Here is a 181,802-nt window from a genome sequence, read left to right as displayed (position 1 = left end):
CTGGTATCATCAAGCTCTGTCTCGGCGGGCCGGTCCGCTGAGCTTGGTCGTTAGGCGGCGGGTATGCGTGTGCCCTTCGAAGCCATCGAGCACGAGGAGTACACAGACGCTCGCTACGAAGACCGACCGTTCACGGGGACGGCGTTCTACGTTTGCAACGGCGTACTCGCCGAGGAGTGCGACTTCGTCGAAGGCTACCTCCACGGCATGCGTCGTGAGTACTATGCGAGTGGTCGCTTGATGTGGGAGGCTGCCTACCGCGACGGCGTCCCCGATGGCCGGAGTGCACACTATTTCGAGGACGGCCGCATTGAGGCAATGTTCATGTATGAGGCTGGCCAGACGCTGGAGCGTCTGGAGTTCTCATGCGAGGGAGTGAAGGTGGCTGAGTATCGCCGCGAGCCCGGCATCCTTCGGGAATGGCGTGAGGATGGATCGCTCCGTAAGGAGACGACCTTCGCATCTCCGGATGGATATGATCGCGGGAGTGTAGTCGAGGAGAGGTACTTTGACCACGATGGTAAGCCGACCGTGGTTCAGCGGAATGGAGGCTGGCGGATCGCCGGGAGCGGCCGGGACGCCTAACCTCGCGCTGCAGCGGACCCGGCCCGCCGCGGCGCTTCCCTGTCAGTCGTGGCTTTCCCTTAGCGGGCCGGTCCGCTGAGCTATGGCGTTAGGCGGTAATTCAGCGAGTACCGACGATGCGACTTCGCCTACAAACCATGCTGCTTGTCGTGGCGATCGTCGCCCTGATAACCTCCCTGGTAGTGCAAGGCTTGAGGGCAGCTCGGCGCGAGACATCGCTTCGGGCTGAATTGCGGGCTGAGCAGCGGGAGAATGAAATTGCAGAGATCAATCTCCTGGAATTGGACGCTATCCGTGAGCAGGAAGTCGCTCACCTCCAAGCTCAGGTCGACCGGCTCCAAGCCCAACTCGCGAGCATCGGCGAGGATCGCGATCGTAGACCCACCAGCACCACCCAAGAGTAACGCCTAACCTCGCGCTGCAGCGGACCCCGGCCGCCACACGCTCTGCGGTCAGTCCCAGCTTTCCCTCGGCGGCCGGGTCCGCTGAGCTTGGTCGTTAGGCGGCGGAGATCGGGCATGAAACCACGCCTGTCGATGCGTCAGGCCCTCGTCCTAGTCGCTTTGGCCGGAGGCATCCTGGCCGTACTCCGCTGGTTCGACCCGGTCGTCCGCTATCGTCGTGATCGCGATGCCGATTCGCTGTACTCCGCCCTGAGCAGCGGGGTTAAGAACGGGGATCCGGTCGAGAAACTCGAACGGCTGCTGGGTACCGGGGCGATCAACTCTTCCCCCGAATTGCGTCGCTCCGTGACTGCCTTCGCTGAGCGTTCTCCGACAGATTACCCGCAGGGGATTGCGGAGGACGACGAGTTTAGGGAATACCGATGCGGAGCAGATGAGGCGCTGATCTTGCAGTACCGTCAAGGGCGCCTGGTAAACTTCGATCCCAAGATGTTCTCAGAGGGGCCGGTTCCCTTGGCCAGTTCTTCGAGGTAGCGTCGCGTAACCGCCTAACCTCGCGCTGCAGCGGACCCGGCCCGCCGCGGCGGCTTTTGGTCACATCAAGGCTTCGCTCGGCGGTCCGGTCCGCTGAGCTTGGTCGTTAGGCGGCGGAAGGAAGACCGTACCCGCGATGTCGAAGCCCGTCTTAATGTCCATTCCTGGGATCTAAAATCCCTCGCCTTCAGGCGACCACTTCCAGTACGTTCGCGGGATGGAGCACTACCGACGGACCGCCCACACCCGCTTCGACATCAAGTTCCACCTGGTCTGGATCACCAAGTACCGCAAGAAGCTACTGCGGGGTGACGTCGGCCTCCGGCTCCGCCAGATCGTACGAACGATCTGTGCGGAGTTGGAGGTCGAGATCCTCAAGGGCCATGTCAGCGCGGACCACGTCCACCTGTTCGTCTCCTGCCCGCCGCACGTCTCGGCGAGCTACCTGGTCCAGCGGATCAAGGGGAAGAGTTCGCGGAAGCTGATGCAGGAGTACAGCCACCTGAAGAAGCTTTGCTGGGGCCGCCACCTGTGGGCCCGGGGGTTCTTCGTGGCCAGCTCGGGGAACGTGACCGACGAGGTGATCATGGAGTACATCCGGACGCAGGAGCATCGGAAGGACGACGATGACTTCCGCGTCGAGGAGCCGTAGCTCCGCTACCCCAACAGTCGGGCTTTCAGCCGACTTGTGAACCTACCGGCTTCCAGCCGGTAGAGTCGTCAGTCGTGTCAAGCGAAGGATTCTGAGGGTTCGTCCCGGGCGAGGAGGGTCGCGCCCTATCCCCGACGGCAGGGCGATCACCGAGGAGTTCGAGGTCGTGCTGCCGGGCAGCCTCAGGTCCGAGCGGATTCCGAGAGATGGGCGGGGGTTCTCGGGGTGGGCCGAGAACCGGGAATGTCGGATTTGCGTCGAGCCTTTTGAATCACCCCCCACGGATGAGGAACGACGGCATTGGCTGATCGAATCTCTCCGATATCGCATCCAGGCCATCGTTTGCATGGGGGGAGGAATCTCGGATCGCGGCGTCTCATGCGATGGGCCGATCTGGGCCGCCTGGTCTACGAGCGACCCGTTGCCCGGCCCCGAGTTCGTACACTTGCGCTCCCTGGCCGATCGTCGGGGCGTCGTGGTCCTGGCGTTTTCCGCGAGGATGGTCTCCCGTGCCGAGTTCGATGCGATGGTGGACACCATCGCGATGAGTTTCCACATTCTGGGCGAGGCGACCGCCTGACCGCGCCCATGGCCCTTGCTGTCGCCGGCGCCCCCTGTACGGGACGAGGCAGAGGTGGGGGTTCCAGACCGGGGTCCCGGGTGAGGCGCGGCGAGGGGGATCGGAGCGGGGCAGCCGTGAGGACCTCCGTCTGCACGGCGGGACCGGCGGTCCATATATCGGTCAATAGTGGCGCGTGAATTGGTTAATGGGATTCCTCGCGTTCTTTTGAAATGGGGGGGCGATGAGGGTGTGTTGCGTCTCAGTGGGGGGAGGGGGCGGAGGGGTGTTGTCGGACGGCGACGAGGGCCTGGCCGGGGGAGAGGCCGCCGTCGTTGGGGGGGAGGCGGCGGGGGGTGAGGACCTCGAAGCCGGAGGAGCGGAGGAGCGAGGCGGTGCGGGAGGCGAGCAGGGCGTTCTGGAAGACGCCGCCGGTGAGGCCCAGCGTGGTGAGGGAGCGGGGGCGGGCGAGGTCGGAGGCGATCGAGGCGAGGGCATCGGCGAGGGCGTGGTGGAAGGCGGCGGCGAGGACGGGGAGGGGGGTGCCGCGGCGGAGGTGGTGGATGAGCCAGGGCCAGAGGGGGGCGGGGTCGAGGAGGATCGGGCCGGGGGGAGAGGGGGGGCGGCGGGCGAAGGGGCAGGGGGGGGCGATCGAGGGAGGGGGGCAGAGGGCGGCGAGGGCCTCGAGTTCGAGGGCGGCCTGGCCCTCGAAGGTGGACGAGGATCGGACGCCGAGCAGGGCGGCGACGGCGTCGAAGAGGCGGCCCATGCTGCTCGTCGCGACGCAGTGGAGGCCGGTTTCGAGCTGATGGCGGATCACCCTGCGTTCGGCGGGGGATGTGGCCAGGACGCAGGGGAGGTCGTCGTCCCAGGGGATGCCGGCGGCCCAGAGGTGGGCCAGGGCCGATCGGGAGGGGTGGCGGATGGCGAGGTCGCCGCAGGGCAAGGGGATGGGAGAAAGGTGAGCGAGGCGATCAGAGCGGGCGCCGTCGCCGGAGACGAGGAGGCATTCGCCGCCCCAGATGGTGCCGTCGGGGCCGTAGCCGGTGCCGTCGCAGACCCAGGCGAGCAGGGGGGAGGTGCCGACGCGGTCGTGGTCGATGAGCAGGGACGCGGCGTGGGCGTGGTGGTGCTGGACGCGGGCGAGGGGACGCCCGAGGGAGGCGGCGAGGCGTTCGGCCCATCGGGAGGAGAGGGCGTCGGGGTGGAGGTCGCAGGCGATGAGCCGGGGATCGAACCGGAAGAGGGTTTGCATGTGATCGAGCGAGCGCTCGAAGGCGATTTGCGTGGCCAGGTCGCCCCAGTCGCCGAGGTGCTGGCTGACGAGGGCGAAGGGGGGGCGGGCCAGGCAGAAGGTCGCCTTCAGCTCGGCGCCGACGGCGAGGACGGCCGGGCCGTCGGGGATCGGCCAGGGGAGGGGGAGCGGGGCGATCCCCCGGGAGCGTCGGAGGGGGACGGGTTGATCGTCGACGACCCGGAGGACGGAGTCGTCGCAAGGGGTCCGGATCGGCCGGTCGTGCAGGAGGAAGGCGTCGGCGAGGGGGGCGAGGCGGTCGAGGGCCTCGGCGTTGTCGATGGCGATCGGCTCGTCGCTGCGGTTGCCGGAGGTCATGACGAGGGGCCGGGCGTCGTGTTCGTCGAAAAGCAACGGGTGCAGGGGTGAGTAGGGGAGCATGATGCCGAGTTGGGCCAGGCCGGGGGCGACGGAGGGGGCGAGGGCGAGGGCCTCGTCTGCGTCGGTTCGGCGGCGGAGGAGGACGACGGGGCGGTCGCGGCCGGAGAGGGCGAGGGCCTCGGCGCCGTCGACGAGGGCGAGGCGGCGGGCGTGGTCGAGGGAGGGGACCATGAGGGCGAAGGGCTTGTCGCCCCGGCCTTTGAGCGTCCGGAGCCGGGAGACGGCGGATTCGTTGGAAGCGTCGCAGGCGAGATGGAAGCCGCCGACCCCCTTGATGGCGACGATCCGGCCGAGGTCGAGGGCCTGGCGGGCGAGGGTGAGGGCGGAATCGCCGATCGGCCAGGGGGCGGGGGAGTCGGGCGATTCCTGGGCGATGGGGGCGTTCGCGACGGGGACGAACCAGAGGGTCGGGCCACAGGAGGGGCAGGCGATCGGCTGGGCGTGGAAGCGGCGGTCGGCGGGATTTTCGTATTCGAGGCGGCACGAGGGGCACAGGGGGAAGCGGGCCATCGTGGTGTGGGGGCGGTCGTACGGCAGGCGCGTCAGGATGGTGAAGCGGGGGCCGCAGTCGGTGCAGTTGAGGAACGGGTAGCGGTGGCGGCGGTCGGCGGGGTCGCGGAGTTCGCGGAGGCAATTTTCGCACGTGGCGATGTCGGGCGGGACGGGGGTGATGGGCGTCGCGCCGGATCGGCTGGGGAGGATGGCGAAGCCGGCCGCGGCGGGGTCGGGGGGGATGGGTTCGTCGGTGAGGGTGACGATGGCGGCGAGGGGGGGGGCGTCGGTTTGCAGGGATCGGCGGAAGGCGTCGATCCGGTCGGGGGGGCCCTGGGCCTCGATGACGACGCCGGCGGGGTCGTTGGCGACCCAGCCGGCCAGGGCGAGGCGGTTGGCCGCGGCGTGGACGAACGGGCGGAAGCCGACCCCCTGGACGACCCCCCGGACGAGGAAGCGGCGGCGCTGGGGGAGGGGGGGTGAGGGGAGGGGCATCGGGATTCGGGGGGGCTTGTGCTTCGGTTTGGCCGGTGGGAGGCGATCCGGTGATGGTTCCATCATGGGATCGAGGGGGGAGGGTCGGGAATGGGGTTGTGGAGCGGGATGGGAGGAGGGTCGGACATGCGGGGCGTTTGATTTTTTTCGCGGGAGCGGGAGGCATGGCGGCGTCGGTGGGGGGGCGTGATCGGGTATGCTGGACGATTGAGGGGCAGCAGGGCGGGGACGAAGGCGGTGAGATCGAGACAGGTACCCCTCACTCCGCGATCGGGGAGTAGCTGGCGAGCGGGCTTGGGGGCGAACGTCTCCGACCTTCGCCCCCGGATCGGTGAAGAGGGGGACCGAGTCCGGATCGAAGAGCCTTGCGTCCATGCCGGGGACCCCTCACCCCGGCCCTCTCCCCGCGAGCGGGGAGAGGGGGACAGAAGGCTCTGCGAACGGGAGAAGGCTGCCTACCACCTGATTTCCTCTGCCCAATGCCCACTGCCTACTGCTCCGATGGGCAGGAGCGAGGGAAATTGTTATGAGTTCGCGTGTGGTTATGGGGGATTTCTGGATGTGATTGGGGAGAAAGGAGGGAGGGATTCAATGTGTCTAGCCGTGCCGGGGCGTGTGGATCGGATCTCGGAGGAACGGGGGACGCGGATGGGGTGGGTTGATTTCGGGGGGGTGGTCAAGGAGGTCTGCCTGGAGTTCGTCCCGGAGGTGGGGGTGGGGGATTACACGATCGTGCATGTCGGGTTCGCGCTGAGCAAGATCGACGAGGCCGAGGCGAGGCGGACGCTGGACGCCTTGCGGGCGATGGGGGGCTTGGAGGGGGAACTGGGAGGCGATCCGGATGAAGTATCTGGATGAGTTCCGGGATGGGGAGGGGGCGCGGAGGCTGGTCGAGGAGATCCGGCGGGTCGTGTCGAGACCGTGGGTATTGATGGAGGTCTGCGGGGGGCAGACGCACGCGATCATCAGGAACGGGATCGACCAGGTGCTCCCGGAGGGGGTGGAGCTGGTGCACGGGCCGGGGTGCCCGGTCTGCGTGACGCCGCTGGAGGTGATCGACCGGGCGTTGGCGATCGCGAAGATCCCGGGGGTGACCTTCTGCTCGTTCGGCGACATGCTGCGGGTGCCGGGGTCGTCGACGGACCTCTCGCGGGCGAGGGCGGAGGGGGCGGACGTGAGGGTCGTGTACTCGCCGCTGGATGCATTGGCGCTGGCGAGGGCGCACCGGGATCGGGAGGTCGTCTTCTTCGGGATCGGGTTCGAGACGACGGCGCCGGCCAACGCGATGGCGGTGACGCTGGCTCGGAGGGGAGGGCTGGGGAACTTCTCGATCCTGGTGTCGCAGGTCCTGGTGCCGCCGGCGATCGAGGCGATCTGCGCATCGAAAGGAAATCGCGTGCAAGGGTTCCTGGCCGCAGGACATGTCTGTACAGTGATGGGGACGGGGCAGTATCCGGCGATCGCCGAGCGGTATCGGGTGCCGATCGTCGTGACCGGGTTCGAGCCGATCGACCTGCTCGACGGGATCCGGCGGGCGGTGGTGCAACTGGAGCGGGGGGAGGCGCGGGTCGAGAACGCGTATGCGAGGGTGGTGTCGGGCGAGGGGAACCCGGTGGCGCGGGCCTTGCTCGACGAGGTGTTTGAGGTGACGGATCAAGCTTGGCGGGGGATCGGGACGATCCCGAACAGCGGCTGGAGGCTGGCCCCGGCGTACCGCGCCTTCGACGCGGCGGGGCGGTTCGAGGTGGGGGCGATCCGGGCGGCCGAGTCGCCGGAGTGCCGGAGCGGGGACGTCTTGCAGGGGCGCATCACGCCGCCGGAGTGCCCGGCGTTTGGATCGGTCTGTACGCCGAGGCAGCCGCTGGGGGCGACGATGGTATCGAACGAGGGGGCGTGCGCGGCCTATTATCTGAATGGCCGGACGAGGGGGGCGAATGCTCATGCCTGAGCCGATCCGGTTCGACGCGTGGGCCTGTCCCTTGCCGTTGCGGGATTCGCCGACGATCGTGATGGGGCACGGGGGAGGGGGGCGGCTCTCGGGAGACTTGCTTGAGCATCTGTTCTTGCCGGCCTTCCGGAATGAGGCCCTGGAGGCTCGGGGCGACGCGGCCGTGGTGGGGGTGCCGGCGGGGCGATTGGCGTTCGCGACGGATGCTCACGTGGTGCGGCCCTTGTTCTTCCCCGGGGGGTCGATCGGCGAGCTGGCGGTGAACGGGACGGTCAATGACCTGGCGATGGCGGGGGCCAGGCCGTTGCACCTGAGCGCGAGCTTCATCCTGGAAGAAGGGCTCGCGTTGGATCGGCTCGCGGCGATCGTCGAACGGATGGCCGGGGCGGCGAGGCGGGCCGGGGTGGCGATCGTGACCGGCGATACGAAGGTGGTCGAGCGCGGTCACGGCGACGGGTGCTACATCACCACGAGCGGGATCGGCGTGGTGCCGGACGGGCGATCGGTGGGACCCGAGCGGGCGAGGGCGGGGGACGCGGTGCTCGTGAGCGGGACGATCGGCGATCACGGGGTGGCGATCCTGAGCGTCCGCGAGGGATTGGAATTCGAGTCGGCGATCGAGAGCGACACCGCGCCCCTCACAGATTTGGTCGAGCGGCTCTTCGCGGCGTCGGTCGACGTGCGGACCCTGCGCGATCCGACCCGGGGGGGCCTGGCGGCGACGCTCGTGGAGCTTGCGGAGCGGTCGGGGCTGGGGGTGGTGCTGGACGAGGGGGCCATCCCGGTGCGGCCTGAGGTGCGGGGGGCCTGCGAGCTGCTCGGCCTCGATCCCTTGATGATCGCCAACGAGGGGAAGCTGGTGGCGATCGTGCCCGAGGACCAGGCCGAGCCGGCGCTGGAGGCGATGCGGGGTTCGGCGATCGGTCGGCAGGCGGTCCGGATCGGGACGGTCGTGGCGGAGCACCCGGGGACGGTCGTCATGAAGACGGGCATCGGCGGGCGTCGGGTGGTGACGCTGCCATTGGGGGAGCAATTGCCGAGGATTTGCTAGGTCGATCGGATCGGATCCGGTCGGGTCAACGCCCCTGGCGGCGCTCGTCGAGGAAGGCGAGCCAGTCGTCGACGCCCTGGCCGGTTTTGGCCGAGGTCTCGATGAGGCGGACGCCGGGGCGGACGTCGAGCAGGTGGGACCGGGCGGCGTCGCGGTCGAACTCGCAGGCGTCGGCGAGGTCGATCTTGGTGAGGACGACGGCATCGGCGGAGTTGTAGATGCCGGGGTATTTCAAGGGTTTGTCCTCCCCCTCGGTGACGGAGAGGAGGGCGACCCGGCACGACTCGCCCAGGTCGTAGCTGGAGGTGCAGACGAGGTTGCCGACGTTCTCGATGAACAGGACGTCGTGCGAGGGGAGATCCCAGGCGTCGAGGTGGCGGTCGATCATCTCGGCGTCGAGGTGGCAGATGCCGTGCGTCTCGATCTGGCGGACCGGGCACCCGGCCCGGGCGAGTCGCCGGGCGTCGCGGTCGGTTTCGAGGTCCCCCACCAAGGCGGCGGGGCGGCCGCCACGGGCCTTGAGGGCCGAGAGGGTCCGCTCCAGCAGCAGCGTCTTGCCGGAGCCGGGGCCGGAGACGAGGTTGACGACGAACAGCCCGGCGTCACGGAACCGGAGCCGCAGGGCGGCGGCGAGCTGGTCGTTCTTCTTCAGGAGCCCCTGGCGAAGCTCGACGATCCGGGGGGTCATGGACGGCGCTCCGATGGGGTGACGGCCTGGCCTCGATCCTGGTCCTCGACCTCGATCGATTCGAGTTCCAGTTCCTTGCCCCGCACGACCGCGGCCGAAGGGTGATCGCAATGCGGGCAGCGGAACGGAGGAGCCTCGGCCAGATCCACGATTCGTCCGCAAGGTTCGCAGCGGATGGCGATGGGGATGGATTCGATCTCCAGGGCCGCGCCTTCGAGCGGGGTGGCTCGGGTCACGACCTCGAAGCAAAAGGTGAGGGCCTCGGCCGCGACCCCGGCGAGGACTCCGATGCGGAGCCGGACGCGAGTGACCCGACATGGGGCCGATCCTGCCAGGGCTTCGGTGACCTGATGGACGAGGGCATTGGCGATCGAGAGTTCGTGCATGCGCGATGGTGTCCTTGCTCGGCATGCGCGGTGGTTGGGCATCGACCCGGCGGCAACTCAGCGTCCTGCGGTCCCGGATGGCTCGAGCGACCAGGCCAGGTGCAACCCCATGGCCGAGGCCAGCCGGCCGAGCGTCGCCACGGTCGGGTTCCGGTTCAGTCCCGTCTCAATTTTGTGGATTGCGGCCCGGTCGATCCCCGAGATCGCGGCCAGGTCGGCGTAGCTCAGGCCGAGTCGCCCCCGCTCGGCCCGTAAGGCCATCGCCAGCTCCCGAGCAGGCCAGGGGGCGGGTCCGGCCTCCCGCTGAGCACGCATGGCGGCGGCGTCTTCCTCGCCCAGTTCGCCCGAGGCCACCAGCTCGTCCAGCGTGATTCCCGGGCGGAACCGACGGCGGATCGTGTCCTCCTCGGCCCGCTGCTCGGGCGTCCGATCGATGCGGACGCGATGGGGCAGGTCCTCGCCGGTCATGATGCATGGTCCTTCGGATCGGGTTCGTAGGCGGTCACCGGCCGCAAGATGACCGGGTCGGCCGCGACTACCTCATAGACAACAACGATCCAACGCCCGGTGAAGGTGAACCCCGCGACCAGGGGTCGGCCGCTCGAACGGCTGGTGCGCTCGACGGCGTCGTCGGCCAGCAAGACCGACTCGACCTCGTCCGGCGAAAGCCCGTGTTCGCGGACGTGGTGGAGGTTGCCGCTGAGGTCGTCTTCGTCGTCCCAGGCCACGAGCGCATCGGTTCGACGCATTCGGATTTCCACGATCGAGACGGTTCGTTGTCGTATCTCAATACTACAGTCATGGCAATGCGATGGCGAGGGCCTCGGCCGAAACCCCGTCGAGGACGCCGAGGCGGAGCCGGACGCGGGTGACCCGGCACGGGGCCGAGCCTGCGAGGGCTTCGGCGACCTGCCGCGCCAGGGCCTCGGCGATCGAGAGTTCGTGCATGATCGGATCGGCGATCAGGGGATCGGGGACTGAGGGGGATCGGGATCAAGGATGGCGATGTCCGTCGGACGGATCAAGGATCGTCGACTTCGGACTCGGGAGCAAGGGATTGCGAGGCCGCCGGGGTCGGCCCGAGACGACTTCTGGCAGGATGTAGTGTGCGGGAGGATCGATCGCGGAGCTAGACCAATGGGCGGGGCGATCGGGGAGACGCCTCACGGATCGAGGGGGCGAGGGCATCGGATCGGCACGAGCGGGACGTCTGGGGAGAAGCGCCGGACCGATCGGGATGGCGCGGCCAATAAAACCGCTCGAACCGGCGTAATGGGCTTGAGCACGTCGGGATGGCCGGCCGATATCGAGACTGAGGTTCCCCGGGGACATTCGGGGAGCGATCGGTGATGAGCGGGAACGGGCCGGCCGATCGGAACCATGGAGATGAGCCGTTGAACACCCCAGCCTCAACTCGGCGACTTCTGGCCGTTGTCCTTGCATTGGCAGTGATGGGGCCAGCCTGGGCGTCGGGTCAGATGGGAGGTCCGTCGGGGTCGGTCGGGGGATCGTCCGGCTATCAAGGGCCGACCGATACGAGCCTTGGGCGCATGCCGGGCGGGGGCGGAAACCTCACGGGGAACGCTCCCGGGTCGGATCGGCCGATCATCGGGGGCGGGACGGGGGCGGCCTCCCGGGTGCCGCCGAGCCTCTCGCAGCCGGGGGGGGACCAGTTCCAGGGGCTCGGCGGGGCCGGCATCGGCCTCATCCCGAGCCTCCCCGAGGCGACCTTGCCGGTCTTCGGGCCGCTCTCGCTGCCGGAGGTCGAGGACGAGGGGCCGCCCGAGGGCCTGACGCTCGACCAGGCGATCGCGCTCTTGCTGCGCGAGAGCCTGGAGCTGCGGAGCCGATTCTACGAGCTGCCCAAGGCCCGGGCCGACATCCTGACGGCCAGCCTCTACCCGAATCCCTTGATCTTCTACGACGCGCAGCTCGTCCCGTACGGCAACTACTCGGAGCGTCGGCCCGGCGGGCCGGTCCAGCACGACCTGAACATCCAGCACCCGCTCGACCTGACCGGCAAGGTGGCGGCCCGGACCCGGGTCGCAGAGCGGGCCTACACGGTGCTGGAGGCCCAGTATCAGGATGCCGTGCGGGTTGAGATCGATAACCTGTATCGGGCCTTCGTCGACGCGTTGCTGGCCCGCGAGGCGATCGCCTACGCGAGGGCCTCTGTCGCCGGCCTGGACGCGTTCCTGGAGACGGTCCGAGATCGCCAGCAGGAGGAGCTGGCGACCGAGGTCGACGTCAATCAGGTCCTGATCATCCGGGAGCGGGCCCTGATTGGCTTCGAAGACGCCGTCCAGACGGACCGGGCGGCTCGCCTCCGGCTGGGGACGCTCCTGAATCTTTCGCCGGCCCAGATCGAGCAACTGCAGGTGCGGGGGACCTTGTTTTTGACCGACGCCCCGGCTGCTCCTCAGGGAGAACCGTTGATCCGGCTCGCCCTGGAGTCGCGCCCGGATCTGCTGGCCTTCCGACTCGGGATCGACCGGAGCCGGGCCGACCTCGACCTGGCCCGGGCCAACCGCCTGGCCGACGTGTACGTGCTTTATCAGCCATTCACCTATCAGGACAACGACGTCGGCATCGGCGAGGGCGGGTCGTACTCGTGGGCGCTGGGCCTGACGGCGCCGCTGCCCCTGTACAACCGCAACCAGGGGAACATCAGGAGGGCCGAGCTGAACGTCGAGCAGACGAAGGTGGAGCTGGCCTCTCGCGAGCGTCGAGTCGTTGCCGAGGTGATCCAGGCCGAGCAGGAATACCAGGTGGCCCGAGCCGCCGCCGAGCGGCTCCGGCAGATCTCTCGGCCGGCCGCCGAAGAGGTGCTCGACACGGCCCTGGTCCGCTACCGGGCGGGCGAGCAGAACCTGTTGTTCGTCCTGAACGCGTACCGGGAATACAACGGATTCGTGCGCGAGTACCTCTCGACCTGGGTCCGCTACCGCCGCGCGATGCTCCGCCTGAATACGGCCGTCGGCCGCCGCATCCTTCCTTGATTTCGGCCTCGGAGCCGTTGAAGGCCGGAGGAGGGGGAAGACGCGGACGAACGCCAAGGCCGATTACTCGTCGGCCCGGCGGCGGTAGTAGTCGAGCCAGGCGCTGCCCTGGCGTTCGGTCAGCCCGGCGAAGGTGGCGTCGATGGCGGTTTTGGGGGGCGTCCCGGCCCGCTCGCGGTCGACCCCCTGGAGGACGAGGCGCTCGGTTTCCCCCTTCCACTCTCCGGTCGCCTTGCCGTTGGCGAGGGCGGCGTAATACCAGATCCGGGCGTCCCCCGGCTCCTGCTCGATCAGCTCGAAGAAGGTCTGGCGGGCCTCCTCGAACTCGTCGGCCTCGAACTGGTCGATTCCTTGTTCCAGGGCGGAGTCGGCCGCCCCGTCGGCGTCGTCGGGGTCGGGGGTGACGAGTTCTCGGACGAGTCCCTCGGATTGCCCGGGATCGGGGGGGGCCTCGGCCTCGGAGCCGGCCCCGATGCCGGCGGCGAGGGGAGAATCGAGGGCGTTTCGGCCGGAACCGGAGCCGAGGAGGCCGCCGCCGATCCCGCCGGCGGCGTCGACCCGGTCCTTCACGCTCGTCAGGTCCGATTCGAGGCGGTCGATCGTGTCGGCCATCGCGTCGATTTGTTCCGATTGATTGCGCGACTGCCGGGCGAGGCCCTCGAGGACCTCCGAGGTCGGCTCGACCGCGGCGATCCGGTTCTCGAGCTCGGCGAGGCGGTCGCCCAGGGCGTCCACTCGGGGATCGGGGGCGGACTGGCTCGACTCGACCGTCGCGCGGAGCCGGTCGACCTGATCGGCGAGGCGGTCGATCCGGGCGGACTCGGCCCGAACCGCGCCGGAGGGGTCGGGGCTGTTTCTGGAATCGGAGGGTTCGGTTGCGTCGGGATCGCCGACCGATTCGCCCGCCCGGGCAATGGCCTGATCCCCCTGCGGATCTTCGGCCGTCGACGAGGGGGAGGAGAGGAAGGCGTCATAGGCCCAGGCACCGATGAGGCCGAAGATCAAGGCGAGCGCCGAGGCCGTGATCAGGGTCATCACGCTGATGGAGCCGCCGGTCGGTCGATTGCCTGGGTGAGTCCCGGCGCCGGTCTTGCGATCGGTCGGGCCGCCCGGGGCGACGCCTTCGGGACGCTCGGTGACGATCAATTCTCGCTGGGCGTCCGGGATCGGGTCATCGAGCCGTCGATCGTCTTGATTCTTGGACATGATGTCTTCTCTCGAATCTGGCGTCCGAAGGATCGGCCCGGCCGTCTTGGCGATCGGGACGACGGCGAGGCTCGGCACTCTCAAAAGAGGAACACGTTGCGAATGTGATGCCCTGGATCATCAATTCCCGTGCTCGGCCCGTTTTTTGCGTTGGCATCGCATTTGCTGCTGTGTGCAGCGACGTCGAGGTCATTTTGGGCCGAGTTGGCCCGATCTGGCCCGGTGATCGGTGTCGGATCGGGGCGGCCGGGGTCCGCTCGTTTACTCTCAAGTAAAAAGCGTGCGACCAATTGTGATGAGCACCCTGGATCAACGCCTTCCCGCGCGGCGAGTGGCCTGGATTGCCGGAGGGGCCGCGGCCCTGGTGGTGGCCGGATTCCTGCTCCTGGCCTGGAGCCCCTGGTCGGGGAAGGTCGAGGACGTTTCGGGAACCGATCGCGAGGAGGGCCGGGAGCGCTTGTCGGCCCGGCACTCGGGTCTGCTCGCCATCTCAAGCGATCGGCAGCGGGTTCTGGGGATCATGACGACCGAGGTCAAGGCCGGCCCCGTGACTCAGGTGTTCAACGCTCCTGGTCAGATTATTCCGGACGAGGCCCAGCACGCCTATATCACCCCCCGGGCACCGGGGGTGGTCCGCGATGTCCTTGTGCAGATTGGTCAGCAGGTTGAGGAAGGGGAGTTGCTGGCCCAGATCGACAGTCAGGAAGTGGCCGATGCTCGGCTGAACCTGATCAACGCCTTGCAGCAACTGGAAGTGGCTCGGGCGCGGCTCAACTGGCGGGAGACGACCTATACGAATGCGATCGCGATGCTTGAGGCGTTGAAGCAGGGAATGCCTCCCGAGGAGATCCAGGAGCAGTTCGCCGATCGTCCCGTCGGCCGGACCCGGGAGGAGCTGCTCCGGGCTTACTCGCAGTATCACCTCTCCGGGTACGAGGAGAATCTTTACGAGAATCTGCGCGACAAGGACGCGGTCGCGCCGGCCCGATACCGGGTGGAGCAGGCCGAGTTCGGGGTCGATCGCGCGATCTACCGGGGCCTGATGGACCGCCTGGCATTTGAGGAAACGCTCGAGTACACGCTCGCCCGTCAGCGATTGCGCGAGGCGAGGACCTCGGTCAAGGTTGAGCTGGAGACGCTTCGCGTCCTGAACGCGTCGGCCGAGGAGATCCTCGATCGGTTCGAGTCGGGGGAGCTGACGCGAGACGCCCCGGGCCGGAGCCCCTTGCGGACCCTGAGCATGACGGCCGACGCGGCGATCGACCCCTCGCGCGACCTCGATGAGCTGAGGAGATCCGAGGGGACCCCGGTGAGCACCTACGACATCCGGGCCCCGTTCGCCGGGACGATCCTGGAGCGGGGGAGGGTGGTCCCCGGGGTGGTGATCGACGGCCGGGAGCAGCTCTTCACGATGGCCGACCTGGACGAGGTCTGGGTCGAGGCCCATGTGCACGAGGGGGACTTCTTCCTGCTCCGGGAGGCCAGGGGGGGCTCGGTCCGATTCTCGGCGGCGGCCTACCCCGGCCGGGTCTTCGAGGGCAAGGTGCTGTACACCGGCGACCTCGTGGACGAGAAGAGCCGGACCATCCGGATGATCGCCGAGGCCCGGAACCCCGACCGCCTGCTGAAGCCCGGCATGTTCGTGCAGATCCGAGTGCAGGCGAAGGACCCGAGGGAGCTGCCGCTGGTCCCGTCCTCGGCCATCCTGACGGAGGGGGACGAGCACTTCGTCTTCGTCCAGGTTGATACCGAGCGGTTCGAGCGTCGGGTGATCGAGACGGGCCGCCGCAACGAGGAAGAGGACGTCGTGTCCGTCGTCGAAGGTCTCGAACCGGGGGATCGCGTCGTCGTCGCCGGGGCGTTCGAGCTGAAGGCGGAGCTGATCGCGGAAGAGGAAGGGCACAGCTCGGCCCCAGCGGACGAAGCCGGCGGCCCGGGTCGATCGGGGGGCGGATCCGGCGACTGAGTGGGCCGGGCGAGGGCAAGGGCGAGGAACGGCAGCGGAGGTTCGGCGACGATGGTCGATGGCCTGATCCGGTACGCGTTGACCAGCAGGGGGGTCGTCCTGCTGCTGACGGTCGTCCTGATCGCCTCGGGAGTCTGGTGCGCGTTGAACTTGCGGATGGACGCGCAGCCGGACATCACCCCCCCCTTGGTCTCGGTGCTGACCGACGCCCCGGCGTTGAGCCCCGAGGAGATCGAGCAGTTCGTGACCATCCCGGTGGAGAATGGTCTGAACGCGATTCCCAAGATCGATTCGATCCGGTCGATCTCCCAGCAAGGGCTCTCGGTGGTTCGGATCATCTTCGAGCGGGGGACGGACATTTACTGGGCCCGCGCCCAGGTCTCGCAGCAGCTCGAGCAGATCAGGGCCGAGATTCCGGAAGGATTCGGCACCCCCGCGATGGGACCGATCACGACCGGCCTGGGGGAGATCATCCAGTTCGAGGTGAAGAACGCCCCGGGCTCCGACACGCCGAAGTCGCTGATGGAGCTGCGGACGATCCTCGACTGGGAGGTCGCACTCCCCTTGCGGGGCGTCCCGGGGGTCATCGGCGTCAACTCGTTCGGCGGCGAGCTGAAGACCTATCGGGCCGAGGTCTCCCCGGATCGGATGCTCGCCCGGAGCATCCCCATGGACCGGCTCTTCGAGGCGCTCGGCGCGAACAACGCGAACGCCGGCGGCGGCTACATCCAGCGCAACGGGGAGGTCCGGATCATCCGCGGCGAGGGCCTGATCCGGGGGACCGAGGACATGGACCGCATCGTCCTCGACAGCACCGAGGACGGCACGCCGATCTTCCTCCGGGACATCGGCCGGTCGATCACCGCCCCGATGCTCCGCAAGGGGGCCGTGACCCGGGACGGCGAGGGGGAGTCGGTCACCGCGATTGTCTACATGCTGATCGGCTCGAATACGAGGCTGGTGGTCGATCGGGTCGAGGAGCGGCTCGAGGCCATCCGGCAGGACCTCGAGCCGCTGGGCGTCGAGATCGACGTCTACTACAACCGAGGGTCCCTGATCGAGACGACGCTCCACACGGTCGCCGAGAATCTGGTGGTCGGCGGGGCGCTGGTGATCGCGGTCTTGCTCGTGCTGCTCGGCAACTGGCGGGCGGCCCTGATCACCGCGGCGGTCATCCCCCTGGCGATGCTCGGCGCCGTCGACGCGATGTACCTCTACGGGATCGCCGGCAGCCTGCTGAGCCTGGGGGCGATCGACTTCGGCCTGATCGTCGATAGCGCCGTGATCGTGATCGAGAACATCGTCCGGCGGCTCTCGCACGCCGAGGAGGGGGATTCGAAGCTCGACGTCGTCTACGAGGCGACCCGGGAGGTCAAGACGCCGGTCCTCTACGGCGTCGGGATCATCACGATGGTCAACCTGCCGATCCTCGCCCTGCAGGGGGTGGAGGGGGCGATGTTCCGGCCGATGGCCCTGACCCTGATCTTCGCCCTGTCCGGGTCGATGCTGCTGGCCCTGACGGCCGTGCCCGTGGCCGCCTCCTTCTTCCTGAAGATGGGGACCGGCGAGAAGGAGACGTGGCTCATCCGCCAGGCGAAGCGGCTGTACAGGCCGATGCTGCCGGTGTTCCTCGACCACCCCTGGGCCGTGATCGCCGCCTTCGTCGCGGCCCTGGCGCTGAGCATCCCGCCCGCCCTCTCGATGGGGGGCGAGTTCATCCCGCAGCTCGACGAGGGGGATCTCGTCATCATCATGTCTCGCCCGCCCAGCGCCTCGCTCGAGGAGGGGATCGAGCAATCGACCCGGCTCGAGCAGGAATTGCTCTCAAGATTCCCGGATGAGATCGAGACGATCGTCAGCCGGACCGGTCGCCCGGAGATCGGCCTCGACCCGGCCCCTTTGAATCGCACCGATACGTTTATCTTCCTGTCAGATTACGAGGAGTGGACCGCCGTCGAGGACAAGGACGCGCTCGTCGACGAGCTGGAGGAAATCTGCGACTACCTGATGCCCGGCACGAAGCTCAACTTCAGCCAGCCGATCGAGCTGCGCTTCAACGAGCTGATCTCGGGGGTCCGGGCCGATGTCGGGATCGCCCTCTTCGGCGACGACCTGGACGAGCTGAGCCGGAAGGCCGCCGAGATGGTCGAGGTCCTCAAGACGGTCGACGGGGCGGCCGACGTCAAGGCGCAGCCGATCCGGGGCCTGCCGTACCTCCGGGTGCTCGTCGACCGGGACCAGGTCGCCCGCTACGGGATCAACGTCGAGGACGTGCTCGACGCGGTCCGGGCCATGGGAGGGTACACGGTGGGCCAGGTCGTGGTCGACCAGCGGCGATTCGACCTGCAGGTCCGGTACGAGCCGGAGGACCGCAGCGATCTCGAGGCGATCGGGGCCATCAGGATCGCCGACCCCCGCGGCCGGATGCTCCCCCTGGGCGACCTCTGCGAGATCCGGATGGAGGACGGCGTGTACGAGATCCGCCGGCTCAATCGCGAGCGTCGGGCCCTGGTCCAGTGCAACGTCAGGGGCCGGGACCTCGCCAGCTTCGTCGCCGCGGGCAAGCGGGCGTTCGACGAGCAGATCGACCTGCCCGAGGGGTACCGGATCGACTGGGGGGGGACGTACGAGAACCTCCGATCGGCCGTCAGGCGGATGACGATCGTGCTGCCGCTGTCCTTGATCCTGATCTTCCTGCTGCTCTACGCGACGTTCGGCTCGATGAAGCTGGGCCTGCTCATCTTCCTCTCGGTCCCGTTCGCGTCGATCGGCGGGATCTTCCTGCTGTTCGCCCGGGGGATCGACTTCAGCATCTCGGCGGGGATCGGGTTCATCGCCCTGGCGGGGGTCTCGGTGCTCGACGGCCTCGTGCTGGTCTCGGCGATCCGGGACCGGCTGACCGAAAAGGGGGAGGACGTCCGCGAGGCCGTCTTCGAGGCCTCGATGGAGCGGCTCCGGCCGATCCTCATGACCGGCCTGGTCGCCAGCCTCGGCTTCGTGCCGATGGCCTTCAACACCGGGATCGGCGCCGAGGTCCAGCGGCCGCTCGCCACGGTGGTCGTCGGCGGGATCATCACCAGCACCCTGATGAAGCTCATCCTGCTCCCCGCCATCTACCACTGGTTCGACCCCGGCGTCGGCCATCGGGGAGAGGCCGGCGGCGTGGAGCATCCGGCCGGCTGACCGCCCGACCCTCGTCGCCTCGGCCCGGGAAAGCTCGCCCGGCGGCGACGGGCCGTCGGGGTCGAGGCCGAAGGCCGCAACGGGCCCGGCTCGCAGAGTCCGATAATGACGCTTATGGTCGCAGCATGTGAATTTGGGAGAATGTATCGATTCTCGGGCCGGGCTCGGCTATGATCAGACGCTCGGTGGACCGCGGGCGAGGGACGCTCGGGCGTTGACCTTGCCTCGTCGCGAGCGGCTGCCCGGTCGGGCAATCGCCTTCGACGGGCAGGGGGCGGAAAATGGGGTCGGGCCGGCGCCGCCCCGGGGCCCGGCCGGGGCGGCGCGGAGGGGGGACGGTCAGCGGGCGGAGAGGGCCTCGGCCGCGGCCTGCTCGGGGTAGGCGCGGGCGACGGCGTCGGGCTCGGGCCGGGTGGACCAGCCGAACCGGAGGCCGAGGACGAACCAGCCGAGCGCGACCACGCCGGCGGCGAAGATCGTGTCGCCGACGACGCGGAGCCAGCGGAGGGTGTTCATGAGCTCGGTCTGCATGAACTCGGCCGACCGGGCGTACCACATCCCGCGATCGACGCTCGCCCAGGTCTGCAGGAGGCCGACCGGCAGGACGCTGAGCAGGACCATCAGGGCCAGGCCGACGTTGATCGTCCAGAAGGCGAGGGAGAGGGCCCCGGTCTTCCACTCGCGGCGGAGGGTCAGGCCCTTCATGCAGAAGAGCATCAGGCCGATGCCGAGCATCCCGTAGACGCCGAACAGGGCCGTGTGGCCGTGCACCGGGGTCGTGTTCAGCCCCTGCATGTAGTAGAGGGCGATCGGCGGGTTGATCAGGAAGCCGAACAGCCCGGCCCCGACGAGGTTCCAGAAGGCCACGGCCACGAAGAAGTAGATCGGCCAGCGGTAGGCCGACACCCACGGCCGGGCCTGCGACAGCGTCAGATTCTCATACGCCTCGAAGCCGATCAGGACCAGCGGCACCACCTCCAGGGCGCTGAAGACCGAGCCGAGGGCCAGGACCGCCGTCGGCGTGCCGGTGAAGTAGAGGTGGTGGAAGGTGCCGATGATCCCCCCGGAGAGGAAGATCGTGGTGGCGAAGAGGACCGCGGCGGTGGCCGTCGTCGTCCGCAGGAGGCCCATCCGGGTGAAGAGGAAGGCGATGACCACGGTGGCGAAGACCTCGAAGAAGCCCTCGACCCAGAGGTGCACGACCCACCATCGCCAGTATTCGGCGACCGCCAGGTTCGTCTGCCGGTGCCACATCAGGCCCGGCACGTAGAAGATCGGGATCGCCGCCGAGGCGAGCAGGAAGAGGCCGAGCAGGTGCTTGTGGTCGCCCGGCTGCCGGAAGGCCGGCCAGATGGCCCGCGCCATCAGGAAGAGCCAGAGGAACAGGCCGACGGTCAGGAAGAGCTGCCAGAAGCGGCCGAGGTCGACGTATTCGTAGCCCTGGTGGCCGAACCAGAAGTTCGCCTCCAGGCCGAGCCGCTGCTGGACCGCCAGCCACTGGCCGGCCATCGAGCCGACGACGATGATCAGGAGGCAGGCGAAGAGGAAGTTCACCCCGGCCCGCTGGAACCTCGGCTCGTGCCCCGAGACGGCCGGCGCCATGAACAGGCCGGTCGCCAGCCAGGCCGTGGCGATCCAGAAGATGCCGAGCTGCTGGTGCCAGGTCCGCGTGACGCTGTACGGCAGCCAGTCGGCCAGCGGGAAGCCGTAGAAGCCCGAGCCCTCGACCCCGTAGTGCGCCGTGACCGCCCCGAGGCCGACCTGCGCCACGAGCAACGCCGCGACCACCCAGAAGAATTTCAGGGTCGCCCGCATCGAGGGGGTCGGCCGCAGGGCCAGCAGGGGGTCGGCGCCGGGGGGCTCGTGGTGGACCTCCCCCTTGTGCCGCTCGGCGGCGAAGTACCAGGCCAACGCGCCGATGCCGGCCAGGAGCAGGACGAAGCTCAGGACCGACCAGACGACCAGGGCCCCGGTCGGCCGGTTGGCGATCAGCTCCTCGGCCGGCCAGTTGTTCGTGTACGTCACCTCGCCGCCGGGGCGGTTGGTGGCGCAGGCCCACGAGGCCCAGAAGAAGAAGGCGTTGAGCTGCTCGCGACGCTCGGGGGTCTTGAGGGAGTTGGCCGGGATCGCGTAGGCGTCTCGGAGTTCGTGCAGCCCGGGGTCGTCGCCGAAGAGGGCCGCGTAGTGGGTGCCGACGGCGGCGATCGCCTCGGCCCGCAGCGGCGAGACGGTCAGGTCGCCGGTCTCCGGGTCGTAGGTGTTCGTCCGCAGCTCGCGGCGGAGCCGGGCCTGCAGGGCGGCCCTCGCCTCGTCGTCCAGCTCGTCGAACGGGCGGCCGTGGTCGGCCTCGGCCCAGTGCTCGACCAGCCAGGTCGCCTCGCGGTGCAGCCAGTCGGCCGACCAGTCGGGCGCGACGTAGCTGCCGTGCCCCCAGACGGTGCCGACCTCCTGGCCCCCCATCGACTGCCAGACGTTCTGCCCGTCCTTGATCGTCTGGCCGGTGAAGAGGACCGTGCCGTCGGTGGTCACGACCCGCCCCGGCACCGGCGGGGCCTGGCGGTAGAGGTCCCAGCCGTAGTAGCCCAGCACCGCGAACGACGCCGCGATGACGACCCCCAGGGCGATCCAGAGGCGCAGATACTTCATGATCGATCGTCCTCATTCCGAAGGGTCCCGGGCCGTCCGCCTCGGGGCCCCCCTTCGATGGCTTGCGGTCGATGGATCGAAGCGGACCGGGCCCCCCGGCGGCGAGCACGACCCGGGGCCCCCGCGGTCCGCTTGCGATCGCAAATCCCCTGACCAGACCATAGTGGGGATCGAAATTGGATGTCAAGGTCTTAATTGGGGTGCTTCGGCGATTTCCCGCGGCGATCGGGCTCCGACGCATCAGCATGCCTGCGGGCGACGGGGAGGGGCCGGCGGCCGGGCGGGTTGGTCTGCCCGGGCGGCCTGGGTTAGGATCGGGGCGGGGCCGACGGGCGGGAAAACGATGGCGTTGTAAGCTGGACGCCCGGGGCGGTCTTGAAGGTTGCGAGGCGTTGGCGACCGTGATGGCCGAGCGAGCCCCGGACCGTGCCCGAGTTCCAGTCGTGTCCGAATTGCGGCCGGGAATTGCCCGTCGGCGTGCTCGACGGGTTGTGCCCGACCTGCGTCCTCGAGCGGGTCATGGGGGAGGAGACCGACCCGGGGCCGGTCGCCTCGGGGGGGATCGCCACCGGGCGTGAGGCGGGGGCGGGCGAGCCGACCCGGGCGACGGTCGCCGGGGAATCCGGGCCGACCGACCCCGTCCGGCTGCGTTATTTCGGCGACTTCGAGCTGATCCGGGAGCTTGGTCGGGGCGGGATGGGGGTCGTCTTCAAGGCCAGGCAATTGAGCCTCAACCGCCTGGTGGCCGTGAAGATGATCCGGTCGGCCGTGCTGGCGGGGGAGGACCAGCTCCGTCGCTTCCGCAACGAGGCCGAGGCGGTCGCCACGCTCGACCACCCGCACATCGTGCCGATCTTCGAGGTCGGCGAGCACGACGGCCACGCCTACTTCGCCATGAAGCTGATCCGGGGCGCCGGGCTCGACGAACGCCTGGGCGAGTACGCGGGCGGCTTCCCCGCCGTCGCCCGGCTGGTCGCCGCGGCGGCCGAGGCGGTGCATCACGCGCACCAGCGGGGGATCCTGCATCGGGACCTGAAGCCGGCGAACATCCTGGTCGACGCCGAGGGCCGGCCGCACGTCACCGACTTCGGCCTGGCCAAGCGGATCGAAGGCAACAGCGCCCTGACCGGGACCGGGGCCGTGATGGGGACGCCGGCCTTCATGGCGCCGGAGCAGGCGTCGGGCCGCCGGGGGGCCGTGACCACGGCGACCGACGTGCATGGGCTGGGGACCGTGCTCTACGCCCTCCTGACCGGCCGGCCGCCGTTCTCGGGCGACTCGGTGGCGGCGACGCTGGAGCGGGTCCGGGGGGCGGTGCCGGAGCCGCCGACCCGGGTCAATCGCCGGGTGCCCCGGGACCTGGAGGTGATCTGCCTGAAGTGCCTGGAGAAGGCGCCGAAGCATCGGTACGACTCGGCGCAGGCCCTGGCCGACGACCTGCGGCGGTTCGCCGCGGGCGAGCCGATCCGGGCCCGTCGGGTGGGCATTCCGACCCGGCTGCTGATGTGGTGCCGGCGACGGCCGGCGATCGCGGGCCTCTCGGCGGCGGCCGTGGTGCTGGCCGCGCTGGCGGCGGCCCTGGGCGTGGCCTCCTCCGTGCAGACGGCCAGGGCGCTCGACGCGGAACAGGAGGCGAGGCGACGGGAAGGACGCCTGCGGGCCGAGGCGCAAGCCGAGCGCGATCGCCTGGCCTATCAGCTTGCGCTGATCAACGCCCGGCAATTCGCCGACGCCTACCGATCCGCCGACATGGCCCGGCTCCGCGACCTGCTGGCCTCCCTCGTGCCCGGGCCGGGCCGGCCCGACCCGAGGGCCTGGGAGTGGTCTTACTTCAATGCGCTCGCGAACGCCGATTTGATGACGCTCGGCCGGTTCGTCGAGACGGTGGCGTGGAGCCCCGACGGCCGCCTGCTGGCCGCGACGCGGGCGAATCCGGCCCTGCGGTCGGAGGCGGGGTACCTCGCGTTCTTCGACGCGGGGACGGGGGAGGTCGTCGGGGAGCTCCGGGGGCAGACCGGGGGGATCTACGACGCCTCGTGGTCGCCCGACAGCCGGTTTCTGGCGACGGCGGCCGAGGATGGGACGGTCTGCGTCTGGGACGTGAGGGAGCAATCACATGTGCGGACGCTGGGGGGCGGAGGGCCGTCGAAGGCGGTCTGGTCGGTGGCCTGGAGCCCCGACGGCCGGTCGATCGCGGCGGGAGGGGGCCTGCTCGATCCGACCGTCCGCGTCTGGGACGCGGGGACGGGGGCCCTGCGGGCGTCCCTGGAATCCGACGAGGCGGGGGGGACCTTCGACGTAGCCTGGGCGCCCGACTCCCGGCGACTGGCGACGGCCCATGCGTCGGGGGCGGTGCTCGTCTGGGACGCGGGGGACGGCGGCGAGCTCGCCCGATTCGACCAGGAGGGCCAGGAGGCCCGGGCGGTGGCCTGGGCCCCGGACGGGAGGCGGCTGGCCTCGGCCGGGGGGGGCGGGGTGATCCGGGTCGTCGACCCGTCGTCGGGCCGGGTGCTCGTGCGGTGCCCCGGGCACGGGGGGGCGGTGCGGGGCCTGGCCTGGAGTCCCGACGGCTGGCGCCTGGCCTCGGCGGGGGAGGACCGGACGGTCCGGCTCTGGGACGCCTCGATCGGCTCGGCGATCGTGACGCTCCGGGGGCATCAGCGCGGGGTGAACGCCGTGGCCTGGGGCCCCGATGCCCTGCGATTGGCCTCGGCCGGCGACGACGGCCGGGTGAAGGTCTGGGACGCGTTCGACGCGCCGGAGGCCCGGACGATCGAGCGTGATGGCGGGGCCGTCGCCGCGATGGCCTGGGAGCCGTCGGGCCGTCGGCTGGCCGAGGCGGGCCGGGGGGGCGTGTCGGGGGATCGGGTCCGGCTCTGGGACGTCGAGGAGGCGCGGGTCGATCGCCTCCTGGGCGTCCCGGCGCCGGGCGGCGGGACGGTCGACCGGATGGCCTGGTCGCCCGGGGGGCGGCGGCTCGCGATGGCCTCGCATGACGTCTTCTCGGGCTCGCACGCGCTGACCTTCTGGGACCTGACGGCGATCGGGTCGGGGCGGAGCGTCCCGCATGACCGGGGGGCGGTGCTGGCCCTCAGTTGGGAGGATGAGGAGCGGTTGCGGGTCGTCTCGGCCGAAGGGGTGCAGACCTGGGCCGTCGGCGAGGGCGGACCGTCGCCCGGCCCGACGGTGGCGCTCGCGGGCGGCCGGAGGCCGATGGTCGAGCCGGGCCCTCGGGGCCGAATCCTGGCGGTGGCGGGCGATGATCGCCGGGTGCGGGTCGTCGAGTCCGCGACGGGCCGGGTGCTCCGATCGTGGGAGCACGGCGAAGGCGGGAGGGTCCGCTTGATGGCCTGGGATGCCCGGGGGGAGCGCGTCGCCCTGGTGCTCGATCGGCCGTCGATCGGGTTCGCGCCGTCGGGCGATCCCCGGCCGGGGCTGCTGCAGATCCGGTCGATCGCGCACGACGACGCGGTGCTCGCGATCCCGCTCTACGGCGAGCCGGCGGCGGCACTGGCCTGGCACCCTGACGGCAGGCGGCTGGCCTCGGCGGCCGGCGACGGCGCGGTGACGCTCCGGGACGTGCCGACCGGCCAGGCGGTGCTCCGCCTCTCGGGGCCGGAGGAGCCGACCGCGCTGGGCTGGTCGGCCGACGGCCGGGACCTGGCGGCGGCGGGGGCGGGGGGCCGCCTGGTGATCTGGCACGGGTCGAGGGGCGACGCGCCCCCGGCTCGGTGAGGTGTAGGGCGTGAGTTCGCCCGCATTCTCGTGTTTTCCTGCTTCAACGGAGACGACGCATGATGTTCCTCAGGCGATCCATGGCGGCGAACCTGGCCGTGAGTGCCGGGCTGGCCCTGGCCGGCTGCGGCGGGGACGGTCCGGCGGTCGCCCCCGGCGACGGGCCGGCGACGACCGCGGCCCCCCCGGGGACGGCTCCCCCCCCTACCCCGCCGATCGTGCCGGGCGGCGCGGGGGCTCCCGCGTCGGGGGCGATGGCCCCGGGGCCGTCGCCGAGCATGGCCGGGGGGACGATGCCCGGGGCGCAACCGGGCGTCTCGCCGCCCCCCTCGACCGCCTCGGGTCCGTCGGTCACGGGCGACCTGCCGGGGGACGACCCGAGGGAGGTCGCCCGGCGCTTCCTGACGGCCGAGGACCAGGCGATCGAGCTGGCCCTGATGACGGAGAAGGCCCGGCGTGCCCATCAGGAGCACGGGATCACGTCGGAGCGCGATCCGGACAGCCCGGTCGAGGTCGGCGAGGCCTCGACCGACGGCGACTCGGCCGAGGTGGCCATCCGGGTGGAAGGCCCGACCGGCCGATTGGAGGGCGGCAGGCTTCGCTTGCGTCGGGAGAACGGCGACTGGCGAGTTCATGCGATGGTCATCGCCGCGACGGCGGAGCATCCGGAGATCGTCATGGATCTCGAAAAACCGATGGAGATGTTCGGGGAACTCGGGGCGATGTTCTCCGAATTGGAAGGCGCGATGGAGGAGGGCTTCGACCTCTTCGACGAAGGGGACGAGGCCGACGATGCCGCCCAGGCCGCCGCGACCTTCGAGGCGATCGAGGCCATCGACCTGGTGGCCTTCCGCGAGTCGTTCGCGGTGGATCTGGCCGTGCAGGGCCGGCCGGCCGGCGCGGTGATCGCCGAGCTGGCCGCGCCGATCGGCCTGGAGCTGGACCGTTCGAAGGCGCCGGCCGAGGCCCTGGAGGGGCCGGTGACGCTGTCGGCCGAGGGCCTGACGCGGCTGGAGGCGATCGAGCGGGTGTGCGAGGCGGTCGGCCTCTATGCGACCTATGGCGCCGATCCGGCCGAGGAGTTCATGGCCGGCTTCGAGGGGGACGCCGTGACGCCGGTCCCCGGGCCCCGCCCCTGGCCGGTGGCGTTCGCCGGGCCGTTCGCGATCGAGGTGGCCGGCGTGGAACAGCGGCCGACCGGGACCGGGACGTTGAGGCTCCGGGTGCTCGGGGTGGGCCTGCCCCCTGCGGTCGCGGCGATGATCGGGGCCGACCCGTTTTTCGAGCTGGTCACGATGGGGAGCGTCTCCGGCCCGGCCGACGAGGACCTCTCCCCGGACGGCCAGTTCCCGGTGACTTCGAGCGACTCGGAGCCTCCCGAGGGGGTGGTGGACGTGACGCTGGATGTCCCGCTGGTCGGCTTGCTGAGGAGCGTGGGCGCGATCGCCGAGGTGACGGGGCGGGTCGAGATCCCGATCCCGACCGAGGTGATGACGGTGAGCCTCGCCCCCTTCGCCCCCGGGACGGCCCGCGAGGCGGAGGGCATCAGGGTGTCGCTTCGGGGGGAGATCCCGGACCAGGCGACCCTCGAACTCGAACGCCTGGGCGCGAATGACATGGACATGCGGTGGCACCGTCATCTGTTCCTGGTCGGTCGGGACGAACGGGGCGAGCCGGTCCCGGCGAGGATGGCCGGGGGGGCGGGAGGCCCCGAGGAGTACTCCGGGTTCCTCGATCTCGGCGGCCAGCCCGTCGCCTTGGACGTGAAGTTGGCGAAGGGGGTCGAGCCGTTCGCGGCCGACTTCCGGCTGGGCCAGATCCCCTTGAAGGACTTCGGCCGGATGCCGGAGGCGATCGCCTCGTTGGAGTTCGACGGCGGCGAGGCCCCGGTGTCGGCCGAGCTGGTCGCGTTCCGGGAGCCGCGGGGGGGGCAGCAGCAGCAGCCGTTCGGGGGCTCCGGCCCGTCGTACACGCTGCGGATCGTCAATCACTCGAACAAGGACGTGCGACGGCTCGTGCTGGAGGTCACCTATTTCGACGAGGACGGGAACGCCGTCGGCAACGCGCCGCCGTTGAACTTCACCTACGAGCCGCACCTGGTCCCGAGTCGGGGCGAGCGGGAGATGGAGCAGTCCGGGTTCTTCGTGCCCAAGGAGGCGGTCTCGGCCGCGTTCCGGACGCGGGAGGTCGGCATGACCGACGGGACGACCTGGGAGGCAGCGGAGGAGGAGTGATCGTCGGCAGGCGAGGGCGAGGCTCCGGGCCGGAGGCCCCCTCGCCCCGGCCCTGGCGGCCGCCCCCTCCCCCCCCCTCTCGCGAGGCGGGGGCGAAGGTAGAGGGGGGCGGCGTCAGCCGAGGCAGCGGGCGAGGAGGCGTCGGGTGATCTGGGGGAAGGAGAGCGGGGTGCGCCGGGCGTCGAGGCCGATGGAGTAGATCCACTGCAAGAGGTCGTCGCGCTCGCGGTCGTCGGCCAGGTCGAAGCGGAGGCCGATCGTCTCGCCGTGGGTGCGGACGACCGAGGCGCGGAGGGTCCCGCCGCCGGCGAGGTGAAGGGAGAGGGATCGGGGAATGGCCTGGTCCCGGGGCCAGAAGACGCCGGCGCCGGTGCTGGAGACGTTGTGGAGCGAGGCGAGGCACCAGGAGCCGTCGTCCCCCTCGCAGAGGACCGAGGCGCGGGTCCGGTAGCGCTCGGCCGCCCGGGATCGGCCGCGGTCGCGGCCCGCGAGGATCGCCAGGATGAGCGCCCCGGCGTTGACGGCCGAGAAGACCGAGGCGGCCGCGCGGTGCTCGGGGTCGACGATCACCCGGGTCTCGGGCCAGCTGTTGATCAGGAGCCCGAGCATGGTCAGGAGCAGGAGCGTCAGGGCGCTCCCCCGGGCGAACTGGTCGGCCCCCTGCCCCGCACCGCTCCCCTTGGGGGTGACCCGGAAGGGCTCACCGAAGGGCTTGATGAGGGTCGAGAGGATCGTCGGCACCAGCCGGAAGCTGAGCAGGAGCGAGAACCCGGTCGAGAGCAAGGGCAGGTAGCGCCCGGCCGAGAGCCAGATCATCGGCGCCATCAGGGCGATGAGCGCGGGGACCTGGTAGCGGATCAGGTCCTCGAGGCTCGCATCGGCCAGCGGCGCGAGCCCCGTCCAGAGGTAGACGATCGGGATGAAGACGGCGAAGAGCCGCACCGGCGTCTGCACGAGCCAGTCGATCGGGAAGAAGAAGAGGCGCTGCAGGAACGTCAGGCCGGGCCCGAGGACGCCGTCCTTGAGGAAGAGGAGCTGCAGGCCGCCGCGGCACCAGCGCTGCCGCTGGACGAACATCCCCTTCACGCTCTCGGGGGAGAGGCCGAAGGCGAGGGGCTCGTTGAGGAATCGCGTGACGAAGCCCTTGCGCAGGAGGATGAGCGAGGAGAGGATGTCCTCGGTGACCGAATCGGTCGGGATGCCGCCGATCTCCACCAGGGCCGATCGCCGCTGGATGCTGGCCGATCCGCAGCAGAAGGCGCAGTCCCAGGCGTCCCGGCTCGGCTGGACGATGTCGAAGAAGAGGCGCTGCTCGTTGGGGGACTGGTCGCCGAGGCCGAGGTTCATCTCGAAGATGTCGGCGTTGAGGAAGTGGTGCGGGAGCTGGACGATGGCGATGCTCGGGTCGTCGAAGAAGCCGACGGTGCGCATGAGGAAGTCGCGCCGGGGGGCGAAGTCGGCGTCGAGCACGACGAACAGCTCGGCGTCGGTCACCGAGAGGGCGTGGTTGATGTTGCCGGCCTTGGCGTGGCGGTTGTCGGGCCGGGTGAGATACCGGACGCCGTGGGCCTCGCAGAAGTCGCGGAGCCAGGGGCGGCGGCCGTCGTCGAGGACCCAGACGGTGAAGTCCGGGTAGTCCATCCCCCTGGCCGCGAGGATCGGCCCCTCGATCACCTCGATCCCCTCGTTGTAGGTGCAGAGGAAGACGTCGACCCGGGGCAATGCCGAGGGGGGGAGCCGCCTGAGGCGCCGCTCGTGCGTGTCGGCCTCGGGGGAGTGGTCGCTCGTCCGGGTGAGCATCAGGTACGTGACGGCGCAATTGACCAGGGCGGCCAGCTCGAACGCGAAGACGGCCCAGATCCAGAGGCCGGCCCAGGTGGTCGGGTCGGTCGGCCGGACGGTCTGGGTGAATCGCCAGTCGAGGTAGCGGAGGGTGATGCCCAGGGCCGAGGCCAGGACCAGGACGCGGGCCCAGGGGCGCCGTCGGGGGAGCGACGGCAGGATCGCCAGGCAGAGGCCGGCGATCACGAGAGCCGTCGCCCATTCACTGCCGATCACCGGGGTCATCTGGGGGAGGCCCTTCTCGAGGTTCGATGGCGTCGTCGGGTCGCCCGACGCGGGGACGATCAGCGCGAGGTCCAGACGACGGCCGGGCTGCCGATGTGGTAGCGATTGGCCGGGGCGGCGCCCGAGGGCTGGCGGTCGAGGGCGATGATGGCCCGGAACATCCCGGTCGGGACGGCGTCGGCGCCCGGCTCTCCGGCGAGTTCCGGATCGATCGCGGCGGGGTCGGCGACGCGCAGGACCCGGCCCGGGAGGACCGCGGACGACCCGACCAGGCGGGCCTTGACCGATGCCCCGGGGTGGATCCGGGCGGCGTCGGCCTCCTTGAAGACGGCCTCGATGGTCAGGCGGCCCGGGTCGACGACCTCCAGGGCGACGGTGCCGGGGGCGACCTCGCTGCCGGCGTCGAGGGCCGAGGACCAGACGACCCCGCTCATGGGGGCCTTGATCGTCGCCCGGCTGTCCTCCAGGTGGTGCCGCTCGCTGGCGAGCCGGGCATCGAGCTCCAGGAGCTTGCCCCGCAGCTCTCCGAGGCGGGCGCGGAGCCCCGCCTGCTGGATCTCGATCTCGTCGCAGCGCTGGAGGGAGGCGACGCGGTCCTGGCCGCCGTCGGCGTCGCCGACGAAGTAGCCGCGCCGGGCGGCCTCGAGCTGGACGTCGAGGCGTGCGGCGGTCTGCCGGGCGGCCTCCAGCTCGTTGCGGGCGACCCGCACGGCGTATTCGGCCCGGGTGCGTTCGATGTCGGAGGAGGCGGCCCGGATCGAGGCCCGGCCGTGGACCTGGAACTCGTACTCGGCCTCCTTCAGGCGAGACTCGGCGGCCTGGATGGCCGCCCGATGCTCGTCGGCCTGCTTCTCGGCCCGGGCGATGCGGGCCTCCCGGTAGTCGAGGAAGTGCTGATTCAAGGTCGCCTTGATTTCCTCGAGGTCGGCGATCTGATGCTCGAGGGCGGCGACGGACCGCCGCGTCGCCTCGGCCTCGGCCTCGACCCGCTCCAGGGGGCGGACGTCGAGGTGGGCGGCGGCGACGTCGAAGAGGTGCTGCCCCTGCGTCAAGGTGGCGCCGACCTCCGGGGGGAGTCCCTCCACCACGCCCGCTTGATGGATGCGGACCGTGGCCAGCGGGGCCGTCACCGAGGCCCGGACGCTCGTCCGGTACAGGACCATCGGCGCGAGCAGCCAGGCCCCCTCGGCCAGGATCGCCCCGCCGATCAGCCAGCGGAGGAGCCGCCCCCAGGGCCGTCGCCGGGCGGGAGCCGGCGGGGCGGCGGGGAGGGGGGCCGTCCGGGGGGCCTGCAACTCGCGAGGGACCAGCACCGCCGAGCCTGATTCCAGGCGATTTCGAGTGGCTTCCATGGACTTGTTGGTCGGCCGCGACGCCCACCCTCGATCGATCCCAAGACGCCGGACGCACCCCGCGACGGTCGCGGGATGTCGTCGGGCCGGGGGGGACGCCGGGCGACTCCCGGATCGGAGTCGCCCCGAGCCCGCCCCGGGCAGCCGCGGCAATGGTCCGGCGCCAGGGTCGTCATCGACCTCGGCCGGCAAGAGGCCGGCTGCGCAGGAATCCTAGGTCACGATTCCGGCCGGAAGGGAGCAAAGGGGGCGCGGGATCGCGGGCGGTTCACGGGCGGTAATGGTCGAGGAACATGGCCACGGCCGAGGAGATGATCCGCGACCGGTCGTCCGGGCCCGGGTTCGGACCCAGCCCGAAGATGGGGGGCCAGAGCATGAAGCCTTCGATCAGGGCGCAGAGCTGGTTGGCGGCGAATTCGGCCGACCCGGTTTCGAGCCGGCCGTCGGCCGTCGCCTGTTCGACCCATTGGATCAGGCGGGCCATGAACCGCTTCTCGTCGCCGATCGTGTCGCGGGCCAGCTGCGGGGTCCGCAGGAATCGGGAGAGGGAGACGCGGACGAGGCCCTGGAAGCTCTCGGAGGTGATCAGCTCGGCCACCTTGGCGCAGTAGTCGGCCAGCTGCTCGGCCAGGTCGCGGTCGGCCTCGTACGGGAAGTCGGGCAGCGCCTCGGTCTGGGCGATCAGCTCCTGGACGATCGCCTCGAACAGGGCGTCCTTGCTCTGGAAATGGTTGTAGACGGTCCGCTTGCTGACCCCGGCGCGCTCGGCGATCCGGTCCATGCTCGTGGTGTCGAAGCCGCTCGTCGCGAACTCCTCGACCGCCGCGTCGAGGATCGCCGCGCGCTTGCGGTCGGTCAATCGAGCAGGAGCAGAACCAGGAGCAGGCGGAGGGGGGGAAACACCTTCGGCCAATTTCTACACTCCGGGGTTTACTTTCAGGGAGAGAAAAGTAAACTACACCGAGCAGTATACATTATCCGTCGCGATTTCGACACACGGGCGAAACGGATGACCGCTCAGGCCATGACCATGATTGTACCCGATCGGAGGCTGATCCCCATGGGGGGGCTGCTGGCCCTGCTGGCGATGGCCGGGTGCTCGGAGGCCCCGGCGTCGATGGGGGGGGCCAAGCCGCCCCGGCCGGTCTCCACGATGGTGCTGGGAGAAATGAGCCCGAGCGTGCCGACGGAGGTGACGGCCTCGGTGGTCTCGTGGAAGACCGAGCGGCTGGCCTTCGAGGTCGGCGGCCGGGTCCGGCAGGTGATCGAGCCGGGCGAGCCGGTCGAGCCGAGGATCGATCCGGAGCAAGGGAGCGAGGCGGGGGGGACTCCCCTGGCCCGCCTGGAGGACGAGCGGTTCCGGATCGCCGCCGAGGCCGATCGGGCGGCGGTCGAGGTGGCCCGCCGGCAGATCGAGGCGGTTCGGGTGGACCTGGAGCGGCGTCTGCCGGCCCGAATCGACGCGGCAAGAGCGGAAGAGCAGCTCGCCCGGATCGAGCTGGACCGCGCCCGACGCCTGACCGAGCGGTCGGCCGGCACGCGGTCGGCGCTCGACCAGGCGGAGACGACCCTGGCGACCGCCTCGGCCAACCTGGCCGCGGCCGAGGGGGAGCGGGCGGCCCGGGAGGCCGAGCTGCGATCGCTCGAGGCGCAGGCGATGCAGGCCGAGCAGCGACTGGCCGGCGCCGAGCGTGACCTGTCCGACGCGGTCCTGTTCAGCCCCTTCCGGGGCCAGGTGGCCGAGACGCACGTCACGCCCGGGGCGTTCGTGCAGGCGGGCGACCCGATCGCGACGGTGCAGATGATGGACCCGGTGGCCGTCGAGTTCGAGGTCTCGGCCGGGGATTCGAGGCGGTTCCGCCGCTGGGACACGCTCTCGGTCCTGGTCGACGACGGCCGGGGGCGGCCCCGGTCGCTCGACGGGGTCGTGTATCGGACCTCGGCCGTGGCCGACCCGAGCACGAGGACGTTCACCGTGACCCTCCTGGTGCGCAACCCGATCGAACGCCCCGAGCTGCCGGACGGGATCCGAAACGAACCCATCGCCCGGGCCTCGGCCGTGGTGCCCTTGAACGTCGGGGCGGTGGTGGGCGGGCAAACCGGGCTGTTTGCCGACGAGGCGGCGATCGGCCGGGACGAGGAGGGCGCGTTCCTCTGGCGGGTGACGAACCGGCGGATGGGGGAGTCGTCGATCGGCGACGAGGGGGTCCTCAGGGTCGAGAAGCTCCGGGTCGAGGCCGAGGGGGACCGGGTGCCGTTCCTCGGGTCCTGGACCTTCGTGCCGATCGCGGTCGTCGAGGGCCAGGCGTTCGACCCCGATCGTGACCTGATCGCGGTGGACCTGGCCGTCGAGGGCGGGGAGTCCGGCTCCTGGGACGGCGAGACGGTCGTGCTGGAGCAGGACCGCTGGCTCCTGAGGCCGGGGGACGTGGTGCGGGTCGACCTCGGGAGCGAGGCGAACCCGAGCGGCTTCTACGCGCCGATGAAGGCCCTCCGGCGCGAGTCGGGCCGGACCTTCGCGTTCGTCGCCGATCGGGGCGGGCCCGACCGGGCGATCGCCCGGCAGGTCGAGGTGTCCTTGCCCGATCGCGGGGCGATCTTCCTCGGCCCCTCGACCCTGCATCGGATCGAACCGATCGAGCCGGGGGCGCTCGCCGAGGGGGATCGGCTGATCACCGACGGCGTCCACTACCTGAGCGACGGCGACGCGATCCTGGAGCTCCGGAATCGGCCCGGGGGCCCGTATTCACCATGATGAACGCCCTGCCCGAGTTCGCCATCCGCCGGCCGACGATCGTGCTGACGATCGTCCTGATGACCGTCGCCTGGGGGGTCGTCAGCTTCCTGACGATGCCCCGGCGCGAGGACCCGGAGTTCACGATCAAGGTCTGCGTCGTCTCGACGAGCTGGCCGGGGGCGCCGAGCGAGACGGTCGAGGAGCTGGTTACCGACCCGCTGGAGGAGGCGATCGACAGCCTCGAGGAAGTCCACCTGATCCGATCGACGACCACCAACGGCCGGTCGACGATCTACGTCGAGATCGAGGAGCGGATCCCGGGGGACCGGATCGACGACATCTGGGACAAGGTCCGCGCCCGGGTGGCCGAGGTGCCGATGCCCGAGCCGGGGATCCGGGCCGTCGTGAACGACCAGTTCGGCGACACGAGCATCATGCTCTTCGCCGTCCACCAGGTGCCGATGCCCGGGGCCGGGGCGGTCGAGGCGGGCCGGGCGTATTCGCCGAGGCAGCTCGACCTGTTCTCCGAGCGGGTCCGCGACGCCCTGCGGCTGCTGCCGGGGGTGGCGACCGTCGACCGCTTCGGCGTGCAAGAGGAGACGATCTTCATCGAGACGGACGCCGGCACCTGGTCCCGGCTCGGGATCACCTCGGCGCAACTGGCCGCCCTGCTCCGCGAGCGGAACATCGAGGCCCCGGGCGGGACGATCGACGCCGAGGACGGCCGCTTCTTCGTCAAGCCCGGCGGCGCCTTCGACGCGGTCCGGGAGATCGAGACGATGACCCTCGACCTGCCCGACGCGGACGGGTCGACGCGGACCCTGACGCTCCGCGATCTGGGCCTGGAGGTCCGGCGCGACTACGTCGACCCGCCGATCTTGCTCTGCCGGTACGGCGACCGCGAGCTGGGGCGATCGACGCCGGCGGTCATCGTGGCCGTGACGATGAAGTCGGGGGCGAACATCCTGGAGCTCTGCGACGCGAGCCGGGCGAAGGTCCGGGACCTGACCGAGGTGTCGGGCCTCCTGCCGCCGGACGTCCGCGTCTCGATCGTCTCGGACCAGTCGGTGAGCGTCCGGGCGCGGATCCAGGGGGTGATCTCGAACATCATCGGCGCGATCGTGATCGTGGTGGCGGTCGTCTACCTGGTCGTCGGGTTCCGGACGGCGGCGGTGATGGCGGCGAACATCCCGTTCGTGGTCCTGGCGAGCCTGGGGATCATCACCCTGTTCGAGGTGCAACTGGAGCAGATGTCCCTGGCGTCGATGATCATCGCCCTGGGCCTGTTGGTGGACAACGCGGTGCAGGTCTGCGACCAGGCGAGGTCGAACCAGGCGGCCGGGATGGACCCGAGGGAGGCGGCCGTCTCGGGGGCGCAGTTGCTGGCCGCGCCGATGCTCAACGGCACCTTGACCACGATCGCCGCCTTCGTGCCGATGCTCATCGCCATCGAGGGGGCCAATCGCGAATTCATCTACGGCCTGCCGGTGACGCTCTCGGTGATGCTCGGGGTGAGCTGGCTGCTGGCGATGACCCTCTGCGTGATCCTGGCGGCGGCCTTCATCCGGGTGCCGAGCGACCCGGACCGGCCGACGGCGCCGATCCCCTGGCTGGCCGCCCGCCTGTTCGGCCGGCGAGGGGGGGCGGCGGGCCTGGGGATCTTCGATCGGGCGTACGCCGGGTTCGCCCGGGTCGCGTTGCGGTTCAAGGGGCTGACACTGGCGATGGTGGTCGGGCTGTTGGTGCTGGCGACCCGGCTGCCGGTGGCCGCCGAGTTCTTCCCGAACGCCGAGCGCGACCAGTTCGCCGTGCAGGTCTGGCTGCCCGAGTCGGCCACGATCGCCCAGACGGAGGAGATCGTCGGCGAGGTGGAGGAGATGATCCGTCGGCTCAGCCCGGCCGAAGGGCCGGGCGGCGAGGCGATCGAGCGCCTGGACGGCTATCGGACGCTCGTCGGCGGCGGCGGGTCGCGCTGGTACCTGTCGTGGGAACCGGAGGCCCCGAAGCCGTATTATGCCGAGATCCTGATCCGGACGACCGACGGCCGATGGACCCGCGATTACGTCGAGGACCTGCGGGTCGCCGCCGAGGAGGGGCGCGAGGACCTCGGCCTCTCGCCGATCGTCGGGGCCCGGGTGGTGCCGATCGAGCTGTCCCTGGGGCCCCCGGCCGACCCGGTCGTTCTGCGGGTCGGCGGCGACGGCTTCGCCGACATGGCCCGCCTCCGGGCCGCGGCCGACCGGATCAAGGGGATCGTCGAGGCGAGGCCCGAGACCTGGGCCGTGCGGGACTCGTGGGGGGTCGAGGGGTATCAGCTCCGGGTGGACGTGGACGACGACCGCGCCCGGCGATCGGGGGTGGCCCACGCCCAGGTGGCCGAGACGCTCGACGCCTACTACTCGGGACGCCCCCTGACGACCTTCCGCGAGGGGGACCATCAGGTGCCGGTGGCCTTCCGGCTGCGGCCCGAGGGGCGGCGGTCGCTGGCCGGGATCGACCGCGCCTTCGTCGAGGGGGGATCGGGCAAGGTCCCGCTCTCGGCCGTGGCCGAGGTCTCGGCGAGCTGGGAGCCGGCGAGCATCGACCGCCGGGACCTGAACCGGACGATCGAGATCCGGGCCCGGGTCCTGCCGGGCGTCTCGGGGAACGACGTGACGCAGCAGATCTTCGACTCGGAGGCGATGGAAGAGTTGCGGGAGGACCTGCCGGTCGGCTTCCGGGTCGAGGTCGGCGGGGCTTTGGAGGAGTCGATCGAGGCGCAGGCGATGATGATGATCTCGTTCGGCCTGTCGTTCGTGGCGATCGTCCTGCTCCTGATCGCGCAGTTCGACAGCGTGGCGAAGGCGTTGATCATCATCGGCACCCTGCCCCTGGCGATGATCGGCGCCTGGTTCGGGCTCTGGCTGACGGGCAACGCGCTGGGCTTCATGCCGCAACTGGGGGTGTTGGCCCTGTTCGGGATCGTCCTGAACGCGGGGATCATCTTCATGGAGTTCGCCGAGATCGTGGTGCGGGAGCGGGCCGACGAGGCGACCGGCGACGGGCCGATCGTCGGCCTGTCGGCCGAGCAGTTCCGCGCCGCGCTGATCGAGGCCGGCCGAAGGCGCCTGATGCCGATCTTCCTGACGACCGCGACGACCGTCGGCGGCCTGATCCCCCTGGCCCTCGACGGCGGGCCGCTCTGGGAGGGGATGGCCTGGCTGATGATCTTCGGCCTGATCGTGGCCACCTTCCTGACCCTAGTCGTCATCCCTTGCCTGTTCGCCCTGGCGGTGGAGGCGTTCCGCTTGCGGCCGATCCCCCGCCGGTGACCCGGGAAGAGGCCCGGGCGGCGGGCGATCACCGGGTGATCGGCGGGCGGGGCAGGCCCGGCCCGGCCGCCGACGGGCCGCTACAACCGGACCGCCCCGGGCGGGAAAGGCGCACGACACCACCACACCTGGCATTGAATCTGCTATCTTGATGGTGCGGACCCATCGTTGACGTACGCTTGCATCGAGACACCGCCGCACACGGTTGTGCGAGCCCGACCTTCGAGCCCGCCGGGCCCTCTCGAGGGATCCCTTGGCCTGGCGGCAACGGGGTGATGATCGTGGCGACTTCGGGCCATCCGAATCGAGTGCTCCCGGGGCTGGCCCTGCTGGCCGTCCTGACCGTGATCCCGGGCTCCTGGCACCTGACCGGGCCGATCCTGTCGGGTCAGCAGCAACAGCAGCAGCAGCCGGACCGGCGCAATCCGGGGGAGAGGCAACGACCCGCTCCCGAGCGATCGGGCCTCGACGACGCCCCTCCGGAGGTGATCGCCCTGTTCGACGAGGTCATGACGCGCATGCCTCCGGCCGGCTCGGGCGTGGCCGAGTCGCGATTTCATCACTGGACCGTGCCAGGAGCCCCGACCCGCGCGGCGTTGGGGATCAAGGGGGTGCCGGGCGTCGACCCGGACGCCTTGATCCGGCGGGTCATGGAGGTCGATGGGTACGAGGGGCGGATCGCGCACGTCCTCGTCAACGCGTCGCGGTCGGCCCCGGCCGAGGAGGACCCGGGCCGGGTGGCATTCACCCAGCGGATCAACGTGCCGGGGATCGCCGAGGTCCAGCACGAGCTGGAGCTGGTGGACGCCGGGACGATCCGGGGCTATCGGGTGGCCTACTGGTCCCTCCTGCGCGAGGAGACCGCGGCGATGGATCCGGGCCTCGGCGCCCGGAGCGAGGCGAACGTCGGCATCTGGCTGGCGAGCCCGGGGGTCGTCGGCTATGCCTTCCACAGCTGGCCGAGGCGCGACGACCTGAACCGCTTCCAGTGGTTCTCGCTGACGACCGGGGCCGCGGTGGCGGCGCGACAGATCGTGGAGCGGAACATCGACGACATGGCCGACTGGGCCCGGCAGTGAACGGGGGCGAGGAACGACCGGCTCGGGATCGCTTCCTTACGACGGCTCGTCCGGATTCGTCGCGGCGCCGGCCCGGAGCGGGCCGAGGATGCGCCGGAGCGTCGGCTTCAGGTGATGGGCGACCGCCGACGGGCCGGGCCAGTGACGCCACCAGCGGCGGCCGGGACCCCCGGCGTCGGGGATCGACGCGGCCTCGGCCCTGGCCTCGGCCTCCCGGAGCGAGGCGAGCACCCGATCGGACGCGGCCTCGATGACCATGCCCCGGCGCTCGACGGCGTCGATCCGGTCGAGGATGGCCATGTCGCGCTCGATCGCCTGCTGCGACTCGTAGACGAGGCGGCGGAGGAGCGAGGACTGCTGCTCGTTCGCCTCCCGGGCGGCCCCCAGGTCCGCTTCGAGCGCGGCGATCCGACGCGAGGCGGCGGCCGATTGCTCCTGCGTCGTCGTCAGGGCCGCCTCGAGTTCGGCGACGCGGCGGGAGGCGGCGGCCGACTGCTCCTGCGCCGCCGCCAGTTCGCCCTCCAGCGTGATCCGCCGGGCCTCGAGCGTCGCGGCCTGGTGCTCGACCGACTGCAGGCGATCCTCGGCGCCGGCCCGATGGCGATCCAGGTCGGCGAGCAGGGGGGCGAAGGCCCCTTCGGCGGCGGCGAGCTCGGCCCGGATGGCATCGAGCCGGTCCCGCGAGGCCGGGCCGTCGTCCCGGCTCAGCTCGATGAGGGCCTCGTACGCCTGCGCGACCCAGGGGGGGATCCCGGGGTGTGATCGCAGGGCGTCTCGGTCGGCCCGGTGGTGGCGGTGGGAGGTCGAGAGGAAGGCGTCGACCTCCGCCGCGGCCTCCTGCGGGGCCTTGGGCCAGGCGCCCAGGCCGAGGTCCATTCGGATCGTCTCGGCGGTGGCGGCCCAGTCGTCGAGCAGGGCGTCGTAGGTGATGACGCTCCGGGGGCGGTCGCGGGTGGCCCGCTCGGCGTCGAGGGCGTGGCGGAGCCAGAGCAATGCCCCCTTGGCGATCGGGAAGCCGTCGCGGCGTTCGAGCGACGTGGCCACCTCCAGCGGGTTCCGGAGGGGGATGATGGCTCTCGGGGAGGCGCCGAAGCGGTCGATCAGGTCGAGCCAGAAGGGGACGAAGCGGCAGACCCTCGGGTCCTTGACGACGAACAAGGGGGCGTCGCGGTGGTCCCGCCCCAGGATCGCCAGGATCCGGTCGCGAAACGGGCCGGCCGCGTCCGAGCGTCCCCAGGGCTCCGGGAAGGCGGTCACGTCGTGCCAGGACGACCCGACGGCGGCGAGCATCTCGTCGTGGACCGCCAGCAGGTCGATCGATTCCCAGTGCCCCAGCTCGTTCGATTCCTTGACGGCCGGGATGAGGTTGCGGGGCAATTCGGCGCCGAGCAGGCTGAGGACCCGGGTCAGGGCCGAGGTGCCCGACCGGTGCATCCCGAGGACGAGCAACGCGGTGTTCATGGGAGTCGCTCTCCTCTTTATTGCTTTGCCGGATGACCACCCCTGGTCCGATCCCACCGCCTTGAGCTTGCGTCCACCGGGCGTCTGCGATGGCCGGTGTCGATCCGATCGGCTCGGGATCTCTTCCCTTCCCTCGGCGGTGCCAATGCGGTGCCGGAGCGTATCGCCCCGCGTCGGATCGGTCAACGCGGCCTGGGTCGAATCGCCCGGCGAGGCGGCCCGAGGCGAGCCCGGGGGCGGGCGGAGGGCCACGCACGAAGCCGTGTTCTGGAATGCCCGGGTGCTCGTTAGAATCGTATCGTGGTTCGTCCGATCCGGGAGGGTGGTTTTTTCGGCAGGGCTGCTCCTGCCCTCATTGCTTCGACTCTTCCGGTGTCCAGGGGCCGGGTCCGGATCTCCAGGGGTCCGGCGGGGCCCGTGGCGTTCCTCGTGGACTCGATGGAGATGATCGCCAGTCATGCCGATCCTGCCCGCGGAACCGCAGATCTTCCCCCCCGACCTGCTCGATCGGCCGATCCCCCCGTCGGCCTCGACGCCGTCCCCCGACGAGGAGGAGGACCCCGACACCCCTCGCTGGTGGTGCCTGCACACCAAGCCGAGGCAGGAGAAGGCGATCGCCCGGGAGTTCCAGAAATCCCAGCTGGCTCACTATCTCCCGCAGGTGGTCAACGAGAGCCGGACCCCGGCCGGCCGCAAGATCCGGTCGGTCGTCCCCTTGTTCCCGAGTTATCTCTTTTTCTGGGGGGACGAGCACCAGCGGCTCCAGGTCTTCCGCGGCGACCGCCTGGTCTCGGTCCTGAAGGTCAAGGACCAGCAGGAGTTGCACGAGGACCTGCGCCAGGTCCACCGGATGCTCTCCTCGGGGATGCCGGTCGTCCCCGAGCCGCAATTCCCGATCGGGAGCTGGGTCAAGATCACGAGCGGCAGGCTGATGGGGATGGTCGGGAAGGTGGAGAAGCGGGGCAATCGGGATCACTTCATCGCCATCGTCCGGATGCTGGGCAAGGGGGTGTCGGTCGAGCTGGAGCCGTGGCAGGTGGAAGCCTTCGACCCGGACGCCCCCGGTTAACCCTCGTACGGCTCCAGGGCCGCCAGGAAGTCGCCCGCCTCGGCCCGGATGCGGGCCCGTTCCGCGTCGTCGACCCGCCTCAGGCCGAGCACGGCCGGGCCGAGCCGGGGGTTGGCCCGGAGCGTCCCTTCGTGCTCGATCAGGAAGTCCCAGTAGAGGGCGTTGATCGGGCAGGCGTCGGGGCCGACCCGGCGATCGGGGCGGTACCGGCAGTCGCCGCAGAAGTCGCCCATGCGCTTGATGTACGAGGCCGAGGCGATGTAGGGCTTCGTGGCCGTCAGGCCGTCGTCGGCGTTCAGGCCCATGCCGATGACGTTCGGCAGGACGACCCAGTCGTGCGAGTCGACGTAGAAGGTGAGGAACCAGTCGGCGACGGCCCGGGGGTCGATCCCCGCCAGCGTGGCGAAATTGCAGAGGACCATCAGGCGCTCGATGTGGTGCGAGTAGCCCGAGTCGATCACGCGGCCGATCACGGCGCGGAGGCAGGCCAGGTCGGTCTGGCCGTCCCAGAAGAACCGGGGGAGCGGCCGCCCGGCCTCCCAGGAATTGGCCCGTCGGAGCCCGGGCATCTGGCGGTGGTATTGCCAGAACATGAACTCGCGCCAGCCGACGACCTGGCGGATGAACCCCTCGGCCGAGTTCAAGGGGACGCGGCCGGCGCGGTACTCGGCCTCGACCGCCCGGGCCATCGCCAGGGGGTCGAGCAGGCCGAGGTTCATCTGCGGCGAGAGCAAGGAGTGGAACAGGACCCCCTCGGATCGGCTCATGGCGTCCTCGTACGGGCCGAATGACGCCAGGCGATGCCGGAGGAAGTCGTCGAAGCTCGCCTCGGCCTCGTCGTGCGTCACCGCCAGGTCGAACCCCTCGACCGATCCGACGCCGAAGCCGGCTTCTTCCACCTCCTTCATCACCTGGCGGGTGATCGCGTCCGGCTCGAAGCGGGGGACGGGGGGGATGGCGATGGTTTTCGGCAGGCGTTTGCGGTTCTCGGCGTCGAGGTTCCAGCGGCCCGAGGTCGGCGTGCCGTCGGCTTCGATCAGCAGGCCGAAGTGCTTCCGCATGGCTCGGTAGAAGGACTCCATCACGTAGCGGCGGCCCGGCTCGGGGTCGGGGATCGGGTTGAACCGGCCGACCAGGAACATGGCGTTCGGCAGGACCTCGACCTCGACCCCCAAGTCCTCGGCCATCGCGCCGCGTTGCCAGGCCCTCGGCGCATAATCGGCCGCCTCCATCGTGACCAGCCGGCTCGGCCGGTGCCGCCTCAGGTGCCGGGCCAGCCCGTCCTTGCTGGTCTTCGCCGCAACGACCTCGACCGCAAACCCCCGCTCCTCCAGCCTTTTTGCGAAGTGCCTGCCGGCGCTCCGGTGCAACACCTGCCGCTTGCGATGGAACGGCAGGCGACGCCCCCCTGCCTCGCTCTCGACCAGCACCACCCGGACCCGATCTCGCCCCCCCTGCCCCGCCGCCGCCCTCAGCGCCGGGTGATCGTTCGTCAGTTGATCGGCCAGGATCCAGACGCTCACCCGATCCGCCATCGTGGGGGCACTCCCGCGGCCTCGGCCCCCCTGCGCGTGCGGGGCCTTTGCTGCTGGTTTTAGACCGCCCGATCCCCTTCGCCCACCCGGTTCGCCCGCGCCTCCCTTGTCCCGATCCTGCGGACCGCCCGCCTCCGCGCCGGCCTCACCCGAGGGCGTGCCTCGCCCGCTCGGTGGGCCAGAACAGGAACTCGCCCCCCGCATGGGCTCGGATGACACGCCTTTGTCCCGCAAAATGTCCCGCACGGCCTCCACCAGGCCGAGGCCAGCCCTCCACCATCTGCCCCTGGCCCCGTCCGAACCCCTGGAATTTTCCGGCGAAGTCATGGGATTTTCCCAATCGTCTGGGCGGGGGCCGACCGCGTCCTTGCGGCGTGGGGCGCGTCGGGCTGACTGCCATTGCTCCCCTGCAAGCGGGGGGATCACCTGGCGGAAAACTCCTCCAGCAATCCCAAAGCCCCCCGTTTGACACCCGAAAGCGGCGAACTGGCACGTTCCGTCGAGGTGAAAGGGCGTTCCCATTGGAACGTGGCCGAGCCGCGCCGCAAAAGAGGCAGGCACCAGATCAGGAGGCAGGGGCTCCCCCTGTCGAGGCGATCGTTTGATCCGGGGATCAGGCGATCACGTCCCGGATGACCGCACCGCCGAACTGCGAGAGCTGCTTGAAGCGCCCGGCGTGGGCGTAGGTCAGGGCGTTGTCGTCGAGGCCGAGCAGGTGCAGCAAGGTGAGGTGGAGGTCGCGGATCGGGTGGACGCAGGCCACGGCCTCGACCCCCAGCTCGTCGGTGGCGCCGACGGTGGCGCCGGCCTTCACCCCGCCGCCGGCGAGCCAGACGGGCATGGCCCGGGCATTGTGATCGCGGCCGTAGGCGACGCCGCCCCGAACGCCATTGTCGGGGCTGCGCCCAAACTCGCCGCACCAGAGCAGAAGCGTCTCGTCGAGCAGGCCGCGCCGTTTCAGGTCGGTGACGAGGGCGGCGAGGGGCCGATCGACGCCTCGGATCAGGCTTCGGTGGGCCCGGGCGATGTCGTCGTGGCTGTCCCAGGTGCCGTGGTAAAGCTGGACGAACCGCACGCCGCGCTCGACCAGGCGACGGGCCATCAGGCACTTGCGGCCGAGGTCGTCGGTGTCGGCCTGGCCGACGCCGTAGAGGTCGAGGGTCCTCGGGTCCTCGCCCGCAAGGTCGAGCAGCTCGGGCACCGTCGCCTGCATCCGGAAGGCCAGCTCATAGCTGGCGACCCGGGCGGCGAGCTCGTCGCGGTCGGCGGGAAAGGCCTGTTCCAGGTGGGACTGGTTGAGCGCGGCGAGCAGGTCGAGGTTCGCCCGCTGGTGCTCGGGGGTGATCCCTTCGGGAGGGCTCAGGTCGAGGATCGGCGACCCTTCGGCCCGGAGCGGGGTCCCCTGGTAGGCGGCCGGCAGGAAGCCGTTGCCCCAGTTGGCCGGGCCGCCCTGGGGGTCAGACAGCTGCGGCAGGACGACGAACCCGGGCAGGTCCTGGTTCTCGCTGCCGAGCCCGTAGGTCACCCACGAGCCGACGGCCGGGTCGCCGCCGAACCGGTTGCCCGTGTTGATGTGAGAAAGCGCCGTCGGATGGTTGACCGACTCGGCCTGCAGCCCCCGGTAGAAGCAAAGCTCGTCGGCCACGCCGGCCAGGTGCTCCCAGTCGGTGGCCATGTCGGCGCCGCAGGCACCGGCCTTGCGGAACGTGAAGGGGCTCGCGACGTAGTACCGCGTCCCGGAGGACATGGCCGACTGCTCCTCGCCGGAGCGGACGAACTCCGCAAGGTGCAGGTCGTGCAGCCTCGGCTTGGGGTCGAACGTGTCGATGTGGCTCGGCCCGCCCTCCATCAGGAGCACGATGCAGGCCTTCGCCCTCGGCGCGTGATGGGAGGGCTTCTCGGCCAGCGGAGACTCGGCGGGCGACCGAGCGCCGGCCCGGGCGCGGTCGTCGGCCAGCAAGGCCGAGAGCGCAACGCTCCCCAGGCCCGCGCCGAGGCCGAAGAGCACGTCGCGACGGGTCGGGGCGATCGCGAAGGGGCGGCGTTGGCGGGGCATCGTGCGGTCCTCGGTCGGCAAGCAAGGGCGGCCTGGCTTATTCGACGTACAAAAAGGCGTTGGCGTCCAACAGCACGAGGCAGACGTCGGCCAGGGCCCGGGTCTCGGGGTCCACGTCGGAGGGTTGCAGGTCGGGGACGTAGTCGCGGACCGACTCCAGGTCCTCGGTGAAGGTGAACGGCTCCCCCGTGTTCTCGTCGACGGCCCGCCGGGAGACGGTCGTCGGAAGCGCCTTCGGCGTGATCGCGACCGCGTGATGCCGAGCCGTCATGGCCTGCCAGTGGTCGAGGCAGGCCCGGAGCGCCTGGGCGTCGGGCTCGGCGCCGGTGATCAGGAGGAAGGCCCGCCGCACGGCGTCCTCCCGGGTGTTCGTCTCGCCCCGGACCCGAGCCGCGGTCGCCAGCGCCCGATCGAACGACTCGGCGCCGTTGAAGAGCGTCAGCGCCTGGGTGGGGACGGTGGACGAGGACCGGCGTTCACAGGGTTCCTCGGGGGTCGGCTGGTTGAAGCCGGCGAGGAAGGGGTCGCGCTGGCCGCGGACGACCATGGAGTAGAGGGTCCGGCGGTTGCGATCCTCGGGACGGGGCGACGGCTGGTATGCCGGGCCATAGGTGCCCATCACCTGCCGGGGCTGGAGCGCCGCCTCCCGGTTCATGTCGGGCCGGACGGGGAGGCCGCCGAGCGCCGGGTTCAGCTCGCCGGAGGCGGCAAGCATCGCGTCCCGGATCTCCTCGGCTGTCAGGCGCCTGGGCCGGAAGCGGGCAAGGAGGTCCCCCTTCGGGTCCTGCGCGGCCAGGCCGTCCGGGTCGGGGTGGCGTGTTGATCGGGCATAGGCATCACTGGTCATGATGAGCCGATGCATCGCCTTGATCGACCAGCCGGACAGGACGAACTCGGCGGCGAGCCAGTCGAGCAGCTCCGGGTGGGTCGGCTTTTCCCCCTGGGTACCGAAGATGTTCGCCGAGGCGACGATCCCCCGGCCGAAGTGCCCCTGCCAGATGCGGTTGACCATCACGCGGGCCGTCAAGGGGTTCTCCGGGCGGACCAGCCAGTCGGCGAAGGCCCGGCGGCGGCCGGCGACCGTGTCGGGAATCTCGGCCGACGGCGGCGCGGAGGTCGAGTCCTCGATCACGGGGACGCAACTCAGCACACCCGGCGCGACCGGTTCGGTGGTCGCAAAGACGTCCCCCCCCGGCCAGGATGGCCGTCCGCTCGACGGTGCCACCGTGCAGGGGGTCATCGGGCAGGGCAATCGGCGCCGAGACGTTCCGCAGCGTCCTCGTCGCGCCCGAGTAAACCGAGAAGGCGACCGGGCGATAGCGCTCTCGCTCCCAACGGTGCCGTTCCAGCGATTTGCGGGCGATCCGCTCCAGGCCGAGGTCCTCGGCCGTCAGGCCGTAATTCTTCGGGACAACCTGGTCGGCGGGCACGCCTTGCTGGAACTTGACGTTCCGGGGGGCATCATCGAGCCCGCGCTCGGCGTACCAGGAGCGGGCGGCGGCCTCGGCCTTCGCCTGCAAATCGCGGAGGATCGCCTCGTAGCGGGCGATGCGTTCGTCGAGGTAGTGCCGGCCGTCGAAGCCGGCCTGGGTGTTCTCGTCGGGGAGAAACGGGGCCTCCCGGTCGGCGAACTGGGTGGTGGCGAAGACGGCCTGGATGGCGTAGTAGTCGCGGGTCGGGATCGGGTCGAACTTGTGGTCGTGGCAGCGGGCGCACTGGAGCGGGTGGGCGAGGAAGGCCTGCCCGACGAGGTCGGTCACGTCGTCGGGGAACTGGTGGCGCGTGACCTTCGCCACGCTCATCCCCGTCTGTTCCCAGGGGCCCATCCTCAGGAAGCCGGCGGCGATGAGGGCCTCGGGATCGCCCTCGCTCTCATCCAGCTCATCACCGGCGACTTGCTCCCGGACGAACTGATCGAAGGGGGTCTCGTCGTTGAATGCCCGGACGACGTAGTCCCGGTAGCGCCAGGCGTTCGGCCGCTCGTAGTCGTTGGCGAATCCGGCGGTGTCGGCGTAGCGGACCACGTCGAGCCAGTGGCGGCCCCAGCGTTCGCCGGAGTGCGGAGAGGCGAGCAGCTCCTCGACCAGGGCCGCGAACGCCTCCCGGTCCCCCCGAGGATCGTTCACGAAGGCGTCGATCCGCTCCGGAGACGGTGGCAGGCCGAGCAGGTCGAACGACGCCCGCCGAATGAGCGTGCGACGACTGGCCCGAGGGGCCGGTGCGAGCCCCTCGGCGTCGAGCCTGGCGTTGAGGAAGGCGTCGATCGGAGTCGCCGCATTGCGAATCTCGGGGACCTCGGGGCGCCGGACAGGGCGATAGGCCCAGAGGTCCTCGGGGGCGTAGCGGCGCCTGGTCCAGTCCTCGGAGAGTCCGCCGCGGGTCGGGACCACCACCCCCTCGGCCACGCCGGCCACGATCGCGGCGATCCGGGCGTCGTCGGGCCAGGGAGCACCGGCGGCGATCCAGGCCCGGACGAACCCGATCTGCGCCGCGGTCAGGGCATCGGTCTGCTTCGGGGGCATCGCCAGGCCGGGCTCGGTCCGGGTGACGGACCGGAAGAGCGGGCTGGCCTCCGCGTCGCCCGGCTCGATCGCGGGGCCGTGAAGGTCACCCCCGTCGAGCATTCCCTGCCGGCGGGTCAGGTCCAGGCCTCCCTGAATCGTCTCCGGGTCGTCGCCGTGGCAGGCGAAGCACTTCGCGGCCAGGAGCGGCCGAACGTGCAGCGCGAACAGCCGACTCCCTCCGCCTCGTCCCCCCGCGCGGGCACCCCCGGCCTCAGAAGGCAAACCAGCAGCAGCACGCATCCCGCGGGAACGAGCGATCGCACGGACATGAATCCGCCTCCGAGGACCGCGAAGGCAAGGGGGGCGCGTTGACCATCGTGCCTCCATCCTACCCGAAGGCGCCTGGCGACGTCATCCGACCGTCGGGGGTCCTGGGTGAGCGGCCCGGAACGACCCCGACGGCCTCGGCCGCGCTGTGGAGGGGGCGTCTCGATCTCCTCCGTGGCCCGGCAGACCGAGGCAAGCAGATGCAAAACGACCTTTTTAAATCACACGAAAGTGCACTCACGCCTTGACAATTCGGTCCCGATGTTCGGTGACGCCTCGGGTGGCGTTCCGCGTATCGATCACCAGGGGGGTATGGGCGACGATCCAGGGCCAGTCGAAGGCCGAGTGATCGGTGACGATCAGGACGCAGTCGCGGGACGCGAGGTACTCGGGTGTTAAGGGCTGGCTCTCCATGCGCAGGTTGGGGTACTTCCGCATCGAGGGCAAGACGGGGATGTGGGGATCGTGGTAGCTGACGTCGGCCCCGCGCGCGAGCAGGAGTTCCATCAGCTCAAAGCCCGGCGACTCGCGCGGGTCGTCCACGTCCTTCTTGTAGGCCATCCCCAGCAGGGCGATCCGGCTCCCCTTGACCGGCTTGCCCCGGTCGTTCAGGGCGTCGGCCACCTTGTGCACGACGAATTCGGGCATCGACGTGTTGATCTCACCCGCCAGTTCGATGAACCGCGTGCTCATGCCGAAGCGGCGGGCCACCCAGCTGAGGTAGAACGGGTCGATGGGGATGCAGTGCCCCCCCAGGCCCGGGCCCGGGTAGAACGCCTGGAAGCCGAAGGGCTTGGACTTGGCCGCGTCGATCACCTCCCAGACGTCGATCCCCATGCGGTCGTAGAGGATCTTCAGCTCGTTGACCAGGGCGATGTTGACGGCACGATAGGTGTTCTCGAGGATCTTGCACGCCTCGGCCACCTCGGCCGAGGAGACGGAGACGACCTTGACGACGATCTGCTCGTAGAAGGCCGCGGCCAGTTCGGTGCTGATCGGGTCGAGCCCGCCGACGACCTTCGGGATCGTCGGCGCGGAGAAGTCCGGGTTGCCCGGGTCCTCTCGCTCGGGGCTGAAGGCCAGGAAGAAGTCCTCGCCGGCCTTCAGGCCGCCGGACTCCAGGATCGGCCGGACCACGTCGCGGGTCGTGCCGGGGTAGGTCGTGCTCTCGAGCACGACGAGCTGCCCCGGCCGCAAGGTCGCCGCGATGGCCCGGGCGGTGTTCGTGACGAACGAGAGGTCCGGCTCCCGGGTCTCGCCCAGGGGCGTCGGCACGCAAATCAGCACGATGTCGGCCTCGCCCAGCCGGGCCAGGTCGCTCGTCGGCTCGAAGCCCGCCGCGCCCATCGCCCGGACCGCCTCGGGCCCGATGTGGCCGATGTAGCTCTGCCCATCGCGCAAGAGCTGCACCTTGCGCGGGTCGGTATCAAACCCCAGCACCGGAAAGCCCCGGGTCGCGCAGGCCTGCGCCAGCGGCAGGCCCACATATCCCAGACCAATGATCCCCACCCGGGCCGAGCCCTGCCGGATCTGCTGGAGCAAGGCGTCACGATGAACGTTCGACATGGATCACAGTTCCACAATCGGGAGAAGTCCGCACACACGATTGGAGTATAGAAGGCGGCCCCGCCTCCCCGCCACCGAGGACCCAATCCCTCGGTCCGGAAATCCGGATCGGTTCTCAGCCTGTTCGTCTTCAACGGCGGGTTCCCAAGGGTTGTGACAGGAGACAACCGCCCCCAGCCGGTCCCCCGGCGTCGGTCGGCACACGCCCCCCCGCCCCAGCCCCTTGCCCGGGGTCACGCTCGGGTTCCCGCCCCACCACTGGCCAGCTCGCTCCCACACGGAACAGGCGAATGCTGGACATGCACCCAATTCTGATCACTTATTCAGTATTTATCTAAATAGAACAATTTTTCGAGTCATAACCCCTTGAGGCCAGACGTTCGCCTGGCTCCGTCCCGGTGACCAGCGTGTCGAGCGCGGCATGAGGTCACCCGTGACCCTCGGTTCCTCGATCAATCCACCCAGGAGACCCCTCTCGTCATGAGCCACCTTGTGACCCTTGAAACGCAGATCCGCGACGTGCAGGCCGTGTCCGCCGCCTGTCGCCGCCTGGGCCTGGCCGCGCCCGAGCGGGGTGTTGCCCGCCTCTTCGCCGGCGAGGCCGAGGGGCTGCTCGTCCGCCTGCCCGGCTGGCGCTATCCCCTGGTCGTTGACACCGAGCACGGGACCGTGCGCTTTGACAACTATGAGGGGGCCTGGGGCGACCCGGCCCAGCTGGGCCGCTTCCAGCAGGGTTATGCCGTCGAGAAGGCCCGGATCGAGGCCCACCGCCGTGGGCATTCGGTCCGAGAACAAACCCTGGCCGATGGGACCATCAAATTGACCATCGCGGTCGGGGGGAGCGCATGAGCCTCCCCAGTGCTCCGGACGGTCCCGTGATCGAGATCACGGTCGACCCGCAGGGCAACACCCGGGTCGCAACGAAGGGCTTCGCCGGCGCCTCCTGCCGCGCGGCCAGCAGGTTCCTGGAGGAGGCTCTGGGCCGCTCGACCGGCGAGCGGTTGACGGCGGAGTTCTATCACCAGGCGACCGTCGAGCACCAGTTGCGCCAGTCGCAATGATCGCCGGGACGTGATCCCGAGGGACCGGACACCGTGCCCGTCGAGGGCATGGCGGCGTTCGCCGTCCGTCCCCCGGTCGGGCTCGGTCCGACCGGTCTTTTCCTCCGATCTGAAATCTCCACCTTCCATATCCTTAGGAGTGACGTTATGACGCTTTCCGAACGCGTCGCGGAGCTGGTCCGCGCCGCCTTCCCCGGCCTGTGGGTCGTCTCGCACGAGCACGACGACGCCGTGGCCGAGCTGGCCGCGCTTTGCCGGGACCGCGGCTGGTCCCTGGCCGACTGGGACCTGAAGCAGGGCCTGCGGGTCCTGGGAGCCGGCCCACCCCCGACCGACGGGACCGATCCCGGAACTCAGGGCCCGGGTACGCTCGTCGCCGACGGGTCCGACCCGATGACCGCCCTGCGGGCCCTCGCCCGGCTTGCGCGCGGCGAGGGAGATGGGGCGGCCATTCTCGTCCTGCGCAATTTGCACCGCCTGCTCGGCTCGGCCAAGCTGGTCCAGGCCCTCGATGCGGCGCTGGCGCGGGGCAAGCGGGATCGCGCCACGATCGTCATCCTCGCGCCGTCGGTGGCCTTGCCGCCGGAACTCGAACGCCAGTTCGTGATCATTGAACACGCCCTGCCCGGCCGCGACCAGCTGGAGGCCATCGCCCGCGCGATCGCCACCGAGCCGGGCGAGCTGCCGGCCGAGGGGCCCGGGCGGGACGCCGTGCTCGACGCCGCCGCCGGGCTGACCCGGCTGGAGGCCGAGGGGGCGGTGGCACTCTCGCTCGTCCGCCACGGTCGGGTGCAGCCCGAAACCCTCTGGGAGTTGAAAGCGCAGGCCCTCACCCGCTCGGGCCTGATGCGGCTGCACCGGGGCGGCGCGGGGTTCGCCCGCCTCGGCGGCCTGGACGCCCTGAAGTCCTTCTGCGCCCGCGCCCTGCGGCCCGATCGCCCGGTCGGAGTCCGTCCCAGGGGGGTGCTCCTGCTCGGGGTGCCGGGGACGGGCAAGAGCGCGTTCGCCCAGGCGCTGGGCAACGAGGTCGGCCAGCCCACGCTCGTGATGGAGGTCGGCGCGCTCATGGGTTCGCTCGTCGGCCAGACGGAGGAACGAACCCGGCAGGCGCTGGCGATCGCCGATACGATGGCACCCTCGTTGATGTTCATTGACGAGATCGACAAGGCATTGTCGGGGATCCAGTCCGGCGGACGATCCGACGGCGGCGTGTCGAGCCGGCTCTTCGGGAGCCTGCTCAGCTGGTTGAGCGATCGCGACTCCGACGTGTTCGTGATCGCCACCTGCAACGACATCTCGGCGCTCCCGCCCGAGTTCGCGCGGGCGGAACGCTGGGATGCAGTCTTTTTTCTCGATTTGCCCTCGGCCCGCGAGAAGGCAGCGATCTGGGAATTGTACATCCGTTAGTACGACCTGGACCCGGCGCAGCGGCGTCCGACCGATCGCTCCTGGACGGGCGCCGAGATCCGGGCCTGCTGCCGATTGGCACGCTTGCTCGAAATTTCACTCGTCGAATCGGCGCGGCAGATCGTGCCGGTGGCGGCGACGGCCGCCGAGGATGTCGAACGCCTGCGCACCTGGGCCTCGGGCCGGTGCCTCAGTGCCGAGGTCCCCGGGCTGTACCACCGGCCTGCGGGGGAGGAGCCCGGCAGGACTCCCGGCCGCACCGGCCGACGGGTGGGCCGCGACGGCCCCTCGGCCAACTGAACCGCTCGCCGACTCGGGGGTTCGTCCCCGGATCCGGCCCGGTCTTCGATCGTAGGGAGGAAACTCTCCAGACAATCTCATGTTCTTGCAAGAATTCCTCCTCGGTTCTACGGGGCGGCGATCCGGGTGGTCCAGGTCGCCGTCCCGTTTCCATTTTCGTTAGGAGATGATCAACCATGTCGGCACTGATCGATTCCCATGCCCCGGCCTCTCCCACCCTCGGTGGTCCCACCGGCTCGCACGACGAGGCCGTCCGTCGCCTGCGGAGCGCGATGGCCCCCGTCCGTTTGTCGTTCACCTGGTTCGGCCTCACCAAGAGCCTCAACGCCGAGCAGAAGGCCCGGGCCGCCGCCACCTTCGAGGCCGATGCCCCGTTCGTCTCGGCCGGCAAGAAGCTCTGGGACTCGAAGGCGCCGGCCTTCCGCGCCGTCTCGGCGGTCCGGACGAAGATCGTCGAGTCCTGGTGCGGCATGAGCCTGCCCTTCCCCGAGCCCGGCGTCCGGCTGCTGCGGCGCGATCAGGTCGAGGCGTTCCTGGCCCTGATGACCGATTACCGCGTCGAGCTGGCCGATGCCGTCGCCGAGCTCGATCGGCACTACGCCGAGCTCCGCGCATCGGCCGCCCGTCAGCTGGGCGACCTGTACGACCCGAACGATTACCCCGCCACGCTCGCGGGTCTCTTCGATGTGAGCTGGGATTTCCCCAACATCGAACCGCCCGGCTACCTGCTCGCACTGTCCCCCGCGCTCTATCGCGAGGAACAACGGCGCGTCCGCCAGCGGTTCGACGAGGCGGTGCGCCTGGCCGAGGAGGCGTTCCTGGCCGAGTTCGCGCGGCTGGTCGGCCACCTCACCGAGCGGCTCGGCACCGAGGCCGACGGCACGCCGCGGGTCTTCCGCGACTCGGCCGTGGGAAATCTCTCGGCGTTTTTCGAGCGGTTCCGTCAGCTCGACGTCCGCTCGCATGAGCAACTCGACGCGCTCGTGACCGAGGCCCAGCGGATCGTCCGGGGCCTCGGTCCTCAGGATCTGCGCGACCAGGGCGCGCTGCGTCAGCACGTGGCCGAGCGGCTCGGCCGGGTCCGGGATGAACTGCAGACGCTCGTCGTCGAGCGGCCCCGCCGCCGTGTGCTGCGCGGGCCGTCCCCATCCCCGTCCCCGTCCCCGTCCCCGTCCTCGGAGGGCTAACGCGATGGATCTCTTCATCGCACCTGGCGGTCGGGTCCGTGGCCGCTACGCCGAGGCGATCGACCTGGCGGCCCTCGGTGCGCCGCGGATCGTCCGGGCCGGCGTGGTCGACCCGGACCTGGCCGGCCGCTGGTTCGCCGACCTGTCCCCTGTCGGCGGCCCCGTGCTGGGTCCCTTCGCCACCCGCAGCGCCGCCCTGGCGGCCGAGGAGGCCTGGCTCGCCCGGGTGCTCCTGGGTGATCGCGGCGGCGGCCCGGACGCGGCCCCCGACGCTCCCCCGCAGGCCGGCGGGGCGTCGTGACCGCGGAGGGACACGCACGCAAGCTTATGAAGGTTTCCTGGTGTGTTTTCTTCGCGGCACGGACGGGACCCGCCGTCGCGGCGGTCCTGTCCGGCGCACGGGAGCGTTCCCGCGTGCTCCGCATGCGGCCCCCCAAGGTCCGTTGCCGCCCCTGGGGTTCAGCCGTCACTCGCATTGTGTGAAAGGATCTTTTTCCATGACATTACTCCAATTTCTTTTGCGATGCGGTCGCACCCTGCTTTGGCAGGCCTGCGCCCGCCTGGCCGGGAGCCTGGCCCGCCAGGGGCACCGTCGCGGCCGCCGGCACGCGGGCCCGGGCAACCTCCGATCGCCGCGCGGTCGCCCCGCACGGCCCGCCCACCGTGGCGCCGCGAGCGGCGTCACGACCCCGGTCCTTCGGCCCCTGGCCCCGGAGGACCGGTCATGCCCCTGACCCTGCGTGTCGGCTGCGCCCGCAAGCTGGGGCAGCCGGGCTACAGTTCGCTCGGCGCGAGCTGTGCCCTCGTCGTCGAGCTCGACGCCGCCCTCCTCGAGCGGGATCCCGAGGCCCTCCGGGCCCAGATCCGTGCGGCCTTCACCGCCTGCCGCGCGGCGGTGGCCGAGGAGCTGGCCCGCCAGGCCGGGCCGGAGGGGGTGGAGACGCCGCTGGGGCCCGTGCTCGATCGGCCGGACACGCCCCCGCATCCCTTGCCCATTCGAAACGGGTCGGTCGCCAGCCCTGCACCTGCGGCGTCTCGCCCCGATCGCCCGGCCTCCGAGCGGCAGGTCCAGGCGATCCGCGCGATCGCCCGCCGCCAGGAGTTCCAGGTCGACCGGGTTGAGGACCTCAGCGTGGCCCAGGCCTCGCGGCTGATCGACGCGCTCAAGACCGACGCGATCGTCTGAGCCAGGCTCCGCAGCCCGGTCCAATTTTGTTTCAGAACCTGGCGCACTCCGGCCACGGCGGCGGCCGTGGCCGGAGTTCCGCGTTTTTTTTCGCCCTCAGCGGGCGGTGCCTGGGTGGGGGCTGTTCGTCTCATGGCGCCAGGGGGCAGCCCGCCTGTGGGCGACCGCCGCGGATCACACTTCCTGAGGCTCACCAGGGGGACGCGGGGGCAATGCCCCAGCGTCAGGCGGGGACGCGCCGGTGCCCTCCTTCCGCACACACTGACCGTTCACCGCGGGCGGGAGCGGCTCAATCCGCGGCGGTCGTCTCCTCCAGCGGTCGCCGACGGCAGTTCGAGGGATCTGCGGGCCGCAACCTCACCGCGACCGAGGGCGGCGAGCGCGTGTCGTGAGCCGGCTCTGGCCAACGCATCACCCGGGAAGTTGAGAATTGTGCTGGCGATCGGAAACAACGGGGCGGTACGATCGGACCCGGCTGGCGGTCGGTTGTGGTGTGATCCGCCCGCGCGTCACGGTGTTGGTTTGGGCATCTGATGGCTCGTATTCTGGGCATCTCCGCCTTCTATCACGATAGCGCCGCGGCGCTGGTGGTCGATGGGACCATCGTCGCCGCGGCCCAGGAGGAGCGCTTTTCGCGGATCAAGCACGACGCTCGGTTTCCCGAGCGGGCGATCGCGTCGTGTCTGGAAACGGCGGGACTCTCGGCGGACGACCTCGACTATGTGGCCTTCTACGAGAAGCCGCTGCTGAAGTTCGATCGACTGCTGGAGACCTACCTCGCCACCGCGCCGAGGGGACTGGCGAGTTTTTCCCAAGCCATGCCGATCTGGCTCAAGCAGAAGCTGCACCTGCGCCCGACGATCCGCCGCGGGCTGGGAGGGATGCCCCGCGCCCGGCTCGTCTTCGCCACGCACCACGAGTCGCACGCCGCCAGCGCCTTCTTCCCAAGCCCCTTTGCCGAGGCGGCGATCCTGACGGTCGACGGCGTCGGCGAGTGGAGCACGACGACGCTCGGCGTCGGTCGCGGCCACCAGATCGCGCTGACCGAGGAGCTGCGGTTTCCGCACTCGCTGGGCCTGCTCTATTCGGCCTTCACCGCCTACTGCGGCTTCCGGGTCAACAGCGGCGAGTACAAGCTGATGGGCCTGGCCCCCTACGGCCGGCCGATCTACCGGGATCTGATCCTCCGGGAGCTGATCGACCTGAGGCCCGACGGCAGCTTCCGGCTGAACATGGACTATTTCACCTATCCGCACGGTCTGACGATGACCGGCCGGCGCTTCCACCGCCGCTTCGGGGGGCCGCCGCGCCGGCCGGAGTCCCAGATCGAGCCGCGGCACATGGACCTGGCGGCGAGCATCCAGGCGGTGACCGAGGAGGTACTGCTGCGGATCGCCGAGCGGTCGCAGCGTCAGACCGGGATGACCCGCCTGGTGATGGCCGGCGGGGTGGCCCTGAACTGCGTCGCCAACGGCCGGTTGCTCCGGGAAGGCCCGTTCGAGGACCTCTGGGTCCAGCCGGCCGCCGGTGACGCGGGCGGGGCCCTCGGGGCCGCCCTGTTCGTCTGGCATCAACTGCTCGGCAACCCGCGGGATGCCGGCCCGACGGACGCGCAACACGCCAGCCTGCTCGGTCCGTCGTTTGACCCCGAGCAGATTGCCTCCTGGCTTGCCCGGGAGCAGATCCCGGCCCGCCGCTTTGCGGACGAGGCATCGCTCTGCGTGTCCGTCGCACGGGCTCTGGCCACGGGCCAGGTCGTCGGCTGGTTTCAGGGCCGCATGGAGTTCGGCCCCCGGGCCCTGGGGGCCCGGAGCATTCTGGCCGATCCGCGATCGGCCGCAATGCAGACGACCCTGAACCTGAAGATCAAGTACCGCGAAAGCTTCCGGCCCTTCGCCCCGGCCGTTCTCCGGGAGCGCGCGCAGGAGTGGTTTGACCTGCCCCGAGGGCGCGAGAGCCCCTACATGCTCGTCGTCGCCCCCGTCCGGGAGGACCGCCTGGTGCCGCTCACCCCGGACGAAACGCACCTCATGGAGCACGACCCCGACCTGCGTAATCGGGTCCGGGTGGTGCGTTCCCAGGTGCCGGCGATCACCCACGTCGATCGCAGTGCTCGGGTCCAGACGGTCGACCACGCGCGTGCGCCGCGCTTCCACGCCCTGCTCCGGGCCTTCGAGCAGCTCACCGGCTGCCCGATCCTGGTCAACACCAGCTTCAACGTCCGGGGAGAGCCCATCGTTTGCACCCCGCAGGACGCCTACCGCTGCTTCCTGGCCACCGAGATGGACCTGCTCGTGCTCGGCGATCATGTGATCGATCGATCGGAGCTGAAGGATGCGAATCCTGAAGCCTTTCGTCCGACCCTGGTTTCCCAGTATCCTCTGGACTGACCAGCCCGCCCGGGTTGCTCCCTTCGAGACGATCGCCCATGCAGTGGTCCGACCTCTCGTTCCGCCCCGACCGCCGAATGCTCCGTCAGTTCGCCGGGCTCTGGCTGCTGGTCTTCGGGGGGCTCGCGGCCTGGCATGGGCTGGTGCTCGAGCACGAGACGAGGGGCCTGATCCTCGCCGGCCTGGCGCTCACGGTCGGATGGGCTGGCCTGGTCCGGCCGGGATCGGTCCGGCCGATCTACGTGGCCTGGAGCGTCCTGGCGTTCCCGATCGGCTGGACGGTTTCCCGGCTGATCCTCGCGGTGGTCTACTACGGCGTCTTCACGCCCGTGGGCCTCGGGCTTCGGCTCCTGGGCCGGGATCCCCTGTTGCTGCGCCCGCCGGGCGATCGGGAGACCAACTGGATCGCGATCCCCGCCACGGACGACCCCCGTCGTTACTTCGATCAGTTTTGATGTGATTGAATAAAATCTCCTCTGTTCGAAAATGGACCCTTGACGATGAGCACCCCGCGCGACGCGTCGAAGCCGACCGGCCCGACCTCCTTTGAACACCTGAGTTCCGAGGCTGGCCACGGCACGCTGACCGGCGAGTTCCTGGCCTTCTTGCGGTACAACAAGAAGTGGTGGCTCCTGCCGATCCTGGTGGTCCTGGCGGTCATCGGGCTCCTGGTCGCCCTTTCGGGCTCGGCCGCCGCGCCGTTTATCTACACCCTGTTCTGAAGACGATCGCAAGGGCCCGGCCGGTCAGGGGGAGGAGGCGAGGCGCCTCAGCCCGGCCTGGGCCTCGGGATGATTGGGATCGATCCGCAAGGCCGTCCGGTAATGCTCCCGGGCGGCCTCGTGGCGCCCGAGGAGTTCCTCGGCCCGGCCCAGATTACTCAGGATCGCCGGGTCGTTCCCGTTGAGCTGGACCGCCCGGGCGAACCAATCGGTCGCCTCGACCAGCCGACCGATCCGGGAGTATGCCACCCCGATCCGGTTGAGGTTTGCCACGGCATTGGGCGTCGCCTTCCAAACGGCCTCCAGGTGGACCAGGGCCGCTTCGGGGTTCCCGGTGTCGAGGAGCAAGGCACCGAGCCCTTCGTGCGCGGCCATCGACGACGGGTCGAGGGCCAGCGCGCGGCGGAACGAGGCCGCCGCCTCCTCCGGCCGACCCAGTGCGGCCCGGTAGCGACCGGCCAGGGACCAGCCTTCCGGGTCATCGCCCGAGAGGTCGAGCCCCTCCAGGACGCGCTTCAGCGCCTGCTCGGGCTGGCCGAGGTACTCAAGGAGCCCAGAGAGGGCGTACAGCTCCCGGGCGTAGCGCGGCCCGTCGATCCCGGCCTCGACCGTGGCGGTGACCGCGGCGATCGTCGCCTCGCCCCAGTCCTCGACCGGTTGCACAATCCCTGCGGTCGCCATCACCTCGAGCAGGTCGAGGGCGAGCCGCCGGTGGGGCTCGACCTTCAGGTGAACGTGGTCGAAGAACGCCTCCTCGCCGGGAATCCGGTCGGGGGACCGCTCGGTCAGGAGCGTCTCGAAATCGACCAGGGGAACGCCCCGCGCTGCGGCGACGCGGCGGATCGTCTCGGTGGTGGCCGAGAGGGCTCGCAGGGGGCAGATGTCCTCCTCCCTGGCCCAGAGGAAACGGTCCCGGGCCGCCTCGGTCTGGCCGAGCGCATCGAGGGCCTGGCCGGATCGGTAGAGCAGTTCCGCGTGCTGGTCGTCGATCGCCTCGGCCCGGGCAAAGGCCTCGCGCGCCGCCTCGGAATCGCCGGCCGCCAGGGCGGCGGTGCCGGCGTCGAAGTGCGTCTGCCAGGCGCGGAGTTGCTCGGGGCCGAACCCGGCGCGGTGCTCGCTCTTGATCGGGGCGAAGTCGCGGAGGTTCGACGGGGTCGTGACCAGGATGAGCCCCGCCCCCCGGGATTCGGCCAGGTCGACCATCGCCTGCAGGGTGGCCTCGAAGTGGGCCAGGACCTCGGCATGGAAGGCCGGGTCACGGGTGTAGGCCTCGGGGCCGACGGCGTTGATCGGGATGCGGGTCACCTCGTCCTGCAGGCCGGCGGCGCGGTGGGTCGGATCGGGGGGGCCGAGCAGTCCCATGCGGCCGAGCCCTTGCTGGATCACCGTCGCCGTGCGGGTCTGGTGGAGGAGCCCCCCTGCCCCGCGGAGCCATCCGGGCGTCGCGAGCAGATCGGCATAGGTCCGGCGTTCGAGGAACTCGTTGTGCCCCATGTAGACGACGAACAGGTCGGGCTCGAAGCGGCTGAGTTCTTCCATCAGGCCCCGGACCCGGTAGCTCGCGTAGCTGATGGCGCCGGCGTTGATCACCTCCCAGTCGCGGGACGGGTCGGCCGCGGGCAGGAAAACGCGGAGCCAGCCGGGGAAGGCCGTGTGGTCGAAGAAGGGGCGGCCGTAGGTCGTCGAGCCCCCGAGGCAAACGACCCGGTACGTCCCTTCCGGCTTCGCCTCAGGGAAGGTCACCGGGTTGAGCACCTCGGCCCGGTTCTCCGCGACCCGGACCATCCGGGTGCCATCGGGTTCGGTCACCGTCTCGTAGTGGGGGATCCGGGGGGTGAAGCCGGCGTACGGATCACTCCCGCTCGCCGCCGTCCGGACCCCGATCACGGCCAGGGCCAGTTCCAGGACAGCCAGGAGGCCGATGGTCACGATCGCCGAAAAGAGGATCTTCTTGCGGACCGGCAGCCCGGTCGGCTGGGATCGGGGGGCGTTTGCTGAGGGGGGCGGCGAACCGGCCTGCGAAGGTCCGGACCGATCGGCGGCGGGCCCTCGGGGGCGCTTCCCCGAGGCAGGACGGCGTCGAGCGGGGCGGGACATGAGGTTCATGCTCCTAGGGGTTCGTCGAGTCGCCAAGGCGGGCTCGGTGCGCCGCGGTGCGCCCATCGCGTGCGCCGCGGTGGGCTGGAAGCGATCAGGCGATTTCCGTGTGGACACAACGCGTTACGGCAAATTGAGCGGGTTCGATTGGGGGAAATCGGTTCTCGGGGTTTGGGTTCGTTTCGCGGCGGTTCCTCGGCGCCTGTTGGGCTCGGTTCGCGCCAGCGACGGAGGGCGGCCTTTCGAATGCTCCTCGCGTGGTCGGGAGGCCCATCGTGACCGAAGGTGCGAGGGCCTGGGTTCGTTTCGCGCCAACGCCTACGGGAACCAGGCGGAGGCGGCGAAGACGTCGGGTCGGATTGTCAAAGAGGAGAACCACGAGTCCGTCGTCCCGGGGGTTCGTCCGGGCGGTCGGAGGAGACGACGACGAGATGATCGGGAATTGTCTCATCGGCAGTCACTCAAAATGCGTCATGCGGCAATCACCCGGGCGCGAGGTCGCTCTGGGACGATCGAGCCCCGAACGAACACGACCCCCGGCGTGGGGTGCGCCGGGGGTCGTGTCGGAGGGAATCGGGATCGGCCAAAGGCGGCCAATTGTTGGGACTCAGGCCCGGGCCAGCGTGCGGCGCCGGAGGCCGTAGCCCAGCATGGCCAGGCCGCTCAGGCCGGCGATGGCGAGGGTCGAGGGCTCGGGAACGGGTACGAGGACGCGTCCCGTGTCCGCTGTGATGACCCACCCATCAAAGTCAGCTGATTGATAGTTTGCCTCCGTCACTTGCAACGGATCGGCTACTTCGCCGAAGTTCCGATTGTAAGCCCAGACTGCATTGGCCTGGTCACCCGTACCACCACCATCCTTCGCAACGAAGTCACCCCAGATCGGACTCTGGAGGCTCTTGAACGAAAAGGAATTCGAATCAGCATCGGCTAGAGTTTCGAGTTTGAGACCGAAAATCGTGTCGGGAGCGGGTGGTTCTGAGTTCGGCGTGTGTGCCTTGATTGCACTTGCAAGTGAACCCCCGTCATACTTGAAGTTTGTCCCGTCCCCAACCCCTTCGATCGCGTAAATTCCATACTCATCATCGAGAATACTCTCACTCAGACCGATGATGATGTTGCTGAGGGAAGCCCCAATAATTTCATAGGTGTAAGTAAACTCCTGGTATAACACCCCGGCAACGTTCTTGACTCCGGTAGCCTCAACCTTGGATGTAATGGAGAAATTCCCATTACCCCACTTGCCCTCAGCAGGATTCCAAACCAACTGGGAATTCTTCGCAATCGTCTGTCCCGTTCCAGTGTTCACCACATCAGGGTTCGAAGATGTTTGGCGAGTCACCGTAAGGGGGTACGCCGACGCCATACCCGGTACCAGCAACAGAACACCCACCGCGGCGACGAGGCGGAGGGCTCCGAATGATTGAAGTCGGTACTTGACCACGGCACACATCCCTACGACTCCTTGAATAGAGCACTCGCACGCGAATAGGTGATCACCGGAACGCCGGCAGATCGCAACGATCCAGTGCATTCGGCGCTCAACCTGATGCTTGCACACCCTCCGGAGATTCCGCACCGGAGAGGGAGACCACCAGAACAGAAGGGCCGGATCGCCACGCTACTCTACTGAACGACCGGCCGATGCAGAGACCGTTTCGCAAGCCCTTGCAAAACCGTAACTGGTGATCAAGCCGAGTTCCGTAATACCACCAATTGCACCCCGTTTCAACAAGAAATTTTGATACTTCATGTCCGCTAATATGGCTCACAACTGCGCTTTTTTCTGAGAGAAGCCGCGGACTCCTGTCAAGTTTGGCCATTTGCCGATCCAGCTCGTCCGTGGACCCAACGCTGCACTTGAATCTGTTCCATCTCCAAGTGTCGCGCCGGATGACCTCCCTCAATGCAACGATCGCCTCGGCCCCTGCCCTCCTGGACGAGAGGACACGAACCGGGCGATCGTGCGTTAACCGGGTGGCGTTCGTCCGGAGACAGAACGCCTGGTTTGTGGTTCCCCACGAATCTCGTGGACAGGCCATGCCGGACAGTCGTCCGCCGACGTGGCCTCGGCGTCACTCAGGCTCGCGCCATCTTGCGGCGACGGAGGCCATAGCCCAGCATCGCCAGGCCGCTCAGGCCAGCAATGGCGAAGGTGGATGGCTCGGGGACGAGGGTGACCTGTTTCATGTTGACCAGGAACCGGACCGTCTCGTCGCCGCCAGCGATCGAGTCGCGGGCGCCGGTCAGCTTGCCGGACAAGGTCCAGTCGAGGTCTCCCAGGTTGCCGTCGGCGATGAGCCACTGCTCGAAGACGCTGGTCCCGAAATCGGGGCCGCTGGCGGGGGAGCCGATCGATCCGGTCCCGACGCGACCGTTTGTGACCAGCGTGCCGGTCTGGGTGGCCGAGCTGGTGAAGACCAGGTCCTCGAAGGCCATGTAGCTCGGATCCCGGCTGGCCCGTGCATTGAGTTGCAGGGCGTTGAAGCTGCTCGGAGCGTTGTTTCCCCGGATGGTCTCGACCGAAGTGACATTGGGACCCGAAGGAGGAAAGCTCGATCCGGAACCCCAGGCCAGGGTGGTCGTGACGCTGGCCGGGCTTGTCATGCTGAAGACGAACCCCTGACCCGCGACGTGCTCCAGTTGGAACGAAAACGTCGCACCGGAAAGCGTGCCGTTATTCCCGAGGTTCTTTTGAATAAACGTGTCCTGATTGTTGATTCGAGTCGTCCCCGATCCGTCATCGAGGGACATGTCGAAATTGCCCTGGGAGAGGCGATACTTGGCGCCGGCCACTCCCGTCTCGCTAAGGAGATTCGGGGAGGTGGTGGCGTTGATCTGCAGCGCCCGGGCATGGGCCGCCATCATGGCTGTCAGGGCAATCGCGAGCGTGACTACGCGGGATCGCTTCACGAGCGAGAGCTTCATGGTTTTCATGCTTGGATCGGGAATGAGCCTGTGTGAATTGAAATGGGTTATTCGACTCGGACTCGGAACACGCGATTCGGGCACCAAGAGCCTGAGCATCTTCGAGCGGCCTGCGTCCTCCTCGGTGGGGAGCCCCGAGGAGCGGCAGGCCCAGGTGGTTCGTCTCGCCTCGCGGGCAGTTCGTCCCTGCCGATGAAACGACATGATCGCCGCGACCCTCGATCCCGAGAGGAGCCGAGCGTCGGGCGATCATGAGGTGAAGTACGGGTCCGGAATTCGTGGCACCATTCTTGGGTCTGCACGTGCCGTGTGGGAGCCTCATCCCCACGCACCCAACCGGTCACCCCTCATCGTGGACCACAGGCCATGAGAAACGATGACGATGGTGGTTCAGTTCCGCGCCATTTTGCGACGACGGAGGCCGTAGCCCAGCATGGCCAGGCCGCTCAGGCCGGCGATGGCGAACGTGGAGGGCTCGGGGACGGCGGTGATGAGGCTCTGGCTCGAGGTGTCCTCTCGGTAAAGGTAATCCCCAGTGCCGTTCGCACCGCTCGTACCAACAAAGCGGATCCCCGAACGGAAAACATAACCCGTACCCGTCCGGACATTCCCGTCGTTCCAGGTCTCCGTCAACATGTGATTTGCAAGGGCGATCGCAGCGTTTCTCGCGGTATTAGTTCCGCCGGACACGCTAAGACCTCGATTATTTCCATTCAACGTCGAAACGTTGCCTTCCGAGGTGACGCCCGCTTCGTAGATGATCTCCCAGATCGCCAGCTGGGTCGCGGCACCAATCGTGTTCGCGTTAATTGTGATGCTGGGAGGGCCGGTGTAGGTTGCGGCGAGGTTATTGCGGTTGGCGATGAGCCACGAGGCGCGCTGAAGGGCGGCCGCTTGATCGGCTTGGGCGATATATCCCACGCCGTCCGGGAGCGCGATTGCGGGGGGGATCTGCTCAATCGCGGTCACGATGTTGTTCTGATTGAGACCCTCGGTGATCTCGAGGCAGAACGTCGTCCAGTTTCGGGGCTGCAAGGCATTGTAGCTGGCTTCCGAAAGGGTCTGGGCCGTTTGAGCCGTCCCCCCCTGTCCGAGCCCTGCCGCAGTGAACCCAGTGGTGTTGGAAGTGCTGCCGGATGACCCGCTTCGAGTCCAGTCGTTCGTGACAGTGCTGAACGCCCTAGCGGTATTCCCGACGGTGGTGACGGAATTGCCGGTAACGGTGCTCACAAGGTTGAAGCCGAAACCGGACAAGCCTGGGCCATTGGCATCCGTGTCAGTCCGGTTGTTGATCGGGAACGCCGAAGCCACCGACGCCCCGATCAGCAGGAGGGTCAGCGTGGCGGCGCCACGCAGGAAGAATCGCATCATCGTAGTTCCTCAGAAAGAGCTAGCTTCGAATCATTGGGTGAGGGCTAACCATCAGCCATCGAATAGCGGTAGTGAACCGGCCCAAGGCCGGAAGCGGGACAGATCCCGTCTCGCCGCGGACTCGATGGACATCCGCAGCCAGCAAGCAGGCGGAGATCGATTAGAGTAAGATGTTCCGGATAGGCAGAATTTGCCCGTCAGGGAACGAGTTCGTTCCGCATTCGCTCGTAGGTGGCTCGTTCCAGAGGATCGACGTTCTCTCGATTCAATCCCTGCTGTTCGGCCACCTGCAGGACGTCGCGGGCTTCGTCGAGGTTGCCGGCGAGTTGCTGGGCCCAGGCCAGGTGGAAGGAAAGCTGCGGGGTGTCCGGAGCGTTGGCCAGGGCGATGCGGAGGTCCTCCAGGGCCGGCTCGACCTGCCCTTTGAGGAGCCTCAGGACGGCGCGGGTGTCGAGCAAGGCCGGGACGGAGCCGGCCCGCTCGATCGCCTGCTCGATCAGTGCCAGGGCTTCGGATCCGGAGGGATCGCGGAAGCCGATCAACCAGGCCAGGTTGTTGAGAGCCTGGAGGTTGCTGGGATCGCGCCGGAGCGCGTCCCGGTAGCGTGACTCGGCCTCAGGGTAGTTCTCCTGGAGCGTGCGGAGGACCGCAAGCTGGACCAGGAGAGGACCGGAGTCCGGGTCAACGTTCAAGGCGTCGAGCAGCCAGCGCTCGACCTGTTCGTACTGGGCGTCGGTGGCCTCGGGATTGAGGGCCAGGGCGCTGACGGCGAGTTCGGCGAGGGCTTCGGGAGGCACGTCGGCCCGCAGGGTGTCGCAGAGGGAGAGGGCCTCATCGGTGCGGCCCTGCTGGGCCAGGAAGGCGACCAGGGCCAGCCGACGTGTCTTTTCCTCGGGTTCCTGGTCGATGAAGGCATGGTAGGCGGCCTCGGCCTGCTCGGGGAAGTCGAGCTGGTCGAAGAGGTTGGCGATCGACCCGATCTCGTCGGGGTGGCTCTCGGCGTAGCGATCGATCAGGGCGGCTGCGTCCGGATCGTTGCCGCGTTCCTTGAGCAGCCGGGCGTCGAGGGCGACAACCTGGAGCGTTTCCCCCAGCAGGGTGCAGAGCTGCGGCATGCGGCGGGCGGCCTCGTCCAGGTCTCCCTGATCGAGCAGGAGGCTGATGAAGAAGATGAGGGGTCGCGGGTCGCGAGAGACGGGGTTGTCGACGATCCGGGTCAGGACCGCTCGGCTGGCCTGCCAGTCTCCCCCGGCACCGTGGAGCATGGCCAGGAGGAACTGTTCGTTGGGTTCGAGCGCGCGATTCTGGTCGAGCTGCTTGAGGGCGTCGATCGATTCCTGCCGGCGGCTGGGCCGCATCGAGAGCAGGATGGCCCGCAACTTCTGGTCGTCGAAGCTGTAGGGGTTCTCTTCGAGGTTGGTCCGGACGATCTCGAGGGCCTCGTCGACCTGGGCCAGGTCTCCGCTGGCCAGGAGCATCGTGCTCCGCATGCGGTTGGCCCAGGCGAGGTCGGCCTCAGTCGCCTTCAGCCGAGGATCGCGCAGGCGTTCCAGCAGGGCGTTGGCCCGCTCGGCATCGCCATTCCGCACCGTGAACCCGATGACGGACCGAAGGGTGCCGAGATCGTCGGGCCGTTTGCGGAGGGCGTCCTCGAAGGTCTTGCGCGCCTCGTCGGTGTCTCCCAGGAGATCATGAAGCTGGGCGAGGGTCAGCACGCGCTGGTCGGCCGCGACGGCCTGAGGGGCTTCGGTGAGCATGGCGCGGACGCGTTCCTCCTGACCGCGCCGCAACTGGCATTCGGCGTAGGAGAGCCAGGCGGCCGGGTCGGCCGGGCTGAGTTCGAGGGCCCGGCGGAGGACCGGCTCGGCGTCGTCGTAGCGACCGGAGTAGACCATCATGCGGCCGACGAACAGGTGATCGGCGGCGTTGGTGGACTCTTCGGGGAGGATGCGACGGGCCAGGGCGATCCCGCGGTCCACCTCGCCGCGCCGCAGGGCGTTCATGGCCTCGATGAGCGTCAGGTCGGCCAGGCCGGCGTTGCGGCGTTCGAGGATCCCGGTGACGCGATCGATCGTGTCGAACTGCTGCTGCTGGTAGAGCAGGCCGACGAGGCGGCGGGCCAGGGTCGGCTGATTGGCGCCGCGTTCGATGGCGAGCAGGTAGTTCTGGGTCGCCGCGTCGATCTGGCCCTCGCGTTCGGCGATCTGAGCGGTGATGGCGTAGCTGCCCCACCACTCGGGAGACCGGACGTTGATCTCCCGGGCCCGGTCGCGGGCGGCCCGCAGGGCGTTGGCATCGCCCCGGGAGGCGAGGTCGAGCATCAGGATCGCCTCGGCATAGCGCCAGAGGAGCCCGTCGGGGCCTTCGATTCGACGCATGGCGTCGACATGATCGCGGACCTCGTCCGGCTCGGCAGCGGCCAGGGCGAGGTCGATTAGGACCATCCGGAGGCGGATGTTGTCGGGCTGGGCCTCGGCAAGCTGTTTCCAGAGGGACCGCGATTGTTCGACCTCGCCCAATCGCAGGAATGCCACGGCGAGGGCTTCGAGCAAGGGGGGTTGATCCTCGGCGGGCCGATCGGGAACCTGTGCGGCGAATTGCGTCAGGAAGGCCTTGGCCTCGTCACCGCCCTGGCGAGTCCAGTTGGCAATCCGTTCGAGGACGATCGCGCGGGCGGCGCCGTGCTGCGCTTCGGCCTGGTCGAGCAGCTTGAGGGCAGTGCCAGAGTTCCCCTGGCGTTCCGCCATCCGAGCCTGGGCGATGGGAACGCGCCAGTCGTCGGGATCGCGCCGGACGAGGCTGGCCAGGACCTCCTGAGCCCTGGTCACCTGATCCTGAGCGAGCAGCAGGTCGACGCGCAGAAGGTCGACATCGGTCTTCGACTCGGGAAGGACGCGTTCAGCCAGCGCGAGCCGATCTTCGGCTTCACGCCAGTTCCGCTCGGCCGGAGCCTTTTGCAGGTTCTGCTGGATCAAGAGGCGGACGAGGTCGAGCTGCGATTCGGGCCGTTCCTCCAGGAGCATGAGGTGGAGCAGGAAGGCCGCTTCGGGATTGCCGTCGTTCTCGAGCCGACGGGCCAGTTCCAGACGAGCGACCGGGGCCGTTGTGCCCCGTTCGGCGGCCTGCCGGAGGGCGGCGACCTGCTGGTCGTCGGCCCCGAGGCGGCCGTGACACTCGGCCAGCATCAGGTCGAGTCGCCCGACCAGGTCCGGGAGTCCTGCGAGGAGCCGCCGGGCGGTATTGATCTGCCGGATCGCCCTGGCCCACTGCTGGTCATGGAACAGCACACGCGCTTCGAGATAGCGGGTGAATCCCTCGGCCATGCCTCGTTTCTTGAGATCGAGGATCATGGCATTGAGTTCGTCGTCGGAGGGGGATTCCGCCCCAGCAGGATCCTGATCCTGGACGCGCTGGCTGATCAGGGCATCGACGAGGAAGAAGCGGATTTCGAGATCGTCGGGGAGGGACTCGACCCCTTGTTCCAGAATTGCCACGGCCTGTTCGGGCTTCTGGTCCTGGGTTTCCAGTGACGCAGCGGCGAGGTAGAGGTCCGGTTGATCCGGGTTGGTCTCGATTGCATGCCGCAGATGAGACCGAGCGGTGTTGCGGTCCTCATTGCGTTCGGCCAGCAGGGCCGCGGCGAGCAAGACCTCGTCGTCGTCGGGTTCGGCCTGGAGGGCAAAGGCGACATCCTCGGGGTCCGAATCCAGCTCATACTGCTCCTGATACTGCCAGCGGAGCAGGCGAGCACGAGCCGACTCGGGGTTCGCCTCGACCATCTGCGCGATCACCGCGTCGGCATCGGCCAGTCGCTCCAGGCGATCCCGCAGGACTCTTGCCAGTTCCAGACTCGCGTCAACGGTACCCGGATCATGTTCTAATGCCTTGCGAAACCAGGTTTCCGCCTCACGGAAGCGGGCGAGGCCAACCTCGCAACGACCGAGTTGGGCTTCCAGTTCCGCGGCGGTGCTCTGCTGATCGGGGTCCTCGGGATTCACCGACTCGTACAGCAGATTGAGATGACGTCGGGCCTCCTCGAAGTTGCCCATGTCCAGGGCGAGGTCGACGCATCGGCGGCGGAGTTCCTCGTCGTTCGGGACATATCGCAGAGCTTGTTCCAGCACCTGGAAGACCTGTCGCGAGTTGGTCTGCTCGGCATCGCGGCGGTCGACGATCCGGGCATAGAGCGCCCAAGCCTCGGGATCGTCGCGCTCGAATTGGAGGAAACGCTGAAGGTGTTCGACGGCGAGGTCCAGATCCCCCGCGGACTCTGCGTTCCGGGCATAGTCGAGCAGACCGCTCGCCTGGCTCTGCACCTGGCGGCCATGGATGACGTAGACGCCCAGTCCAGTGACGACGGCAGTCGTCAGCAGGACGAGGAAGAAAACCCAGTTGAATCGTCTCATGTGAAGATTCGTCTTTTGCAATGCAGAATTCGGAGCGGTAAAGCCGACCACACCAAACACCTAGGCCACCGCAACTACCATCATCGAGTGCATTCGAGCGTCATAGCGATTTCAAACTACTGTAGGCCGGTCCGTCATGGCAAGCAGGAACCGGGGAAAATCTCAGTCCGCGAGCGAGTACGAGGCAAGTGCGTTGCGACGAGTCAACATGGCATCCGCTATATCAATCGCTCGCCCGAAACGCCTCCCGCTTAGCAAAGCGGCCATCCGGGAGCGGCTTCGGGCAATTCCCATGTAGGTTCTCAGCCTGTTGGGCTGTCTCAAGGGAAGTCGAGGCTGATCCGGATCAAATTCCCAGGGGTGGAAATAAAGCATAATTGCTTGATTCTGATTTGAGAAACTCGCCTGATCGATTGCGCGGCGCATCCAGGCACCAGGGAGGAGGCGGAAGTACCCTCCCCCCCCAATTGGCACAGTGAGACGGCCTATTTGCAAGGTCGCCGGGGGGAATTCGAGGATTTCGTGACGCTCTCCACGCACCAAAAACGGGGTTCGGGGGGCGCCTGGGACACCATACCGATCATGGTGAATCGGATAGATCGACGAATCGTAACGCAGACCGCAACTCGCCAGGATGTCGATCGCCCAGGCCGTTTTCCGAACCACGCTAAACGTAGGAGCCCGATAGCCGAGTACCGGTTCGCCGGTGATGTCCTGCAGGGCGTCGAGGCTCAGACGAAGGTCATCCTGGAAGGTCTCGGGAGTCATCCTGTGGAGCCGCTGGTGGTCCCAGCCGTGGCTGGCAACCTCATGCCCCGCCCGGTGGACGGCGCGGACCAGGTGCGGATTTGATCGGGCAACCGTCCCGAGGATGAAGAAAGTGGCGCGGATTTCCTGGCGTTCCAGCTCTTCCAGAATCCACTCAGTTGATGCAGTCATCCTCTGCGAGTACTGGCCACGCAGGTTCGAATCAAGGTCGAGACCCGCGGCGGCCTCGATCCGATCATGCTCCTCGACGTCGAAGCTGACGATGAAAGGGGCCGCACCTTTTTGCTTCGAGGGATGCGCAATGTAATGAGGTCTGGCCTGATCGGACGCCGCCGATATCGGTCGAACTGAATGCTTCAGCGACATGAGGATCTCCTGGGCACATGACAGACATTTTCATGATTCAACGTACAGAATTATATTTTGAGTCACAAGGGTCAGCGCCACCCCCTCATTAGCGGGCCGATGCAATTTTTACGCCAATACGCCGGACCCTGCGATCACATCAGGGTCACTACCTCATTGATGTGCTCCCAAATCCCTTCGCCGAATCGATGCGGCGGGGAGTCCGAGTCGACCTCTCTTTCGCCGGAAGTAATGACGGAAATGGGATTTGGTAATTTTTGAGAATCATGTCTCGATGACCGCGACACGACAAACACACAACCATGAGACATCTTATGTTGATTTTTCTCAACGCAGCCCCATTCGTGCGAATTACGACGTTGCCATGTGCGAGCGAGCGACGTATAACCGTTCCGACCATCGTGTAATCATTCGCCCCAGTGTTCGTGTGAGCTAATGTGTCCCGACGACGCTCCGTGCAGGACACGATCCCCACGCCACACCGCTGGTAGCTTGTCTTCGCTTCAGACCAACCTTCATATCGCTCCGACACCCTTGCATCCAGTGACTCTGATCGTCGCGATCAGCACCAATTGTTCCATTGCATGCAATTTCCAGGGTCGTTGTTGCAGCGTTTTGAACCACCTGCTTTCACCGATCAGCTCATGAATCGCAACCATATCCCCCATTTGCCTCATCGACCAAGAGGGACGCCAGAACGTTCCACAACTTGCTCGATTTTTCCTCCGCAACACATTCTTGACCATCTTCGCGCTCTATGATTCTGCCAGAAGTGAGTCGCATTCGTGTTCTGCCGGTTCCATGGTGGTGGACCGGCCCGGGAAATAGTTGGGGCTCAGCTCGAAGACGGCCGAGCATTTCCGGCACGATCGACCACACGATTCAATGACATTGGTCTACCCACACTGAGCCACACCTCGGATCAGTGCCGATCCAGGTCTGCGCCCACTCGCGAGATCACCCGATGAGCCGCCATACTCGCCTTCGCGTTCGCCGTTCCAGGACGCTGAACCTGGAATCTCTTGAGTCGAAAACGCTCCTGAGCAATTCAAGCTTCGCGGCGCACTTCGACTTCGGGCTGGATTCGTCCCCGGTGGAAGAAAATTTCACCAAGGTTCCTCAATATGTATACAACCAAGATCGTGGATTTGGGTGGCAGGCAACCAGGGGACTTGGTGCGATCGACCGGAAAGAGTCGAGCTTCTTCCTCCGAGATTTCCACCAGGGTCGCGATCACACCTTCATGGTCGATGTGCCGATTGGTGTTTACGATGTGACACCGACGCTGGGAGATGCTCAAGCTGCTCGTGACCAGATTTCACTCTGGATCGAGGGAGATCTGGTCGCCTCCAACGTTCGTACCTCAAAAGGTGAATACGCGAGTCCAACGTTTCGCGTCATTGTCGCAGACGGCCAGTTGAACATGCGGTTGGCCGATCAGGGAGGGGTCAACTCGACGTTCGCACTGAACGCGCTGAGTGTGGTCGAAGTCACCCCACTGTTGGTCAATGCCGGAGCAGACAGAACGGGGATGGAAGGCAAACCAATCGGTTTCGAGGCGATCGCATCCGGCGCAGGTCCTTTCGAGATTGTCTGGGAGTTCGGTGACGGTTCGACGCAGACCGGCTCGCTGACGCCGACCCATACTTACCTGGACAACGGAACCTACACCGCGACCGTACGGGTGACCGACGCCTCCGGCATCACGTCAACCGACTCGTTGAAGGTCACAGTCGATAACGTGGCACCCGCGGCATCGCTTTCCGGTCCCTCCTCAGGCCAAGCCTTTGTCCCGCTGCAATTCGCTGCCTCGGCCACCGATTCCAGTCCCATCGATCAGTCCGCAGGCTTCGACTATCGCTGGCTCTTCGGCGACGGGACCCAAGCGATCGGCCAGAACGTCTCCCACACCTTTGCCGAGGCCGGGACCTTTACGATCACGATGACGGCGACCGACAAGGACGGGGGATCCACCACCGTCTCCACGACGACCACGATCGCTGCTTCCGCGAACACGGCACCGCTCCTGGATCCCGTCGGTGACCAGGAGATCGATGAGCTGACCGAGCTGACCTTCGTCGTCACCGCCAGCGACCAGGACGTTCCCGCCCACGGCTTAACCTTCAGCCTCCTCGACGCTCCCGAAGGGGCCTCCATTGACCCTTTAACCGGGGTCTTTTCCTGGACCCCGACCGAAGCCCAGGGCCCTGAGTCCTACAGCGTCATCCTCCAGGTCAGTGATGGCCAGCTCACCGATCAGGAAACGATCACGGTTCGTATCCACGAAGTCAACGCCGCTCCCGTCCTCGCGCCGATCAGCAATCAGACCGCCATCATCGACACCGAACTCCGCTTCCAGGCGGTTGCGACCGACCCCGATCTCCCCGCCCAGATCCTGACCTACAGCCTCCAGAACGCCCCCGCCGGTGCCTCCATCGATCCCGCCACGGGCCAGTTCTCCTGGACCCCCACCGCCAACCAGATCGCGACGCACTCGATGACCGTCCTCGTCAGCGACGGTCAGGCCACTGTCAGCCAGCCCCTCACCGTCACCGTCCACGCTCCGTTGGCAGCCAACACCATCCTCATCGACCAGGCCTGGCTCGCCGCCCGTGGTGACGGCCCCTACTACCTCGACCAGGCCGACACCACCTACGTACTGCAAACCGACGTGACCGTCGAGGGGACCGCGTTCATCGTATTGAACGGCAACATCACCTTCGACCTCAACGGCCATACGATTACTTACGGCAACAGCGCCCCGATCCATGTGCCCAATGCCGGCTTCGAGGACGGCAGTTCGCCGACTGACGCCCCCGGCTGGGATCTGTCGCAGGCCCCATCAGTACATCGTGCCCCTGCTCGCGAGGGAATGTGGGGCACGTCGATGCTCCGGTTCGAGGCAATCCAGGCGCCGGAGACCATCGTCTCCGAGGTGCTTGATCTACCCTCCGCCGGAGTCGAGTATACCGCCGCGGTCTCGATCAAAGGACGCTGGGGTTCTTACGTCACCTTGTCCATCCTCGACGCGAAGACGGGTTCAGTGCTCGCCAGCTCTCGGACCCGCGCCGATGGAGGCCGCACTGCTCTGGCCACCCTCGTTCCCCCGAGCGCCATGTCCGTCCGACTGGCCATCACCGCCGAACCTCCCGAGGGGGAGTCGGACACGATCGACCTCGATTTCGTCGAGGTCTCTCGCGCCCGCGAATCCGGCATCGTCGCAACACCCTCGACGTATTACCTGCCGTCATACCTCCAGACCTCGTACGTCAACAACAATCGAACCAAGGTCCGCGACTTCACGGTGACGAACGGCCGGATCGTGCAGGGGCCTGCGCTAGGCTATCAGGGGATCCCGCTCTACCTCCGAAGCTCCACGGGAGCAAGGGTGGACAATGTGGAACTCCGAGCGGGCGGCCTGGATACCCACATGATCAACGGCCAGTGGGCCACCAACACGACGGTTCGCAACACACAAATTGTCGGGTCGATGAGCCGCGTCTCGGACCGCCAGGCTTCCTATGGAGCCATCTATTTCTCCGCCGCGAGTGGCTCGGTCCGTGTCGAAAACAACCAGATTTCCGGTGCTATCCAGAATGGAATCCTCATTACAGGGCACAGCCTGTCTGAGGTCATGATTCGGGGGAACGAGATTCGTCACGACGGGGTCGCGACGAACAGTTACGGCCTCGCACTCGGTACTGGACTTAAGAACTTTGAGGTTTCCGGAAATACTGTCATCCCGGTGAATGGCCGAGGGATCATCATGGACGGAAGCGGGGGAGCCGGTGTTATCCAGAACGGCAGTATCCACAACAATCACCTTGAGGCTCGGGAACGCCCAAATCTCGAGTACGGCGCGAGCAGCATAGAGGCGACCGCATTCCGGATGAGGAACTACTCCTCCTCCTTCCAGAACATCAACATCCACAGCAATACATTTATCGGAGAGACTGGGCCTGGTTTGGCCTGGGCAACCGCCGGGGCCCGGATCAGCGCCAACAACGGCAACGGCCAGATGACGGACGCGAACATTCACTTCGCCAACAACACCTTCAAAGCGATCGTCACAGAAGCAGATCCCTCGATGGCACGCCAGGCCTGGGGGTTGACACTCGCTACAATTCACGCCGGAACGGGCATCACGTTTTCGGGGAACACGTTCGAGAGTAACCACATCGCTCTGAACATCGGCGACAACGACGGCTACGACGGTGTGAATGAGGACATTTCGTTCCTTAGCAACACGTTTTGCAAGTCGACTGAAGGGGCACCCATGCTCTTCTCAAGCCTGAACGTCGGAGAAATGAAGACATCCGCCCATAACCTTCGATTCTTGGACAATCTCTTCATCGATGGTGCTTCAGAAACCGTCCGCTACGTGGGAATCAAGACCAAGGATCTCCACTTTGGTCAGCACGTCGATTTCGAGTTGATTGGCCCCGAAGGTACCGCTGTATCAAACGGCCAAGTCCGGCTTTACGATCGAGAACAGAACCTCGTCTTCGAAGGAACCACAAACACGGACGGTCGCCTCGTATCTGTGCCGGTGGTGACCGAAATTCAACGACAGATCACCTCGGACCCAAAGAATATCACCCTCGACCCGCGCGGACCATTCACGATCGAGGTGATGAGCGGCGATCAAACCTACCTGCGGACGTTTGAGATCACGACGAAAATCCTGCGCATCAACTTCGACAACCGCCCCCAGGGATTGCCCGACTTCTACACGACGACCGGCAGGACCCCACTTGTCGTCGATGCACCTGGGGTATTGGCCAACGACCACGGCCCAGACGGCGTCGTGATCGTCGCAGAGTTGGTCGAAGGTCCCACCAAGGGCACGTTGAACTTCAATCCCGATGGCTCCTTCACCTACGTCGCCAACACGAACTTCACCGGCATCGACCAGTTCACCTATCGACCGACCGACACCGTCACCGCAGGAGATCCGGTGATTGTCTCCATCACGGTGGAGCCGCCGGTCATCGGCGAGTTCGAGTTCGAGACGGTCCACACCGAGAACTTCGACACCGGCATCTTCCCGGCGGGATGGCGGCAGTGGTCCAACCTCGCCAACGGCCTGATGACCGTCTCCGACGCTCGCGCGTTCAGCCCAAATCATTCCCTCCAGTCCGATGGGGTGAGCAACACCGCCGCCACCGCCTGGGTCGATCAGGATTTCGGACCCGACGTCCGCGTCGGTGCCACGATGTTCGCGAGTTCGCTAAACCCAGTCATGGTTCTGGCTCGTGGCAAGAACCTGGACTCGGCGACACCGTCCTACTACGCGGCTGTCATTACCCGTGGCCTGCGGATCGAACTGATCAGGGTCGAGAACGGAGTGGTGACCTCGTTGGGTTCCGTCACGAGCCGGGACTGGGTGAGCCAGCAATGGGTTCGGGTAACGCTGGAAGTGGTCGGGGACATGGTGAGGGCCCAGGTCCAGCGCATGGACACCGGAACGTTCCTCAACGGCGATCGTGGGTTCCAGGATCACGCCACCTGGGCGCTAAGCGTCTCCGATGACGCCCTGGGCGAGGCGGGGTTTACCGGAATCCATCGGGATGGCCGTTATGCCGGGGCGATGCACCTGGATGACTTCCAGGTGCATCGCAGAATCTGACACCAGACTCCCTGTGCTGTTACCTCCCGTTGGGAGATCCGCTTCACTGGCCGTTTTCCAGGCAGCCGAAGAGCGGCCAGTGAAGCACAAACCTCAAATATTCGGAACAAGCAAATCGGACTGATCCTGACCCAATCAACGAATCCCCGGAACCACTAGTGGTCCACCACTATTGAGTTGTCGGGTAGAGTCGACGGAGTTTGATCCGGGCATCGGTCGTGGTGAACTGCCAACGGATCGTGACGCCTCGGCCATTCCGCTCGTCCTCCCACGCCGCCACCTCCCGCTTCAACTCCTCCTTGGATTCGATCCGCCGGTCCAGGCACTGCCGGGCCAGCACCGATAGCTCGATCTCGGCCATGTTCAGCCAGCTGCCGTGCTTCGGCGTGTGGTGGATCTCCAGACGCTCGGCGATCCGACGGGCCTGCTCCGGCTCGAACGCCTCATACAGGCTGGCCAGCTTGTGGGTGTTCAGGTTGTCCATCACCAGCACCACCTTCTCGGCCTCCGGATAGACCTCCTCGACCAACGCCCGCACCACCTCGGCGAAGTCCACCGCCGTCCGCCGGTCGGTCACCTCCACGTGCCGCCACCCGGCGTGCGGCTCGGAGATCATGAACAGGTTGGCCGTCCCGTTGCGGACGTACTCGTAGTCGATCCGAGCGGGCTGGCCCGGCCGGGCCGGGACCGGCTCGGCCACCTCGCCGATCAACTGCTTGCTGGCCTCGTCGAGGCAGACCAGCGGCCGCCTCGGATCGGGCGGGCGATGGTAGACCTCGAGGACGTCCTCCATCTGGCAGACGAACTCGGCGTTCGCCTCCGGCGGCAGGCACCACCGCTCGACGAGCCAGGGCTTGATCTCGTTTTTTGGAGCGTCCGCCGGACCGTCTCGTCGGAGATCGACTCGACGACCTCCAGTTCGACGAGCTTGTCGGCCAGCAATTGCATCGTCCACTCCTGACGGCCTTCCGGCGGCTTCGAGCAGGCCAGGGCGACCAGGTGGGCCTCGGCCCGACCGTCGAGCTTCGGCAGCCGGCTGGGCCGGTCCTGCGGCTTGCGGACCAGGGCGGCCTCCAGGCCCTGCTCGACGAATCGCCTTCGGACCCGCTCGACGGTGGCGGTGCTGACCTCGACGGACTCGGCGATCCGGTCGTCGGTCCAGGCCGGGCCGCCGGGGGCGGCATCGGCCTTGAGCAGGATGCGGGCGTGGGCCAACCGCTTGGCGGCGGCCTTGCCGGCGGCGATGAGGTCGTGCAGCTCCCGGCGTTCCTCGTCGGTCAGGGTGACCCGGTACTTCTTCATGGCGGCCTCCTGAAGTGGTTGCCACCTCAGGAGAACCGATCCCATGCCAGCCTGCAACTCAATCGTGGCCGACTACTAGGACACCCAGCGAGGTCCCTGCAATCCGGAAGACCGGGAGGCGGGTGGAGAGATCATCGAGCACCTTTTGAACGCCCGGCCACCATCGGGAGTAATCGTGCCAGATGATCACCCCGCCGGGCCGCGTCATCTCTAACGCCGAGTCGGTATCTCGACGAACGTGCTCGTAGCCGTGGCCGGCGTCGATGAAACAAAGATCGAGTTGATGACGATAAGGCGAGGGATCGAACTGCAGCGAGTCGCCGAACAGCTGATCGACCTGTTGCTGCTCGGCCGTCCCCAAGAAAAATTGCCCAACCACGACCCCGGAGATTTTTCCGACTTTTCTGTCGTGCCCACTGGCTTTCCGGGCGGGATGGTCGAGTGGGAGGTCGAGCGTCCACACGCGAGCCGTCGGACCGCAATTTGCAGCGAGGTGCCATGTGGTTAATCCATCAAATGTACCAAATTCAAAAATTTTCTGAGCTTGTATACTCTGGGCGATGGCGGAAATCGTGATTAACTCATCGAGTTTTACGTTTCCAAAGCGATTGGCGAATGGACGTAGTACAAGCCGCGTGTTAGGGATCGCCGGCCATACATCGAGCGGGTCTTTCGACTTCAGCTTCCTGGTGACCCGGAAGCGAACTCGGCGAACAAACGACTCCATGGCGTACGGGATCATTGAATGCCCTGATGTCTCGGAAACAAGGAGGATTAGGCCTCAACCAAGCGTAATCCGAGGCTGATCGAGGACGGGAGGCTCGAAAACCCCTGGTTTAGGCGAACAATCGAGGGACTTCACCCTCTCGTCGATGCGCCCCCAGGAGGTTTTCGAGTGAACGCCAATGTCCACCGCCAGTTGAACCGACGCAAGAGGCGAATCGCCCGCCGGATCGAGAATAAGCCCGGCGTCGAATCTCGTCAGCCGATGATGACCGCCTCGAATATCCACTACCAGATCACCGAGAGGACTCGTGCCATCGCACCGGGAGGCATCGGGGCGATGCACCTCCTGGCACAGAGGCTCGGGTTCGTTCGGGACATCGACGAGGGCCTTCACCTGCTCAAGCGGCACCTGCCATACTTCGAGAGCGACCACGTCCTGAACATCGCCTACAACCTCCTGGCGGGGGGCAGCCGCCTGGAGCACATCGAAGTCCGTCGCAATGACGAGGTCTACCTCGATGCCCTCGGGGCGAGACGCATCCCCGACCCGACCACCGCCGGGAACTTCTGCCGACGGTTCACCGAAGGCGATGTCGAGCAGTTGATGGACATCGTCAACGAGACCCGGCTGCGGGCCTGGAAGGAGCAGCCCGACGCCTTCTTCGAGGAGGCGTTCCTCGACGCCGACAGGACGATCGCCCCGAGCGACGGGTGGTGCAAGCAGGGGGTGGATATCTCCTACAAGGGGGTGTGGGGGTACCACCCGCTGGTCGTCTCGCTGGCCAACATCTCCGAGCCGCTGTTCCTGGTCAACCGCAGCGGCAATCGCCCCTCGCACGAGCACGCCAACGACTACTTCGACAAGGCCGCAGCCCTCTGCCGACGGGCGGGGTTCAAGAGGATCACGTACCGGGGGGACACTGACTTCACCCAGACCAAATGTCTGGACCGGTGGGACCAGGACGGCGTCCGGTTCATTTTCGGGATCGCCGCCATGGCCAACCTCAAGGGCCTGGCCGAGCGGCTCCCCGACCTGCAATACAGCGAACTGGAACGCCCGCCCGGGTACACGATCAAGACGGCACCTCGCCGGGACAGGGAACGGCACAAGGAGCGGATCGTCTCCGAGCGGAAGTACGACACGCTGAAGCTGATCGGCGAGGAGGTGGCCGAGTTCGAGTACCGCCCGGTCGCCTGCGAGAAGGCGTACCGGGTGGTCGTGCTCCGCAAGAAGCTGATCGTCGAGAAGGGTCAGTTGTGGATGTTCGAGCCGGACCGATTCTTCTTCTACATCACCAACGACCGGACGAGCCCGGCCTCCGAGATCGTGTTCCTGGCCAACGACCGGTGCGCTCAGGAGAACCTGATCGCCCAGTTGAAGGGTGGGGTGAAGGCGATGGCGATGCCGGTGAACGACCTGGTGAGCAACGGGGCGTACATGGTGATGGCCTTGCTGGCGTGGAGCCTGAAGGCGTGGAGTGCCCTGGTGCTGCCCGAGGGGGACCGATGGTCGGAGAAGCGGTCGTTGCTGCGGATGGAGTTCAGCACGTTTTGCGTGGCGATGATCCAGGTGCCGTGCCAGATCATCCGGACGGGCCGTCGGATCATCTACCGGTTGCTGGCGTGGAACCTGTGGCAGGGCGTGTTCCTCCGGTTGGTGGAGCGGCTGCACGGTCGGCGGTTGTGTTGAGGGATCGGCGACCTGAAGCCGGAGTCCGGATACTCCGGTCCGTATGGGCTCCGAACCGACGAGAGGCGGTGTGGTAATGAGTAACCGAGGGCGGGACGGCGGGAACCGGGTGGCGATGGCCCGGCTCGGAGAGGGTGCGTGACCATTCCGGGCCGGAAACGATCCGAGATGGGGGCTCACATTACGCTTGTTTGAGGATTAGGCTGCCCTCGACGGGATCCGATTCATGACGTGGACGGCAACGCGATTACGAAGCGACTGGAAACCGATCTCCAGACCGTACGCGAAAAGAAGGTGAACCGTGGGCACAATCGTCCCAACCGCCAGGAGCCGAATCCAGCTTGTCACCGGCCAAATGGAGACCAAAACAACCCACACCAACATCAGCGAAACGCCTGCGATGGTTGGAAGTACAAATGCACTCCGGAGATAGCTTACCAGCGATATTTCAATCACACTGCAAGCATAATATATCAAATATATGTTCATTATTACACTAGGAATCATTGTGCCAATCGCGACTCCAACAATCCCGAATGGGCCAATCAGCAGGAGGCTCAATCCCAGGTTGCTTATTGCTTCAATCATGACGAGCCGTGAGAATCCCCGTACTTTCCCCACGCCGTAGAGGATCCGTCCCGCAATCGATTGGGAAAGCACGAGGGCGAGTGGAGCGGCCAGGATGATCAAGACCGGATAGCAACGCTCAGCATGTTCAGGACCGATCCACAGACGAAAAAATGGCTTACCCAAGAAGAAGATCCCGAGTTGAACCGGGATGATGAGCCATAGGACGTACCGGGTGCCCTTAATGTATACACGTCGAATCGCCTCGAAGTCATTTTGCCCTTCGAGCTGGCTGATATGCGGGGTCAGCACGGTCGTCATCGACCGCAGGGCACCCTTGACATGCTCGGTGAGGCGCGAGGCGAGGGCGAAGTAGGTGATTTGCGAGAGCGGCAAAAACGCCCCGATCACCAGCGCATCGGACTGGAACGAGATACGGCCGGCGATCATCGCCACGAAGGCATGGACGCTGTAACCGCCGATCATGTGAAGCGTTTCGCGGTCGACGAGGTGGGGAGCGAAGCGGAGACCGGGGAGATAGGCGAAGGCCATGATGGCCAGCACCAGGTGCTCGATCAGGGCGATGACGGTCACGGTCAGGGCGATGGCGGCGAGCCCTCCACCGCTTCGCACCACGAGCAGCATCGCCACCGAGCGGACGACCAGCGTCACCATCCGGACCAGCGTCTTGGGCACGTAACGCTGGAGGCCGTCGAGCACGGCGGCGAAGACCCCCATGGGCAGCCCGACCGCCAGGTTGAACGCCAGCAGCGCGAACAGCCACCACGCGTCGAAGCGGTGCTCTGAGGGGACGGGCAGCCAGCCCCAGACCGGCCCCAGGAACAGGCTCGCGACCGCCAGGACCCCCAGACCCGCCAGCGAGAACAGGAAGACACTCGCGCTGAAGGTCCGGTTGATTCCCTGCTGATCCTGGCCACCCTCGAACCGGGCGATGTAGCGGACAACCGCCGCACCGATGCCCAGGTCGAACAGGGTCAGGTAGGCCAGGATCGACTCGATGAATGCCCAGGCGCCGTATCGTTCATCACCCAGTCCCCGAACCAGGATGGGCGAGACGAAGAAGACGGCCACCATCTGGGCGAGAGTGCCGACCCAGTTGATCGCCGCGTTTAGTGCAAGCCGACGTTTCGCGGAAGGACGGGCTGAGGTCATCGAGCACATTCTCAGAAGTTCAATGAACCGACATCCGGAGCGGCTCATCGACCGCCGAGACGGGGCGATCGTTCCTGTCCGATCGGCCCTTCCTGCCTTTCAACGTCGCCTTGACCGACTCGGGCCACCATCCCGTCGCCAGGGCGCGCCAAGCCTGGGCATGCCAGGGGCGGTGCCCCAGCGCCCGAGCCAGCCAGCCAAGCCACACCCTCGGTCGCCCTGCTCCTGCGGCGAATGCGACATCGCAGCAATGCTCGGCCAGGGTCATCCGAATCAGAGCGGGATCGAGCCGCGCTCGCCCACCATACTCGTCGAGGAACCGGTAGATGATCTTGCGGACACACCAGACGCGCTCATGCTGCCGACTCGACATGTTCGCATGGCCGGTCCGATATAGTGTCAGCGGCTCATCCACGAAATCGAACTGGTACTTCAGCGCGATGCGTAGCCAGAGGTCGTAGTCGATCGAATACTGGGTCGTCTCGTCGAAGAGACCGACCTCGTCGAGGACCGACCTCCGCACCATGCTCGAGGAGAAGCAGATAAACGGGCGGTAGAAGAGGGGCGCGAGCACATCGCCCCGGAGCGGCGTCCGGTCACCCCGATCGATCGGACTGCCCAGTTCGTCGATCCACCCCCGGCGTGAGTAGACTACCCCAATCCGACAACTCGGATCTTTCTCGAACAGAAAAACCTGCTTCTCCAGCTTCGAGGGGAGCCAACGGTCGTCGGCGTCCAAGAACGCGACATAACCGCCTCGGGACGCCTTGATCCCGGCATTCTTGGTGCGTGGCTGGCCAAGATGCTCGTTTCGGAGATACCGAATTCGAGGATCGTCCAGGTACGGCTGGATGACCTCGTAGGTCTGGTCGGTCGATCCGTCGTCGACGACGATGACCTCGTAGTCCTGGAAGGTCTGGGCCAGTACCGAGTCGATCGCACTGGCGAGGTAACGTCCATAATTGTACGTTGCAATGACGACGCTGACGGAGATCGTAGATCGATTCATGAGGCACCAAGTTAGAATGGTTCAAACAAAAAGGTCAACGAAATTCTGGAACATGACCCTCGGCTCGCTCACTGAAATCTCGTTTCCGCATGAACTTCCGAACAAAATGACTTGTCTCAAGGCGAGGAACCCCAGCTGAAGCTGAAGTTGACCCCATTGTCCAGACCACTCGGGCCGGAATTTACGTTATGCTCCGACCAGGCGTGCCCGATCATGGCCTGTTCGTCTGAGTGTCGTGGTAGACTTCGGCGGGGGTCCGGCAGGACAGGCTCTGGTGGGGCCGTTCGTGGTTGTAGGCGACCGCCACAGCCGCTCGATGAACACGTTATCCAGGGCACGCCCCCGGCCGTCCATGCTCACCGACACCCCGTGCTCCTGCAGGCGACCGGTGAACGCCTTCGCCGTGAACTGCACCCCCTGATCGGTGTTGAAGATCGCGGGCCGACCGTCGCTCAGGGCTTCCTCCAATGCCTCCAGGCAGAACCGGCCGTCGAGCGTGTTCGAGAGCCGCCAGCAGAGCACGTACCGGCTGTACCAGTTGATCACCGCCGTCAGAGACATGAAGCCTTGATCCAGCGGGATGTAGGTGATGTCGGTGGACCAGACCTGATCGCGACGGTCGATCGTCAGGCCTCGGAGCAGATACGGATAGACCACATGGTCCGGGTTTCGCGTGCTGGTGCGTGGGCCGGGAAAAATCGCCTCCAGGCCCATCCGGGCCATCAGCCGCCCAACTCGCTTGCGATTGACGTGCTCCCCCTGATGGGCCAGCCAGGCCGTCATGCGACGGCTGCCGAAGAACGGTGTCCTGAGATATTGCTCGTCGATCAGCCGCATTAGTCGCAGGTTCGTGGGCGACTCGCGGGCGGGTTCGGCGTAGTAGCTCGAGCGGTTCAAGCCCAGCAGTTCGCACTGGCGACGGATGCTCAGATGCGGATGATTCGGCTCGATCCAGCTCCGCCGCGTGGCGACGTCAGAGGCCAGTTTCTTTTCACCCAGGCCAGCTCCATCTGGAGCCGGCCGATCTGCTCGTAGAGTTCGCCCTGCAGGGCCTCGAGATCGGGAGTTCGTTTGCTCGACCCACTGGCGAAGAGGTGCTCGACGCTGTCGAGCAACTGCTTCTTCCACTGGCTGATCTGCACCGGATGGACCTGATGCTCCCGTGTCAGTTCGGCGATCGTGGCCTCCTGCCTGGTGGCCTGCAGGGCGCCCTTCGCCTTGAAGGCCGGTGAGTGCCGCTTGCGGATTCGTCCCGTGGTTCGTCCTCGATCAGTTGCCCACAAGGATAACTTATCGAGTGGTCCGAAATCTGGGTTCCACTATACAATCACAAGCATTCCTTGGCCCGTTTCGTCCTCGTAGCCAACAATGACCGATTTTTCCTATAATTAGCATCCACTGTGCCTACCTTGGGCCCACCGGATGACATCATCTCGGGCCCAGTAGCGTGCGTAATCGATCGGGAGATACCGACCCTCTTCATAAAGACGACGTCGCTTTGAGCTCGTAGCAATGGCCCCGGTGACAGCGATCGCGCTTGGACCTAGTCGATGTATCAATCCACGATTCTCCTCGATTAACTCCCGGATAAATCCTAGGTGAGGGCTTATGCGCGCAACCTCCGGATCGTAGAACCAAGATGATCCACTAATCCCACGCAAAACCGGATCAGAAGAGAGCACACTGGCAATCAGCTTGTAGGACTGGGCCACCTGCTCCCGCGTAAAGCGACCTCGCTCCAGTTGGGGCAGGTGCATCTCTATCGTTGGCGCGAACCCGTGCATTCGTGTAGCAAGGAAATGAACCAATCTCGGCCGTTCCTTCAGAGGGCACTTCAATAGGTTGATCCTTGGAATACCACTGTACTCGAAATAATAGATCCCAACTGGGATAGTCCGGACCAAGCAACGACGATATACGTGGAATGGGTGATCAGTCGGTGACACCAACCCAACCCATTCCCCGGCTTCCACACGAGATAGGATTGAGACAAATTCTTGCCATACGAAGTTCTTAATTTCTCCGGGCAACGATGAACGGCTTAACTTAGCAATCCCCCGCAGCATCACCTCGCAGCAGACAGCAGCCTCGACCGCCGCAATATCTCCCGGTCCGACACGGGCCGCCCACTCCAGTCTCAGTCGTTCGAGGAGCTGTTTAACCGACCAATCACCACGTCTATTGACGTGTGAGGAAACTTCTCTTGCTGCTCCCTCGGGATCGATCCCGTGCTCGGAGAATCGGTAGGAGCAGCATATCCGCTGTCGGACATCCCGAAGCCGATATACCAGCTCAGCTGATTCGACGATCACCTCGGCCATCGTATTCATTAGAGTCCTGCCATAAGAAGTTCGAATCGATGGAGCGAAGTATCGGCCCCCACATTTACTCTTTTAAGAGTGTACAAATCTCTTGTTATTTTATTTAGACCTGGGATCGTTGTCAGACCGCAGCGATAGCCGAGCCGTTCAAGGAGCCTCCCAGTCGCCTCCGTGAAGTCGCCCCTACCTCCGTTCGGATAGGCGAAGAGTTCAGCAGACCCGAGTCGTTCGATCAGAATGTCCCGTGACGCACGAAGCTCGGTTTCTTGGTCTTTGGCTTCGCAGCGTGCCAGTATCTGGTGCGTGTGCGTGTGCGAGCCGAAGTTCACCAACCCGGTTTTTGCGAGCCGATCGACCTCATCCCAATTCATGCTTGCCAGGGGCGATTCGGGCCCAATCCGTGAGAACGGGTCGAGCTGCCGATCGATCTCAGTCAAGGCATCGTCCTTCCGCTGCCGTTGCATCTCGATCAACCGGCTAACCAGCGCCCCAAATGCCTGTGACCGCTGATCCGGTGTTTGCAGAGGCCATCGACTTTCGTCGAACACTACCTCTGTCGCCTTGGTGGTTGCGAGAGCATGAAAGAGGATATCGGGCCAAGCAGGTTGATTAGTCCCGACCACACCTGTGACCAAGAAGATGGTGGAGGGGATTTGGTATTGCTCAAGAATCGGAAATGCGGTGGTAGCGACATTCCGGAATCCGTCATCGAAAGTCAAGCAGGCAACACGCGGTGGTAGCGGTGCCGATCGTCGGAGCCGATCCACGACCTCATCCAGAGGCAGTACATTGTACTCGGCAGCGAGAAACTCGATCTGAAGCTTGAATTCATCCCTATGAACTTGACACCAGTTCCATACTGGAAGGGGATCCGCGACAACGCCATGATACATTACAATCGCAACGCGAGAGGCGTGCAGCCGCCGAACAGCCGCAAGATATCCCGGCATGCGGTTCGGAACAGCTAGAGCGCGACGAGCCCCTTTCCATACGAGATCCGTGATACCTAAATGCATTGGCATCCTTGGCATGATGCGGTGCTCCTAACGTGGCACGTGCCAAGCCTCTAGTCAGGCATATCAGGAGTAGGACAAATAAATAAGGAGAGAAGGAATCGGTTAATCGTCAATGTAGAGCTTGTAGCAGCGGCAGAGCCTCCAGTGAATGGATGGACATGGTGGCGCTCTCGTATCTGTGGTGACAAGAAATGCGTCAATTGACGCTCTAAATTAATCGGTTCTCATTGATTAAGTGTGTTTGATTTGCGAAGGGGTTCAGCACCTTCGAGATACAGAACCGATACTTCCCCGAAGGCTCCTGGGGAATCTGCTCGACGAACTCGCAATCGTACTCGACGTCGCTCCCGAACCTTTCAGTGACGAGTTCCTGGATGCGTACCTCGCTCGGTGGTCCATAGGCGGGGCCACGAACGATACGGAAGGTGAAGCGATCTAGTGACTCCTGGATGATCTGCAATTGCTCGATCCCCGGCACGAGGATAGCGAAGTTCTCGGTGAGGGAAATGCCGGAGATTAACTCGCCGCGCCGGGTGGTGACGTAATCTGCCTCACGCCCTTCGATGCGATCGAGCAGGGGCATCCCTGTCCGACCGCACGAACACGGTCGACCAGACCAAGAGGCGACGTCGCCTACCTGGTAGCGGATCAAGGGCATGGCGCGATTGACCAGATCGGTGACGATGATCGAACCGGGTTCACCGGTGCCGACAGGGCGGCCGTCGCGGATCAACTCGACGTACTGACCGTCGGTGTTGACGTGCAACCCTTCGTGTTTCTCGCATTCGCAGGCGATCAGGCTGACCTCCTCGCAACCGTAACGATTCGTCACCTTGCAGGCGAATTCGGCCTCGATCACCTGCCGCTGCCAGTCGTGCAGGACCATCGCCGAGGTGATGATCCCTCTGGGGCGGATTGAACCAGTACGATACTGCCGTACGAAGGCAGCGAAGAGATACACCGAGTGGGCATGGCCAAAGATCAGTGATGGCTGCCGCCTCGCCAGGTCGTCGGCGAAGCGGGCCATCGACTCCTCGTCCATCTTGAGCGTATCGAGGTAACGAGATCGTTCCAGCAACCTGTTCCGGAGCCGCCCTCGCAACCCCCGCTTCAAGTATTCCGGATTCCCCCAGACCATGGCGATCGGCTCACCGAATCGCCAGCCGCTCCATTCGTCACAGCGTAGTGTGCAGCCACGTCTGAACTGCATCGCCTCCTCGTCCGCCCAGACCTCCAGCGAAACCCCCGTAGATCCCGAAGTCGTGTTACGCCTCAAGTCAGTACGGTCGCGGTACGCCTCCGAGATCATATCCGAACCGGACAATCGAATATCGGCTTTGGTCAGGAAGGGAACCGCCTGAAGATCATCGAAGGTTCTCAACGCTCTTGGATCGAAACCCACTTCATCGAAGCGACGCCGATAAAAGGGCACCGTTTTGTGAGCATGGATCAACAAGTGGCGCAAAGCCGAAAGTTGCCTTTCTGCGACTACCTCAGCCACATCAAACTGTGTCCGCCTCAATCGGCGATAGTGACGCAGATAGGGGCTTCGCTCATGGGCAGCCCAAAGCGGACCGATCAGGTGACGAATCGCAATCGCGTGCAAACTCATCGCGGTACCCAGAATTTCGGATCGAACTGCTCTCGATCGACCGCATCCCATTCATTGTGGGAGTCCCCTTCGTGAGAGACTTCGATCTCGGACTGCTTGCGTGCCAGGTCCCTCGCCAGGATCAGGAACGCACCATACCAGAGCCAGGTGAAACGGAAGAGGTTATGTCCCGCCCAACCCAGAACGAGGAGAAGGATCAGCGCGTGACCGATTGCGACGGCGAGGGCACGAAGGAAGTCCGGGTTCGTTCCGGGAACGGGGTGTGGACGAAGTGATCGGATCGACAGAACATAAGACACCATAAGAAAAACTATTGCACTGAACGTCACAACGCCAATCAGCCCCATCTCTCCCATCACCTGACCATAAAGGTTGTGGGATTCGACAGGACTCCCCGTGGCCGGAATCCACGCACCAGGGCCACACCCGGTGAGCGGAGACTCCGCGAAGAGTTTTTGCCCCAGGTGAAATCCCTCAGCCCGGCTCTCCGCGGATTCCTGGGCGCTCGCCGGACCGACCGAAGGGTCGATCAAGGTATAGAACCGAATCTGGTGATCTGGCGGGAGAAGCGACCAGCACAACGGACCGAGAAGAGCCATCAAGACAATCCAACGCAGCTTACGCTTGACGTTCAGGCTCATGAGAGTCGCCCAGACGATCAAGCCCACCAAGGCGGATCGAGAGCCAGTCAAGAAAACACATGTCACTGAAATCCCTACATAACCGAACATCAACACACGACCTTTTCGACCCGGGATGATAACGCCGATCAGGGTGACAAACGCCAACGAATACAGCACACTCGCAGCGAAGGAATTAGGATCCCCAAGACTGGTATCGACCCCGATCATGCGAGCGATCCCCATGCGATACGTATGACGGCCGCAGAGGTATTCCCTGAAAGAGTGCAGCATGTAGAGTGCGTTGATTCCGAGGAATCCCAGGAGAATGTGTCGCAATTCACGTTCACTCTGAATTGCCGTAACGAGAATGATAAAGAAAATAATTATCTTCATGTAGTCTTCGACCAGAATTTGGCTTGATACGCTCGAAAACCAAGAGCTGAATATCCAACACACAATCACGCCAAATGCAAACGAAATATAAGCGTAAACCAATCCACTCGACTTCCACCGAAACCGCCCTGATCCAAGCCAGGCCAGAATCGTGGAGATCATGTAGAGCCGCTCAAGGCGAATCGTCGCCAGAACAGGCCACACCTCAAAGGGCCGGTGAATGAACAGCCACATGTAACCAATTAGCATCCAAACCATCTGTAGTTTTTTTGGCTTACCTTATTGATCCGCACTTATTGCGACTCCCCAACATCCGATCGTCGGAGGCACCAACTTGCGGCCTGGGATCAGTCGTAGCCACACGTTGTTACGTCTTCGACGGAACGGAACGCGAGGCGGGCACCACCCTCGAACTCGAAGGTGACCATGGCACCGCAAGAGCCCCAGGGCTCCATCCGATAGCCGCGCAGCCTGACGCCCCGTAATCCCCTCGCCGCGGCGACATCAACGACCGGGTAGTCGGAGCCGATCTCTGTTGCCACAAACGGCTCGGGCCTGCCCTCGGTGTCCCGCCAGAAGACGATGCCGAAGTCGAAGTAGAGCCAGTGCCATCGGCCCTCGAAGCAGAGGAAGGTGACGTTGGCCGGCTCCACGAGGGCACCACCGTGCCAGTACTCCTGGCACAGGATGGCGTCGCATCGCAGCCCGTCCAATCGCGGGGGCTCGCCGTTGATCTCCAGCGGTTCCACGACGCTCCCCCCGGACCCCGTAACTGACGGATGGACGGGGGCCGCCCCGACCGAGACGATGGCGGGTACGAAGCCAGCCAGACACCCCGAACGGAGCTGGCCCCGATGACATCTTCGCAGCCGCTTCCCGCCCCGTTCCAGTGGTTCTCCCGGCTCGCCGCCGCGCTCGATCATCGCTCCGCCCCGAGGCTCGCCCTCCTCTTCTTCGGGGCCGTCCTCGCCCGACGCCTGCTGACCGAGGTGGTCCGGCCGCTGCTCCAGGGGGCTACGCGGCTGACTCTCGCCCTGGACGATACCCCGACTCTGCGGTATGGCCCGCACGTCAAGGGGGCCGGCGTGCATCACAACCCGACACCGGGGCCGGCCGGCTCGGGCTATGTCTACGGGCATGTCTTCGTCGTCCTGGCCCTCCTCGTTGCCCATTCGGCGTGGGGAGTCGTCGCCCTACCGCTGTTGGCCCGGCTCTACGTCCGGAAGAAAGACCTACCGGGCATCGACCCGAAGCATCGGCAGGCCTTCCGAACCAAGCTGGAGCTGGCCATCGAGTTGCTGCGGTGGGCCAAGCCGTGGCTGGACCAGTTGAACGTGCCGATCTGGGTGGTGGCCGACGGCGCCTATGCCAAGAAGGAGTTCCTCAAGCCGGCGGAGTCCCTGGGGATGACCGTCGTCAGTCGGCTCCGAAAGGACGCGGCCCTGCGGAGCTTGCCCGGCCCCCGGCCGGCAGGCAAGCGAGGTCGGCCGCGGACTTACGGCCCGGACGTGATCGACCTGGCCAAGCGGGCCGGCCAGCGGCGTGTCTGGTCCACCGAGACGCTCACGCTTTATGGGGTCGCCACGGTCAAAAAGTACAAGACGTTCCTGGCGACCTGGCGCCCGGCCGGTGGCGTGATCCGGGTGGTGCTGGTGGACGAGCCGACCGGCTGGCGGGCGTACTTCTGCACCGACACTTCGGCAAGCGTGGCCGACATCCTGGGGGCGGTGGCCGACCGCTTCAGCCTGGAGATCACCTTTCGAGAGTGCAAGCAGGTCGTGGGCGCCGGGCAGCAACAGGTCAGGTTCATCTTGGCGAACATCGGGGCATTCCACATCTGCCTGTGGACGTTCACGCTGACCGAGGCGTGGGCCTGGGGTCGCAAGGCGGATGATCTGGTCGATCGCTCGGCCTCGCCGTGGGACTCAACGTTGCGTCGTCCGAGCCACGCGGACAAGCGGCGCGCGTGGCGTCGTGAATTGCTGGGAGAGGAGATTCGTGCGACTCTCCGCCCGGGGGCGACCGAGTCGGGAATCCAGGCCACAGCCGAAAGGCTGCTCAGCTTGGCCGCATGACATATACATTCACCCGGAAAGTACAGCCAGCAGCATAGCCCCGAAGAATCTGCATCAGTCGAGCTAAGCCGCGAGTAGTTCACATTCCATAACCATGCCGAGGTCTCGTTCGACAACAACCACGGCGAACGCCAGATCCGCCCGGCAGAACAGCTACTCCAACGGCAATGAAGTCGGTGGCGAGACCCAGACCATCCCCACGCGAGTCTTCCATACGCTCAAGCAACGCGTTCACAGTCTCGTCTGCCGTTCGCACCTCCTCCAGAACGCCCAGCTACCACACTTGCCAGGGACGATCGCTATAATCGTCCGAAGTGACGCCTACTACTTAATGTCCATTCCTGGGATCTAAAATCCCTCGCCTTCAGGCGACCACTTCCAGTACGTTCGCGGGATGGAGCACTACCGACGGACCGCCCACACCCGCTTCGACATCAAGTTCCACCTGGTCTGGATCACCAAGTACCGCAAGAAGCTACTGCGGGGTGACGTCGGCCTCCGGCTCCGCCAGATCGTACGAACGATCTGTGCGGAGTTGGAGGTCGAGATCCTCAAGGGCCATGTCAGCGCGGACCACGTCCACCTGTTCGTCTCCTGCCCGCCGCACGTCTCGGCGAGCTACCTGGTCCAGCGGATCAAGGGGAAGAGTTCGCGGAAGCTGATGCAGGAGTACAGCCACCTGAAGAAGCTTTGCTGGGGCCGCCACCTGTGGGCCCGGGGGTTCTTCGTGGCCAGCTCGGGGAACGTGACCGACGAGGTGATCATGGAGTACATCCGGACGCAGGAGCATCGGAAGGACGACGATGACTTCCGCGTCGAGGAGCCGTAGCTCCGCTACCCCAACAGTCGGGCTTTCAGCCGACTTGTGAACCTACCGGCTTCCAGCCGGTAGAGTCGTCAGTTGTACAGGCGGCCCATGAACCATTAGCCGATCGTGCATGAGACCGCCGTAGAACATCTCCAATTCTCTAGTCTTGGTCTCAATATCATGCCGCTGTTGAGCATACAGACGTGCGGCTGCACCGAGGCGGGCAGCAAGCTGAGCGTTGCTCAGAAGCCGATCGATCGCGGCAGCAAGTGCCTCCGGATTGCCTGGTGGAACGAGCAGTCCACGCTGGCCATCGGCGATAAGCTCGACGTTCCCGCCAACGGCCGTGGCGACAATAGCCCGGCCCGCGGCCATAGATTCTAGAAGTGAGTTGGACATCCCCTCACTCCGCGAGCAGAGCACAGCGATCCTGAGTTCGCCAAGCAGGGTCGGAACATCGTGGACCGAGCCGAGCAATTGCAGGCATCCACCGAGGCGTAGATCGGCGACCAACCGCTCGACCTCGCCGCGGAGTGGACCTTCGCCAGCGATCACGAACTTGGCGTTGGGATGAGTCTCTGAAACGAGGGCCGCCGCCCGCACGAACGATCCCGGATCCTTGACATCGCGCAGGTTGGCCACCAGACCCACCCGCTGCGGGTCGCCATTGCCACCTGTGAGCGGTGCGATCGCCGAAAGCTTGGTCAGATCAATGCCATTCTCCATGACCAAGACCTTTGCGGGATCGGCTTCCTCGTCCTCGATCACGGAACGGCGGCAGGCCTCGGCGTTGGTGAGCGTCGCGTCGGTCCAGCGGTTATAGAGACGCCCAAGCCACCGGTCCCGCGGGGTCATCCAGTATCCTAAATCCCGCCGAGTCCGTACCACGCGTGGCACGCCCGCCAAGCGAGCTACCGGGACCCCGAAGTAAGTGCTGTCGGGGAAGTGAACTTGCAAGATATCGACCCTCTTTCTCCGCAAGAACCTCGCTAGCTGTATTGCCGCAATCATTGAAGAGGGATGACGCAGAGAGTGAACGCCAAGTCTGAGAACCGGACAATGATCTGGTTCTAGAGATCGGGAAATGTCGTCTTCCGCATTCAGCAAGCATAGCGCCGGCTTAACTCGGGACCGATCGAGGCGGCGGAGTACCTCCAATAACTGACCTTCGGTTCCTCCCAAGCCAAGCCGATCGATCAAGTAACAAACACGAACTGGCCAGATTTGTGAAATGCTTTCAGCAGAATTTAAATTATTCATGTTCACTTGCTTTTTCGACACTTCAATCGATCAATTCCCGTCATGTCGATTGCCGGAGAATCTTGCGGAAGATTTCGTCGTACCGTTCTGCTTGCAATTCAAAGGCAAACACTTTGAGTGCCCGTTTGTATCCTGCTACTCCCATTATTTGTCTCGTTTCTGCATTAGTCACTAGTTCAAGTATCCGGTTGGCGAGCGAGGCCGGATCACCGGGCAGCACTAGAAATCCGTTCACTCCGTCGTCTACCGCCTCTGGAGTACCACCAACGGAAGTCGCAACGACGGGGACCTTGGCAGCGAAAGCTTCCAGGACAACATTCGGCAGTCCTTCGGTGTATGAAGGGAGAACCAGGATATCTAAATAGGGAAGATAGCGGTCGAAATCGTCTCGGAAACCTGCAAGGACAAACGAGTCTGCGAGACCATTCGCGATGACTCGTTTTCGGAGGTCGGCCTCGAGTCGGCCCCCGCCAAAGAGCACAAATCTCGCCTCTGGATCAGTCCGAGCCACCAGTGCTGACGCCTCTACGAAAATCTCGAAGCCTTTTTCCGGGCTTAGCCTGCCAGCAGCTCCGACGATTGTCCCAGGAGCCCGGCCGAACAAGTCGCGCAATCTATCTCTGTATGAAGGATCGTTCGACGAAAACCGGTCGGCTTGAATCGCATCGTGTATCACGGCAATACGCTCATCGGGCACACCAGACCTCCGAACTTTGAGCGCCTGACCCTTCGAGACACATACAACCTGATCCATGAAGCGAAGCATTCGCCGGTCGAGTGACTCGTAGAAACGCACACGAACACTCTCGCTTGTCCAACCATGAGAAACTGAAATGATTGGTATTCCAATTTTTTTACACGACAAATAACCTAATACATTTGATTTATATCCATGAGTGCATATTATATCGACTTCTAGTTTACGCATAAGGCTTGAAATCTCCCCGACCGAACTCCCGAATCGAGGAGTATCTAGCTTTAGCTCGACCGCTTCGAGACCGCAATTGCTAGCGGCCTGCAAAAAAGGATGACATCGGCCACCCTCGCGAAAAGAAGCGATCACGGATCGATAATTCTCGGGCAATGCTCGACTTAGGCCGAGCATCTGGTGCTCAGGCCCACCCAAGAAAGTAGAGGCTGTCAGGTGGAGAATGGTCGTCATGGGGAGACTGTACCCTATCCGACAGGGAATCAAGCCAATCGCAGGCTTTGCCCTTGAGCGACTCGCAGGTCCAACCCCGGGAGACGGCGATCACCGGGATGCCTGACCAGTGCGAGGCAATCCGGACCGGAGACCGGCCTTGTAGCCGTGGCAGCAGAGCAGATCGACGCGATCGGTACGGATCACGTTGCTCAGCTCGGCGCCCGCCGCGGCGAACCGGGGGGTGTCGTGTTCGAGGACGGCGGCCGCGTGCTTCGTCGCCCGGAGTCGTTCGAGGAAGGCCTCGGCGCGACCCCCTTCGCGGAACAGGGCGAACTGCGTCGCATAGCCCGGCGGCAAGGCGTCAGCCAGGCCGAGCATCTGCCGCTCGGGGCCGCCGAAGAAGGTCGAGGCGGTCAGGTGTATCAATTTCATTGCTTCTGGTCACGTACAAGTCGACAACGAATTATCGAGGCAAAAAACTCTGACACAAGTACACTCATATTACATAGTAAATTTATATTCTTAATTGGAACAAGTTCTAAACTTTCGATTCGCAAGTTAGACCGGGCGACGATTTTCTTGAAACGACGAACAGTCATCTGATTCAGTCCTCCGTCAACCTCCGCAAACCGGGTTGCTCCATCGCACTTGAAATCAGAGCGCCAACGGATGAGACAAGCTTCCGTGAAGATAAGATGTGCCCAGGGAAATACGGAGAAAAGATGTCCCCCATACGGATGATACCAAGGCGGACCGAAGGAAGCGATGATCTTTCCACCCGGCTTAACAACTGACCTCATGAGGTTCATAATCCCTTCGGGATCCTCAAAATGCTCAAAAGCATCCAGAGATAGTATCACATCCGCAGAACAATTAGCGTTAGTATCAAATTCACACAATTCCGAGACCCCAGCCTTTTTGGCGTTCTCACGTGCAACTTCTAGGACGCTCTCGCGATTGTCGACTCCGATTACATGAATCGCCCCTCTACGAGCGATCTCGATCGCTTCTGTGCCGAAGCCACAGCCAAAGTCGATTACGACTTTTCCGGCAAACTCATCCCAGACACGATGTCCCCAGTGCTTCTCGAGCTTACTCTTGTTTGGCCCTGCAAGATTTCCAGCAGGACTTTCGCGCAAACAAAGTGACCCAGTCCTTGACGAGATGAAACGAAGGACGTGATAGCCGAGCGGCCCACCAATTACACCCATTAATTTACTCACTTACACAAACTGGTTCAGCAATACGTAGGCCAGGCCGAGCATCTGCCGCTCGGGGCCGCCGAAAAAGTCGAGGCGGCCAGGTGGAGGAGGGTCGTCGTCGTCATGCGGTCACCGATGCCTGATCCCGGTTGCGATGCGCCGCGCGGGCAGGGTCGGCGGTCTCGATCCAGATGCGTTCGAGCCGCTCGGCCAGGCCAGCCCAGTCGTACCGCTGGTGGACGAGTTGCCGGGCCCGGTCGGCAACCTCCCGGGCCCAGGATGGGTCACCAAGGGCAGCAAGGGTGGCGCCGGCCAACTCGGCGACCGCGTCGGCCCCGAAGTACTCGGAGCCGGCTTGGGCGTCGAGCCCCTCGGCACCGACACGGGTCGAGACGACCGGAAGTCCGGCGGCGAAGGCCTCGAGGATCTTCAGCCGCGAGCCGCCCCCGATCCGTAGGGGGACGATCATGACGGCGCTCTGCCAGAGAAACGGCCGGACATCGGGCACGTCGGCGTGCAGCGCGGCCCCCGGGGTGGCCGAAATCCGCCGGCGCAGGTCCCAGGACGGGTTCCGGCCGACGATGCACAGCCGGGCGTCGGGGCGGGCGGCCCGGATCGCGGGCCAGACGAATTCAAGCAGCTGATCGACCGCGTCGAGGTTAGGACGCCAGTCGAGGCTGCCGAGGAAGAGCACCTGGCTTGCAAGGCGATGGAGCCCCGAGGGACGGCTGAGATGATCCACATCGACGCCATTATCGACCACTTCGACGCGATCTAGCCCGAACTGGTCGCGGACGATTCGAGCGTCCGCGTCGCTCACCGTTACAGTCGCGTCGGCACGAGCGAATTCACCCTGTTCGAATCGCACAAACTTCCGCCACTGATGACCAATGTACAATCGCTTTATTTTATGAGATTCATTTTCATAATACCGTTGCCAAATGAGTGATTCGACGTTATGAGCCATCACCAGTCGCCGAGCCGATCCAGGGAGACCGTCCAATGATGGGCAATAGGGCGTCCATTCGCACTGCCAGAGATCGACGTCGTGACAAGAACCGTAAGCAGCGACGGCACTCCTCAGCGCCGGGCTGTCGTTGACATCAACGAGATAGGGGCGGGCTGAGCAGAGATTCGCCGCAAGTGCTGCGTAGAAGCGGGGTCCCCGGCTCAGGACCGACTGGAGGGGACGGGCGTGATCGACGACTATCGTCTCGATCCCGATCTGGCCGAGGTAGTTCGTGGCCGCCTCGGCCTCGTCCACCTCAAGATTTCGGTGACATATGTAAGTAATGCGGTGACGATTTGCAAGACGCTTGATCAGATTCAATGTCCTGATCCGCTTTCCCGAGTTTGGCGGAAAAGGCAATTCCTCGTCAATCACAGCGACATGCAATCGACGCGAAAGCGATTCGGCATTCCTGAGACACGGATCAACAGTTCTGTTCGGACTTTCCGACACAGGGATAACCCCAAGTTGTTTATACGACACCGATCAATTCGTGGTCGCGACAGCCGGATCGGATTCGACCGCCAAGGCGTGGCCAAGCATGTAATCCGGCTGGGGCACGCCGAAGCGTTCGAGGATGGTCGGTGCAATCGCCGTCAGAGGCACTCGCTGTTCGACAACGCGATGACAGCCCGTGCGAATCCAGAGCGCACCGTCAGGATGATGACGGCCGCTCCTCATGCAATGCACCATGTAGAAGAGGTCCCCGAAACGGCGCATCGCTCCATCCTTCGAACGGGAAACCATTTGGTCCATGTCCATTAATTCCTGGATGTTGCACCCCCCGAACAGTGTGTTCTCTGAGCGGTCGACTTTCATTAGCGGTTCGCCGTTAATGCTCAAGCCCGACAGCGCATCCTTGACCCGATCTGTGGTCGGTTCGTCGGGGCACTCAACGTGGAATTCCTCCGCCATGACCGGTTTGATCGCTAGTCCTTCTGGGGAAATCCCCGCAAAGCGGAGCAGTTCCTCGAAGCGATTTGGGCGGTAGGTGCACTTGGTGGTCTCGACCCAGGGTTGCTGACTGAGCGCGGTCACGAGTACCAGCATCACGTCTGGGTAGTCGATGAGGAAACGTCCGAGAAGTTTATCCATCGAGCGATAGCCATACTCGATTGCCTCACGCAGCGAGGGATGATCGACCTCGAGCGGAGGAACGGCAAACCGCTCCGGCTCCATGTTTCGCCAGTAATAATGCTGGTAATGGGCTGTGCTGTTGGCAAAGAAAGTGGCGAATCGGATGTTGAACCGACGATTAAGATATCGGAAGAGATCGTACTGCAGATGTTCCAAAAGGCTTGCTCGCCGCCATTTGATTCCTGGATCGTAACGCTCTTGGAACAGTTGCGTCACGACGGAGCATACGCTTCCGGACGTTAGACCGTGGTTCGCTAAGAACCATCCGAATTGAAGCATTTGCCTCTTGCTATCGGACTTCGTGCGCGATGACTCTTGTACCTGGTCGGCGACCGTGCGATAGAACGTCTCAAGCCATTCTGGACACGCCTGCCCCAGAGGATCCCACGGGTCTGGGACGACATATCCATGAAGTGAAGTGTAGTTCATGTTCATGCTGCCGAGCACCCCGACCGGGATCCCCGCGTCGGAAAGGAGCTCGGCGACCCCCTTCCGCGTGATCCGGCGTCCATCTCCGAGATGAAAGGCACCGTGATCAGCATACGGCGTCCCGGTATGTACGGTGGGCCACTGGATCCAAGGCTCGAGGTGGGGAGGCTTCTCGCCAGCGTCGGTTGTTAATACGATTGAAGATTCGTAGAGACGACGAAAGTTGGGGAGAAAACCACGATCCATGAACTCTTTGAGCAGTGAGGGGCAGAGCTCGTTGAATTCTAGAAGGAAGACGCGTTGAGCGTTCATCACGAAGACTCCTCGGCTTCCGATATCGGCATCAGCCGCTCGCAACGAACCGGAATTCCCGCAATCCATTCGCTGAGGAACCCCCATCCGGTCCCCAGATGAATTGTGGCAAACACCACGGGCAAATTCACAGCAAGTACCCACAACCGACATTGCCAGGCCATCTGAAAGCTAGCCAAGACGACCAGGATGAGGTAGAGCCCGATCGTTGCGCAGTAGATTGTCCCCATAGGAGCCCAAGCCAACCAGAGGAACGGCCCTACGACGAGCCCTGCAAGCCAGGCGGCCGGTATCAAACTCCCCAGCGAGAACGTCTCCGGGTGCTTGCGCAGCAGCCGCATGCGGCCGCGGCCGTAGCGGGCCATCTGGCGAAAGAGCCCAGCAAGGCTCGAGCGGGGCACGTAGCGGGCGCGGATGCGGGGGGTGAAGTAGCAGCGGAAGCCGGCACGGTCGATGCGGTGGTTCAGCTCGACGTCCTCGCAGGCGTCGAAGGACTCGTCGAAGGGGCCGACCCGGTCGAAGACCGCACGGCGGTAGGCGACGGCGACGCTCCTGGCCGGGACGAACCGCTCGGCGTCCGCATAGATGAAGGAGGCGGGATGGTGGCCGAGCCAGCTCGAGCGGGCCGCGGCAATCGCCCGTTGCAGGGTCGTGGCCTGACGGACGTCGAGCGGCTGGGGCCGGCCGAGGCAGTCGGCGCCGCTGCCATCGAACGCCTCGGCGACGGCGCGGAGGTAGGTCGGGCCGTCGAGCTCGCAGTGGCCGTCCACGATGAGGATGATCTGCCCACGGGCCTGTGCGATGCCGAGATTGCGGGCGGCGCTGGAGAGCCGACGGGGATTGTCAAGCAGCCGCAGGTGAGGGAACCGCTGGGCCCAGGAGGTGACGATGGATCGAGTCGCATCCGTTGAGCGGCCGTCCACGACCAGCACCTCGAAACACTCAGTCGGATAGTCCTGGGCCATTAACTGCTCAAGGGTGCGGGCAATGAAGGGTTCCTCGTTCCGCACCGGGACGATGACCGTGACAAACGGCCAGGCGCTAGCTGTGGATGCCGGACATGCTTCGGGTTCGACCCCGGACAGCGCGGCGGTGCGATCCGGGCTGGTGAGCATCCCCCGATCGGTGGCGCGGGGACGCTCGCACTCAGTCCGGGTCAGTCGTTGGGGAGACGTCGGGGGCTCGAGGGGCATGACCATCGAGGAGCGGGGTGGGAAGGAGCGGAGAGGGTGAGAAAGGACCTCGATTTATTCCGGGGCACGACGTCATCCGCGCTTACGACTGCTCCGTGTCCAGCCGGGGGAACCCGAAGACGCGGGCGAGGAGGGATGCGGGGACGCCCGCGATGTAGAAGAACGTGCTGGCCGTGATGCGGAGGTCGAGCCAGGGGCTGGCATTGCGGACATAGTACAGGTCATAGAAGAGCTTGCGGCGGACACTGGTGACATCGGTGTCCGGCTCGAGCTGGACCTGGGCCAGCCCGGTCAGGCCGGGACGAACCAGGAGACGGTCCCGGTAACGCGGCACGGTCAGTTCGAGCTTGGCGGCGATCGCCGGGCGCTCGGGCCGGGGTCCGACCAGACTGAGCTCGCCGCGGATCACATTCCAGAGCTGGGGCAGTTCGTCGAGATGCGTCCGACGCAGGATGCGGCCGATCGGGGTGACGCGGGGATCGTCCGGCACGCACCAGGTGGGTCCCGTGTCTCGCTCGCAGTCGTGGGTCATGGTGCGAATCTTGTAGATCGTAAACGGCGTGCCACCGCGACCGAGCCGTTCCTGCGCGTAGATCGCCGGACCGCGTGAGGTGAGTTTGACCAGCAGCATCGCCAACCCGATCACGGGCGACGTCCAGATCAGCAGGAGCGTCGCCGAGATCCGATCCGTGATCCGCTTGAAGGCCTCACGGGCATCGAGCCGATCGTCACGGAGCGATGCCACCTCGGGAGCAGGTCGACTCACACTCAAGGCATTGGAGTTCACAGACATTCTAGGGTCCTGAAAGAAACTCACGGGGTCAGCGCGTTCCGGGACGAATGGGGCCTATTCCGCTGCATTCGCAAACAGAATCCCATCCAGGGTGGGCAAGAACTCATTCATGAACTCGAGAGAGGGATCCGCTTCGGGATCAAACGGCTCCCCGAAGGTTTCCCGGATGACATAAAGCTTCGAGAGGGCGGGGGCCCCGGCATACGACCAGCGCGGATCCTCAGGGGCCTTCCAGCCCGTGCCGTCATTCCAGGCCCAGAAGATGCGCAAGGCATCCAGACCGCCGGGCCCCTGGCGGCTGGCAACCGAGGTCAGGAACGTGGCCGTTTGCGGCGGGGAGCCGATCGGCACGTCGATCCGGGTTGGGGGGCTGAGTTCATAGCCACTGCCGGGATAGCAGACTTCGGGCGAATGCGCGGCAATATCACCGGGAAGGCCGCTGACCAGAAGCGTCGTCAACTCGACTCCGCGGTCGGAGTCCTGATAGCGCCGTGCCAGGTGGCCCACGGCGCCGGCGCCGGCGAGCTCCCGATCACTGATCTCGAAGGACGCCCCGTGCCAGGTCCCGACCGTCATGGGCACCGAGTCGATGCGCCCGGTCAGCTCGGCGAGGGCGCGCGATGGCTTCCAGCGATTGGTCCAGGAACCATGGACGATCCCCGCAGAAATCAACAGGACCAACGCCACGACAATCCGGACGGTTCTCATGAGGGTGCTCCTTCCCGGCCGGACGCCGCCGTCGTCCCGCTCTTCGGTGCTGGCGTATCGCTGGCAGCGTAGCGGTAATCGTTGCCGTACAGGCCCCCGTGCGCCCCGGTCATCACTGCTCCCAGGATCCGGGCCCCCAGCACCCCGAGGCGCTGGTGAGCGGCGTAGACCTTCGGCGCACGGCTCACGTTGCGGAGCACCGAGAAGAGGACCGCGTCGGACGACTGGGCGATGATCTGGGCCTCGGCGACCGGCAGGACCGGCGAGGAGTCGACGATCACGAAGTCGTAGCGAGCTTTGAGGCGGCCAAAGACGGGCTGGATCTCGCCGCAGATCAGTGCGCGGATGGCTCGCTCGTCACACTGGCCCGCGAGGATCGCGTCGAGCCCCTCGACCGGCATGGGTACAATCGCGTCGTCCAGGGTCGCCTCACCCCGGAGGACCTCGCTCAGGCCGGGGCTCAGGGGCAGGTCGAAGAGGCGGCTGACGCCGGGACGCCGCAGATCGCCGTCGATCAGCAGGGTGCGCTGCCCTCCCCGCGCCAGGCTGATGGCCAGGTGGCAGGAGAGCGAGGTCTTGCCCTCGCCGGCCATGGCGCTGGTGACCATGATCACCTGATGCCCCTCGGTCCGGGCAGCGTGCAGGAGCATGGTCCGGGTCGCATCCACGGATTCCAGGAGCAGATTGTGCCAGTAGCGGTCCTGGGGCGTGCGCACCGCGAGGTCGTTGCGGCGGGCCCGGGGTGGCAGGCGCGGGAGCGCGCCGACCATCGGGATTCCCAGGCCAAGGACGACCTCCTCGGCCGAATGAAGTTTGCGGGTCCGGAATTCCAGGAACGAGACCCCGAAGAGGCAGGCGGCGAAGCTCCCCATCGTGGCCATGCCGATCATCATGTAGCGTTTCTTCTCGCTCTTCTGCCTGGGCACCACCGCATCTTCGAGGGTCTGGATGCGCGGGGGCGCTTGCAGCTCGACGTTCAGGGACTCGACCTCGCCGTTGATCTGATCGAACGTTGCCTGATACTGCTTGAGATCGTCCTGATGGGACTGGAGGTCCAGCGTGTTGATGTTGAGGCTCTGGCTGTTCTGTTGCAGCTGTTCGATCTCCGAAGCGAGGCGAGCCTCCAAATTCTCGTACAGCGCCATTTCCTGGCGGATTTCAAAGCCCCGGGTCGGGGCGCTGCCGCTGGCATTCGCTCGGAACCGCTGGGCGATCACCGGCCGGAGTTCGTCGCGATGGTCCTCAAGCGCCCGCCTCGCCCGTTCGACCTCAGCCCGACGACGCACGATCGACGGATCACTCTGATAGCGGCGTGAGACGCGCTGCAATTGTTCCACCGCGCGATCATAGTTGACCTGAGCCTCAGCCAGCCAGCCGTTGAGCTGAACCACCGAGGGCTCGGCATCAATCAGCTGCTCGAGCTCGGTCGCGGTGAGCGTCGCCTCCGTGTCCGACCCGCTCGATGCCTCGCGCTCCAGGGTCGCGAGTTCCGCCTCGAGCTTCCGCTTGTCGGAACGGACCTGAAGCAACTCACTCTCCAGGGTGGCCAGGTGCTGGAGGGCGAATTGCTGTTTCAGGGCAATGGTCTCACGGTCATTGGTGCCGACGGTCTTGGCCAGGCGCTCCATGGCCTGTCGCTTGGTCTTCAGCAGATCCGCGTATTGCTGCTTCAGGGTTTTCAGGCGGTCATAGCGGGCCAGGCGATCCTTGTGGTCTTCATTCGCACGCAGTTCCAGGTAGGCATCCTTGATGGCATTGACCAGGGTTGCGAGCTCTTCGGGCTCATCGCCCGAGAGTTTGATCGAGAGTAATTCCGACTTATTGGAAAATCCCACCTCTAGATCGTCCAGCAAACCGAGCACCGGATCCTCGTAAGCCCGGATCATCTGGAACTCCGCGATGCCAGGCTGCTGCAGGACCGCATTGATGACAACGCGGCTCTTGAGCTTGGCGATCTGGGTTTTCTGATACCGGTCATATTCGTCACGCCCCAGATCCGTGGTCTCGACCGTCTGGAAGAGGATTCGGTAGGGCATCGCCCGCACATGGAGCAAGGCCTCGGCCGTGTACTTCGAACGGGGCACCACAAACCAGGCGGTCGCTCCCACCACGGCGGCGGCGAGAATTCCCAGAGCCAGTGCGATGCCCAGGCGACGATGCAGGGCCCGCAACAATCCCAGCGGATCCGGCGGTCCGGTCAGGCTCGGCGGGAGTTGGGGAGCTCGCTGGATTGCGTGGGCCCCGGCCCGAGCCACCGGCGGGACCCCCGGCCCGGGCGGCGAGGGCAAGGCAGGTGTTGTGCCAGGCTGGGCAGCGGAGCGGTGTTGATTCATGGTCGGTTCCACCGTCAGTCAGTCGATCGCGTCGGGCCGGGCAAGGGAGGGGCCGCATGCTCGCCGGCACGGAGATTCGAGACGCCGCGAGGCCCCGCGTTCCCGGCGAACCCCATCATCGCCAGGCCCGGAACCGGTTCCTCGGCTTCGAGTTCGACGAAGAGACGCGAGAGGACCCAGAGCTCAATCATCAGGAGGCCCAGGGCGAAGGGAATCATGAGCCAGCCGGCCAAGTCGTGATAGAAGCGATCGGCCCATTCCCCCCCGACCGTCTCGTGCAAGACGCCCGTGAGCGTAATCCGGGCAATGTTGGCGATCAGGGCAATCGGGATGGCACTGAACACGATCAGGATCCGGTCGAGCCACGGCCGCCGCACGACAATCGCCACCGCCGTCGAGATCGCAATGAACGTCATGAGCATGCCCAGGCCGCTACAGGCCTCAACCACGCCGATCCGGCCCTCTTCCATGACGATGACATTGCCCTCGGAGTAGGCCACGAACCCCAGTGTCTGGAGGGACACCGTGCTGAGCTTCGTCGCGATCCGCTGCAACGAGGCCCCCAACGCCACTTCAAAACGCCAGGGCAAGGGGATCATGAAGAACAGGAACGCCAGGGACGGTGCGGCCCAGCGGAGGGCTGTTGTGCCGCCGAACAGAACGCAAAGACCCGCCAAGACGGGCAGCAGAGACAGTCCCTCGATCCACCCGGAACCGACATAGCCTCCGAGCATGTACACCGCAGATCCGATCGCGACGAGCACCACCCCCCCGAGACTGCCTCGCGCCCGATCCAGGTCGGAGGAAGGTCGACGCATCCAGAGCAATCCCAGGGCGAAGAGCGGCACCAGGTAGCCGTGCCCATAGCGCGGGTCGGTTGACCAGCGATGGACCATGTCGCCGAGCACCGGCCAGCAAACCCATCCCAGGCAGGCAAGCAGCACGACCAACTCAATGGCGGTCCGTCGTCCTGGCCAGAGGGTTTCGGTTGTCGAGATCGTCTCGCCCATGAAAGAACAACCTTACTTATCTTGATATCCAAGAATCACGGGACCTGTTCAAAAGCCGTCTCTGCGCGCACTTCGTGCCCGTGGGTTGCACCCGCTGCTCTTGAACCCATGAGTGGGATCTCATCCATTCCCACGCCGGATCGACACGCCATCTTCTTGATCAGTGCTCGCGGCACGTCGTCGTTGCGCGAGCTCAGGCGAGCAGGCTTGGATCGCCGAGCAACCGAGACCAGACACCGGAAAAGGTGTGGAGGGAATGCCGTATCAGCACAGCCCAGCCATCGTTCGACACAGCAGCGTTCCTGAATCAAGATGATGCCCGCACATTCGTCATCTCCTTGGTGGTGATCATCCGGAAGTTGCGAAAGCGGAGTCGAGACGGCTGACCCCCCACTCGGCTCCTAGCTTCATTTCTTGACGGCCCTGCAGGAAACGCCCAGATCCAATCAACACAACACGCGACGGCGATCTCACTCCTCTGGCCCAATCACGACCGTCACCCTTGCTCATCATCGTGAAATGAACATTCAATCGCACAATAGCCTCACTTGCCCACATCTCCAAAGAAACCCTCATGGATGCGAGCCAGTATGACCGACAGCGATCGCGATCGCAAGCATCTCGCATGCAAATTCCGCCTGCCCATGTAAGAGGCAGAAGAACAACATTCTCTTTTTTTCCCACTGTTTTTCACGCTCAAGCAAAACGTTCAAGTCCTGCCTGAGTCAGGTTGGTTCGCAAATCTCCCCAATGTGAGTGCGTCTCATTCTGAGTCATTGTGACGACCGATTCAACAGCTCAGGCCCGCCCACCACTCCTCTCTGATCGGAATCAACCACTCATCTCCGCCTTATCGAACTCATCGGTGGCGTCAGATACCACTTCAACGCCCGATCTATGCGTGATCCCAGAGGGCCGGTCGGATCGGCGTTCCCTGCTGTTTTCGCAGGAAACTCCGACGGTGCCCGATGGGGTTTCAGCCAAACTTGCGGAAATCCCACGCGCAGACCTTCCTTTGTTTGGCGACTTTAATCAAAATGTTCTGTTGACGAATTGCAACACTTGGGCGCTGCACACACACGGCGAGTTTCCCCATGACCTCCGAGGAAACGCACCGACGCACTCGATTCCTCCGAGGAGTTCCCCTCCTCCTGGCCGATGGCCGGTTGTGGTTCGTACCTTCTCCCGCTACGGAACAGACCTCGGAAGGCCCGGAGGGGGGCCACATTCTCGAAGCGCTGGCCGCTGACCCCATCTATCGTGAGTTGCTCCGCGCCGTCAGCGAGGCCGAAGATCGTCCTGAACGTCTCCGATCGGAACTGGCACTGATCATCCATCTGCTTGAATTCAACTACGCGCTGGACATCGCGGGCGCCCAACAAATCCTCGAATTTGAGCCGAACAGCCCTGCCTTGCTTCGGGCACAGCGGGCCTTCCACGAACTGGCGTGCGACCATGTGCAGGGGTTCCGACGCCGTGCTACAGCGATCGAGCCAACGGTCGAACCTCGGAGGAAACGCTCGTGGCTCGACGCTCTGAAGCGTCCTCTGGTTCGTCTCGGCCAGCGTGGCGGCCTGCGACGCGTTCGGTGGGCGTTCAGTCGCTGCTCCCGTTCTTGATCAAATCGAGCACCCGCTTCCAGCGCCCCTGCCGTTCGCCCTGGAGTTCTGCGATCCGCCGGGAAATGACTTCGTGATACTCGCGATCAACGTCGTGTCCCGAGCGAGCGGCCGATGGTCGTTTCGGCGAGTCGGAGGATCGAGCCGGGCCTCGATCGGCCAAAGCCGGGCTCTCCGACGTCGTCGCCCTCAAGCGGTCCCGGGGCGATGGATCCGGGGGTGATGATGGGCTCCCGGCCTGCAACGACTGAAGCTCACTGCTCAAGGTACGGATGCGATCCAGTTCCTCACGCACCTGGGTCATCTGGTCCCGTTGCAGCGTGCCGAAGGCCTGGAACATCGCCATCATGGCCTGATGGAACTGGTCGAACATCTGCGACTGCATCTGTTCCATGCGGCCGACGAAGCGCTCGAATTCCGCATTCGAGACCATGTCCCCGGGCGTCGACTCCACGATGAGCTCCCCGGGCGCCCCTGGGACACGGATCGACGCCGGCGCGGACGGCCGCCGGTGGAGGGCGGGAAGCTGGTCCGGGTCCAGCAGCGGGACGCGTGCTCCGGTCGCGTCTGGCGCTTCCGAGGACGAGGCCTCCACCAGATGGACCACCATGCGGTATCGGCCAACGTGGACGTGGACCCCCTCGTGCAACGGGGCGGCCCGGACCCGAGCGCCGGAGACGCGGATTCCCTCACGGCTCAGGAGGTCGACGATCCAGGGCCCCTGAGGCGTCCGGACCAGGGCACAGTGGAATCGGGAAATCCCGTCGTCCGGGATCTTCAGGCGGCACTCCGCCGCGCGGCCGACCAGGGTCAAGGTGCGGCCGATCCGCCATCGGCTCGGGCCGTCGGATCGGCCCCGGAATTCCAGGACCGCATCGGGCCCGGACGAAGGCCCCCGATCGGCCAGGGGATTGGTCGGTTCCGCGGCGGAGTGCTCGCGGGGGCTGACCGAAGCGTGGATCCGACACGGCCCAACCCCGATGGGCTCCTGCTCCGAGAGCCATCCCGACGGTCCAATCACCCCTCCCCGGGAGACGCCAAGCCGACTGCCCAGGTCATACCAGAAGACCCGCCCAGCAATCGCTTGAAGATACACGTGGCGACGACTGACTTCGTCGTGTTCCAGCGAGACGTCAGCCTTCGGATCCCTGCCGATCACCGCAAACGGCTGGGAAAGGGCATGCTCCTCGGGGGTGAGCCCCGGAGGCCCAGCGACCTTCAGATGAAGCGGGCCGCTCGCCCCACAGGCATCCCGGAACAGACGCTCAGTTCGTTGATCCACGGCACAAAGACCCTAAGAACGCATGATGCGGGTCGACTGTCACGACTCCGCCTTGCTCATCGACCTTCCCAGGAGTTCTATTATTCGGGATCGGGGCCGTCGATGCACGCCTCCCTCATGACGGAATCGACGGCCCTGCGTCTCCTGATGAGTCTGGAACGCCCCGGATCCCAGGACTGAGTCTTCCTCCGGACGAGGACGCGGCAGATGTCTTCAGGTCAGCCGACGCGTGCTGATCCCTGCCGGCTGAACTGAGTCCGACCTCTGGGGGAGGACCGCCCCATCTCACGCATTGTCCGACCTCCGAGGGAGGAGATGGGAGTTTCCTGCCGGGAGCGCCTCGCAGGGACGCCCACCCGATCATCCGACCTTTGAGGGAGGGTTCCTCCTCATTGGGAAAGCCTCCCCCGTCCCGAACACCCGACCTTCGAGGGAGGAATTGCGCATCGGCAACGATCCTCGGGGGAGGATTCCAGGGCGCGACGAGGCCGCGACTTCCGACCTTTGAGGGAGGGTTCTCCGACCCTCAGCCATTCGCGCTCCCGATGCAGCATCAGGAATGTCCGACCTCCGGGGGAGGATTCGTCCGACCCTTGAGGGAGGATTGCCTCTGAGACGACGACCAATGAGGGAGGCTCCTGACGACCAATGAGGGAGGGTTCCCCGACCAATGGGGGAGGGTTCCCCGACCAATGAGGGAGGGTTCCCCGACCAATGAGGGAGGGTTCTCCGACCAATGAGGGAGGAAATTTGCCATAAGTCATTGTGGCGTATAGGCTATTTTTCGGGTAACTCTTATAACTCTTTAACTGGTGTAACTGAGTAACTAGAAGTTGCTGTCTCCGAATTGATTCGGGGAAAGGGGACCCAGGCGATGCGCGACGAGGAGGCACCGGACGAAGAGATCGAGGCGGTGCTCCAGGACCGGGGGACCGGGGGGCGTGATGAGATGAACATCGCCGAGTTCCCGATCACGCTCCTGGCCGACCGCGCGCCGAGGGGCCAGCGGCGGATCGAGTATTCCGACCGCATCTTCGACCCGGGAACGAACCGGGAGATCGATCGCCGGCTGGTAATCAGCGCACCGGAGGAGTATGGCCTGCCGACGGCGATCGACGACGACGTGATCCTGGCGTTGATCCAGCTGACCCGGCGGCAGAACGGCTTCGCCAAGCCGGAGGTCCACTTCACGAGGCTTCAGCTGATCGACCTGCTCGGATGGCCGGACAAGGGGAGGAGTTACGACCGGATCACCGCCTCGCTCGACCGATGGGCGAGTACGTATCTGAAGTATGAGAACGCCTGGTGGGACAACGAGGGGCGGCGCTGGACGAGCGGCGGCTTCCACATCATCGACAGCTACAAGCTCGGCGATGGCCGGGCCCCGGGGGGACGGGCCTCGCGCTGCCGTGTTGTCTGGGGCCGGGAATTCTTCAAGAGTTGCCAGGCCGGTTATCTCAAGGGTCTCGATTACGACCTCTACATCCGGCTCACCAGCCATCCGGCGCGGCGGATGTACCGCTTTTTGGACAAGCGGTTCTATCACAAGTCGGAGTGGGAGTTTGAGCTCAAGGACTTCGCCTTCGAGCACGTCGGCCTGAGCCGGACGTACCGCGATGCCGGCAAGATCAAGGAGAAGCTGCGGCGCGGGATCGAGGAGCTGGAGCAGGTGGGGTTCCTGGAGCCCTTGCCTCCGGAGGAGCGGTATATCAAGCAAGGGCGCAGGTGGTTGATCCGCATGGCCCGGGCCCGCGAGGAGGCGATTGCCGTCCCTCCCCCGGAGGTCGGAGACGACCCAGTGGTCCAGCACCTGATCGACCGAGGCGTTTCGGCGGCGACGGCCGTCGAACTGGCCGCGACCCACCCGGCCGAGGTGATTGCCCGGCAGACCGAGGCATTCGACTGGCTCGTGGCGCGCGACGACCGTCGCATTCGCCTGAGTCCGGCGGGATATCTGGTCGAGGCGATCCGGAAGGACTACGCCCTGCCTCGCGGTTTCGCCACCAAGGCTGATCGGGAGGCCAAGCGTCGGGAGGCCGAGGATCTCTTCAGCCAGGCCCATCAGGATCGCCTCCGGGAGCGCGAGCGGGCCTCGCAGGAGCGGGCCGCACGGCAGGCGATCGACCGGTTCTGGGAGGGGCTGGGGGCCGACGAGCGAGCCCGGATCGACGAGCAGGCCCTCGCCGAGGCCGAGTCCGAGGTGGCGGAGGCCTATCAGGCCATGACACCTGCCTCGCTGCGTGCGGTGTTCTTCCGGGACACCATCCGCGAGCCCTACTTGCGGAGCCTGCTGGCGGATCGGGTATCATCATGACCATGGGCCCGGGATCACGGTCGGGCCGCGAGGCCTGACTCCCAGGGGGCTGATGAGCCAAACCGAGCGTTCCCCCAATCGGAACGGGGCTACCCCCCCTGCCCCGGGAAATTCCCGGGCTCAGGGCCCTGGTCCGACCTCCAAGGGGTCGAGGGGCGGGCTCCGAAGGCTGACCGGCGTGGCTTGCTGGTCCTACCCGATTGTGCTCGCGGTCGTCTGGGCCGTGCAGGCGATTCTCGGAGACCGCTGGTGGCCGGGGACGATCCTGCTCTACGGCCCGCGCTGGTTCTGGGGACTGCCCTTGGCGGGCTTGCTCCCCGTGGCCCTGCTCCTGAACCGGCCGGCGATCCGCCCCCTGCTCTTCGGCACGATTCTGCTGCTCGGCCCGGTGATGGGGTTCGTCGTCCCCTGGCGATCCTGGATCGCTCCTGCACCCCGAGGGCCGGTCCTTCGGGTCTTGACCTGCAACACCCAGGGTCTGGAACTCGACGCCGACGCGCTCGGTGATCTGATCGATCAACTCCAGCCCGACGTGGTGGCGCTGCAGGAATGGTCGGACCTGAACCGGGAACAGGTCTTCCGTGACGACGATTGGCACTACCGAACCGATCGCCCCGGACTCGGGCTGGCCAGCCGCGTGCCGATCCGATCGGCCGAACCACTGACCAGCTCCCAACTCGCGGGCCGCGGCTTCCTCGTCTGGTTCGAGCTGGACGCCTCGGACGGGCCGATTCACCTGGTCAATCTGCATCTCGAAACCCCCCGAGGCGGTCTGGAAGCCGTCCGCTACGAGGGGATCGACGGCGTGCCCGCCTTTCGGGAAAATATCGATATCCGCTGGCGTGTTTCGGAGGCGGCCCGCGAGCTGATCCGCGACCGAGGAGGCGTGGATGTCATCGCCGGCGACTTCAACCTCACCGCGGACAGCCCGATCTTCCGCCGCTTCTGGGCCGTCGAGCAGAACGCCTTTGGGACGGTGGGCCGCGGCTTCGGCGCTACGAAGTACACCCGATGGTTCGGCGCCCGGATCGACCACGTCCTGTCCGGCCCCACCTGGGCCCCGGCTCGCGTTTGGGTCGGTCCGGATGTGGGGTCGGACCACCGTCCCTTGATCGTCGACCTGGTTCGGGTCGGTCCCGCGGAAGCCCCATGAGCTGTCCGCGGCGGTGGTTCAGCGGAGGTTTTCCGGCGTCGAGACCATCCAGTCGACGGTCCTGCGGAGGCCTTCCTCGAAGTCGACGATGGGGGCGTAGCCGAGCCCCTCGCGGATGGCGGTCAGGTCGGCTTGCGAGTCGCGGACGTCACCTTCACGGGGGGGGGAGAACTCGGGCTCGATGGCGGTGTCGAGGACTTTGTTGAGGTGATCGACGAGTTCGCGCAGGCTGATGCGTCGGCCGGTGCCGACGTTGTAGACGGCGCCGCCGAGCGGACGCTCGGATCGCAGGGCGAGCAGGTTGGCGTGCACGGCGTTGGCGACGAAGGTGAAGTCGCGGGTCTGATGGCCGTCGCCGTAGATCGTGGGTGCCCGGCCTTCGGCCAGGGCCCGGGAGAAGAGGGAAATGACGCCGCTGTAGGGGCTCGACGGGTCCTGCCGGGGGCCGAAGACGTTGAAGTAGCGGAGGCTGACCGCGTCGAGCCCCATCGTCTTCGCGTAGACGCTTATGTAATGCTCGCCGGCGAGCTTGCCGGCGGCGTAGGGGCTCAGGGGGCGGGGGAACATCCCTTCGTGCTTCGGCAGCGTCTCGGTGTCGCCGTAGGCGCTGCTGGAGGCGGCGAAGACGACGCGGCGGACGGTGCCGGACTGCCGCGAGGCCTCCAGCACGTTCAGGGTCGCCGTCGGGCCGCTCGCATGCGAGGCCAGCGGTTCCCGGACCGATCGGGGGACGCTCGGGATCGCGGCCTGATGCAGGACCGCGTCGGCCCCTTCGACGGCTCGCCGGCAGACATCGAAATCGGACACATCACCCTCGAGCCACTCGAAGCGGCCCTCCATCGGGGCGAGGTTCGTGCGGTGGCCGGTGACGAGATTGTCGACGACTCGCACCCGGTCGCCGGCCTCCAGCAAGGCCTCGACCAGATGTGAGCCGATGAACCCGGCTCCCCCGGTGACCACGATCAGATTTCCCGAGGGCTTCAGTATCGCCATGGCACTCTGTCTCGATTCATTCATGGGGACGGCACGCAAACACGAACGTCCGCCCAGCACTACGCGGGCGGCACACAATTATGGGGCGCGGTCGAACCGATCGCACCCCCCTGCCCTTGGTGATTTCTGACCCCGGTTGCCACGGGTTGCGGACGCACGACCAAGAGGGGGATCGACCGGACCGACGCCTCAGGAGAGGTCGTCTCGGAGTTCTGCGTGGTGGCCCTGCGGAGGGGGCTCAGGAGGGCCAATCCTTTGGGGCAGCTCGCGGGCACGAGCTGCCCCAAAGGATTGCGGGCGACCGTTGGTGGTTCCTTCCCCATGATCAGGGTAACGGAACAGCCTCGATCACCGGGTGATCACCCCTGTCGGCTCGGATCCGGTCGGACCTTCCCACCCGAGCCGTCGGAGGCGGAGACCGACCGCGTCATCACCCGGGAATCACCCGGGATCGGGTGTCGCGGTTCGTGTGCCAAAACGACGCGTGATCACCCGGTGATCGGCCCGGCCGAGTGAGGGGCGGGGGGATGGCCCTCCCGCGTGATCACCGGGTGATCTCCCCGGTCGCGAGATGCGTTTCGACTTGCCTTTCGCCCGGCCACAGAGGGTGTGATCACCCGGTGATCACGCCCCGATCCCTCGTGCCCCGGGCGAGCAATCCCTCGTTGGTCGGACCTCCTGGGAATACGCGGGTGATCGCCGGGGACCAGGAGAAGAATCCGCGCCGGACGGTGTTCAGAACGCCCGGCGATTGGCCTTGAGGCAGGGAGATGATCACCCGGTGATCAGGCCACCCATCGTTCTTCGGAATCTCGCCGGACGGGCGGGATGATCACCGGGTGATTGGAGGGCCGAGGGGGCCGATCGGCGGGGGAGAGGCCCGGAGGATCGGCGGGCGGGCAGGATGTTGCCGGCGGACAAGTCGGGGTGATCACCCGGTGATCAGGGTCGCTCGAGGTGGCGATCCGGCCATGCCCCGATCACCGGACGGGCGGGGTGATCACCCGGTGATCGGCCGAAGGGTTTGGTCCATGCGAACGGCCTCGCCGGCCGAATAATCGCTGGGGGAGGGATGAGCCGGCAGATAGGCCATCGTCGAGCGAGACGCCTCGGTGATCAGGGGCGATCGGGGCACGATTCGGCCCGCGAAGGGGGGGCCGACCACCGGAGCGGCGACGGGGTGGTCACCGGGTGATCACCCCCTGAGTAAGCCTCGGAGAGACGTCGAACGCGAGGCGAAGGCCCCAGTCGGGAGACATGGGGATCGAGCGTCAGAAAGGAGGCGCAGCGGCCAGTCATTCGGCGGGGTGATCACCGGGTGATCAGGGCAGAGCCGGACTTCGTTCGAGTGAGCGAGCAGGGGGGAGAGCGGCGGTCGGCGAGGCGGTCCGGGACGGGGTGATCACCGGGTGATCACCCCTCGGGAGAAGGGGTTCATGAGTGGCGCGGCGACGGTCGATACCAACTCCGGGAACCCGAGCAAGGGAAAGGAGCGCATGATGGCCGTTGTGGCGATGGTGAACCAGAAGGGGGGCGTGGGCAAGTCGAGCACGACGATGCACCTGGGAGGGGCCCTGGCCAGGCGAGGGCTCCGGGTCCTGGTGGTCGACAACGACGCCCAGGCGAGCCTGACCAAGGGCCTGCTCGGCGACGAGCCGGCGAGGGCCCTCGACCCGGTCACGACGGTCTACGCCCTGTATGCCGGCATCCCGACGCCGGAAGACCTGCTCGTCCGGGAGACCGACTTCGACGGCCTGGCCCTGCTGGCCGGGTCGCCGGCGTCGATCAGCTTCAACGTGCCCGACCCGCACCTGATCGACCCCCGCGAGCAGGCGGTCCTGCGCGACGCCCTGCGGCCGATCGCCGGGCGGTTCGACGTCACCCTCATCGACTGCTGCCCGAACCTCCAGCGGGCGACCTGGTCGGCCTTGCTCGCGGCCGATGCGGCCCTGATCCCGACCATGCCCGAGCTGTTCGGGGCGCAGGGGCTGGCCGAGGTCCGCGACTGGGTCGCCCTGGTCGAACAGACCTGGGGCCGGTCGCTCCCGATCGCCGGGGTCCTGGTCACGATGTTCAACGGACGTCGGGCGATGCACCGGACCTTCGCCGAACTGCTGGCCGACGGCTGCCCCGAGCTGTTCGAGGCGACCGTGCCCGAGTCGGCCGACTTCCCGGAGGCGATCGCCGCCGGCAAGCCGATCCACTACCACAAGGCCCGCGGGGCGGCGGCCAGGGCCATCGACGCCGTGGCCGAGGAATTGCTCGCCCGGCTGGTCGGGCTGGGGCTCGGTGCGGACGGGTCGGACGACTCGTCGAGGGAGGCGGCCTGATGAGCAGCGAGCCGACGAAGGCCGACAAGGCCAAGGAGAAGACCCTGGCGAAGTACGGGGCGTCGATGAAGTCGAGCCTCGGCTTCAACCGGACCCCCGGCACCCCGGCCGGCATGGCCCCGCCGAGCGGGGCCGTCGGCGCCCGGATGACCGGGGTGATCAACGACCGGGAGGCCGCGGTCATCGGGGTCGATCGGATCGTCTCCGATCCCGACCAGCCGCGCCGCGAGTTCGACGACGAGGCGCTCGACCGGCTGGCTTCCTCCCTCAAAGGTCGGGGCCAGCTCCAGAACGTGGTCGTCTACTGGTCCGAGGAGCTCGGGTCGTATGTCCTCGTCTCCGGCGAGCGCCGATGGCGGGCCGCCCGGCGGGCGGGCCTGACGACCCTCCGCTGCAAGATCCTCGACCGCAAGCCGGACGACTCGGATCGCCTGTCGATCCAGCTGGTCGAGAATTGCGTGCGGGAGGACCTGCGGCCGGTCGAGCAGGCGGCCGCCTTCCGGGCCCTGATGGAGGCGAACGGCTGGAGCACCCGGCAGCTCGCCGAGGCCCTGGACATGGCCCAGGCGAAGGTCGTCTACGCCCTCGGCCTGCTCGACCTGCCGGGCGACCTCCGCGACCGGGTCGACCACGGTGACCTTGCCCCCCGGACCGCCTACGAGATCGGCCGCCTCGACCGCCCCGAGGACCAGCGGGCCCTGGCCGACCGGGTCGCCTCGGAAGGCCTCACCCGCGACGAGGTCGTCGCCGAGGTCCGCGCCGCCCGGGAGATCGCCGAGGAGGTTTCGGGAGACCGGACCTCCGGCGGCAAGGGCAGGACCGGGAGCAAGGGCAGGGGGGGGGCCTCTTCCGGCCCCAGGGGCAAGGCGGCGGCCCGACTGCCGACCGCGAAGGTCTTCCGCGTCCCCGGGGGAGGGAAGCTGACCCTCGAGAAGGCGCGCGGCCTCGACGCCGAGAGCTACCGCGCCGCGGCCCGGCTGCTGCTCGACCACGCCGATCGGCTCGATCCTCGTCCCGAGCAGGCCGATCCCGCGACCGGTCCGGAGTCTCGGCCGGGCCTCGCTCCCGAGTCGCATCCCGACGTGGCCGCCTGACGCCCGCCCGAAGGCCCCCTCGATGCCGAGGGGGCGAGCCGTCGAGGCCCTTCAGTCCACGAGCAGCACGGAGCCCGACCCCCAATCACCACCCGGGATTCGAGTCAAGGGATTCTGATGCGAATTGAATTCGATGGGTTTTGGGCCGGAAATCCGGGCGGATTCCCCCCGAAAGTGCACCAGGGGACCCCCGGTTCTGCTACACTCGATCGTCATGGGAACACACTGGAAGCGATGTGATTGGTGCGCGCCCGGAGGCCGGTTCTCCTCGGGGGGACGCGGCGGAATCGCGCGAGAAAGCTGCCGACGATGGACACTCCGACGATGGACACTCAACACCCGCGGCCGTGGCATCACCTGGCGGCCCATCAAGTCGTGACCCATTTGGAGAGCCATGACGATCGAGGCCTGGCGACCCCTGAAATTGCGCCTCGGCAGCAACGATATGGACGGAATCTCCTGACCCCGTCCCGGGGTCAGGGGCCATTGGTTCGGTTCCTCCTCCAGTTTCACCAGCCGTTGGTCTATATCCTGCTGGTCGCGACGATCGTCACCCTCGCGCTCGAGGAGTATGTCGAGGCCGCGGTCATCTTCGGCGTGGTCCTGATCAACGCCGTGGTCGGGTTCGTTCAGGAAGGCAAGGCCCTCAAGGCGATCGACGCCCTGGGCAAGACCCTGGTGGCCGAGGCCACGGTCATCCGGGATGGCCGCAGGGTGCGCATCGACTCCACCGAGATCGTCCCGGGGGACCTGGTCCTGCTGCAATCCGGCGACAAGGTCCCGGCCGATCTCAGGCTGCTCCATGCCCGGGATTTGCAGATCGCGGAGGCGGCATTCACCGGCGAGTCGGTCCCGGTTGAGAAGTCGACCGAGTCCTTGCCGGAGGACGTGCCCCTGAATGATCGCGCGAACATGGCCTACGCCTCGACCCTCGTGACCTTCGGCCAGGGGAGAGGGGTGGTGGTGGCCACGGGCGACCACACCGAGGTCGGCCGTATCTCGCAGTTGATGGCATCGGTCGAGGAGCTGCAGACTCCCCTGACGCGGCGGATCGCGCAGTTCAGCAAGCTCCTCGTGGTCATCATCCTGGTGTTGGCCGCGATCAACTTCGCCCTCGGCCTGTTGCGCGGCCAGGAGCCGGTGTACTTGTTCATGGCGTCCGTGGCGCTGGCCGTCGCGGCGATCCCCGAAGGACTCCCCGCGGCCGTCACGATCATCCTCGCGATCGGGGTGGGCCGGATGGCCCGGCGACGGGCGATTATCCGCAAGCTCCCGGCGGTCGAAACGCTGGGGAGTACGACGGTGATCTGCTCGGACAAGACCGGGACGTTGACCCAGAATCAGATGACCGTCACCTCGATCGTGGCCGCCTCGGAGCACTTCCCGGTGTCGGGCGTCGGCTATGCCCCCGAAGGGGAGATCCATGCGGCCGTCGAGACGCAGGCTGGCGAGCAGGCTTCTCCTGATTCGCCGAGCGGCATGCAACCGTCGGTCAATGACCTGCACCGCCGCGTCGCCTTGCTCGAATGCGTGCGGGCCGGGGCCCTCTGCAACGACTCGCAACTGGTGCGCACGGAGCTCGGCTGGGACATCCAGGGGGACCCGACCGAGGGGGCCTTGCTGGTCGTCGCCGCCAAGGCCGGGCTGAATCCGGAGGTCCTGCACAAGGAGCATCCCCGCGTCGATTCCATCCCCTTCGAATCCGAGCACCAGTACATGGCCACCCTGCACGAGCAAGGGCTCGGACGGCCTCGGGTGGTCTACGTCAAGGGTTCGGTCGAGGCGGTTCTCCAGCGGTGCGACTCGGTGCTGGATTCGGGCGCCCGCCGCCAGGCGATCGACCCGGGAGCGATCCAGGCTCGGGTGACCGAACTGGCCGCCCGCGGGCTCCGCGTCCTGGCCTTCGCCCGCAAGGAGGTGGACGCGGAGACTTCGAGCATCGAGCACGACGACCTCCGATCGGGTCTCACATTCCTCGGCCTGCAGGCGATGATCGACCCGCCCCGGCCGGAAGCCCTGGAGGCGATCCGGATCTGCCAGGGGGCGGGGGTCCGGGTCAAGATGATCACGGGAGACCACGCCCTGACCGCCTCGGCCATCGCCGGCCAGCTCGGGCTGGAGCAGGGGGCCTCGTCCTCGACCGGAGCGATCGACCGTCCCAGGGCGATCACCGGCCAGGAACTCCTCCGGTACTCCGATGAGGAGCTGATCGACGCGGCCGACGAGACGGCCGTCTTCGCCCGGGTCGCCCCGGAGCAGAAACTTCGACTCGTCCGGGCGCTCCGATCCCGCGGCCATGTCGTGGCCATGACCGGCGACGGCGTGAATGACGCCCCCGCCCTGAAGCAGGCCGACATCGGCGTGGCCATGGGCAAGGCGGGCACCGACGTCGCCCGAGAATCGTCGGACATGATCCTGACGGACGACAACTTCGCGTCGATCGAGGCGGCCGTCGAGGAAGGTCGGGGCGTCTTCGACAACCTGACCAAGTTCATCGTCTGGACGTTGCCGACGAACGGCGGCGAGGGCCTGGTGGTCATGGCGGCCGTCCTGCTCAGCACCCAGTTGCCCATCTCCCCCGTGCAGATCCTCTGGGTCAATATGACCACCGCCATCATGCTGGGGATGATGCTCGCCTTCGAGCCGAAGGAGCGCGGGATCATGGACCGCCCTCCCCGCGACCCGAAAAGCTCGATCCTCAACACCAACCTGCTGAAACGGATCGCCTTCGTCAGCCTCCTGCTCCTGATCGGCGCCTTCGGCCTGTTCGAGTGGATGATCCGGTACCGGGGGGCCTCCCTGGCCGAGGCCCAGACGGTCACGGCGAGCGTCTTCGTGATCGGAGAGCTGTTCTATCTGTTCAACTGCCGCTCTTTGACCCGGTCGATGTTCCGGATCGGCGTCTTCTCCAACAAGGCGGCCCTTGGCGGGGCACTCGGGATGCTTCTCCTGCAGATCCTGTTCGCCCACGCCCCCCCCATGAATCGACTGTTCGGCACCGCGCCGCTTCCCTGGGATGTCTGGCTGTTGATTGCCGCCTGCGGCGTCGTGCTGTATACCGTCGTCGAGATCGAGAAGTCGCTCGTCGGTTACACCTTGCAAGGTGATTCGTTCCAGAAGGATGCGCGTCGTCATCCCTCGTGATCGACCACGACCGGTTCGCCGACGAGGGCGGGGGTCCCGCCCGTGACGCGGAGTGACGCTCGAAGGCAGCCGGGCGAGGGCCTCCCCCGTTGTCGGACCTCCCGGCCCCGTCGTAACCACCCCTGGCCACTGCCGCGTGATCTCGGGCCCTTTCCCTGACGTTGGAGACGACATGCTGACGCGACGAACCTTCCTGAGTGCGGTCAGTGCGGGGTCGATGCTCGGGGCAGGCGCGGGCCGGGTCGGGGCGCAGCAAGCGGCCGACGCCCCTGATCGGAAGCGGATGGCGGTGGTCACGACCGAGTGGCGCTATCATTCGCATGCCTGGCACATGGCCGAGCGGTTCCTCCACGGCTATCCGATCGCCGGCCGATGGCACCGCCCCCCCATCGACGTCGTATCGGTGTATGTCGATCAGTTTCCGGAAAACGACCTCAGCCGCCAGCGTTCCGAGGAATTCGGGTTCCCGATCTTCCCGACCATCGCCGAGGCCCTGCGGGTCGGGGGGGACGAACTGGCCGTCGATGCCGTCCTGATCATCGGCGAGCACGGCAATTACCACCGGAACGAGTACGGCCAGACCCAGTACCCGCGCTACGAGTTCTTCAAGGCGGTCACCGATGTCTTCCGACAGGATGGCCGCCCGGTGCCGGTCTTCAACGACAAGCACCTCTCGTGGCGCTGGGACTGGGCCCGGGAGATGGTGGACATCTCCCGGGAGCTGGACTTCCCCTTCCTCGCCGGCTCGTCCTTGCCGGTGACCTGGCGGATGCCCTCGATCGACCTCCCTTACGGCGCCGAGGTCGAGGAGATGCTCTGCGTCGCGATGGGCGGGGTGGACAGTTACGACTTCCACGCCCTGGAGACCATCCAGTGCATGGCCGAACGCCGCCGCGGCGGCGAGACCGGCGTGGCCGCCGTGCAGGGCCTGCGCGGCGAGGCCGTCTGGGATGCCATGCACGGCGGCGACTGGGCCTCGGGAGGCTGGGACCCTCGATTGTTCGAAGCCTGCCTCTCGCGCAGCCACACCCTGGCCCAGCCCGACACCTTCAGCCACCGCTACCCCACCCCCGAGCAAATCCAGGCCTGGGTCAAGGATCCCGTCGCCTACCGGATCGAGTACCGCGACGGCACCCGCGCCACCATGCTCCTGATGAACGGCCTGGTCGGCGACTTCACCTTCGCCGCCCGCCTCAAGGGTCAGCCCGATCCCCTCTCGACCCTCTTCCACCTGCCGCCAAACCCCAACGTCGTCTACTCTGCCGCCCTCATGTCCCAGGCCGAGGAGACCTTCCTGACCGGCCAGACCCCGTATCCGATCGAGCGGACCCTGCTGACCACCGGCCTGGTCGAGTCCTGCGTCCGGTCCCTCGGCGAAGGAAGCCAGCGTGCCGAGACGCCGCACCTTGATGTTTCGTATCAGGTTTCCCCGGCGTCGACCTTCGCCCAATCGTGAGGTTTTTTCGGGGCAAAGAGGAAGGGATTGCCACGCAAAGCATCCCCTACATCCCGAGTCGTCCTGTTGGCTGGAAGACGGTCTCCCGGGAGGCGGCAGTCGCAACTATGGAATATGTTGTAGTGGGTGTGGTTGTGAGAGAAGAATTGGTCAAAACGATCGGCGAACTTGATTCTGTGGATGATTTGGGCGTCCAGGCCCTCGGTCAGGGTGGGGTAGATCTCTGGGTGTTCCCCCAAAGCGAAGTTCGCAAGCTTGTAGGCGTGCCTGAATTCGAAGGGTGGGTTTCGAACGATGAGCTGCTGAGGTCTCGGCGATTTCGCTCGACTCGAGACCAGCACGCATTTCTCGCGACTCGGATCTTGGTCCGATCGGTCCTGTCTCGTTACGAGGCCATTGCCCCCGCTCACTGGCGATTTGCGACCGGACGTTACGGCAAGCCCAGAATCGCGGATCCGCCCGTCGTTCCTCCGCTGTACTTCAACCTTTCGAGGACGAGCGGGATGATTGTTTGTGCGGTGAGCCGCACGTGCGAGTTGCTCGGGGTCGATGTCGAGCGATGGGATCAGGGAGCCGAGAATCTCGTGATCGCGGATCGGTACTTCGCCCCTTCCGAGCTCGCCGCGCTGAGGTCGCTCCCCGACCAGGACCAGGCGGCCCGCTTCATGATGCTTTGGACCTTGAAGGAGAGTTATCTCAAGGCCATGGGGGTGGGGCTGACTCGGCCCCTCCAGACCTTTGCAATCACGATCGAGGGCAACCCCGGGGCCGATGATCCGATCCGGATTCGTTTCGAGCCTGGGTTTGAAGATGATCCGGCGGCATGGCGGTTCGCCCTGGTCGGAGTGGCTCCGGAGCATCTTGTGGCGCTCGCCGTGGCGACCGGAGGCGAACCCTTCCGGTTGCGCGCAAAAATGCTGACATCTCGAGATCTGGAAATCATCTAGAAAGTTGCTTGCCGTTGGCTGTGTTTTCTGAAGGATTCTCTGAGGGCTGCGGCCAGGAACGCCAGATGAGGTGGCAGGAGCATCGTGAGGTGGTTTCCTGGGCATTCAATCACCTCAACGCCCCCGTTCGCGATGGCTCCCCACCCATTGGTCGTATCCTCGTGGGAGAAGCGGGCCTTCCGGGGTTGGGTCGCTGCGCGGAACAGGACAATGCGGCCGGGGTAGGGCTCGAGACCCCGGAGGTAAGTCTCGATCGAATTCCAGAGGATCTCGTCACGAGGCTCAGGGGACAGGGGGGTGGTTTTGAGGCCGGTCCCGGGGCGTAGCCTGCTCCGGAGCTTCTCGGAGAAATACCTGAACCGATCTGCCGCGCAGCGATCACGCAGGTCATTCAGGTGGGCTCCGATCCACTCCCGCCGACTTCGACGCCTGGGATAATTCGGCCCAAACACGTCGATCAGTGCGAGCATGCCGATGGAATCTCCCCCCGCGATGAGGCGTCGAGCCACCTCCAGAGCCAACAGACCTCCCAGGGAGTATCCGCCCAGATAGTAGGGCCCCTCGGGGAGGGCGGTTTTCAGGTCGTCGAGGAACTGCTCGGCGATCGGAGGGATCAGCTCGGCAAAGGTCTGTCCCGACGGCACCTGGCCCAGGGACACGCTGAAGAAGGGGGTGTCCGGGCCGAGGAGACGCGCGAGCGATGCCAGTGAGAGGCCGTGCCCGAGGAGCATGCCGTCTCGGCCGAAGCCTCCCGGGAAGCAGACGAAGGGGGGAAGCTGGGCTCCGTCGACGGGCGTGATCGCGACAAGCCGCGAGGGGGAGCAGGCGGGGATCGTCTTCCGGAGGGTTGCGGCCAACCGACGAACTGTTGACCGAGCGAGGAGGTGTGTCAGGGGAGGGCGGACTCCGAACTCGTCCTCGATCCGGGCGAACAGCCGAGTGGCGAGCAGGGAATGGCCGCCGAGGTCGAAGAAGTCGTCGTCAGGCCCGATGGCACGATTGGGGAGGACCTCCTGCCAGAGACGGAGGAGGGTTTGCTCGTCCTCCGTGAGCGATTCGGGCGGCGCTCCCGTGGGTTCGGGATCGGCCAGCTTCCGATCGGCCAGTGAGCGGCGATCGATCTTGCCGCTGGAAGTCATCGGCAATGCGTCGACGGAGACGACGAGCGATGGCACGAGGAATTCGGGCAGCTCGTCCCGCAGCGCTGAACGCAGACGATCGGCAGGCAGGTCCGAGCCGTCAAGCACCACGAAGGCGACCAGGCGAATCCCCCCCGAACCGTCGGCTTGAGGGACGACCGCCGCGTCGAGCACGCCCGGGTGGCGTCGCAACGCGGCCTCGATCTCCCCAGGTTCGACACGGAAGCCCCGCAGCTTGATCTGGTTGTCGAGTCGGCCGAGGAAGACGAGTGTCCCGTCCGGGAGGCGGCGAACGCGATCCCCCGTGCGATAGAGTCGGGCTTCGGAACCGTCTCCGAACGGGTTGGGGACGAACCGACGGGCCGTCAATCCCGGCGCGTGATGGTAGCCGATCGCGAGCCCGTCGCCCCCGAGCCAGAGTTCCCCCGGCAGACCGACGGGGAGCGGGCGTTGATGCTCGTCGAGCACGTACGCCCTCGTATTCGCGATCGGTCGGCCGATGGGTACGGAGTGGATCCCTTCGGCCACCTCGTCCGGCAGCACCTGGTGCCAGGTGGCAAAGGTGGTTGATTCCGTTGGTCCGTAGACATTGAGCAGGCGGCAGGGCGACAGGGACGACTGGAGGACCGCCCGAGCCGCGGCGGGATCGAGCTCCTCCCCGCCGACGAGGAGATGGCGAAGCGACCCGAAGGTCGAGGGCTGACTCCGGGCGATCTGGTGGAACAACGCCGTGGTCAGGAAGAGGGTCGTGATCCGCCTCGAGACCAGGAGGTTGCGGAGTGCCTCCGGGTCGACGAGCGCCTCTCGAGCGATGACCACGAGGGTTCCGCCGTTGAGCAGGGCCCCCCAGACTTCGAAGGTCGAGGCATCGAAGGCCAGGGTCGAGGCCAATGCCACGCGATCCGAGGCGTCGAGTGCTGCATAGTCGGTCCCGACGACCAGGCGGACGACGGCACGGTGTGGGACGAGCACGCCCTTGGGGAGTCCGGTCGAACCGGAGGTGTAGATGAGGTACGCAGGGGAGCTGGCGTCGACAGGTTGATCAAATTCTTCCACAGACTCGAGCCCGTGGGAGGCACTACCCAGTTCGATCACAGTCCCCGTGAACGTCCGGGGAACGCGATCGGTTTCACCCTGGCGCACGATGACCGCGGAGGCAGCACAATCGCGGAACACATAATCCAGACGCCTCGCCGGGGTGTCGGGAGCCACCGGGACGTAGGTGGCCCCCGTTTTGAGCACGGCGAGCAGGGCGATCACCGCGTCGGCCGACCGATCGATCAAGAGACCAACCTTGTCCCCGACGGCCACACCGGCATCCCGAAGTCGGGTGGCCAGTCGGTCGGCGTGACGACGCAGTTCTCGGTAGGAGAGGATGCGGCCGCCATCCTCGATCGCGGGCCAGTCCGGGCTGGCTGTGGCCCGCTCGTGGAAGAGCTCGACGAGCGATCGTTCTCGGGGGTAATGCGTCGACGTCTCATTCCAGGAGGCCAGTTGCCGGCGCTCCGGGTCGGTCAGGAACGAGCACTCGGAAAGCGGACGGTCCGGGTGTGCGGCCGCGTCACGGAGGAGGATCTGGAAGTGGTCAACAAGCCGGGAAGCAGTTTTGACGTCGAAGATCTCCGCATTATACCCGAGCTGGCCCCGGATCGTGCCGCCGTGTACGGTCATCATCAAGGTGAGATCGAATTTCGCGACATCGAGCTCAAATTCGACCGTCGAAGCGTGAAGCGTCCCCCAGCCGAGGGCTGGACGGGGATAATCCTGCACGGTGAAGACGGCCTGGATCAGCGGGTGCTGGCCTGGATCACGACGTGGGTTTAACGATTCAACGATGCGTTCGAACGGGATGTCCTGGTGCGCCATCGCCTCCAGGGTGGTTTCCCGGGCTGCTCGGACCAGCTCGCGGAACGTCGGATTCCCAGGAAGATTGACCCGCAGGACGAGCAGGTTGACGAAACACCCCACGACCTCGTCGAGATCAGGGTGTGGCCGACCGGCTCCCGGAGAGCCGATTGCGAGATCGGTCTGGCCGCTATAGCGGCGCAGGAGTGCGGCGAAGGCGCCCAGGAGGACCATGAACAGCGAGGCCCCTTCCGAGCGGGCGAGGTTCGTCAGTCCTTGGGCAACCGCTCCGGGGACCTCGATGGGGATGTGGCCCCCTTTCATTGAAGGCACGGATGGCCGTGGTCGATCGGTCGGCAATTCCAGGACGGTCGGAAGCTCCTCGAGTTGGCCAATCCAGGAGGCTATTCGGTCGCGAAAGGACTCCCCCGCGAGCCGACCGGCTTGCCAGGCCGCGAAGTCGCCGAACGTCACGGCGATCTCGGGCAAGGATGCGAATTGTCCCGAGGTATGGCCGTGATAGAAGGCCGCGATGTCCCGCCAAATCAATCCAAGGGACCAGCCGTCACAGGCGATATGATGCACGGTCAATTGCAGGACGTGGTCTTCCTGGCCGACTCGAAAAAGCCTCGCACGGAACAAAGGGCCGACACTCAAGTCAAAGGGTCTCTCGCCCTCAGCGTGCAGCCCCTTCGTGAGGACTGACATGCGCTCGTGGTCGGGGACCGAAGACAGGTCCTCGATCGGCAAGGGCCAGGAGGGCTGATCGTCAGGCAGCACCACGGGAATCGGGTTCGTGTCCGAATCGGGCCTGAAGACCGTCCGAAGCGTCTCGTGGCGACGCACGACCTCCCCCAGGGACCGGCTCAAGGCGGGCCCGTCGAGGGGACCAGCGAGCCGTTCGGCCGAGCTGAGATTATAAACCGGGAGACCAGGCGAGATTTGGTCGAGAAACCAGAGACGCCATTGCGAAGGCGAGACGGGTGTCGGAGATCCCTCGACTCGTCGAATCGGGCCGGCCGTCGTAACCGACTCTCCCAGGCTTTTGGATTCCCTCAACGCAACGGCGACACGACGAGCCAGGGCTGCGAGCGTCGGGTTCTCGAACAGGGCCCGGATCGGCAACTCGACGCCGAAGATGAGACGAATGCGGGCCATGACCCGAGCGGCAGCCAGGGAGTGGCCTCCCCTCTCGAAGAAATCGTCCCCGAGGCCGATCGGATCGACACCCAGGATTTCGGACCAGCAATCGGCCAATGCGGTTTCGACGGGATCGCGAGGCGGGGGGGACTCGGTGGCCGCTCCGAACGAGCCTCGTTCCACCGACGGCAATGCCTTGCGGTTCAGCTTCCCGCTGGTCGTCAACGGAAGGGCTTCGAGGGGCACGTAGGCGGAGGGGATCGCCGCCTCGGGGAGTTCCTCGGAAACGAAGCGGCGGAGAACCGCTGCAGACGGGGGGAGCGTTCCGGCCGGAGCAACGATGTAGGCCGCGAGCCAGGAACCGGCGACCGAATCCTCGCAGGCCACGACCGCCGCGTCCGACACGTCCGGATGGCGACGCAGCGCGGCCTCAACTTCACCGGGCTCAATTCGAACGCCTCGGATCTTCATTTGATGGTCGAGACGACCCAGGTACTCGATCGACCCATCCGGTAACCAGCGGGCCCGGTCGCCCGTGCGATAGAGCCGCGCGTTGCCCGCCGGCTCGAAGGGATCGACGAGGAATCGTTCGGCGGTCAGCTCAGGACGATTGAGGTATCCCCGGGCAACGCAGAGTCCCCCCAGGAACAACTCCCCCGGGACGCCAATCGGTTGAGGTTGACCGTGCTCGTCGAGGATGTACGTCCGAGCGTTGGCGATGGGTCGGCCAATCGGAACGGGGCCCGGGCGGTCACCAGGCTGGCAACGGTGGTAGGTGACTTCCACCGCGGCTTCGGTCGGTCCGTAGAGATTGTGCAGCTCAACACCCGGGCCAAGTCGCTCGAAGAACCGATCGCGGAGGTCAGCAGTGAGGGCTTCGCCGCTCGAAAAGACGTGGCGGAGCGTCGAGAGACACCCTGGGGCGACGGGGTCGTCCAGGAATGGGCCCAGCATGGAGGGCACGAAGTGGCAGTGCGTCACCCGGGCTCGCGTGATGAGTCGAGCGATATATGATGGATCTCGATGTCCGTCCGGCCGAGCGAGGACCAGACAGGCGCCGGTCATCAATGGCCAGAAGAATTCCCAGACGGAGACGTCGAATGTGTAAGGCGTCTTTTGCAGGACCCGGTCTCCCGGGCCGATGGGGAACGTGAGCTGTCCCCAGAGCAGCCGGTTGCAGATGGCCCGGTGCTCGTTGATCACACCCTTGGGAAGGCCGGTCGAGCCCGAGGTGTAAATCAGATACGCCGCATGACTCGGGGCGTTGACCGGCTCGGGGTTCTCGTCCGATCCCGGTGGAGAGAGATCAGGAGTCCTCAACTCCACAAGCGGAGCGGGTTGCCCCAGGGCCATCAAGGTTTCCACGAAGGAGGGTTGCGTGACGACGGCCCTCGGCCGAGCATCCTCCAGCAACCCTTTGAGGTAGGACGCGGGGGCGGACGGGTCGATCGGAAGATAGGCCGCTCCCGCCTTGAGGACACCGAGCAAGGCGATCACCAGCTCGGGCGACCGTTCCGCGACCACCGCGACCACCGCTTCCGCGCCGACGCCCAGCGATCGAAGGTGGTGCGCCAGGCGATTCGCCCGTTGGTTCAACTCGCCGAAGGTGAGTTCGGAGGCGATTACCCCGCCGTCGTCGTCCACATCAGGGAATCGCACCGCCACCCGGGTCGGGGTCCGTTGGACCTGTTCCTCGATCAGGCGGTGGAGGGTGGTTTCGATCGGGAGGTCGAGCTGCGTGGCGTTCCAATCATGCACAACACGATCGAATTCGGATTTGCTCAAAATTGAGAGGCGGTCGATGGCCTGATCGGGATCGGCCACGGCGCCATCGAGTATGATCTGGAGACGACCAAGAATGCGCTCCGCGGTTTCGGGATCGAACAGCTCGGTGTCGTACTCGAGGACCCCCAACAGAGTGTCACCATCGCCGGCCAGCGTCAGACTCAGTTCGAGCCCGTTCGGACTCGGTTGAATCTCGCGTTGAATGAGGGAGAATCCCGACCAGGACGGCCCAAGATCGACCCGCGGTTCGACCGCAAATTGAACCGTAACGGGGGAATCATGGGCCGGCGATCGGACGGGCCGAATCGTCTCGACGAGGACCTCCGGGGGAAGAAGGTGATGGGACCGCGCCTCGTGAATCCAGGCGTGGTTCCTGGACACGAGTTCCCGAAATGTCGGCCTGCCCGAGAGGTCGGCATGGAGGGGGAGCACGTCGGTAAATGGGCCGACCGCCTCCCCCAGGTCGGGATGATTACGCCCATCGACGGGGTAGCCGACAATCAGATCCACGGTCCCCGCCATCCGAGCCAGGAGGATCTCAAAACCCGCCAGGATCACCGTGGCGATCGGAACTCCTTCCGCATCGCCTAGCGCCCGCAGGTGATCGAGCCTTGGTCCATCGAGCGGCCACGAGAGCCGAGCCGTGGACGTTCCCGGATCGGCCTGCCGGGGCCGGTCGAACGGCAGCTCGAGCGGCCCCGGCGCATTCGCCAGGCGGTCTGTCCAATACTCGAGGGATTGCCGCCGCGCCTCATCCTGGGCGGGAGACCGCTGCCAGGCGGCATAGTCGCGGTATTGCCGGGGTAGCGAGGTGAAGCCGCAGACAGCTTGGGAGTCGTCGAGGGCTCGATAACTCGTCCCAAGGTCCCGCAAGATGATGGCTTCAGAGGGGGGATCCGCAGCGATTCGGTGGAAGGACAGGACGAGGAGGTGGTCCTCGTCGGAGACGCGGATGAGCGTCGCCCGGATGGGCAAATCCGCCTCCAGATCGAACGGCTGGCGCGCCTGTTCCATGAGCAGGCGATCAGACTCGGCGCACGCGTCGGGCCAACCGCCCTGATCATGGACGATGAGCGAGGGGCAGTCATCGACGTCAACCACGACGGTACTGGGGGCTCCCTCCGCGATTTCGATCCGTGACCGGAGCACCTCGTGACGTCGAAGCAATTCGAGCCAGGCATTCCGAAGTCGGTCCGCATCGAGCGGCCCGGAGATCCGGATCGCTCGCGTCTTCTGGAAGGTGGTTGGTGGGATCGAGAGTTGCCCAAGGAGCCAGAGGCGCTCCTGGACGAACGAAAGCGGGGCGCGCTCGGGCCGCTCGGGTGAATGTGTCACGACCGCTCGGGTCCTCGGATGCGGTGGTGCGATCGGCTGCCCAAGCCGCAATGGGTGGATTTCCGCCTGAGAGCAGGTTGCCTGGTTCTCGTTCGTCTTCATGATCCTCAGCACTCAGAACAGACGGCAGATGTCACGCTCTTGCTAATCACACGAACCGGGATCGTCCAGCTTCATCAGGGAACGGTCGTTCGCTTCGACCGCCGCCAAATCGAACTGACTGTCTGCGTGAAGCTTTCGCGTTGGAGCGCGAAAACTCTCGATGCCTCCCCTTGTGATGCGGCGATACGAATCAAAGGGCTGCGGAGCGGATCCTTCGGCCAATTCGTCACAAGTGAATCAAAGACAGGCGGTTGCAAAGAGTGCTTGGACCAATTGTCGCATCGCGTGAGAACCGGGATCGGGTATTCTGGGTTTCAGGGAAGACGAGGATGACTGGTCAAACGTGACACTCGTCTCGCCCGAATGAGGCGGACCTCTCTGGGCATCCAACCTGCTGGCGTTCATGCTGAGGCGATCAGAGGGAATTCGAGGGAGATTGGATCGTGGCGAGACGCGATGTGGGGGGGCATACCAAGAGGTCGCGGAGGACCCGGCCGTGGACATTGGTGAGACGGCGCTGGATGCCGTTGTGGTAGTAGGTCAGGCGTTCGTGGTCGAGGCCGAGCAGGTGCAGGACGGTGGCGTGGAAGTCGTTCCAGTGGACGGGGGACTCGACGGCCTTCCAGCCGAGTTCGTCGGTTGAACCGTGGGCGATGCCGGGCTTCAGGCCGGCACCGGCGAGCCAGACGGAGAAGCCGTGCGGGTTGTGATCGCGGCCGGTGCCGACCACGTCGGCGGCCGACTGGGTGAAAGGGGTGCGGCCGAACTCGGTCGTGAACAGGACGATCGTGTCGTCGAGCAAGCCGCGGCGGCGGAGGTCGCGGAGCAAGCCGGCGACGGGGCGGTCGATCCGCGCGGCTTCCTGCCCGTGGTTCTGGCGGACGTCTTCGTGACCGTCCCAGTTGCGTCGGGGGCTGCCGAAGGTGCCTCCGGAGAAGAGCTGGACGAACCGGACGCCACGTTCGAGGAGCCGTCGGGCGAGCAGGCAGGAGCGGCCGAACGCGGCCGATTCGGGGCGGTCGACGCCGTACAGGGCCAGGGTCTCGGGGCGTTCGGAGGCGAGATCGGCGACCTCGGGGACGGCGGTTTGCATGCGGGCGGCCAGCTCATAGGCCCGGATCCGGGCGGCAAACGCGTCGTCTCCGGGCCGGGAAGCGAGGTGGTCGCGGTTCATGGCCCCGATCAGCGATCGGGAGGCAGTCTCGGCGTCGGGATCCACGGGGCGATCGGGAAAAAGGTCCTCGATCGGTGCGCCTTCGGGGCGGATCATCACCCCCTGGTGCTGGGCCGGCAGGAAGCCGTTGGACCAGTGGATCGCGCCCCCGGCCGGCAGTTCCCGGGCGTCGGGGATGACGACGAACGCGGGCAGGTCGTCGGCCTCGGACCCGAGCCCGTAGGAGAGCCACGAGCCGAGCGCGGGGAAGCCATTGAGCCGGAAGCCGCTGTTCTCCTGGAACATGGCGGGGGTGTGGTTCGAGGTCTCGGCATACATCGACCGGATGATGGTCAGTTCATCCGCCAGCTCGGCGAGTTCGGGGAAGAGATCGGAGATCATCAAGCCGCTCTGGCCACGCGGTCGGAACGCCCAGTCGGGCGCCCTCAGGCGTCCGACCTGCCCGAAGAACACGTCGGGTCGCTCCTCGGTCTTGAGCGACTGGCCATGCGCGCGGATCAAGTCCGGCTTGGGATCGAATGAGTCGACATGACTCATCGCCCCGCAGAGGCAGATGTGGATGGCCCGGGTGGCTCGGGGGGAGAAGTGCGGGGGGATCGCACCGGAGGCGCCGGAATGTCCCGGTCCTCCTGCCTGGAGCGCCCCGTCGCGAAGCATGAGCGAGGCCGAGGCCGCGGAGGCCAGGCCATTGCGTGCCCAGCTCAGGAAATCGCGACGGTCCATCATGGCCACCCCGGCGATCCGCCGATTAATCGATGAAGAGGAATTCGTTGCAATTGAACAGGGCCCGGCAGACGGTGGCGAGGCCGTGGATTTCGGCGACCTGGACCGCTCGCGATCGCTCGGGATCGGAGGGCGATCGGCCGAGAGCGAGCCGGTAAGCCAGGTCGATCCGGGCACCGGGGCCCGGGCCTGCCTCGGACTCCAGGCGGTCGGCGAAGCGATCGGACAGCTCCAGGACCATCGCATTGTTCAGCATCGCCAGGGCCTGGAGCGGCGTGTTGGTCACGGTGCGGACCGGTGCGGTCGTCGAGGGGTCGGGGCAGTCGAGGGCGTCGAGAAAGCCGCTGCGCCCCCCGCGAGCCCAGGTGCGGAACAGGGTCCGACGGCGCGATCCCGGCCCGGTCGGATCGGTCGGGAGGTAATGCGTGGTAATCGTCCCTTCGGCCCGGACGATCTCGAAATCGCGGTATCCCGGGCCGCCGACCGCCGGATCGAGCACCCCGGAGACGGCGAGCATCGCGTCGCGGACCATCTCGGCGTCCAGCCGCTTCGGCGGGTTGCGCCAGAGGAAGCGATTGTCGGCGTCGATCCGGGCCGATTCGGGGTCGAATCGCGACGAATGTCGGTAGGCCGAGGAGGTGAGGATGCGGCGGTGCAGGTGCTTGAGGCTCCAGCCGTGATCGATCAGGTCGCTCGCGAGCCAGTCGAGCACGTCGGGATGCGAGGGGGTGCCCCCGTTGAACCCGAAATCGCTCGGGGTCGCGACCAACCCGATGCCGAAATACGATTGCCAGACGCGGTTGACGATCACCCGAGCAAACAGGGGGTTCTCCGGGTGGCTGATCCATTGGGCCAGGCGGCTCCTGCGTTCGGAATCGGGAGCCTCGGGATCGAGCCCGAACGCCCCCGGGATCGCGACGATCGCCGAGAGGCCGCCGGGGGCGACGACCCCGGCCGGGTTCGCGGGATCGCCCCGGATCAGGAGATGAGAGGCCCCCGGCTCTCGGGGAGTGACGGCGTAGGCCTTGCGAGGTCTGGCCAGGCGATCCTGGAGGCGGTCCCGCTCGGCGAGGAGACGCTCGCGGTCACGGCGGAGATCGGCTGGCAGGCCCTCGGCGATCGCCCGCGGGTCGATCGGGGCTCCGTGCTGGAAGGAGGCGGCGACTTCCCCTGGGGTCAGGGCCCGATCATAGACCGCGGCGCGGGCGATCTGGCCGGCGAGCATCCGATTCCCCCCCGGCTCGCCGTGCCGGATTCCGAAAACCACCTGGGCCTTGCCGGCCTCGAACGTCTTCAAGCCGGGAGAGCGATAGGGGGAGCCATACGGTTGGCCGTCGCGATAGGCAGCGACCGTGCCGTCGGCCTCGTAGACGAGGGCGAGGTGAACGGAGCGGCGATCGGCCTCGACCTCGGGAGGCCCCTCGAGCGATTTCGTCCGGGAGAAGCCGTCGCTGCCGGCCATCCAGTGCCCCGCCTCCTGCTCGCCGAAGACGATGGCATCGAACGTCTGGCCGTCGAGTGTCTGCACGCTCAACACCCCGCCGCCGCGTTGCGAGAGGTCGTCGAGCCGGACCCAGGCTTCCAGCGTCCTGGCGCCGAGATCCCGCGTCAATGGCGCCGAGGCGAGGAACCCCGAGGAGCCATCGACGACCAGGCCCTCGGCGTCGAGGCGTGCACCCCCTCGAAGCGTACCGGGCAGACCTCCCTGGAGGTCGGTCGGGCCGCGATCGAACTCCCATCGAAGCATGGGGGTGGGACTCGCATCGAGGGATTCCTGAGCGAATCGCGTCCGCAACCGGTCCCGCACGGGCTGTTCGAGGGCGCGGAGGCGATCGGAAAGCTCCGCGAATCGGCGGCGGGCGGCCAGGGTTTCCGGGTCGATCGCCGAGAGGTCGCGGACCCCGTGACGGACCCCGTCCAGCGCCGAGGCCATCCGGTAGTAATCGGCCTGGGGGATGGGGTCGAACTTGTGGTCATGGCATCGTGCGCAGTGGACCGTGAGGCCGAGGAAGGTCTGCGAGACGGTGCTGACCAGGTCTTCCAGCTCGTCCTGACGCACCACCTTCCGCATGGCGGCGCTCTGTTGCCCCTGGCCGACGGAGTCGTAGGAACCGGCGACCAGGAAGCCGGTCGCCTCGACCGCGCCCGGGTCGTGCGGGTGAAGCACGTCGCCGGCGATCTGGAGGCGGGCAAACGTGTCATAAGGCATGTCGGAGTTGAGCGACTGCACGACCCAGTCGCGATAGCGCCAGGAGTCGGGGCGGAATTCGTCGTGTTCGAAGCCGTTGCTCTCGCCGAAGCGAGCCAGGTCGAGCCATGCCCGGGCCCATCGGACCCCATACTGCGGTGACGCAAGCAGCCGATCGACCAGCCGCTCGTAGGCGTCTGGCCGGTCGTCGGCCACGAACGCCTCGACCGCCTCCGGGTCGGGAGGGAGGCCGGTCAGGTCGAAGGTCACGCGACGAATCAGCGTGCGACGATCGGCCTCGGGGAGCGGTCCGAGCCCCTCCCGGCCGAGGCGATCGAGAATCACCCCATCGATCGGGCTGTCCCCCTGGCCGGGGGGCAACACCGCGAGGCCCGGCCGCCGGAGCGGAGCGAACGACCACCAGTCGCGCCCGGCCCTGCGATCGGTCGAGGCGGCGAACGGGTCGATCGGGTCCGATCCCCACGGGGCTCCGCGTTCGATCCAGTCGCGAAGCCGCTGGGCCTCATCCTCCGGCAGGGGGTCGTCCGGCGGCATGAGACCGTCCTCGACCGCGATCCAGAGGAGGCTCTCGTCGAGGTCGCCCGGCGTGATCGCCGGACCACTATGGCCCCCCTTGAGCACCCCGGCCTGGCGCGACAGGTCGAGCCCGCCCTTCGGTTCCGGCCCGGAATGGCAGTCGAGGCATCGAGCGGCCAGGATCGGCGCCACCGATCGATCGAACTCGGTCTCCGGCGGGGGATCCGACTGGCCTGTGGCGACCGGGCCGTACGCCAGGGCCGCCGCGACGATCAGAGCAAGGCGCATCCCGCACACTCCCGCGGCTTCGAAGGTCAAGATCGACCCACCCGACCCGGACTTCCATCGAACACGATTGCTCATGTCCGATCGTTCCCGACCCATCGCGGTCCGTCAAGCCTTTGGCGTGGCCGATCCGGGGTCCAAGAATCGCGAGCGGGTCGAATCACCTCAAGGATGTCAGCGGCCACCGGGTCTGGAAGGAGTCTCGGAACGGCTCAAAGGCAGGGGTGCAGGCCATTCACGCGGCCCCTCCGGACGCATGGCATGCCGGAAGGCATTGGGCAGACACCGGGACGCGATCCGGTAGAATAGAGGTTGGGAGGGTTTCCATCATGCCGCTGCGCGACCATTTCCGTCCGCCGATGGATCAGCTCATGTCGTGGGACGGGGTCCACGGTCAATGGCCCGCGATGATCGTCCTGGCGCTCTCGGCTCGATTGCCGAAAGGCTATCTGGCCGCGCCTCATATTCACCTCGGATCGGCGATCGAGGTGGACGTGGCGACCTTCGATCGACCTGAGGAACAGTCGGAGCCCTTCGCCGGATCGCACGAAGGGGGCGGGGCGGCCACAGCGACGATGACCGCGACCTGGGCGCCGCCGAGGCCGACCCTGGCGATCAGGGCCGACGTGCCGAAGGCGGACGAGTACGAGGTGCGGGTCTACGACACCAGGAGGGGGCGTCGGCTGGTGGCGGCGGTGGAGTTGGTCAGCCCTTCGAACGAGGACCGCCCCGAACACCGCCGGGCGTTCGTGACCAAGTGCGCCGCGATGCTCGCCGAGGGGGTCTGCGTGGCGATCGTCGACGTGGTCACGACCCGGGCGGTCAACCTGTACGGCGAGCTGCTGGCGATGATCGGCCATGCCGACCCGATGCTCGGCCACGATCCACCCGTGATCTCGGCCGCCTCATGCCGTTGGATGCAGCGCGGCGGCGCCCGAGTTCTTGAGTCGTGGGCCTACCCGCTGGAACTTGGCAAGGACTTGCCGATCCTGCCACTCTGGCTGACGCCCGATCTGGCCGTGCCGCTCGACCTGGAAGCCAGTTACGAAGGCACCTGTCGAGCCCTCCGCATCCCGTGACGGCCTCGGGGCCAGCCCCTTGGTGTGCTGGCTCGAGGCGATGAACCGGAGGGTGCATCGAGCAGGATGGAGCCTCGGAGAACCCCCGGATCAACCCAGAACGCAGATGCGGAACGTGCGACTCATGCGGGACTGTTCCTGGCGGGAGCATCCCCGGGGAGCTGAGGGCAAGGCCGTGAGGCTTACGCCTCTCGGGCCAGGCTGCGGCGAGCGAGATCGAAGGCGGTCGCAGGGTCGCCGAGGAGCAGGGAGGCCGCAGCGAGCATGCGGTGAGACTCGGCCGAGGGGCAGAGGGCGGCGCAGGAGCGGGCGGACTCAAGCGCGGCCCGGGCGTCTCCGAGACGGAGCGAGCGGAGGCAATCGCGGCGGAGGCGGTCGTAGGCCGAGGCGAATGCGCCGAGCAGGCGGAGGTCAGACCGGCATCGGCGGCAGGAGTCGGACCAGGGTTGCACCGCGCCGCAGGTCGGGCAGCGGACGGAAGCGGGGTCGGGTCGATCGGGTGCGTCCGGCATCGGTTCGGAGAGTCTCCGGGGGACCAGGGTCGGCTCTCGGCGGTCTTGCTGCCGTCGACATCGTGCCCGTCGGCGACGGTCACTCCATGTAGAAGATCAGGTCCTCGACCTCGGTGGCGATGCGGCGGATGTCGGCCTCGGCGCGGCGATCGAGGGCGGCGCGGAGATCGGTGAGCAGGGCGAGCAGCTCGGACGCGTCGTCGTCGTTGGCCCGGGGCAGCAGGCGCTCGGCGCGTTCGATCAGGGGGATGGCCGACCGGATCGCCTCGCGGACCTCGGGGGCGAGGGTCGAGTCGTCGGCCAGGTCGGAGAGCGACGCATCGGTTTCGACCTCCTCGTCATCTTCCGACTCGGGGGTGATGTCGACGACGGCGGCCCCGGGCGACGGGTCGAACAGGTCGTCGAGGCGGTCGACCGCGTCGGTCCGGTGGCGAGCGCGGAAACGCTCCATGGCGTTGTCGATCGTGACATGGCGGGCCAGGCCGGTGGCGCGTTCGGTGGCGGTGACCTTGAGGATGCCGTCGAGGTCGAGGTCGAGCCGGACGACGATCGAGTTGCCGGCGTGGACGTCGGCCAGCCCCTCGATGGTGAACTCGCCGACGAAGGTGTTGTGCCGGGTGTCGGCGTGCTCCCCCTGGAAGACCCGGATCGTGGCCCCTTTCTGGCCGTCGACGACCGTGCCGAACAGCTCGGTCCGCGAGGCGGGCAGGGGGGTGTTGCGTTCGATGATCGGCGCGAAGCGGTGCAGGTCCGGCAGGCCGTGGTGGAAGTCGAGCGACTCGATCCCCAGCGTGTGCGGCGTGATGTCGACCAGGACCGGCCCCACATCGACCCCGGCGATCAGGGCCCCCTGGACGGCGGCCCCGAGCGCGACGGCCAGGTCCGGCTCGATCTCGGCATGGACCGGGCGGCCGAGCCGCTCGCGGAGCAGGCGATGGACCAGGGGCGTGCGGGTCGCCCCGCCGACCAGGACGACCTTGCTCACCTGGTGCGCCGACAGGCCGGCGTCGGCCAGGGCGCGGTCGAGGCTGCTCAGCGTGCGGTCGAGCAGGGGGAGGATCATCCCCTCGTACTCGGGGCGGTCGATCGTCGTCCGCAGGTGGAGCGGGACGCCCTCGGCCTCGGCGATGAATTCTTCCTCGATCCGCGCCGCGGCCTCGGTCGAGAGGACCTTCTTGGCCTCCTCCACGGCCCGGAGGACCCGAGCTTTGGTCGCGAGCGAGTCGCGGAGGTCGATCCCGTGCTCGTCGAGGAAGCGTTCGCAGACGTGGTCGAGCAGCAGTTGGTCGAAGTCGTCGCCGCCGAGATGGGTGTCGCCGTGGCTGCTGAGGATCTCGACGACGCCGGCCTCGACCTGGGCGATCGAGACGTCGAAGGTCCCGCCGCCGAGGTCGTACACGAGCAGCCGTTCCTGCTCGGGAGGGTGGGGGTCGTAGGTCAGGACGGCGGCGGTCGGCTCGTTGATGATCCGGGCCACGTCGAGGCCGGCCAGCTGGCCGGCCTCGCGGGTCGCCTCGCGCTGCCCCTCGGTGAAGAAGGCCGGCACGGTGATGACCGCCTTCGAGACCGGGTGGCCGAGGCTCGCCTCGGCCCACTCCTTGAGGGTCCGGAGGATGATCGCCGAGATCTCCTGGGGGCTGAACGCCCGGTCGCCGAGGGTGACCGTCGCCTCCTGCCCCATCCGCCGCTTGATCGAGCGCACCGTCCGGTCGGGGGCCAGGGCGAGCTGATTCCGCGCCGGGTGGCCGACGAGCAGGCGGCCCTCGGGATCGAGGCCGACGACCGACGGCAGGATCGCCTCGCCGTCTTTCCCCCGGAGGACGACCGGGACGCCGTCCCGGACGACCGCGACCTCGCTGTTGGTCGTCCCCAGGTCGATGCCGATGATCGTGTCCATGGGCGGTCCTCGGTCAGGCGGAAGGGTCATCCCCGGAGTCGTGCCCAGGCTCGGTCGGGGGAGGAGAAGGCGATGAGGGGGGCGGCGTGGATCGGGCGGCGCGGACCTCTGCGAATCGGAGCACCCGTCCCCGCCAGCAGTACCCCCGGCGGACCTCATCGACCACCAGCCCGGGCGCAACCCCTGGGGCGTCCGCCAGCTCGACGACGGTCATCCGTTTCGGGTCCGCCGGCTGGCCGACGGTCGCGATCCGCTCCAGCCGCTCGGCCGTCATGACGCGGTGCAGCCCGCCTTGAATCAAGGCGATCCCGTCGATCAGGGCGTCGACCAGGGCCGGGCGGAGCCACCGCGAGCGATCCCGGATCACGGCCTGGACCTTCTCATGATACGCCCGGGACCGGAGCCGGGCGAACCAGGACTGCCCTCGAAACGTCGCCTCGATCGCGGTATCGAGATCCCGGGCCGGCTCGACGACGAGCCGATCGCGGGCCTTCTCCCATTCGCCCCGGGCGCGGTCGAGCGCCTCGTCGAGGTCGGCCAGGGCCTCGGCCAGGGGGCGGGCGGCGGCGAAGGCGGCCTGCTGCTCCTTCGGCTCGACGGATCGGAACTGCTCGATCGCCCGGCGAAGCTCCGGCAGGAGCGCCTCGGACTGGTCGCGGAGATCGCGGGTGCCTTTGGTCTGGAGCTTCACCTCGTGCCGCAGCGCCGTGAATTCCTCGACGAGGCGGAGGAGTCCGACGTCTGCCCCGGCGTCGGAGTCGGACCGGACGACCGGCTCCGACTCGGCCTCCTCGCGGGTGCGATGGAGCCAGTCGCGGAGCAGGTCGAGCGCGGCCTGGTCGTCTCGGGACAGCTCGGTCATCGCGAATCCGCCAGGTGGAGCAGGTCTGCCACGGGGACGCGGTCGATCCGGGACCGGATCCGCGCCCGGAGGTCGCCGGTCATCGCCGCGATCGAATCGGTCGAGCCGACATGCAACAAGAGGTCCTCCAGCCGCCGGCTCGGGTCCCGGACCGCGTCGTAAGCGGCCCGGATGGCGGCGAATCGCTCGGGGGAGCGGTCGGGGGGATGCTCGCGGACCAGCTCCAGGTAGCGGAGGCGGAGGGCCTCGTCGTCGGCGTCCCGGGGCAGCCCGAGGACTTCGTAGGGGTCACTCATGGGAGGTCACCGCTTCTTCTTCTTTTTCTTGGGCTTCCGGGCGTCGAGCGGGGAGCGTCTCGGCCGATGGCCTGGCGGGGGCGGGGCCGGGAGGGCGGGGCCGGGGTCATCGGTGAACAGCTCGCCGAAGTCGTCGTCCTCGTCCCCATCCCCGAACAGTTCGTCCTCGAAGTCTTCGTCATCGAGGGCAAATAGGTCCTCGGGCCTCATGCCCGATCGCTCGAAGAGGTCGAGGATGGCCTGAGCCTCGGGCGGGAAGCCCGCCGGGTCCGGCGGAGGGCCGGCGGTGTCCGGGGTGCCGGGGCCGCCGAAGAAGGGGCCGAACATCCCGAGCGGGCCGGATGACAGCCGGTCGAGGTCGTCGAGGAAGCCGTGGAGCTTCGGGATCAGGGTCGCGGCCCGGGGATCGGTCGCGGCCCGGGCCTCGGCCAGCGTCAGGGCCTTCTGGAGCCAGTTGCGGGCTTTCGTCGGGTTGCATCGGAACGGCCCTTTCTCCATCTCCCAGGTGCCGAGGAAGGTCGGGAACTGGGGGGCGTCGGGGAAGAGCCGCTCCCCCTTCCGGGCCAGGGCCTCGAACAGCTTCCGGTCGCCGGGGACGTGCCCGACGAAGGCGCAGACGGCGGTCAGATCCTCCTCGCGATACTTCAGGCGGGTCGTCCGCTTCAGGTAGGCGGCGACCTGGCGGATGTGCGTGTCCCGGCCCGTGTAGCGGATGTCGGTGACGAGGAACGAGTTCATCAGCGAGGCCAGGGCGCCGGCGGTCTCGCCCCGGGTCTTCCCGGCGGTCGCCTCGGACCAGAGCGCCTCGAACGGCTCGCGCCTCGGCTTCGTGAGGCGATAGCGGCGGGCCTCGATGAGGATCGCCAGCCAGAGCGGCGCGGGCTCGACGAGCAGGCTGCGGGCCTCGTCGATCAGGGCGTTGGCCTGCTCCTCGCAGCCTGCCTTCAGCTCCAGGACGATCCGCCGGGCGAGGAAATGCGTCGATCGTGCGTCCTCCGGCCGCAGCGCCGTCGCGGCCTCGAAGGCGCGGCGGGCGTCCTCGAACCGCCTCTTCAAGGCATGATGCCGGGCGAGGCTCACGTGGGCCGCCCACTCCAGGTTGGCCGCCCTGGCGTCCAACGGCCGCAGCGCCCGGGCCTGTCGGGCATAGTCCAGCGCCAGCGACGGATCATCACGGTCTTGATAATGCGAGGCGAGGTCGAGCAGGGTGTCGAAGTCGTCCGGGAAGGCGTCGAGCAGCCGCCGGCTCACGGCGGCGGCCTCCTCCGGCTGCTCCCAGCCCCGATGCAGCGTGATCAGGCTCTCGAAGCCCTGCCGGTAGGCCGGGCAGGCCTTCAGGGCCTCCTCGAGGAAGGCGACGGCCTTCTTGCGGGCCCGGGTGCCCGAGGGGCCGACATGGATCACCCCGTCGAGGCCTTCGTGGGCCAGGTCGTCGGCCTCGTCGGCGAAGACCAGGCCGAGGTGGCGGAGGACGATCGCCCGGGCCATCGGCCGCTCGTCCTCCCGGATCGCGGCGGAGGTGTCGAGGTCCTTGAGGTACTTGCGCCAGTAGGGCTCGGCGTCCTCGAGCGACCCCTGCGGCCCTTCCCAGAGCAGGGCATGGAATCGGTTCCAACGCGGGTCGATCGCGAGGGGTTCGAGCGATCGGGTCACCTCCCGGGTCGCCTGCATGGCGTCCTGGTAGCCGAGCCGGCTGATCGACTTGATCGCCGGGTCGTAGAGCACGCTCGTCAGGCGCTGGCCGAGCGTCGGGTCGATCGCCCGGAGCCCGGGCCGGATCGCGTGGATTGCCCGAAGGGCCTCGGGCCAGCGGTCCTCGGCGATCATCGCGGCGATCGACCGGAGCGGCTGGATCACCGCCGCGCCCAGGGTGTGCCGCTCGATCCCCTCCAGGGCCGGGGGGATCGGGGCGTTGGCGTCGGCCGTGTCGAGCAGGCGGAGGGCCGAGGCAATCCGGCTCGGGGCCCGGGCCGTGTCGAGGCGGTCCCAGGCGGCGGCCACCTGGGTGTCATCACGCTGGTGGAAGGCAATCAGCCCAAGCGTGAAGCGCTTCCATTCGCCGAACGGGGAGCTCCGGGGAACGTCCTTCAGGAGCGACCGGGCCGCCTCCGCATCCCCCGACTGCACCGCGGCGAGCGCCTCGAGAATCCGGGCCGCACCCTCGCGGACCTCGGCCGGGGCGCCGGAGGCGCGTTCCGGGTGCAGGATCGCCTGATCGGCCACCCGTCGGCGGAGGTGATCGGCCCCGTCCGGATCCTCCCCGAACCGGCGATGCAGCGCGAGGGCCTGGTCGGCCAGACCGACGGCGACCAGCAACTCGGCCGCGGGGACGGCCAGGGCCGGGTCGGTCACCCCGAAGGTGATGAGATGGTGCGCGACCTCCTGGGCCGCCGAGGGCATCCCCCCCTCGACGAGTTGTCGGGCCCGGAGCAGGTAGGCCCGTTCGAGCAGCCGGTGATGCTCGGCGGTCGGCTGGTCGCGATGGCAGATCTTCGCCCGCTTGACGGCGTCCTTCAGCTTCCCGGCGTCGATCAGGCGGTCGACCTCGGCCCGAGGGGTCCGATCCCCGTCCGACTGCTTCGGAGAGGTTTTGCGCTTGCCGCCTGGAGCCATTGACCACACACCGGGATCTCGGGGGTCGGGATCGTTCGACGCGAGCTTGAGGCAATCGGCGTACGAAGGGCCGGATCGGGGTGCGATGCCTCACCACGGGCCAATTCTGCAGATCGTCCGGCGGATCGGCAAGCCATCCGGGCCATTTGAGCCCGAATCTGCATGATAGACTCGCAGGAACATCGGTCGTCGAGTCAGGGCAAGGGGGGCGTTGCCATGCGAGCGGGATGGAGAAGGCGGGTGCGGTCGGTGATGGCCTGGCTCGGCGTCGGAATCCTGGCCTCGGCGGCCTGGGTCGGCCCCCGGGAAGAAGCCCGGGCCGATTACGACCCACCGAGGGGATATGACGCGATCGGCTACGGGCCGGAAGGGCTCGCCGGGAGGGCCTACGGCAAGGGAGCCTGGTACGCCCTGCCGTACCACACCAAGAGCTCGGTCTACGGCTATCGGGATCACGCCTACGGCCGGGGCCCGCTGATCAACCTCGGCGGCGCGGCCCTGCAGCCGGGATTCCGAGGCTATGGGGTGCTCGGGAGTCCCGGCTACGGGCTGGGGATGTATCCGAGCACCTGGACCGATCAGCGCCCCGCCCACGGGATCGGCCACTGGTTCGGTCACGGCGGCCTCCGGGGTCCCCGACACGGCCGTTGAGGACGCCCAGGGGGGGGCGATCTGGTCGAGTTTGACGGCTGGGCGGGGTTTGCGCCGGCCGTCAAGGTCATTTCGACCGGGAAGACCGTTCGAATCGCGCTCTTGCTCAAGGTGCGCACGAAACGCTTCCGATCCTTGGGGTGAGCCGACCGTGGCCGGTTGCAAGGAACGCGGTCCGGGCACGGTCTGATCGTGTTCTCGCTGCCCCGAGGATGGTGTCGAATGGATCAACTGAATCGACCGAGGGGGCGAGGCCGGCGGCTCGGCCTCGCTGGACTCGGCCTCGTCGCGACGATCCTGTTCGGGATGGCCGCCCTGGAACCGTCCCGGGCGAGGACCATTCAGGCGGTCGAATCGGACCAGGACGCCATCCCCGTGATGGAACTCGGCCCGATCGCCTCGGACCCCCTGGCCGAGGAGATCCCGGCCCTTCCCGATTCACCTCCCGAGGTGCCTCCCTTCGAACGGGCCGTTGGCGAGCCGTCGCGGCCTGCTCCCGCGACGATCCCCGACCCCCCCCCCGAGGCGGCCGCCGCCGACCCGTTCTCGCCCGTCGATGCCGGGGATGTGGCCGCTCCGGAATTGCCGGCGATGCGGGAGCATGCGGCGACCGAGGTCCCGGAACCCGATCGCGAGGCACCCGCCCCGGACTCGGAACTGGCCGTCCAGTTCGTCCCCGGGCCCATCCCGCGGCCGGAAGGCGTCCCGAGTCCCCCGCGACCGGTCCCCCCGTCCCCGCCGCAAGCCCGATATCCCCTGCAGGTCCCGCCGCAGTATCCCCCCCAGCCGGGCCTGGCGCCGGGGGCCCCGGAGGCGGCGGGAATCCTGCCCGAAGCACTCCCCGACGAGGAACAGCCCAAGCTCTCGCTCCGCGTGAACAACCAGGATATTCGCCAGGCGCTCGAACTGCTGGCGGCGCAGGCCGGGGTCAACATCATCCCGTCCCGGGGGGTCAGCGGGACGGTGAGCATCACCCTGGAAGACGTCACGTTCGATCGGGCGCTCGACATCCTGCTCAGGATCGCCGACCTGGAGGCGCGTCGCGAGGGGGACCTGATCTTCGTCTACACGGCGACCGAGGCCCAGGAATTGCGCCTCCGGGAGAACGAGCCGATCGTCCGGGTCTACCACCTCAACTATGTTCGCGCGTTCGACATCTACGCCATGATCGCCCCGTTTTTGAGCCCCCAGGGGACGATCTCCCTGACCCCGCCGAGCGCGCAGGGGATCACCGGGGCCGGCGGCGCCGGGGCCTTCGGGGGGTCGACCGGCGGCATCGTCGGGGGCGCGGGGGGCGTCGGGCTGGTCGGCGGCGGCGGCGGCCTGGTCGGGCCGGGGGGCGGCGGGGCCTCCGGGACCGCCGGCGGCATGGCCCTCGGCGGGAACATGGCGGGCGGCGGATTCCCCGGCCCGGTCGGCGGCGGCGGATCGACCGGGGGCGATTCCTACGCCATGCACGACATGGTCGTCATCCGAGACTTCCCGGAGAACGTCGAGGTCATCGATGAGATCGTCGCCCGGCTCGACGTCGAGCCGCTGCAGGTCCTGATCGAGGCGGTCATCGTCAGCGTCGAATTGCGCGACAATCAGGAGCTGGGCGTCAATTTCGCCGTCGTCGACAAGCTGGCGACCGAGGCGCTCGTCTCGGGGAGCGGGGCGGCCATCAACCTGGCCGGGGGCTTCAGCCCGGCCCAGGTGCTCTCCGCCGCCAACGCCCCCCCGGCTCCCCCCCAGCTGGGGGGGTACATCGGCGATCGACCCGGGCAGTTGCTGCCGGGCTATCTCGCCGATCAGGGCTTGAAGTACGGTTTCGTCAGCAACAGCGTCGCCGGATTCATCCGGGCCCTGGAGTCGCTCAACAAGATCAACATCCTCGCCAGCCCCCGGCTGCTCGTCCTGAACAAGCAACTGGCCGAGATCCAGCTCGGCCAGCGGCTCGGCTACGCGACCACCTTCACGAACCTGACGACCGCCTCGGAGCAGGTGCAGTTCATCCCGATCGGGACCTTGCTGTCGATCCGGCCCTATGTCTCGCAGGAGGGGATGGTCCGGCTGGAAGTCCACCCCGAACGGAGTTCGGGATTCATCGACGTCAACGGCATCCCCCAGCTCACGACCTCGGAGCTGACCACGAACATCATGGTCCCCGACGGCGCGACCATCGTGATCGGCGGCCTGATCGACAACACCGACGAGATCCGGGAGGACGGGGTCCTCGGCCTCAATCGCCTGCCCTTCGTCGGCCCCTTGTTCCGGACCCGGGCGACCCGGGCGTTGAAGCAGGAACTCCTCGTCTTGCTGACCCCCCGGATCATCAACCGGGACGGCGGCCTGCCCAGGCCCGTGCCGGGGAACCCGCCCGTCGGGCCTTCGGGGGTGCCGAATTCGGGGCCGATGCCGGGCCAGCCGTACTTCGTCGAGGCCGGGTGCGAGATGCCGAACCTGGCGCCGACCCTGCTCGACCCGGACGTCCTGATGCGCCGGTCGCCCCGCGAGACCCTCGGGGCGGGCTCGGGGCTGAGCGATCTCATCGGCGACGACTTCGGGAGCAGCACACCTTCCTCGGTCGACGAGATGCTCCAGGCCGCCCGGATGACCGCATCTCTCGACGATCCGGCCGACCCGCCCGAGCCGGAGCAGCCTTCTCAGCAGGATCGGCCCTGGTGGGATCCGCGATCCTCGGCACCGCCCCGGGGCGCCCCCGACGCCCCGAGGGACTCGCAGGTGACGCCGGCGGCCCCGATCGCAGACCAGGATCAGGAAGAAGATCAGGGATACCGGCCGGGAGATCTGACCCGGACCATGTTCTCCCGCATCGCGCAGGAAGAAGACCGGGGATACCGGCCGGGAGATCTGACCCGGGCCATGTTCTCCCGCATCGCGCAGCGTCGGAAGAAGCCGGATTCCGCCCTGCCCTCGATGCAAGGGCCTGCCCCGTCGCACGTCCGGGCACAGGCGAAGCCCGCGTCGCCGGTCGCCCCGGCGGCCCTCCCCGCCAGGGACGCCTCGGTCTCGGCCGTGGGCATCGCGCAGCACGTCGTTCGCCCCGGCGAGGATTTCCGGTCGATCGCCGGCCGCTACTACGGCAATCCCGCCCTCCACGCGGCGCTCTGGGCGGTCAACCGGCACACCACCCCGGCTCCCGAGGGATTGCAGCCGGGCATGACGCTCATGCTCCCCCCGACCGAGGTGCTGGAGCGCGTCTACATCGACGCCGTGCAAACAAGCCTTCGGGCACAGAGCCCGGCCGAAGCCTCGGCTCCTCCTCCCCCAGACTCGAACGATGCCAACCGCAAGCGCTGGTTGAATGTCTTCGGGAAGCGGTGAACCCGCACGCATTGAATTGCACGTCCCCAACGCACGATCGGCGGGGCGGTTCGGGCCGGAGCATCGGCTGAACCGCCCCGCCGATCGTCGTTTGGTCGGGGCCCGATCGGGCCGTTCATCAAGGCTGGACGGGGATCACCGGGGAGATCTGCCCGGTCCCGAGCACGCTCCGTCCGGCGAAGAGCAGGCGAACCCCCTCGAGGATCTGCTCCCGAGAGTTCCCGATGATCGTGTCAATCGTCGCCAGGTACAGTTCCACGGCCGCTTCCGAGCCCACGGGCAGGGGCTGCGTGGTCAGTTGCTCCAGCAACTGTTGCGGCCCCTGGCCGGCGATCTGATTCGCCACCAGGAACTGAATCGCCGTCTCGGGCCGAGGGGTGTGGTAGGCCCCCGGGATCCGGGGCAGCCGGATGGGGAGCCGGTTGAAGTAGGTGACCAGATCCTGGGACAGCCTCTGGGTCCGGTCGGCGACATAGTTGAGATACTGGTTGGAGACGTTCTCGAAGTCCGGCGACGGCGAGATCAGCACGATCTCCAGGGTCGAGCCGGCCGGCAAGGGGGCGTCGGGAGCCGGGATGATCCCATTCTCGGTGATGAGGCTGCCGAAGCCGCCGGAGACGGGGTTGAATGCCTGGACGCCGGTCAGCAGCCCCGAGGCGGTGCCGGTGATCTGGTAGAGCCTGGGGGCCTCGCCCGGGGGCCGGGCCGCGACCTCCAGGGGTGCTTCTTCGGAGGCCGGGGGCAGGCTGGTCCCGCTGGGCACCGAGAACAGGCCGCTGCCCGGCTCGTAGGAGTCGACCAGGGTGAGCTGGATCGTCTGGGAGGACTCGACGGCGAAGGAGCCCAGATACTGGTCGATCGCCCCGGCGATGTCGTCGCGGAAGGCGTCGTACTGCTCGTTGATCACGACGGCCGGCGTCTGCAGCGTCCGGGCCATCGCCGGCTGGGGCAGTCGCGCGGCCATCGGCACCTGGGGCAATCGGGCGGCCATCGGCGCCTGCGGCAGTCGCGCGATCCTCGGGGCCTGGAGGAAGCGGGGCGAGGGCGGTGTCGGCCGGTTGGCCGCCCGGATCGCGGCCAGCGATTGGGCCCAGTCGCGCATCGCAGGGCGAGCCAGAGGCTCTCGGAAGCCGATCGAGGAGAGGACGATTCGATCTTCCAGCGCGTCCCAGGTCCTGGGACGGAATCGGTGTCGTCGCGGCGTGCTCATTGGCGATTGGCCCTCCTGAGTTCGACGGGCCCTCCTCGGTGCGGCGGGCCGTTGGCGACGAGACGATGCGCGCGCCAGGACGTAGCGTCCGCCGGACGACGGGGGCTGAACGAAAGGAGCTATCGGCCGTGCTGGTCTGCCCTCGCCACCCGGGCCGGGCGGCCCGGGGCGCGAACCCCAGGAGCATCCGGCACGACCCCCCCCTCGGGGCGATTCGCGCCAGCCGGACGACCGGGTCGATGACGCCCGCGGGGCGAGTCGATCAGGTGGCGCGTGCCGGCCAGTGGCGAGCGTCCGAATCGGCGGCGAAGGTCGGGGTCGATCGCCGCTGAATGGCCTCGGAGGTCTTCCGCAGGAGGAAGAGCTGATAGGCGAGCAGCGAGAGATAGAGCGCGATGAAGATGGGGAAGAAGTGCCGGACCCGGAATCGCGTGCCGAACATCCGATGGTGCTCGAAGACCAGCAGGATCGGCAGGCAGACGGCCGTCATCAGGTATTTCCCCAGGACGAAGGTCATCGGCCCGTGCTCGATCAGGACCGCCATGAGCGGGTTGGCCTCCTCGCAGAAGAGGTCGATGAGGATCATCGTCAGCACGCCGTCGGTGAGCGTCAGGATCAGGAGCATCAGGATCATGATGCCGAGCGACCGGTCGTAGCGATCGACGAAGGAGAACGGGCCGAGATCCGCCTGCCGTCGATACCGTTGGCGCCGGGCCGGCGTCCGGAAGGCATCCCAGGGGCGTGTCGGTCGTTTCCGGCGATCGCCGGAGCGGGGGCGGTCGAAAGGGGTCTCGTCCACGACTCGGCTCCAGTGTCAGGGCGATTCGGGAGGCTCGGGGGGAGAGGGTTCGAACGTGGTGATCGGCCCCTCGACATCGAGATGGGCCACCGGGTCGTAGGGCACCGCGGTCAGGCTCCACCGACTCGACGGCGGTTCGGACTCCGGCTCGGGGTCCGGCAGGTGCTGGAAGATCAGGGTGTAGCGCACCAGCGTCTCGGAAGAGACGTCGAGGAAGACCACGAAGCACGAATAGGCCCCGAACTCGTCCAGCTTCTCCTCTGCCGGAATCCCGGTCTCGAGCAGGCCGAGCCCCACGGCCAGCGCCGAGCGCTTCCCGGCCTGCTGATCCGTGCGGCGGCGGAGGGCCTCCTCCATGCCGATGGTCGTGGTGCACTGGCGGTTGGCCAGGCTCCAGACCATGAACAGCAAGGTCAGTTGCGCCAGGACGGCGGTCAGGGCGATTCCCGGCCGCCGGAGCGGGACGCTGGGGCGTCTCATGGCTTGATCGCCTCGAAGGTGTAGAACCGGGAATAGCTCTTCCTGAGGATGCGATACCGGAACTCGAGCGTCAGGATCAATCGCTCCTCGGAACCGAGCGGAATCTCCGCGTCCATCGAAGCCAGGTCGGTGGCGACGACCGAGGACGCCCCCGTCCTCGAGTCGGTGCGCACGAGCATGCCGCGAGTGGTCCCCGGTGCATTCTGAAACGAATAAACGATCGCGTGATTGGGGGATTCGAAGATCGAAGGGTTCCCCTCGGGGTCTGGCTCGGCAACCCCCTGCCCGCCGTCATACCAGAGTTCCAGGTCGCCGGACGCAAGACGCCACCCGAGCAAGCGATGCTCGTCGCGGTCGCCGACCGGCCCGCCGAACGGGGGGAGTGACCCGCCCAGGTCGCTGGACAACGAGGCGGCGGCCATGATCGCCTCGCCCGCGATGCGCCCCCGGTAGTACGAGTCGACCGCCGGCACCCCGAAGGCCTTCCACGAGAGCAGGCAGAGCACGCCCAGCAGCCCGGTCAGGGCCGTGGCAATCGCCATCTCGATCAGGGTGAAGCCGGGGCGTCGGGATCGATCGCGGGTCATGGCGAGGGCTCCGGGTCGGGCGGCGGAGCTTCGCCGGAGGATTCCGACTGCTCGGTCTCCTGGTCCAGGGGAGTCACGGACACCTCGACCCGGGCGCTGCTGCCGATCAGCGAGAGGCTCGACGAGAGGATCGTCACGGCATTGACCGGCTCCGTCGGGGGGGCAGGGTCGGTCGCGGGGGGATTGGTGGACAGGGTCGCGTCGAATCCGAGCTTGCGGAGCCAGAGGTTCTCGGACGCCCCGAGGTGCTGAGCCGGCACGAGGTAATTCACCGCGTCGGTCGAGAGGGTGTTCTCGATCTGGGTGATCAAACGGGTCTGGGACGCGACGATCGGCGCCAGGCCGGCCAGGGCCACGCCGAGCACGGCGAAGGCGACCTGCACTTCCAGATAGGTCGATCCCCGCCGGGCGAACGACGCGGGCGGGGCATCGGAGATGGCTCGTCTCATGCTCGAAGCCCCCGATCAGCGGAATCCCGGCCGGACCGCCCGCCCGTGGGTGTCATTGATCTCTCCCGTGACGACCCCCGCGGCGTCGATCGTCAGGACCCCGTGGAAGGCGGAGCCGGCGGACCGCGTGGCGGTCGCCCGGAAGTCACCGTTGTTGGGTTGGAGCACGATCCGATAGGTGAACGACGGATCGCTGTACATCAGGAACGGTCCGCCAGGTGACGCGCCGGAGATCTCGGAACTTTTGAAGACCCCATAGGCGATCAGATCATCGGTGTCGGTGGTGTAATACCGTTCGTTGAGAAAAAAGAACCGCTCGGCCGCCCAGAGCGTCCGGAGGTTCGCGGCCGCCATGTCGACCCGGGCCTGCTCCACGGACGAGCGGTACGACGGGATGGCCATCGACGCGAAGATCCCGATCAGGAGGGCCACGATCATGAGTTCCACGAGCGTCGATCCGGAGCGGCTCGGCCTCGGTCCTCGGCTCGACGAAGCGGTCATTGGATGCCACCGGACATGTTGAACATGGGGAGATAGATCGAGAGCATCATCACGGCGATCACCGCCCCCATCCCCACGACGATCAAGGGCTCGAGCGCCTTGGAGATCTTGGAAATGAGCGACTCGACCTTTTCTCTATAGTAGGGCGCCACCCGGTCCATGACCGACGCCAGCTGCCCCGATTCCTCCCCCGTGCGGACCATGTTCACCACCATCCCCGTGAACAGGCCGCTCTCCTCGAGTGCCGAGGCGAGCGATTGCCCCGAGGCCACTCGCCGCCGGGCCTGGTCCAGCGCGTCTCGGTAGATGGGGTTGTTGCCCAGGATCCCCCGGAGGGTCTCCAGCGTCTCGAGCATCGGCACGCCGCTCTTGAGCAGCAGGGCCAGGTTCGACGCGAACCGGTACATGGTCGATTGGATCAAGAGGTCCCCCACCGTCGGCGTGACCATGAGCAGGCCCAGCACCCGGCGTCGGCCTTCGTCGGTGCGGTAGTAGCGCCGGAAGGCGTAGACGGTCAGGCCGGTCCCGAGGAGCAGATAGAGGCCATAGCTGACGACGAACTGCGAGGCCGAGACGACGAACTGCGTGATCTCGGGCAGCTCGGCCCCCATCTCCTTGAACATCCGGTCGAACGTCGGGACGACGAACCGCAGCATCGCGGCGATCGCCAGGGTGGCCACGCAGAGCAGGACGATCGGGTAGAAGAGCGCCCCGCGCATCTTCCTCCTGGCGTCGCGAGCCTCCTGGACCTGGCCGGCGAGCTCCCGGAGCACGTCGGACATCCGGCCCGTGATCTCGCCGGTCCGGATCATCTCGATCCAGGAATGCTCGAAGGCCTCCGGGTAGTTGGCGGCCGCGGCGTGGAACGAGCTGCCGGCCGACAGCCGCGCCGCGATCTCCGAGAGGATCTGACGCAGCCGCAAGCTCTCCGCCTGCTCCGAGCCGATCTGGATCGCCTGGAGCAGGGGGGTGCCGGCGGCGATCAGCGTCGCCAGTTGCTGGAAGAAGGCCAGGATGTCGTCCATCGCGAGCTTGCTGTGCGGCTTGCTGGCCACCCGGGCGTTGGACATCACCCATTCGTCGAAAACCATCGTCGGCACCCTCGGATCGGGTCAGTCGTCGCCGGCCATCGCGACGGTCAGGGCGGCTTCGAGGCTGGTCTGGCCGATCCTGGCTTTCTCGATGGCGTTGTCGATGAGCATGGAATTCTGCTGGGCCCGGGCCGACGCGCGCAACTCGGGCAGCGGCGCCCTGGCCTGGATCAGGTCGGCCAGCGTCGGGGTGATCCGGATGACCTCGAACACGCCGGTCCGCCCGTGGTAGCCGGATCCCCGGCAGGCATCGCAGCCGACGGGCCGGTAGAGCACCTGCCCCGCCTCGAGGTTGTAGCGGCGGGCCGTCTCGGCGTTGCATTCGTACGGGGCCTTGCAATGGAGGCAGAGCTTCCGCACCAGGCGCTGCGCCTGGAGCAGTCGGAGCGTCGAGGCCAGCATGAACGGCTCGAGCCCCATGTCCTGCAATCGGCTGATCGAACTGAGCGCGTCGTTCGTGTGCAAGGTCGACAGCACGAGGTGGCCGGTCAGGGCCGATCGCATGCAGATCTCGGCGGTTTCCGGGTCGCGGACCTCGCCGACCATGATGATGTCGGGGTCCTGCCGCAGGAAGGCGCGGAGGGCATTGGCGAACGTGAGGTTGATCTGAGGCTTGACCTGGACCTGGTTCAGCCCCTTGAATCGGTACTCGACCGGGTCCTCGGCCGTGCAGATATTCGTGTTCGCCTCGTTGAGGAGGTTCAGGCAGGTGTACAGCGTGGTGCTCTTGCCGCTGCCGGTCGGGCCGGTGACCAGGATGAGGCCGTGGGGGGAGCGGATGGCCTCGGTGATGTCCTCGATCTGGCGCTTCGAGAGGCCCAGGCCGCGCAGGTCCAGCGGGATGGCCGTCTTGTCGAGCAGCCGGATCACCAGCTTCTCGCCGTAGACCGTGGGCATGGTGCTCAGCCGAAGGTCGATCCGGCGGTCGCCGCTCTTCAACGTGATCGCGCCGTCCTGGGGGATGCGCTTCTCGGCGATGTCCATGCGGCCGAGGATCTTCAGGCGCGAGACGATCGTCACGAACACCTGGCGGTTCAGGACCTGGTACTCCTGCAGGTTCCCGTCGATCCGCAGGCGGATCTTGCAGGCATCCTCGAACGGTTCGAGGTGGATGTCGCTCGCCCCGGCCCGGACGGCGTGCTCGAGGATCTGGTTGACCATCCGGATGATCCGGCCGTCGCGCCCCGGCGGCGGCGCCTCGTCCAGGATCAAGGTGCCGGCCCGGTCCTCCTCCTCGGTCACCTCGTCGTCGAGGTCGGCATGCTCGAAGCTCTCCGCGTCGGGGGCGAAGACGGTGGAGGAGCGGTTCGACCGATAGAGGTCCTCGATCAGCTGCTCGACGACGCCGATCGGCGCGATCATGGGCCGGACCCGCAGGCCCGTCAGGAGCTGGACCTCGTCGATGACGAGCATCTCGCGAGGGCTCACGAAGGCCAGGTCGAGCTGATCCCCGCGGATGGCGACCGGGGCGATCGTCTGGTCCCGGCAGAGCTTCTCGGTCAGCAATCGGGCCAGCTCCGGCTCGGGGGCCGGCACTTCCGAGCCGGGGTCATACAGGGGGACCGCCAGGTACTCGGCATAGGTCCTGGCGATCTCCGAGTCGCCCACCAGCCCGGCGAGGATCAGGTTGCGCTCGTTCAGCTCCTGGCCCCTCGTCCGGAGCTCTCGGAGCCGATCGGGCGTGACGGCCCCGCGCTGCAACAGCAGCTCGATCAGCAGGGAACGTTCGTCGGCCACTGCGGTCGCGTTCATCGCGATCCCTCCACGGAAGCGGTCAGCGCGGGGCCGGCCGGCAGCGGGCCGGGCGGGGGAGACACGAGCAATCGGAGCAACGCCATGGAGATCTCCGGCAGGCTCCCGCCCGATCGCCGGGCGATCTGCTCGATGAGGTCCGGGGCCGGCAGGTGGACCCCCGCCGCCGCCAGGGCGGCCCGGGCCTCGGTCAAGGTTTCCATCCCGACTCTGACACTGCGGTCGTTGAACGATTCCAAGGCCGCGGGGCTGGTTTCGGCCATCAATGCGGCCAGGCGATCGGGAAGCTCGAGGACGAGCGAATCTCGATGGTTCTCTCGACCGAGGATCACCCGCCCCGGCTCGATCCGGGCGACGGTCCAGGACGCCCCCCCGGGGGCCCCTTCGGGGCGTTCGAGCGGCTCCCCCTGGCGATACACGCGGCCGTCGATGATCGCGGCCCGACGACCCTCGGAGACGAGCGTCGCCCCGAGCTCGAACCCCGGGGACGACGGTCGAAGCGCCCCGGCCCTCGCCGGCGTGTTCGATCGCCCGGCAACGCCCGGGCCCCGGCCCGCCTCGGCGGGGCCGGGCCGGGCGGCCAGTCGGGCCGGGTCATCGTGCTGCCGGAACGGGTCGCGCGACGACGGCGCGGCGAAGTCGGGCGTCAGCAGGCTCGAATCGATCTTGGGCAGCGCCGGCGTCGGCGCGGCCTGGTGGGGGGGGGGCGCCACGTGCGGCCAGACGCAGTAGCCGACGGCGAGCAGGAAGCCGGCCAGCGGACCGAGTTTGATCAGCTCGTTGGACATCGTTTATCCCTCGATCCCGACCAGCAGCAGCTGCATCTCGTTGACCGCGTTCCCCTGGGAGGCGCTGCTGCCGCTCTTGCGGCTCACCTGAATCGAATCGACCCGGATCAGCCGGGGCGACGACTCGAGCCACCGGACGAATTGCTCGAGCATCGGGAAGCTCCCCTCGATGACGATCCGATGGACCGAGGCGGCGTAGGGGCCGACCTTCATCGACGGGCGGGGCTCCAGGGAGACCAGCTTGATCTCGGGGAATTGACGGACCCCGGACATGATGAACGGGACCCAGACATCCCCCTCGTCCGAATCGGGCAGGAACGCGGCGAACGCCTCGGCCTGCCGGCGCAGGTGCTCCACCTCGTGGGCCAGGGCCAGCCGCTGGCGGCCGATGTTCAGCCGGTGGTCGTCCTGGGCGATCGCGCGATGCAACGGGGAGTAGGTCGCCAGGTACCACGCGACGAGCAGGACGACGTTCAGGACCAGCCCGAGCCGGTTCGGCTTGTGCAGCAGGTCCCGAAGCAGGTTCAGGACGCGGGAGGGGGACGATGCTTCGCTCATGGGGAGGCCTCGCGAGACGATTTCGAGGGCGGGGAGCCCGGTTGGCAGTGGATGACGAAGGACGCCGTCGGGATCCGAGACTGGCCGCCGGCCCCCCAGCGCAGGCCCGCCATGCCGACGTCCGGCAGGGTCTTCTGCAGCAAGGGGCTCTCCCGGAGCGACTCGATCAGGACCTCGACCTCCGGGGAGACGGCCCCCCCCGCGGGGATCGGCGCGTCGATCGCCAGGGTCAGCGACCGTTTCGGGGCGGACCGCCGGCCCTTGCCCCCGACGACCTCGTAGGTGGCCTGGCCGTCCATCTTCGTCACCACCATCCCCTCGGGCAGCAGCGACGCGATCTCCCGATTGCACTCGGTCCAGAGGATCCGGGTCGACAGGTACCGCTCGATCGACGAGGTCCGCTGCATCAGGTCGTCGCGCTCCTGGCGGAGCTTCGGCAGGTCGAGCGACTGGAGCCACGGATACTGGCCCTGCTCGGCCCGGACCGCGATGAACTCGCGGTCCAGCGAGCGGCGGTGCTCGATCATCAGCATCGTCGCCAGCGCGAGCACCGAGGCCTGGACGGCCATCTGCCCCCACGGCAAGAGGCTGAAGATCGGCTCCGGCGGCCGCAGCTCCCGGGCGAGGTTGAACGTGGGGAGGTGCGGCAGGCACCCCATGGCCAGCCCCGCGGCAATCTCGCCCGAGTCGTACGCCGGGGCGTCATGGCGGAGGACCCGGATCGGCACCCCGGACCAGATCCCGGGATCGGTCAGGGATTCGAGGTCGGGCCTCCCGTGGATCAGGAGGGCCGCCGGCGGCGTGTCGGCCCCGTACACGCGAAAGCTGTTGGAAATAAATCGATACGTCGAGAGGATCGCCTTCCCCTCGGAACCCGGCTCGATCGGGAAGTATCGCCACATCAAGGGCAGGTCGTCGGCGGTCATGACCGCCAGCGCGTGCTCCCGGCCGAGGAAGACCCGCAGCACCGTCGGGCACCTCCGAGGCGTCCGGAACCGCTCGACGGCGGCGCGGAGCAGGGCGCAGGGGGCCGGCTCGATCTGGTACGGGCGAATCTCGCAGTCTTCCAGGGCCTCCAGGATCGGGCCGAGTGCCTTCTTGCGGCAGGCCGCCACGCTGGCCAGGGGGCGGCGGCCCGGTTGCCATCGGAGGGCATCCACCTGCATGTGGTCGATGTTCAGGTTCGCGGACTGGAGGATCTCGTGCAGCAGGACCTGGGGAGACTGGTCCTCCGCGTTCCGCTGGAGCTGCACCGGGCGGGTCGAGAAGAAGACGCCCAGGCCGGGCATCCCCACGGCGATCGGCGCCCGACGCCACCCCTGGCTGGTGCGCAAGGGCTCGAGCAGCCGCTGGATGATCGGCGCCGGCGACCCCGAGGTCCGTTCCTCGACCTGCCGGTCGACCTCGACCGGGCCCAGGGGGGTGAATGCGATCCGAGACAGGGCGATCTCGCGGTCACCGATGTGCAGGCCGACGCTGCGTCTCCTCGGAATCTTCGCCAGGATCGCTTTCATCGGTCGTTCGCCTTCCCCGGCCGGTCAGAGAGGGTGTGAGGGGTGAAGGGTTCACAGGCCCTTCCTGGAACAATCGAGGCCCGCCGCCCGCGATTGAGGGCTGCGGGCCTCGGAGGAGGACCGTGAACGCTCGGGCGGCCGTCGTGGCCGCCGGGGGATTCCGCGGGGCGACCCGACTCCGATCACGTCCCGCCGCCGAATCCGCCCACGGGATTGATCTCGGCGCTGATCGTGCTGTTGATCGCGTCGTAGCCTTCCTCGTTGAACGTCACCTCGTAATTCTCGTAGCCGGCCGAGGGGCCGGTGCGTGTCAGGGTCATCGTCCACGAGAGCTCGAGGTCGGGATTCCCCGTGATCGGTCCGGGGCTGAAGTACTTCGGGGTCGGCGCCTGGATGTCCAGATCCGCGATCGTGTCGGCGTAGATCCCCTCCCGGGCGTGGAAACGTTCCTGGGCGTTCCGGACGGCGGAGAGGTAGGCGAACGCCTCGGCGGCCTTCGAACGCTCGACCGACATGAGGAATCGCGGGACCCCGAACGCCGCCAGGACGCCGATGATCACGACGACCACGGCCAGTTCGACCAGTGTGAAGCCCCGCCGGGGCCTCAAGTTGGTCCGTTGTGTTTGCATGGAACCCGCCCCTTTTTCATCGAAAGAATCCTCCGAGAACCCTTTGCGGGACGCCCGCGCTCCCCCGGAGTCTCAAGGACGAATGTCATCGTGCGAGCCCGCCCGGCGTGCCGGGCATCGGGCCCGCTTGACGAATCCAGGGAATGCGATCGACCTTGTCCCCGTCCCGCTTGGATTCACTGGTGGCGGGGTCGTCTGGGGAGGAACGCCCTTGCGAAGGCGCCGTCACCCGCCGCGGTTCGGGACGTCGCGCGGCCGCCCCGCCGTCCTCGAAGGGGGCGGAGCGGCCTCACGATGGGCGAGGATCACGGATCAGGGCTCGGGGTCGGGGTCAGGGGCCGCACCCTGGGCACCGATCGGGTTGATCTCGGCGTCGATGTCGCTGTTCGTCGAATCATAACCCTGATCGGTGAAGGTCACCGTGTACGCCCCGTAACCGGCCGACGAGCCGGTCCGAGTCAGGGTCAGGGTCCAGGAGTCCTGGATGTCCGAATTCCCGGCCACGGTGCCGACGGTGAAGTACTTCGGGGTCGGGGCCTGGATGTCGAGCGTGCTGAGGTCGGTGGCGTAGGTGCCTTCTCGGGCGTGATACCGCTCCTGGGCGGTGCGGACGGCGGAGAGATAGGCGAAGGCTTCCGCGGCCTTCGAACGCTCGACCGATTGCAGGAAGCGCGGCACACCGAACGCCGCCAGGACGCCGATGATCACGACGACCACGGCCAACTCGACCAGCGTGAAACCCCGTCGGGGCTTGGGGATCGATCGATTCGCGTGCATGGAAGTTCCTCGTTCGTTCTTCGGTGGGGGATCGCTGCTGTGACTGCGCGACACCGTCGCCCGTTACCGCGCCGGTCCACTCGGATCGGCGATCGAACGTTCGCCCCGGAACGCCCGCGGGCGAGGCGATCGCGTGGGACCCCTTCGTCCCTCCGCCGGTGCCGCATCAAGTGTCGCTGTCAGATACCTAGGTTGGGCCCGATCGGCTGTCAAACGACACGTGCACAGGTTGCAATTTCTCTACAGGAACATCCCAGACTCGGCCAATTGCCCCTCCCGCGTCCGCGCACGAAACAGCCCCGACGACCCTGGAAGGCCGCCGGGGCTGGAGGCGATCGGTCGCCCGATCGCGGGGGGAGCGTCCGACTCCTCCGATCACGGCAGCAGCGTCCAGCCCGAGGCGTCGGCCGAGAGCCCCGTATGCCCCTCGTAGCGGTCGAAGACCTCGTGCATCTGCTCGATCGAGTCGAAATAGCCGACCACGTGGGCCGCGCTGAACGACTCCCCGGCCTTGACCGGCCGGCCGTGGATCTCCTCGATCATGACGATGATCCCCCCCGGCCGCTGGCTGCACCAGGCCTCGTAGACGACCGACGGGTCGAGCGTCAGGCCGCCGAGCCAGGGGCCGTCGTCGCCCGTCTCCGGGTCGCGGAGCCGGTAGGCCCGGATGAAGTGCTCGGGGGTCGTGTTCAGGTCGCGCCGGTAGCCGAACTTCAGGTCGGGCGGGAACGGCTCGAAGAACTCCCGCGACGGGATCCGGACCCCGTCGGGGCCGCCCAGGTAGCTCAGGTACACCTCGCTGAACGTGTCCCCCTGCTCGTGCCGGATGCAGCCCGGCGTGTCATTCCGCAGGAACATCTCCGGGGAGTCGTTCACGCTGTCGATGCGGTCCATCAGCAGGAAAAAGCGCTCCCCCTTGGGGAACACGATCAACTGCGTCCAGGTCGATCCCGGGGTCCGGCCGGGGGCCGCGTATTCGAACTGGTAGCTCGTCTTGACGGCGACGAAGTCGTCCCCGCGGATCACCTCCGGATCGACCGGCTTCATCCGGTGGCAGAGCTGAGGCCCCTCGATCATCCGCTTCCGGTGGCTGCTCCCGTGCGCCATCAATGCGTACGAGCGACGCGCCGGGTCCTCCTCGTTCTCGTACCAGGTGTAGCGGCCGACCCCGTCCCCGTCCGGCGCGAAGACCTCGTCCGCCCACTCGGCGTCGCTGCCCGGCTCCATCAGCCAGTCGATCACCATCAGGCCGTCGCCGACCTCCCGGAAGCCGGTCGTCTTGTCCAGGAACGACCCCTTCTCGATCCCGGTCATCCAGTGCTTCGGGTCGCGCTTCGGGATGACCGCTTCGAGCAGATCCGTCTCGATCGTGATCGCGCGCTCATCCTCGGTCACCCGGACCCAGTCCGGTTCGTCCGCGACCGACGCCGAAGACGCCAGCGCGACCATCACGCCGACGACGCCAAGAACGCCAGGGCACAACGCTCGATTCATCAAGGAACCCTCGATCTCGATAACCCGGGCCCCCGGCCCCGGACGGGCCGCGATCGCCCGATCGGTCGCGTCAGGACGCCCCCACCCCCCTGGTGAAGGCCCGCGACCGCCGTCGATCGCCATGCTATCCGGTCCCCGCCCCCGAGTCTCGGGGATGGTCCCCCGGCCCGGCACACGTCATCCGCTGCCGTGTCGTCCATCGAGATCGTGATGAGGCGGGCGCCTCGGTGCTCCTCGCCGCGATCCGGCCCCTGCATCGTCGCCGGAGGTGCGGTAACATATCCCTTGAGGAGGTCGCCCATGCCAATCCACGACTGGACCCGGGTCGAAGCCGGGACCTACCACGATTTCCATCAGGGATGGACGATCGAAATCCGTAACCGACTCAATCGCGGGATCTTGCCGGAAGGCTACTTCGCGATGGCCGACCAGCGCGTCAGCGGTCCCGAGCCGGACATCGTCGCATTACGCTTGCGCGGCCCCGAGCCGACGGGCGGCCTGGCCGTCGCTGAGGTCCCTCCCCGGCTCAAGACGACGGCCCAGGCGGAACTGGACGCGACCCGGTACGCCATGAAGGCCACCCGCATCGCGATCCGTCAGGGGCTGGGACGGGTCGTGGCGATGATCGAGGTCGTCTCGCCGGGCAACAAGGACAGCCGGCACGCGGTGGCGTCGTTCGTCGCCAAGGCCGTCGATTTCCTCGGCAATGGCATTCATTTTTTGATGATCGACCCCTTCCCGGCCGGCCCCCGCGACCCGAACGGGCTGGATCGGCTCATCTGGGGCGAGCTGGCGGACGAACCGCCGGAGCCCCGGCCCCTTCACAAGCCCCTGACCGTGGCCGCCTTCGATGCCGGCCCGCCCTTGACGGCCTACCTCGAACCGCTGGCCGTCGGCGATCCCTGGCCCGAGGCCCCGCTGTTCCTCGCCCCCGGCTGGTATGTGAACGTGCCGCTCGAGGCGACCTACATGGCCTCGTGGGACGTGACCCCGCGGCCGATCCGGGACCTCGTCGAGCGGCCTGAGCCGGGTCGGGTCCCGGAATGCTGAACCCTGTTGCGGCCCCGGGCCGATCCTCGACCCCGATCCTCCCCGTCGGCCCGAAGCGGGATCGGGGTGCGGATCCGGCACCCAGGGGCGCGGCGTCCGATCGCCGTCGGCTTTACAACCGGGCCGGCCCGCTGAACAATGGCGAACGCCCTCGCGATCGGCCCGGGCCGCGAGGAGGGCGATCCGATCCCGCTCAACGAATCATCAGTGAGGCACCCTGGAGATGGACGGTCGAATCCCGATAATGCTCGCGATCGGTGCCTCGCTGATGCTCGGGGCGGTCGGCGAGGACCATGACCGGGCGACCCCCTTGACCGAACCCGGGGCCTTCACCCCCGGCATCGAGGGGCCCAATTGCGACGCGGACGGCGCCATCTACGCCGTCAACTTCGCCGAGCAAGGGACGATCGGCCGGGTCACCCCCGAGGGCCTCGGCGAGGTCTTCGTGCGGCTCCCCGGCGAGAGCGTCGGCAACGGCATCGTCTTCGACGCGGAGGGTCGGATGTTCGTCGCCGACTACGTCGGGCACAACGTCCTGCGCATCGACCCGGAGACCCGCGCCATCGCCGTCTTCGCCCACGAACCGGCCATGAACCAGCCGAACGACCTGGCCATCGCCCCCGACGGCACCCTCTACGCGAGCGACCCGAACTGGTCCGAGGGCACCGGGCAGATCTGGAAGATCTCGCCCGAGGGCGCGGTCGATCGCGTCGCCTCCGACCAGGGGACGACCAACGGCATCGAGGTCAGCCCCGACGGGAATTGGCTCTACGTCAACGAATCGGTGCAGCGGAACGTCTGGAAGTTCCCGATCGGCGAGGATGGTTCCCTGGGCGAGAGGCAACTCATCAGGCGATTCCCCGACTTCGGCTTCGACGGCATGCGCTGCGACGTCGACGGGAACCTCGCCATCACCCGGCACGGCAAGGGGACCGTCATCCTCATGACGCCCGACGGCGAGATCCTCCGGGAGATCGACGTCCTGGGCAAGTACCCCTCGAACCTCTGCTTCGGCGGCCCCGACGGCAAGACCGTCTACGTCACCGAGGTCGAGCACACCCGCCTCGTCTCGTTCCGCGTCGAGACGCCCGGCCTGGCCTGGCGGCGACATCAGGCCCGGTAAAGGCCCATCGCATGGATCCGGTTGCGGCCCTCGCAACACCACCTCCTCTTGCAACACCAAGGATTTCAAGACGCTCATGAACCCCCAGGACAAAGCGGAAGCGCTCGGACTGACCTTCACCAAGCAGGAGCCCGGCTACCTGGCCCTGGTCGTGCGCAGCGGCAACCTGCTCATCACCTCCGGGCACGTCAGCGACATCAAAGGCAAGCTCGGCGCCGGCCTCTCGGTCGACGAGGGGAAGGCCGCGGCCCGCGAGTGCGCCGTCAAGATCCTCAACTCGGTCTGGAACTTCCACGGCTCGCTCAACGGCCTGAAGGTCCTGAAGGTCCTCGGCTGCGTCAACTCCACGCTCGAATTCCACGAGCAGCACCTGGTCATCAACGGCTGCAGCGACCTCCTGCACGAGATCTTCGGCAAGGACGGCGACGGCTACCACGCCCGCAGCGCCCTCGGCTTCGCCCAGCTCCCGACCGGCGTCGCCGTCGAGGTCGAGGCGATCTTCGAGATCAAGGACGCCTGATCCGGCCTCACGCATGCGTTTGAAGCGGCACTCCCACAGCGAGCCGGGCCGCCGATGGCCCGGCTCGTTTCGCGCGCCACGCCCCCGGATCCGTCGCCTCGTTCTCTGTTACCAGCCGCCGCTGGCCCCCCCTCCCGAGGAGCTCCCGCCGCCGAATCCGGAACTCGAACCCGAGCCGGATCCGGAGCTCGAACCCGACCCGTATGATGTGGTGCTCGACGCCACCAGCCGGGGGATGATCCGCTCGCTCTCGACGCGATACGAGCAGTGTTTGCAGGCGTTGACGACCTGCTTCAGGCCCGATCGCCGATGCGTCGCCTTGCGGAGGATCCGATCCGACTGATGGTTCGCCCTCGCCTGGCACCGCGGGCACCGCGAATACGACGAGAACCAGGCCTCCCGCGATCGCTTGACCGTCCGATCGCACCCCTCGCACCGCCAGACGTCATGGCGGACGCTGCCCAGTCGCCGCTCGACCCGCTCGGTTTCCGTGAGGTAGGTTTCGGCCTTCGGCGGGGTCAGCGGCGCGAGCGGCCCCTGACACTGGGGGCAGTGGCGCGGCCGGGCGTCCCGGGCGTGCCGGAAGCTCATCCACGCCCCCCCGGCCCCGAGCAGGCCCAGGCCGATCCCGAGCGGCCCCGTCCAGGGGATCCCCCTCGCCTCCTCGACCCTGACGGGCGCCCTCCGGGGCGCCGGCGGGGTCGGGATCGGCGGATCCAGCCCCGCCAGAGTCACCCCCAGCAGCTCGGCGGCACAGCGTCGGGCCGCCTGGACGACGGCCTGATCGGGATCCCCCTGGCGGAAATACGGCAGCATCGTCTGATCCATGATCCGCCGGCTGATTTGCACCCGATCCGCGTCGTCGATGCCGTGACCCAGCACGATCTCCGCCTTGCGGCTCGTCAGCGCGACGTAGATCAAGACGCCGTTCTCCCGCTCCCGGCTGCCGATCCCCCACCGGTTGAACAATTCCGTGGCGAACGTCCGAGGCGGTCGGCCGTCCGTCGTGTGGGTCATCACGACGGCCAGTTCCGCCCCCTCGTGCCGGGCGACCTGGTCCCCCAGTGCATTCAGGGCCGCGATCGTCCCCGGGGTCAGCCGGCCGGTCAGGTCGGTCGTCCATCCGTGGGGCCGGGGAGTCGGGATCTGAGACAGGTCCTCCCCCCTGGCCGTCGGCCCGAGCAACGCCCACGCGGCAAACGCGCAAATCATCGTGTTCGGTCGCATCGGCATGCCTGCTCTCCTGAAGGATCACGGTCTCGATGTGATGGAGACCCGACCCGGCCCCGACCTTACAACCGTTCGCGACTCACCCCGGCCGGCGATCGAGCCGGACTGCCTCGCCGGCGGCTCCGGTTCGAGCCGCCCCGGGCCTCCCCGCCGGCGGAGGATCAGGTGCTCGTTCCCCCGGTCGCGGAGCTGGGCATACAGCTCCAGGAACACGGCGTTCGTCCAGCCGAACCCCGTCTCGTTCGTCGTGTAGCCGAACCGGATCTCGACCTCCGACTCCCTCCGGACGACGTCGTATTTCTCGAACAGCGCCCGATGCTCGGCGAACTCGTCGAGGATCATCGAGAGGAACGCGGCGGCGATCCGGTCGGCCTCCTCGTGCTTGCCGTAGCGGCGGAGCCCCTCGACGGCGATCAGTTGCAGCGGGGCCGACCCGAACGGGGCATCCCACTGGCTCCCGCTCTCGTTGGTGCTCGTCTGCAGTCCCCCCGCCCGCTCGAACAACGGCAGATTCGCCGCCACCCGGCCCGCCTGCCGATCGTCGGCGATCCCGGCCCAGAGCGGGTAGAAGGTCGTCACGAACGGATAGCGCCCCAGCTTCCCCTCCACGAATTGATAATCATAATAGATTCCATCGGTTTCATCCCACATCAAGGCATTGATCGTCTCCCGCCGCCGGTCGGCGCGGCCGAGCCACGCCGCGGCCTCCTCCGGCCGGCCCAGGATCCCCAGGATCTCGGCCATGTCCGACTCCATGACCACCAGCAGCGCATTGAGGCAGACCGGCGCGTAGTGGACGACCTCGACGCCGAACGGCCCGAACCGGTCGGTCGGGTTGAAGCCCGACTCGCGCATCGAGCGGTCCCCCCGGTAGAAGCGAGGGGTCAAGACCCCGTCCCGGCAGTATTCCCGGACGTCGTAATCCTTGACCATGTACGTGTCGAAGTACGCGATCACTCGGTCGTAGTGGGTCCTCCCGTCCCGGTCCCGCTCCCCCGAGAGGACCTCGGGGGCCGGCCCCCATCCCGAGTCGTAGTAGCGCGAGAGCCCATTCTCCGGGATCAGGTGCGGCCCCTCGGTCCAGTAGCGGTGATACGCCTCGATCCGCGGGACGGCCTCGCCGAGCCACGACCGGGCCGCCTCCGGGTCCCGGCGATGCAGGTCCTGATAAACCCGGAGGACCATCCGGCTCAGGAACGGCGGCTGGGAACGCGTCAGGAAATGAGCATGGTTCGCGTTCAGGATCTTGCCGTAGCGGTCGATCTCGAAGAGGCAATTCTCGACCATCTGCCGCGCCAGCTCGGCCTTCCCGGACCGGAGCAGGCCGAGCGTGATGAAGTAGCTGTCCCAGCCGTACATCTCCCGGAACCTCCCCCCGGGGGCGATGAACGGGTGGGGAAGGTACAACGGCCCGGAGGCGGCCGGTCCCCCCGGCTCGGCCGGGCCCGGGGCATCGTCGCTCGATCGCTTCAGGGTCTCCCATCCCTGGTCAATCCGGACGAGCAGGTCTTGCAGCTCCGACTCCAGGCGGGCCTCGCGCATCCGATCGGTCACCCGGGCATGAAGGGCGATCGAGGCCGCGCCGACCAGGCCGATCGTCGCGACCGCGAGGATCGCCGCCAGCGCCGCGGCCGAGGGGCGGCGCCTGGCCCATCGCCAGCCCTTCACCCAGGCCCCGACCGGCCGGGCCCCGATCGGCAGGCCGTCGAGCCAGAGCCCCAGGTCGCTCGCCAGCTCCTCGGCCGACCCGTAGCGGTCGTTCGGGTCCTTCTCCAGGCATTTCAGGCAGATCGTCTCCAGGTCCCGATCGACCCGGCGGTTCGCCTGGCTCGGCGGCCTCGGCGTCTGCTCACGGACCTGTTCGAGGGTCTCCAGCAGCGATTCGCCGCAGAACGGGGGGCCTCCGGTCAGCAGGGCGTAGAGGATCGCCCCCAGGCCGTAGACGTCGGTCGCCGTGGTCACGGCCCCCCGCCGGCCGCCGGCCTGTTCCGGTGCCATGTACGGCGGAGACCCGCAAATGTCCCCGGATTGGGTCAGGTCCGAGACGTCCTCGATCCGCTTCGCCAGGCCGAAATCGGTCAGATGCGGCCGGCCCCCGGCGTCGAGCAGGACGTTCGACGGCTTCAGGTCCCGGTGCAGGACCCCCCGCCGGTGCGCATGCTGGACGGCCCGGGCGATCGCGACCGTCAGGCGGGCGGCGGCCCGGGGGTCATCCTCGAACTCCGAGAGCCTGCCGGCCAGGTCCCCTCCCCGGAGCAGCTTCATGCTGAAATAGGGCGAGCCCTCGTGCTCGCCCACCTCGAAGATCGGCACGATGTTCGGGTGTTCGAGCCCGGCGATCACCTCGGCCTCGGTCCGGAACCGGAGCAGTTCGGGTCCGGTCGCCGGGCCCGTCGACCGGATCAGCTTCAGGGCCACCGATCGGCCGAGGCTCAACTGGCGAGCCTCGTAGACGATCCCCATCCCCCCCTTGCCGAGCGGCTCGACCAGTTCGTAGTCGCCGAACTGATGGCCGGTCTCCCCCGCGTCCAACGACCGATCGTCCCGGTCTTCCTGACTCGAGAAATCCCCCTCGACCGTCGCCTCGCCCGAACCCGGCTGACCCTCGCCCCGCAGGTCCAGGGTCGGCCTGTCGCGCAGGACCCCCTTCAAGACGCACGACGGGCAGAGGCCGCCGGGGGCATCGGCCGGGAGCGTCAGGCCGCATCGCGGGCAAGCATCAAGGGGGGGCATCAGCGACGCTCCGGGCGATCACCGCGGGAGGTTCTCCCACCAGGATGACCCCAATCGCCGTCGAGCTTACAGCAAGGCTCCGGAAGATCTCGCGAGCAGGACGCTCGGCACGTCCTCTCCTGCTCCCGGTCAGAAAATCTCGGTCACCACCCGGCCCGCCACGTCGGTCAGGCGGAAGTCCCGGCCGGCGTAGCGGTAGGTCAACGCCTCGTGGTCCAGGCCGAGCAGGTGAAGTAACGTCGCGTGCAGGTCGTGGATGTGGACCTTGTCCTCGACGGCGTAATACCCGTAGTCGTCGGTCGCGCCGTGCCGGTAGCCCCCCTTGACCCCCCCGCCGGCCATCCACATCGTGAACCCCTCGGGGTTGTGGTCGCGGCCGTTCTTCCCCTGCGCCGTCGGGGTGCGGCCGAACTCGCCCCCCCAGAGCACGAGCGTGTCGTCGAGCAGGCCGCGCGCCTTCAGGTCGGTCAGCAGGCCGGCGATCGGCCGGTCGACTTCCCGGGCGTTCTTCTCGTGTCCGACCTTCAGGTCGCTGTGCTGGTCCCACTGCACGGCCGTGTCGCTGTGCGTCACCTGCACGAACCGCACCCCGCGCTCGGCGAGCCGGCGGGCCAGCAGGCACTGCCGGCCGAAGTCGGCCGTCACCGGGTCGTCCATGCCATACAGGCGACGCGTCTCGGGCGATTCGGCGGCGAACTCCTGGACCTCCGGCATCTCGGTCTGCATCCGGAAGGCCAGTTCGAACGAATCGAGCCGGGCCTCGAGCGCCTGGTCCGGCCCGGAATCGTCGAGGTGATCGCCGTTCAGCTCCGCCAGCAGGTCGAGCTGCGTCCGCTGCACGTCCCGGGTCAATTTCGCGTTCTTGATGTAGCGGACCTGGGCCTGGTCCGACGGCACGCTCGCGTTGCCGAGCGGCGTCCCCTGGTAGGCGGCCGGCAGGAAGGCCGAGCCCCAGTTGCGCACGCCCCCGTGGGCCAGGGTCGGGCAGATGGTGACGAACCCCGGCAGGTTCTGGTTCTCGGTCCCCAGGCCGTAGGTGATCCACGACCCCATGCTCGGCCTGACGAACGTGTCGCTGCCGGTGTGCATCATCAACAGCGCCCCGCCGTGCGCCGCGTTCGTGCCGTGCAAGGAGTGGATCAGGCAGAGGTCGTCCGCGTGCTGCGCCACGTTCGGGAACAGCTCGCTGACGGGAATCCCGCTCTCGCCGTAGCGGCGGAATTTCCAGGGAGAGGCCAGCAACGACCCCGTCTCGGCGAACTGGACCCGAGGCTTGGCAAACGGCAAGGGTTTGCCGTCGTCGCGCTGGAGCAATGGCTTCGGGTCGAAGGTGTCGAGGTGCGACGGCCCCCCCTTCATGAACAGGAAGATGATCCGCTTCGCCTTCGGCTCGAAGTGCGGCGCCTTGGGCGCCAGCGGGTTCGACGACGACGCACCCTCCCCCCGGGATTGCTCGGCCAGCAGGGCGGACAGGGCGACGGAGCCGAACCCCGCCGCGGTGTTGCGGAGCATCTGACGGCGGTTCCACACGCGGGGCCAAATCTGATCCACGGCTCGAACTCCTCCACGTCTCATCGGATGTACACGAATTCGTTTGCCGCCAGGATCACCTGACAGAGCGCCGTCCACGATTCCCGCCGCAGGGCGTCCTCGTCCATCGCGTCCGCCCCCCCGTCCGATTGCCAGGCCTCGGCCAACCGGTCGATCGCCGCCAGCGCCCGGGCCGTCTCCTCGGCCGAGGGCGGCCGGGCGTAGGCCCGCTCATATAGCAAGGTGATGCGGCCCGCGTCGTCCCGATCGCCTCGGGCCAGCAGATCCGCCGCCAGGTCCGAGGCCACCCGGAGCACCAGGTCGCTGTTCATCAGGAAGAGGGCCTGCGGGGCCACCGTCGTGCTCTCCCGGTCGCCGACCGGCACGCTGGCATCGGACGAATCGAAGAGCTGGAAGACGTCGTACAGGTTGTTCCGCACGATCGGCAGGTAGAGGGAGCGGCGGTCCGTGTCGTAGTTCGTCAGGTCTTTCGACGTGTGGTTGAAGAAATACCCGCGATTCTCGACCGTCAGGAGCGAACCGCCCACCTGCCGGTCGAGCCGCCCTCCCACGGCGAGCAGGGTGTCCCGGATCGCCTCGGCCTCCAGGCGCCGGATCGGCATCCGCCAGAGCAAGGCGTTCTCGGGGTCGACGGCCGCGGCCATCGGGTCCGGGTCGCTGCTCATCTGATAGGTCTTCGATCCCATGATCCGGCGGTGCATGCTTTTGACCGACCAGCCGTCCTCGACGAACCGATGCGCCAGCCAGTCGAGCAGCGCGCCGTGCGTCGGCCCGGTGCCCAGCACGCCGAAGTTGTCGGTCGATTCCACCAATCCGTTGCCGAAGTGCCAGCGCCAGATGCGGTTGACCATCACCCGGGCGGTCAGCGGGTGGTCCTCGTCCGCGATCCACCGCGCCAGCTCCAGCCGACCGCTGCCCGATGCGCTGAACTCGGGCGACCCGAAGCGGGCCAGGGCCGTCGGCACCCGCCTCGGCACGACCTCGCCGAGCGTCAGGTGGCTCCCCCGGATATGGATCGCCAGGTCGGCGACCTCCTCGCCCTCGGTCACCCCCATCGCCGTCGGCATCTCGGGAGCTTCGTCCTGGAGCGCCTTCAAGGCGTCCTGCCGCTGCTTCAAGTCCTCCTTCGTCTCCTCCGGATAGAGGGACTCGGGTTTCTCGGGCAGCGTGAATCCCTCGCCCCCTTCGGCGATCAGGCGGGCGTTGGCCTCCTCAGTGAGCCGTCGGATCGCGGCCTCCGCCTCGGCGATTTCGGCCTCGTGCTCGGCCTTGCGGGCCAGGTCCTCGGCCGTCGGGATCTCGTGCTCGTGCCACCGGGCGACCGTCTCGAACGAGTCCATCGTCCGGGTATTCTTGAAGATGCCGGCCAGGGCGTAGTAGTCGGCGGTCGAGATCGGGTCGAACTTGTGGTCGTGGCACCGGGCGCAGCCGATCGTCAGGCCGAGGAAGGTCCGGCCGAGCGTGTCGAGCTGCTCGTCGATGATGTCCATCTCCATCTTCTGCTGGTCCGGCTCGGCCAGCACCTTCGGCCCGAGCGACAGGAAGCCGGTGGCGATCAGCTGCTTGCGGGCCTCCTCGGGCTCGTCCGGCTCCGGCAGCAGGTCCCCGGCCAGTTGCTCGACGACGAAGCGGTCGTACGGCCGATCCGCGTTGAACGCCTCGACCACGTAATCGCGATACTTCCAGGCGTTGCCGTGCGCCACGTTCTCGTCCGAGCCGTTCGAGTCGGCATAGCGGGCCACGTCCAGCCAGTGCCTCCCCCAGCGCTCGCCATAGGCCGGCGATGCCAGCAACCGCTCCACCACCCGATCGAACGCATCGGGCGCCTCGTCGGCCAGGAACGCCGCCACCTCCTCCGGGGTCGGCGGCAAGCCCGTCAGGTCGAAGGTCGCCCGACGGATCAAGGTCCGCCGATCGGCCGGCGGGGCAGGGGAGAGCCCCCTCGCCTCCAGCTCGCTCAGGATGAAGTGGTCCAGGTCCGACTCCGGCCACGAGGCGTCCGAGACCCCCGGCACCTCCGGGTCGCTCATCGGCTGGAACGACCAGAGGTCGATCGCCTCCGGGTCGTCCCACCCTTTGGCCTTCGATGCCTCACTCGGCATCGCGCCATCGCCGACCCTCGGGTCCGGCGCACCCATCTCGACCCATTCAACCAACCGCTCGATCTGCTGATCCGACAGCTTTCCTTCGGGGGGCATCTTCAGCAGCACGTCCTCGTAACGCACCGCCTCAATCAACAGGCTGTTCTCCGGATCTCCCGGCACGACCGACGGCCCGAGGTCGCCGCCGACCTCCCACCCGAGCTTGCTGTCGAGCACCAACCCCCCCCGGATCCTCGGGGAGTCCTCCGAGTGGCACGAGTAGCAATGCTCGACCAGGATCGGGCGCACGTGCGTCTCGAAGAACGCCACCCCCTCCGGCGATGCCTGCGGCTCATCCGCCCCGGCGGCCGCGTGCGAGAGCATCGCCGTCATGATCCCCACAGCCCCGATCACCCCGGATCGGAACCCCCGCCGCTGGGCAACTCGATTCCCGATCATGTCGGCATCGTCCTCCGCGATCGCGTCGCGCCCCCGCGCCGTCCCCCCCCTCCTCGGAGAGGGGAATTGACACCCGGGGACCCTTTCAGATTCTCCAACATGCGTTGGATATCGAATGCCCCATTGTACCCGAAACCCGGGCCCCGCGAGCCCCCTTTCCGGTTGCAGCTCAGATCTTCCGTCGAGCGACGGCTCCCGTTCGCCTTTACGAGTCCTGCGACTCGCGGAGCAACGCCTCCCGAAGCTCGACCGCCTCGAATCGGTTGATTTCGAGCAGCGTGATGGTGACTCGGCCGGTGTGCGTGCGGCCAACCAGCGTGGCCCCGTCCCAGACGAAATGACGGCTCCAGCGATCCTTCCGTGGATGAAAGAGCCGTACTGCTCGACCCGTCTGCGGGTTGATCCCTGAGATGTTCGGCCCCTTGTAGCTATTGCAAAAGAAGCAGGCGAGCGCGAGGTTTTCCGGCTCGGTCCGACCGCCATGCTGGCGGGCAATGATGTGGTCAACGGCGTGGGGCAGGGGGGAATGAGCCTGGGGGAGCTGGCAGTATTCGCAGAGGGAACCGGCCCGCTGCCAGACCAGGCGCTCAAGCGCGGTGTTCATGCGGAGCATCCCCGCCGGCGCGTTTCAGCGACAGCCGGGCCCTCGACCAGAGAATCCCGAGCCAGTATCCGACCCGGCGGTAATTCTCGATTTCACGTTGCTCCTCCTCCGTCAGCGACCCGCCCTGGGCCTTGAGCGAGAGTTCCCGCATCCGTGCCTGGTCCTCCGGCCCGAGCTGGAGGCTGAGGATTTCTCGGGAGAGTTCCGGGGAGAAATCCGCCCGATCACGCTTCATCAGGCGGCCGACGATGGCGGCCTCGCTCGTGGAGAGGGATGTTTGATTCATGGCCTCATGTCCTGCAGATCGATTTGCCCCCGATCGCTCCATTGTGCCAGCGCTCGTCAAGGCTTTCCCCGGGCTGCCCGGGATTCCAGGGTCAAGCTCCCCGTCAGGCAACCCGATCTTCTACGAGTTTCGCCGTTGACATCTCCTGCAAAACCCGTAGGATGCCGCCTGTCCGATCCGACGCCCTGTCAGGAACGCACCGCGAGGGTCATCGCCCGATGGCACGCCCGAGACACGAGCAGCCGACCCCGGCCGAGCTGGAACTGCTGAAGATCCTCTGGCAGCGGGACGGCCCGTCCTCCGTCCGGGACGTCCTTGAGGAGGTCAACCGCGTCGCCGACCCCCCCCGGGCGTACACGACGGTCATGAGCCTCCTGAACGTGATGACCGACAAGGGCCTCCTGCGCCGATCGCCGCGCGGCCGGGCCTTCCTCTACGAGCCGGCCGCCCCCCGCGCCCAGACGCTCGGGGCCCTGCTCGACGAGACCCTGAGGCGCGTCTTCGACGGCTCGGCCAGCCTGCTCGTCGCCCACCTGCTCGACCAGTCCTCCCCCACCCAGGACGAGCTGGACGCGATCCGGACCCTGATCGAGTCCCACCAGGCCCGCCAGGCCGACACCGATTCCGACGCCGACACCCCCGATCAACCCCCATCGCCCCGCGGAGCCTCGCCATGCCGCTCGACGGACTCGGAACGCTCGGCGGACTGACGGGACGGCTCGTCACCCTGGGGCTTCTTCATGCGATCTGGATCGGCCTGGCGACCGCCGCCGTCGCGGCCTTCGCCCTGCGCGTCCTCCCGGGTCGTCGCCGAGGGGCCTGTTACGCCGTCCTCCTGACGCTGCTCGCGCTGACCGCCCTCGGACCTCCGATCGCCACCGCCCTGCAACGCTCCCGCGTGGAATCCCGATCGACACGCGCCGCGACGATTGTGGAACGCTCTATCGTCGTGCTGCCGGGTCGTGTCCTTCCCCCGCCGGCCGACGCCCCCGCCAATCCCGCTCCGGCCCCCCCGAGCACGACCGATCCACCACGCCCGCGCTCCCGAATCGGCCTCCTGGTCGATCGCCTGGCGAGCCTCACGGAAACCCTCCAGCCCGTCATCCTGGCCGCCTGGTCCCTGATCGCCCTACCTCTCCTCTGCATGGTGGCAATGGGACTGATCGCGAGCGTCTCCCGGCGTCGGGCGGCCGAACCCGCCCCCGAGCCGATCCAGCACCGCGCCGACCACCTGGCCCGGCGGCTCGGGCTGCGCCGGGGGCCCCGGGTGCTCGTCCACCCGACCCTGACCGAGCCGTGCCTCTGCGGCCTGGCCCGGCCGGTCGTCCTCCTGCCGGGGCGATGGCTGGAGGGGGCCGACCCCCCTCGGATCGACGCCGTCCTCGCCCACGAGCTGGCCCACCATCGGCGCCTCGACCTGCCGGTGAACCTGGCGCAGCGCCTGGTCGAGTCCCTCCTGTTCTTCCACCCGGCCGTCCTCTGGCTCTCCCGGAGCCTCCGGGCCCAGCGCGAACGCTGCGCCGACGCGATGGCCGTTGCCCTGACCGGCGACCCGGTTGCGCTGGCCGAGGCCCTCGAATCGGTCGCCCGCCTCCGCCTCTCCGCCCGCCGGTCGTTCCCCCTCGCCGAACCCCTCGGCGGTGATGACCTGTCCCTTCTTTCCCGAGTCCAGGAGCTCCTCGGCATGACGCCACCTCGCCCCCCGATCCGTCGCTGGTCCCTTGTTGCCCTCCCCGCCTCGGCGCTCGTCGCCTGGCTCTCGGCCTCGATCGGCCTGGCCCAGGATCCGGCCCCTCCCCGGCCCGAGCCCACCGCCACCCAGGCCGCGATCGCGCCCGAGACTCCCACGCCTTCCTCGCCCGGCACCGGCCTCCCCACGGCGACCGCCGTCGGCGGGATCCTCGAACTCGGGCCCACGGAGGCCGAGCCCGGCCGCACGATCCGGTTCGCTCCCAAGTCCGACGAGGCCAGCGGTCCTTTAGAGCTCAGCGGCGTCATCTACTCCGGCCCCGTCGACCCGACCCCACTGGTCTCGTACGAGGTCCGGTTCCTCTCCACCGAGGCCGGCCCCTGGCGCGATCGCCTCAAAACACCCCTCCGGCCCCTCGACGAGCCTCATGGCGACTCCGCCTGGCTCCTCAAGGAAAAGGACCTCGTCGACCTTCTCGCCGTCGTCCAGGACAATCTCTCGACGAACCTGGTCCAGGCCCCCAAGGTCACGACCGGCGAAGGGAGCACGGCCAACATCTTCGACGTGGGGAAACGCCACTATGTTGGCGACGTCACGCCCGTCATCGGCGAGGATTCGGTGACCTTCGATCCGATCCACAAAAGCCTGGATGAGGGCGTCTCGATCGGGATCGTGGGGACCTTCGGAGAGGGCGAGACGACCATCGACCTCGACGCCCGATACCAGTCCATCGTTTCCTTTCACACCTTCCATCGGGAGTTCGACACCCCCTTCGGCAAGAAGAAGGCCCTCGTCCAGGTGCCGACGACCACCGACCAACGCCTCGACCTTTCGGCCACGATCCCCGACGGCTCGACTCTAATGGTCAAGCTCGGCGTCATCGAGCAGCCCGCGAAGCTCCCCGGCGTCACCGAGTTCGCCATCGCCCTCTTCGGCGACGTCACCGGCACCCCCTTGAAGGCCCGCGGCACCCCGGTCGAATCCTTCGCCCTGATCACCCCCCACCGGATCATCCTCCGGGAGGAGGAACGCCTCGGCATCCCCCCGGTCAAGCTCCCTGCCTCCGCCCCCTGACGACCACCGATCGCCCCTCCGCCTGCTCCTTTCCCCTCCGCCCGGGGCGGGAGCAGGCCGCCGGACCATCCCGCCCGGGGCATCCGCCAAGGACCGGGAGCCGATCAGCCCGAGAGCCTGCCCTGGGGCATGTCATCCGGGGGCGCATCCCCGATCCGGGGCACGCCCCATCCCTCCGGCACATCCCGGCCCTACCGCCCCCACCCATCCCGGTCCCTCGTTGAGCCTCGCCGGCCTGGCCCGTAGACTACGGCGGTTTGACACCTGTTGGAGAACCCGGCCGCCCCTCCCCGGCCCCCCCTGGATCCCGCCGACCGAGGACCTTCCCATGCCCCGCCCCTCATCGATCCCCCCCGGCCTCGTCGACCGCCGCCGCTTCCTCGGCGCCTCCGGCCTGGCGTTGGCGGCCGCGCTCGCCGGCTCCGGCCCCCGGGCCTGGGCGAGTTCCCGGGCAAAGGGGAGCGACTTCCGGGTCGAGAAGGTCGACCGCACCACCGTCCGCCTCCCCTTCCGCGAGACCCCCGGCCGCGCCCTGGCCCGCGAGATCCCCCACTGGGACCACTTCGAGATCGTCGAGGTCACGCTCGGCTCCGGCCACGTCGGCTTCGGCGAGTCGATGCTCTATTACTCCTGGGGCGTCACCGACGACGAGGACATCGCCCGGGTTTTGGGGAAGAATGCCGCCTCGCTCATGTGGGACGACTCCCTCGGTTCCGGCCTGCAGCAGGCCCTCTTCGACGCCGTCGCCCGGGGGCTCGACGTCCCCCTGCACCGCCTGCTCGGCGAGCAGACCCACGACACCACCCCCGTCGCCTGGTGGAACATCGACATCCCCCCGAGCGACTGGGTCAGCGAGTGCCGGGAGGCGTACGCCCAGGGCTACCGGGCGATGAAGACCAAGGGGCGCCCCTGGTTCGACATCTGGGCCTGCGCCGACGCGGTCCGGGACGCGATCCCCGAGGACTTCACGATCGGCGTCGACTTCAACGACACCCTGCTCACCGCGGAACAAGGGCTCCCGATCCTCAAGGACCTGGAGCAGACCCCCCAGATCGGCTACTTCGAGACCCCCATCCCCCAGTCCGACGTCGCGGGGAACGTCCGGATCCGCGACGCGGTCGAGACGCCGATCGCCCTGCACTACGGCACCCCCCGGCCCGCCGTCGTCATCAAGGAAGGGGTCTGCGACGGCTTCGTCGTCGGCGGCGGGGCCAGCCGGCTGGTCGACACCAACGCCGTGGCCGCCGCGGCCGACATGCCCTTCTGGCTCCAGCTCGTCGGCTCCGACATCACCGCCGCCTGGTCCCTTCACTGCGGCGCCGTGCTCAGCCACGCCACCTGGCCGGCGGTCAACTGCCACCAGCTCTTCGCCTCTCGCTTGCTGACCGCGCCGATCCTCCTGACCGAGGGGTACGCCCCCATCCCGACCGGCCCCGGCCTCGGCTTCGAGCTCGACCGCGACGCCCTGGACCGCTTCCGGGTCGAGAAGCCCGCCGAGCGTCCCGACCCCCCCCGACTGATCGAGACCACCTGGCCCGACGGCCGACGCCTCTACACCGCCAACACCGGCCGGGTGAACTTCATGCTCACCGCCGCCAACACGGGGCAGATCCCCTACTTCGAGCGCGGCGTCGATTCCCGGCTCGTCCCCGACGACGGCTCCGACGCCTGGCGCCGCCGCTACGACCGCGCCCGCTCCGAGGGGCCATTCCTCGAACGATGACCCCTTCCGCCTGCTCCCTCCCCATCCTCCCGGGCAGGAGCAGGCCGCTGTCCCGCCGCTGGCGATCGGCCGACCGCCCCGGAGGTGCGGGGGACACTCGCAAGCCTGAGCCAGCTCCCCTGAGCATGCTGCGTCACCCTGACGGTGCGCCCGGTTCTTCAAGCGAGGCGTCCCACGCCGGGGAAACGGGGGAGGGCCGATTTCCGGAGATGGCCTCCCGGCCGGGCTAGGATTTGCGGTCGAGCTTCGAGTAGCATCGAATTCGATGCCCGTCGTGTGCGACTCCGGAGCCTACGTATGCTCGACCTCGCCCGTGATATCCATCCGCTCACCGATTTCAAACGGAACACCTCCGAGTTCCTTCAACAGCTTCGGGAAACCGGCGGGCCGATCGTGCTGACGATCAACGGCAAGGCCGAGATCGTCGTCCAGGATGCGAAATCCTACCAGCGGCTCCTCCACCTGGCCGAGCGGCTCGAAACGATCGAGGCCGTGCGTGAGGGACTGCGATCGGCGGATCGCGGTGAAGGGCGACCGATGGAGGTTGTCTTCGATGACCTCGAGAAGGCGCTCCGCTCGCAGGGTCAGTGATGACCTTTCGGGTGATCGTCCAGCCCCGGGCCGAGCGCGAGATCCGGGAAGCGGCGTTCTGGATCCGAGAACAGGCGAAGTCGCCGACCCCGGCCCTTCGCTGGGCTCGGGGTATCCGGGCGAAGATCGAGACGCTCAAGGAGTTCCCCCATCGCTGTCCGGTCGATCCGGACTCCGCGGTTGATGGCGAGGACGTCCGGGTGCTCCTCTTCGGGGGTGTATCGGATTCTCTTCGCGATTCGCGGGGATGTCGTCCATGTGCTCACGGTCAGGCATTCGGCGAGGCAGAGTCTCCGCGACGCGCAGGATGAGATCGGCGAGGGAGAGTGACGACACACCGCTCCCTCTCAGGGTGCGATTTCCTGGGCGATTTGGCCGGTCACGGCCTTCGAACCGGTTGGGGGTGGACCACTCCGAGAAAAACACCTCAACAAACAAGGAATTCTCTGATGGCCACGCGAGCGAGCCGAAGGCAACCCCGCCTCGAAGACCTCTCGCCCGAGTCACGGGCGAAGGTCGAGGCGGCCCGAGCCCGAGCACGGACTCCCGAGGCCCGCGCCGAGGAACAGGCGATCCGCCAATCGTACGTCGATCGCCCCTCCGTCCGGGAACTGGTCGATCGCGGCGACCTGGACCCCGAGGCGATCACCGCTGGGAATGTCCGCTATGCCCTCCGCCTCGCGGTCGCGGCCTTGAAATCGGCCCGGGAGGCGAAGGGACTGAGCCTGGCCGACGTCGCCCAGCGAAGCGGCATCGACCGGGCCGCGCTCAGCCGCCTGGAGAACGAGCACAACGTCAATCCGAAGCTGGAAACGCTCGGACGCTACGCGGGGGCCCTCGGCCTGGAACTCACGATCGCGATCGACGACCCGGCCCGGTGACGCTCGCCGCGCCGTCGGCCCGGCTCAGATCAACTCCCGGATCGGCGCCCGGTCGTCGACCAGGGCGATCGGCCGGCCGCCGCGGTCGTGCAGGAAGGTGTCCGAGGCGGGGATGCCGAGGGCGTGGTAGAGCGTCGCGAAGACCTCGCGGAAGTGGACCGGCCGCTCGACCGGGCGTTCGCCGAAGCGGTCGGTCCGGCCGATCACCTGGCCGGTCCTCAGGCCTCCGCCGGCGAGCAGGCAGTTGCCGACGTGCGGCCAGTGGTCGCGGCCGGCGTCCTTGTTGATCCGGGGGGTCCGGCCGAACTCCCCCCAGACGACGATCGAGACGTCATCCAGCCGCCCGCGGGCCTCCAGGTCCTCGACCAGGGCGGTGATCCCCCGGTCGAGCATCGGCAGGGCGACCTTCGCTTTCGTGAAGTTGTCGAAATGCCAGTCCCAGTTGAAGCCGCCCCGGCTCTCCCGCTCCAACGGCCAGGGGCTGAACGCCAACGTCACGCAGCGGACGCCGGCCTCGACCAGGCGACGGGCCACGATCAGGTTCTCCAGCAATTTCGGGCCGCCGTGCTCCGGCTCTCCTCCCGAGGGCACGCCGTAGCGGGCAAGCGTGCGAGGGTCTTCTCGCGAGAGGTCGAGCGCCTCGGCCACCGTGCTGGAACTCAGCAGGTCGAACGCCTGCGTCGTGTAGGCGTCGAACGAGGCGATCGCCCGGGTCCGGTCGAGGTCCCTTCGGAAGCGGTCGAGGCTGCCGAGCAACGCCCGGCGATCGGCCAGGCGGTTCAAATCCACTCCTGAAAGATTGATGTCGTCGCTCGCCTTCTTGAACGGCTCGAACCCGGCGTGCCGGGCGCCGAGATAGCCCCCCTGGTTCAGCGAGGCCCGGGTCGTCGATTCCGTGTTCGGCGGCGCGAGGCTCAGAAAGGGCGGCACGGCCGGGTCGCTCGGCCCCCGGATCGCCGAGAGCACGGCGCCGATCGAGGGCCAGCCCCCCTCGGGGTAGCCCGGGATCTCGGGCGAGTCCCCCTGCTGCGGGTGGCTCTCCCAGCCGGTCAGGCACTGGTGCAGGTTGTGGTCGTCGCGCCCGCCGACGAGGGTCCGGATCACGGCGAATCGGTCCATCGCCGCCGCCAGCCTCGGCATCAGTTCGCTGATGAAAATGCCCGGCACGCCCGTCTCGATCGGCGAGAACTCCCCCCGGATCTCCGCCGGGGCCTCGGGCTTCAGGTCGAACATGTCCAGGTGCGGCGGCCCGCCGGGCAGGACGACCATGATGATCGCCTTCTCGGAGGATCCGCCGCCCGACGCCTGCTCGGCCCGGAGGATCTGCGGCAGCGACAGGCCCCCGAAGGCCAGGCTCCCCACTTTCAAGAACCCCCGCCGCGACACGCCGTCGCAGTATCTCCCGCCCGGTCCGCTGATCGAGAGCATCGTCTTCTCCGTCCCGGTACATGTGCGAAATCGGGAGGCGCGCGCCGATCTGAAGAGGCATTGGCGGGAGAGGTGCAACGCCCGTGTTGATCCCACCGTTGTACCGGCCCCGCGGCTCCGGGACAACTCCGGACCGGCCCCGTGTCCCCGGGCGCCCCGCTCCGCTATGGTGAGACGGTCGCCGGTGTGTCCCTCGGGCGATCTGGCCCGCCGTCGGCCACGTCCCCGATTGAATTCCTTCGATGGAGTTGATCGATGAGCCGAACCGTCCGACCCCGCTCCCGGGCAGGTCTCGCCTGGGTGCTCTGCTGCGCAGCCGTCCCCGCCATTGCCCAGGGGGCCTTTGATGAATCCCCCTCCACCTTCACCCCCGAGCTGATCGCCCGGCTCCGGGTGGTCACGCAGGCCGCCGCCTCGCCCGACGGAGGGCAGATCGCCTACGTCCTGGCCGTCCCCCGCGACCTGAAGGCCGGCAAGGACGGCCCGGCCTGGACCGAGCTGCATCTGGTCGACGGCGAGGGCCGGAGCCGGCCGTTCGTCACCGGCGAGGTGAACGTCTCTCAGGTGGCCTGGACCCCCGACGGCTCCGGGATTTCCTTCGTGGCCAAACGCGGCAACGACGAGCAGCCGAGCCTCTACGTCATCCCCGTCGACGGCGGCGAGGCCCGCCGCGTTCTCGCTCACAAGGAGGCGATCGCCTCCTATTCCTGGAGTCCCGACGGCGACCGCGTCGCCTTCCTAAGCAGCGATTCGGTCCCCGACGAGCAGAAGAAGCTCCGCGACCAGGGGTTCACGCAGCGCATCTTCGAGGAGGAGTGGCAGCCTGTCCGCGTCCTGATCGCCGAACTCGGCGACGACGCGGGCGACCCGAAGGCCCTGGAGCTGGACGGCTCGGCCTCGGAGTTGTCCTGGAGCCCCGACGGCGAGCACCTGGCCGTCGCCCTCGCGCCGACCCCCAGCGTCGACGACTCCTTCATGAAGCGGAAGGTCCACGTCATCGAGGCCGAGTCGGGCGAGGTCGTCCGGGCCCTCGACAACCCCGGCAAGCTCGGCGCCGTCCGGTGGAGCCCCGACGGGACCCGACTCGCCCTGATCTCGGCCGCCGACCTGAACGACCCGTCCCCCGGTCGCGTCCTCGTCGGGTCGATCGACGACGGGACGCTCACCGAGCTGGCCCCCGGCCACGAAGGCCAGTTCGAGGATCTCACCTGGCTCGATGAGACGACGCTGCTCGCCCTCAGCTCCGAAGGGGTGCAGACGACCCTCCGCAGGCTCTCTGTCGACGACCCCAGCCAGAGCGAGGTCGTGGTCGAAGGCCCGGTGATCCTCAACGCGATCCACCACCCGCACGGCTCCCAGGCGATCGCCCTGGTCGGCGAGACGCCGAAACACCCGGCCGAGGTCTACCGGATGGACCCGGACGCCTCCGAGCCGGAGCGCCTCACCCACCATAACACTGTGCTCGACGACCTCCGATTCGCCGAACAGGAGGTCATCACCTACACCGCCCGCGACGGCCTGGAGATTGAAGGGATCCTGATCCACCCGCTCGACCGCGAGGAAGGGGCCCGGTCGCCGCTCATCCTCTACGTCCACGGCGGCCCCGAGGCACACGACCGCAACGGCTGGCTGACCGGCTACGCCACGCCCGGCCAGCTCGCCGCGAGTCGCGGGTTCGCGGTCTTCTACCCGAACTACCGGGGGAGCACCGGCCGCGGCGTCGAGTTCTCGAAGCTCGGCCAGGCCGACGCCGCCGGCAAGGAGTTCGACGACCTGGTCGACGCCATCGACCACCTCGACGAAGTTGGCCTGATCGACCCGGAGAAGGTCGGCATCACCGGCGGGTCGTACGGCGGCTACGCCTCGGCCTGGGGGGCGACCTACTATTCCGATCGCTTCGCCGCGGCCGTGATGTTCGTCGGCATCTCCGACAAGCTCTCGAAGGCCGGGACCACCGACATCCCCGAGGAAGAATACCTTGTTCATGCCCGCAAGCGTCCCTGGGACGACTGGCAGTTCTTCCTCCAGCGCAGCCCGATCCACCACGTCACGAAGGCCCGGACCCCCATCCTCATCCTCCACGGCGAGGACGACCCCCGCGTCCACCCGGCGCAGTCGCTCGAGCTGTTCCGCTACCTGAAGCTCGTCGACCAGGCCCCGGTCCGGCTCGTCCTCTACCCGGGCGAGGGGCACGGCAACCGCCGGGCCGCCTCGCGATACGACTACAACCTGCGGATGATCCGCTGGATGGAGCACTACCTCAAGGGCGAAGGCGGCGACCCGCCCCCCCTGCGGGTCGAGTACGAGGCGCTCGGGGGCGACTCCGATTCGTGACGCGACGATCGGCCCCTTGTGGCGATTTCGTGACGCCGGGATCGGCCCCTTGTGGCGATCGCTCCCCATCCGGCGGTGCGATCGCCACACGACGCCGGGCGCCGTCGCCTCCGGACAACGCCGGCCGGGCCGACCGCTGCCGAGGGCCCGCGCATCGCCCCGAATCGGGAGATCCCCGCCCAATCCCCGCCGCGCATCCCGGATCGTGACATATCCTGCTTCCAAAGGGAGAGCGGGGCGGCGGCGGGCCTCCCCCGCCGCGCTCGCCGACCCTCGGGATCCGGACGGCCGCTTGCCCTCGATCGGGCGGCCCGCCCCTCGGGCGGCCGGCGGCCGTCGATGCGCGGATGAGTGAATCAGATGCAAGCGCCACCATGTGACCTGATCGCCCTCCCCGTCGCCCAACCGGAGCGATGGTCCTGGGGCCGCCAGGCCCCGATCGTGCCGGCGAGCCTCGCGACGGCGATCCTGGACTCGGCCACGATCGAGATGGTCGCCCCCCCGGCCGCCCGGAGGCCGGACGCGATGCCGGTCGGGGCCGACCACGGGCCGGTCGACCCCGGGATCCGGGGCCGCCGCATCGGCCCTTACCTGCTGATCGAGCCGCTCGGCGCGGGGTCTCAGGCGGTCGTCTGGCGGGCCGTGACCGACCGCCCCGGCGACGGGGTGGTCGCCCTGAAGATCCTGGCCGGCGGCCGGGGGCACGACCCCCGGCGCCTCGCCCGATTCCGCCGAGAGGCCGAGCGCGGCCGCCGGCTCGCCGGCCTGGCCACCCTGCCGGTCGTCGACTTCGGCATGGCCGACGGCGTCGCCTACATGGCCATGCCGGTCGTCGAGGGGGACCCCCTGAGCGAGGTCATCGCGCGTCGCCGAGGCGAGCTGGAGGAGAGCCCCCGGCCGCCGCACTGGCTCGACCCGCTCGCCCGGTCCGCCTACGTCCGGGCCGTCCTCACCATCATGGAGCAGGTCGCCCGGGCGTTGGCCAGGGCCCACGCGGCCTCGGTGGCCCACCGCGACATCAAGCCGGCGAACATCCTGGTCGATCGGACCCGGACCCGGGGCGGGGCCTACCTGACCGACTTCGGCCTCGGCCGCGACCTGGACGTCGCCACCCCCGAACAACTCCAGGACGGTGCCGGAACTCCCCTGTACATGGCCCCCGAGAAGCTCCGCGGCGGCCCCAGGGACGAGCGGCTCTGCGACATCTACGCCCTCGGCGTGACCCTGTTCGAGGCCGTCACGCTCTCCCGACCGTTCCAGGTGCCGGACGGCTGCCCGCTGCCGGCCCTGGCCCCCTGCCTGCTGGCCCAGCGCCCCCTGCGCCCCCGGGACGTCTGCCCGGGGCTATCGCCCTCCTTGGAGTCGATGATCGAGCGGGCAATGGCCCCCGACCCCTCGGACCGCTACCCGACGGCCGAGGCCCTGGCCAGGGATCTCCATCGCCTGCTGATTTCGGGATGAGGCGTCCGGCCCGATCGCCCCCGCGACGTGACCGGTCGGGCCCAGGCCGGCCCGGACCCGCGGGGGAGCACCACGATTGCCCCGGGCCGATTTCCCGGTACGATGGCGGTCGATCGCCCGATGGTCCCCGAGCCGGTGAAGAGGCCGAGGGCGCGGGGGTGCCTCGCTCCCTCCCGATCGCACCAGGAGTCCGCGCCGATGGAGTCGTTCCTGCCTCTCGATGTCCTGTCTCGCTGGGTTCATGTGGGGACTGCGATCGTGGTCCTGGGGGGCAGCGTCTTCCTCCGATTCGTCCTGATGCCCGCCGCCTCGGCCGCCCTGAGCGAGGCCGATCACGAGGCCCTTCGGCTTCGCTTGATGGCCACCTGGCGCCGGGTCGTGACCATCGGCATCGCCCTGTTCCTGCTCAGCGGCTTCTACAACTACCTCGCGGTGGCGATCCCGAGGCACCGGGGCGACGGTCTCTATCACGCCCTGATGGGCACGAAGATGCTCCTGGCCTTCGTCGTCTTCTTCCTCGCCTCGGCCCTCGTCGGCCGGTCGGAGGGGCTGGCGGGCATCCGCCGCAAGTCCCGGCAATGGCTGGCGATCACCGTCCTCCTCGGGTTCCTCATCGTCTGCATCTCCGGCTTCCTCAAGGTCGCCCGCCCCGGCGCGATCGCGGAGGAAAGCCCCGCCTCCACCGACCTCGCCCCGCAGGAAGGTTGACCGGGGCCCGGCAGGCTCGAATCAGGCCACCGTCTGGTCGTCCTCGGGGAGCTCGGTGTCCTTCGTCTCCGGGGCGATCGCCAGGAGGGCGATGCCGACGAGGAAGACGAGGCTGACGACGGCGACGGCGGGTCGGACGCCGATGGTCGCGCCCAGGCCGCCGCGGACGAGGAGCATGACGGCCCCGAGGATGCGGCCGACGTTGAAGCAGAAGCTCGACCCGGTGGCCCGCAGGTGGGTCGGAAACAGCTCGGGGAAGTAGATCGCGTAGCCGGCGTGCATCCCGACGACGAAGGCGGCCATTAGGGTGAGCAGGATCACGGTGCTCAGCAGGGTCGAGGCGGTCAGGAAGGTCAACGGGACCAGGACCAGGGCCCCGACGTGGTAGAGCAGGAACGTCTTGCGGCGGCCGATCGTCGAGGCGAGCGGGGCGAACGCGAGCAGGCCGGCGGCGCTGCCGGTCAGGGTGATGAGGGAGTAGACCTGGCTGGCGCGGGCCTGCTTCTCGGCGTCGGAGAGGGAGTCGCCGAGCACGTCCTTGACCAGCTCGGGGGCGAAGGCGAAGACCCCCCAGTAGGTCCCGAGCCCGACGGCGGCCAGGCCCATGCCGATCAGGGCCCTCGGCCGCCAGCGGCGGTCGCCGAGCAACTGGCCGAGCGACCCGGCCGATCGCCTCGGGGCGGTTGGTACGGGATGGCCGCTCGGCGTCGGGACGGCCCCAGAATCCTGCGTCGCTCGCCGCCAGCGCTCCGGCTCGCGGAGGCTGAGGCGGATCCAGAGGACCAGGAGGGCCGGGAGCAATCCGATCAAAAAGGCCCAGCGCCACTGATCCGGCTCGGAGAAGATCCAGCCGGTCGCCGAGGCCAGGACCAGGCCGATCACGCTGGAGGCGTGGAAGGCGCCGCCGGCCCAGGCCCGCCATCGGGTCGGGACCGACTCGGCCACCAGGGAGGCCGCGACGGCCCACTCGCCCCCGACGCCGATCGCCACGAGGAATCGGAGCGTGTGCAACTGCCAGACCTCGGTGACGAAGTAGGTCAGGGCCGAGAAGACCGAGTAGACGAGGATCGTCAGCCCCATCGTCCGGACCCGGCCGACCCGGTCGGCGAGCATCCCGAAGCCGAGCCCGCCGGCCGCCCCGCCGATCAGGAAGAGGGCCAACGCCACGTTGCTGTGCCAGTCGATGCGGCCTCGGAGCGCGTCGGTCAGCTCCGCCCCCGGGGCACCGCCGAGCAGCTCGCGGAGCATCGGCCCCTTGAAGACGGCGAAGAGCTGCCCCTCGTACACGTCGAAGACCCAGCCGGCCGAGGCGATCGTGAAGACCAGCCAGGCCGACGTGCCGAGGCTGCGTGAGGATCGGTCGGGATCAGGCTCGGGCTCGGTTTCGGGTCGTGACATCGTGGCGTCCGGGAGCAACAAGGAGGAAAAGGGTGCCGGGTTCGAGGGACAATCGCCCACATGATCGGCCATCAATGGCCCCGTGTCGACCGACCACTCAGGGCAGGAGCGGCCCGGCCCGCCGACGCCCCCAGAGCGGCGCCGGGCGGAAGCCTTCGGCGAAGCGGACGCCGACCTGGAACCCCCGGAACCTCGCCTGCGTCTCGGCCAGGTCGGCCAGGGCGTGGATGCCGCCGTCGGATCGGCCCGTCTGGCTGGCGTGGCAGGCGAGCATCCGGCGCTTCAGGTCGAAGTGGTCGGAGATGTCCACATAGAGGGACGGCTCGAACCCCGACCCGGCGATCGTGTCCATGAAGACCAGGGCGGGGGGCCGGTCGAGGCTCGGCTGGTCCCCCAGATGCCCCCCCGAGGCCGCGAACCAGGAGGCGGCCGCGGTCAGCTCGCCCACCCGGATATGGTCGATGTGATAATCCTCCGGCGCGTGGGTCAGGATGAGATCCGGCCGGGCCTTGCGGATGACCGAGACGAACCGATCGCGGGCCTCGGGCGTGTCGAAGACCCCGGCATCCCGGAAGTCGAGGAAGTCGATCGGGGCGCCGAGCAGGCTCGCGGCGTCCTCGGCCTCGGCTCTGCGGCGATCGGCCAGCGCCGGGTCGGAGCCGGCCGGGCCGCCGCGGTCCCCCCGGCAGGCGACGGCCAGGTGGACCGACGAGCCGAGTTCGAGGAAGCGGGCGAGCGTGCCGGCGCAGAGGATCTCGATGTCGTCCGGGTGGGCGGCGATCGCCAGGACGCGCCGGGGCAAGGACAGGGGGTATGGATACGTGCTCATTGGAGTCGGACCTCGACCGGCCGGGCGACCTCGTCGGTGATGACGATTTCGGCATCCGCGTGGAGCCTCAGGAGCGAGGCCGGGCAGCTCGCCGAGAGGGGCCCGTGGACGGCGAGGCGGACGACCCCCGGCTGCCACGGGCGGTTGGCGTAGATCCGGACGCGGCGGGCACCGAGGATCTCGTGCATGCCCAGGGTCACCGCCCGGGTCGGGATCAAAGGGAGGGCGCAGCTCAGGTTGACCGCCATGTGGGCCCGGGAGGCGGGGGCCACGTCGAGCACCCGGGTGCCTCGGCGGGCGAAGTCGTCGACGGGGGTGTCCGGCTCCGGCTCGTTGAACGCGAGGTGCCCATTGAGGCCGATGCCGCCGAAGCAGGCATCGACGCCGCCGAGTCCCTGGATGCGCTGGGCGGTCTCATCGGGCGACCGCGGGTCGGGGCAGAGGCGGCGATCGGTCCTCGGGGCCCTGTCGGGGGGCAGCTTGGCGTAGAACTCGCGGTCGAGGAACCCGCGGAAGCTGAGGGGGTGGCCGGGGTCGATGAGGGAATCGGAGTCATCGAGGAATTCGTCCATCTGGATGATCGTGGTGCCGGAGAGGTCGAGCCCCTCGTCGGCGACGAGGCGTGCCAGGTGCCGGTACTGGCCGACCGGGCCGACGGGGACGATCAGGCAGGTGGGCCGCCCCTGGCGGGCGTTCTCGAGCACCTCGGCGGCCATGGCGCGGGCCATGTCGATCATCAAGGAATCGGCATCCCCGGCGATGCGGACCCGCACGGGAGATCCCCGGCCGAGGGCGTCGCGAGGAGTGTCCATCACGTCCCAGAGGTTCATGGCGCGGGCCTTTTCGGGGGTCGGTCAGGGGTGATCGCGATCGGCTCGATCCCGAGGGGCGTCGGGCCGACCCGGCGTCACGAGTGTTCCGGACCCGTCCGCGAACTTCAAGGAGGTGGGGGAGATCTCCGGGAGGACATCGGGGCGGACGATCTCCCGGGACTGGCCGCCGAAGGGGCCAGAGCGAGGGTGTCGGATCGGGAAATCGGGTCAGGTGTCAGGGCTGCCGGGGGATGTTCTGCGGAGGTCGAGGGGCCTCGGCGGCGGAACCAGGGCCGTCGGGCGGGGGTGTGTCACCCGGGAATCGGGGTCCGGTGCGCGAACCGCCGGGGGAGAGGTCGGCCGAGGGGTCGCGTCGCAAGCTGTTGCGATGATGGGGATTGGGCGAATCGGTGCGAGGGTCTGGGGAGGAGTTTGGCGGTTCGTTTCGGGAGTTCGGCGGCGGGGAGGGTTGGGGGCGTTGTGGGTCGCTGGCGGGAGCCGGGGGTTCGGCGGGGGTCGGAGAGACGTTCGGGAGGCCGGCGCCGGTGCTGGGGGTGTCGGCGAAGCGTTTGCGGGAGGCGTGGGGGTGGGCCTGGTGCCACTGGCGGTCCTGGTCCTTC

The 181,802-nt window shown here is 67.4% G+C and carries 126 protein-coding genes and 2 pseudogenes; 51 read left to right on the top strand and 77 right to left on the bottom strand.

What is annotated here, in order from left to right:
- Window positions 1-63 precede the first annotated feature (63 nt).
- The 4 genes from AB1L88_RS14140 to tnpA (AB1L88_RS14125) all read left to right on the top strand — a co-directional run bounded on the left by AB1L88_RS14140 (window position 64) and on the right by tnpA (AB1L88_RS14125) (window position 2,175).
- On the top strand, window positions 64-585 hold the full coding sequence (locus tag AB1L88_RS14140) for a hypothetical protein (protein WP_367097310.1): 522 nt from the start codon (window positions 64-66) through the stop codon (window positions 583-585).
- Window positions 586-701: 116 nt separating this feature from the next.
- On the top strand, window positions 702-989 hold the full coding sequence (locus tag AB1L88_RS14135; protein WP_367097309.1) for a hypothetical protein: 288 nt from the start codon (window positions 702-704) through the stop codon (window positions 987-989).
- Window positions 990-1,103: 114 nt separating this feature from the next.
- Window positions 1,104-1,523: a hypothetical protein gene (locus AB1L88_RS14130; RefSeq protein ID WP_367097308.1), complete on the top strand. Its 420-nt coding sequence runs from the start codon at window positions 1,104-1,106 to the stop codon at window positions 1,521-1,523.
- Between the two features lie 217 nt (window positions 1,524-1,740).
- A complete protein-coding gene (tnpA, locus tag AB1L88_RS14125) occupies window positions 1,741-2,175 on the top strand; it encodes an IS200/IS605 family transposase (protein WP_169981471.1) in 435 nt (144 codons plus the stop codon).
- Between the two features lie 821 nt (window positions 2,176-2,996).
- Here tnpA (AB1L88_RS14125) and hypF read toward each other — a convergent pair.
- On the bottom strand, window positions 2,997-5,396 hold the full coding sequence (gene hypF, locus AB1L88_RS14120; RefSeq protein WP_367097307.1) for a carbamoyltransferase HypF: 2,400 nt from the start codon (window positions 5,394-5,396) through the stop codon (window positions 2,997-2,999).
- A 591-nt stretch (window positions 5,397-5,987) separates the two neighbouring features.
- Between hypF and AB1L88_RS14115 the strand changes: the two genes are divergently transcribed.
- Genes AB1L88_RS14115 through hypE form a run of 3 tightly spaced genes read left to right on the top strand, consistent with a single transcriptional unit; the run spans window position 5,988 to window position 8,395 of the window.
- A complete protein-coding gene (locus AB1L88_RS14115; protein WP_367097306.1) occupies window positions 5,988-6,254 on the top strand; it encodes a HypC/HybG/HupF family hydrogenase formation chaperone in 267 nt (88 codons plus the stop codon).
- Window positions 6,238-7,344 (top strand): hydrogenase formation protein HypD, encoded by a 1,107-nt coding sequence (gene hypD / locus AB1L88_RS14110; protein WP_367097305.1) that lies wholly within the window; start codon window positions 6,238-6,240, stop codon window positions 7,342-7,344. Before AB1L88_RS14115 ends, hypD begins: the two co-directional genes overlap by 17 nt.
- A complete protein-coding gene (hypE, locus tag AB1L88_RS14105) occupies window positions 7,337-8,395 on the top strand; it encodes a hydrogenase expression/formation protein HypE (protein ID WP_367097317.1) in 1,059 nt (352 codons plus the stop codon). The genes hypD and hypE overlap by 8 nt, the downstream gene beginning before the upstream one ends.
- 25 nt (window positions 8,396-8,420) lie before the next feature.
- On the opposite strand, the gene hypB is transcribed toward hypE, so the two are convergent.
- The 5 genes from hypB to AB1L88_RS14080 are packed head-to-tail and all read right to left on the bottom strand — an operon-like array spanning window position 8,421 to window position 10,417.
- Window positions 8,421-9,083: a hydrogenase nickel incorporation protein HypB gene (gene hypB, locus AB1L88_RS14100; protein WP_367097304.1), complete on the bottom strand. Its 663-nt coding sequence runs from the start codon at window positions 9,081-9,083 to the stop codon at window positions 8,421-8,423.
- Window positions 9,080-9,469: a hydrogenase maturation nickel metallochaperone HypA gene (gene hypA, locus AB1L88_RS14095; protein ID WP_367097303.1), complete on the bottom strand. Its 390-nt coding sequence runs from the start codon at window positions 9,467-9,469 to the stop codon at window positions 9,080-9,082. The genes hypB and hypA overlap by 4 nt, the downstream gene beginning before the upstream one ends.
- A 57-nt stretch (window positions 9,470-9,526) precedes the next feature.
- The gene (locus tag AB1L88_RS14090; RefSeq protein WP_367097302.1) at window positions 9,527-9,937 is read right to left on the bottom strand and encodes a helix-turn-helix transcriptional regulator; all 411 of its coding nucleotides are present in this window, start codon (window positions 9,935-9,937) and stop codon (window positions 9,527-9,529) included.
- Complete coding sequence (locus AB1L88_RS14085) at window positions 9,934-10,218, bottom strand: hypothetical protein (protein WP_367097301.1); 285 nt, start codon at window positions 10,216-10,218, stop codon at window positions 9,934-9,936. Before AB1L88_RS14085 ends, AB1L88_RS14090 begins: the two co-directional genes overlap by 4 nt.
- Before the next feature lie 49 nt (window positions 10,219-10,267).
- Entirely contained in the window at window positions 10,268-10,417 is a 150-nt protein-coding gene (locus AB1L88_RS14080) for a hydrogenase/urease maturation nickel metallochaperone HypA (RefSeq protein ID WP_367097300.1), read from the bottom strand.
- A gap of 602 nt (window positions 10,418-11,019) precedes the next feature.
- On the opposite strand from AB1L88_RS14080, the gene AB1L88_RS14075 reads away from it, so the two are divergent.
- Window positions 11,020-12,468: a TolC family protein gene (locus AB1L88_RS14075; protein WP_367097299.1), complete on the top strand. Its 1,449-nt coding sequence runs from the start codon at window positions 11,020-11,022 to the stop codon at window positions 12,466-12,468.
- Window positions 12,469-12,531: 63 nt separating this feature from the next.
- Here the strand turns inward: AB1L88_RS14075 and AB1L88_RS14070 are convergent, their stop codons facing one another.
- The gene (locus AB1L88_RS14070) at window positions 12,532-13,674 is read right to left on the bottom strand and encodes a hypothetical protein (RefSeq protein WP_367097298.1); all 1,143 of its coding nucleotides are present in this window, start codon (window positions 13,672-13,674) and stop codon (window positions 12,532-12,534) included.
- Window positions 13,675-13,969: 295 nt separating this feature from the next.
- Here AB1L88_RS14070 and AB1L88_RS14065 point away from each other — a divergent pair, with 295 nt between their 5' ends.
- Window positions 13,970-15,640, top strand: coding sequence for an efflux RND transporter periplasmic adaptor subunit (locus AB1L88_RS14065; RefSeq protein WP_367097297.1), 1,671 nt, complete (start codon window positions 13,970-13,972; stop codon window positions 15,638-15,640).
- A 51-nt stretch (window positions 15,641-15,691) separates the two neighbouring features.
- Window positions 15,692-18,823 carry a CusA/CzcA family heavy metal efflux RND transporter gene (locus AB1L88_RS14060; protein WP_367097296.1) on the top strand — a complete coding sequence of 1,044 codons (3,132 nt, stop codon included), beginning with the start codon at window positions 15,692-15,694 and terminating at the stop codon, window positions 18,821-18,823.
- A 339-nt stretch (window positions 18,824-19,162) separates the two neighbouring features.
- On the opposite strand, the gene AB1L88_RS14055 is transcribed toward AB1L88_RS14060, so the two are convergent.
- Window positions 19,163-21,469: a nitric-oxide reductase large subunit gene (locus tag AB1L88_RS14055; protein WP_367097295.1), complete on the bottom strand. Its 2,307-nt coding sequence runs from the start codon at window positions 21,467-21,469 to the stop codon at window positions 19,163-19,165.
- A gap of 426 nt (window positions 21,470-21,895) precedes the next feature.
- Between AB1L88_RS14055 and AB1L88_RS14050 the strand changes: the two genes are divergently transcribed.
- Complete coding sequence (locus AB1L88_RS14050; protein WP_367097294.1) at window positions 21,896-25,204, top strand: serine/threonine-protein kinase; 3,309 nt, start codon at window positions 21,896-21,898, stop codon at window positions 25,202-25,204.
- Window positions 25,205-25,263: 59 nt separating this feature from the next.
- Window positions 25,264-27,438: a hypothetical protein gene (locus AB1L88_RS14045; protein WP_367097293.1), complete on the top strand. Its 2,175-nt coding sequence runs from the start codon at window positions 25,264-25,266 to the stop codon at window positions 27,436-27,438.
- A 114-nt stretch (window positions 27,439-27,552) separates the two neighbouring features.
- Here AB1L88_RS14045 and AB1L88_RS14040 read toward each other — a convergent pair whose 3' ends face one another.
- The 3 genes from AB1L88_RS14040 to AB1L88_RS14030 form a co-directional block, all read right to left on the bottom strand.
- Entirely contained in the window at window positions 27,553-29,505 is a 1,953-nt protein-coding gene (locus AB1L88_RS14040) for a glycosyltransferase (protein ID WP_367097292.1), read from the bottom strand.
- Between the two features lie 59 nt (window positions 29,506-29,564).
- The gene (locus tag AB1L88_RS14035; RefSeq protein ID WP_367097291.1) at window positions 29,565-30,857 is read right to left on the bottom strand and encodes an HlyD family efflux transporter periplasmic adaptor subunit; all 1,293 of its coding nucleotides are present in this window, start codon (window positions 30,855-30,857) and stop codon (window positions 29,565-29,567) included.
- Window positions 30,858-31,125: 268 nt separating this feature from the next.
- A complete protein-coding gene (locus tag AB1L88_RS14030) occupies window positions 31,126-31,770 on the bottom strand; it encodes a TetR/AcrR family transcriptional regulator (protein WP_367097290.1) in 645 nt (214 codons plus the stop codon).
- 111 nt (window positions 31,771-31,881) lie between these two features.
- On the opposite strand from AB1L88_RS14030, the gene AB1L88_RS14025 reads away from it, so the two are divergent.
- The 3 genes from AB1L88_RS14025 to AB1L88_RS14015 all read left to right on the top strand — a co-directional run bounded on the left by AB1L88_RS14025 (window position 31,882) and on the right by AB1L88_RS14015 (window position 37,984).
- Window positions 31,882-33,612: an HlyD family efflux transporter periplasmic adaptor subunit gene (locus tag AB1L88_RS14025; RefSeq protein WP_367097289.1), complete on the top strand. Its 1,731-nt coding sequence runs from the start codon at window positions 31,882-31,884 to the stop codon at window positions 33,610-33,612.
- Window positions 33,612-36,905 (top strand): efflux RND transporter permease subunit, encoded by a 3,294-nt coding sequence (locus AB1L88_RS14020; RefSeq protein ID WP_367097316.1) that lies wholly within the window; start codon window positions 33,612-33,614, stop codon window positions 36,903-36,905. The genes AB1L88_RS14025 and AB1L88_RS14020 overlap by 1 nt, the downstream gene beginning before the upstream one ends.
- A gap of 281 nt (window positions 36,906-37,186) precedes the next feature.
- Window positions 37,187-37,984 carry a hypothetical protein gene (locus AB1L88_RS14015; RefSeq protein WP_367097288.1) on the top strand — a complete coding sequence of 266 codons (798 nt, stop codon included), beginning with the start codon at window positions 37,187-37,189 and terminating at the stop codon, window positions 37,982-37,984.
- Window positions 37,985-38,020: 36 nt separating this feature from the next.
- Here the strand turns inward: AB1L88_RS14015 and AB1L88_RS14010 are convergent, their stop codons facing one another.
- Window positions 38,021-39,445 carry a hypothetical protein gene (locus AB1L88_RS14010; RefSeq protein ID WP_367097287.1) on the bottom strand — a complete coding sequence of 475 codons (1,425 nt, stop codon included), beginning with the start codon at window positions 39,443-39,445 and terminating at the stop codon, window positions 38,021-38,023.
- 457 nt (window positions 39,446-39,902) lie between these two features.
- On the opposite strand from AB1L88_RS14010, the gene AB1L88_RS14005 reads away from it, so the two are divergent.
- Window positions 39,903-40,514 (top strand): transcription termination/antitermination NusG family protein, encoded by a 612-nt coding sequence (locus AB1L88_RS14005; protein WP_367097286.1) that lies wholly within the window; start codon window positions 39,903-39,905, stop codon window positions 40,512-40,514.
- Here AB1L88_RS14005 and AB1L88_RS14000 read toward each other — a convergent pair.
- From AB1L88_RS14000 to AB1L88_RS13980, 5 genes and pseudogenes are all read right to left on the bottom strand, one after another.
- Complete coding sequence (locus tag AB1L88_RS14000; protein ID WP_367097285.1) at window positions 40,511-42,049, bottom strand: cryptochrome/photolyase family protein; 1,539 nt, start codon at window positions 42,047-42,049, stop codon at window positions 40,511-40,513. The two genes, AB1L88_RS14005 and AB1L88_RS14000, sit on opposite strands and share 4 nt — an antisense overlap.
- Window positions 42,050-42,662: 613 nt before the next feature.
- Window positions 42,663-44,105 (bottom strand): DUF1501 domain-containing protein, encoded by a 1,443-nt coding sequence (locus AB1L88_RS13995; protein ID WP_367097284.1) that lies wholly within the window; start codon window positions 44,103-44,105, stop codon window positions 42,663-42,665.
- Window positions 44,106-44,142: 37 nt separating this feature from the next.
- Window positions 44,143-45,117 (bottom strand): DUF1553 domain-containing protein, encoded by a 975-nt coding sequence (locus AB1L88_RS13990; RefSeq protein WP_367097283.1) that lies wholly within the window; start codon window positions 45,115-45,117, stop codon window positions 44,143-44,145.
- A gap of 679 nt (window positions 45,118-45,796) precedes the next feature.
- Window positions 45,797-46,909: pseudogene (locus AB1L88_RS13985) on the bottom strand (DUF1549 domain-containing protein); the annotation flags it as partial.
- A 264-nt stretch (window positions 46,910-47,173) separates the two neighbouring features.
- Window positions 47,174-48,502, bottom strand: a complete 1,329-nt coding sequence (locus AB1L88_RS13980) for a nucleotide sugar dehydrogenase (RefSeq protein WP_367097282.1) — start codon at window positions 48,500-48,502, stop codon at window positions 47,174-47,176.
- Between the two features lie 480 nt (window positions 48,503-48,982).
- Here AB1L88_RS13980 and AB1L88_RS13975 point away from each other — a divergent pair, with 480 nt between their 5' ends.
- From AB1L88_RS13975 to AB1L88_RS13930, 10 genes are all read left to right on the top strand, one after another.
- A complete protein-coding gene (locus tag AB1L88_RS13975) occupies window positions 48,983-49,351 on the top strand; it encodes a DUF1257 domain-containing protein (RefSeq protein ID WP_367097281.1) in 369 nt (122 codons plus the stop codon).
- Window positions 49,348-49,563, top strand: a complete 216-nt coding sequence (locus AB1L88_RS13970; RefSeq protein ID WP_367097280.1) for a DUF2997 domain-containing protein — start codon at window positions 49,348-49,350, stop codon at window positions 49,561-49,563. The genes AB1L88_RS13975 and AB1L88_RS13970 overlap by 4 nt, the downstream gene beginning before the upstream one ends.
- Window positions 49,564-49,710: 147 nt before the next feature.
- Window positions 49,711-50,970, top strand: a complete 1,260-nt coding sequence (locus AB1L88_RS13965; protein ID WP_367097279.1) for an AAA family ATPase — start codon at window positions 49,711-49,713, stop codon at window positions 50,968-50,970.
- A gap of 84 nt (window positions 50,971-51,054) precedes the next feature.
- Window positions 51,055-51,270, top strand: coding sequence for a hypothetical protein (locus tag AB1L88_RS13960; protein WP_367097278.1), 216 nt, complete (start codon window positions 51,055-51,057; stop codon window positions 51,268-51,270).
- A 176-nt stretch (window positions 51,271-51,446) separates the two neighbouring features.
- Window positions 51,447-52,457 carry a hypothetical protein gene (locus AB1L88_RS13955; RefSeq protein ID WP_367097277.1) on the top strand — a complete coding sequence of 337 codons (1,011 nt, stop codon included), beginning with the start codon at window positions 51,447-51,449 and terminating at the stop codon, window positions 52,455-52,457.
- Window positions 52,458-52,461: 4 nt separating this feature from the next.
- Window positions 52,462-52,758 carry a hypothetical protein gene (locus AB1L88_RS13950; protein WP_367097276.1) on the top strand — a complete coding sequence of 99 codons (297 nt, stop codon included), beginning with the start codon at window positions 52,462-52,464 and terminating at the stop codon, window positions 52,756-52,758.
- A gap of 423 nt (window positions 52,759-53,181) precedes the next feature.
- Entirely contained in the window at window positions 53,182-53,643 is a 462-nt protein-coding gene (locus tag AB1L88_RS13945) for a hypothetical protein (protein WP_367097275.1), read from the top strand.
- A gap of 533 nt (window positions 53,644-54,176) precedes the next feature.
- On the top strand, window positions 54,177-56,033 hold the full coding sequence (locus AB1L88_RS13940) for a carbamoyltransferase (protein WP_367097274.1): 1,857 nt from the start codon (window positions 54,177-54,179) through the stop codon (window positions 56,031-56,033).
- A gap of 38 nt (window positions 56,034-56,071) precedes the next feature.
- Window positions 56,072-56,488: an SxtJ family membrane protein gene (locus AB1L88_RS13935; protein ID WP_367097273.1), complete on the top strand. Its 417-nt coding sequence runs from the start codon at window positions 56,072-56,074 to the stop codon at window positions 56,486-56,488.
- 45 nt (window positions 56,489-56,533) lie between these two features.
- The gene (locus tag AB1L88_RS13930) at window positions 56,534-56,755 is read left to right on the top strand and encodes a DUF5989 family protein (protein WP_367097272.1); all 222 of its coding nucleotides are present in this window, start codon (window positions 56,534-56,536) and stop codon (window positions 56,753-56,755) included.
- A 24-nt stretch (window positions 56,756-56,779) separates the two neighbouring features.
- Here AB1L88_RS13930 and AB1L88_RS13925 read toward each other — a convergent pair whose 3' ends face one another.
- The 6 genes from AB1L88_RS13925 to AB1L88_RS13900 form a co-directional block, all read right to left on the bottom strand.
- Window positions 56,780-58,852, bottom strand: coding sequence for a tetratricopeptide repeat protein (locus AB1L88_RS13925; RefSeq protein ID WP_367097271.1), 2,073 nt, complete (start codon window positions 58,850-58,852; stop codon window positions 56,780-56,782).
- A gap of 607 nt (window positions 58,853-59,459) precedes the next feature.
- On the bottom strand, window positions 59,460-60,305 hold the full coding sequence (locus AB1L88_RS13920; RefSeq protein ID WP_367097270.1) for a PEP-CTERM sorting domain-containing protein: 846 nt from the start codon (window positions 60,303-60,305) through the stop codon (window positions 59,460-59,462).
- Window positions 60,306-60,931: 626 nt separating this feature from the next.
- Entirely contained in the window at window positions 60,932-61,789 is an 858-nt protein-coding gene (locus AB1L88_RS13915) for a PEP-CTERM sorting domain-containing protein (protein ID WP_367097269.1), read from the bottom strand.
- Window positions 61,790-62,170: 381 nt separating this feature from the next.
- Window positions 62,171-63,151, bottom strand: a complete 981-nt coding sequence (locus tag AB1L88_RS13910) for a PEP-CTERM sorting domain-containing protein (RefSeq protein WP_367097268.1) — start codon at window positions 63,149-63,151, stop codon at window positions 62,171-62,173.
- 197 nt (window positions 63,152-63,348) lie between these two features.
- Window positions 63,349-67,557 carry a tetratricopeptide repeat protein gene (locus AB1L88_RS13905; RefSeq protein WP_367097267.1) on the bottom strand — a complete coding sequence of 1,403 codons (4,209 nt, stop codon included), beginning with the start codon at window positions 67,555-67,557 and terminating at the stop codon, window positions 63,349-63,351.
- 162 nt (window positions 67,558-67,719) lie between these two features.
- Window positions 67,720-68,691, bottom strand: a complete 972-nt coding sequence (locus tag AB1L88_RS13900) for an XrtA system polysaccharide deacetylase (RefSeq protein ID WP_367097266.1) — start codon at window positions 68,689-68,691, stop codon at window positions 67,720-67,722.
- A 964-nt stretch (window positions 68,692-69,655) separates the two neighbouring features.
- On the opposite strand from AB1L88_RS13900, the gene AB1L88_RS13895 reads away from it, so the two are divergent.
- On the top strand, window positions 69,656-74,320 hold the full coding sequence (locus AB1L88_RS13895) for a PKD domain-containing protein (RefSeq protein WP_367097265.1): 4,665 nt from the start codon (window positions 69,656-69,658) through the stop codon (window positions 74,318-74,320).
- 169 nt (window positions 74,321-74,489) lie between these two features.
- On the opposite strand, the gene AB1L88_RS13890 is transcribed toward AB1L88_RS13895, so the two are convergent.
- Both AB1L88_RS13890 and AB1L88_RS13885 read right to left on the bottom strand, forming a co-directional pair.
- Window positions 74,490-75,622 (bottom strand): IS630 family transposase gene (locus tag AB1L88_RS13890; protein ID WP_367097264.1). Its coding sequence is split into 2 segments (ribosomal slippage): window positions 74,490-75,190 and window positions 75,190-75,622, totalling 1,134 coding nucleotides; the frame shifts between segments, so codons are not numbered across the junction.
- A gap of 58 nt (window positions 75,623-75,680) precedes the next feature.
- Window positions 75,681-76,349 (bottom strand): class I SAM-dependent methyltransferase, encoded by a 669-nt coding sequence (locus AB1L88_RS13885; protein WP_367097263.1) that lies wholly within the window; start codon window positions 76,347-76,349, stop codon window positions 75,681-75,683.
- Window positions 76,350-76,469: 120 nt separating this feature from the next.
- On the opposite strand from AB1L88_RS13885, the gene AB1L88_RS13880 reads away from it, so the two are divergent.
- Window positions 76,470-78,038, top strand: a complete 1,569-nt coding sequence (locus AB1L88_RS13880) for an IS1380 family transposase (RefSeq protein ID WP_367097315.1) — start codon at window positions 76,470-76,472, stop codon at window positions 78,036-78,038.
- Between the two features lie 198 nt (window positions 78,039-78,236).
- On the opposite strand, the gene AB1L88_RS13875 is transcribed toward AB1L88_RS13880, so the two are convergent.
- The 7 genes and pseudogenes from AB1L88_RS13875 to AB1L88_RS13845 form a co-directional block, all read right to left on the bottom strand.
- Complete coding sequence (locus tag AB1L88_RS13875) at window positions 78,237-79,778, bottom strand: flippase (protein WP_367097262.1); 1,542 nt, start codon at window positions 79,776-79,778, stop codon at window positions 78,237-78,239.
- A 19-nt stretch (window positions 79,779-79,797) separates the two neighbouring features.
- On the bottom strand, window positions 79,798-80,787 hold the full coding sequence (locus tag AB1L88_RS13870) for a glycosyltransferase (RefSeq protein WP_367097261.1): 990 nt from the start codon (window positions 80,785-80,787) through the stop codon (window positions 79,798-79,800).
- A 211-nt stretch (window positions 80,788-80,998) separates the two neighbouring features.
- Window positions 80,999-82,070: pseudogene (locus AB1L88_RS13865) on the bottom strand (IS3 family transposase).
- Window positions 82,071-83,116: 1,046 nt separating this feature from the next.
- Complete coding sequence (locus AB1L88_RS13860) at window positions 83,117-84,124, bottom strand: polysaccharide deacetylase family protein (RefSeq protein WP_367097260.1); 1,008 nt, start codon at window positions 84,122-84,124, stop codon at window positions 83,117-83,119.
- A 208-nt stretch (window positions 84,125-84,332) separates the two neighbouring features.
- On the bottom strand, window positions 84,333-85,736 hold the full coding sequence (locus AB1L88_RS13855; protein ID WP_367097259.1) for a phenylacetate--CoA ligase family protein: 1,404 nt from the start codon (window positions 85,734-85,736) through the stop codon (window positions 84,333-84,335).
- Window positions 85,733-86,986, bottom strand: a complete 1,254-nt coding sequence (locus AB1L88_RS13850; protein ID WP_367097258.1) for an O-antigen ligase family protein — start codon at window positions 86,984-86,986, stop codon at window positions 85,733-85,735. The genes AB1L88_RS13855 and AB1L88_RS13850 overlap by 4 nt, the downstream gene beginning before the upstream one ends.
- A gap of 113 nt (window positions 86,987-87,099) precedes the next feature.
- Window positions 87,100-87,501, bottom strand: a complete 402-nt coding sequence (locus AB1L88_RS13845; RefSeq protein ID WP_367097257.1) for a hypothetical protein — start codon at window positions 87,499-87,501, stop codon at window positions 87,100-87,102.
- 105 nt (window positions 87,502-87,606) lie between these two features.
- On the opposite strand from AB1L88_RS13845, the gene AB1L88_RS13840 reads away from it, so the two are divergent.
- Together AB1L88_RS13840 and tnpA (AB1L88_RS13835) are read left to right on the top strand one after the other, a co-directional pair.
- Window positions 87,607-88,827 (top strand): transposase, encoded by a 1,221-nt coding sequence (locus tag AB1L88_RS13840; RefSeq protein WP_367097256.1) that lies wholly within the window; start codon window positions 87,607-87,609, stop codon window positions 88,825-88,827.
- Window positions 88,828-89,221: 394 nt separating this feature from the next.
- On the top strand, window positions 89,222-89,656 hold the full coding sequence (tnpA, locus tag AB1L88_RS13835; protein ID WP_169981471.1) for an IS200/IS605 family transposase: 435 nt from the start codon (window positions 89,222-89,224) through the stop codon (window positions 89,654-89,656).
- A 42-nt stretch (window positions 89,657-89,698) separates the two neighbouring features.
- On the opposite strand, the gene AB1L88_RS13830 is transcribed toward tnpA (AB1L88_RS13835), so the two are convergent.
- The 12 genes from AB1L88_RS13830 to AB1L88_RS13775 all read right to left on the bottom strand — a co-directional run bounded on the left by AB1L88_RS13830 (window position 89,699) and on the right by AB1L88_RS13775 (window position 105,066).
- Window positions 89,699-90,895 (bottom strand): glycosyltransferase, encoded by a 1,197-nt coding sequence (locus AB1L88_RS13830; protein ID WP_367097314.1) that lies wholly within the window; start codon window positions 90,893-90,895, stop codon window positions 89,699-89,701.
- Between the two features lie 40 nt (window positions 90,896-90,935).
- The gene (locus AB1L88_RS13825) at window positions 90,936-92,057 is read right to left on the bottom strand and encodes a glycosyltransferase family 4 protein (protein ID WP_367097255.1); all 1,122 of its coding nucleotides are present in this window, start codon (window positions 92,055-92,057) and stop codon (window positions 90,936-90,938) included.
- Between the two features lie 90 nt (window positions 92,058-92,147).
- Window positions 92,148-92,471 carry a hypothetical protein gene (locus AB1L88_RS13820; RefSeq protein ID WP_367097254.1) on the bottom strand — a complete coding sequence of 108 codons (324 nt, stop codon included), beginning with the start codon at window positions 92,469-92,471 and terminating at the stop codon, window positions 92,148-92,150.
- Entirely contained in the window at window positions 92,468-93,250 is a 783-nt protein-coding gene (locus AB1L88_RS13815; RefSeq protein WP_367097253.1) for a class I SAM-dependent methyltransferase, read from the bottom strand. The genes AB1L88_RS13820 and AB1L88_RS13815 overlap by 4 nt, the downstream gene beginning before the upstream one ends.
- A 112-nt stretch (window positions 93,251-93,362) precedes the next feature.
- On the bottom strand, window positions 93,363-94,571 hold the full coding sequence (locus AB1L88_RS13810) for a glycosyltransferase family 4 protein (RefSeq protein ID WP_367097252.1): 1,209 nt from the start codon (window positions 94,569-94,571) through the stop codon (window positions 93,363-93,365).
- Between the two features lie 165 nt (window positions 94,572-94,736).
- The gene (locus tag AB1L88_RS13805; RefSeq protein WP_367097251.1) at window positions 94,737-96,128 is read right to left on the bottom strand and encodes a hypothetical protein; all 1,392 of its coding nucleotides are present in this window, start codon (window positions 96,126-96,128) and stop codon (window positions 94,737-94,739) included.
- On the bottom strand, window positions 96,128-97,243 hold the full coding sequence (locus AB1L88_RS13800; RefSeq protein WP_367097250.1) for a glycosyltransferase family 2 protein: 1,116 nt from the start codon (window positions 97,241-97,243) through the stop codon (window positions 96,128-96,130). The genes AB1L88_RS13805 and AB1L88_RS13800 overlap by 1 nt, the downstream gene beginning before the upstream one ends.
- A 160-nt stretch (window positions 97,244-97,403) precedes the next feature.
- Window positions 97,404-98,114, bottom strand: a complete 711-nt coding sequence (locus AB1L88_RS13795) for a sugar transferase (RefSeq protein WP_367097249.1) — start codon at window positions 98,112-98,114, stop codon at window positions 97,404-97,406.
- Window positions 98,115-98,168: 54 nt separating this feature from the next.
- Window positions 98,169-98,822 carry an exosortase-associated EpsI family protein gene (locus tag AB1L88_RS13790; RefSeq protein ID WP_367097248.1) on the bottom strand — a complete coding sequence of 218 codons (654 nt, stop codon included), beginning with the start codon at window positions 98,820-98,822 and terminating at the stop codon, window positions 98,169-98,171.
- A complete protein-coding gene (locus tag AB1L88_RS13785) occupies window positions 98,819-100,996 on the bottom strand; it encodes a polysaccharide biosynthesis tyrosine autokinase (RefSeq protein ID WP_367097247.1) in 2,178 nt (725 codons plus the stop codon). Before AB1L88_RS13785 ends, AB1L88_RS13790 begins: the two co-directional genes overlap by 4 nt.
- A gap of 173 nt (window positions 100,997-101,169) precedes the next feature.
- Window positions 101,170-102,099, bottom strand: a complete 930-nt coding sequence (locus tag AB1L88_RS13780) for an exosortase/archaeosortase family protein (RefSeq protein WP_367097313.1) — start codon at window positions 102,097-102,099, stop codon at window positions 101,170-101,172.
- A 1,662-nt stretch (window positions 102,100-103,761) separates the two neighbouring features.
- The gene (locus tag AB1L88_RS13775) at window positions 103,762-105,066 is read right to left on the bottom strand and encodes an FHA domain-containing protein (protein ID WP_367097246.1); all 1,305 of its coding nucleotides are present in this window, start codon (window positions 105,064-105,066) and stop codon (window positions 103,762-103,764) included.
- An 874-nt stretch (window positions 105,067-105,940) separates the two neighbouring features.
- On the opposite strand from AB1L88_RS13775, the gene AB1L88_RS13770 reads away from it, so the two are divergent.
- Together AB1L88_RS13770 and AB1L88_RS13765 are read left to right on the top strand one after the other, a co-directional pair.
- Entirely contained in the window at window positions 105,941-107,380 is a 1,440-nt protein-coding gene (locus AB1L88_RS13770) for a replication initiator protein A (RefSeq protein WP_367097245.1), read from the top strand.
- Between the two features lie 178 nt (window positions 107,381-107,558).
- Window positions 107,559-108,533, top strand: coding sequence for an endonuclease/exonuclease/phosphatase family protein (locus tag AB1L88_RS13765; RefSeq protein ID WP_367097244.1), 975 nt, complete (start codon window positions 107,559-107,561; stop codon window positions 108,531-108,533).
- Window positions 108,534-108,551: 18 nt separating this feature from the next.
- Here the strand turns inward: AB1L88_RS13765 and AB1L88_RS13760 are convergent, their stop codons facing one another.
- Window positions 108,552-109,526, bottom strand: coding sequence for an SDR family oxidoreductase (locus tag AB1L88_RS13760; RefSeq protein ID WP_367097243.1), 975 nt, complete (start codon window positions 109,524-109,526; stop codon window positions 108,552-108,554).
- A 1,436-nt stretch (window positions 109,527-110,962) separates the two neighbouring features.
- Here AB1L88_RS13760 and AB1L88_RS13755 point away from each other — a divergent pair.
- From AB1L88_RS13755 to AB1L88_RS13735, 5 genes are all read left to right on the top strand, one after another.
- The gene (locus AB1L88_RS13755) at window positions 110,963-111,856 is read left to right on the top strand and encodes a ParA family protein (protein ID WP_367097242.1); all 894 of its coding nucleotides are present in this window, start codon (window positions 110,963-110,965) and stop codon (window positions 111,854-111,856) included.
- On the top strand, window positions 111,856-112,950 hold the full coding sequence (locus AB1L88_RS13750; RefSeq protein WP_367097241.1) for a ParB/RepB/Spo0J family partition protein: 1,095 nt from the start codon (window positions 111,856-111,858) through the stop codon (window positions 112,948-112,950). Before AB1L88_RS13755 ends, AB1L88_RS13750 begins: the two co-directional genes overlap by 1 nt.
- A gap of 324 nt (window positions 112,951-113,274) precedes the next feature.
- Complete coding sequence (locus AB1L88_RS13745; protein ID WP_367097240.1) at window positions 113,275-116,094, top strand: cation-transporting P-type ATPase; 2,820 nt, start codon at window positions 113,275-113,277, stop codon at window positions 116,092-116,094.
- Window positions 116,095-116,266: 172 nt separating this feature from the next.
- Window positions 116,267-117,550: a hypothetical protein gene (locus AB1L88_RS13740; protein ID WP_367097239.1), complete on the top strand. Its 1,284-nt coding sequence runs from the start codon at window positions 116,267-116,269 to the stop codon at window positions 117,548-117,550.
- 122 nt (window positions 117,551-117,672) lie between these two features.
- Window positions 117,673-118,497, top strand: a complete 825-nt coding sequence (locus AB1L88_RS13735; RefSeq protein ID WP_367097238.1) for a 4'-phosphopantetheinyl transferase superfamily protein — start codon at window positions 117,673-117,675, stop codon at window positions 118,495-118,497.
- Here AB1L88_RS13735 and AB1L88_RS13730 read toward each other — a convergent pair.
- The 3 genes from AB1L88_RS13730 to AB1L88_RS13720 form a co-directional block, all read right to left on the bottom strand.
- Window positions 118,494-125,741, bottom strand: a complete 7,248-nt coding sequence (locus tag AB1L88_RS13730; RefSeq protein WP_367097237.1) for an amino acid adenylation domain-containing protein — start codon at window positions 125,739-125,741, stop codon at window positions 118,494-118,496. The two genes, AB1L88_RS13735 and AB1L88_RS13730, sit on opposite strands and share 4 nt — an antisense overlap.
- A gap of 517 nt (window positions 125,742-126,258) precedes the next feature.
- Window positions 126,259-127,740: a DUF1501 domain-containing protein gene (locus AB1L88_RS13725; RefSeq protein WP_367097312.1), complete on the bottom strand. Its 1,482-nt coding sequence runs from the start codon at window positions 127,738-127,740 to the stop codon at window positions 126,259-126,261.
- A gap of 25 nt (window positions 127,741-127,765) precedes the next feature.
- On the bottom strand, window positions 127,766-130,753 hold the full coding sequence (locus AB1L88_RS13720) for a DUF1553 domain-containing protein (protein WP_367097236.1): 2,988 nt from the start codon (window positions 130,751-130,753) through the stop codon (window positions 127,766-127,768).
- Window positions 130,754-131,079: 326 nt separating this feature from the next.
- Here AB1L88_RS13720 and AB1L88_RS13715 point away from each other — a divergent pair, with 326 nt between their 5' ends.
- The gene (locus AB1L88_RS13715; protein ID WP_367097235.1) at window positions 131,080-131,829 is read left to right on the top strand and encodes a DUF4058 family protein; all 750 of its coding nucleotides are present in this window, start codon (window positions 131,080-131,082) and stop codon (window positions 131,827-131,829) included.
- Window positions 131,830-132,011: 182 nt separating this feature from the next.
- Here AB1L88_RS13715 and AB1L88_RS13710 read toward each other — a convergent pair whose 3' ends face one another.
- The 5 genes from AB1L88_RS13710 to AB1L88_RS13690 form a co-directional block, all read right to left on the bottom strand.
- Window positions 132,012-132,341, bottom strand: coding sequence for a hypothetical protein (locus AB1L88_RS13710; RefSeq protein WP_367097234.1), 330 nt, complete (start codon window positions 132,339-132,341; stop codon window positions 132,012-132,014).
- Window positions 132,342-132,420: 79 nt separating this feature from the next.
- Window positions 132,421-134,238, bottom strand: coding sequence for an Hsp70 family protein (locus tag AB1L88_RS13705; RefSeq protein WP_367097233.1), 1,818 nt, complete (start codon window positions 134,236-134,238; stop codon window positions 132,421-132,423).
- Window positions 134,239-134,251: 13 nt separating this feature from the next.
- Window positions 134,252-135,100 (bottom strand): nucleotide exchange factor GrpE, encoded by an 849-nt coding sequence (gene grpE / locus AB1L88_RS13700; RefSeq protein ID WP_367097232.1) that lies wholly within the window; start codon window positions 135,098-135,100, stop codon window positions 134,252-134,254.
- Window positions 135,097-135,396, bottom strand: a complete 300-nt coding sequence (locus tag AB1L88_RS13695; RefSeq protein ID WP_367097231.1) for a J domain-containing protein — start codon at window positions 135,394-135,396, stop codon at window positions 135,097-135,099. The genes grpE and AB1L88_RS13695 overlap by 4 nt, the downstream gene beginning before the upstream one ends.
- Before the next feature lie 6 nt (window positions 135,397-135,402).
- On the bottom strand, window positions 135,403-138,009 hold the full coding sequence (locus AB1L88_RS13690) for a hypothetical protein (RefSeq protein WP_367097230.1): 2,607 nt from the start codon (window positions 138,007-138,009) through the stop codon (window positions 135,403-135,405).
- 216 nt (window positions 138,010-138,225) lie between these two features.
- On the opposite strand from AB1L88_RS13690, the gene AB1L88_RS13685 reads away from it, so the two are divergent.
- Together AB1L88_RS13685 and AB1L88_RS13680 are read left to right on the top strand one after the other, a co-directional pair.
- A complete protein-coding gene (locus AB1L88_RS13685) occupies window positions 138,226-138,660 on the top strand; it encodes a hypothetical protein (protein WP_367097229.1) in 435 nt (144 codons plus the stop codon).
- 222 nt (window positions 138,661-138,882) lie between these two features.
- Window positions 138,883-141,987: a hypothetical protein gene (locus AB1L88_RS13680; protein WP_367097228.1), complete on the top strand. Its 3,105-nt coding sequence runs from the start codon at window positions 138,883-138,885 to the stop codon at window positions 141,985-141,987.
- Between the two features lie 118 nt (window positions 141,988-142,105).
- On the opposite strand, the gene AB1L88_RS13675 is transcribed toward AB1L88_RS13680, so the two are convergent.
- The 14 genes from AB1L88_RS13675 to AB1L88_RS13610 all read right to left on the bottom strand — a co-directional run bounded on the left by AB1L88_RS13675 (window position 142,106) and on the right by AB1L88_RS13610 (window position 154,616).
- Window positions 142,106-143,197, bottom strand: a complete 1,092-nt coding sequence (locus AB1L88_RS13675; RefSeq protein WP_367097227.1) for a hypothetical protein — start codon at window positions 143,195-143,197, stop codon at window positions 142,106-142,108.
- Between the two features lie 262 nt (window positions 143,198-143,459).
- A complete protein-coding gene (locus AB1L88_RS13670) occupies window positions 143,460-143,996 on the bottom strand; it encodes a DUF5658 family protein (protein WP_367097226.1) in 537 nt (178 codons plus the stop codon).
- Window positions 143,997-144,011: 15 nt separating this feature from the next.
- Window positions 144,012-144,476 carry a hypothetical protein gene (locus AB1L88_RS13665; RefSeq protein ID WP_367097225.1) on the bottom strand — a complete coding sequence of 155 codons (465 nt, stop codon included), beginning with the start codon at window positions 144,474-144,476 and terminating at the stop codon, window positions 144,012-144,014.
- Window positions 144,473-145,063, bottom strand: coding sequence for a prepilin-type N-terminal cleavage/methylation domain-containing protein (locus AB1L88_RS13660; protein WP_367097224.1), 591 nt, complete (start codon window positions 145,061-145,063; stop codon window positions 144,473-144,475). The genes AB1L88_RS13665 and AB1L88_RS13660 overlap by 4 nt, the downstream gene beginning before the upstream one ends.
- Window positions 145,060-145,512: a hypothetical protein gene (locus AB1L88_RS13655; protein ID WP_367097223.1), complete on the bottom strand. Its 453-nt coding sequence runs from the start codon at window positions 145,510-145,512 to the stop codon at window positions 145,060-145,062. Before AB1L88_RS13655 ends, AB1L88_RS13660 begins: the two co-directional genes overlap by 4 nt.
- Before the next feature lie 15 nt (window positions 145,513-145,527).
- A complete protein-coding gene (locus AB1L88_RS13650; protein ID WP_367097222.1) occupies window positions 145,528-146,013 on the bottom strand; it encodes a prepilin-type N-terminal cleavage/methylation domain-containing protein in 486 nt (161 codons plus the stop codon).
- Complete coding sequence (locus AB1L88_RS13645) at window positions 146,010-147,104, bottom strand: type II secretion system F family protein (RefSeq protein WP_367097221.1); 1,095 nt, start codon at window positions 147,102-147,104, stop codon at window positions 146,010-146,012. Before AB1L88_RS13645 ends, AB1L88_RS13650 begins: the two co-directional genes overlap by 4 nt.
- Before the next feature lie 21 nt (window positions 147,105-147,125).
- A complete protein-coding gene (locus tag AB1L88_RS13640) occupies window positions 147,126-148,856 on the bottom strand; it encodes a GspE/PulE family protein (RefSeq protein WP_367097220.1) in 1,731 nt (576 codons plus the stop codon).
- The gene (locus AB1L88_RS13635; protein WP_367097219.1) at window positions 148,853-149,644 is read right to left on the bottom strand and encodes a hypothetical protein; all 792 of its coding nucleotides are present in this window, start codon (window positions 149,642-149,644) and stop codon (window positions 148,853-148,855) included. Before AB1L88_RS13635 ends, AB1L88_RS13640 begins: the two co-directional genes overlap by 4 nt.
- 3 nt (window positions 149,645-149,647) lie before the next feature.
- Window positions 149,648-150,202: a hypothetical protein gene (locus AB1L88_RS13630; RefSeq protein ID WP_367097218.1), complete on the bottom strand. Its 555-nt coding sequence runs from the start codon at window positions 150,200-150,202 to the stop codon at window positions 149,648-149,650.
- Window positions 150,199-151,716 carry a hypothetical protein gene (locus tag AB1L88_RS13625; protein ID WP_367097217.1) on the bottom strand — a complete coding sequence of 506 codons (1,518 nt, stop codon included), beginning with the start codon at window positions 151,714-151,716 and terminating at the stop codon, window positions 150,199-150,201. Before AB1L88_RS13625 ends, AB1L88_RS13630 begins: the two co-directional genes overlap by 4 nt.
- 182 nt (window positions 151,717-151,898) lie before the next feature.
- Window positions 151,899-152,345 carry a prepilin-type N-terminal cleavage/methylation domain-containing protein gene (locus tag AB1L88_RS13620; protein ID WP_367097216.1) on the bottom strand — a complete coding sequence of 149 codons (447 nt, stop codon included), beginning with the start codon at window positions 152,343-152,345 and terminating at the stop codon, window positions 151,899-151,901.
- A gap of 312 nt (window positions 152,346-152,657) precedes the next feature.
- Complete coding sequence (locus tag AB1L88_RS13615; protein ID WP_367097215.1) at window positions 152,658-153,122, bottom strand: prepilin-type N-terminal cleavage/methylation domain-containing protein; 465 nt, start codon at window positions 153,120-153,122, stop codon at window positions 152,658-152,660.
- Between the two features lie 375 nt (window positions 153,123-153,497).
- Complete coding sequence (locus AB1L88_RS13610) at window positions 153,498-154,616, bottom strand: hypothetical protein (protein ID WP_367097214.1); 1,119 nt, start codon at window positions 154,614-154,616, stop codon at window positions 153,498-153,500.
- A gap of 300 nt (window positions 154,617-154,916) precedes the next feature.
- Here AB1L88_RS13610 and AB1L88_RS13605 point away from each other — a divergent pair, with 300 nt between their 5' ends.
- The 3 genes from AB1L88_RS13605 to AB1L88_RS13595 all read left to right on the top strand — a co-directional run bounded on the left by AB1L88_RS13605 (window position 154,917) and on the right by AB1L88_RS13595 (window position 157,309).
- A complete protein-coding gene (locus AB1L88_RS13605) occupies window positions 154,917-155,666 on the top strand; it encodes a DUF4058 family protein (RefSeq protein WP_367097213.1) in 750 nt (249 codons plus the stop codon).
- A gap of 223 nt (window positions 155,667-155,889) precedes the next feature.
- Window positions 155,890-156,789, top strand: coding sequence for an SMP-30/gluconolactonase/LRE family protein (locus AB1L88_RS13600; protein ID WP_367097212.1), 900 nt, complete (start codon window positions 155,890-155,892; stop codon window positions 156,787-156,789).
- Window positions 156,790-156,865: 76 nt separating this feature from the next.
- Entirely contained in the window at window positions 156,866-157,309 is a 444-nt protein-coding gene (locus AB1L88_RS13595; protein WP_367097211.1) for a RidA family protein, read from the top strand.
- Window positions 157,310-157,417: 108 nt separating this feature from the next.
- On the opposite strand, the gene AB1L88_RS13590 is transcribed toward AB1L88_RS13595, so the two are convergent.
- The 6 genes from AB1L88_RS13590 to AB1L88_RS13565 all read right to left on the bottom strand — a co-directional run bounded on the left by AB1L88_RS13590 (window position 157,418) and on the right by AB1L88_RS13565 (window position 166,253).
- Window positions 157,418-158,542 (bottom strand): TPM domain-containing protein, encoded by a 1,125-nt coding sequence (locus tag AB1L88_RS13590; protein WP_367097210.1) that lies wholly within the window; start codon window positions 158,540-158,542, stop codon window positions 157,418-157,420.
- A gap of 18 nt (window positions 158,543-158,560) precedes the next feature.
- A complete protein-coding gene (locus AB1L88_RS13585) occupies window positions 158,561-161,272 on the bottom strand; it encodes a trehalase family glycosidase (protein ID WP_367097209.1) in 2,712 nt (903 codons plus the stop codon).
- A gap of 129 nt (window positions 161,273-161,401) precedes the next feature.
- Window positions 161,402-162,784: a DUF1501 domain-containing protein gene (locus AB1L88_RS13580; RefSeq protein WP_367097311.1), complete on the bottom strand. Its 1,383-nt coding sequence runs from the start codon at window positions 162,782-162,784 to the stop codon at window positions 161,402-161,404.
- A gap of 59 nt (window positions 162,785-162,843) precedes the next feature.
- Window positions 162,844-165,363 carry a PSD1 and planctomycete cytochrome C domain-containing protein gene (locus AB1L88_RS13575; RefSeq protein WP_367097208.1) on the bottom strand — a complete coding sequence of 840 codons (2,520 nt, stop codon included), beginning with the start codon at window positions 165,361-165,363 and terminating at the stop codon, window positions 162,844-162,846.
- 205 nt (window positions 165,364-165,568) lie between these two features.
- On the bottom strand, window positions 165,569-165,967 hold the full coding sequence (locus tag AB1L88_RS13570; RefSeq protein ID WP_367097207.1) for an HNH endonuclease signature motif containing protein: 399 nt from the start codon (window positions 165,965-165,967) through the stop codon (window positions 165,569-165,571).
- Window positions 165,951-166,253 carry a hypothetical protein gene (locus tag AB1L88_RS13565; protein ID WP_367097206.1) on the bottom strand — a complete coding sequence of 101 codons (303 nt, stop codon included), beginning with the start codon at window positions 166,251-166,253 and terminating at the stop codon, window positions 165,951-165,953. The genes AB1L88_RS13570 and AB1L88_RS13565 overlap by 17 nt, the downstream gene beginning before the upstream one ends.
- Window positions 166,254-166,471: 218 nt before the next feature.
- On the opposite strand from AB1L88_RS13565, the gene AB1L88_RS13560 reads away from it, so the two are divergent.
- From AB1L88_RS13560 to AB1L88_RS13540, 5 genes are all read left to right on the top strand, one after another.
- Window positions 166,472-166,963, top strand: a complete 492-nt coding sequence (locus AB1L88_RS13560) for a BlaI/MecI/CopY family transcriptional regulator (RefSeq protein WP_367097205.1) — start codon at window positions 166,472-166,474, stop codon at window positions 166,961-166,963.
- Window positions 166,927-169,017, top strand: a complete 2,091-nt coding sequence (locus AB1L88_RS13555; protein ID WP_367097204.1) for a M56 family metallopeptidase — start codon at window positions 166,927-166,929, stop codon at window positions 169,015-169,017. The genes AB1L88_RS13560 and AB1L88_RS13555 overlap by 37 nt, the downstream gene beginning before the upstream one ends.
- A gap of 328 nt (window positions 169,018-169,345) precedes the next feature.
- Complete coding sequence (locus tag AB1L88_RS13550; protein WP_367097203.1) at window positions 169,346-170,740, top strand: mandelate racemase/muconate lactonizing enzyme family protein; 1,395 nt, start codon at window positions 169,346-169,348, stop codon at window positions 170,738-170,740.
- Between the two features lie 297 nt (window positions 170,741-171,037).
- Entirely contained in the window at window positions 171,038-171,331 is a 294-nt protein-coding gene (locus AB1L88_RS13545; protein WP_367097202.1) for a type II toxin-antitoxin system Phd/YefM family antitoxin, read from the top strand.
- A 449-nt stretch (window positions 171,332-171,780) separates the two neighbouring features.
- Window positions 171,781-172,212, top strand: a complete 432-nt coding sequence (locus AB1L88_RS13540; RefSeq protein WP_367097201.1) for a helix-turn-helix transcriptional regulator — start codon at window positions 171,781-171,783, stop codon at window positions 172,210-172,212.
- Between the two features lie 24 nt (window positions 172,213-172,236).
- On the opposite strand, the gene AB1L88_RS13535 is transcribed toward AB1L88_RS13540, so the two are convergent.
- On the bottom strand, window positions 172,237-173,640 hold the full coding sequence (locus AB1L88_RS13535; RefSeq protein ID WP_367097200.1) for a DUF1501 domain-containing protein: 1,404 nt from the start codon (window positions 173,638-173,640) through the stop codon (window positions 172,237-172,239).
- Between the two features lie 255 nt (window positions 173,641-173,895).
- Between AB1L88_RS13535 and AB1L88_RS13530 the strand changes: the two genes are divergently transcribed.
- The 3 genes from AB1L88_RS13530 to AB1L88_RS13520 all read left to right on the top strand — a co-directional run bounded on the left by AB1L88_RS13530 (window position 173,896) and on the right by AB1L88_RS13520 (window position 178,143).
- Window positions 173,896-175,974: a S9 family peptidase gene (locus AB1L88_RS13530; RefSeq protein WP_367097199.1), complete on the top strand. Its 2,079-nt coding sequence runs from the start codon at window positions 173,896-173,898 to the stop codon at window positions 175,972-175,974.
- A gap of 360 nt (window positions 175,975-176,334) precedes the next feature.
- Window positions 176,335-177,435 (top strand): serine/threonine-protein kinase, encoded by a 1,101-nt coding sequence (locus AB1L88_RS13525; RefSeq protein ID WP_367097198.1) that lies wholly within the window; start codon window positions 176,335-176,337, stop codon window positions 177,433-177,435.
- 198 nt (window positions 177,436-177,633) lie between these two features.
- Window positions 177,634-178,143 carry a hypothetical protein gene (locus tag AB1L88_RS13520; protein WP_367097197.1) on the top strand — a complete coding sequence of 170 codons (510 nt, stop codon included), beginning with the start codon at window positions 177,634-177,636 and terminating at the stop codon, window positions 178,141-178,143.
- Window positions 178,144-178,164: 21 nt separating this feature from the next.
- On the opposite strand, the gene AB1L88_RS13515 is transcribed toward AB1L88_RS13520, so the two are convergent.
- From AB1L88_RS13515 to AB1L88_RS13505, 3 genes are all read right to left on the bottom strand, one after another.
- On the bottom strand, window positions 178,165-179,541 hold the full coding sequence (locus tag AB1L88_RS13515; RefSeq protein ID WP_367097196.1) for an MFS transporter: 1,377 nt from the start codon (window positions 179,539-179,541) through the stop codon (window positions 178,165-178,167).
- Window positions 179,542-179,638: 97 nt separating this feature from the next.
- Window positions 179,639-180,370: a PIG-L family deacetylase gene (locus tag AB1L88_RS13510; RefSeq protein WP_367097195.1), complete on the bottom strand. Its 732-nt coding sequence runs from the start codon at window positions 180,368-180,370 to the stop codon at window positions 179,639-179,641.
- Window positions 180,367-181,200 carry a glucosamine-6-phosphate isomerase gene (locus AB1L88_RS13505; RefSeq protein ID WP_367097194.1) on the bottom strand — a complete coding sequence of 278 codons (834 nt, stop codon included), beginning with the start codon at window positions 181,198-181,200 and terminating at the stop codon, window positions 180,367-180,369. Before AB1L88_RS13505 ends, AB1L88_RS13510 begins: the two co-directional genes overlap by 4 nt.
- Window positions 181,201-181,802 lie beyond the last annotated feature (602 nt).

This window comes from Tautonia sp. JC769 (assembly GCF_040717455.1).
GTDB lineage: Bacteria > Planctomycetota > Planctomycetia > Isosphaerales > Isosphaeraceae > Tautonia.
The sequence above is the reverse complement of the archived record's forward strand: the minus strand, read 5'-3'. Positions and strand labels throughout refer to the sequence as shown.

What these genes read in the sequence shown, in the direction of transcription:
- AB1L88_RS14140 (WP_367097310.1), top strand. Translation starts at nt 64, where the DNA reads ATGCGTGTGCCCTTCGAAGCCATCGAGCACGAGGAGTACACAGACGCT.
- AB1L88_RS14135 (WP_367097309.1), top strand. Translation starts at nt 702, where the DNA reads ATGCGACTTCGCCTACAAACCATGCTGCTTGTCGTGGCGATCGTCGCC.
- AB1L88_RS14130 (WP_367097308.1), top strand. Translation starts at nt 1,104, where the DNA reads ATGAAACCACGCCTGTCGATGCGTCAGGCCCTCGTCCTAGTCGCTTTG.
- tnpA (WP_169981471.1), top strand. Translation starts at nt 1,741, where the DNA reads ATGGAGCACTACCGACGGACCGCCCACACCCGCTTCGACATCAAGTTC.
- hypF (WP_367097307.1), bottom strand. Translation starts at nt 5,396, where the DNA reads ATGCCCCTCCCCTCACCCCCCCTCCCCCAGCGCCGCCGCTTCCTCGTC.
- AB1L88_RS14115 (WP_367097306.1), top strand. Translation starts at nt 5,988, where the DNA reads ATGTGTCTAGCCGTGCCGGGGCGTGTGGATCGGATCTCGGAGGAACGG.
- hypD (WP_367097305.1), top strand. Translation starts at nt 6,238, where the DNA reads ATGAAGTATCTGGATGAGTTCCGGGATGGGGAGGGGGCGCGGAGGCTG.
- hypE (WP_367097317.1), top strand. Translation starts at nt 7,337, where the DNA reads ATGCCTGAGCCGATCCGGTTCGACGCGTGGGCCTGTCCCTTGCCGTTG.
- hypB (WP_367097304.1), bottom strand. Translation starts at nt 9,083, where the DNA reads ATGACCCCCCGGATCGTCGAGCTTCGCCAGGGGCTCCTGAAGAAGAAC.
- hypA (WP_367097303.1), bottom strand. Translation starts at nt 9,469, where the DNA reads ATGCACGAACTCTCGATCGCCAATGCCCTCGTCCATCAGGTCACCGAA.
- AB1L88_RS14090 (WP_367097302.1), bottom strand. Translation starts at nt 9,937, where the DNA reads ATGACCGGCGAGGACCTGCCCCATCGCGTCCGCATCGATCGGACGCCC.
- AB1L88_RS14085 (WP_367097301.1), bottom strand. Translation starts at nt 10,218, where the DNA reads ATGCGTCGAACCGATGCGCTCGTGGCCTGGGACGACGAAGACGACCTC.
- AB1L88_RS14080 (WP_367097300.1), bottom strand. Translation starts at nt 10,417, where the DNA reads ATGCACGAACTCTCGATCGCCGAGGCCCTGGCGCGGCAGGTCGCCGAA.
- AB1L88_RS14075 (WP_367097299.1), top strand. Translation starts at nt 11,020, where the DNA reads ATGCCGGGCGGGGGCGGAAACCTCACGGGGAACGCTCCCGGGTCGGAT.
- AB1L88_RS14070 (WP_367097298.1), bottom strand. Translation starts at nt 13,674, where the DNA reads ATGTCCAAGAATCAAGACGATCGACGGCTCGATGACCCGATCCCGGAC.
- AB1L88_RS14065 (WP_367097297.1), top strand. Translation starts at nt 13,970, where the DNA reads ATGAGCACCCTGGATCAACGCCTTCCCGCGCGGCGAGTGGCCTGGATT.
- AB1L88_RS14060 (WP_367097296.1), top strand. Translation starts at nt 15,692, where the DNA reads ATGGTCGATGGCCTGATCCGGTACGCGTTGACCAGCAGGGGGGTCGTC.
- AB1L88_RS14055 (WP_367097295.1), bottom strand. Translation starts at nt 21,469, where the DNA reads ATGAAGTATCTGCGCCTCTGGATCGCCCTGGGGGTCGTCATCGCGGCG.
- AB1L88_RS14045 (WP_367097293.1), top strand. Translation starts at nt 25,264, where the DNA reads ATGATGTTCCTCAGGCGATCCATGGCGGCGAACCTGGCCGTGAGTGCC.
- AB1L88_RS14040 (WP_367097292.1), bottom strand. Translation starts at nt 29,505, where the DNA reads ATGACCCCGGTGATCGGCAGTGAATGGGCGACGGCTCTCGTGATCGCC.
- AB1L88_RS14035 (WP_367097291.1), bottom strand. Translation starts at nt 30,857, where the DNA reads ATGGAAGCCACTCGAAATCGCCTGGAATCAGGCTCGGCGGTGCTGGTC.
- AB1L88_RS14025 (WP_367097289.1), top strand. Translation starts at nt 31,882, where the DNA reads ATGACCATGATTGTACCCGATCGGAGGCTGATCCCCATGGGGGGGCTG.
- AB1L88_RS14020 (WP_367097316.1), top strand. Translation starts at nt 33,612, where the DNA reads ATGAACGCCCTGCCCGAGTTCGCCATCCGCCGGCCGACGATCGTGCTG.
- AB1L88_RS14010 (WP_367097287.1), bottom strand. Translation starts at nt 39,445, where the DNA reads ATGAACACCGCGTTGCTCGTCCTCGGGATGCACCGGTCGGGCACCTCG.
- AB1L88_RS14005 (WP_367097286.1), top strand. Translation starts at nt 39,903, where the DNA reads ATGCCGATCCTGCCCGCGGAACCGCAGATCTTCCCCCCCGACCTGCTC.
- AB1L88_RS14000 (WP_367097285.1), bottom strand. Translation starts at nt 42,049, where the DNA reads ATGGCGGATCGGGTGAGCGTCTGGATCCTGGCCGATCAACTGACGAAC.
- AB1L88_RS13995 (WP_367097284.1), bottom strand. Translation starts at nt 44,105, where the DNA reads ATGCCCCGCCAACGCCGCCCCTTCGCGATCGCCCCGACCCGTCGCGAC.
- AB1L88_RS13990 (WP_367097283.1), bottom strand. Translation starts at nt 45,117, where the DNA reads ATGGTCAACCGCATCTGGCAGGGGCACTTCGGCCGGGGGATCGTCGCC.
- AB1L88_RS13980 (WP_367097282.1), bottom strand. Translation starts at nt 48,502, where the DNA reads ATGTCGAACGTTCATCGTGACGCCTTGCTCCAGCAGATCCGGCAGGGC.
- AB1L88_RS13975 (WP_367097281.1), top strand. Translation starts at nt 48,983, where the DNA reads ATGAGCCACCTTGTGACCCTTGAAACGCAGATCCGCGACGTGCAGGCC.
- AB1L88_RS13970 (WP_367097280.1), top strand. Translation starts at nt 49,348, where the DNA reads ATGAGCCTCCCCAGTGCTCCGGACGGTCCCGTGATCGAGATCACGGTC.
- AB1L88_RS13965 (WP_367097279.1), top strand. Translation starts at nt 49,711, where the DNA reads ATGACGCTTTCCGAACGCGTCGCGGAGCTGGTCCGCGCCGCCTTCCCC.
- AB1L88_RS13955 (WP_367097277.1), top strand. Translation starts at nt 51,447, where the DNA reads ATGTCGGCACTGATCGATTCCCATGCCCCGGCCTCTCCCACCCTCGGT.
- AB1L88_RS13950 (WP_367097276.1), top strand. Translation starts at nt 52,462, where the DNA reads ATGGATCTCTTCATCGCACCTGGCGGTCGGGTCCGTGGCCGCTACGCC.
- AB1L88_RS13945 (WP_367097275.1), top strand. Translation starts at nt 53,182, where the DNA reads ATGCCCCTGACCCTGCGTGTCGGCTGCGCCCGCAAGCTGGGGCAGCCG.
- AB1L88_RS13940 (WP_367097274.1), top strand. Translation starts at nt 54,177, where the DNA reads ATGGCTCGTATTCTGGGCATCTCCGCCTTCTATCACGATAGCGCCGCG.
- AB1L88_RS13935 (WP_367097273.1), top strand. Translation starts at nt 56,072, where the DNA reads ATGCAGTGGTCCGACCTCTCGTTCCGCCCCGACCGCCGAATGCTCCGT.
- AB1L88_RS13930 (WP_367097272.1), top strand. Translation starts at nt 56,534, where the DNA reads ATGAGCACCCCGCGCGACGCGTCGAAGCCGACCGGCCCGACCTCCTTT.
- AB1L88_RS13925 (WP_367097271.1), bottom strand. Translation starts at nt 58,852, where the DNA reads ATGTCCCGCCCCGCTCGACGCCGTCCTGCCTCGGGGAAGCGCCCCCGA.
- AB1L88_RS13920 (WP_367097270.1), bottom strand. Translation starts at nt 60,305, where the DNA reads ATGTGTGCCGTGGTCAAGTACCGACTTCAATCATTCGGAGCCCTCCGC.
- AB1L88_RS13915 (WP_367097269.1), bottom strand. Translation starts at nt 61,789, where the DNA reads ATGAAAACCATGAAGCTCTCGCTCGTGAAGCGATCCCGCGTAGTCACG.
- AB1L88_RS13910 (WP_367097268.1), bottom strand. Translation starts at nt 63,151, where the DNA reads ATGATGCGATTCTTCCTGCGTGGCGCCGCCACGCTGACCCTCCTGCTG.
- AB1L88_RS13905 (WP_367097267.1), bottom strand. Translation starts at nt 67,557, where the DNA reads ATGAGACGATTCAACTGGGTTTTCTTCCTCGTCCTGCTGACGACTGCC.
- AB1L88_RS13900 (WP_367097266.1), bottom strand. Translation starts at nt 68,691, where the DNA reads ATGTCGCTGAAGCATTCAGTTCGACCGATATCGGCGGCGTCCGATCAG.
- AB1L88_RS13895 (WP_367097265.1), top strand. Translation starts at nt 69,656, where the DNA reads ATGAGCCGCCATACTCGCCTTCGCGTTCGCCGTTCCAGGACGCTGAAC.
- AB1L88_RS13885 (WP_367097263.1), bottom strand. Translation starts at nt 76,349, where the DNA reads ATGGAGTCGTTTGTTCGCCGAGTTCGCTTCCGGGTCACCAGGAAGCTG.
- AB1L88_RS13875 (WP_367097262.1), bottom strand. Translation starts at nt 79,778, where the DNA reads ATGACCTCAGCCCGTCCTTCCGCGAAACGTCGGCTTGCACTAAACGCG.
- AB1L88_RS13870 (WP_367097261.1), bottom strand. Translation starts at nt 80,787, where the DNA reads ATGAATCGATCTACGATCTCCGTCAGCGTCGTCATTGCAACGTACAAT.
- AB1L88_RS13860 (WP_367097260.1), bottom strand. Translation starts at nt 84,124, where the DNA reads ATGCATTTAGGTATCACGGATCTCGTATGGAAAGGGGCTCGTCGCGCT.
- AB1L88_RS13855 (WP_367097259.1), bottom strand. Translation starts at nt 85,736, where the DNA reads ATGAGTTTGCACGCGATTGCGATTCGTCACCTGATCGGTCCGCTTTGG.
- AB1L88_RS13850 (WP_367097258.1), bottom strand. Translation starts at nt 86,986, where the DNA reads ATGTGGCTGTTCATTCACCGGCCCTTTGAGGTGTGGCCTGTTCTGGCG.
- AB1L88_RS13840 (WP_367097256.1), top strand. Translation starts at nt 87,607, where the DNA reads ATGACATCTTCGCAGCCGCTTCCCGCCCCGTTCCAGTGGTTCTCCCGG.
- tnpA (WP_169981471.1), top strand. Translation starts at nt 89,222, where the DNA reads ATGGAGCACTACCGACGGACCGCCCACACCCGCTTCGACATCAAGTTC.
- AB1L88_RS13830 (WP_367097314.1), bottom strand. Translation starts at nt 90,895, where the DNA reads ATGAATAATTTAAATTCTGCTGAAAGCATTTCACAAATCTGGCCAGTT.
- AB1L88_RS13825 (WP_367097255.1), bottom strand. Translation starts at nt 92,057, where the DNA reads ATGACGACCATTCTCCACCTGACAGCCTCTACTTTCTTGGGTGGGCCT.
- AB1L88_RS13820 (WP_367097254.1), bottom strand. Translation starts at nt 92,471, where the DNA reads ATGAAATTGATACACCTGACCGCCTCGACCTTCTTCGGCGGCCCCGAG.
- AB1L88_RS13815 (WP_367097253.1), bottom strand. Translation starts at nt 93,250, where the DNA reads ATGGGTGTAATTGGTGGGCCGCTCGGCTATCACGTCCTTCGTTTCATC.
- AB1L88_RS13805 (WP_367097251.1), bottom strand. Translation starts at nt 96,128, where the DNA reads ATGAACGCTCAACGCGTCTTCCTTCTAGAATTCAACGAGCTCTGCCCC.
- AB1L88_RS13800 (WP_367097250.1), bottom strand. Translation starts at nt 97,243, where the DNA reads ATGCTCACCAGCCCGGATCGCACCGCCGCGCTGTCCGGGGTCGAACCC.
- AB1L88_RS13795 (WP_367097249.1), bottom strand. Translation starts at nt 98,114, where the DNA reads ATGTCTGTGAACTCCAATGCCTTGAGTGTGAGTCGACCTGCTCCCGAG.
- AB1L88_RS13790 (WP_367097248.1), bottom strand. Translation starts at nt 98,822, where the DNA reads ATGAGAACCGTCCGGATTGTCGTGGCGTTGGTCCTGTTGATTTCTGCG.
- AB1L88_RS13770 (WP_367097245.1), top strand. Translation starts at nt 105,941, where the DNA reads ATGCGCGACGAGGAGGCACCGGACGAAGAGATCGAGGCGGTGCTCCAG.
- AB1L88_RS13760 (WP_367097243.1), bottom strand. Translation starts at nt 109,526, where the DNA reads ATGGCGATACTGAAGCCCTCGGGAAATCTGATCGTGGTCACCGGGGGA.
- AB1L88_RS13755 (WP_367097242.1), top strand. Translation starts at nt 110,963, where the DNA reads ATGAGTGGCGCGGCGACGGTCGATACCAACTCCGGGAACCCGAGCAAG.
- AB1L88_RS13750 (WP_367097241.1), top strand. Translation starts at nt 111,856, where the DNA reads ATGAGCAGCGAGCCGACGAAGGCCGACAAGGCCAAGGAGAAGACCCTG.
- AB1L88_RS13745 (WP_367097240.1), top strand. Translation starts at nt 113,275, where the DNA reads ATGGACACTCAACACCCGCGGCCGTGGCATCACCTGGCGGCCCATCAA.
- AB1L88_RS13740 (WP_367097239.1), top strand. Translation starts at nt 116,267, where the DNA reads ATGCTGACGCGACGAACCTTCCTGAGTGCGGTCAGTGCGGGGTCGATG.
- AB1L88_RS13725 (WP_367097312.1), bottom strand. Translation starts at nt 127,740, where the DNA reads ATGGACCGTCGCGATTTCCTGAGCTGGGCACGCAATGGCCTGGCCTCC.
- AB1L88_RS13720 (WP_367097236.1), bottom strand. Translation starts at nt 130,753, where the DNA reads ATGCGCCTTGCTCTGATCGTCGCGGCGGCCCTGGCGTACGGCCCGGTC.
- AB1L88_RS13715 (WP_367097235.1), top strand. Translation starts at nt 131,080, where the DNA reads ATGCCGCTGCGCGACCATTTCCGTCCGCCGATGGATCAGCTCATGTCG.
- AB1L88_RS13710 (WP_367097234.1), bottom strand. Translation starts at nt 132,341, where the DNA reads ATGCCGGACGCACCCGATCGACCCGACCCCGCTTCCGTCCGCTGCCCG.
- AB1L88_RS13705 (WP_367097233.1), bottom strand. Translation starts at nt 134,238, where the DNA reads ATGGACACGATCATCGGCATCGACCTGGGGACGACCAACAGCGAGGTC.
- grpE (WP_367097232.1), bottom strand. Translation starts at nt 135,100, where the DNA reads ATGACCGAGCTGTCCCGAGACGACCAGGCCGCGCTCGACCTGCTCCGC.
- AB1L88_RS13695 (WP_367097231.1), bottom strand. Translation starts at nt 135,396, where the DNA reads ATGAGTGACCCCTACGAAGTCCTCGGGCTGCCCCGGGACGCCGACGAC.
- AB1L88_RS13690 (WP_367097230.1), bottom strand. Translation starts at nt 138,009, where the DNA reads ATGGCTCCAGGCGGCAAGCGCAAAACCTCTCCGAAGCAGTCGGACGGG.
- AB1L88_RS13685 (WP_367097229.1), top strand. Translation starts at nt 138,226, where the DNA reads ATGCGAGCGGGATGGAGAAGGCGGGTGCGGTCGGTGATGGCCTGGCTC.
- AB1L88_RS13680 (WP_367097228.1), top strand. Translation starts at nt 138,883, where the DNA reads ATGGATCAACTGAATCGACCGAGGGGGCGAGGCCGGCGGCTCGGCCTC.
- AB1L88_RS13675 (WP_367097227.1), bottom strand. Translation starts at nt 143,197, where the DNA reads ATGAGCACGCCGCGACGACACCGATTCCGTCCCAGGACCTGGGACGCG.
- AB1L88_RS13665 (WP_367097225.1), bottom strand. Translation starts at nt 144,476, where the DNA reads ATGAGACGCCCCAGCGTCCCGCTCCGGCGGCCGGGAATCGCCCTGACC.
- AB1L88_RS13660 (WP_367097224.1), bottom strand. Translation starts at nt 145,063, where the DNA reads ATGACCCGCGATCGATCCCGACGCCCCGGCTTCACCCTGATCGAGATG.
- AB1L88_RS13655 (WP_367097223.1), bottom strand. Translation starts at nt 145,512, where the DNA reads ATGAGACGAGCCATCTCCGATGCCCCGCCCGCGTCGTTCGCCCGGCGG.
- AB1L88_RS13650 (WP_367097222.1), bottom strand. Translation starts at nt 146,013, where the DNA reads ATGACCGCTTCGTCGAGCCGAGGACCGAGGCCGAGCCGCTCCGGATCG.
- AB1L88_RS13645 (WP_367097221.1), bottom strand. Translation starts at nt 147,104, where the DNA reads ATGGTTTTCGACGAATGGGTGATGTCCAACGCCCGGGTGGCCAGCAAG.
- AB1L88_RS13640 (WP_367097220.1), bottom strand. Translation starts at nt 148,856, where the DNA reads ATGAACGCGACCGCAGTGGCCGACGAACGTTCCCTGCTGATCGAGCTG.
- AB1L88_RS13635 (WP_367097219.1), bottom strand. Translation starts at nt 149,644, where the DNA reads ATGTCCAACGAGCTGATCAAACTCGGTCCGCTGGCCGGCTTCCTGCTC.
- AB1L88_RS13630 (WP_367097218.1), bottom strand. Translation starts at nt 150,202, where the DNA reads ATGAGCGAAGCATCGTCCCCCTCCCGCGTCCTGAACCTGCTTCGGGAC.
- AB1L88_RS13625 (WP_367097217.1), bottom strand. Translation starts at nt 151,716, where the DNA reads ATGAAAGCGATCCTGGCGAAGATTCCGAGGAGACGCAGCGTCGGCCTG.
- AB1L88_RS13620 (WP_367097216.1), bottom strand. Translation starts at nt 152,345, where the DNA reads ATGCAAACACAACGGACCAACTTGAGGCCCCGGCGGGGCTTCACACTG.
- AB1L88_RS13615 (WP_367097215.1), bottom strand. Translation starts at nt 153,122, where the DNA reads ATGCACGCGAATCGATCGATCCCCAAGCCCCGACGGGGTTTCACGCTG.
- AB1L88_RS13610 (WP_367097214.1), bottom strand. Translation starts at nt 154,616, where the DNA reads ATGAATCGAGCGTTGTGCCCTGGCGTTCTTGGCGTCGTCGGCGTGATG.
- AB1L88_RS13605 (WP_367097213.1), top strand. Translation starts at nt 154,917, where the DNA reads ATGCCAATCCACGACTGGACCCGGGTCGAAGCCGGGACCTACCACGAT.
- AB1L88_RS13600 (WP_367097212.1), top strand. Translation starts at nt 155,890, where the DNA reads ATGGACGGTCGAATCCCGATAATGCTCGCGATCGGTGCCTCGCTGATG.
- AB1L88_RS13595 (WP_367097211.1), top strand. Translation starts at nt 156,866, where the DNA reads ATGAACCCCCAGGACAAAGCGGAAGCGCTCGGACTGACCTTCACCAAG.
- AB1L88_RS13590 (WP_367097210.1), bottom strand. Translation starts at nt 158,542, where the DNA reads ATGCCGATGCGACCGAACACGATGATTTGCGCGTTTGCCGCGTGGGCG.
- AB1L88_RS13585 (WP_367097209.1), bottom strand. Translation starts at nt 161,272, where the DNA reads ATGCCCCCCCTTGATGCTTGCCCGCGATGCGGCCTGACGCTCCCGGCC.
- AB1L88_RS13580 (WP_367097311.1), bottom strand. Translation starts at nt 162,784, where the DNA reads ATGCTCCGCAACACCGCGGCGGGGTTCGGCTCCGTCGCCCTGTCCGCC.
- AB1L88_RS13575 (WP_367097208.1), bottom strand. Translation starts at nt 165,363, where the DNA reads ATGATCGGGAATCGAGTTGCCCAGCGGCGGGGGTTCCGATCCGGGGTG.
- AB1L88_RS13570 (WP_367097207.1), bottom strand. Translation starts at nt 165,967, where the DNA reads ATGAACACCGCGCTTGAGCGCCTGGTCTGGCAGCGGGCCGGTTCCCTC.
- AB1L88_RS13565 (WP_367097206.1), bottom strand. Translation starts at nt 166,253, where the DNA reads ATGAATCAAACATCCCTCTCCACGAGCGAGGCCGCCATCGTCGGCCGC.
- AB1L88_RS13560 (WP_367097205.1), top strand. Translation starts at nt 166,472, where the DNA reads ATGGCACGCCCGAGACACGAGCAGCCGACCCCGGCCGAGCTGGAACTG.
- AB1L88_RS13555 (WP_367097204.1), top strand. Translation starts at nt 166,927, where the DNA reads ATGCCGCTCGACGGACTCGGAACGCTCGGCGGACTGACGGGACGGCTC.
- AB1L88_RS13550 (WP_367097203.1), top strand. Translation starts at nt 169,346, where the DNA reads ATGCCCCGCCCCTCATCGATCCCCCCCGGCCTCGTCGACCGCCGCCGC.
- AB1L88_RS13545 (WP_367097202.1), top strand. Translation starts at nt 171,038, where the DNA reads ATGCTCGACCTCGCCCGTGATATCCATCCGCTCACCGATTTCAAACGG.
- AB1L88_RS13540 (WP_367097201.1), top strand. Translation starts at nt 171,781, where the DNA reads ATGGCCACGCGAGCGAGCCGAAGGCAACCCCGCCTCGAAGACCTCTCG.
- AB1L88_RS13535 (WP_367097200.1), bottom strand. Translation starts at nt 173,640, where the DNA reads ATGCTCTCGATCAGCGGACCGGGCGGGAGATACTGCGACGGCGTGTCG.
- AB1L88_RS13530 (WP_367097199.1), top strand. Translation starts at nt 173,896, where the DNA reads ATGAGCCGAACCGTCCGACCCCGCTCCCGGGCAGGTCTCGCCTGGGTG.
- AB1L88_RS13525 (WP_367097198.1), top strand. Translation starts at nt 176,335, where the DNA reads ATGCAAGCGCCACCATGTGACCTGATCGCCCTCCCCGTCGCCCAACCG.
- AB1L88_RS13520 (WP_367097197.1), top strand. Translation starts at nt 177,634, where the DNA reads ATGGAGTCGTTCCTGCCTCTCGATGTCCTGTCTCGCTGGGTTCATGTG.
- AB1L88_RS13515 (WP_367097196.1), bottom strand. Translation starts at nt 179,541, where the DNA reads ATGTCACGACCCGAAACCGAGCCCGAGCCTGATCCCGACCGATCCTCA.
- AB1L88_RS13510 (WP_367097195.1), bottom strand. Translation starts at nt 180,370, where the DNA reads ATGAGCACGTATCCATACCCCCTGTCCTTGCCCCGGCGCGTCCTGGCG.
- AB1L88_RS13505 (WP_367097194.1), bottom strand. Translation starts at nt 181,200, where the DNA reads ATGAACCTCTGGGACGTGATGGACACTCCTCGCGACGCCCTCGGCCGG.